Raw genomic sequence first — 226,534 nt, 5'->3', positions numbered from 1 at the left:
ACCCCCCACCATGCGATGAGGAGTCATATCCGGTATTAGACCCAGTTTCCCAGGCTTATCCCAGAGTTAAGGGCAGGTTACTCACGTGTTACTCACCCGTTCGCCACTAATCACCGGTGCAAGCACCGGGTCATCGTTCGACTTGCATGTGTTAAGCACGCCGCCAGCGTTCATCCTGAGCCAGGATCAAACTCTCCGTTGAAGTAAAACAGACACAACCAGGAAACCCGGGAAAACGGGACAACCAGGCTGCACAAAATTTGAAACCAGCCAAAAACACCAGACCACACCACGGGGTGGCGGGCCCGGCACATTCAACCAATCCATTACAATAAATTGGTATCAACAAACTTGGCACACTATTGAGTTCTCAAACAACAGACACACCCGGCACCACCACAACCACATTTCGGTCGAGGATCGCTCCGGAGCAACTTTTCAAGCTTACCCGGCCGCTTCACCCTAGTCAAATCGGCGATCCAAACTCAGTCTTGCCATAGGCTTCTGGGTCTTGGTGGCCGTTCAACTCCGGGGAGCAGCGCGGAAATAAACTCTACCACCACTTGGCTCTGCTGACAAAGCGACCTGAAAGACGGTGCAGAAAAGCCCGGAATCACGGGGATTCCGGGCCTCTCACAGAAGCTCCTCAGCGCCACCCGCCCGGAAGATTGTCCCGGGCGGTGCGCCTAACCCAAGTGCGCCTAAACCAGCGGCTTGAAGTACGCCGCCCCGAGCGGAGGCAGGGTCACGACGAGCGCGGCCGGCTGTCCGTCGAGGCCGTCCTTCGTAGCAGTCAGGGTTCCGGTGTTCTCCACCCCGGAACCGCCATAGCTGGCGGCGTCGGTGTTGAGCACTTCCTGCCATTCGCCGGCCGCCGGGACGCCCAGGATGTAGTCCGTGTGCGGGCCGCCGGAGAAGTTCACGGCGCAGACCAGCGGGTTGCCGTCCGCATCGCGGCGGATGAACGTCAGCACGTTCCGGTCCGAGTCTCCCCCGTTGATCCACTGGAAGCCCTCGGGCTGGTTGTCCTGCTGGTACAGGGCCGGCGTGGAACGGTACAGCTCGTTGAGGTCCTTGGTCAGCAGCTGCATGCCGTTGTGTGCCGGGATGTCGGCGAGATACCAGTCCAGGCCGTACTGCTCCGACCACTCCGCTTCCTGGCCGAATTCGGTGCCCATGAAGATCAGCTGCTTGCCCGGGTGGGCCCACTGATAGCCCAGGAACGCGCGCAGGTTGGCCAACTGCTGCCACCGGTCCCCTGGCATTTTGCGCAGCATGGAGCCCTTGCCGTGCACCACTTCGTCATGGCTGATCGGCAGGAGGAAGTTTTCCGAGAAGGCATAGACCATCGAGAAGGTGATGGTGCCGTGGTGCCACCTGCGGTTGTACGGGTCCTCGGCCATGTACTGGAGCGAGTCATGCATCCAGCCCATGTTCCATTTGAGGCCGAAGCCCAGGCCGCCGCCGCTCGTGGGTGCGGTGACACCGGGGAATGCGGTGGATTCCTCGGCGATCATGACGGCACCGGGGTGGGTCTTGTAGACCGTGGCGTTGACCTCCTGGAGGAAGGAGATCGCCTCAAGGTTTTCGCGGCCGCCGAAGCGGTTGGGCTGCCATTGCCCCTCTTCGCGCGAGTAGTCGAGGTACAGCATGGAGGCGACGGCATCCACGCGCAGCCCGTCGATGTGGAACTCTTCGAGCCAGTACAGCGCGTTGGCCACCAGGAAGTTGCGCACCTCCGTGCGGCCGAAATCGAAGATCAGTGTTCCCCAGTCCGGGTGTTCGCCGAGGTTCGGATCGGCGTGCTCGTACAGGGGTTCGCCGTCGAACCGGGCCAGGGCCCACTCGTCCTTGGGGAAGTGTGCCGGAACCCAGTCAAGGAGGACGCCGATGCCGGCCTGGTGGAGTTCATCGACGAGGTGCCGGAATTCGTCCGGGTGCCCAAAGCGCGAGGTCGGCGCGAAGTAGGAGGTGACCTGGTACCCCCAGGAGCCGCCGAAGGGGTGCTCGGCCACAGGCATGAATTCCACGTGGGTGAAGCCGAGCCATTTGACGTACTCCACGAGTTCCTTGGCAAGTTCGCGGTAGCCCAGCCCCATTCGCCACGAGCCAAGGTGGACCTCGTAGACGCTCATGGGCGAGTTGTGCGGATCGCGCTCGGTGCGGGCCTGCATCCACTCGGCATCCTTGAAGACGTAGGAGGGCTCCACCACGCGGGAAGCCGTCAGGGGCGGGATCTCGGTCCCGAAGGCCAGCGGGTCCGCTTTCTCCACCCAGTATCCGTGCCGGGTCCTGATTTCAAACTTGTAGCACGCCCCTGCTACAACGCCTGGGATGAAGAGCTCCCAGACGCCGCTGGAACCCAGCGAGCGCATGGAGTGTTCCCGGCCGTCCCAGCCGTTGAAGTCACCCTTGACGCGCACTGCCTGGGCGTTCGGGGCCCAGACGGCGAAGGACACGCCGTCGACGTCGCCCAGCGAGGACTTGTAGTGCTGGACATGCGCGCCCAGAACATCCCACAGGCGCTCGTGCCGGCCCTCACCGATCAGGTGCAGGTCCACTTCGCCGATGGTCGGCAGGTAGCGATAGGGATCGTCCATGACCTGCGGTTCGTGGTCCTTGTACGTCACCTCGAGGCGGTAGTCCGGCACGTGGCCGCGCTCGATCGGTTCCATCACTGCCACCCACACGCCGTCCGCTTCGTGCGTCATGGGCACCGTGTCTGCCGAGGTCACGACGGAGACGGCTTCCGCAAGGTGCTTCACGGTCCGGATCGTGACGTGGCCGTGGTCATCAAGGTGGGCACCAAGGACCGAGTGGGGCGCATGGTGTTCGCCGGTCGCGACCCTCGCCAAGGTCTCAACGTCCACGGGCAGTGGTGCGCCGGGCCGATCGATACGTGCTGATCCTGTCATTTTTATACCTTCCGATGCGGTTTCGGCGGCGACGCCGGAACCTGTACTGCCGAGGAGACGACGCGATGCATTCACCGGAATGGGGAGCCAGTCCGGCCTGTTCCTTAGTTCGTAGATGACTTCATAGAGGGCTTTGTCGAGCCACAGCGCCACAAAGAGCGGCGAGTCGCGGTCGATGCTGCCTGGGATTACTTCGGCGTAGCCGGCCAGGAAGGCCTCAGCGCAGTCGTCCACCCAGGTCCCCGGCACCACGGCACCGGGATTTTCGCGGACCGCGGCACCGGCGGCGTAGTCGAAGGACCGCAGCATGCCCACGACGTCGCGAAGTGGGACGTCGGGGAAGCTGCGTTCGGAGATGGGGCGCAGAGGTTCGCCCTCGAAGTCGAGGATGGCCCAGCGCGGCGCCCCGGGCTCGCCCGGGACGGTACTGCCCTGGACCTGCAGGATCTGCCCGAGGTGGAGGTCGCCGTGGATACGCTGGAGCGGCCCGGCGCTGGCGCCTTCGAGCCGGCCGAGGAGACCGTCCAGCGCTTCTTCGTACGGCCCGACGGCGTTGGACGCCTGGGCCCAGGACTGGCGGACGCGCTGGGCTACTCCCGGAGCGATGTCCTGCCCCGGCGCAGATTCGGCGGCTGTGCCCAGTGCCTCGGCGAGCCTCCGGTGCACGGTGGCCGTCGCCGCGCCCAGAGCGTGGGCTTCGGCAGCGAACCCGATCCCCCGGCTGGCCGCATCCACGGCGAGCCGCCAGGCATCGAGTCCGCCGGCGAGGAATTCGTGCGCCACAGCGAGCTCGCCGCGGGCAGGACGGGCGGCTTCGGACGACTCCGCCCCGAGTGCAGCGGCCGGAGTCTCCCACTCGCCGGTTACCCAGCCCAGGGTTGCCGGGACCTCCTCGGTGCGCCCTGCCGTCAGCGCCGCACCGATTTCAACCTCGGGGTTCTGGCCTTCGGACAGCACGCGGAAGAACTTCACGATGGCGACTGTGCCGCCGTCGTCGTCGTCGACTATTACCGAACTGTTCGACTGCTCGCCGGCGAGCACCTTGACCTTGCCCGTTGCGAACGGCAGGCGGTAGCCGGAGTCCACCAGGTGGCCGGTGGCGTTCCCCGACGGCGTACTCCCGCCATGGCGCATGAGCTCCAGCCAGGCGGCGACGAAGGAGGCGTCATGGACGCCGTCATAGACCCACCGGTGGGCGGCATCCGTGCGCGTGCCAGGAAGTTCGCCGATCAGCGCGCGCTCTGCACCCGGCAGGGGCTCTGGCCGGAAACTGAGCGGCACTTGGACGATGTCGGTCCGGCTGCCACCGGGTGTGGGGTAGGACACCGCAACCAGCAACACCTCAAATTCTGCCCCGCCGGGGGTACCCTCGCCCGTGGCGGTCTCAAGGCGCAGGCCGCCCGCCGGCTCGAAGGTGAACTCGGCAGTCTTGACGGGGAACCATCGCTGGCGCGGCAGCCAGGCGCCGAGCAGTCCGCTCAAGGCCGGGGCAAGGTTCGGTCGAGTCATTTTTCAACCCTCGATGGACAGGATAGGCATCGCCTGCGTGAACGGGGATGCCGGGTTGGAGGCGGCGGAACGGATCCGTAACCAGAAGAAATCGTGGCTGCCCAAGGTCAGCGTCAGCGCTCCGTCCTCGCCGATGGCCGGGAACGCCTGGCCGCCGAAGACGTCCCGAAGGCCCCTGCCGGCGAAGCTGGGCACGCGCAGCGTGGTCGCCACAGGGTGTTGGGAGAGGTTGAAGGCACAAAGGATGGTCTCGGCGTCCGCGCCTGCAGCGTTGCCTTCCGGGAGTTCACGCAGGTAAGCGAGGACGACGTCGTGGTCAGCCTCCACGTGCTTGAATGCGCCGAGTCCGAAGGCGGGGTGGTTCTTGCGGACGCTCAGGATCTGCCGGGTCCAGCGCAGCAGTGACCCCGAATGGGCGGCCTCGGCTTCCACGTTCGCCATGCTGTAGTTGTAGACCAGCGACTGGATCACTGGCAGGTACAGCTTGCCGGGGTCCGCACCGGAGAACCCGGCGTTTCGGTCCGGGTTCCATTGCATCGGGGTGCGGACGGCGTCGCGGTCCTCGAGCCAGATGTTGTCCCCCATCCCGATCTCGTCCCCGTAGTACAGGAACGGGCTGCCCGGCAGGGATAGCAGCAGGGCGTTGATGAGCTCGATTTCGGAGCGGGAGTTGTCCAGCAGCGGGGCCAGCCTGCGTCGGATGCCGATGTTGGCGCGCATGCGCGGATCCGGCGCGTACCAGCCGAGCATCGCGGCGCGCTCGTCGGAGGTGACCATTTCCAGCGTCAGTTCGTCGTGGTTGCGCAGGAACGTGCCCCACTGGGCGCCTTCGGGGATGTCAGGGGTGTCCTTCATCGTCTCGATGATGGGGGCCGCCTTCTGGTCACGCAGCGCGTAGTAGAGGCGCGGCATGATCGGGAAGTGGAACGCCATGTGGCACTCCGGTTCCTCTTCGGTGCCGAAGTACTCCACCACCTCGGCCGGCGGCTGGTTGGCCTCGGCAATGATTACCCGGCCCGGGTAGCTTTCATCGACCATCCGGCGCAGCTGGCGCAGGAATTCGTGGGTTTGGGGCAGGTTCTCGCAGTTGGTGCCCTCCTCCTCGAACAGGTACGGAATGGCGTCCGCCCGGAAGCCGTCGATGCCCTGGTCCAGCCAGAACCGCACGACGTCGAAGAGCGCGTCAATGACTTTGGGGTTCTCGAAGTTGAGGTCGGGCTGGTGGCTGAAGAACCGGTGCCAGAAGAACTGCCGGCGGATGGGGTCGAAGGTCCAGTTGGATTCCTCCGTGTCCACGAAGATGATGCGGGCGTCTTCATACTTCTCGTCCGTATCGCTCCAGACGTAGAAGTCGCCAAAGGGACCGTCGGGGTCCTTGCGCGACTCTTGGAACCAGGGGTGCTGGTCGGAGGTGTGGTTCAGCGGAAGGTCGATGATCACCCGGACGCCGCGGGCGTGCGCCTCCGCCACAAGCCGCTTGAAGTCGCTGATGGTGCCGAACTCGTCCAACACGGAGTTGTAGTCCGAGATGTCGTAGCCGCCGTCGCGCAGCGGTGACTGGAAGAACGGCGGGAGCCAGAGGCAGTCCACGCCCAGCCACTGCAGGTAGTCCAGTTTGTCGATCAGGCCGTGGAAATCGCCCGAGCCGTCTCCGTTTCCGTCGGCGAAGCCCCGGACGAGCACCTCGTAGAAGACCGCCTTGCGGTACCAGAGGGGATCATGCTGGAGCCCTGGAGCGTTCAGTTCAAAGCTCCCCCTCGGGCTGAAGTGCTGGCTGGGGTTCTGCGGGCTGAAACTCACTGGCACTACCTCCGGATGCTAAGAACGTGAACAGGCTCGACGTGCGGGTCCAGGCGGACGTAGTTGTATTCCCCCCATTCCCAACTCTCGCCGGTCAGCAGGTCATCAACCATGAAACGGCCGTTGTGCGTGAAGTTCTCCGGGTCCAGTTCCAGCGCCGGCAGGTCCAGGGATACGGTGCTCTCCCGGGTGCTGTGCGGGTCCACGTTGACGACGATGATCAGGGTGTCCTTGGTCCCGTCAGGGAGGGTCTTGTGCTTGGAGTACACTACGGTGGAGCTGTCCGAGCTCTGGTGCACCGTCAGGTTCTGCAGATCTCCCAGGGCCGGGTGCGCGTGGCGGATCGCGTTGAGCCGGGTCAGGTACGGGGCCAGGGTGCGCCCGGATTCGGCCGCCGCGTCCCAGTCGCGGGACTTGTACTCAAACTTCTCGTTGTCGATGTACTCCTCGGCGCCGGGACGTGCCACGTGTTCGTAGAGCTCAAAGCCGGCGTACACGCCCCAGATGGGGCTTGCCGTCGCGGCCAGGGCGGCACGGATCTTGAAGGCCGCCGGGCCGCCGAACTGCAGGTATTCGGTGAGGATGTCCGGGGTGTTGACGAAGAAGTTCGGCCGGAAGTAGGCCGCCGATTCGTGGCTGACCTCCTGGAAGTACTTCTCCAGTTCTTCCTTGGTGTTCCGCCAAGTGAAATACGTGTAGGACTGCTGGAAGCCGGCACGGCCAAGAGCGTGCATCATGGCCGGGCGGGTGAATGCCTCGGCCAGGAAGACGACGTCGGGGTGCTTCTTATTGACCTTGCCAATCAGCCATTCCCAGAACCACACGGGTTTGGTGTGCGGATTGTCCACCCGGAAAACCTTGACGCCGTGGCTGACCCAGAGCATGACGATCCGGAGAATTTCGTTGGACAGCCCGGCGGGGTCGTTGTCGAAATTCAGCGGGAAAATGTCCTGGTATTTCTTCGGCGGATTCTCCGCGTAGGCAATAGTCCCATCGACGCGCGTGGTGAACCATTCCGGATGGCTTTGCACCCACGGGTGGTCCGGCGCAGCTTGCAGCGCCAGGTCCAAGGCCACTTCCAGTCCCAGTTCGCCGGCCCGCGCCACGAAGGCGTCGAAGTCCTCGAAGGTGCCCAGGTCCGGGTGGATGGCGTCGTGGCCGCCCTCATGGGACCCGATGGCCCACGGCGAACCGGGATCATGCGGCCCGGCGATCAGGGTGTTGTTCGGTCCCTTGCGGTGCTGGACACCGATCGGGTGGATCGGCGGCATGTAGATGATGTCAAAACCCATGGCGGCGACGGCGTCGAGGCGCTGCGCGGCGGTGCGGAAGGTACCGGAGGTCCATTCCCCCGTTTCGTGGTTGCGCACGGCACCTTCGGAACGCGGAAAGAATTCGTACCAGGCGCCGGACCCGGCAAGCGTTCGCTCCACCAGCAGCGGGTAGGGCTCGGAAACCGTCACAAATTCACGGATGGGCTGGCGTTCGACGACGGCAGCCACGTCGGCGCCGAAGCCGGCGGCGAGGCGCTCCTCGGGTGTCCGGGAAGTATCGGAGAGGACGACGACGGCCATCCGCAGCGTCCGGCGGTCACCGGAGGGGCGCGAGGCGTCCTCGGAGGCCTCCGCCAGCAGTGCGGCACCTTCGGCCAGCATGAGCTCGACGTCGATGCCGGCCTCCACCTTGACCTCGGCGTTGTGGTGCCAGGTGCCGTAGCGGTCGTGCCAGGTCTCGATGACGAAGGACCAGTTGCCGGTGGCGGGCGGGGTCAGGAGGCCTTCCCAGCGGTCCGTGCCCATTCCGCGCGGTCCGCGCGGCGGGGCGAGGCGGACCCGCTGCCGCTCTTTGCCGCGGGGGTCGAGCAGGACGGCGCTGACGCCGAGCTGGTCGTGTCCCTCCCGGAACGCGGTGGCTCCCACGACAATGGTTTGGCCCTCGACGGCTTTGGCGGGGAACTTTCCGCCGTCCACCGAAGGCTGCACGGCGGTGATCGGAAAGCGGCCAAATCGAAGGCCATCCGTGATCAGGGCCTTGGGCTTTTGCTTGGACACGGCGCTGGTTCGCGAGTTATTCGTCACAGCCTCGACGTTATCTACAAAACGGCCAGAATGCTAAGCCCTCGAACGTTTTCCGGAGGTTTCCGGTTCTGGTCGGACCGATATTCGTCATTTACAGGAAAGAATCTTAAAGCGGTTCCGGGGCAACGACTTGTCCGTTAGTGTTTCGCAGGTGAAGGCAATCCGCAGATTTACTGTCCGAACCGTTCTCCCGGAGTCGATCCGGCCGCTGGCCCGGCTCGCCACCAATCTCCGGTGGTCCTGGCATCGGCCCACCCGGGAGCTTTTTGAGGGGCTCAATCCCGGGATCTGGGCGGAGAGCGCCCACGACCCGGTGACTTTTCTCGGCCTGGTAAGCCGGGAAGAGCTGCAGCGCCTCGCTGCGGACCAGGACGTTGTGCAGCGTGTTCATGCCGCAGCCGACGACCTCGACCAGTACCTGGAACAGCCGCGCTGGTACCAGAGCCTGGGCGACGGCGCACCGGCGTGCATCGCCTACTTCTCGCCCGAATTCGGCATCACCGAGGTCCTGCCGCAGTACTCTGGCGGCCTTGGCATCCTGGCCGGAGACCACCTGAAAGCGGCCTCGGATCTTGGCGTGCCGCTGATCGGCGTCGGCCTCCTGTACCAGGCCGGCTACTTCAAGCAGTCGCTGTCCCGGGACGCCTGGCAGCAGGAAACTTACCCGGTCCTCGACCCGGACGGGCTCCCCCTGACGCTCCTGCGCGAGGCCGCCCCGGACGGCAACGGCAAACCGATCCAGATTTCCCTTCCCCTCCCCAACGGCCGGCGCCTGCTGGCGCACGTGTGGCGGGCCGACGTCGGACGCGTTCCGCTGCTGCTGCTGGATTCCAACGTTCCGGGCAATGACGAATCCGCCCGCGGCATCACCGACCGCCTGTACGGCGGCGGCGGTGACCACCGGCTGCAGCAGGAACTCCTGCTGGGCATGGGCGGGGTCAAGGCGCTGCGCGAGTTCCAGCGGCTCACGGGCGTCCCCGCGCCGGAGGTCTTCCACACCAACGAAGGCCACGCCGGGTTCCTCGGCGTCGAGCGGATCCAGGAATTGATGTCCGGCCCGGAGCCGCTCAGCTGGGAGGAAGCCCTGGCCGCCGGGCGGGCGTCCACGGTGTTCACCACCCACACGCCGGTCCCGGCGGGCATCGACCGTTTCGAGATCTCCCAGATCCAGCACTTCTTCGAAGCCGGACTCGCCCCGGACGTCCCGGTCGCAAAGATCCTGGATCTGGGCCGTGAGGACTTCGCCGACGGCAACCCGTTCGTGTTCAACATGGCCGTCATGGGACTGCGGCTGGCCCAGCGGGCCAACGGTGTGGCCAAACTGCACGGCGTAGTCTCCCGCGGAATGTTCTCCGCCCTCTGGCCGGGCTTCGACCACTCCGAAATCCCCATCACGTCCGTCACTAACGGCGTGCACGTCCCCACCTGGGTGGACCCCCGGATCTCCGCGTTGGCGCGGGACCAGTTCGGCACCGAAGCGGAGGCGCAGGGCCGTTGGGACCTGGCCTACAACGTCACCGACGAGGATCTCTGGGCATTGCGGCGCGAGATGCGGGTCTCGTTGGTGGATGATGTACGCCGCCGGCTCCGGGCCGCCTGGAAGAAGCGCGGCGCGGCCGACGCCGAGCTGGCGTGGACGGACTCCGTCCTGGACCCGGACGTCCTGACCATTGGCTTTGCCCGCCGCGTGCCGACCTACAAGCGGCTGACCCTGATGCTGCGCGACCCCGAACGGCTCAAGGCGCTGCTGCTGCACAAGACGCACCCAATCCAGCTGGTCATCGCCGGGAAGTCGCATCCGGCCGACGACGCCGGCAAGAAGATGATCCAGGACCTGGTCCGGTTCACCGACGATCCCGCTGTGCGGCACCGGATCGCGTTCCTGCCCAACTACGACATCGCCATGGCCCGGACGCTGTTCCCCGGCTGTGATGTGTGGCTGAACAACCCGCTGCGCCCCCTGGAGGCTTGTGGAACGTCCGGCATGAAGGCTGCCCTGAACGGTTCGCTGAACCTCTCGGTCATGGACGGCTGGTGGGACGAGATGTACGACGGCGAGAACGGCTGGGCGATCCCGACCGCCAACAACGACGCTTCCCCGGAAGAACGTGACGACATCGAGGCGGCGGCACTGTACGAGCTGCTCGAGACGCAGGTGGCACCGCGGTTCTACGGGCTGACCGTGTCCGACGCGGCCGGAGCCGCGGGACCGTCCCAGCCCGGCCCGCAGAAGGTTCCCACCCACTGGGTCTCCATGATCAAGCACACCATGTCCCACCTTGGCCCGGCGGTTTCCGCGGAACGGATGCTCCGGGACTACGTCAACGTGCTGTACCGGCCCGCCGCGATCGCAGGACGCCGCGCGGTGGCCGATAGCTACGCCCAGGCCAAGGCGCTGGCGGCGTGGACCTCTCGGATCCGGGCCGCCTGGCCGCAGATCCAGGTGGAACACGTCGACTCGGTGGGGGTCTCCGAGGACCCGCAGATCGGCGACCTGCTGCAGGTCAATGCGTACGTGGCCCTGCGTGAGCTCTCCCCGGACGACGTCTATGTTGAAGTGGCCTACGGCCGGGCCGAGGACACGGACGAGCTGACGGACATCACGGTCGCGGAGCTGAAGGCCGCCGAAGACCTCGGCAAGGGCCGGCACCTCTTCAGCGGCACGCTGGTGATCGACCGTTCGGGGTCCTTCGGCTACACCGTGCGCGTGCTCCCCAAGAATGAGGCGCTGGCGTCCAAAGCGGAACTTGGCCTGATCGTCAACGCCTGATCGTCAGCGCCTGATCGTCAAGGCCTGATGTCGGCTAGAGGCAGACGGCGATGACGTCCAGGCTCTTGCCGGCGTAGCCTTCGGCGTCCTGCAGCGTTTCGCAGATGACGGCGAAGGAGCGGTCCGCTCGGAGGGCGGCAGGCACCTGCCAGATAAAGGTGACGGGGGCCTCGCCGTCGTCCGTCACGGCATCCGCGACGTCGTGCAGCGAATCGTGCAGGGCATCCAGGTCCGTGCCATAGTCGTCCGGGACGTCCAGGAGCTCGCCGAACGTGTCCAGGACCGCCTGCTTGGTATCGGCGGCGGGGACCACCAGGGCGCGGCGGCCGGCGTCGTCGATTTGCGCCGTGAGTTCTTCGATGGTCCAGGTCTCAGCCGAGTAAATCTTCATGGGGTCCTTAATCTCGAAATAATTAGGTGCGGTAAATATTGATGGTGTTGGCCTGGACGAGGTCCCGCTCACCGGAGGCAACTCGGGCGCCCTGACGCCGGTCATGGAGTTCGGAAGTGGTCACGCGAAGCTCGAAGAGCCGGTGTCCGGTGCCGTCCTCGTTACTGAGCTGCGGCGGCAACGTGACCTTGACGTCGTCGGCGCCGCCGTTGACCACCACGAGGCCGTCGATGTGCCCGTCGTCGGAGCCGAGCAGGAGCTGGATCACGCGGTGGCCGGGGTCATGCCACGTGTCGGCTGACATGGGCTTGCCGTCCACATCGAACCAGTGGAAGTAGGACTGGTTGTCGCGCGCCGGATAATCATGCGGCTGGCTGGCCAGGAACTCCTTGCGAAGCCGGATGACGCGCTTGGTGGTGCGCAGCATCGCGTGGGATTCGGTGGTGCTGGTCCAGTCGATCCAGGTGAGGGCGTTGTCCTGGCAGTAGGCGTTGTTGTTGCCCTGCTGGGTCCGGCAGATCTCGTCCCCGGCGGTGATCATGGGCACGCCCTGGGAAATCATGAGGCAGGCCATCAGGTTCCGCCGGCTTTGGGCGCGCCGGGCGAGGATGTCGCCGTCTTCCGTGGGGCCCTCGAAGCCGTGGTTGTAGCTGCGGTTGTCGCCGTGGCCGTCCCGGTTCTGCTCACCGTTGACCTCGTTGTGCTTGCGGTCGTACGCCGTCAGATCGGCCAGGGTGAAGCCGTCGTGGGCCGTGACCAGGTTCAGCGAGGCAAGCCGGGACCGGCCCGAAGACTCGAACAGCCGGGCCGAACCAGAGAGAGCGTCCGCGAGGCGGGCCACCGGCCCGCCGCTGCCGCCGCCGTCGATCGCGGCGCGGTCAGCCAACCAAAAGCTGCGGACGGCGTCGCGGAAATGGTCGTTCCAGTCCACCCATCCTGCCGGAAACCGGCCGGTCTGCCAGCCGCCGTAGCCAACGTCCCAGGGTTCGGAAATCAACTTCACGCCGGACAGGACAGGATCGGCGCCCACCGCGACGAGGAAGGGGTGCCGCGGATCGAATTCGTTGGCGCTGTTGCGGCAAAGCGTGACGGCAAGGTCAAAGCGGAAGCCATCGATGTGGAACTCGCTCACCCAGTAGCGCAGGGAATCCAGCACCAGCTGCACCACGCGGGGTTCGCCGAAGTTCAGGCTGTTGCCGCAGCCCGTGGTGTCGACATACTTGCCGTGGCCGTCGTTGCGGTAGTACTGCATCTCGCCCAGGCCGCGGAAGCTCAGGGTGGGACCGTCCGTGCCGCCCTCGGCGGTGTGGTTGTACACGACGTCGAGGATGACCTCGAGCCCGGCGGCATGCAGCAGCTTGACCATGCCCTTGAACTCGTCCTGGACCGCATGGGCGCCGGCGGCCTGGGCGGCCTCGGTGGCGTAGCCGGGGTGCGGTGCGAAAAAGGCGGCCGTGTTGTAGCCCCAGTAGTTCGTCAGCCCGAGCTGCTGCAGGTGCGGCTCATCCACGTGGAAATGGACGGGCAGGAGCTGGATCGCCGTGACGCCCAGCGAGATCAGGTGCTCGATCATGGCCGGGTGGGCCATCCCGGCGTAGGTCCCCTGCAATTCCTCCGGAATATCCGGGTGAAGCTTCGTCTGGCCGCGGACGTGGGCCTCGTAGACGATGGTGTTGCGCCACGGGACGCGGGGGCTGCGGTCCAGGCCCCAGTCAAAGTCGCTGCCGACCCGGACACTGGTGATCAGGCCCTCACGTTCGTCGACGGCCCGCCCGTAAGGGTCCATCAACAGCGGCTGCTCGCCGACGGCATCAAAATCGGTGGCGGGCATGGACAGCGGCAGGGCCTCGTGTTCCGGGGAGGACCGGAAACCGTAGCGCGAACCGGCGGGAATGCCCTCCACAATGCCGTGGTGGACGCCGTCAGTGTAATTGGGCAGGGTCTTTACCTGCCAGGTACCCCCGGGCGCCTGATACGCGATCTCCAGGGTGGTCACGCCGGGCGCGTAGACGGCCACGTTGGCGAACTCACCCCGGGGATCGTCCACTGCCGGTGAGCCGGTGTGCGGAATGCTGATCCCCAGCGGAAACGCCCGCGAAGCGTCTACGGTGGAAGCTGTATCTATGTAAGACATAACCATTGCTTAAAGCTTAGCCGGGCCGGACAAATGGCCCCCGTTTTCGTTTTCATGACGTTTTGCAGTGTACGGACCGCCGCACTGCATACTGTAATGGAGCGCCGAGTTGGAGGTAATTGTGCGCGTTGCATTAGCCCAAATCATCACCGGCCGCGATCTGGCCGCGAACCTGGCCCTCGTGGACGCCTACACGCGCCAGGCCAAGGCCGGCGGCGCGGACCTGGTGGTGTTCCCCGAAGCCACCATGCGGGCCTTCGGCAATTCGCTCCTGGATATCGCCGAGCCTCTGGACGGCCCATGGGCTGCACGCGTGCGCGCCCTCGCCGCGGAACTCGGCATCGTGATCGTCGCCGGGATGTTCACCCCGGGCACGGCCGGTCACGGCTCCAAGGTGCGCAACACCCTGCTGGTCACCGGCCCCGGCCTCGAGGCCAGCTACGACAAAATCCACCTGTTCGATGCCTTCGGTTTCGCCGAATCGGACACGGTTGACGCTGGCACCGCCCCCGTCACGTTCGAGCTCGACGGCGTGACCTTCGGCCTCGCCACGTGCTACGACGTCCGCTTCCCGGACCTGTTCACGGAAAACGCGGATCGCGGCGCCGACGTCAACATTGTGTGCGCCTCCTGGGGTTCGGGCCCCGGCAAGGCCGATCAGTGGAAGCTCCTGGCCCGCGCCCGCGCCCTGGACTCCACCACTCTGGTCCTCGCCTGCGGCCAGGGCGACCCCGCCAGCGTCGGTCACCCGGTCAAGGGTTCCGCCCCCACCGGCGTCGGGCACTCCGTGGTGGTCTCCCCCATGGGCGACATCCTGCAAGAGCTCGACGGCGCCCCGGGCCTGCTGTTCGCCGACCTCGACACCGCCACCGTCAAGGAAGCCCGAACCAAACTCCCGGTCCTAGTCAACCGCCACAAGTTCTAAGAACTCGGCTACGGTTCGCCGTGGTCAGGTCTTCCGTGGTTACGTCCCGCGGTCACCGGCGCCTTTCCCGTGGTCACCTCCGCAGGCAACGGCGCCCTGCCGTCGCTTAGGGGTCAGCCCCCTTCCTCCCGCCGCCTACTTCGGCCGCGGCCGGCTTCATTCGGCTCTGGTCGGCGATGCGCTCCTTAGCAAGACACCGCTGCCCGCTCGAATTCAGCCCAACCCGCGTCTAGCACTTCGGTATTCACAACGACTTCCGCGGCCTATTCAGCCTGGCGACGCGCAAACGCCCTGGTGCTAGGGGTATTCGGGTCGCGGGAAGAGATCAGCGCGTCGCAGAGGGAAATGCGCGTCGCAGGAAGGAACGTGCGTCCTGCGTCGATGTACTTCGGAGGAACATCAGAACCGAGGAGAACCCCGATTCTGAGCATTAAAGGCAACTGCTCCCTCACGAGATGAACTGCTCCCCAGAAGCTGGAACTGAATATCTCAGTCCAACTTCCGGGGAGCAGTTCAAGAAGTGAGGGAGCGTTGGCCGACCTACGACGAAACGTGAGGCAGCGTTTGACGTTTTACGACGAAAGGTGAGCGAGGCTCATCGCCGGAGCCGGAGTTTTGCTAAGGAGCGCATCGCCGACCGGAACCGCGTAAGGCCGCCAGCGGCCGCACGAGGTGCAGGGAGGAAGGACAGCCCCGAGGGCCCCGAACTGAGCTTGCGAAGTTTGGGAAGGGGCTGACCGCTAAGCGACGGCAAAACTTTGGTTGCGGCGGACCCAGCCACGACTCCGGTTACGGCGGACCCAACCGCAACGAGCGCTGCGGCGGGCCCGATACCGAGCTAACGCTGATTACTTTGCGGCGCGCTGGCGGGAGATTTCGTAGAGGGAGATGCCGACTGCCATGGAGGCGTTGAGTGATTCCATGGCGGAGTCGATCGGGATGGAGACGATCTGGTCGCAGTTTTCGCGGACCAGGCGGCTCAGGCCCTTGCCCTCGGAACCAACGACAATGCACACCGGTTCGGTTGCCAGGGCGAGCTCGGGCAGCGAGACGTCGCCGTCGCCGTCGAGACCCAGGACGTAGATGCCCATGTTCTTGAAGGCCTTGAGCGTGTTGTTCAGGTTGGCCGCGCGTGCGACGGGGACGCGGACGGCCGCGCCGGCGCTGGTCTTCCAGGCCGAGGCCGTGACACCCACGGAGCGGCGTTCCGGGACGATGACGCCGTGGCCGCTGAAGGCCGAGACGGAGCGGATGATCGCGCCGAGGTTGCGGGGATCGGTGATGCCGTCGAGGGCAACGAAGAGCGGGGCGTTGGCTACGTGGCCCTTCTTCCAGGCCTCGATCGTCTCTTCGGCGAGCTCGTATGCGTCCTGGTATTCGTACGGCGGGATCTGCAGCACGAGGCCCTGGTGGATGGCGTCGTCGGTCATGCGGTCGAGCTCGGGCTTGCCGGTTTCCATCAGCGGGATGCCGCGTTCGGCGGCGAGCTTCAGGGATTCCTTGACGCGGTCGTCCATTTCGATGCGGACGGCGACGTGCAGGGCCTTGGCCGGGATGCCGGCACGCAGGGCTTCGACCACGGAGTTGCGGCCGGTGACGACCTCTTCCGTGGCGCGGCCCTTGGGTCCGGAGCGGCCGGTGCGGGCGGCGGCGCTGGTGGTGCGGCTTCCGCTGGCGCGCTTGGCTTCGGAGCGTTCCGAGAGCTGCTTGTTCTTGAACGCCTTGTGGTAGGGGCGGTCCTCCGCCTTCGGCGTGGGGCCCTTGCCCTCAAGTGCCTTGCGGCCGTGACCGCCGGTTCCGACGGAGGGGCCCTTCTTCAATTTGACCGAGCGGCGACCGTTGTTGGCCATGAGTTTCACCCTTTAAATACGCGATTCGTTGATAAGTCTGACCTCCAGTCTACTGACTCGAGTAAAATCCTCGACCGGAAGGGACGACGACGGCCCACTTCTCCGGCCGCCGTCAACGAGGATCAGCCGCGCTTGAGGCTCCAGCTCGCCCCGTCCGGGCCGTCCTCGACGACGACGCCGGCGGCGGCGAGCGTATCGCGGATGGCGTCCGAGGCGGCCCAGTCCTTGGCCGCCCGGGCGTGGGCCCGCGCCGTCAGCTGCGCCTCGACCAGAACGCCAAGGGCGGTGTTGGCCTGTTCGTCGGCGGCCGGTGTCGCGGTGGCGTTGAGGCCGAGAACGTCCACCATGGCGGTGACGCTGGCGAGTGCCTGCCCCGCGGCGTCGAGGTCTCCTTCGGTGAGCGCGGTGTTGCCGGCGCGGACGGTGTCGTGCAGGACGGCGAGGGCCTGCGGCACGTTGAGGTCATCGTCCATGGCGGCCGCGAAGGCATCCGGAACTGTGCCGTAGCTGAAGAAGCCGACGGCGCCGTCGTGCGTCGTCGCGCTCCGAAGTGCGCGGCTGATGAACCCGTCAATGCGTTCGACGGCGGCGGCGGCTTCCTGCAGGGAGGTCGGCTGGTAGTCCAGCACGGAGCGGTACTGCGCCTGCCCGAGGTAGTACCGGACAACCCGCGGCGGGGCGAGTTCGAGCATTTCGGCCGGGCTGACGGTGTTGCCGATGGACTTGGACATCTTTTCGCCGGCGTAGGTGACCATGCCGTTGTGCATCCAGAAGTTGGCGAAGCCGTGGCCGGCCGCCTGGGATTGTGCCATTTCGTTTTCGTGGTGCGGGAAGCGCAGGTCCAGTCCGCCACCGTGGATGTCGAACTCGGTGCCGAGGTACTTGGTGACCATCGCGGAGCATTCGAGGTGCCAGCCCGGGCGGCCGGGGCCCCACGGGGAGGACCAGCTCGCCGTCGTCGGCTCCCCGTCCTTGTAGCCCTTCCACAGCGCGAAGTCGCGCGGGTCCCGCTTACCGCGCGGGTCGGCGTCCGCGGCACCCTGCATGTCGTCGAGTTTTTGGCGCGTCAGGGTGCCGTACTTGGACCAGGAACGCACGTCGAAGTAGACGTCGCCGGAGTCGTCGAGGGCCGGGTAGGCGTGGCCGCGGTCGATCAGCTGCTGGATGAGGGCATGCATTTCCGGGATGTGGCCGGTGGCGCGGGGCTCATAGGTGGGACGGGAGACGCCCAGGGTGTCGTAGGCCTTGAGGAATTCCTGCTCGTAGCGGTAGGCGAGGGCCCACCATTCCTCGTTGCGCTGGGCTCCGGGCTCGTCCTCAAAATCGGGGCCGAAGGACGCGGCGGACTTGGCGAGGATCTTGTCGTCGATGTCGGTGACGTTGCGGACCGCCGTCACGCGGAAGCCGCGGTACTGCAGCCAGCGGGTCAGCTGGTCGAACGCGATGGCTGAGCGGATGTGGCCGACATGCGGCATGCCCTGCACGGTGGCTCCGCAGTAGTACAGGCTCACGTGGCCAGGTACCAGGGGGACGAAGTCGCGGACTTCGGCGGATGCAGTGTCGTAAAAGCGCAGGGTCACCGCTCCAGATTAGCCGATGGCGCTCCGCGGCCTTACCGGCGGCATTGCTGGCGGCGTTACTGACGCTTTGCTGGCGACCGGGAATCTGGAACCACCGCTCCGGCAACCTACTTGCAGTATTGCCCGATCTTGTTGATCTGCTCCGTGAGCTGGGCGGTCTGTTCGTCGGTCTTGGTTCCCGTGGGGCTTGCCGCGACCTGCTTCATGATCTCGGCCATCTGTTGGATGGGGGCGCCCACTTCCGGCGCCACCTTGTCCGCAACTTCCTGGTAGTGCTGGCCAATCTGCCCGGCCTGCTCCTTCGCGTTCCCGGTAGGCACGAAGGTATCGGTGTTGAGGAACTTGCAGCTTTCCTCGACACTCATCTTTGGCGTGGGGCTGGGCGTCGCCGTCGAGCCGGCACAGCCGCTCAGCATGGTCCCTGCCACGAGTACGACGGCGGTCAGCAGCTTTTTCACGGCAGGTCTCCTGGCTGTTTGGAACTGGCGGTCAGGCTTGGTCTTCACCCTCAAGCCTAGGGGACCGGGGCTGGGAGCGTTTAACCCTGCAGTGGCTGGCCTGCGGTGTTTAACTTCCTGTGACTAACCTGCGGTGGTTAGCTGGCCGGATAGACGAGCGCTGTTGCGACGGCCGAGATCCCCTCGCCCCGGCCGGTGAATCCGAGTCCGTCGCTCGTGGTGGCGGTGACGCTGACCGGCGCTGCGGCAGCGTCGCTGAGGACACGCTGGGATTCCTCCCGCCGCGGGCCGAATTTGGGCCGGTTGGCCACGAACTGGACGGCGATATTGCCGATTTCGAATCCGTGGGCGCGAACAATCCTGGCGGCCTCGGCCAGCAGGGTCACGCCGGACGCCCCGGCATATTCGGGCCGGTCCGTACCGAAATGCGTGCCCAGGTCCCCGATCCCGCAGGCCGAGAAGAGCGCGTCGGCCGCGGCGTGCGCCACGGGGTCACCGTCGGAATGGCCGGACAGTCCCCGCTCCCCCTCCCAGAAGAGGCCGCCGAGCCACAACGGCTGGGGCTTGTCTTCGGCGGCGAAGGCATGGACGTCGATCCCGATCCCGGTCCTGGGGATCAGCGGCGCATTGGTGGACATGCTCATCCCTCCACCCAGCGCGCGCCCAAGGGGCCTTCGAGGAGGCCTTCGGCCAGGATCAGGTCCAGGGGCGTGGTGATCTTCAGGGATTGGCTGGCGCCGCGAACGGCGTGGACGGGGACGCCGATGAGCTCCACGAGCATCGCGTCGTCCGTGACGAGGGCCGCCTGGCCGGCGTCGAACCCGGCGGCAGCCTCGTGGGCGCGCTTAAGGGTGGCGAAGGCGAATCCCTGCGGCGTCTGCACGGCGCGGAGCGACTCCCGGGGCGCTGTCCCGGTGACCAGTTCGGGGGCCACCGCGGCGCCGTCGCCGGTGGTCGGTTCGACGGTCTTGACCGTGTCGACAACCGGTATCACCGGAATGACGGCCGAGGCGCCGGCGCCAAGCGCCGCTGCCACCCGGTGGAAGACCGCCTCCGGAGCCAGTGCCCGGGCGGCGTCGTGGACCAGGACTGATTCGGTACCAGGCAGCAGGGCCGCCATCGCGGCACGGACCGAATCGGCGCGGTTCGCACCGCCGTCGACGACAGTCACGACCGGAACCTGGACGCCGTAAGGGGACTCCGCGGTGCGCACCTGCCCGGCCGCAAGCTCTTGCGTGAAGGCCTCGCACAGCGCCCGCAGCTCGGTGTCTCCCGGGGGGATCGCAATGCAGATCTGCTGCGCGATCCCCGCGGCTGCCACGCCGCGCAGGGCGTGGGTGAGGATGCTGTCCCCGCCGAGAGGCACTTTAGCTTTCGGCATGCCGTAGCCCAGGCGCTGGCCGGAGCCGGCGGCCACCACAATGACCGCAGTGGCGGGACCGGCCGGTGACGTTTTCGTCGGTGCAGTATCCATGGGCACAAGACTACGTCCCCGCGCCTCGGAGCATCCCGTTGCGCTAGCACTTGTGGCTGTTCCGGGGCACCCAGGGCAGCCACAACTGATAGCGCAACCGAGGGGCGGCGGCTGAAAAAGGGCAAAAAGAAGCCCCGGCGGCCTTACGCCACCGGGGTTCGATTCTTATCTGCGCCGGCCCTGCTGGGGCCGGCCCTGTGTTAGGAAGCCAGGACCTCGTCGAGAACGCTTGCAGCCTTCTCTTCATCAGTCTTTTCAGCCAGTGCCAGTTCCGAAATCAGGATCTGGCGGGCCTTGGCCAGCATGCGCTTCTCTCCTGCGGAGAGACCCCGGTCGTGATCACGGCGCCAGAGGTCGCGAACGACCTCGGCTACCTTGATGACGTCACCGGAAGCAAGCTTTTCCAGGTTTGCCTTGTAACGACGCGACCAGTTGGTGGGTTCTTCAGTGAACTCGGCCCGCAGCACATCGAACACATGCTCCAAGCCTTCTTTGCCCACTACGTCCCGAACCCCAACCAGGTCAACGTTTTCTGCTGGAACTTCAATGGTCAGATCACCCTGAGCCACCTTGAGCTTGAGATACATCTTCTCTTCGCCCTTGACGGTGCGCATCTTGATTTCTTCAATTTTCGCTGCACCGTGGTGAGGGTAAACTACTGTCTCGCCGACCTCAAAAACCATGTGGACATTCCCCTTTCCCGCAGACCAGTTTATCACGATTAAGGCATACAACTGGCATCTAAACGTGCCGGAAACCGCATGAATCCGGGGAAAATGGCCGCAATCCACCCCCTCAAACCCCTTGACGAATGCGGATAATAGTGCCTGCAGCCTTAACTGCCAAGAGGTTTCCGGCCCCCGCCAAGCCGGGTCTCGTCGCCGGAGACGCACGGCTACCCGCGCTTGTGTGTAGGCGCCGAATCCTTGTTTGAGGCCGATTGCGGCTAGGCTATGGCTGAATAATGTTTCAAGACTCTCAAGGAGTGCGTGACGTGCGTTTCACTGCGATGAACCGGGGCCAGCGCGGCAAGCTGGCAATGGCAACGGCGGCACTTGGCATCGGCCTGCTGTCCCTGACCGGCTGCGGCTACCTCAACGCCCAGCAGACCACGGCGCAGTACTCGGCCTCGGACGGAACCCGGACTGATCTCGGTGCGCTGCAGCTGCGCAACTTCATCATCATCTCCGATGGCGAGGACAAACCGGGCCGCGTGATCGGCGCCGTGTACAACACGTCCTCCAACGACGTGGTGCTGACCATTAAGGGTGCGGAGGGCTCGCAGACCCAGGTTCCGGTCAAGCAGAATTCCTACACCATGCTCAACGATTCCACGGACGCCGCGATCCTGAGCACCTCCGGAGCCAAGCCGGGCGCGATGGCGGAAGTCACCATCTCCGAGGACGGCACCAACAAGGACGCCATGTTCAAGGTTCCGGTCCTGGACGGGACGATCGTCGACTACAAGACGTACCTGCCGACGCCGGAGCCCACCGCCGCCAGCACGGCATCGTCGTCCGAGACGGCAACCTCGACCGAGACGGCCACGCCGACGCCGAGCAGCACCGCCGGCCACTAGCCCAGCGGCTGGACCTATGCAAAAGGAGGGGCACCTGCCGGTGCCCCTCCTTTTGCATGTCCCTGGACTTGCTGCCCGGGACGTCCAACTGCGTCGACGTCCCGCTGCGTGGACTTCCAGCTGCCCGGCCGGGCCGCCGGGCAGCTTCGTCCGGCTTTAGGGCTCGAACTTGTAACCCAGCCCGCGGACCGTGATCAGGTACCGCGGCGCGGAGGCATCCGGCTCGATCTTGCTGCGCAGCCGCTTGACGTGGACGTCAAGGGTCTTGGTGTCCCCCACATAATCGGAGCCCCAGACCCTGTCGATCAGCTGACCGCGGGTCAGGACCCGGCCGGAGTTCCGCAGCAGCATTTCCAGCAGCTCGAACTCTTTGAGCGGCAAGGCGATCTGCTCGCCCCCGACGCTCACCACATGGCGTTCAATGTCCATCCGGACAGGACCGGCCTGCACCGTGCTGGAGACGAGTTCCTCCGGCTCGCTCTGGCGCCGCAGGACGGCACGGACCCGGGCCACGAGTTCCCGCGAGGAGTAGGGCTTGGTGACGTAGTCGTCGGCACCCAGTTCCAGCCCCACCACCTTGTCGATTTCCGAGTCCTTGGCCGTCAGCATGATCACGGGCACACCGGAGCGCTGCCGGAGTTGGCGGCAGACCTCCGTGCCGGACTGGCCCGGCAGCTGCAGGTCCAGGAGTACGAGATCGGCGCCGTTGCGGTCGAATTCGGTGATGGCGTCCAGTCCGTTGTCCACCACCTCGACTTCGAACCCTTCTTTACCCAACAGATAGGACAGGGGGTCGCTGAAGGACTCCTCGTCCTCGACAATCAGAATCCGGCTCAAGCGGTAGCTCCTTGCTCATGGACGCCGGCGGCGTCACGTCGTTGCGGTCTGGGGTCCCGGCTGGAGGTGTGGGCCGCGGGCTTGCCCGCATCAGAGGCGTCGCCGTCGTCCTGCCCTTCCATCTCGGGAAGTCGAATGGTGAACGTGGAACCCTGGCCGAGCTGGGACCACAGGGTCACCTCGCCGCCGTGGTTGGAAATGACGTGCTTGACGATGCTCAGGCCAAGCCCCGTGCCTCCGGTCTGCCGGGAGCGGGCAGCGTCCACGCGGTAGAAGCGCTCGAAGACGCGCTCCTGGTCCTCGGCGCTGAGCCCGTCGCCCTGATCCGTCACCGAGACCGCCACGAGGCCGTCCTTGGCCCGGATGCCCACACCCACCTTGGTGTTCTCCGGCGAGTAGCGGATGGCGTTGTCGATCAGGTTGCGCAGGGCGGTGACGAGGAGGTCCTGGTCGCCGTAGACCATGGCGTCGGCGTGCCCGCCGACCACCAGCTGGATGTTCTTGCTCTCGGCCGGCAGCTGGGAGCGGTCCACGGCCTCACTGACCACAGTGTTGATGTCCACCGGGCGGCCCTGCTGCGCGACGTTGGCGCCCTGGAGCCGGGAGAGTTCGATGATGTCCTGGACCAGGGCCGCAAGCCGGGTCGATTCCTTATGCATGCGCTTGGCGAACCGCTTGACCGCCTCGGGGTCGTCGGCGGACGACTCGAGCGCCTCGGCCAGGAGCGAGATCGCCCCGACCGGTGTCTTCAGTTCGTGGGAGACATTCGCGACAAAGTCGTTGCGGACTTCCTCCGTGCGGGTGAATTCCGTCCGGTCATCGGCCAGCAGGAGGATGTATTCCTCCGTGATGACGGCGGCCCGGACCTGGACCACGATCGTTCCCTGTCCGAGCGGGCCGCGCGGCAGCTCCAGCTGCTTTTCGAGGATGACACCGTCCCGCCGCACCTTGGCCGTCATCTCCAGCAACTGCTGGTGCACCACGGTGTGCCCGCGGACCAAGCCATAGGCGTATGCGGCCGGGCTGGCGCGGACCACGCCGTCGATCGCGTCAACCACCACGAAAGCGCGGCCGAGGACGGCGAGCACCTCCGCGGCACCCTCGGGCAGCGAGGGGTCGTCGACGTCGACGTCCACAATGTGCCGCTGCTGCTCACTCACCCGGAACGCGAGTACGCCGAACATGCCAAACGAGAGGCCGATCAGGCCGGCGATCACGCCGATGAGCATTGGATCCACGGCTCCAGCTTATGCTCTGCCACACGACCGAAACCGAAATCTCCTGCGATTCGGGCGCCGGTTCAGCTAACGTTCACCTATTGGGGCGTAACAGTTCACCGGATACTGAAAGAGTTGACAGTTGGAGCGCCGGTAGGTGAACCGAAATAGGCCCGCCGCTTCGACTGCAGGCAATATTTCCGAGGAAAGGACGCACACGTGCGTAAGGTTTTTCAGGAGGAGCTCGCCCAGGTAAGGGAACAGCTCGTCGAGATCTCAGCGTTGGTCACAGAGGCCATCGACAAGGCCACGACAGCTTTCGAGGGCGCCGATATCGACCTCGCCGAGGACGTGATTGCCGCCGATGCCCGCATCGACTTCCTGCAGAACAGCCTCGACGAGCGCGCCATCGACATCCTTGCCCTCCAGGGTCCGGTGGCGAGCGATCTGCGCATGCTGGTTGGTTCGCTCCGGATGAGCGCCTCGCTGGAGCGCATGGGCGACCTCGCCCGCCACCTGGCCCAGCTGGCGCGTCTGCGCTACCCGGAGTCAGTGGTTCCGGATCAGCTGCGGGAGACTTTCAAGAGCTTCGCGGAACTGGACCTGCTGATCGCCCAGAAGCTCACGGAACTGCTGGCAACCCGCGACCTCGGCGTGGCCCGGGAAATCATGAAGGCCAACAGCGAGGTCAACGACCTTCACCTGAGCGTTTTCAAGGCGATCGCGCGCAGCGACTGGCAGGAGTCGCCGGCCACGACGGTGGACGTTGCCCTGGCCAGCCGCTACTTTGAGCGCTTCGCCGACCACGGCGTCTCGGTTGCCCAGAAGGTCACGTACCTCGTCACCGGCGCGTGGCAGCCGAACAGCATCGAACACATCTGACGCCGGCCCCGCGCTGACACAACCGCGCTGGGGCAACTGCGCTGACACAACGACGGCGTCCGGTCACCTTGGGGGTGGCCGGACGCCGTTGTTTGTATCCTTTGCGCTTGGCGCCGTTCGGGGCGGGAACCGCCTACTTCTTGCCTTGGTTGGCAACTGCCTTGATGGCCTCGGCGGCGGCCTCGGGGTCGAGGTAGGTGCCGCCCGGGTTCAGCGGCTTGAAGTCCTCATCCAGTTCGTAGACCAGCGGGATGCCGGTGGGGATGTTCAGTGCGGCGATGTCCTCGTCGCTGATCCCGTCAAGGTGCTTGACGAGGGCGCGGAGCGAGTTGCCGTGGGCAGTGACCAGGACGGTCTTCCCAGCCCTGAGGTCTTCCTTGATGTCCGATTCCCAGTACGGCATGAGCCGGATCAGGACATCCTTGAGGCATTCGGTGCGCGGGACGGCGTCGCCGAGGTCCGCGTAGCGCGGGTCCCCCACCTGGGAGAACTCGGAATCGTCGGCCAGGGGCGGCGGCGGGGTGTCGTAGGACCGGCGCCACAGCATGAACTGCTCCTCGCCGAATTCGGCGAGGGTCTGGGCCTTGTCTTTGCCCTGCAGTGCGCCGTAGTGGCGCTCGTTGAGCCGCCAGTCACGCTTGACGTCGATCCAGCCGCGGTCGGCCTTTTCCAGTGCCATGTTCGCCGTGTTGATGGCCCGCTTCAACCGTGAGGTGTAGAGGATGTCGGGGAGGATGTTGTTCTCCACGAGCAGCTCGCCGCCGCGCACGGCCTCGGCACGGCCCTGGTCGTTGAGGTCAACGTCCACCCAGCCGGTGAAGAGGTTCTTGGCATTCCAGTCGCTGTGGCCGTGGCGCAGCAGAATCAGCTTGTAAGTCATGGTTTTCATCCTAGCCGAGCGGTCGGCGGCGGTGCCGTGCGTTACACGCCGCGCGGTTGACGGCCGGGTTTCACCACGCCCTCACCGCAATGCACGGTCACCTCGCGCCCATCCCGCGGCTCACCATGGCCACAAGTGACCCCGCGTTGGAGGATAGGCTTGGGCGGTGGTGCAGAAGGCTGAACGGGTGCTGTCCCCCCGGAACCAGGGCGGAACGAGAAGCGGCGCGCGCGGCGGCAGGCCCGTGGGCAACGTGACCCGTGGCACCACGAACCCCAACCGGATGCGCCGGGTGGACCGCTGGCTGACCGGGCCGCAGGCGTGGCGGCTGCGCGCCGCGGCCCATCCCCTCGCCGTCGACCTCGGCTACGGCGCCTCGCCGGCCACCGCCGTCGAACTCTTCGAACGCCTCGCGGGGGTCCGCGCGGACATGCAGATGGTGGGGATCGAAATCGAACCGGAGCGTGTCCGGCAGGCCCAAGCTCTTGAACGGCCCGGCCTGATGTTCCAGCTGGGCGGCTTCGAGCTGCCGGTGACCGGAAATCCCGTGTTGGTCCGCGCCTTCAACGTGCTGCGGCAGTACGAGGAAGCCGACGTGGCCGGCATCTGGCAGCTGGTGCAGGACCGTCTCGCTCCGGGCGGGCTGTTCATCGACGGCACGTGCGATGAAATCGGGCGCCGAGCGGCCTGGGTGGCGCTCGACGTCGAGCGGCCGCTGAGCCTGAGCGTGTCCATGCGGTTCGGTGCTTTCGCGCTGCCCTCAGACGTCGCCGAAAGGCTGCCGAAGGCCCTGATCCACCGCAACGTGCCCGGCGAGAAGATCCACGCCTACCTGCAGGCAATGGACAAGGCCTGGCTGGAAGCGGCGCCGCTGGCGTCGTTCGGCAGCCGGCAGCGCTTCACAGCAATGTGCCGTGCACTGCTAGACGCCGGCTGGCCCATCCAGGACGGCCCGTCCCGCTGGCGGCTGGGCGAAGTAACGGTCAGCTGGGAAGCCGTGGCGCCGGGAAGCTAGCCGGTTCCGGATCTCAGCGAGCCTGCGAGCTGAGGGGGCTGGTGCTGGGCCCACGCCGGCAGGGTTCCCTCAGCGAGCCTGCGAGCTGAGGGGGCTGGTGCTGGGCCCACGCCGGCAGGGTTCCCTCAGCGAGCCTGCGAGCTGAGGGGGCTGGTGGGGATCACCAGGGCCCGTAGGGGCCCATGTTGCTGCCGCGGCCGCGACCGGCGTCCTTGACCGCGGGGCGGACATCGGCGAGGTACACGGACGCGGCCGTCACCGCCGCAAGGCCGAAAATGCCAAGCGAACTGGCGCCGCCACCGCTGCCCAACTGCGAGAGCAGGGAGAACAGGCCCACGGCGAACGCGCCGCCGGTCAGGGCCAGCCAGAAGGTCTTGGTCCGCTTCGATACGGCCTCGAACGCGTTGGCCTTGTGCCGGAGGCAATCGAAAAACGCCCACGCCTCCAAGGCAAAGGCCACTACGGCAAGGACCAGGTAAACCCCGGATTCGACAAAGTAAATCAGCATGCGTCCGTCCACTCCCCCAGCCTAGCCGTCCAGAGTGCCCAACGCCTGCTCCAAATCGGCCCAAAGGTCTTCCACGTTCTCAATGCCCACGCTCATCCGGACCAGGTTGTCCGGTACGCTCTCCGGCTCGGCCGTGTGCCGGCGCCGGCGTTCGATCAGGGATTCCACCCCACCCAGGGACGTGGCGGGGAGCCAGAGGTGCAGGGCGCGGATCATCCGGTCCGCGGCCTCGGCGCCGCTGATGCCACCGTCCCGCCCAACTACGGGGGCAACCTCAATGCACAGGATGGACCCGAACCCCTTCATCTGCTCCTTAGCCCGCACGTGGCCGGGGTCCGAGGCCAGTCCGGGGAACCGGATGCCGGCAATCCGCGGATGACCGTGGAGCCGTTCGGCCAGGACCTGGGCCGACGCCTGCGAACGCTCGATCCGCAGCGCCAGGGTGCGGAGCCCGCGCAGCGCCAGCCACGCCTCGAACGGTCCGGCGATCCCGCCGTGGATGGTGCGGTGGTGCAGCAGCGCGGCGCGGAGACCGGCGTCGGAGGTCACCAGCGCACCGAGCACGACGTCGGAATGGCCGGAGAGGTATTTGGTCACCGAATGCAGCACGACGTCGGAGCCCAGGCTCAGGGGCTGCTGCACCAAGGGCGTGGAAAAGGTGTTGTCCGTGACGACGATCGCACCGGCCTCATGCGCCGCGGCGGTCAGGGCCCGCATGTCCGCGACGCCGAGCATGGGGTTGGTGGGACTCTCCAGCCACAGCATGCTGGCGGCGCGGCCGCCGGCCGGGGCAATTGCGGCCACGACGGCGTCGGTGTCCGCGATGTCCACCGTCCGCAACTCGAGGAAGCCTTTGGCCGCCAGTTCGGTGGCCATGGTGACCGAGCCCGCGTAGCTGTGCGAGGGCATCACGAGCACGCCCTGGGCGGGCACCAGGGACAGTGCCGAACTCACGGCGGCGAGCCCAGAGGCGTAGAGCAGCCCCGGCAGCTCCGCACCTTCCAACTGGCCCAGCGCCTCTTCGAAGGGGTCCCACGTGGGATTGGAATACCGGCCGTAGCCGCGATCGCCGTCCCCCAGCGGTCCGGTGCCGAAGTAGGTCGAGGACAGCACAAGCGGCGGGTTGACGGGTTCGTCGCGGGTGCGCGGCGGGCGCCCTGCCGCCACAACCAGGGAATCCGGCGAAAGCGCGGCGGCCTGTTGTTCAGAAAGACTCATGGAGACAGGGTACGTGGGCGCCCCGCAGGGTACCCAAGGCGTTACGCCGGGCACTGAAGTGTCGGTGATTGTCGGTACTCTTGAACGGTGACTACCCAGAGCCCCGGAGCGGCCCGCCGACCGTTGCCCGGACTGTTTATTGCCTTCGAGGGCGGAGACGGCGCCGGCAAGTCCACGCAGGCGGCCGAACTCGCCAAAACGCTGGAATCAGGGGGCTTCACAGTGCTGCGGACCCGGGAACCGGGCGGCACCGCGATCGGCGAGAAGCTGCGTTCCCTCGTGCTGGATCACGGCCACGGCCACATCGACGCCCGTACCGAGGCCCTTATTTTCGCGGCGTCCCGTGCCGCGCACGCGAGCCAGGTCATCCGGCCCGCCCTGGAACGCGGCGAGATCGTCCTCACGGACCGGTACATCGACTCTTCGGTCGCGTACCAGGGCGCCGGCCGCGGCCTCGGGACGGAGGCGGTCCGGGACATCAATGCCTGGGCGACATCGGACCTGCAGCCGGACCTGACGGTACTTCTCGACGTCGAGCCCGCTGTTGGCCGGCAACGGCGCACAGCCGGCGAAGCCCCCGAAGACCGCCTCGAGTCCGAGGCCGACGAATTCCACGCCAAGATCCGGGCGGCCTTTCTGGACCTGGCAGCGGCAAGGCCCGAAGCCTATCTGGTGCTGCCCGCCCGCCTGCCCGTCGCCGAACTCGCGGCCCGGATCTTCGAGCGCGTCGAAACCTTGCTGGCTGTCACCCAAAGCAGCATGGCATGACCGTCTGGGACGATCTTCAGGGCCAGGACGCCGTCGTGGCCCAGCTGCGCCAGGCGGCCCAGGGTGAGGGGCTAACGCACGCGTGGCTTTTCACCGGCCCGCCCGGCTCCGGCCGTTCCAACGCCGCGAAGGCCTTCGCTGCGGCCCTGAACTGTGACCAGGAGGACGTCAGCCTGCGCGGCTGCGGCGAATGCCCGGCGTGCCTGACCATCCTCGGCGAGACCCATTCCGACGTCGCGTTCGTGCGCACGGAGAAGGTCACTATCACCATCGATGAGGCACGCGAGCTCGTGTCCACCGCCGGGAACCGGCCCTCGTCGGCCCGGTGGCGGATCATCGTGGTGGAGGATGCGGACCGGATGGCCGAGCGGACCACCAACGTGCTGCTCAAGGCCATCGAGGAACCCACTCCCCGCACCGTCTGGATGCTCTGCGCGCCCTCCCCCGCCGATGTCCTCGTGACGATCCGCTCCCGCTGCCGGCCAGTGGCGCTGCGGCTTCCGCCGGCCGCCGCCGTCGCGGCCCTGCTGGTTAAGCGCGACGGCGTGGACCCGGCGGTTGCCGAGCGCGCGGCCCGCGCCGCGCAAAGCCACGTGGGGATCGCCCGCCGCCTGGCCCGGGACCCGGAGGCCCGGGAGCGCCGCCTTGAGACGGTGCGGTTTCCGCTGTCCCTTCGCGGCGTCACCGCGGCGGTCATGATGGCCGAAAAGCTGGTCAAGATCGCCACCGAGGAAGCCAACAGCTCCAATGACGAGCGTGACGCCGCCGAGAAGACCGCGTTGCTGGCCACCCTCGGGGCGCCCGAGAGCGGCACGTTGCCGCCGGCCATGCGGAGCCAGGTCAAGCAGCTCGAGGACGACCAGAAGCGCCGGGCCAAGCGCTCCATCACCGATTCCCTTGACCGTACCCTGACGGATTTGCTGTCCTTTTACCGGGATGTCCTGATCATCCAGATGGGGAACGCCGTGGAGCTCGTCAACGTTGAACTCAGAAGCGAACTCGAAGACTTCGCCTCCCGCTCCACCGCCGAAGTGACCCTTGCCCGCATGGACGCCGTCAACAAGGCCCGCACGCGGATCACCACCACCAACGTGGCTCCGCTGCTGACGATCGAGTCCATGGCGTCCAGCCTTATTTGACGGTCCCGGCCGCTCCAACGAACATCTTCGCTCCGTTCCTATCCTCCAAGGAGAACCGCATGAAGCCTGCTCGACCCCAGTCCGCAAGATCCCGATCCCTGGCGATCGGCATGCGGGCCGTCGGTGCCGCGGCCCTGGCCCTCTCACTGGCCTCGTGCACTCTTTTCGGCGGCGGGGGCGACGGCGGGCCGAGTGCCGCCAAATCGGGGACACCGGGGCAGGCGGACCCATCAATTGTGGCGGCGGCGCCCGAGGACCTGCGCAGCTACTACTCCCAGCAGGTCGACTGGAAGCCGTGTGAGGGCAGCTTCCAGTGCGCCAAGGTCAAGGTTCCGCTGGACTACAGCAAGCCCGACGGCGACCGCATTGAGCTTGCCGCCATCAAGCTAGCCACGAATGGCGCCAAGAAGGGCACCCTGCTGGTCAATCCGGGTGGCCCGGGCGGCTCGGGCTACGACTTCGTCCGGGACGCGGCCAACACCAACATCTCGGACAAGGTCCGCTCCGCCTATGACATCGTGGGCTTCGACCCCCGCGGCGTGAAGCGCTCCGCCCCGGTCACGTGCCTGACAGACAAGGAACGCGACGCGTCCCGCGCCAAGATCTACGCTCTGGACACCGACGCCGGACTGGACGCGGCCCTCGCCGACAACAAGGCCATCGCGGCCAAGTGCGTGGAGAAGACCGGCCCGGTCCTGGCCCACATCGACACGATCAGCGCCGCGAAGGACCTCGACATCCTCCGCGGGGTGGCCAACGACGCGAAGCTGAACTACCTCGGCTACTCCTATGGGACCCTCCTGGGCTCCACCTATGCGTCGCTGTTTCCGGACAACGTTGGCCGGTTGGTCCTGGACGGCGCCATTGACCCGTCCCTGAGCTACGAGGAACTGACCAGCGGGCAGGCCGTGGCCTTCGAGAAGGCCCTCCACGCCTACGTCGCAAAATGCCAGCAGAGCAGCGGTTGCCCGCTCACGGGAAGCACCGAGGAAGGCGTCCAGCAGATCCACAACGCCATCACCGCGGCGGAGGCGAACCCGCTGCCGGCGAAGGACGGCCGGAAGGTCTCGGGTTCGACGTTTGTCAGCGGCCTCATCATCCCGCTCTACAACAATGACAACTGGCCGATCCTCACCCGGGCGCTCGCAACCGCCCTGGCCGGCGACGGCACGGGCATGCTCCAGCTGGCCGACTTCGGCGCCGACAGGGACCCCAGCGGCACCTACACGTCGAACAGCACCTTCGCCTTCAACGCCATCAACTGCCTGGACTACCCGATGGTGTCCGACACCGCTTCCATGCGGGCCGAGGACCAGAAGCTGCGCCAGCTGTCGCCAACGTTGGGCTACTACTTCGCCTACGGCGGAAGCAACTGCAAGGACTGGCCGTACAAGAACGCCCGGACCCCTGCCGCGGCTGAGTACAAGGGCTCGGCCCCGATTGTTGTTGTTGGGACCACAGGCGATCCGGCTACCCCCGTGGAATGGGCCAGCGCCCTGCGCAAGCAGCTCGGCAACGCCTCGCTGCTGACATGGAAGGGCGAGGGCCACACGGCCTACGGCCGCTCCAACAGCTGCATCGGCAACGCCGTCGACGACTACCTGGTGGACGGCAAAGCCCCGGCGGACAACACTGTCTGCTAGGACCGCGATGGGGCCGCAAGGCGGCTTCTGCCGCTCATTTTGACCCGGACGCCGGGACTCTATTACAGTTGTCTCTTGCATGATCCGCCCGGTTCGCCGGGCATTCATGTGGTTGCTTCCTTAGCTCAGTTGGTAGAGCGTCTCACTCGTAATGAGAAGGTCGCCAGTTCGATTCTGGCAGGAAGCTCGGGAAGAACCCCGTATCTCCGCTGATTCAGCAGGGATACGGGGTTTTTTGTTGGTTGCGGCGAGATGGACGTACGAGGCCCTGGTAAACGAATCCCCGCACTCTGTTCTGCGCGCGGGGATTCTAGGCGAGCGTCTCACCTGGCCCGGGCGCTGTGACTTCAAGGTGAGGGAATAGGGCCCCGGTGTTCCGATCGTGTAGCACCAAACTAGAGTCTGTGAGACTCAGGAACCAGTCAGAGCGGCGTACCGCAATCCCGAGTCCCGCAGTTCCGAGACCGAGGCGACCGGGTAGCCTGCACCGGCCAGCTCTGACAGCAGTCCGCTCATTCGTTGCGAAGCCCTGCCTCCCCGCGGCGCGGACGGGTCGTCCCCGAAACCATTGTCAGCTGGCGTGGCTCGCCAGGACCCGGCGTTGAATTTGGTCCTCGATGGTCTTCAGTGACGGATGGTAGTCGCGCCTGCCCTTCAGGCGGAGATCGGTAAGTTCCGTCAGCCCCGTGAGGGCGGACAGATCGCCGTCGACCACCCGCGTAGTTCCGTAAGCATGCAGCGTCTTCAGGTGGCGGAGGTTGGCAAGCGGGGCGAATGATGCAATATCGCCGGACTCAGCGATGTTCAGGTAGGTCAGCCCGGTGAGGAGGCCGATCTCATCGAGGGTGGACACACCACGGCATGATTGCAGAGCCAGTCTCCGCAGCGTCTTAGGCGCAGAGGCAGAGCCGAGGTCTGTCACATCTTTCAGCAGGGGGGCACCAAAGATTCCGAGCTCCTCCAATGAGGCGAACGCGTCAACCCCGTTCAGGGACTCGAGGCGTGGACGGTCCTTCATTCTGATCGTGGTCAGGTTGCGGTTGCTTGCGAGTGGCAGGAGGTCCCGTGGCGTGTAGGAGCCTGCGTAGAGGTACTCCAGTGTGGTGCAAGTCGCGGTCCGGAGGCCGGCGGCCCGCTGGTGGATCGGCGGGGACGTCTTGTGGTTCGTGCCGAGCAAAGGTCGCCAGTTCGATTCTGGCAGGAAGCTCGAGAAGAATCCCGTATTTCCGCTGATTCAGCGGAAATACGGAGTTCCTTGCTGTGAAAAGTAGAAGCCGGGGTCAGCGCCGCGCGGTCACCAGCAGGTCCCCCACCTGACAGTCCAGCGCTTCGCAGATTGCCGTCAGCGTGGAGAACCTGATCGCCTTCGCCCGGTCGTTTTTGAGCACCGACAGGTTCACCAGACTCACCCCGACCTGCTTACTCAGCTCCGTCAGGGTCATACCCCGAGCCCCCAGAAGTTCGTCGAGGCGGCAGTGAATATCAGTGGAGTCGTCTGCCGGCATCAGACCAGGCCATCCGTGTCCTGCTGAAGGCGGCGGCCGAACTGGAAGACACCGGCGACGAGCACCAGGACCAGGCCCAGCAACACCGGAGCGAGGTTGAAGTCAGCCGAGAAGCTGTAGGCCTCCCCCGGGGTGCGGGCGTTGGCACCGATCAGTTCTGCCAGCCGGCTGCGTGCAATGGAGTCAAGAATCTGCCCCACGGTCCCGAACACGGTCAGGGCGGCGCCGCAGGCACCGACGATCCATGCGGATCCGGAAGTGAACAGAGTCTCACTCCGGAGCCGGCGGGCCAGCAGGAACACCAAAACAAGGAGAGCCAGGAAGCCGATCTGGTTCAGCGAATCGGCCCATGCCAAAAGCTCTCCGGGACCTGACGGAAGACTCGGAAGGGTGGCTTCCATGGCCGTAAAGTGTCCGGTCACCCCCGGCAGGAGGCCCGTGGCGGCATGATTCGCCGTGGCCACCGGAAGCACCAGCGTCACTGGACCGCTGGTGTAGCCGATGATGCCGGCAACAGTCGTCACTGTCGTCAGCACAGCAACGGCCGCCGAGGCGATCATGAACACGACTGCGTCCGCTCTGGATACGACCTTCTTCCCGCCGTTCTCCGGCCGGGTGTCATTTTTCGTCAGTTTCATCGTCCCCCCAAGGCATATCGACATTCGTTAATAACGATAGTCGATAAACTACCCGCTGATCCTCCGGTGGTCCAGCCGGATTCTCCGGGCTGGCGGGCCGCTGCCCGGACTAGTCTTCGTGCGGGTCGATACGGTCTGGCTCGGCGTTATCCTCGGATTCTCTGTACCGGATTTCGGCGACCTTTTTCCGGGCGTCTTCCCGAACGTCGGAGAATCTGATGACAGGCCAGTCGTAGTTTGCAATCAAGTCCGTGAGGCGCGCGATGATGAGGCTCCCTTCGAGCGGGTCATCGATGTAGGCCAAGGTGACTGGAACGGCCCGCCCCATGTCGGCGATGACTTCCCCCTGACCGGGAGTGGCGAAATCCGGCCGGCCGGTTGTTGTGGTCAGAAATGTCCGCTCTTCAGCGTTGAGATAGGCGATCCTGTCGATCCGTGTGACGTTGAGGGCGTCGGTGGATGTCTGAAGAATGCGCATGGTCCATGCCTTTCTCGCTTCTGCTGTCAGGCTACTCCGGTGCCGTCCTCCTCGGCAGCCGCCGGCGCAAGGACTCATGTCTGCCACGGCGGACAACGGGCTGGCAGGTGGCTGGCGGAGAAACCGACCAGATCGCCAGTTCGAGAAGAACCCCCGGAAATCAATGATTTCCGGGGGTTCCGTCGTAGTCCTCGGCGCGTACCGGATCCTGGTCCCAGTTTCCGCCCGCTCACTTCGGTCAGGCACTGGCCCCAGGGGTGAAGTAATTGTGGACGTCCAGATACTTCACCGTAGGCGGCGCGGGGATACCGACTTCAGCAGAGAACGGGCCGATCTGGTCCTTCGCAAAGGCGTCGTAGAGCTCCTTCGTCTCCCATAGGTCGGTAACGAGGATCCCGTCGTCGGTGGCGGCCACCCAGTGGCCGAGGGCGCCAACCGGCGCGGGCCCTCCGGGCGTAAGGCCCATCTTGCCGATGACTTGGTCGTATTGCTCCAGCGTGGCACCGGCAAATTCCATGATGACTGCGACGGCCATTGTCTTCTCCTCACAGGCGGCAGGCCGCAAGGCAACGGCCTGCGATTGGTTTGATACGGCACGGTCTACGCCCGAGCCGGGCAGTCGTCAATACGTCGCGGAGTGAGGTCAACGTGAGTCCCGCGGACCACCGTCAGTACCGCCATAGCCCTGTTACTGGGGTGAGCTCATGGTTGTGAAGCCTTCAATCCGTCATTGTGGGTCCCCCGGCCCGCACAGTGCGGATCGGCTGTCAAAAAGTACCAAGCCGCAGGCAAGAAAAAGCCACTTTGGTCAAAATTTCCTTCCGCGCCTCGACCCGGCCACAAGGACCTGACCTGCGTATTGTCTTTTTCCAGGCCGTCCGCCAGCCTTAGTGAATGGAACGGCCCGGGCGCTGGCTGCCAGCCCGCCAGCAGGAATTCCCGCCGCCGCGGCCCGGAGGCCAACCCGACAATCGGCTGCGCCGGCTATGGGGCCCGGTTGTCGGATTCGGCCTGGTCAGCCTCGCCACTGACATGGTGTCCGACGGCGCCCGCCCCCTGGGAGGTCCCCTACTCGCCCAGCTCGGCGCGTCCGCGCTATTCGTCGGTCTCGTGACCGGCGCCGCGGAGGCCGCGTCCCAGGGACTCCGGCTGGTATTCGGCCCCTGGGCGGACCGCACCGGGAAGTACTGGACCTTCACGATGGCCGGGTATGCCCTCACGGCGCTGTGCGTACCGCTGCTGGCGTTGACGCCCCTCGCCGGGACCGCCGGACTGGTCCTGGCGGCCGTGCTCATCATCGGGGACAGGGTTGGCAAGGCTGTCCGCAGCCCGGCGAAAACCGTGCTGCTCGCCGCCGCCGTCCAGCCGGTTGGCCGGGGCCGCGGCTTCGCCGTCCACAAATCACTCGACTTGGCCGGGGCGCTCCTGGGCCCGTTGCTCGTTTCGGCGGTCCTGGTTGCCACCGGCTCGCTGCCGGCAGCCTTTGCGGTGCTCGTCATTCCGGCGGTGGCGGCGCTGGCGATTCTCGTTTGGTTGCGTCGCCGGGTCCAGGAACTCGGCGCGGACACGCCAGCGCCCGACGCCGACCCCGTCGTCTTCCCGGGGCCGGAGGCCGCGCCCGCGGCGACGCCGCGCGGTTCGCACTCCGGCACGGCGCCAGCCCAAGGGAAGGCTGCCGGCCGGCCGCCGTCGGCGATTTCCGGCCCCTTCATCCTGTTTGCCGCTGCCGCATTCTTTTGGAGCGCCGGGCTCGTGGCGTTCGGCGTTATCTCCTACCATCTGACGGCCGCCGTGGCCGTGCCCGTCCCGGTGGTCCCCTTGCTCTACGCCGGCGCCATGGGCGCCGCCGCCATCGGGGCCCTCGCCAGTGGCGTCATTTACGATCGCGCCGGGGCGGCCGTGCTCCTGGCGCTGCCCGTGCTGATTGCAGGGGTGCCAGTACTGGCCCTGGCGCCGAGCGCCGGGCTCGTTCTGGCCGGCGTCCTGGTCTGGGGCACCGCCATGGGTATCCAGGACTCCACGGTCAAGGCGTTGGTCGCAGATCTGGTGCCCCAGCCCCGGCAGGGCACGGCATACGGGGTGTTCGCGGCGTTCGAGGGGGCCGGTGCATTGGTCGGCGGGGCCTTGTACGGGTCGCTCTACAGCGCGCGGCCGGCGCTCATCATTACCGTTGCCGCCCTCCAGGCAACGGCCCTGGTCCTTCTGGTCGTAACGCTGCGCAGAGCCCGGCACCCGTCACCGGCTCACGGGCCCGCCGATGGGCGGACTTAGCGCGCCCAGACGGACGCCGCGCCCGAATGTCCCGTGATGATGCTCTGGTAGATGAAGAAGGCGCCTGTCACGACGCCGGCGATCAGGAGCGCCACTCGGACGCTCCTGATGTCTCGAAGTCCACCGAGGAACGCCAGCCTCCGGCCGAAGGGTTCATACGTGACCACCAGCATCGCCGCGAACAGGACGAAAAAGATCACGGAAACCACCTTGAGCACATCGCCCTGCTGGGCGTGCTCGTGAATCAGGGCCGACGCCGGACGTGCCTTCTCCAGCTGCTCGCCTGCCTGCGCCGTCAGCAGAGTCACCGGAACCAGCCCCAACGACAACACGCCCAGGGGCCACGCCAGGTAGGTCCGCCAGCGCGGTGCCGCGGCATAGACAATGGCGCCCAGACCTGCAATCGGCGCGAGCACCACCACGGCGTGGACGAGCAAGATGTGGGCCGGCAGCCCGCCAATTTCGATCAAGTGAACACTCCTCCGCAACCTGGCGCCGCCTGCTCTCATGACGGTGCCACGAGCTGGGCTTTCGTGGCGGGGCCGGACTCCTATGATTCTTGCATGGGAACGCGGGAACTCGAGGGCATTGCCGGGCCGCTGTATGCACTGCCGTACGGCGAGTTCGTGGCGGCAAGAACGGCCGCGGCCAAAGACGTCGCCGCCGTTGGCCTCACCGCGGCCGAGCAGCGCGCCCTGGCAGCCGAAGTCCGGGCCCTGCCCAAACCGTCGGTGGCGGCGTGGGCAGTGAACATGCTGGCGGCGCACAGCCCCGAAATCCTGCGGGAGCTGGCTGGGCTGGGAACCTCGATGCAGGCCGCGCAGGACGCCCTGGATGCAGCCGACCTCCGCCGCCTCGCGCAGCAGCGGCGCCAGCTTCTCGCCGGCGCGGTAAAGGCAGCACACGCCCTGGCCGCCCAGCACGGACGGGCCATCAGCGCCGGCGTGGCGACGGACGTGGAGCAGACCCTGCGTGCCGCCACCGCCGACCCGGGTGCCGCGGCTGCCGTGCAAAGCGGCTGTCTGCTCCGGACACTCTCGGCGGACGGGGTCGACGTCGTCGATCTCGCCGGCGCCGTTGCTGTCCCGGGGAGCCAGGTGGCGGCCGCACTGGGTACCGGAGCCGCGCGCGGAACGGCCGGCGGCGGGGCGCCCGGGGCCCGTGGGAGCGAACCGGCGGCCCGGGCCGCGCACCGCGGCGAGGCTGCCGGTGGAAAGTCACCGGAACAACCCCGCCTCCGGGCCGTCGGGAAAGCACATGTGGCGCCCACGCCGTCGGCTGTGGAACGGGCGCGGACCGGCCTGGAAGCGGCCGAAGAGGCCGCCGCGGAGGCCGCCGGGGACGCACGCCGCGCGGCCGCGGAGCTGGCGGAGGCGATGGCGGAAAGCACTCGGCTGGCCGATGAGGCGCGCGATCTCAGGCGGCGTCTGGACGTAGTTGAAGCCGAGCTCAAGGGAGCACGGAAGCGTCACGAGCTGGCGGCGGCCCTTGCGCAGCAGACGGCACGGGCCGCGGACCGGCAGCGCCGCAAGGAAGTCCTGGCGCGGGAGCGGGTGCTGCGGCTCGGCAACACGCCGGAGGGGTGAAGTCTTCCTGTCGGAGGTCGGTTGCACACTGGAATCATGGAGAACAACCAGAATTTCCAACAGAGGTTCCAGCCGGGTTTCAACGGCGCACAGGATGGCGCACTGTATTTCGAGGTCACCTACCTGGACACAGACTGCGGCCGGATCCGTTCCGAGAGCTTCGATGACGCTGCCGCCGCGGACCGCTTCGCCAGCCGGTGCGTGGCGGGCGAGGACGGCTGGGCCGTCGTCGATGCCATCCCGGCGAAAGAGCGCCGGGCCGCCGCCTGACTCCGGAGCGGCGTCTATTTCGGAGGCTTCACGGTCCCGGCGGGTGTCACGGTACCGGCAGGCGGGGCCGCGGGAACGGGCGCGGCCGCGGGAATGAGCCTGAGCGCAGGAAGGGCCTCCACCCTGTGCGGGGTGGAGGCCCTGTGCGAACGTCAGCTGGCTGCCGGCGTCGTGGGACTGTTGCTTAGGCGAAGTCGGAGACAGCCGGATCCGGGCCGATCCGGCCGGCGTCTTCGGCGGAACGGTCCAGTCCGTTGATGGCCTGGAGGTCGGTCTCGTCGAGGGTGACGTCCAGGGCCGCGTAGTTCTCGCGGATCCGGGACTCGGTGACCGACTTCGGGATGACCACGTTGCCGATGGCCAGGTGCCACGCGATGACAACCTGGGCCGGGGTGGCGCCGTGCTTGGCGGCAATCTCGGAGATGACAGGGCTCTCGAGCAGCTCCCCGCCCTGGCCCAGCGGCGACCAGGCCTGGGTGAGGATGCCCTTGGACGCGTTGAATTCGCGCAGTTCGGCCTGGCTGAAGAACGGGTGCAGCTCGACCTGGTTGATGGCCGGAACCACGCCGGTCTCATCGATCAGGCGCTGCAGGCCCTCCTTGGTGAAGTTGGAGACGCCAATCGTCTTCACCCGGCCCTGCTTCTGGAGTTCGATGAGGGCTTTCCAGGTGTCGACGTATTTGTCCTGCTTGGGCTGCATCCAGTGGATCAGGTACAGGTCCAGGGTCTCCAGGCCCAGCCGCTGCATGGACTCCTCGAACGCCTTCAGGGTGGACTCGTAGCCCTGGTCCGCGTTCCACAGTTTGGTGGTGATGAAAATTTCCTCGGGCTTGAGGCCGGAGCGCTCAATGGCGCGGCCCACGCCTGCTTCGTTGCCGTAGATCTTTGCCGTGTCGATGTGGCGGAAGCCGGCCTCGAACGCCTGCACAACCACCTTTTCGGCCACGTCATCTTCAACCTGCCACACCCCGTAGCCAAGCTGGGGGATGGTGTTGCCGTCATTGAAAGTCAGTTCCGGTGAAAAAGTCATATAAGTATCCTGCCAACATCGGCGCCGTGCGGCCAGCGTCAGGGCGAAGCTAAGCTAGGCGCGTAACCGGGAATACAGGAAATCTCAGGGACTATCAGGGATGCCGGCAAAGCCGGAGCCAAGCCATCACCGGGCGCCAATGAGCGGAACGACTCAGGTCGGCGTCGGCCCGTCGCCGTAGGCCTCCGCAAGCCGCCGCTCTGCGTCGTGGACCTGCTCCAGCACGGAATCGGCGCGCCGACGCACCGACGCGGCCCCCGCCGGGACCGGCCCAACGGCGAGCCGGAGCATCGCGGCCGCCTCAGCCGTCATGGCCAGGGAATTGCCTGCCGTCGACAGGGCCCGGTGAACGCCAGCCAGCGGCCCCGGGATATCCAATCCTTCGCTGGGAAACCGCCGCTGGGCCTCCACGCAGACCTGCCGCACCCGGGGCGCGAGCGCGGAGAGCTGGTTGGCGATGTCGACGAGCTCGCCGTACAGCGTCTCGTCCTCGACCCCCTCGAGGACCTGGTGGTAGCGGTCAAGTCCGCGGTTGAACCGGTCATGGGCGCGCCGCCAGAGGCCTTTGCCGAGTTCGGCGTCGTCCCTGCGGCCTTGCCGGGCTGCGCTGAAGAAGCCCAAGGTCGCGCTAAAGGTACTGGCCCGGACCGTGGTCCGGGTCTGCGGGTTCGGGCGGTTCCGAGGAATCCGCGCCGCGACGCGGCGCTGCGGCCCGGACCGGCTCGCCGTTCTCCCCGATGATGACGCCCGGTGCGATCACGGTGCCGGGCGGCAGCTGGCGCAACTGCATCTGGGCGTAAGCGTGCTCCCTGGCGGCGTGCTGCGCCGCGATGGCCGTCTGGATGCCGTGGAACAGTCCCTCAAGCCAGCCGACCAGCTGGGCCTGGGCGATCCTCAGTTCCGCGTCGGAGGGGGTGGCATTCTCCGGAAAGGGAAGGTTGATCCGCTCGAGCTCCTCAACAAGCTCAGGAGCCAGGCCGTCCTCGAGTTCTTTGATGGAACGGTCGTGGATTTCAGCCAGCCGGACGCGGGCCGCGTCGTCCAGGGGCGCGGACTTCACCTCGTCCAGCAACTGCTTGACCATCGTGCCGATCCGCATGACCTTCGCGGGTTGGTCCACGAGGTCCTGAAGTTCGCTTCCCCGGGGCGGCCTGGGCCCGGAACCGGGTCCACCGGCGTGGCCGGCCGTGGCCGGTGGTGCCAAGGGCGTACCGGGCAGGGTGTCGTCCAGGGGCGTGCCTTCGACGGGCACGTCGTCGGCAGTTTGGGCGCCGGACTGAGTGTCGTGCTGATCGCTCATGGCTTCATACTCTCACGCGTCGGGCGACGCGGACCCGGCGTCCGCCGGAAGCGGAGGGGGCGGCGTCGGACACTCTCGTGCCCGGCACCGCCCCTCCCCCGGCCCCTGCCGGACAGCTGCTCAGCAGCGCCCGCTCAGCGACACCGGCTCAACAACACCGACCCTGCGGACTGGTGTCCTGCCGGTCGGTCCGGTCACGCCAGAACTCCCGCTCAGTCAGGGGAGGGCTGGTGTGTCCAGAGGCCTCATGGTGCTCCAGGTACTTCCTGTAGGCATCGGCGCCCAGCACCGCGCCGAGGTACCCGGCAACCCCGCGGAACCCGGCAAGTACCGCGTTCACGTCCGGGCTCCGCATCAGTGGTGCCCGGACTTTTCGAGCCGCTCTCCGGCCGGGTGCTGGTTCCACTCGGTCACGAGGTCGCGCTCCGCCACCGTGGGAACAAACCCTGCCGGAGCGAAGACACGGGAGGCCCGGGCGGGGTCTTCGTTCTCGGCGTTGGGAAGCCCCGCGGCCGTGTTCCGCAGGGCCTTGATGGTTGCCATCACTGCGGTGACGATGACGATGATGCTCAGCACCACGAAGATGATCGACAGCCATCCCTGGATCATGGTGTTGCGGACCACGGCCTCCATGGCGGCCTGGGTCTTGGCGGTTCCGAAGGAGGTCTTGCCGTCCGCAAGAGCCTTGGCGAAGGCTGCATTGTTGGCGAAGTAGCCCACCGCCGGAACGGGCGAGAAGATCTTGTAGAAGCTCGCCGTGATGGTCACGACGGCGGCGAACGCCAGCGGCGCCGCCACGATCCACAGGTACTTCAAGGCGGTGCGCTTGGCGGCAATGGCCAGGCAGACCGAGAGGGCGATGGCGGCCAGCAGCTGGTTGGCGATGCCGAACAGCGGGAACAGGGTGTTGATGCCGCCCAGCGGGTCGGTGACGCCCATCAGCAGGACCGCGCCCCAGGCGGCCACCATGATGGCAGTGCAGAGCCAGGCACCCGGGCGCCAGGAGTGTTCCTTGAACTTCGGGACGAAGTTGCCGATCGAGTCCTGCAGCATGAACCGGGCAACGCGGGTGCCGGCGTCGACCGCCGTGAGGATGAAGAGGGCCTCGAACATGATGGCGAAGTGGTACCAGAACGCCATCATCGCGGTGCCGCCGATGAACTGCTGCATGATGTGGGCAAGGCCGACGGCGAGGGTGGGGGCGCCGCCCGAGCGGGACACGATGCTTTGCTCCCCCACGTCCTTGGCCGTCTGTGCGAGATCGCCGGCCGTGATGTTGACGCCGGACAGGCCCAGGCCGTTGACCCACGCGGCCGCGGTCTCTACGGTCCCGCCGGTCAGCGCCACGGGGGCGTTCATGGCGAAGTAGATGCCGCGGTCAATGGAGATTGCCGCCACAAGGGCCATGATTGCCACGAAGGATTCCATGAGCATGCCGCCGTAGCCGATCAGGCGCGTCTGGCGTTCCTTCTCGATCAGTTTCGGTGTGGTGCCGGAGGCGATCAGGGCGTGGAACCCGGACAGCGCGCCGCAGGCGATCGTGACGAACAGGAACGGGAACACGGCGCCGGAGAAGACCGGACCGTTGTCGCGGCCGGCGTACTCGCTGAACGCCGGCACCGTGATCTCGGGGCGGACCACGATGATGGCCAGGGCCAGCATCACGATCACGCCGATCTTCATGAAGGTGGAGAGGTAGTCGCGGGGGGCCAGGAGGAGCCAGACGGGGAGGATGGCTGCGATGAAGCCGTAGATGATGAGGCCCCACGCGATGGTGACCTTGTCCAGGTGGAAGAACGCGGCACCCCATTCGGTGCCTGCCACGGCACCGCCGCCGATAATGGCGGCCATGAGCAGCACAAATCCGATCAGGGAGACCTCCATGACCTTGCCCGGCCGGATGAAGCGCAGGTACACGCCCATGAAGAGGGCGATCGGGATGGTCATGCCGACCGAGAAGACGCCCCACGGGCTTTCTCCCAGGGCGTTGACGACCACCAGGGCAAGGATGGCGACGATGATCACCATGATCAGCAGGGTCGCGACGAGGGCGGCGGTACCGCCGATCACGCCGAGTTCCTCGCGGGCCATCTGTCCCAGCGAACGGCCGCCGCGGCGCATGGAGAAGAACAGGACGAGGTAGTCCTGGACGGCGCCGGCAAGGACGACGCCGATGATGATCCAGATCGTGCCGGGCAGGTAGCCCATCTGTGCCGCGATGACCGGGCCCACCAGGGGGCCGGCGCCGGCGATGGCGGCGAAGTGGTGGCCGAACAGGACGTTGCGGTCCGTGCGGACGTAGTCCTTGCCGTCTGCCTTGTATTCGGCCGGGGTGGCGCGGCGGTCGTTGGGCTTGAGCAGGTAGCGCTCAATGACCTTGGAGTAGAAGCGGTAGCCGATCAGGTACGTGCAGACCGACGCGAACACAAACCAGATGGCATTGACGGTCTCGCCGCGGATGATTGCGAGCATGAACCAGGCGACGCCGCCCAGCAGCGCTATGGCCGCCCACAGCGCGATCTTGGCGGACGTCCAGGTGCGTTCCGCGGAGTCGCGGACGGACTCATCCACCGATGTCGGTGGGAGGGACGGATCTGGAACGATCCCGTCCTCGAGTTGTGCGGTGGCGTGCATGCTGCTGTGCGTGCCGCTGTTTGTGCTTTCGCGTTGTGTGCCCTCTGGCATTGTGCCCATGTCTCCTCCTCGAGAATCCCAGCTGGGCAGTCCACCGGTGCAGAACTGCCCCCCGCACCCTACCAATGCGGCCGCGCCCTGGCGGCGCTCCTGCGCCGGGCGGCGTGGTTCGCGCGACGAGCGGTCGGCCGGGCTACCCCTGGAGGTTGCTGAGCTGCATGAGGCGGGCCTCGCAGAGGTCCAACCAGCGCACTTCGGCTTCGGTCTGGAAGATGAGGGAGTCCAGCACCAGGAGCCTGGCGGTGTCGGCCGGGCGCTGGAGCGCGGCTGTGTCGCGGCGGGACTTGGTGTACTCCTGCAGCGCCCGGATCGACACGGCCCGCTGGGCCTGGATGATGGCGCCGACGTCGGTCCCGGGAATCGTGAGGCCGAGCGCGAGCTTGATGGCCAGTTCATTCCGGGGCGGATTCGCGCGGGAAACCGGGGCCGCGAACCAGCCACTGACTTCTGTCCGGCCGGCCGGGGTGATGGTGTACATGACGTGCCCGTCGCCGTCGCCGCCGTCGTTGCGGACCAGCCCGTCGCGATCCAGCCGGTCAAGGGTGGTGTACACCTGCCCGATGTTCAGCGGCCAGGAGGAACCGGTGCGGTCCTCGAATTCGGTCCTGAGCTGGTAGCCGTAGCGCGGGCGGTCCTGCAAGAGGGCGAGGAGACTGTGGCGGATAGACATGGTGCTCCCGGAGGTCACGAAACCACACAGCATACACGCGCCCCAAGACGCGTGTATACCGCGTATGGACCTACGCTATCGTCTTTGCCGCCCGTACCGCAAAACAACGCATGCTCCGGGCGGAATAAGTTGCTCCCGACCTCCGGTTTTAAGCCGGCCGGCGCCCGGCTACATGACCAGCAGGACCTTGCCGACGTGGTCGCCGGAATCGAAGTAAGTGTGCGCGGCGGCGACCTGGGCCAACGGGAACGTCTTGGCCACGAGGGGCCTGATCCTGCCGTCGGTCAGCATCGGCCACACGGCGTCGCGGACGGCGTTCATGATCACGGTCTTTTCCTCGACCGGGCGGGGACGCAGCGCGGTGGCGATGATGGCGGCCCGCTTCCGCAGCAGCTGTCCAAGGTCCAGTTCCGCCCTGGCACCGCCCTGCAGCCCGATCACCACGAGGCGTCCGTAGTCGGCCAGCGCATCGATGTTCTGCTCGAGGTACTTGGCCCCGACGACGTCGAGGATGACGTCCGCGCCTTTGCCGCCGTTCTGTGCGCGCAGGCTCGCCGGGAAGTCTTCTTCCGCGTAGTTGATGGCGATGTCCGCCCCGAGGAAGGCCTTGGCGGTGCCGACCTTTTCCGCGTTGCCTGCCGTCGTGGCCACCCGGGCGCCAACAGCCTTGGCCAGCTGGATGGCCATGGTGCCGATCCCGCCCGTGGCCCCATGGATGAGGACAGTTTCGCCCGGCTGCAGCTGCGCCGTCATGATCAGGTTGGAATAGACCGTCGCCGCGACCTCAGGCAACGATGCCGCCGTGACCAGATCCACGCCGTCGGGGATCCTCAGGACCTGCCCGGCAGGAACGGCCACCTGCTGGGCATAACCGCCGCCGGCGAGCAGCGCCACCACCTTGTCCCCCACGGAAAATGCCTTGGTCACGCCCGGGCCGAACCCTGCAATCCGGCCGGAGACCTCCAGCCCGGGGATCTCGGAGGCACCCGGGGGCGGCGGGTAGAACCCTTTGCGCTGTTGGACGTCGGCACGGTTAAGGCCCGCGGCGACGACGTCGATCAGCACCTCGCCGGGGCCGGCCACGGGGGCCTGCACGTCGCGGACTTCCAGGACCTCGGGACCGCCGGGCTCTGAGATATAGACAGCCTTCATGGAGTACTCCCGATTCCTAACTGGCTCCGCGCACGTTCGCCGCGATCGCCAGGTCCGATCAACATCACTCCCCAGAATATGGCGGGGAGCTGCACGCGTCCGCAAGCGCACGGTGTTTTTGGTTTTTGTGGCAGCCGACTGCCTATGAAAGACTACTCGTTAGGGAAGGTTGTCCGAGCGGCCGATGGAGCTGGTCTTGAAAACCAGTGTGCGGTGACCCCGTACCAAGAGTTCGAATCTCTTACCTTCCGCGGACAATGCCCCCGCCTCCTGCAGTTCATGCCGGAAGCGGGGGCATTTTTGCGCTGTGGCCGCGGCCGTTGCGGGCGGACTCGCGGTGCGGCCGTTGTGGCCGTTGCGGGGGCGGACTCGAGGCGGATGCAGCCTGGCGGGCAGATCAGGGCGGTTCCATCCCCGGCATTCGCCCTGATCTGCCCTGCAGCGGTCTATCGGCTGCCCTTGGCCAGGAGCACGGAGCCAGGAGCAGGGAGCCAGGAGAACGTCAGCCGGACCACCCCTGCGCCCGCAGCGCCTGGCGCACACGCACCAGCACCCACGCCTCACCGGTCGTGACATCTACGTTGTTGAGCACAAGTTGCCGCCACCCAGCGCTCATGGTGCGTTCGGCGCGAATGGCGTCCGCCTGCCGCTGGGCCGGCGTCAGGTGGTGTCCGCCGTCGTACTCAACCGCCAGCCTGTACTCCGGGCACCCCAGATCCGCCCACAGAGGCATCCCCTGCGCGTCGATCAGGACGACATCCGGCTCGAAGGGCGGCAGCCCGGAACGGCCGAAGAGGAGGCGCAGCCGGGTCTCGGGCGCCGAATCGACGCCCGCCCGCACCAGGGCGAGCGCCTTCCGAAGCAGCGGAAGACCGGCCACGCAGCGTTGGCGCGCCAGGTAGCCCCTGAGCTCCGCCAAGGGAAGCTGTGCGGTCGCCGCATGCTGCCAGCGGGGATGCTCGCACACCAGACCGTCGGCAATGACCACGAGATCCTCCAGTGTCAGGTGGCCGGTTCCGGCCAGATCGAGCAGCGTGCGGGCCTCGCTCGTCACGGGTACTCCTGCACGCTGCACGATGTCCCCCGGGTCCAGGGCCGCCCGGTGGCCGATCACTCCCTTTCGGCGGGGTGCGGAGGACCCATTGCGGGTCAAATGCAGGAGACGGGCCGACGGCGGAAGGCTGGATCCTGACGGAAGGGGCATACGGAAGGCGTGAATCTGGGCCGCGGAATAGAAACTTACGACGTCCGGCGGGCCGAGCTGCGTATAGGGCCGCGCACGGGCAAGCAGGGACTGCCCTTGGTTTGCTGGGACCCTGATGCCGCGGCTGGGCACATGGAGGTCCTGGGCCTTGATGCGTCCCGGCGGCAGGCCGTGGAGACGCGCCTCGCCGATCGTGAACGAAGCTGTCGACAGTGCGGGAGGCAGGGGTTTGGCCGTCGCCATTGGACCATTAGGCCACACATGGAGGCAGCGTGCTCCGGGTTATCCACAGGCGCGGCCCACCACGGGCGCCCGCATGGTACACGTTCTCCTGGCGGGCAGATCAGGGCGGATCCGGGCCAGGCATTCGCCCTGATCTGCCCGCCAGAGGCAGTTCTCAGTGCCCGCCAGAGGCAGCTCCCCTAGCCGGGCCCATTGAAACTGTCGGTGCCCCGTCATAGTCTCTCTGTGTTTCCACCACCCAGTCTTACCAGCCAGTCTCCACCCCATCCGAGTCCGGCGCCCGCACAACGACGCCCGGGCCGCCACAGAGAGCAGGAGCCCTCATGCCTACACCCGACCACTCCAACGGCGCACCGTGCTGGATCGACCTCATGACATCCGATGCCGAGAAGGCAAAGTCGTTCTACGGCGCGCTGTTCGGCTGGACGTACCAGACCGGCGACGAAGAAAAATACGGCGGCTACATCACTGCCTGGAAGGACGGCAAGTCCGTGGCCGGCCTCATGCAGAAGCAGGCGGATCAGGCCGCCTGGCCGGACATGTGGTCCACGTACCTGCGCTCGGAGGATGCCGCCGCCACTGTCAAGGCCGCGACGGAGCACGGCGGCCAGGTCTACATGCCGCCCATGGACGTCCCCGAGCAGGGCAGCATGGCCATGATCGCCGACGCCACCGGCGCGTCGGTCGGCGTATGGCAGCCGGCTGAAATGAAGGGCTATGAGCTGGCGGCGGAGCCCGGTGCCCCGGCCTGGCACGAGCTCCACACCAAGGACTACGCCGCCGCCGTCAAGTTCTATCAGGACGTGTTCGGCTGGGACACGGACGTCATGTCCGACACCCCGGAATTCCGCTACACCACACTGGGCGCAGGCCGGGCGGCCAAGGCCGGGATCATGGACGCCTCGGCCTACCTCCCCGCCGAGGTCCCGTCCAACTGGCAGGTCTACTTCGCCGTTGCGGACACCGACGCCACGATCGCACAGGCCCTCTCCCTGGGCGCCACGGTGATCGACGGCCCGGACGACACCCCGTTCGGCCGGCTCGCCACGCTGGCCGACCCCACCGGTGCCATGTTCAAGATCGTGGCTGACACCGGACAAGGCGATCAGCCCGCCGCGGACGCCTAGCCGAGGGGTCCAGAGGGCCTCTCCCACCCAATTACAAAAATTGTTGTAAGAAATACCGGCCAGTCCCTTCCCCAAGGGCTACTGGCCGGTATTCTTCTGTGGAGCGTCCGGTGGAGGCACCCGAACACCGCTCACCTGCAACACCAGTCACCATTGCCCGGGGCTTTCGAGCCGCTCCGGGCAGGCTGCGGCACGTCTCGCTGGGGGACGTCCCGCCGAATGCACGTTTAATCCATACGTTGTTCATTCACCCCTGTTTGGATGGGCCCGGCACGACTTGACCAGGAGTTCAGGCCGGCCACTGTCCGCTGCACCCTGCGGACGCACTGCACCCTGCCCTTTACCCGGGGCACCCTAATGAGAGTTAGAGCGGATGAAACAGACACCCTGGAAAACAGTGCTTGGCACAGCCTTGTCGGCGGCGCTCATAGCGGCTCCGCTGGTGGCCGTGCCGGCTAACGCCGTGGAGGCCACCCCGGCAGCAACCGGAACCTCACCGGTGGTCATCAACGAGGCATACCTCAGCGGCGGCAGCTCCGGCGCGGCCTTCAAAAACAAGTTCGTCGAGCTCTACAACGGCTCCGACCAGCCGGTCTCGCTGGAGGGCTGGTCCGTCCAGTACCGCTCCGCCACGGGGACCGGGGCGCCGAGCTCGGTGGCCGCCCTGACCGGGAGTATCCCCGCCAAGGGCTACTACCTGCTCAAGGGCGGCAGCAACGGCACCGCCGGCGCGGACCTGCCGGCCCCGGATGCCACCGCCACCGGTTTCAACCCCGCCGGGGGCGGCGGCACGATCGTGCTGGCCAGGCAGGCCGGCGCGCTCAACCCGTTGCCGACGGGCTCGGTGCTTGAACCGGCCAACGTCGCCGACGTGCTCGGCTACGGCACCTCCAACACGTTTGAGACCCAGGCGGCCGCTGCGCCGTCGGGCAACACCGACGTCAAGAGCCTGAACCGCAGCAACGGCGCGGACACCAATAACAACTTCGCTGACGCCACGCTCAACGCAGCCATCACGCCGAAGGCCGCCAACGGCGCCGCAGGACCTGTGGATCCGCCCGTGGACCCGGGCCCCGGCACTCCCCCGGCCGCCAAGACCATCGCCGAAATCCAGGGCAACGGCGCCGCAAGCCCGCTGGCAGGATCAGCGGTCACCACGCGCGGCAGGGTCACCGCCACGTTCCCCACCGGCGGCTTCGCCGGCTACTACGTCCAGACCCCCGGCACGGGCGGCGATCTCACCCCGGCCAACCACGCGGCGTCGGACGCCGTGTTCGTCTACTCGCCGTCCACGGTCGACACCGTCAGGATCGGCGACTACGTCGAACTCACCGGCGCAGTCAGCGAATTCTTCGGCATGACCCAGCTGAACGTCGCCGCGGCGGCCGATCTGAAGAAGCTCACCGAGGCGGCCCCCGAGGTCAAGGCCACCGGCTTCGCCCTCCCCGCCGACGAGGCCTTCCGTGAGGCCCTCGAAGGCATGCTGCTGACCCCGCAGGGTCCGGTCACCGTGGCGGACAACTTCTCGCTGAACCAGTACGGCGAGATCGGCCTGGCCGGCGGCACCACCGCGCTGGAACAGCCCACCGCCGTCGAGCCCTTCGGCTCCGTCGAATACACCGCCATGGTCGCGGCGAACGCCGCCCGCGGCATCAAGCTCGACGACGGCGCCACCACGAACTTCCTCAAGGACGCCGCCACCAAGGCCCAGGTGCTCCCGTACCTGACCACGGCCGATCACGTCCGGGTCGGCGCACCGGTGACGTTCAAGACCAACGTAGTGCTCAGCTACGCGAACAGCGCCTGGAAGTTCCAGCCCCTGACCCAGTTGACGGCCGCCAACGCGGACACCGTGCAGCCGGCAAGTTTCGGCGCCACCCGCGCGGACACCCCGGCCGCTGTGGGCGGCAACCTGAAGCTCGCCTCCTTCAATGTGCTCAACTACTTCCCCACCACCGGCGACCAGGTGGCGGGCTGCACCTTCTACGCTGACCGGGACGGCAACCCCATCACCGTCAAGGGCGGCTGCGACGTCCGCGGCGCCGCGAACGCGGAGAACCTGAAACGGCAGCAGGACAAGATTGTCGCCGCCATCTCCAAGTCCGGGGCCGACGTCGTCACCCTGATGGAGGTTGAAAACTCGGCCCAGTTCGGCAAGACCCGGGACGACGCGCTCGCCAAGCTGGTGGATGCGCTGAACATCGCCACACCGGGGATCTGGGACTACGTCCGCACCCCCGCCAACGCACCCCCGCTGGCCGACGAGGACATGATCCGCACCGCGTTCATCTACAAGGTGGCTGTTGCCGAACCAATCGGCGAATCCATCATCCACAACGACACGGTCGCTTTCGCCAGCGCCCGCAAGCCGATGGCCCAGGTCTTCAAGCCCGTGGGCGCCGCCGATGACAAGAAGTTCATCGCGATCGCCAACCACTTCAAGTCCAAGGGTTCCGCCGCCACACCGGAAGACACCGACAAGGGCCAGGGCGCCTCAAACCTCGCCCGCACCGCCCAGGCCAAGTCCCTGCTGGCGTTCTCCGACGAACTGCAGAAATCCAAGGGCACCGACAAGGTCTTCCTGATCGGCGACTTCAACTCCTACGCCAAGGAGGACCCGATCAACGTCCTCACGGGCGCCGGGTACGTCAACCAGGACGAGAAGGCGAAGAACGCCGACGGTTCCGCCAAGCATTCCTACCTCTTTGGTGGCCTCGTGGGCTCGCTGGACCACATCCTCGCATCGCCGGCGGCCAACGCCGCCGTCACCGGCGCGGACATCTGGAACATCAACTCGGTGGAGTCCGTGGCGCTGGAGTACAGCCGCTACAACAACAACGTCACCGACTACTACGCTCCAGACCAGTTCCGCGCCAGCGACCACGATCCGGTGGTGGTGGGGCTGGACTTGCCCGTCACCCCGGCCAGCGTTGAGCTGAACTTCCTGGGCATCAACGACTTCCACGGCCGGATCGATTCCAACACCGTGTTCTTCGCGGGGACCATCGAGAAGCTGCGTGCCGCGGTCGCCCCGGGCGCCACGGCGTTCATTTCGGCCGGCGACAACATCGGCGCCTCCCTGTTCGCCTCGGCGGTGGCCAAGGACCAGCCGACCATCGATGTGCTGAACGCCCTGGACCTGCGCACCTCTGCGGTGGGTAACCACGAGTTCGACGGCGGCTGGGCGGACCTGCGCGACCGCGTCACCGCCGGCGGGACCAACGCCAAGTTCCCGTACCTGGGCGCCAACGTCTATGCGAAGGGCACCACCACCCCGGTCCTGCCGGAGTACACGGTCCTGGATATGAACGGCGTCAAGGTCGCCGTGATCGGCACCGTCACGCAGGAAGTGCCCTCCCTGGTCACGCCGTCGGGCATCGCGGACCTTGAGTTCGGCGACCCCGTGGACGCCATCAACCGGGTCGCGGCGAAGATCAAGGCGGACAAACTCGCCGACATCATCATTGTGGAGAACCACGACGGCGCCGGATCAGGCGCGCCCGACGGCGCCACTTTGGAGCAGGAAATCGCCGCGGGCGGCCCCTTCGCCAAGATGGTCCAGAAGGTCACCCCGGATGTTGCCGCCATCTTCAACGGCCACACCCACAAGCAGTACTCCTGGGACGCGCCCGTCCTGGATCCGGCGGGCCAGCCCACCGGCAAGACCCGCCCGATCGTCCAGACCGGAAACTACGGCGAGTTCATCGGCCAGATCCAGCTGACCATCGACACCAAGACCATGTCGGTGACCGGGTACAAGGCCGGCAACGTCCAGCGCACCACCAGCGCCGCGCAACCGGCAGCCGACCTTGTGGCGCAGTACCCGCGGGTCGCAGCCGTCAAGACTATCGTGGACAAGGCCCTGGCCGACGCCGCCGTGATCGGCAACCAGCCGGTCGGCAAGGTCACCGCGGATATCACGACGGCGTTCGCCGGTTCCCCGGCCGTGCGCGATGACCGGGCCAGCGAGTCAACCCTCGGCAACCTGGTGGCGGACTCCCTCGTGGATGCGCTGAAGACGCCGGAACTCGGCGCCGCCGAAATCGGCGTCGTCAACCCGGGCGGTCTGCGCAATGAGCTGTACTACGCGCCCGACGGCACCATCACGTACGCCGAGGCCAACGCCGTGCTGCCGTTCGTGAACAATCTGTGGACCACGTCCCTTACCGGTGCGCAGTTCAAGACCCTGCTCGAGCAGCAGTGGCAGACCAACACGGACGGCACGGTCCCCAGCCGAGCGTACCAGCAGCTGGGCCTGTCCAAGAACGTGAACTACACCTACGACGCCGCCCGCGCCGCCGGTGACCGGATCACCTCGATCCGGGTCAACGGTGCAGTGATTGACCCGGCGAAGTCCTACCGGATCGGGACGTTCAACTTCCTGGCCACCGGTGGCGACAACTTCCGTATCTTCAAGGAAGGCGCAGGCGCCAAGGACTCCGGGCTCGTGGACCGCGATGCGTGGATCACGTACCTGCAGACCCACAACCCGGTCTCGCCCGACTTCGCCCGCCGCTCCGTGGCCGTGGTGAACACGACGGCGGCCGAGGTCAAGGGCGGGGAGGCCATCACCCTGGCGGTTTCGAAGCTGGACCTGACCTCGCTGGGCAGCCCGGTGAATGCCTCGCTGCGCGCCGAGTTCACGGATGCTGCCGGCACCGTGACACCCCTTGGCACGGCACCGGTAACCGCCGGCGCCGCCACAGTGGACGTGCAGGTTCCGACCGGCGCCGCCGCCGGCGCGGGCACCCTGGTGCTCACCGCCGTCGAATCCGGCACCGTGGTGAAGGTGGACGTGAAGGTCGCAGCCAGCGTCCCCGTGCCGCCGAAGTGCATTCCTCCGGTCAAGCCGACGGGGCCCGCGGACGTGGTGGGCCAGGTGAACTACGGGACAGCCATGGCCGCCTACCAAAAGTGCCTCAAGGGCTGATGCCTTAGCCCGGGCTTCCTGGTCCCACACCACGGCACATGCCCTCCCCTGGCCCGCAGCACTGGACACAAGCACCAAGAGTCCATTGCCCGGCCCCAGGGGAGGGCATGTCCATTCTTGAGAGGCCTGCGAATCAATGGGCATGCCCATCCCTGGCCCGCAGCACTGGACACAAGCACCAAGAGTCCACTGCCCGGCCCCACTGGAGGGCATGCCCAATTTTCGGAAGCGGGCGCGCCAGAGGGCATGCCCATTATTGAGGGCGGGCGAGGACGGGCTAGGGGGCCAGGATGTCGCGGGCGATCTCGTCGGCGTCGCGCAGTGTGCGTTGGCCGCTGCGGTAGACCGGGCCCGACTTCGGCCGGGCCTCAGCGGCGATGGCCGTGCCCCATTGCGTGGCGGAGAGCTGAAGCCCCAGCACGTAGAGTCCCGGTGTCATGGACCCGTTGGCACCCAGCGGCCGATACGGATGCGGGACGACGTCCATCCCGGAGGTCTCCACCGGGGTCCCCTCCACGGTCATCATGAGGCGCGGCCGCACCAACCCCTCGGCGAGCAGCTGTTCCAGCAGAGGCGAGGAATTGACGGCCACCCGGTTCGCCGGTGCCAGCGCCTCGATCATCGCCGTCGCAGACACCGCGCCCGCCACGGCGTTCCCGGCCCGCGCCCTCACCGTGCCCGCGCTCCGCACAGCGGCGCTCGGCACGCCAGCGCTGCCAGCGCCAACAGCGCCCACGCCAACCGGGCCAACCGAGCCAGCGCCCACGCCAACCGGGCCAACCGAGCCAGCGCCCACGCCGACACGGTCCAGTCCGGCACCAAACGTGCCGACATCCTCCGATTCATCGCCAAGGCCTTCATCGGTTCCGCCGCCCACCCAGGGCGATGCCGCAGTGAACGTCCGGGCCCGGCGGTCCACGCCGAATTTGGGGTCCGGGCCCACGAAGCGTACGACTCCTGCCCGCGCCAGTGCCGCGAGCTGCGCAGCGCGCAGCGCCGGCGGTCCGCTCGCCAGGCCTTCCACGAAGGATTCGAACCAGCCGCGGAGGCCGGCGACCCAGGATTCGTCCGTGATGCCGCTGTCGGCCACAGCGGTCTTGAGCACCGCCCGGCCGTGGTGCAGCGCGCCGATCGCCATCTTCACGGGGTCGTCCTCGCCGAGCGCAGAGCGTCGGGCGTCGTCGAGCAGGTAGTCGACGACGGCGGCGTCCAGTTCAGCCCGGGAGTCAAACGAGCGCCCGGCCAGGGGCGCCGCGAGACCGAGCAGGTTCAGGCGGTGGGTTGCCCGGACATGGACGGCAATCACCGATTCCGTGGCGTGCTCCCACTTCGCGGTCGAATGCGCATGCGGCCGCAGGGATTCGTCCAGGGCGCGCAGGAACTCCCCGGGGCCGGTCAGGATGGCATCGGGCTGCGAGCGCGCGAGCGTCGAGTAGTAGGCCCAGATCGCGTCCCGGTGCAGGAGCGGCCAGAGGTCGAAGTCGAATGAGGGCCGGATTCCGGAGTCGGCGAACTTCGCGATCGCGTGCTCGGTGCAGTACCGCAGCTGGACCGCGTCCGGGTAGTAGCCGGTGAGTGTCGCCTTCGCCCGGTAGGGGGTCCCGCGGCGCGAGGCGGCGATGATGAGCGGTTCGCGGCCGGAGGGCAGATACGCCAGTTCACCGTTGCTCTCCCCGGCAACGAACCGGCCGCCGCGACCTTCGGTCAGCTGTCCCATCACGTCGAAGAAGTTCAGGCCCATGCCGCGCACCAGGACAGGTTTTCCGGCCGGCACCACGGCCCAGTCGACGTCGGCGGGCGCCGCCGGCGGGACGTACAGGAGTCCGAGTTCCTCCGCCGCGGAGAGCAGCTCCCGCTGTTCGGCGTTCAGCCGCGCGTCGAGATGGCCCATGGCCAGCACCACAGAGTCGACGGTAAGCACCGTGCCGCCGTCGAGCACGACGTCGAACCGCACCGACGGTCCCTCCGGGGCTTCCGGGGCCGCCGGATCGACCGGTTCGGCGGCGGCGTGGCGGACGGACGTTGCCGTCGCCGGGTGGAAGTCCACGCTGACGCCGGCGGGCAGGACGGTGAGCAGTTCCTCGAGGGTGGACCGCAGATAACGGCCGTACAAGGCCCGGCTGGGGAAGTCCGCCTCGCCGAGCCCGGACACCTCGGTGCGTTCCTCGTCAGTAAGTGCTGGATGCGGGTGGCCCTGCTGGAGTTCCCGCCACTGGTCGAACGTGCGCCCGGCCAGTGGAGGCGCGAGCTCCGGGTCCTCAGGGACCACCGTGGGATAGAAGGATTGCGTGTTCATCAGGTACAGCCGCGACTGTCCGGGCTGCCAGACATGCCCGGGCCCCGCCGGGTAAGGGTCGATCACGTCGATGTGCAGGGTTCCCGCGGAGCCGGCGGAGGCCCAGTTGGCGAGGAGCCGTTCCAGCACGCTCGTGCCCCGGGGACCGGCGCCAATCACTGCCGTCCGGATTCTTCGCGATATGCCCACGGCATCCAGCGTATCGGCAACCCGGGCGCCGGTTGGACGCCCGCGTGACTTGCCACTGCCGCACCGATGTTCTTGGATGGAAAAATGACCACCACAGAAGCTGACCACCCGTCCGCGTCCGGCCAAGCCAGCGGCGCCCTCCCGGTTGCAGGGACGTCCCCCGAACCCGTCGACGAGAACATCTGGCTGGAGGACATCTACGGCCAGGAGCAGCTGGCGTGGGTCCGTGAACAGAACGCCCGCACCGAGGAACTCCTCGAGGACGCCGACTACGACGACCTGGAAGGCAAGATCCTGGAGGTCCTCGACTCCACCGACCGGATCCCCATGGTGGGCAAGCACGGCGAGTGGTACTACAACTTCTGGAAGGACCGGGACAACCCCAAGGGCCTGTGGCGGCGAACCAGCTGGGACAGCTACCGGGCCGGGACTCCCGCGTGGGATGTCCTGCTGGATGTCGACGCCCTCGCCGCCGCCGAGGGCCAGGACTGGGTCTTCCACGGCGCCAATTTCCTCCGCCCGGCCCCGGGTGAGCCCCACCGGCGGGCCCTGCTGGCCTTCTCCCCCGACGGCGGGGACGCGAACCGCCACCGTGAGTTCGACGTCGAGGCCCGCGGCTTCGTGGACCCGGCCGACGGCGGCTTCGACCTCCCGACCGGCAAGGGCAATGCCTCCTGGCTGGACGGGGACACCTTGCTGGTCGCCACTACCGCCCAGGACCTGCCGCGGACCACCTCGTCCTATGCCCGGACCGGGGTGAAGCTGCGCCGCGGCGACTCCCTGGCGGAGGCCGAGCAGATTTTCGACATTCCCGAGGACCACATGATAGCGATCGTGGCCCACGACTCCACTCCGGGCTTCGAACGCACGTTTGCCGTCGACTGGATCAGTTTCTTCGAGAAGAACACCTCCGTGCTGCGCGATGGTCAGTGGGTGCAGATCGACGTGCCCGCAGACGTGAACCTGAGCTCGCACCGCGAATGGCTGCTGTTCCGCCCGCAGCGTGACTGGACCGTCAACGGCACCACCCACCCGGCGGGTTCCCTGCTCGCGGCCGGGTTCGAGGACTTCCTCGCCGGCTCCCGGGAGCTCGCCGTGCTCTTCACGCCCGATCCGCACACCTCCCTGCAGTCCTGGAGCTGGACGCGGGACTTCCTGCTGCTGAACCTGCTCCGGGACGTGTCCTCGGAAATCCACGTCCTGGATCCGCGACGCCCGGGGACGGACGCCGCGTGGGAGGCCACCGTGCTGGATGCCTGCCCGCCCCTGCACGACGTCAACGCCTTCGCGGTGGATGACGAAGACGACGCCGAAGGCTCGGACGACGACGGCACCGGCGGCACCGCCTCGGTGGCCGAGGGCGAGGCGCCGGGCGCAGGGAACGACTTCTGGCTCGTGGCCACCGGTTTCACGACGCCCACCACCCTGACCCGAGGGACGCTCGCACGGGGCAATAGCTCCGTGACCAGCACGCACGAGGTGATCCGGACCTCGCCGTCGTTCTTCAACGAGGCCGACTATGAAGTCCAGCAGCACTTCGCGGTCTCCAGCGACGGCACCAAGATCCCTTACTTCCAGGTGGCCGCCAAGGACCTGGTGCTGGACGGCCAGAACCCCACCCAGCTATCCGGCTATGGCGGCTTCGAGATTTCGCGGACTCCGGCGTACAGCGGAGCGATCGGCCGGGCATGGCTGGAGCGGCGTACCGCGGAGTCCGGCGGGGCCGAGGGTGAGGCCACGCACCGCCGCGGCGGTGTCTACGTGGTGGCGAACATCCGCGGCGGCGGCGAGTACGGGCCGGCCTGGCACCGCGCGGCGTTGCAGGGCAACCGCCACCGCGCCTATGAAGACTTCGCTGCCGTGGCGAAGGACCTGATCTCCCGCGGTGTCACTTCCCGGGAGCGGCTCGGCTGCGTGGGCGGCTCCAACGGCGGGCTGCTGGTGGGCAACATGCTCACGCAGTACCCGGAGCTGTTCGGTGCCGTGTCCTGCGGGGTTCCGCTCCTGGACATGCGCCGGTACACCAAACTTTCCGCGGGCTATTCCTGGATTGGCGAATACGGCGACCCTGACGTGCCGGAGCAGTGGGAGTTCCTGAAGACGTTCTCCCCGTACCACCAGCTCAAGGACGGCGTGGACTACCCGGAGACGTTTATCTGGACGGCGACCTCCGATGACCGGGTGGGGCCGGTCCAGGCCCGGAAGATGGCGGCCCGCATGCAGGCCATGGGCATCCCCAATGTCTGGTTCCACGAAGCCCTCGAGGGCGGCCACGCGGGGGCCTCGGACAACCGGCAGGCTGCGGCCCTGCAGAGCCGCAGCCAGCATTTCCTGTGGCGGGCCCTGGCCGGCCAGGAGGCCTGATGCCGCACCCCCGAAAGCGGTAAGCCACGCGGGGCCACTTCGCGCCCATCCGGTGCCCCAATTATTGGCCGGAAGTGACCCCGCGATGTCCCCGGCGGGCCGTTTTGCACTGCGTGGCACCTTCTGCGTATCCTTGGTTGGCTAGTTAATAGCAATTGGAGACGTGCCAGAGCGGCCGAATGGGCTTCACTGCTAATGAAGTGTGGGGCACAACTCCACCGGGGGTTCAAATCCCCCCGTCTCCGCGTTTGGCCCCGGTCCTCGGACCGGGGCCTTTTGCGTACCCGGCACATGGCGGCCCGGGGCCTGGTCCTGCCCGCGCCGGGCCTGCCCGCGCCGGGCCTGCTCCCGGGCAGATCAGGGCGGATCGGCGTCGTTCATCCGCCCTGATCTGCACCCGTGACGCCGGGGCAGCGCTGCGACGGCACCGTCTGCAGCAACCCGCTCCCGTCCGGTGGCCGGACGCCTCGCGCCCAGCGGCGGATCCGGATGGCAGGATAGGCCCATGTCGAGCAACAAGGAATTTGACGCCATCATCGTCGGCGGCGGCCACAACGGCCTGGCCGCGGCCGCGTACCTGGCCAAGGCCGGGCGGGAGGTCCTGGTCCTGGAAAAGCTGGAGCACCCCGGCGGCGCCGCGGTGTCCGCGCACGCGTTCGACGGCGTCGACGCCCGCCTCTCGCGCTACTCGTACCTCGTCAGCCTCCTGCCCCAGCAGATCATCGATGACCTCGGCCTGCGCGTCACGCTGGCGCGGCGGCGCTATTCCTCCTACACCCCGGACCCTGCGGACGGCAGCCGGGCCCTGCTGGTGGACAACGGGGACGAGGCCGCCACTGCGGCGTCCTTCGCCGCCGTCGGCGCGCCCGACGGCGAGTTCCGCGCCTTCACCGCGTTCTACGCCGCCTGCCGGCAGCTCACTGAAGCCCTCTGGCCCACCATGACCTCGCCGCTGCTGCCCCGATCCGTTGCGCGTTCCCTCGCCGCCCGGGCCGGCGTCGCCGAGGCATGGGAGGCCATGATCGAACATCCCATCGGGCACGCCATCAGCAAGAATTTGGGCAGCGACCTGGTCCGCGGCGTGGTCCTGACGGATGCGCTGATCGGGACGTTCGCCCAGGCCGACGACGAGGACCTGCAGCAAAACATCTGCTTCCTCTACCACCTGATAGGCGGTGGAACGGGCGACTGGGACGTGCCGGTCGGCGGCATGGGCGCGGTGTCCGGCGAGCTGGAGCGGGCCGCCCGCGACGCCGGCGCGACCATCCTGACTTCCGCGGACGTCACGGCGGTCCGGCCCGGCGGCGTCGTGGACTACCGCCACGGCGGCCAGGACCACACGGTAACCGCCGCGTGGGTCCTGTCCAATGTGGCGCCGGCCGTCCTGAACCGGCTGCGCAGCCGGCCTGCCGAGGGCGCCGCTGCCGGCGCCGCTGCCGCTGGCATTTCAGCGGGCGCCGCGGCCGCTGCCGGCAACCCGAACCATCGCCGCGAGGGCGCCCAGGTCAAGGTCAACCTGCTGCTCAAACGGCTCCCGGAGCTCCTGGACGGATCCGTCAGCCCGGAGGCCGCCTTCGGCGGGACGTTCCACATCAACGAGACGTGGTCCCAGCTCGACGCCGCCTACCGCACCGCCGCCGCCGGGTCCGTGCCCTCGCCGCTGCCGTGCGAAATCTACTGCCATTCGCTGACCGACCCCAGCATCCTGTCCCCGGAACTGCAGGCCGCCGGCGCCCAGACGCTGACCGTCTTTGGCCTGCACGTCCCGCACCGGCTGGTCACGGCCGAGAACAACGAGGACCGCCGCGCCGAGCTGCAGGCGGCCGTCCTGGCCTCCCTGAACTCCGTCCTGGCCGAGCCGATTGAGGATCTGCTCCTGACAGATCCGGACGGGAGGCCCTGCATCGAAACCAAGACCACCTTGGACATTGAACGCGCCGTCGGCATGCCCCAGGGCAACATCTTCCACGGCGGCCTCGACTGGCCGTTCGTGGAGGACGGCGAACCGCTGGACACCCCGGCGCGCCGCTGGGGCGTGGCGACGGACGATCCGCAGATCCTGCTCTGCGGTTCCGGCGCCCGCCGCGGCGGCGCCGTCAGTGCCATCGGCGGCCACAACGCCGCCATGGCCGTGTTGGAATCGGAACCGCCCCTCCGCAATGGGTGAACCGGAACTCGGAGAACCGCGCATGAAAGCCTCGTCGCGTGGCGTCCCGGCCGGGGGCAGCTGGAGCCCGCGGCTGGCGCTCTTAGTGGCTGCGACGTTCTTCATGGAATTCCTCGACGGGACCGTCCTGACCACGGCCATACCCAGTATCGCCGCGGATTTCGACGTGCCCGCCGCCGACGTCAACATCACCATGACGGCCTACCTGATGACGGTGGCGATGGGCATCCCGCTCAGCGGCTGGCTCGCGGAGCGGCTCGGTGCCCGCCGGGTGTTCTGTCTCGCCATTGCAATCTTCACGGCGGCGTCGCTGCTCTGCGCGCTCAGCCAGGACCTGACAATGCTGACCATGAGCCGTGTCCTGCAGGGTGCTGGCGGCGCCATGATGGTCCCTGTGGGCACGCTGGTGGTGCTCCGCGGAACGCCGAAGAAGGAGTTGCTGCGGGCCACCGCCTTCCTGGTGTGGCCCGGGCTGCTGGCCCCGGTCCTTGCCCCGCTCGTGGGCGGAGCGCTCACCACGTACCTGTCCTGGCACTGGATCTTCCTGGTCAACCTCCCCCTGGGCCTGGCGGCGTTCCTGGCCGCGCTGCGCCTGGTTCCCGCAGTGGGCGGCGACAGCACGCGGCGCCTCGACTGGCTCGGCCTGGTCCTCACCACGCTCGGGGTGGGGTCCCTGCTCATTGGTCTGGAACTGATCGGCGGCCGCGACGCCGGACTGCTGGCGGCCGCGGGGATCGTAGTGGGCCTGCTGTTTCTGACCGCAGCCGCGGCCTCGATGCGACGGACCAGCACGCCACTGTTCAATCTGTCCGTCTTCGGCGCACGGACGTTCCGCGCAACAGCGACGGGAGGCTTTGTGTACCGCCTGACCATCAGCGCCGTGCCGTTCCTGCTGCCGCTGATGTTCCAGGCCGGCTTCGGCTGGGACCCGCTGCGCGCCGGGGCGATGGTGTCCGCCGTGTTCGTGGGGAACATCGGAATTAAGCCCGCTACGACGCCCCTGATCCGGCGCTTCGGTTTCAAACCCGTTCTGGCGTTCGCATCGCTGGCCTCGGCCGCCACTTTTGCGCTGTGCGCACTGCTCGAGGCCGGCACGCCGGAGCCGCTGATTGTCGCCGTGCTGGTGGCCAGCGGAGCGTTCCGCTCGATCGGGTTCTCGGCCTACGCTTCCGTCCAGTACGCCGACGTCGCCCCGGGCCAACTGCCGTCCGCCAATGCCGTCTCCGCCACGCTCGTGCAGCTCTCCACAGCGGCCGGGATCGCTGTCGGGGCGCTCCTGCTGCGGGTCTTCGAGGCAAGCAGCCACGCCGCAGGAACCATCGGTGTCGCCGGGGGTCTTGCCGCCGGCGATCCGGCGGCGCCGTACCGGGCAGCATTCGTGGCCATCGCGGTCCTGATGCTCCTGAGCACGCTGGACAGCCTGGCCCTCCCCCGCCACGCCGGCGCGGAGGTCAGCCGGCCTGGCCCAGCACCAGCGGCAGAACGGCGCCGGCGCCGGCGAGCCTGAGGGCCCGCCCGGAGATGGTCAGGGTCCAGCGGCTGTCCACGAGGTCGTCCACCAGCATGACGCTCTGGCCACGGATTCCAGCCAGGGCGTCCTCCAGCTCCGGTCCCACCACCAGGCGGTCCCAGACGCCGGCGAGCCGGTAGGCACTGTTCCCGCCGCGGCCGCCGGTGGGTCCGCCGTGATTGAGCTGCAGCTGGCCGAGATACGGGATGCGGCCGATCTCGGAGATCCCGCGGGCCAGGGAGTCCACCAGCAGCGGCTTCCCGCGGGAGGGCAGGCTGATGATCGCGGCCGGCCGGCCGGCCCCGCTCCAGCCCGGGGACCGGGCATCTCCCGCGCCCCATTCCCGGAGCACCTGAACGCAGGCCTGCAGCATGCCGGGGTCTACGGCCCGGTCGGGTGCACCGGCGGCGAAGGCCTCGCGCAGGGCCCCGCCCCAGCCGAGGTCCGTCAGGCGCGCCAGCACCCGGCCGTCGGCGAGCGCTTCATCGGGCTTGATCTTGCCCTTGACGGGCACACCCAGGCGGTCCATTCCGCTGGGCCACTGCAGCCGCGGTTCAAGGACGACGCCGGCCCGGCGAAGGGTCTGCCCTGCGGTCTCCGTGGCGTCCTCGGCGATGTCGGCCCGGAACCAGCGGCCAGCGCAGTTGTCGCAGCGGCCGCAGGCGCGGGCTGTTTCGTCGTCCAGTACCGAGGTGATGTATTCCATTCGGCAGCCCGCGGTGTCCTGGTAGATGACCATCGAGTCCTGTTCATCCACCCGGGCCTCGGCGATCCGGCTGTACCGCTCGGCGTCGTAGTTCCACGGCTGTCCCGTGGAGCGCCAGCCGCCGCCGACGCGTTCGACGGCGCCGTCCACGGCCAGGACCTTCAACAGCAGCTCCAGCGGGGTGCGGCGCAGGTCCACCCGGGCCTCGAGCGCCACTGTGGACACTGCCGTTCCGGCCTCGGCGAGGGCTGTCAGGACGGCGGCAGCCTTTTCCTCGGACGGCATAGACGCGGTGGCAAAGTACTGCCAGATGTCGCGGTCCTCCGAACCGGGCAGCAGCAGGACATCGGCGTTCGCCGCGCCACGCCCGGCGCGGCCCACCTGCTGGTAATACGCCACCGGCGAGGACGGCGCGCCAAGGTGCACCACGAAGCCGAGGTCCGGCTTGTCGAAGCCCATGCCGAGCGCGGACGTGGCCACGAGGGCCTTGACCTGGTTGTCCTTAAGGAGATGCTCGGCGCGTTCCCGGTCCGCGGGGTCCGTGCGGCCGGTGTAGGCGAGCACCTCATGCCCCGCTTCGGCCAAGAGGCGGGCAGTGTCCTCGGCCGCCGACACCGTGAGCGTGTAAATGATGCCGCTGCCCTGCAAATCCTGCAGGTGGGTCAACAGCCAGCCCAGCCGTTCGCGGGAATCGGGCAGTGTCAGGACACCCAGCCGGAGCGAATCCCGGCCCAGGGCGCCCCGTATGGTGAGCACGTCCTTGCCGAGCTGCTCCTCGATGTCATGCACCACCCGGGAATTGGCCGTGGCGGTGGTGGCGAGCACCGGGACGGTGTCCGGCAGCTGTGTGATGAGGTCCGCGATGCGCCGGTAGTCGGGGCGGAAGTCGTGGCCCCAGTCCGAGATGCAGTGGGCCTCGTCAACCACCAGCAGCCCGGTCCGGCGCACGAGCTCGGGGAGCTGGTTTTCCCGGAAGGACGGGTTGGTGAGGCGCTCTGGCGAGACCAGCAGGACGTCCACTTCATCGGCGGCGAGCTGCTCGCGGACGGTGTCCCACTCCAACTGGTTCGCGGAGTTGATAGCGACCGCCCGCACCCCGGCCCGCGCCGCGGCCGCGACCTGGTCACGCATGAGCGCCAGGAGCGGGGAGACGATCAGGGTGGGGCCGGCGCCACGGCGGCGCAGCAGCAGGGAGGCGACGAAATACACGGCCGACTTCCCCCAGCCGGTGCGCTGCACCACCAGCGCCCGCCTGCCGCCGTCGACCAGGGCCTCAATGGCCTCGAACTGGCCGTCATGGAACTCCGCCCCAGGGTGGCCCACGAGCTCCCGCAGCACAGTCTGGGCCTGTTCCCGGGTCGAGGCCGTGGTGTCGGCGAGGGCGGTGCTGGAAAGGGCGTTCTGGTTACTGGCCATTGCTTCAGTATCCCAGCCCCCTCCGACAGCCATGAAGCCGGGGCCCGCTATGTGCACATCCCAGCCTGTGGACAAGCGTGCGGACACAGGTCACGGCGTCAGCGCCGCAACGTAAGATAAGACGCGTGACTACGGACAAGACAAAGACTTTTGACCTCTCGACCTCGTTCAAGGCCTATGACGTGCGCGGAATCGTGGGGCAATCCATTACCGCGGAAATCGTCGAAGCCGTCGGTGCTGCCTTCGTCGACGTCCTGGAACTCTCGGGGCAGACCGTGCTGGTGGGCGGGGACATGCGCCCCTCCTCCCCCGAGTTCGCCAAAGCCTTCGCCAACGGCGCAGCCACCCGCGGCGCCAACGTCCAGCTGCTGGACCTGATCTCCACCGACGAGCTCTACTACGCCTGCGGCGCCCTCAACGCCGCCGGCGCCACGTTCACCGCGAGCCACAACCCGGCCGAATACAACGGCATCAAGATGGCCAAGGCCGGCGCCGTGCCGATCTCCTCCGAAACCGGGCTCATGGAAATCCAAGCCCGCGCCGAGGAATACCTCAACGCCGGCACCATCCCCGCGGCCGGCAGCATTGGCCTCATTGGCGTGCAGGACGTCCTCAAGGGCTATTCGGAGTACCTGCGCGGCCTGGTGGACCTGCGCGGTTCACGGCCGCTGAAGGTTGTGGTCGATGCCGGCAACGGCATGGCCGGCCTCACCACCCCGGCCGTGCTTGGCGATGCCCTGCTGCCCAAGCTCCCCCTGGAGATCGTGCCGCTGTACTTCGAGCTCGACGGATCTTTCCCGAACCACCCGGCCAACCCTCTGGAACCGGAAAACCTGCGCGACCTGCAGGCCGCCGTCCTAGAGCATGGCGCGGACATCGGCCTGGCGTTCGACGGCGACGCCGACCGCTGCTTCGTCATCGACGAAAAGGGCGAGCCCGTCTCGCCGTCGGCCATCACGGGCATGGTGGCCCGCCGCGAAATCGCCCGCGCGCAGGGCATCGGCGAAGACACGCCCACCGTCATCCACAACCTGCTGACCTCCCGCGCGGTTCCGGAACTCGTGGAGCGCCTCGGCGGCCGCCCCGTCCGTACCCGCGTGGGGCACTCCTTCATCAAGGCCGTCATGGCCGCGGAAGGAGCCATCTTCGGCGGGGAACACTCGGCCCACTTCTACTTCCGCGACTTCTGGAACGCGGACACCGGCATGTTGGCCGCCATGCACGTCCTGGCCGCCCTGGGCGAGCAGGACGGACCGCTCTCCGAGCTCGGCCGCGAATACGAGCCGTACCAGTCATCCGGCGAGATCAATTCGGAAATCGAGGACAAGGCCGCCGCGGTCGAGCGGGTCCGCAAGGATTTCCACGACGACGACGTCGAGGTCGACTATCTCGACGGCAGCACCTTTATCGCCGCCGACGGCAGCTACTGGTTCAACCTGCGCCCGTCCAACACCGAGCCGTTCCTGCGCCTCAACGTCGAAGCCGCGGACACCGCCACTATGGAACGCGTCCGCGACCGCGTCCTGGCGCTGGTCCGGGGCTAGCCGTGGCCGCACACCCCGAAGAGTCCTCGAACACCGGTTCCTGGCGCGAGTCCGTGCCGGACGCCAGCGCCACGGACCTGGAGAACCTGCTGGGGACCGGCGTCGGCGCCGCGCAGGAGCAGCTGGAACGCAACGGCGGCTTCCTGCCGTTCGCCCTGGTGGTGCAGAACGACGGCGAGGTCCGGCTGGTTGCTGTGACCCCCGCGGACGCGAGCGACGGATCGCAAGGCGACTTCGACGCGGACGCCATGATCCGGGACCTCCATGAGCTGCTCCGGCAGCACCGGGAGGAGTTCCGGGCCGCCGCCGTCGTCTGTGACATCACGCTGCTCGAGGAAGACTCGGACGCCATTCACGTTGCGGCAGAGCACCAGGACGGCTCCTTGTTCGCCGCGGTCCTGCCCTACGCCGCGAACGCCGGGACGCACGAACTCGAATTTGGCCAGCTGGCCGCCGATACCAACGAGCCCGCCGTCTGGGTGGACTAGACCTCCCTTAGGCTGGGGATATGAAGATCAATGCGTTCGCCGATGTGAGCCTGCGCGCTTTGCTGGTGCTCGCGGCCGCTCCTGACGGCGGGCTCCTGACCACCCAGAGCATTGCCGACGCCGTCGGCACCCCGTACAACCACGTCAGCAAGGCGATGGCAAAGCTGCGCGCACTGGGCCTGATCGACGTCGAACGCGGCCGCAACGGCGGTTCCCGGCTGAGCAGCGCCGGCCGGACCGCTACGGTGGGCCAGCTGCTGAGGCAACTCGACACCCGTCTGGACCCGGCCGACTGCATTGCCTCGGGCGGCACGTGCCCGCTCATCACCGAATGCCGCCTCCGGGCCGCGCTTGCCCGGGCCCGCGAAGCCTTTTATAGCGAACTCGACGGGATTGTGATCGCCTCGCTGCCGACCTCACGGCAGATGACACCGGTGTTCGAGGCGATCGGGCTGCGGCCCGGGCTGTAGGATGCACTCAGGTCCTCGGCCGCCCGGCCTGCCCAGCAGCAGCACCGACTGCCCGACACGCCCGAAAACACCCGATTTGCGTCGTTCTTCTACGGCATGTAGAAATAAGGCATAAATACACGCATTTCAAATGACAGTATTTACATCGCGGTCCGGTTGAAGACCCCCGGGCCACTATCTCAGGAGTCAACATGCTCTCGGACAAGTCCTTCCCCGTCATCGAGGCCACCCTGCCGCTCGTCGGTTCCCGGATCGGGGAGATCACCCCCAAGTTTTATGCACGCCTCTTCGCCGCCCACCCGGAACTGCTGGACGGGCTCTTCAGCCGCTCGAACCAGGGCAACGGCAACCAGCAGCAGGCCCTGGCCGGAAGCATCGCCGCTTTCGCGAGCCACCTGGTCAGCAACCCGGGGACCCTGCCGGAGACGGTGCTGTCCCGCATCGCGCACCGCCACGCTTCCCTCGGCATCACGGAACCGCAGTACCAGGTGGTCTACGAGCACCTCTTCGCGGCCATCGCCGACGACCTGGCACTGGTTATCACCCCGGAAATCGCCGAGGCCTGGACCGAGGTCTACTGGCTCATGGCGGACGCGCTGATCAAGCTCGAGAAGGGCCTCTACGCCGCCCAGGCCAACGGCAAGATGTGGACCCCCTGGAAGGTCGCCGCCAAGACCCCCGCCGGCACCGGCTCCATCACCTTCACCCTGGAACCGGCCGACGACACCCCCATCACCGCTGCCCTCCCCGGCCAGTACGTCAGCGTCAAGGTCACCGTTGCGGACGGGCTCCGCCAGGTCCGCCAGTATTCCCTCTCCGGCGACGCCGGCACCAGCCGCAGCTTCACCACCAAGCTCGACGACGGCGGCGAGGTCTCCCCCGTGCTGCACAACAGCGTCGAGGTCGGCGACATCATCGAAATCTCCAACCCCTACGGCGAAATCACGCTCAAGGAGGGCGACGGCCCCGTGGTCCTGGCCTCGGCCGGCATCGGCTGCACGCCCACGGCGTCCATTCTGCGCTCCCTGGCCGAGTCCGGCTCGGACCGCCAGGTCCTGGTCCTGCACGCCGAAAGCACCCTGGACAGCTGGGCGCTGCGCTCCCAGATGACGGACGACGTCGCACGCCTCGACGGCGCCGACCTGCAGCTCTGGCTGGAGGAACCGCAGGCCGGCTCGAACGCAGGTTTCATGTCCCTGCGCGAGGTGGACCTCCCGGCCAACGCCTCGCTGTACCTGTGCGGTCCGCTGCCGTTCATGAAGAACATCCGCAACGAGGCCATCAACGCCGGCATCCCGGCCACGAAGATCCACTACGAGGTCTTCGGCCCGGACATCTGGCTCGCCAGCTAAACTACTCATCGACGGCGGCCCCGCACCTTTCGCAACAAAGGTGCGGGGCCGCCTTCGTGGTTCACCTGACAAAGCAGCCAGGCCGGGCTCACCCCGCGGCAGGCGCCCCGGTGATCGCATGGCCGAAGCGCAGGAGATTGCCGGGGTCATACGTGGCCTTCGCGGACCGCATCCGCTCGTAGACCGCAGGAGACCACGCCCTGGCCCGGTCGGCCTCGTCGCCCGGCTCGCCATGGAAATTGACCAGCGTGTATCCGGTTGAGTGGGGAGCCATCGCGGCAAGGATCCCGCGGATGGATGCCGCCACCGCCTCCGCAATGGGCGGCACCTTGAAGCCGACGAGGAACAGCAGGAAGGCCGCGTCCCGCCCCGACACCGCATCCGGCACTGCATCTGGCATAACCCCCGGCCGGGACAGTGCAGGCCGGGACAGTGCCCCACCGAGCGGCCGGATCTCCACCAGCAGCAGCGGGCAGTCCGAACCGTCCCCGGTGAGCTCGAGCAGGTCCGCAACAGTCTCGTCGCCGAAATCCTTCAGGAGCGCTCCGCCTTCAGTGAAGGGCAGCGGGTCCGCGGGGTCCATGTGGATCTGGTCGACGTCGAGGTAGCTCATGGGCCCGGCCGTGTCCATCAATGGAGTCGAGACTGCGCGCATCGGGGCAAGCAGCGCGTCGCCGTCCTCGCGGTTGCCCAGGAAGGCAAAGCGCAGGTGCACGACGAACTGGTTCCGCAGCGGTTCGGGTACGAAGTCCATGTCCGGGAGACGCAGCAGGGAGACCGATGGCGAGGCGTCGTCGGGCAGGGTGGGCAGCCATTGACGGAAGGCGGCCAGGATCGTGGCCGCATCTGCCCCGGGATAGATGATGCCGCCTCCGTAGAACTCACTGACGGGAAAGAGGCTGAACTCGAGTGCGGTCACGATCCCGAAGTTGCCTTTGCCCCCGCGCATCAGTGAAAACAGCTCGGCCTCGGCGTCGGCGTCGATCCGCCGCAGCGCGCCGTCGGCGGTGACGATGTCCATGCTGCGGACGTGGTCCGCCGCGAAGCCGTGGGCGCGGCCGAGGACGGGCAGCCCGCCACCCACTGTGTACCCGACGACGCCCACATCGGTACTCGAGCCGTGCAATCCGACTAATCCGTGCGGCACGCTCGCCTCCAGGAGGGTGCGCCACTTCACTCCGGCGCCGACGCGTGCGGTGCGTTCAACCGGATCGATCTGCAGGTCCTGCAGGCGCCGCGTGTTGATGAGCAGGCCGCCATCGATCGCTGAATCGGCGCCGTGCCCGGTGGACTGGACGGACACGGGAATCCGGTGTTCTGCCGCCCATTTCACCGCGGCTGCGACGTCCTGGGCATCTGCGGCGCCAAGAACGACGTCGGGCCGGTGCACCGTTGCGACGTTGAAGGCGAAGGTCTCCTCCGCGAATTCGGGGCTGCCCGGCAACACGACCGGGCCGCCGACCGCCCTGGACAAGGCATGGATGTCGTCGCTGACAAGCATGTTGCACTCCTGAAATCTCGCTGGCCGCGAGCATGTCGGGGGCGCGGCTGCACCCGCCCGGAATGCCTCCCAGCGCCCTCTCCAGTCGGCGGCCGGCCCGGCTGATGGAATGCGGACAAGCCTAGGGGCGTGCTCGGATGCGGCCTAGGGACCTAAGTCCCGGCGGGACCCGCAACAGGAAACGGCGGCCCCGCACCTTTGAAAGGTGCGGGGCCGCCGTCGTTGTCGCTGAGTGCCGGCTGCTACTGCTGAACGGCCATGCGGGCCTTCAGGCCGTCCAGCTCGGCCTGCAGTGCCTCGGGCAGCGAGCTGCCGAAGTTCGCGAACCAATCCTCGATGGAGGCCAGCTCAGTGGCCCACTCGGCCGGATCAACCCGGACGGCTTCTTCAACCTGGGCGGGCGTCATGTCCAGGCCGGTGAGGTCGATTGCGTCAGCGGTGGGGACGAACCCGATGGGGGTCTCCACGGCGTCGGCCTTGCCCTCGAGGCGTTCGATGGCCCACTTCAGGACACGGGAGTTGTCCCCGAAGCCGGGCCAGGCGAAGCCGCCCTCGGAATTGCGGCGGAACCAGTTGACCAGGAAGATCTTGGGCAGGCGCTCCGGGTTGGCCTTGGCGGACAGGTTGACCCAGTGGTTCAGGTAATCGCCTGCGTCGTAGCCGATGAAGGGCAGCATCGCCATCGGATCCCGGCGGACAACGCCGACGGCACCGGCAGCCGCGGCTGTGGTCTCGGAGGACAGCGTGGAGCCCATGAAGATGCCGTTGGACCAACTGCGCGCCTCGGTGACCAGCGGGATGGTGGTCTTGCGGCGCCCGCCGAACAGGATCGCGGAAAGCTCCACACCGTCCGGGTTGTAGTACTCCTCGGCCAGCATGTCGATCTGGTCGATCGGCGTGCAGAAGCGGGAGTTCGGGTGGGCAGCGGGCTTGTCCGAATCGGGCGTCCAGGAGTTACCCTGCCAGTCGGTCAGGTGTGCGGGCACTTCCTCGGTCATGCCCTCCCACCACACGCCGCCGTCGTCCGTGAGGGCGACGTTGGTGAAGATGCTGTGGCCCTTGGCGATGGCGCGCATCGCGTTGGGGTTGGTGCCCCAGCCGGTGCCCGGGGCCACGCCGAACAGGCCGGCCTCAGGGTTGACGGCGCGGAGCTCGCCTTCCTTGCCGAACCGCATCCAGGTGATGTCGTCACCGAGGGTTTCGACCTTCCAGCCCTCGATGGTCGGATCCAGCAGGGCGAGGTTGGTCTTGCCGCAGGCCGACGGGAAGGCCGCGGAGACGTAGTAGTTCTTCTTCTCCGGCGAGGTCAGCTTGAGAATGAGCATGTGCTCGGCCAGCCAGCCTTCGTCCCGTGCCATCACCGAGGCGATGCGCAGCGCGTAGCACTTCTTGCCGAGCAGGGCGTTGCCGCCGTAGCCGGAGCCGAAGGACCAGATGGAGCGCTCCTCCGGGAAGTGGACAATCCACTTGTCCGGGTTGCACGGCCACGGGACATCAACCTGGCCGGGGGCCAGCGGGGCGCCCAGGGAGTGCAGGGCGGGGACGAAGAACGCGTTGGTAGCGGTGATCTTGTCCAGAACCTTGGTGCCGATAGTGGCCATGATGCGCATGGAGGCGACAACGTAGGCACTGTCGGTGATTTCGACGCCGAATTTGGGGTCCTCGGCGTCGAGGTGGCCCATCACGAAGGGGATCACGTACATGGTGCGGCCGCGCATGGAGCCGGCGAACAGGCCGCGCAGCTTTTCCTTCATCTGCGCCGGGGCCATCCAGTTGTTGGTGAAGCCTGCGTCGTGTTCCTTCTCGGAGCAGATGAAGGTCTGCTCTTCGACGCGGGCCACGTCGGCGGGGTCAGAGAACGCCGCGAAGGACTTGGGGAAGAGGTCCTCGTTCAGCCGGGTCAGGGTGCCTGCGGCCACGAGCTCGTCAGTGAGCCGCGTGTTCTCCGCTTCCGACCCGTCAACCCAGTAGATCCGGTCCGGCTGAGTCAGTTCAGCCACCTCTTCTACCCATGCCAGCAGACCGGCATGTGTGGTGGGTGCTTTTTCAAGCAACGGCAGTCGCGCCAGATCTCCCATTACGGTTCCCTTCCTCGGGTTCAGTGGTGTGTCCTAAATGCTAGGGCTCGGCAGGGTGCCCATTTCGGGCCCGGACATGGGATGACCAAGCCGGCTCAAATCAAAAACCGCGGAAATTCAAGGAAGTAGCCAGCCGCCATGCACCCGTTTAGTGACTAAGGTCACATAGACCGGTCTAGTCGGCTAAATTACACCCGCTTCGATTTGTAACTGGGCGCGGCCTCGCGTAAAGTAATTCGAGGTTCGGGGAGCGAGAAGTTCTCCAAGAGCCGAGAATGCGCCCATAGCTCAGCTGGATAGAGCGTCTGTCTACGGAACAGAAGGTCAGGGGTTCGAATCCCTTTGGGCGCACAGAAGAAGAAGATCCGCCCCGGTTCGCCGGGGCGGATCTTATGTTTTAAGCGCCCGCGGTACGCGCAAAGTACAGATGCCAAGCACACCCGCAAAGTACACAGGCACGGTACACAGCCAGGGGCTAGCGGCCCACGCAGCAGGGATCAGCCCGTGGCCTGGGCGATGATGTCCCGAATTGCGTCGAAATGGGTGCTGAGCCGTTCGGCTGCCAGGGCCTTATCCGCCGAGGCGACAGCCTCATAGATCCCCCTGTGCTGCGCCGCCGTCGCCGGGAGGTCGACGGCGTACGGACCGCCGAGTTCGAGGTGGATGGTGCGGTACACCTTCCAGAAGACATCCATCAGGCTGATCAATAAATCGTTGTTCAGCGGCTCGAAAAGCCGGCGGTGGAACTCCGCGTCGGCCTCGATGAAGGGCTCCCCGGCAGCAGCCAGCGCTTCCATCCGATGCACAGATTCCTCCACGGCGGCCAGCTGCTCTGCGCTGATCCGGTCCATGGCAGCGCCTACCAAGCCGGATTCGAGCGCTTGCCGGACCTCCACGAGCTGCAGGGCTTCCTCACCGTGATGGCGCAGCGACAGCCGGGCCCGGAACGTGAGCCCGTCAGTCAGGGCTTCGAAATTGCTCGGCGCCACAAACATGCCGAAGCCGTGGCGGATCTCGATGACACCCAGCGCCTGGAGCGCCTTCAGGGACTCCCTCAGCGTGTTGCGGCCGACGCCGAGGGCCGCAGTGAGCTCGCTCTCCGTCGGCAACGGGTCCCCGGGAACAAGGTCGCGCTCAAGGATCAGCTCCAGGATGTCCGACTGAAGTGCCCGGAGCCGGGTCTGGGCACTGAACCTCGCCAGCGGTATGGCCGTGCCTGTTGTCATGTTGCGTGCGGCCATGGCCGCCTCCTCCCCCAAGTATGGTCCCAACAGTAGCGACCGTCCCCCCCGCCTGCAAAGGGCCCGGCCCGGCATATTACGCCGGAACCCAGCACCGCCGGCGCCCGGGGCGCCCGCCCGGATCCGGCCAGGGCCCCGGCGTAGGCTGGTGCCATGACAGCACAGCTTCTGCGGGAATTCGATGTCATTGTGATCGGCGCGGGCGCCGTGGGCGAAAACGTGGCGGACCGCGTGGTCCGCGGCGGCCTGACGGCGGTGCTCATCGAGGCGGAGCTGGTAGGCGGCGAGTGCTCGTACTGGGCCTGCATGCCCTCGAAAGCGCTCCTGCGCCCGGGAACCGCACTGCACGGGGCCCAGACTGTCCCGGGAGCCCAGGAAGCCGTCACGCGCACCCTGGATCCGGCAGCCGTCCTGAAGCGCCGGGACTACTTCACCTCGAACTGGCAGGACGACAGCCAGGTCAAGTGGGTGGAGGACACCGGGATCGAGCTGATCCGCGGCCATGGCTGGATCACCGCCCCGCGGCAGGTCGAAGTGGCAGGGCTGGACGGCAACAGCTACGCGCTGACGGCCCGGCACGCCGTGGTGGTCGCCACGGGATCCACCCCCAACCAGCCGCCGGTCGAAGGGCTTCACGACGTCGAGTACTGGACCACCAGGGAGGCGACCTCCGCCCGCGCCGTCCCGGCGCGGCTGGCGGTCCTAGGCGGCGGGGTTGCCGGCGTCGAACTCGCCCAGGCCTATGCCCGCCTTGGCGCGTCCGTGACTCTCGTGGCCCGCGGCAGCCTGTTGGGCGTTTTCCCGGAGCAGGCCGCCGACCTGGTCGCGGCCGGGTTGCGCGCCGACGGCGTCGACCTCCGCCTGCATACAGGGACCCGGAGCGTGCACGAGAACGACGACGGCTCCCTCACGGTCGTGCTCGACGGCGGCCCCAAGGACAACCCGGGCCCGGCCCATGGCGCCACGGTGACGGCGGACAAGCTGCTCGTCACCACCGGCCGGCACCCCGCCCTTGAGGGACTCGGCCTGGACAGCGTCGGCCTCCCGGCGCCCGAGGGCGGGACCCTGCGGCTCACTACCGATTCCACCGGACTAGTCCACCAAGCCACCGACAACGAAGTGTCCGGCAACCCGTGGCTCTATGCTGCCGGCGACGCCGCCGGACGGGCCATGCTGACCCACCAGGGCAAGTACGGTGCCCGGGCCACGGGAGACGCCATTGCCGCCCGGGCCAAGGGCGAACTCACCGGCGAGCCGGCACCGTGGAGCCGTTTTGCCCAGACGGCATATGAGCACGCTGTGCCGAATGTGGTGTTCACCGACCCGGAGCTGGCGAATGTCGGCCGGACCATGGCGCAGGCGGAGAAAGACGGTTTCCGGGCCTCTGCCGTGGAGCTTCCCATCCAGGTGGCCGGCTCGTCCCTGCACGCCGAACACTATGAAGGGTGGGCGCAGCTGGTCATCGACGAGGACCGCAGGGTGCTGCTGGGCGCCACGTTCGCCGGCCCGGATGTGGCCGAACTCCTGCATGCCGCCACGATTGCGGTGGTGGGGGAAGTTCCGCTGGAGCGTCTGTGGCACGCCGTGCCCTCCTATCCGACCATCAGCGAAGTCTGGCTCCGCCTGCTGGAGGAATACGGCCTCTGAACCGGCCGGAGCGGCTGCGGCACGTCTGGTTCATCACACCCAACCCATTCTATTTGAACTGACTGGTCAGTTTAGTTAGCCTTGAGTGGACATCGTTCCTGCGAAAGGCCCGCTTTGCTCTGCGTACAACAGCTCTCCGTGACCGGCCGGCGGGATGACCTGCTGCCGCCCACCTCGCTGGAGGCCGCGCGCGGAGACCTCCTGCTGGTCGAAGGTGTCCGCCAGGACCAGCGGACCGCCCTGGCCCTGGCCCTTAGCGGACGTATGAAGCCCTCCGCCGGGATCGTGAGCTGGGACGGAAATACCCGGATCAAAGTGCTCCGGCAGGCGAGCAGCGTGGTCGACTCCCCCGGCGTCAACGAGCCCGAACAGCACCTGAGCGTCCGCGACCTCGTCACCGAGGATCTGGCCCTGGTGCCGCGCCGCCACCGCGGCGCCGCGCGCAGCACGCCCTGGCTAAGGCTCAACAATTTCGAAGACATCGCCGGGCTTTGGACCGAGCAGCTGCCGGCGGGCCGGCGGACCGGGCTCCTCACGGCGCTCGCCCTCGCCAATCCGGACACCGATCTCCTCGTGGTGGACTCCCCCGACCGGCACAGCGGCGATGCCGCCGACTGGCTGCCGCGGCTGCAGGAACTGGCGCACGACGCCGGGCGGCCGCTGGCCGTCGTCGCCACCGTCACCCGCATTCCGGACGGCTGGACGGGGCCCGCCGCCGTGATCGGCAATGCCGTCCCGCAAGCTGAACCCGATGCTGACGACGCCGATGCTGATGCAGCCCAGACTCGCGTAGGTCGCCGTCCCGAAACTTTCTTGCCCGAATCCCTCTCACCCGAAACCGAGGACGCAAAGTGACAGTGCTGCGGCTGGCCCGCTCCGAGCTCAAACGAATGACCGGCGGGCTGCTTCCCAAGCTGACCATTCTGGCCCTGGCCCTCGTTCCATTGCTCTACGGCGCCGTGTACCTCTACGCCAACTGGGATCCGTACGGCAAGTTGAACCAGATCGATGCGGCCCTGGTGGTCCAGGACTCCGGTGCCTCGTCCGCCGACGGCACGCGGCTGGAGGCCGGCCGGAAGGTGGCCGAGAGCCTGGTGGACCGCCATGTTTTCAACTGGAAGACGGTCGCCAGCACGGAGGAGGCAGACCAGGGCGTCAGCAACGGCACCTACGCCTTCGCCCTGAAAATCCCGCAGGACTTTTCCGCGAACCTGGTCTCCCCCGGCAGCTTCGACGCCGCCAACCAGGCCATGCTGAACGTCACCACCAACGATGCCAACAACTATCTGCTGAGCACCATCGTGGACAAGCTGACCACCGCGGTGCACACGACGGTCGCCAAGGAGGTGGGCGAGGAGACCGCCAACCAGCTCCTCACCGGATTCGGCACCATACACACGCAGATGCTCAAGGCCTCCGACGGCGCCGGCCAGCTCGCCGACGGCGTCGCCCGGCTTCACGACGGCACCGTGACCCTGCACCAGGGCACCGGCGAACTCACATCCGGCGCCACCGAGCTGTACAACGGCGAAGTCAAGCTCCGGGACGGCGCCACTGCGCTCAGCGCCGGGGCCGGACAGCTCAGCAGCGGCCTCACCCAGCTCAAGGACAAGACGGCAGCCCTGCCCGCCGACGCACAGCGGCTGGCTGACGGCGCCGCCCAGGTGGCCGCGGGCAACGCCGCGCTCAACGCCCAGGTGCAGGCCATTCCCGGACAACTCGCGGCCGCGGAACAAACCGCGCAGCAGGCCGCCGCGCAGGCCCAGCGGAGCAGGGTCGTGGCGTCCACGGCCCGCCTGGTCGCCGCCGGCGTCCTCAGCCAGGAGCAGGCCGACAAGGTGGTTGCCGACGTCGACGCCACTCCGGCCCCGCCGGCGGCTTCTGCCGTGGCTTCTCCCTCCGGCGCCAAGCTGCAGGCTGCCGCCGCCCAGGTCCAGAAGCTGGCCGACGGTTCCGCCGCCGTCAGCGCCGGCGCCTCACAACTGGCCGGCGCCGCGCCCGCCCTCAGCGACGCCGTCGCCAAGGCCTCCGCCGGGGCGGACCAGCTCGCCGGCGGTTCGGCGGCCCTCGCTGCCGGCCAGCAGAACGCCGTCGACGGTGCCGGCAAGCTCGTGCAGGGAGCCCAGAAACTCGACGACGGCGCGGCGCAGCTGGAGAGCGGCGCGGCGACGGCCTCCGACGGCGCGGGAACGCTCGCCGCGGAACTCGCCCAGGGCGCCGGGAAGGTCCCCAACCCCGACGACGCCCAGAAGGACAGCCTCTCCAAGGTCATGGCGGATCCAGTCGCCGTCAGCAATGTTTCGCAGGCCAAGGCTGGGTCCTACGGCGCCGGACTTGCGCCGTTCTTCCTGACGCTGTCCCTGTGGATCGGCATCTTCATGCTGGTGCAGGCGATGCGCCCGGTCACCCAGCGCGCGCTGGCCTCCAATGCACCGGCCTGGAAGATCGCTGCCGGCGGCTGGCTTCCGTTCCTGGCGGTGTCCGCCGTGCAGGCCAGCCTGCTGACCCTGGTGGTGGACGTGGGGCTCGGACTGAACCCCGCCCACCCGGTGCTCATGTGGTTCCTCATGCTGGCGGCCGCGATGGCGTTCAGCGCAATCATCCAGGGCGTGGTTGCGCTGCTTGGTTCGCCCGGCAAGCTCGTGGTGCTGATCCTGCTGGTGCTGCAGCTGGTCTCCTCCGGCGGCACGTTCCCGTGGCAGACCACGCCCGAGCCGCTGCACGTGGTGCACCAGATCCTGCCGATGGGCTACGTGGTCAGCGGCATGCGGCACCTGATCTACGGCGCTGACCTGGCCATCATCCTGCCCACCATGCTGGGGCTGGTTGGCTACACTTTGCTGGGACTGGCAATGTCAACCGTTGCCGCCCGGAAGAACAAATACTGGACCCCCAAGACGCTGAAACCGGAGATCGCCGTATGACCACCAGCCAAAGCGGCGGCAGCGCGGCAGGTCCCGGGGACGCGGAGAAAAAGCTCCGGCCCGCCCGCACCAACGCCACGAAGCAGAAACTGTTCGAGGCGTCCATGGAACTGATCGGAGAGCGCGGCGCGGCGGGCGTGACGGTGGACGAGATCGCCACGGCGGCCGGGGTGTCCAAGGGCACGGTGTATTACAACTTTGGCAGCAAGTCGGACCTGATTGCCCAGCTGCTGCGCCACGGCGTGGACATCCTCATGGCACGGCTCCTGAGCGTCCGGGACGACTCCGCCGATCCCCTCGCCGCCATGGAGGAGATGATCGGCCAGGCCATGGACTTCATGGCCGAGTACCCGTCCTTCGCCCGGCTTTGGGTCAGCGAAAACTGGCGCACTCCCAGTGAATGGCAGGACACCTTCGCAGAGCTCCGCGCGCGCCTGCTCGCGGTGATCGGCTCTGCCATCGATGGTGTCGCCGCCGCCTATCCCGTGGATCCCGGTGTATCCCGGGGCAGCCTCGAAACGGCAATCTTTGGGGCCTGTTTCGTGGTGGGCCTGGACCGCCAGACGTACAACCCGGAGCGGACCAGGGAGCAGAGTGTGGCCGCAATTATGGCCTCCATGCGCGGCTACGTCGTGAAGCAGCCGCCCACTCAGGCATGATTGTTCACATGCGTCACATGGGTACCAACGGGAAGATCGCCATCGGAGCGTTCCTCGCCGCCCTGGGACTTTTGGTCCTGACCGGAATCACCCTGCACGAGTGGGTGCTGGTGTGGTTCGTCGGGGCTGCCGCCACGGCCTATGTGGCCTGTGTGGCGGAGGTGGTGGTCCGGCGCCGGCACAAGACCCTGGCCGCGAGCGGGGTCGGCAGCATCCTCTTCATCGCGTTCGGGATCGCATTCCTGCGCCAGTGGGGACTGGCCTTCAACCCCGATCCCGACGCCCTGTCCACGCACGTCGATTCCGAGCATCCGGATCTGTACTTCTATCTGGCCGCGGCCGCCGGAGCCGTCACGTTGCTGTTGCTGTTTGCCGGCACTGTCCTGCCCGGCAAGAGCCGCGGCCGGCGTTCCCCGGGCCGGGCTCCGCGACGCCGCCCGGCGCCTGCCGCACGAGGCGCGGCGACGAGGTCCGCGAGCCCGAGGCCGTCCGCGCCGCGTCCGACGCCGAGGGGAACCGCCGCACGCCCGGCGGCTCCGCGGGCGGCGGCCCGGCCCGCAGCAAAGTCACCCGTAAAGGCGCCCGTAAAGGCGCCCGCAAAGGCGCCCGCTGCCAAGTCACCTGCTACCAAGTCACCTGCCCGGACCTCCGCCCGCCGCTGACTCCGGAGCGCGGCCCTTGGCGGCTCAGTGGATTCGGGTTAGAGGTTCGAGGTCTCGGTCAGAGGTTTCGCGGCTTGTCTTCCCGGGGGGCGGTATCCGGGCCCTGTGCGGTGTCGGCCCGGGTCACGTCTTCCCGGCTGCGCTGGTCGTCGGGCACTTGGTTGCCGGAGGCGGGGTTGCCGGGGACGGTGTTGCCGCTCGCTGGCTCGCCGGTGGCCCTCTCGGAGCGCAAATCCGCGCGGGTCGGCATTTCCCTGGTTTCGCCTTCGCGTTCGGAGGTGACCACATCAGGGTCCACTTCGTCGGCTTTGCGCAGTTGCTCCTGCGCGCCGGAGCGGACGCTTTCCGCCTCTTCCTGGCGGCTGCGGGCAACCTGGCGCAGGCGCTCGGCTTCGAGGTCGGCCTCCTGCGCGTCGGCCTCGGCACGCGCCGCCTTGGCCTCACGTTCCCGCGCAGCGAATTCGTCGGCCTTGGCCTGTTCCCGCATCTCGGCGGCGCGGTTCCGGTCCGCGGCCACTTTGCGCTTGCGGCTGATCATGACTGCCACTGCCACGATCGCGAGCACCACAACGATGCCGACGACAATTCCTATGAGCTGCCCTGAATCCACGTTGATCCACCTTTTCTCTCGGGTTGCCTAACCTGCCCCAAAAAACCACTGGAAAAACCACATCAGCGAACAGCAACAGTAAACCGCAGAACGGGGCCGGTAGCTATGGTCTCGGGAACCGCTGTCCGGGCTGGCCTGCGGCTATTTGGCGCGGGGGACCTTAAAGTGGGTCAGTTTGGCGTCCTGCCCGTCCAGTTCGGACCACGACTTTTCCGTTTCCAGGATGGTCAGAGCGCTGGTCGGAAAGCGGGTGGCGGCGTCCATATAGGCGTCGTGGTCGGAATCGCGCGACGCCAGATGCATGGCGAGGTCCTGCACACCGGGCATGTGCGAGATCACCATGAGGGTGCTCACGGTGTCCGGGACATGGTTGATCACCGCCAGCATGCGCGAGGCGGACGCGGCGTACAGGCCATCCTCGAGCTTGGGCGTCGGCGCCTTGTCCCCGAGGGCGTGGCACACCCAGGTGCAGGTCTGGCGGGTCCGCAGCGCGCTGGAGCAGAGGATGAAATCAGGGACCACGCCGTGCTTTAGCAGCCACTTTCCGGCGACCGGGGCATCTTTGTGGCCGCGCTCTTCGAGCGGCCTTTCGTGGTCGGCAACCCCACCGGGCCAGTCGGACTTGGCGTGCCGCATGATCACCAGCCGTTTGATGTGATGCGCGCTCATGCCCCAATCCTAGTGCGGTGGCTGCCGCCAGGCGCCCAGCCCGCCAGCGGCCGCTCAGTCTTCAAGGACAAAGGTCACTTCCAGCACCACGTGCCAGGCAACAACGGCGCCGTCGCTGATTTCAACCTTTTGTTCCTTCACCCACGCCCCCGTGACATTGCGCAGGGTCTTGTTAGCCCGGTCGATGCCCTCCTTGATGGCAGCATCAAACGAGGTTTTGGAGTTCGCGCTCAGGGTAGTAATCCGTGCAACAGACATGTCTTCCTCCCAATTGTCGGCTCAACGGTCCGAGACTACGCCGGAGCCAGGAAACGCAACAGAGTCCACCCCCACGCACAGCGGCTTCGCCGGATTTGGGGCCGTGCCCGTCCCCAGCCGCTCCCAACTCTCGCAAGCTCGAGTCGGGGCCCTCGCGGCAGTGGGCCCCCGCGGTGCCCGCCACGCCGCGGCCCCAAGATCCGGCCTCGCCGCCTCAGCCGCGGAGGCACATGCCCGTCAGCCAGCCCACCCAAAGCGCCCGTCGGGGAATGTGACTGCCCGGCGGAAGCGAAGTGGGTTTCCGCGTAGTGCCGCATCGCCGACTGAGGAACGAAGGAGGAAAAGAGCTGGCCGGATTCCTTGTCCGAGCTTGCGAGGTTAAGGGAGCCAGCGAACGCTAAGGCACGGCAAAGAGCCGCCTGGAGCGCGTGAAACGCGCTCTGGAGAACACGAAAGCGCCCGCCCCAATGAGAGGAACGGACGCTTTGCGTGGGCTAGAAGCTAGATCGAGTATTCCGGAGCGGCCCAGACCACTACTTCGGGGTGCTCGTAGAACCGGTACCCCTGGCCGCGCACAGTGCGCACGGTGTTGGCGAGGCGGCCGAGCTTGGAACGCAGGCGGCGGATGTGGACGTCGATGGTCCGCTCGTTCGGGACCTCTTCGGCGTTCCGCCACAGGCCTTCGAGGAGCTCGTCGCGGCCCACAGTGCGTGTGCCGTTCTCCACGAGGTAGTTCAGGAGCTCGAACTCTTTGAATGTCAGGTTCAGGGATTCGCCGTCGAGGTGCACCTCACGGCGGGCGAGGTCGATCAGCACTCCGGAAGGCCGCGGATCCTGCGGCTGCTGCAGGCGTGCGGTTTCGGTGCGCTGGCGGGCCCCTGCGGTGGGGTCACCGAAGGTCGAGCGGACGACGTCGAGCGCGGAACCCGGGGCGCTGGCCGGTGCGACGGCGACGGCGGCATAGCTTTCGGCGCCGGCAACGAGCGACTGTGCGTAGGCCCGGATTTCCTGGGCAAGCTTGGCGATGGACGTGCCGGCCGCGGCTGCGGTTTCCTCGTCGATCCCCATGTACAGCACGAAGCCGCGGGCCACGTTGTCGCTGGGGGCTGGACGGACCGGGCTGCCGGAACCCGGGGCAATCACCGGGGTGGGCGCCGTGGCGGGGGCGGGCGGAACGGCGCGGAGCTGGCCGTAGGAGTCAGGGTTGTAGCCCTGCGCTGCATATCCGGGGGCGGGGAAGCTGCCGGTGGATCCGGCGGGTGCGAACGCAGAGCGGCCCCCAAAGCCCTGGCGGATCCCGGAGGCCTGGCCGGCCTTGCTGGCGTTACGGACGGAGATGTGGACGTATCCGGATGCAACTGACATGGAATGCTTACCTCAATGTGAATGGCCGTCATCGCGGCTCGAATGCTTCTTTCCCCGCAATGAAATTGGGGAGGGGCGCCCGACTCTGGGCTGGGGGGCGAATGCCTAGAAACTCTTTGGGGTGTAAAAGTTAGGCGTGCATTCGACAACAGCGCGTCTCGGTACCAGCGGGTGTGCTGATCCAGGAAGCTGCAGCTGCAGGTGCTGTTGAGTTCTTGTTCACAATTGAAGTGTGCAACGTAACAATGCGAACGTGCAAGTAACAATGGACCGCAAGTTCCACATAGTGAGACAGATCCGGGAATTGTAGCGCAAGTCACAATTCTGCGACCGCAATAAAATAACAAGTGTTTTTCTGACCGACTGGTCAGAAAGTCGCTTTGTCCGAATATTATTCGGCCCATCTTGCGATGTGGTGGAAATCATTCACAGCATCGCAAAATGCGCGAAACCGGGTCTCTCCACCGTTTCTTGCGAGACGGTCCACGGAGTGGGCAGCCGGCATTTTGCCGCGTGGCCCGGCGGCAAATGCCGGCTGCGGTGGGGGTCAGTTGGACTGGCCGGTGGCGGTCGCCGCCACAACCATGACCGACGACGCCGTGTAGCCGGAACCGTTCTTGGTCGCCACGATCCGCACCGTCCCGCCCGCGACAATGTCCGCCACGCTCAGCTGGGTGCCCGTGCCGCCGGCCTGCTGGCGCCGCTGTTGCAGATTACTCACCACCACATCGGCGCCCAACGCATAGCTGCGCGTGAACCCATCACTGCTCTTGACCGTGACCGAGGACGAACTGATCTCGCTCACAGTGCCCAACTGCTCGGCCATGGTGGTGTAAGCGGATCCTTGCAGCACCACGTATTCGGCATGCACTGCCGCTGAAAGGCCGCCGCCCATCCCACCGGCAGCGAAGTCGCCGGGACCACCCTGCCCCGACATGCCGCCTCCAGCGAATCCGCCACCCGCGAATCCGTCCTGCGCAGAACCTGGCATGCCCGGGGCAACACCTTGGCCGCCGGCCGCCCCGCCCGCCGCCCCACCGGCTGCTGTGCCGGCAGCTCCGTTGGCGGCCGCTGAACTTGAGGTAAGTGCGTAGACCCCCGCCCCGGCGCCGACTGCGAGGACAGCTGCGGCCCCGGCGACGGCGAGTCCCCGGGTGAGGGTCCAGCGCTTTGCCGCCGAGCCCGTCCTGGCGGCGGCTCCCGGCGCTCCCCAGCCGGCAGTAGCCGCAGGCGCCGGAGGCCCTTGCCGGGGCATACCCCAGGCCGGGGCCGATGCCGGCACTTTCGAAACAGGGGGCGCGCCCCAGCCGGAGGCAGCGCCGGCTGCCGGCTGCCCGGCGTCGTGGTGTCCGGCATCAGGCTGCCCGGCTGCATGCGGCCCAGCGCCATCCTGTCCGGCGTCGTATTGCCCGAGAGCCCGGGGCGTAGTCACGGGCGCGGGCGCTGCTGTTGTGGCGCGGGTGGAATCGGGGGCGGAATCGGGGGCGGGCTTGGGGGCTGGTCCGGAACCGGCTCCGGGATGCTGACCGCTCATGGTGTTTCTCCTTAGGGTGCGGATCGGTGTTCACCCCAGAGTGCTGAGGGATCCTGTGCCTGGGCTGTGCGGGCCGACAGCCGGGCCTGTGACGTTCGGGCGGGGCGTTAGTCTCCGATTGAGCGCTGCCGGAGCGGCACCTACGGCCCGGGAAGGGCATCCAGCTCGCTAGGCTGGGATTCACAGGTGCCGCACAGGGTCCCCAAAGCCCCGCCTAACCGGCAGATCGGAGAGTTGTCCCATGGCCACTTCGCACTCCATGACTAACAACCTTCCCCAGCTCACGCATCCGGATGGCTCCCCCATCCGCGCGCTGGTGGTGGACGACGAGCCCAGCCTCTCCGAGCTCATGAGCATGGGCCTACGGATGGCCGGCTGGTCCGTGGCCGTGGCGGAAGACGGGCCCGCCGCGGTCCGGCTGGCCAAGGACTTCCGCCCCGACGTGCTAGTGCTGGACGTGATGCTGCCCGGGTTCGACGGCGTCGAGCTGCTAAGCAGGATCCGCGCCTTCGCGCCGGAGGTGCCGGCGCTGTTCCTCACGGCCAAGGATGCCGTCCAGGACCGCATTACCGGCCTGGCGGCCGGCGGCGATGACTACGTCACCAAGCCGTTCAGCATGGAAGAGGTGCTGCTGCGCCTGCACAGGCTGGTCCAGCGCTCCGGGGTGGCCGCCATGGACACCGCCGAGCTGGTGGTCGGGGACCTTGTACTCAATGTCGACACCCGCGAAGTCACCAGGGGCGGTGAGGAGCTGCATCTGACCGCCACGCAGTTCGAGCTGCTGCGCTACCTCATGGAAAACCCCAAACGGGTCATCAGCAAGGCCCAGATCCTGGACCGCGTCTGGGACTATGACTTCGGCGGCCAGGCGAACATCGTGGAACTGTACATTTCCTACCTGCGCAAGAAGGTCGACGCCAACCACGCTCCCATGATCCACACGGTGCGCGGCGCCGGCTACGTCCTGAAACCGGCGGACTGATCCGTGCCTTCACTTTCCGGTGTGACACGCGTCCCCGGGCGCGACTGGCGCAACCCCTCCACGTGGCATTTGCGCACCCGGCTGGTTCTCGTCGCCATGGCGCTGCTCGTGGCTATCTGCGGCGCTGTGGGACTGTTCAGCTACGCCTCCATGGACTTGTTCCTGACCCGGCAGCTCGATGACCAGCTCGGCCAGGCTTCGCACCGCTCGAGTGAGTTCAGCCGGCCCCCTGCCGGCAACCCCAATGGCAGGCCGGATCCCTTAGACGCGCGGGGACAAAGGGTCGGCACCCTCATCGCCCGGATTGAGAACGGCAACGTCAGCAGTGCAGGCTTCCTGGCCACCGACGCCACCCGCGCCTCGCTGTCATCGGAGGACGACCAGATCCTCCTGGGACTACGCACCGACGGTCTCCCCGTTGATCGCTCGCTGTCATCCGGCGCCTACCGTCTCGTTGCCACGCAGACCCCATATGGCGACACCATTGTCACCGGGCTTCCCCTTGCCGATAAACAGAGCACCCTGACCTCCCTTGTCTGGACCATCACTATTGTGTCGCTTGGCGGAATAGTTCTGATCGGCCTTGCCGGGACTGTGCTCATCCGCCGCACCATGAAGCCGTTGGAGCAGCTCTCCGAGGTGGCCACCCAAGTTTCCCGCCTCCCGCTGGACGCCGGCGAGGTGGCGCTCGGGGTGCGCGTCCCGGCGTCCGCCGCCCACCGCGGAACCGAAGTAGGCAGCGTGGGCTACGCGCTGAACCAGATGCTGGACAACGTCTCCAATGCCCTCGAGGCGCGGCAGGAGAGCGAGATGAAGGTTCGGCAGTTCGTCGCCGATGCCTCGCACGAACTCCGAACCCCGCTGACGGCCATTCGCGGCTACACGGAGCTGATGCGGATGACCGAGCACTTCACTCCCGACGGCCAGAGATCCCTCGCGCGCGTGCAAAGCCAGTCCGAGCGGATGACCACCTTGGTGGAGGACTTGCTGCTGCTGGCACGCCTGGACGAGGGACAGCCGCTCAAGATCTCCGACGTCGACCTCACCCAGTTGGCCATCGAGACGGTGAGCGATGAGAAAGTCATGGCCCCGGACCGCATCTGGCAGCTGGAGCTTCCGGAGGAACCCGTGGTGGTGCGCGGTGACGCGACCCAGCTTCACCAGGTCCTCGCCAACCTCCTGTCCAATGCACGCAAGCACACGGACCCCGGAACCAAGGTGGTTACGGGCGTCATGCGTTCGGCTGACGGCAGCGCCATGGTCACTGTGACGGACAATGGCCGCGGCATCGCCCCCGAATTCGTCGGCCGGGTCTTCGCCCGCTTCGCACGTGCCGACGCGGCGCGCACCAATCCCGCGACCAGCGCCGCAGCCAGCGCCGCAGCCAGCGCCGCAGCTAACTCAGCCGTCGCGACGGCGGGGGCCCGGTCCGGGGGCGCCGTGCGCTCGGCATCCGGCGCTGCTTCCGGTGCTGCTTCTAGTGCCGCTTCTAGTGCCGCTTCTAGTGCCTTTGGCATGGCAGCCGGAGGCAGCCATGGTCAGGGAACGGCGACTGCCGCGCCGACCTCGGAGGGCACGAGCGGGTTGGGCTTGTCCATTGTCCATTCGATCGTGGAGGCCCACGGAGGAACAGTCGAGGTCACGTCCCGGCCTGGCCGCACGGAGTTCGCCGTGCGGCTGCCCGCGGCGCCGCCGTCGGCGTAGCCACCCACAGGCCCCCACCCGAACGACCGGCGACTCCGGCGCAAGCCGACACCCCGCAGTTGTGACTCCTGTTACCAAAATGTGACTTAAGCGGCCGGGTCCTGTAGCGTCTTTGGGGTGCGCCGCCATTGGTGCCGCATATCCGGACGGACGCCAAACTCTGCCGCTTCCCGGATTCCGCTGGACCAGGCAGAGGCGGGGGACCCAGAGTTCCCGGGCATTCTGCTTTCATGCGCCCTCGGGGTGAAGCCGACACGTGAGTTTCCGTGCGGCCGGATGACCTCATCCGAACCCGACAGCTAACTCCGCCGGCGTTGAGAGGCCACCATGACTGAATTCCAAGTACAAACGCGCCCTGACGGCGATTCCCATTCCCGTTCCACCAAGTCGCGCCACCGCGCCGAACCGGCCACGCAGGCATCCGCCCTGTCCAGGCTGGCCACCGGCCTCGGCATCACCGGCCGCCGCGCCGCCGTCATCGCCGCCGCCTGCGCCATGCTGGTGGGGGGCGGCGCTGCCAGCCAGGCGGCAGAGCCGGGGAGCCAGGGCACGAACGTTGGAAGCAGCCAAACAGCCACCACCGCCGACCCGCTGGCCAAGCTCAACTTCGAGCGGGCCCAGGTGGCTGGGCCGACCGCTCCAGTGGAAAAAAACGTGGCACCCCAGATCTCGCAGGTTAAGGCCGTCGAAGCGCTGATCCAAGCACCCGCTGCTCCCGTGCCGGCTCCCTCAGCCCCCGCTCCTGCACCGGCTCCTGCAGCCGCTGCGGTTCCCGCCCCGGCCCCCGCTCCCGCACCGGCCCCGGCAGCTGCCCCGGCTCCCGCAGCTGCGCCGGTCGCAGTCGACGACCCCGCCGGGGCCCAGGCCTACGCCGCGGCCCAGCTGGGCAGCTATGGCTGGGCACCGGGCCAGATGCAGTGCCTGCATAAGCTCTGGACCAAGGAATCGGACTGGAAGACGACTGCCACCAACCCCAGCAGCGGCGCCTACGGCGTGGTCCAGTCCCTGCCGGCCACGAAGATGGCGAGCGCCGGCGCCGATTACATGACCAACTACCGGACCCAGATCAACTGGGGCCTGAACTACGTCAAGGAACGCTACGGCTCCCCCTGCGGCGCCCTGAACTTCCACTACGCACACAACTGGTACTAAACCGGCGCTAACCGGCCTCCACAGAAGGCCCCGGATCCACATGGATCCGGGGCCTTCTTGTGTGTCGGGGGCGGACCAGCCGGACTTCCACAGCCCCCGCACAGCTTGACCCTAAAGCCCTCATATGGGCCGCCGGGAAAGTTGAGCCATGACATTCACAGACCAGGCCACAGGAACCCTGCTCCGCTCCACGGCGACGCCGGCCAGCCCGGCCGCACGGCCGGGGCCTGCCCTGGCCGAAGCGCTTGGCCCGGGCACGTCCGCCGGGGCGCTTACCGGCCCGGGCGGCCGGCGCTCAGCCATTGACACGCGTGCCAGCACCCCCCTGCTGGACGTCACCATTCCGGTCTTCAACGAGGAACGGGATCTCGAAGCATGCCTGCGCCGGCTCCACGCGTACCTTCTCGGCGCCTTCCCGCACTCCTTCCGGATCACGGTGGCGGACAACGCCAGCACCGACGGAACGCTCAAGGCGGCGGAACGCGTAGCCCGCGAGCTGCGCGAAGTGAAGGTGGTCCATATGGCCGAAAAGGGCCGCGGTAACGCGCTTCGCAAGGTGTGGCTTGCCTCGCCGTCGCCGGTCCTGGCGTACATGGACGTGGATCTTTCCACTGATCTGGCCGCCCTCGGCCCGCTCCTTGCGCCGCTCATTTCGGGGCACTCCGACCTGGCGATCGGGACGCGCCTGACCCGCAACTCGCGTGTGGTCCGTGGACCCAAGCGCGAATTCATCTCGCGCAGCTACAACTTCCTGCTGCAGTCCCTTATGGGCGCCCACTTCAGCGACGCGCAGTGCGGTTTCAAGGCGATCCGGGCGGACGTGGCCCGGCAACTGCTCCCCCACACACTGGACAACGCCTGGTTCTTCGACACCGAGCTGTTGGTCCTGGCAGAAAAGTGCGGCCTGCGCGTCCACGAAGTCCCGGTGGACTGGACCGACGACCCTGATTCCAGCGTGGACATCGTCCAGACTGCCCTCGCTGACTTGCGCGGCATGGCACGGTTGAGCCGGGACCTGCTCTCGGGCCGGATCCCGGTGCCCGAGCTGCGCGCCGCCCTGGCCCGCGGACCGCTGCCGGCCTCCTCGCGGGCCCAGGAACAAAGCCCCGGCGGAAGCCTCTTCGGGCAGCTGGTCCGCTTCGGCAGCATCGGGGTGGCCTCCACCTTGGCATACCTGGCAATTTTCCTGCTTTGCCGCGGGATCATGGACCCGCAGCTGGCAAATTTCCTGGCGTTGCTCACCACCGCCGTGGCCAACACCGCGGCCAACCGGCGCTTCACGTTCGGCATCCAGGGCAGCAGCCAGGCGGCACGCCACCACTTCGAGGGGCTGCTGGTCTTCGGGATCGGGCTGGCCCTGACCTCGGGCGCACTCGCCCTGGTTCACGCCGCGTCGGGAGCGGCACCGGACCGCTGGCTTGAACTGCTCACGGTCACCGCCGCCAATCTGGCCGCCACAGCCGTGAAATTCCTGCTCTTCCGGCTGGTGGTCTTCCGGCACAGGCCTACCGACTCTGTTCCGGCGCCCGGCGCCACCGACACTTTCCTCCCCAGTACAGAAAGGGCCAAGTAAATGACGGCAACCATCAGCCCCACCGCCGGAGCCCAGGGAGGCTCCCCGGCCGGCAGCCCGCCGGCAGCCCAGGAAACTCCCCGCGCGGTACCTGAGGACACCGGGACGGCGCCCCACCTGCCGACACCCCGCACGCCCGCAACCCAGAGCCGCCGGGACCGCCTGCTGTTCGGACCGCAGCCACGTTGGGTGCGGCCCTCGGCAGCGCTGTTGCTGCTGGTCACCGCAGCGTTGTACCTGTGGAACCTGGAAGCCACCGGCTACGCCAACTCCTTCTACGCCGCGGCGATCCAGGCCGGGACGAAGGACTGGACCGCGCTGCTGTTCGGCTCGCTCGACGCCGGCAATGCCATCACGGTGGACAAACCGCCCGCCGCCCTCTGGATCCCCGCCCTCGCGGGACGGATCTTTGGCTTCTCGGCACTGAGCATGCTCATTCCCCAGGCTCTCATGGGCGTGGCCGCCGTCGGGCTTCTCTACCTGACCGTCAAGCGGGTGTCCGGACCGGCGGCGGGCCTGCTCGCCGGCGCCGCCCTGGCGCTGACCCCGGTGGCCGCCCTCATGTTCCGGTTCAACAACCCGGACGCGATGCTCACGCTGTGCCTGGTGCTGGCCGCCTACCTCACCACGCGCGCCATCGAGAAGGCCGGCTGGAAGTGGCTCGCTGCGGCCGGCGCGGTGATCGGCCTGGCGTTCCTGTCCAAGATGCTGCAGGGCTTCCTGATCGTTCCCGGGTTGGCCCTGGCCTACCTGTGGGCGGCGCCCACCACACTCGGCCGCCGGCTTCTGCACCTGCTGGCCGCCGCCGCAGGGATCGCCGTTGTGGCCGGAAGCTACATTGTGCTGTTCCAGCTGACCCCGGCCTCGGTCCGCCCGTACATGGCAGGTTCGGAGACCAACAGCTTCCTGGAACTGACGTTCGGCTACAACGGCCTGGGCCGGATCACCGGGTCCGGCGGGGGCATGCCGGGCGGCGGGGGCCCGGGCGGCAACGGAAACGTGGGCTTCGGCGGCACGGCCGGGATCACCCGGATGTTCGGGACCAGTTTCGGCGGCGAGGTGTCCTGGCTGCTGCCGGGAGCCCTGATCCTGCTGGCCGCCGGGCTGTGGTTCACCCGGCGCGAGGCCAGGACCTCAAAAACCCGTGCGGCGCTCCTGCTGTGGGGCGGCTGGCTGGTCATCACGGCCGGAATCTTCAGCTTCATGAGCGGCACCGTGCATCCGTACTATGCCGTAGCGCTGGCCCCCGCGATCGCGGCCCTGGCGGGCATCGGTTCCGTGGAACTGTGGCGGGGCCGGGCCTACTGGCCGGCACGGATCGTCCTGGCCGTGACGGTACTGGCCACATCGGTCTGGTCTGCCGTGCTCCTGGGCCGCGATCCGGCCTGGCTTCCCGGGCTCCGGGTGATCGCGGTGGTCCTGGGCGTGCTCGCGGCCGCGGCGTTGCTGCTGCGGGCGGACAGCATGGCGGCGCTTCCGGCGCGGTTACGCAAGGCCGCCACGGCGGGCGTCGTGATCCTGGCGCTGCTCGCCGGCGGGCTGGGGAGCACCGCCTGGACGCTGTCGACCGTGGCCCAGCCGCATTCTGGTTCGATCCCCACGTCCGGTCCCACCGCGTCCGCGATGGGCGGCGGCTTCGGGGCAGCCGGCAGGGCCGGCAGTGACGGTGCTGATGGCGGCCCCGGCGGGGAAACGTCCTCGGCGGAGCTGACAGCGCTGCTGAAGTCCTCGGGCACCAAGTGGTCCGCGATTGTCTCCGGCGCCACCCAAGCCGCGAGCCTGGAACTCGCCACCGGCACCAGCGTGATTGCACTCGGCGGCTGGAACGGCGGCGACCCCTACCCCACGCTCGCGCAGTTCCAGGCAATGGTGGACCGCGGCGAGATCGGCTACTTCGTCTCCGGCGGCATGGGCGGCATGGGCGGGGGCCGCGGGGGCAACTCCGAGGTCGCCACCTGGGTCGCGGCCAACTACCAGGCCCAGACGGTGGGCAGCACCACCGTCTACAAGCTGGGAGCATAGGCCGCCATGACTGACACCCTGAGCTCCCACCCCGACACAGTGCCGGCGGGACCGGCCCGCACGCCAGGCCCGCCGCAGCCGCAAGTCCCGGAGCGGCGGCGCCGGCCCCTGGAGCCCCGGGCGGCCGGCGGCCAGCGCGCCGTCCCTGGCGCCCGGCAGCTGCGACGGCAGCTGGAACTCGCGGTCCTGCTACTGGCCACGGCCGTGCTGTATCTGTGGAACCTCGGAGCCTCCGGCTGGGCGAACGCGTTCTACTCCGCGGCGGCCCAGGCGGGGTCGCAGGATTGGGCGGCCTGGTTCTTGGGCTCTTCTGACGCCGCCAACGCCATCACCGTGGACAAGCCGCCGGCGTCGTTGTGGGTGATGGGGCTGTCGGTGCGGATCTTCGGGCTGAGCTTCTGGAGCGTCCTCGTCCCGCAGGCGCTCATGGGGGTCGGCACGGTCTGGCTGCTCTATCTGGCCGTACGCCGGGCCGCGGCCCCCGCCACGGCCGACGCCGGCCTGGCCCACCGCGCGGGGCTCCTCGCCGGTGCGGTCATGGCGCTGACCCCTGTGGCCGTGCTGATGTTCCGGTTCAACAACCCCGATGCCCTGCTGGTGCTTTTGATGACCGCGGCCGCCTACGCCGTGTTGCGCTCCATCCAGGACGCGCGCCTGCCCTGGTTGCTGCTCGCCGGGGTGCTGCTGGGCTTCGGGTTCCTCACCAAACAGCTGCAGGTCCTGCTGGTCGTCCCCGGTTTCGCCCTGGCATACCTGCTCGCGGCGCCGGCCACGGCAGGCAGACGGATCCTTCACCTGCTCTGCGCAGGCGCGGCGATGGCTGTCGCGGCCGGGTGGTGGCTGGCCGCCGTCGAACTCATTCCCGCGGCGAACCGCCCTTACATCGGCGGCTCGCAGAACAACTCCATCCTGGAACTGACCCTTGGCTACAACGGCCTGGGCCGGCTGAACGGCGACGAAACCGGGAGTGTGGGCGGCAGCAACGGCTGGGGCACGCCCGGGCTGTTCCGGCTCTTCAACAGCGAGTTCGGCGGGCAGATCGCCTGGCTGCTGCCCTCGGTGCTGCTGCTTGCAGCGGGGCTGCTCTGGCTGGGCCGCCGCGCGTCGCGCACCGACGCAGTAAGGGCCGCAGTGGTCATCTGGGGCTCCTGGGTGGCGGTCACCGGCCTGACGTTCAGCTTCATGGCCGGGATCATCCACCCGTACTACGGGGTGGCGCTGGCGCCCGGGATCGCCGGGCTTGCCGGGCTCGGCGGCGTCCTGCTCTGGCAGCGGCGGGACCAGCCCGTGGCGGCCGCCGTCCTCGCCGTGGCGATCGTGGCGGCCGGGGCCATGGCCGCCGAACTCCTCGGCCGCACCGCGGCGTACCTGCCGTGGCTGCGCTGGGTGGCGCTGCTGGGCGCCCTCGCCGCCGCGGCGCTGGTGCTGGCCGCCGCGGCGCTGGGATTCAAGAGGTCGGGGACCAACGGGGTCGCGGGGGTCAAGGGACCGGGGCTGAAGGCGTCCAGGATCATGGCGCGGACGACGGCGTCGCTCGCCGTCGCCGCCGCCCTCGCCGGGCCGCTGGCGTACTCGCTGTCCACCGCGTCCACGGCCCACAGCGGCTCGATCGTCAGTGCCGGGCCGGCAGTGTCCGGCCGGTCCGGGGCCGGGCTGCCGCCGTCGCTCGGCGGTGCTACGGCGGTCAACGGTACGGCCGGCGCTGGCACAGGGACCGGCGGTGCCGGCCGCGGTCCGGGAGCGGGCGCGGCTGGCGGCCTGCTCGGGGCGAGCACGCCGTCGGCGGCTCTCGTGACAGCGCTGCAGACAGACGCCGGCCACTACACGTGGGCTGCCGCCGTCGTCGGGTCCAACAACGCCGCCGGCTACCAGCTGGCAACCCAGCTCCCTGTGATGGCCGTGGGCGGGTTCAACGGCACGGACCCTGCGCCCACCCTGGCACAGTTCCAGCAGTACGTGGCCGACGGCAAGATCCACTATTTCATCGCCGGCCGCATGATGCAGGGCGAAAGTGGCTCCAACGATGCCGGGCAGATTGCCGCGTGGGTGCAGGACAATTTCACCGCCCAGACCGTGGGCGGGACCAGCGTGTACCTGCTGGCAGGCTAGACGGGCAGCAGGATCGGCGGGCGGAGTGGCGAAAGGCCGGGCCTTGCCGGTACGCCGGGCGGCGTGGCGAAGGGCGGCCTAGAAGGTGAAGGACAGGGCGCGCAGGCCGGCGCCGGTGACGTGGGTGGTCACGCAGACCCCGGAGTAGTCGGGAATGTGGAAGACACCGTCCGGCAGTTCGCCGGCGTTGGGCCCTACCGCCACGGTCCGGATGCCGGCGGCGATTCCCGCGGCGATGCCCGCCGGGGCGTCCTCGAATACCACCGCGTCGGCCGGGGCAACCCCTAGCAGGGACGCCGCCCGGAGGTATCCCTCAGGGTGGGGTTTGCCTTGGCTAACGTCCTCGGACGAGACCGAGACGGCAGGGACGCGGATCCCCGCAGCAGCCATCCGGACCTCGGCCAGGTCCCTGGAAGCGCTCGTCACGAGCGCTACGGCATCCGGCGGCAGGCTCGCCAGCAGCTTCGGCGCGCCGGGCACCGGAACAATCCCTCGGGTCTCGGCCAGCTCCATCCGCCCCAGTTCGGCGGCGAGGGCTTGGATGTCGGAACCGGCCGGGGCGAACCTGCGGACCGTGTCCATGGCCCGGACACCATGGGAGGAGCGCAGGATCTCGCCGATATCCAGTCCGTAGCGCCCCGCAAATGTGGTCCATACCTGCTCCACGATGCTGGTGGAATCCACTAACGTGCCGTCCATGTCGAACAGGACGGCGCGGGCGGTCAGGGTGGCAGTACTGGAACGGGCTGGAAGGCTCATGCCTCTATCCTGCCGCATGGCCCCGGCTCACCCCTGGCGCACGGCCCCCAGCGGCCCGCAGCGAAGCCGCCACGGGCAGCCGGGTTGGATCAGCCGTTGGGCCGGTTGGGGATGTACTGCACGGCCCACTTGTTGCCGTCGGGGTCGGCGAAGTGGACGAAGTGCCCCCAGTCCTGGACGTCGACGTCGCTGACGTCCACGCCGTTGTCCTTGAGCTGCTTGTGCGCGGCCTGGATGTCGCTGACCACAAGCTGCAGGCTGGGAGCCGTACCGGGCGGGGCGTCGTTGAGGCCCTCGCCGATGGCAATCGAGCAGCCGGAGCCCGGCGGCGTCAGCTGGACGAACCGGATGCCGTCCATGGGCCGCTCGTCGTAGTCGGCGTTGAAGCCCACCTTGTTGACATAGAAATCCTTGGCCCGGTCCACATCGGACACCGGCACAAACACGAGTTCAAGTTTCCAATCCATGGCGCACACGCTAGCGCGGACCGCGGCAATGCGGAAGGGACCCCCGGCGAACTGGACCTAGCCGGCGATGCCGTACAGGCGGTCTCCAGCGTCGCCCAGGCCGGGCACGATGTAGGACTTCTCGTTGAGCTTCTCGTCGATCGAGGCCAGGACGATTGTCACGTCGGAGTCGGAGAGCTCTTCCTCCAGCTTGGCCAGGCCCTCCGGGGCGGCGAGGAGGCAGATGCACGTGATGTCGGAGGCGCCCCGCTTGAAGAGGAACTTGATGGCCTCACGCAGGGTTCCGCCGGTGGCCAGCATGGGATCGAGGACGAAGATCTGCCGGTCCGTGAGGTCCTCCGGGAGGCGCTCGGCGTACGTGATGATGTCCAGGGTCTCTTCGTCGCGGGCCATGCCCAGAAAGCCGACCTCGGCGGTGGGTACCAGCTTGGTCATGCCCTCGAGCATGCCCAGCCCGGCCCGGAGAATCGGGACCACCAGAGGGGTTGGCTTGGTGAAGTAAGTTCCGATGGTGGTGCTGACGGGCGTCTCGATGGTCTTCGGTTCAGTGCGGACGTCACGCGTGGCTTCGTAGGCAAGGAGCGTTACAAGCTCCTCGGTAAGCTGGCGGAAAACCGGGGACGGGGTGTTCTTGTCCCGCAGAACGGTGAGCTTATGGGCGACCAGCGGGTGGTCCACAACGAGAGTGCGCATGGGTCAAAACTATCACCCGGAGGCGGAGGACCGTCCCGCAGTGCCGGGGGTATCGGCGTCGTTCGCGTCGGCCGGAGCAGCGGCGCTGGCGGCGCCATCACCGCGGCCGGCGGCACCGTTATGGAGGTGGGCGGGATGCTCGAAGGTCGGCGCGTCCCCGGCGTGTTCCCGGCGCCGCAGCGCATGGAAGAACCGGTGCGCCATGATCACAATCCCCACCCAGGCCAGCCCGATGACCCAGCCGACGATCACGTCGGTGAGCCAGTGATGGCCCAGATAGACCCGGCTGAGGCCCATCGCGACGATGAAGATCACACCAGCGGCGATCAGGCCGATCCGGGCGCTGGTCCGTTTGATCTGCAGGCAGGCCAGGTACACCACGAGCGCGATCACCACCGTGGTGTTCAGCGTGTGACCGCTCGGGAACGACGGCGAAGTCTCGTAGGGCGGCACCGCGTCGGCATGGTCCGGGCGGACGCGGCCGATCATTTTCTTGCCCAGGGTTGTGGCCGTCACCGACGCGGCGGCCGCGCCGCCGATCAGGATCAGCGGCCGCCAGCTCCGGGAGGTGAAGATCAGCAACGCCGTCAGGATGCTGCCCAGGATGGGCATCCCGATGCCGCCGCCGATGTTGGTGAACCCGGTGATAAAGGCGTCCAGACCGGGGCTGCGCAACTGTTCCATGAACGCCAGGGCCGGCTTGTCCAGGTTCGCGAGGCCGGCGTCGTCCACCACGTTGTCGTAGACCTCGGCACTCACCAGCGCCAGGATCACCACCACCACGCCGCCTACGAGCATCGTGATCCACAGCGCCGCGTAGGGCACCACCCATTTGCCCCAGCGATGCGCCAACCAGTTCTCTGTTCCGGTGGTCACGGCCGTCTCCCGACTACTTGACTACATAAACTACTGGGGCTGAACAGCAGAGCTGAACAGCATGCTTAGGATCGAAACTATCATTGACCCATGACTGCCCCTGAGCCCCGCCATGCCCAATGGATGAGCCTTGCCCTGGCGGAGGCCCGGAAGGCGCTGGCCACCGCGGACGTGCCGATCGGCGCCGTCGTGATCGGACCGGACGGTTCCGTGCTGGGCACCGGGCGAAACGAACGCGAGGCCCTGGGGGACCCGACGGCCCATGCCGAGATGGTCGCCATCCGGGAGGCCGCCGCGCGGTTGCGGGCGTACCGTGCCCAGGAAGGCAAGGGCGACGACGGCTGGCGGCTGGAGGACTGCACGCTGGTGGTGACTCTGGAACCGTGCGCTATGTGCGCGGGTGCGATCGTCCTCGCAAGGATTCCGCGGGTGGTGTTCGGTGCCTGGGACGAGAAGGCCGGCGCCGCGGGTTCCGTGTTCGACATCCTCCGAGAGCGCCGGCTCAACCACTGGGTGGAAGTCGTTGCAGGCGTCCGTGAGCAGGAGTGCGCCGCGCTGCTGCGGGATTTCTTCGCCGGGCACCGCGCCTGATCCGTTCCGGCTAGCTTGCGCCGTCGGCAGATGACGCGGCGGCCGATGACGCTGCCGCTACGGCAGAAGCCGCGAGCGCGTCGATCCGCTTCTGGCGGGAGGCCGGCGAGTCCAGGCTGAAGGCCCGGAAATCACCGAGGTCCTCGCGGATCCAGGCTTCCACCTCGGCGATCCGCTGCGTGATGGCGGGCGTGGGGCCATGGAACAGCCAGGGCACGATCCTCCCCTTGGCCGGATCGTACTGCCAGAGCCCGATGATCCTGCCGCGGTCCAGGATTGGGTGGTCCGGGAGATCGGCCTGCAGCGCGAGAGATCCCAGCGCCGGTCTGTGCTGGTCTTCCTCCGCGAGCAGGTCCGCCGCGTTGCGCCGCAGCAGGAACAGGGAGTCCGTTCCGGCGAGCAGCTGGATCTGTTCCCCCGCCGGCCCCTCGAACGCGGCGAGGCGACCGACGTCCGCGGGCAGCATCCACAGCGGGTCGCCCCCGGCCTCGGGCAGCGCGGTGGACACCTCGATGGCGCCGACGGCGGCGAGCGCCGCCTTACTTTGCGCGACGGTGAACCCCGTGAACCACTGCGATTGCTTGAAGGTGGCTCCCCCGGTCCAGCCCAGGTAGCGGCGGACCAGCTCGGTGCGCGCGGCGTCGTCGTCGAGGCCGCTGGGCGCCAAGCCCCAGGGCTCGTAGGCGTAGCGCTGCTGATCCAGGCGGCCGTTGGCCGGGACGCGGCGGATCTTGCCCTGCGCCTGCAGGATCCCCAGGGCGGTGGGCAGCGTGGTGGTCGCGCCCTTCTTCTTGCCTTCCTCGCCGAGGTTCCGGACCGAGTCGCCCAGTTCTTCCTTGAGCTGGCGCGGATCCATCGGTCCCTCCGCCTCGGCGAGCACGTGCAGCACCTGCTCCTCCAGGAGCGTGATTTCGCCCCGTTCCACGCCCAGCCGGCCGAGCACCCGGATGGCTTCGGCGGCGTCCTTGCCCAGCTTCAGCGCCCAGGCGAAGTCGTCCCGGCCCAGGACGTAGGTGCAGCCGCGGGCGACGGGGAGTTCCAGGATCCGGTGGGCGAGGACGTCGGCGTCCACCTGTTCGCGGCGGATGCCGGCGCGGGCGAAGAGCGTGAGGTAGGGGTTGGCGCCGCCCACGGACCGGGCCCAGCCCGCCCGGGCCAGAACCTGCTCCGCCGTGCAGCCGGCCAGCGAGCCGTCCAGGCCCTGCCGGTGCCAGGCCCACGCCCGGAGCCGCTCCGGAGTCAGGGTCTGCGGCTCCGGCAGATTGACGGGCTCTTCTACCGACGGCGATTGCGTGGCGACAGGGTGGCTGCTCATGGGCTCATTCTCCAACAGCTTCTCTGCCAGCGGTATCAAGAAGCCGTATCAACCTGGGCCACCGGTTTCCCGGTGTCGCCGGTTTCCGGGGATTCGGTCGATTCCGTCGATTCCGTCGACAGGAGCTCCAGAACGGTCCGGGCAGTGGCGTCCCAGCCGGGCAACCGGCCCCGTGCATCCGCTGCCGCGTCCCGCCAGCGTTCCCTGAGTGCTTCGTCGCCCAGCCAGCGGCGGAGCAGGTCCGCCAGCGGGGCGGGGTCCGTTCCGAGCCCGACGGCGGCACCCGGCAGCGGCGTATCCGGTACCGGCACGTCCGGTCGGCTGACCGGTCGGTTGTCCGGCCGGTTGTCCGGCCCCGGCGCGCTCGGCCGGCTGCCGGCGCCGAGCGCCTCAACGGCTCCGGTCCCCTCGCGCACCACCACGGGAATGCCGCGGGCCAGCGATTCGGTGACCACCAGGCCGTAGGTTTCGGCCCGGGAAATCAGCAGGCTGAGATCGGCCGCGTCCCATTCAGCCTCCAGCGCCGGGCCCCGGAGCTCGCCCGGGATGCTGACCCGCCCAGCCAGGCCCAGACATTCCACGGAGTTCCGGAGCTGCGCCGCATATGCCGGGTGGGCGGTATCCGAGCCGATGAGGGACGCCGTCCAGGGCAAATCCGTGAGCCGGGCGAGCGCGTCCAGCAGGAGCGACTGGTCCTTGTTCTCCAGCAATGCGGCCACGGCGATGATGTGCGGCACGCCGGCGCCGGCGGACAGGCTGCCTGCCGCCAACGGGGCGGGCGCAGTACCGGGCAGGGCCACCCTGATGCCGTCCAGGCCGTGCCGGGCACGGATGCCCGCCGCGGCCGAGCCGCTTGTGCAGATGACACCGGCCGCGGCCTGCAGGGCCCTGCGTTCGCGCTCGGAATTGTCCGGCAAGGGCATGTGCAGCAGGATCCAGACCTGCTGCCCGGCGGCCGCGGCCTCCTCCAGTTCGTCGGGCGCACCGCAGGCGAGGAGGCTATCGACCACCATCACGGACCCAGTCGCGGAACCCGGGTTTGTGGACTCCGCATTCAGCAGCCGGGCCAGGCGCCGCCGGTCCCCCGCGCTGCCTCCCGGCCAGTCGCCGTCGAGCGGGCAGGTTTCCACTACGGCGCCGAGGGCGGTCAGTTCCCGGGCGAGCGCCGCGTTGTAGACGTTGCCGCCGGAGTTGTGCCGGACGTTGCCGGGCACCACAAGCCGGAGGCGGGGGCTGGCCGGCGGCATCTGCGGCGCCTAGCGGGCGTCGAAGTCCAGCGAGAAGCCGGCCCAGGCATCGGGGGTTTCGCGCAGGGTGACGTCCAGCCCGGCGAGCTCGCGCCCGTCGTTGCCGACGCGGATCTGCGCGGCGACGGCGTCGGCGATGTACCGGGCGAGGGCCTCGGTGGTGCTCAGCTTGCCGACGAAGTCGGGGTGCTCGTCGAGGTTTTTGTAGTTCAGCCCCTCGAGGACTTTGTCCACCACGTCCCCCGCCGCGCCGATGTCCAGCACAATCGCATCGTCATTGAGCTCACGACGGCGGAAGGTCACCTCCGTGACGAACGTGGCCCCGTGCAGGCCCTGGGCTGGGCCGAAGGCTTCGCGCGGAAGGCTGTGGGCGATCATGAAGTTGCGGCGGACTGTCAGGCTGAACACGGGCTACCTCGCGGCTTTGGTGGGCTGGGCTGGGGCGGATGGGTCTGGGGTGAAAGAGACTTTGGCGGACGGGTATTCGATGACGTGGCAGAGGGCGTCCAGGGTCCCGTCGGCGAGCCGCTGGACAGCGCCGGGGAGCTCCTCGAACGTCGAGGATCCGGTCAGGAAGACGTCATAGACCGGGTCCTGCAGCAGGGACACGGCGAGCGCGAGGCGCTCGGCGTTGGTGCGGCGGTGCCGGCGGGCGCGGGCCACCATCCCCACCTGGCTGGCCCGGATGGACAGGCGGCGGGCATGGAAGTCCTCCCCCAGCGGCAGGGAGATCTTCCGGTCGGCGTACCAGGACATTTCGATGATGTCTCCGTCGTCGCCCACCAACTGCAGGCTTCGCTGCAGGCCTTCCTGCGAGGCCGAGCAGTGGATCACGATGTCGCAGTCCGGGAGGGCGTCGTCGGGGTGGCTGAAGTCGACGCCGAGGGCGTCTGCGAACGCGCGTTTGGCGGGGTCGACGTCGATCAGCTGCAGCCGCGCCAGCGGAAAGCCGGCCAGGAGCCTGGCCACCATGCCGCCGACGAGTCCGGCCCCGATCACGGCGACGCGGTCGCCCAAGCGGGGCCCGGCCTCCCAGATTCCGTTAATGGCGGTTTCCACCGTGCCGGTCAGCACCGCGCGGCGGGCCGGGACGCCGTCGGGAATCACCGTGAGTGATTCGACCGGGACGATGAAGCGGTCCTGGTGCGGGTAGAGGCAGAAGACGGTCTTACCCGCCCAGCCCTCCGGACCGTCCTCGACCACCCCCACGGTGAGATAGCCGAATTTCACCGGGTACGGGAAGTCCCCCTCCTGGTTGGGGGCGGCCATGGCCCCGGCGACGCACGCCGGGACGCTGGCGTGGTGGACCACCAGCTCGGTGCCCTTGCTGATGCCCGAATACAGGGTCCGGACCAGCGCCTCCCCGGGGCCGGGTGCGGGCAGGTCCTCGCTGCGGAGCTCGCCTTGTTCCGGGCCGACGGTCCAGTAGGCGGTGGCCGTGGCCTGCCGTTCAGAAGTAGTCATTGTGCTTACGAATCTAGTGCCCGCGCTGTTCGCGGGGAAGGGCGCCGCGCGCGTTTGCTGCATGGTGCGGGTGCCGTTGTGGCTCGTTTTGTGGATGGGCGCCTTGCTCCGGTACCCTAGTCAGGTTGGTGACGTGTCCGAGCGGCCGAAGGTGCAACACTCGAAATGTTGTTTGGTGTAAAAGCCAACGTGGGTTCAAATCCCACCGTCACCGCCAAATGAGAAAGGCCCTGCTCCCCTTATAAACAAAGGGAAGCGGGGCCTTTTGTTTTGCCCAATTTAGGCCGGTGGGCACATTTTGGGCACATTCGCCAGAGATACGGCGTGATCTAGAGCGTCTGCCGTCGCGGAGCGCTGGAATCCCTCGTACATTCTTGTGAGCTGGGCTGACGATGGCCGGCACGCGCATTGGGCTTGGATCCCTGCCGGCAACGTGGAGCGCGTGACTGATTCCGGCTGGGACGTTGAGGAATACCGGCGGTGCCCCGAACACCTGCGCGGCATCCGCTGGGCAAACAGGTCGCCCGGATTCCTGCCTGCCTAGGCCGGGCACCCTTGATGCCAGTGTTGCCCGTGTGGTTATACTCATGCTTGGGGGCGCCTTAGACGGTGTATGTCGGAAGCGTTCAGCAGCCAAAAACTATCTGCCAACCACCGACAGGAGGTGCGGGGAACCGTGCCAGCATTGAAACGATCGATCTTCCGTAAAGCGGCAGCCGCTGCCGTCCTTTCCGTTGCCCTGGGAGCAGGAGCGCTCACCGCGGCGGCCCCGGCGAGCGCCGCAACCTGTGCACCGGAATTCAATTTCTGCCCCTCGTCATGTGCAGAAACTACCGCGAGTTGCACAGCCGGTGTATCTACCGTGTACGTCACCGCAGGAACAGTCCTGCGGGCGAATAAGTACGGCTGGCCCACGGGCACCAAGCTGGAATACCGCTGGTTCTTGAACGGTAAAATTTTCGCGGGCGGTTACCATGACACCCACAAGGCATGGGAAGGCAAAGGCGATAAGTACGTCGTCCGCGTCAAGGGCACATTGAACGGCAAGGTCAGCTATCGGTTCAGCCGGACGTACATAGTCCGCTAACCACCACGCACAGAGAAACCCCCGCCAGTCATCGCGACTGGCGGGGGTTTGTCGTTCCTGGTGGCTATCGTGCCAGGCGTGGTGAAGCGAGATGTTGAGGCAACGAGTCGGATGCTAGATGAGTTGTTGGCAGTCCCTGCCCGATCGCCATTCGAGGAGCTAGAGCCCGACTACGAGTTTTGGGATCCTGCGCCCTACTGCACTTGCCACTGCCACTAGACGCCGGCGGGCACACTTTGGGCACATCTAGTGTGAATTGCCGTGATCTCAGGTGATGTAATTCCCCGGATTCTAGCGGTTTTCCTTGCCAGTGCTGACGCGGGAGAGGTTTCAAATCCCACCGTCACCACCATATAAAAAGGCCCTGCTTCCCTTACAAACTAAGGGAAGCAGGGCCTTTTGCTTTGCCTGCCGGGGCGTTGTTCGGCTGTGGGGCAGATCAGGGCGAATAGAGGGCCCGCATTCGCCCTGATCTGCCCGACAGATTCGGCACGGGCAAAAACGCGCAGCTCCGTCGAGCGTCGCCGCCCGCTACGACAAGTGCGGGCATGGACGGGAAACAGCACAGCCGCGCTAAATTGGCGGCAAGGAAAAGCCCCGGACCTATGACAGGTGCCGGAGCAGTTCCTACGCCGGTAGAACGCTCTGAATCGGTTAGTCGTCGCAGTTCTGCAAGACCCAGTTCTGAGCGCGCCAGATGACGTTGTAGAGGTTGTAGGGTGCGACATCAAAGGTGTCCCACTTCTGGCCGACGTGGGCGGTCCAGCTAGGAATGGTGCCACAGCAGACACGGTGTCCGAAGACATAGAACAGTGCATGTGGCAGAGCGCGCTTCATCATGGAATGCCTTTCCATTGTCGCCGGCCCCGAATGGGCTAGCGTTGGTGCGCGCTCATAGCGTCATCGTAGCGGACCCTCGTCCTGGCGTTTAGCCGTGACCATCGCGGACACTTCCGTCAGAGCAGCTGTGACCATTCCGGCGGATATCTCGATCTGGGAATCCACCGTGAATTGACGTGATCCAGGGTGATGAGAAGTGCTGTGGGGCAGATCAGGGCGAATGGAGGGCCCACAACCGCCCTGATCTGCCCGACAGGTTCGGCACCGGAGGAAACGTGCGGTTCTGGCGAGCGCGGGCAAGCGTTCAGACCCCTCCGTCGAGTTGCTCCATCTCCAGGCACGCTTCTTCGTAGGAAACGTCTCCGTTGCGGAATGCCTGCTCGAGTTCCTTGGCCCTGCGTCGCGTGTAGGCGGTGCTGACGGTTCCCGTCATGCCAGCCTCGAGATAGTCCAGCCGGGAGTGCGTGGGCTGCCGGTCCCGGGCGGTCCCGTGCCTGCGGCTCGTCTTGTGGAACCACGTGCCAGGGTGCATCAAGTGCTGTGCATAGGCTCTGGGATCGACTAAGTACATGCTTCCATGGTTCAACTTCCGGCTGAGAAGACCATGAGTATCGTCTGGATGATCGAGTTTGCCGCACTCCCCCAGGACGCGTCATGCCAAACAGGAAAGCCCTGCTTCCCTTTGTTTGCATGGGAAGCAGGGCTGGTCACCGACACAGACCGCCCTACCCGCGCACGATCACCACGTCCAGGGTCCGCGGTCCGTGGACGCCTTCGACGCGTTCGAGTTCGATGTCGCTTGTGGCGCTGGGGCCGCTGATCCAGGTCTGCGGGCGGGTGCCGTCGAGCCGGCGGAGGGCCTCCGGCAGGATCGCCGTGATATCCCGGGCCCGCACGATGCAGATGTGGCGGTCCGGGACGAGGCTGATGACCCGGCGGCCCTGGTCCGGGCTTGCGTCCAGGACGATGGTGCCGGTTTCGGCGACCGCCACGGCGCTGCCGGTGACGACGGCGTCCACCCTGTCCAGTTCCTCGACGCTGAGCCGGTGCCCGGGCGCGTCGGTGACGCGGCGGGAGCCGCCGTCGCGCGCGTCCGCCTCAGCGAACAGCGCCTGGTCGAGGCCGTGCGGAATGGCGTAGCGGCCGGCGCCTTCGAGCAGCACGGCGAGCCGCTGCGGCACCGCGGCTGCCTCCTCGATGAAGACGTTCGCCTTGTAGTCGACCAACCGGTCCGTCAGCAGCTCGATGAGCTCTTCCTCGCCCAGGGTGGAGCTGCGGCGGTAGTCGCGCGGCACGTCCGGTACGGCCGGGGCGTCGCGGAGGGCCGAGCGGATCCGGTCGAGTATTTCTTCGCGCGCGTTCACGGGTTCTCCTCTGTACCGGCGGATCCTGTGCCGGCGTTCCCAGTACCGGCGTCGCCCGTGCCGGTTGGGTCCGTCGGGGCGGCCGGGGCCCGATGTTCCTTGTCCCACCACTGCCGGAAGGACTGTGCCGGCGGCGCGGGGATGTCCCGGCTCTGGGTCCAGCCGGCGGCGATGCCCGGCAGTTTGGTGATTTTCTTATCCGGTCCGGCGGCGATCCGGCCCAGGGGCAGCGCCTTCTCGACCAGGCCAAGGTTCTTTCCAGAGGACAGCGCCCAGGAGGCAGCCTTCATGCCCAGGTCCATCTGGCTCGGCAGGCGCTCCCTCCCGCGTTTCCCGCGCTTGCCCCGTTTGCTGTCCACGTCCTCACCGCGCAGGTGCACCAGGATGTCCGGGATGTTGATCTTCACCGGGCAGGCGTCATAGCAGGCCCCACACAGGGACGAGGCGTACGGCAGCGAGTTGTTCTCCTCCGCCGTGATCCCGGTCAGCAGCGGTGACAGGATGGCGCCGATCGGTCCCGGGTAGGTGGATCCGTAGGCGTGCCCGCCGGTGCGCTCATAGACGGGGCAGACGTTCATGCAGGCGCTGCAGCGGATGCAGTGCAGGGCTGAGCGGCCCATCTCGTCGGCCAGGGCGGCGCTGCGCCCGTTGTCCAGCAGGACCAGGTGGACGTTCTGCGGCCCGTCGTCGGGCGTGACGCCGGTCCACAGCGAGGTGTAGGGGTTCATCCGCTCGCCGGTGGAGGAGCGCGGGAGCAGCTGCATGAACACCTCTAGGTCCTCCCACGCCGGCAGCAGCTTCTCCACGCCCATGACGGTGATGAGGGTTTCGGGCAGCGTCAGGCACATGCGTCCGTTGCCTTCGGATTCGACGACGGCGAGTGTGCCGGAGTCGGCGAGGGCGAAGTTCGCGCCGGACACGGCCACCTTGGCGCTGAGGAACTTGCGGCGCAGGTGGGCCCGGGCGGCCGCGGCGAGCCGGGCCGGCTCGTTGGTCAGCTCCGGGTCGACGCCCTCCATTTCGCGCAGGAAGATGTCCCGGACCTGGCTGCGGTTCTTGTGGATCGCCGGGACCAGGATGTGGCTGGGCTTGTCGTGGTCCAGCTGGACGATGAGCTCGGCGAGGTCGGTCTCGAACGCCGCGATCCCCTGTTCCTCGAGGTACTCGTTGAGGCCAATCTCCTGGGTGGCCATGGACTTGACCTTGACCACCTCGTCGGCGCCCTGCTCCCGGATGAGGGAAGCGACAATCGCGTTGGCTTCGCCGGCGTCGCGGGCCCAGTGGATGGTCCCGCCGCGGGCGGTGAAGTTCGCCTCGAATTGCTCCAGCAGCTCCGGCAGCCGCGCCATGACGGATTCCTTGATCGCCCGGCCGGCCTCGCGCAGCTCCTCCCAGTCGGGGAGCTCGGACACGACGGCCAGCCGCTTGTCCCGGATGGTCCGGGTGGCGTGGCCGAGGTTTGCCCGCAGCTGGGTGTTGCCGAGTTCGCGGCGGGCGGCCTTCGGGAAGGGCTCGTGCTCGTGCAGGTTGCCGATGCCGAAGACGGGCAGGGACGGCATCCCCAGGAATGTGCCGCTCATCGTGCGGTCCTTCCGGTGGTGAGGCGGACGTCGCCGGTGACGGCGGCGGGATTCTCGAGGGTGCTGGCCAGGATCTCGGCGAAGTGCATCGTGGTGACGCCGCTGCCCTGGCGGGACAGGCCACCGCCGATATGCAGGAGGCAGGAGGCGTCACCCCCGGCGCAGAGATCCGCGCCGGTGCCGCAGATGTTGGCGGTCTTGTCCGCGAGCATCGCCGAGGACACGTCCGCGTTCTTCATCGAGAAGGTTCCGCCGAAGCCGCAGCACTGCTCGGCCTCGGGCAGCTCGGCCACCTCGATGCCTGCCACCGAGCGCAGCAGGTCCAGCTGCCGGTCGCCGAGCCGGAGAAGCCGCATGCCGTGGCAGCTGGGGTGGTAGGTGATCCGGTGCGGGAAGTAGGAGCCCAGCTGTGCCGCGGCGTCCGTGACGCCGAGGACATCGACCAGGAGCTGGGAGAGCTCGTAGGTCTTATGTCCGACGGCCGCTGCCCGGGCTTCCAGCCCGGCGTCCCCGCAGCGGCGGGCAACCATGGGGTGCTGGTGCTTCACGGAGGCGACGCAGGAACCGGACGGTGCGACGGCGACGTCGTACTCGTCTTCTTCGAATGCCTTCACATGGTTGGCGACGACGGGCAGCGCCTCCCGGAAGTAGCCGCTGTTGACGTGCATCTGCCCGCAGCAGGCCTGCCCGGCGGGGAAGATGACCTCGTGGCCGAGGCGTTCGAGGATGGACACGGTGGCGCGCGCCGTGGCCGGGTACATGGCGTCCACGATGCACGTGGCGAAGAGTGCGATCTTCACCGGGCACCTCCGGCCCTCTGGTGTTCCGCCACAGTTGAGGGCACGTACTCCGCCGGCTGCTGGGAGGCGCGCACCACGGCGCGCAGCTCGCCCAGGCCGCCGCCGAGCACGCCGGCGGCGCGGGCCTGAACCAGGACGTTGCCCAGGGCCGTGGCTTCGACCGGACCGGACAGGACGGGCTTGCCGGTCGCGTCGGCGGTGAGCTGGCACAGGAGCCGGTTCTGGGATCCGCCGCCCACAATGTGCACGACGCCGGCCCGGACGTCCGCGAGCCGTTCGGCGTCGGCGATGGTCCGGGCGTAGCCGGCGGCGAGGCTGTCCAGGATGCAGCGCACGATGTGCGCGGGATGCTCCGGGAGGACCGCGCCGGTGTTGCGGACCGCGGCCCGGATCCGTTCGGGCATGTTGTCGGGGGCGATAAAGTACGAATCGTTGGCGTTGATGACGGGACCGCCGGGAGGAAGAGTTGCGGCTGCGTCGAGCAGTTCCTCAAGTCCGGGCCGGTAGCCTTCGGCGGCCCAGGCGCGCTGGCATTCGCTGAGCAACCAGAGGCCGCCGACGTTGCGCAGGTAGCGGATGGTGCCGTCCACGCCGCGTTCGTTGGTGAAGTTCGCGGCCCGGCTGGCCTCGGTCAGGACCGGATGGGAGAGTTCGACACCGACCAGGGACCACGTGCCCGAGGAGATGTAGGCGAATTTCTCCTCATCACCTCCGGCGCCCGCGGGTACGGCAGCGACGGCCGAGGCGGTGTCGTGCGAGCCCACGGCCACCACTTCCGTGGCAGCGGGCAGGCCGGTCCGTTCCGCGATCTCCGGCAGCAGGGTGCCGAGGGTCTCGCCGGGCTGGATCAGCGGCGGGAACAGGTGCTTGGGCAGGCCCAGGGCGGCCAGGAACTCCGTGGCCCACTCCCCCGCGACGGCGTCGAAGAGCCCGGTGGTGGAGGCGTTGGTGGCCTCGGTGCGGCGCCGGCCGGTCAGCAGGAACCCGATGAGGTCAGGGATCAGCAGCGCCTGCAGCCCCTCCAGTGCGGGCTCGGTGGCGAGCTGGTAGATGGTGTTGAACGGCAGGAACTGCAGCCCCGTGGTGGCGTAGAGCCGGGCCGGATCGAGTTCCTGGTGGACCGGGGCGACGGCGGCCCGGGACCGGTCATCGCGGTAGCTGAACGGCGAGGCGACGAGCTCGCCGGCGGCGTTGACCAGCCCGTAGTCCACGGCCCACGTGTCGATCCCGATGCTGGCGATGCGCTCGCCGCGGGCCGCGGCCGCCGTGGCGGCGGCCGCGAGCCCGGTGAGGACCTCGGCGAACAGCGCGTCGAAGTCCCAGCGGAGGCCGCCGTCGAGCTCCTTGACGCCGTTGGGGAAGCGGTGCACCGTCTCCAGCTCGGCCCTCGTCCCACCGGGACTACCCGTGACCCGGCCCAGGATGACGCGGCCAGAGGAGGCGCCGATGTCGACGGCGGCGAACAGGCCGCCGCTGGCTGGTGCCGTATCCGCTGGTGGCACGGTGCCCATCGCAGGAAGGCTCATCGCAGGAAGGCCGCGGCCACGCCGGCGTCCACGGGGATGTGGAGCCCGGTGGTGTGGGAGAGCTCGCTGCCGGTGAGCACGGCGGCGGCGTTGGCCACGTTTTCGGGCAGGACTTCGCGCTTGAGCAGGGTGCGCTGGGCGTAGTACTTGCCCAGCTCCTCTTCCTGCACGCCGTAGACGGCGGCGCGCTTGGCGCCCCAGCCGCCGGCGAAGATCCCGGAGCCGCGGACCACGCCGTCGGGGTTGATGCCGTTGACCCGGATGCCGTACTCGCCCAGTTCCGCGGCGAGGAGCCGGACCTGGTGGGCCTGGTCTGCCTTGGTGGCGGAGTAGGCGATGTTGTTCGGGCCCGCGAACACGGAGTTCTTGGAGGAGATGTAGATGATGTCCCCGCCCATTTCCTGGCCGATCATCACCTGCGCGGCGGCCTTGGCCACCAGGAACGAGCCCTTGGCCATGACGTTGTGCTGAAGGTCCCAGTCCTTCTCCGTGGTTTCCAGGAGCGGCTTCGAGATGGAGAGTCCGGCATTGTTGACCACCAGGTCCAGGCCGCCGAAGGCCAGGACGGCTTCCTGGATGGCCGCGGCGATCTGGGCCTCGTCGGTGACATCGGCCTGGACGCCGATCGCGACGTCGGGGCCGCCGAGTTCCGCGGCCACCGCGCGGGCGTTGTCCAGGTTCAGGTCCGCGATGACCACGCACGCGCCGTCGGCGGCGAAACGGGTGGCGATCGCCTTGCCGATCCCCGACGCCGCCCCGGTCACCAGGGCGATCCGGCCGGCGTGGGATTTCGGCTTGGGCATCCGGGCCAGCTTGGCCTCTTCCAGGGCCCAGTACTCGATCCGGAACTTCTCAGATTCCTCGATCGGGGCGTAGCTGGAGACGGCCTCGGCGCCGCGCATGACATTGATGGCGTTGAGGTAGAACTCCCCCGCCACCCGGGCGGTCTGCTTGTTCGCCCCGAAGGAGAACATGCCCACCCCGGGCACCAAGACGATCGCCGGGTCCGCGCCGCGCAGGGCGGGGCTCTCAGGGGTCGCGTGCCGGTCGTAGTACTCCTGGTAGTCCTCGCGGTAGGCGGCGTGGAGTTCCTTCAGCCGGGCGATCGAGTCCTCGACCGGGGCGTCGGCGGGCAGGTCCAGGACCAGCGGCTTGACCTTGGTGCGCAGGAAGTGGTCCGGGCAGGACGTGCCCAGGGCGCCGAGCCGCGGGTGCTCGGCGGCTTCGAGGAACTCCAGGACGGCTGGGTCGTCGCTGAAGTGCCCCAGCTGCGGCTTGTCCGTCGAGGCGAGTCCGCGGATCACGGGCGCCAGGGCGGCCGCCTTCGCCCGCCGCTCGGTTTCCGGGAGGGCAGCGTAGCCGGGCAGCTTCGGCCCGAACGGTTCGGCCCGGCCGTGGTCCTTGATGTACTGCTCGGCCTGTTCGATGATCCACAGCGAGTTGGCCTCGGCTTCCTCGCTGGTGGCGCCCCAGGCCGTGATGCCATGTCCGCCGAGGATGGTGCCGACCGCGTGCGGGTTCGCGTCCTTGATCGCGGCGATGTCCAGGCCCAGCTGGAACCCGGGGCGCCGCCACGGCACCCACGCGACCTTCTCGCCGAAGATCTCCTTGGTGAGCGCCTCGCCGTCGGCCGCCGTGGCAATGGCGATCCCGGAGTCCGGGTGCAGGTGGTCCACGTGCGCGGCATCGACCAGGCCGTGCATGGCGGTGTCGATCGACGGCGCGGCGCCGCCCAAGCCGAACAGGCAGTAGTCGAATGCGGCCACCATCTCGTCTTCGCGCTCGACGCCGGGGTACACGTTTTTCAGCGCCTGCAGCCGGTCCAGCCGCAGCACGGCAAGGCCTCCGGCCTTCAGTGTGCCGAGGTCGCCGCCGGAGCCCTTGACCCACAGGAGTTCGACGTCCTCGCCGGTCACGGGGTCCTTTTCGGTGCCCTTGGCCGAGGTGTTACCGCCGGCGAAGTTGGTGTTCCGCTTGTCCGCGCCGAGGCGGTTGGAACGGGCAATCAGTTCTTCAACAGTCTTGTTCTCAGTCATAACTCTTAAGCGCCCCATCCGGCTTGCTGGCCGCCGACGCGGTCCTCGTTGATCTTCTTCTGGTAGCCGCTGGCCTTGAAGGCGGCCAGCGGGTCCGCGGGCAGGCCGCGGGATTCACGCCACTGCGCCAGCGCAGGACGGACATCGGTGTAGAAGGCATCGTTGAAGATGCCGTTGGCGGCCAGGACATCCCCGCTGCGCTGGGCCTCGGCGAGCGCGTCCGTGTCGATCAGCAGGGCCCGGGCAGTCATTTCCTGGACGTTGAGCACCGAGCGGATCTGGCCCGGGATCTTTTCTTCCAGGTTGTGGCACTGGTCCAGCATCAGGGCGACGGCTGAATTCTCTCCTGCGGACTTGCCGAAGCCGCCGCCGCGGATGACCTCATGCATGATGCGGAAGAGCTGGAACGGGTCGGCCGCGCCGACGATCAGGTCATCATCCGCGTAGAAGCGGGAGTTGAAGTCAAAGGAGCCGAGCTTGCCCAGGCGCAGCAGCTGCATGACGATGAATTCGATGTTGGTGCCCGGGGCGTGGTGGCCGGTGTCCAAGCAGACGAGGGCCTTCTCGCCCAGCGCCAGGGTCTGAGCGTAGGAGGTGCCCCAGTCCGGGACGTCGGTGTGATAGAAAGCCGGCTCGAAGAACTTGTATTCCAGCACCAGGCGCTGTTCCGCGCCCAAGGCGGCGTAGATCTCCTGCAGGGATTCGGCCAGGCGGTCCTGCCGGCCGCGCATGTCGTCCTGGCCCGGGTAGTTGGTGCCGTCCGCGAGCCAGATCTTCAAATCGCGCGAGCCCGTGGCGTGCATGATCTCCAGGCACTCGAGGTGGTGGTCGATGGCGCGGCGGCGCACCGCAGGGTTCAAGGAGGTCAGCGAGCCGAACTTGTACTCGTCGTCCTGGAAGGTATTGGAGTTCACCGTGCCCAGGCCCACGCCCAGACCCGCCGCGTACTCCTTCAGGGCCGCGTAGTCATCCACCTTGTCCCAGGGGATGTGCAGGGCGACCGTGGGTGCCAGGCCGGTGAGTTCGTGGACCTTCGCGGCGTCGGCCAACTTCTCCTGGACGGTGCGCGGGGTGCCGGGCGTGCCGAACACCCTGAAGCGGGTGCCGGAGTTGCCGTAGGCCCAGGACGGGACCTCGATGGCGAGTTCCCCGAGGCGGCCCAGGGCCGTTTCTGTGGTGTTCATGACTGTTCCTTTTGCGGTTGGTGGTTGTCCCCGGCGGCGTTGGCCGCGGACAACTGGTCCTCGAGATTGAAGATTTCGGTGAGCTGGAGGAAGCCCTGGTCCGGTGCACCGGAGAGATCCTCGAAGAAGCCGGCCATGTCGGCCTGCCAGCGGTCGTTGACGTCCGTGGCTGCCATCCGGGCCTGCGCGCCCGTCAGGCTGTCTGTTTCGAAGTAGCCGATCAGGAGCCCGTCGGGCCGGAGGAAGAGTGAGTAGTTGTTCCAGCCGCAGGCCTTGAGGGCCCGGAGCATCTCCGGCCAGACGGCGGCGTGCCGGCGGGTGTATTCCTCGATCAGCCCGGGCTTGACCTGAAGTTGGAAGCAAACGCGTTGCGTGCTCATGAGAGCACCACGTGGCGGTGTTCGATGCCCAACAGGGACGCGGCGGCCTTGATGTCGGCGGCCCGGTGGCCGATGCAGAGGGCCCAATGGTGGCCGATTCCGGTCTGGCTCCACTGGTCCACCCAGAGCCCGGGGTCCCCGCCGAAGTCCACCCGGGAGGTCGTGTTGCCGATCTGCAGGAGGGGCCCCGGGACAACTTCGCCTTCGGAGGTGACGAAGACGTAGCTTCCGTCCGGGTCCTGGCCGAGGCCGAAGGTGGTGACGGGGCCGTGGCGCACATCGAATTCGACCGAGACGCCCCAGCCGCGCTTGCCGTGGTAGATGCCGAGTCCGCGCAGGAGCGGGTCCTGGGCGGACACGGCCAGGTGGGCCGGGCCGTCGTGTCCCATTTCGACCACGTTGTCGAGGAAGTTCAGGGCCTGGATCTCGGTGAAGGATCCCCCGGCGCCGATCGCCTGGGCGGCCAGCATGGCAATGGAGGTCCGCAGTTCGAATTCGCCGGCCATCGGGATGCCCCGGGCGGTCAGGATGGAGGAGCCCAGGATCATCCCGGCGCCCAGCCGTTCGTGCTGTTCCCCGGCCAGTCCGCGGTGGTAGTAGGCCACGGAGTCGAGGTCGAAGTCCTGCACGAGGCGGTCCAGGCCCACCGAGACCTTCGCGCCCCACGCGAAGTCGTCGTCGTTCACGGAGTCATCGACAACGAAAAGTTCGCGGGCGAGCCCGAGCCGTTCGGAGACCTCCGCGTCCGTCACGGCGTTGACCCGTTCGCGGAGGTCATCGAATTCGAGCACTTCGACGTGGGAGCCGAAGGTGGTCGAGACGGTGGTGAGGTCGCTGGCGACATCGAGCATGCCCGGATAGAGGTGGCCCATGAGCCCGTGCCGGGCACTGCGGAGCCGGGCGCGGACGCCGGCGGCGTGGACCCACTGCGTGATCCGCTCCCAGGCGGACTCCTGCTTGAGATGCCCGGAGACTGAGCGGAAGTCGATCCCGGCCCGGCGGAAGACGTTGGCGACCTCCGGCACCGGGCACTGGCCGCAGTAGGCCAGCCATTTGCCGGTGTCGAAGTTGGCGTGGTCCATCGCTTCGGTCGGCTGCAGGTCGATCACCAGGACGGGGGTCTTCGCCCGTTGCGCGATCGGCAGGACCATGGAGGAGGTCAGGTACGTGGTGAGGAAGATGACGATGAGGTCGCAGTCGGCGACGCGCATCTTTTCACCGGCCGTCGCGGCCTCCTGCGCGTCGGAGATGAAGCCGGTGTCGACGACTTCGGCGTCGAGTCCCTGGAAGCGGCCGGTGACGTAGCGGACGGAGTCCTGCAGCTGCGGGAGCAGCTCCGGGAACTGGGGCCAGTAGGCGCCCAGCCCGCCGGAGACCAGCCCGATGCGGGTGGGGCGGCGCCGGTGCGGGTGCAGCAGCCGGTCTGCCGGTTGTTTCTGGTTCATGTAAGGGGCCTTCCGGCGTGAAAAGGGGTACCTGGGGCTCCGGAATGCGGGTTCCGGGCACGGCTGTGGAGAAGGGCGCCGTGGACCCGGTGCTGCGGCACCGGTGAAGTGGAATGGTGTGGGTGGAAGGAACGAGATGCCGGGCGGGCTGTCGGCGGCCCGCCCGGCTGCTCGGGATGGGTCAGGGACGGATCAGAAGTTGTACTTGTCGATGTTCTCGGCGTTGAAGACGGTCGGCGGGCCGACGATCACGAGGCCGCCCTTTTCGACTTTGCGTTCGCCAAGCTCGCCGGCGGTGAAGGTATCCCCTTCTTTGCCGGTGATCTTGCCGTCCGTGAGGGCCTTGCCGGCGAACGCGGCAACATAGCCAAGCTGTGCCGGGTCCCAGAGAGCGAACTCCTTGACGGTTCCGTCCTTCACGAAGGGCCGCATTTCATTCGGCAGCCCCAGCCCGGTGAGGGCAACCTTGCCCTTGTAGGCGGACGTTGAGAGGTACCGGGCCGTGGCGGCGATGCCCACTGTGGTCGGAGAGATGATGCCCTTCAGGTTCGGGTGGGCCTGCATGAGGCCCTGGGCTTCCTGGAAGGACTTGGTGTCGTTGTCATCGCCGTAGACCTTGGCAACAAGCTTGATGTCCTTGTACGCGGGGTTGGAGGCCAGCTCCTCCTCCATGTACTTGATCCACTCGTTCTGGTTCGTGGCGTTGGCGGTGGCGGACAGGATGGCGATTTCGCCGCTGCCGCCGATCTGCTCGGAGATCAGCTTGGTCTGGATCAGGGCAACGTCCTTGGCGACGACCTGGCTGATGAAGACGTCGCGGCAGTCAGGGTTGGTGTCGGAGTCGAACGCGACGATCTTGGCGCCGGCGGAGCGGGCTTCGCCGAGGGCCGTGCAGACGGCGTCGGGGTCATTTGCCGCGATCGTGATGACGTTCGTGCCGGCCTGCGTCTCGGCGTTGATGAAGGAAACCTGGCTGGAGGCGGAGGCTTCCAGCGGTCCGACCACCTGGGACGAGGCGAATCCGGCCTCGGTGGCGCCCTTCTTGCCGCCGCCCAGGACGACGTCGGTGTACGGGTTGTTCAGCTGCTTGGGGATGAAGGTGATCTTCTGGTCCCCTCCCCCTGCTGAGGGGCTGCTGGTATCGCTGGAGGATGCGGAGCCGCTGTTGCAGGCTGTCAGCGCCAGTGCGGCCACGGCGGTGATGGCCACCATGCTTCCCAGTCGGCCGGTCTGGCCCTTGTTCTTGCGGTTCAACATCATTGTTCTTCCCTTTTCCTTCGTGCGGTAGGTGCGGCCGGCCCCAGGCGGGCACGGTTTCTGTGGTTCTCGTGTGCAGATTTCAGGTGGCCTTGCGGGTGAAACTTCGTCGTACGCGCCGGGTGTGGCGCCATTGCCGGATGGCGGAGCCGATGCTCGGCGCCACCACCGAGACGATCAGCAGCAGCCCGGTAACCGTGATGAGGACGACGTCGGACACCCGGGCCAGGCGCAGCGCATAGTTCAGCGTCCCGATCAGCAGGACCCCCGCGATCACGCCGGGAATGGAGCCCTTGCCGCCGAAGATCGACACGCCGCCGAGCAGGACAGCGGCGATGACAGCCAGTTCCAGGCCGGAGGCGTTGTCACTGCGGGCACTCGTGTAGCGCAGCGTCCAGTAGATGCCGGCGAGCGCAGAGACGGCGCCGGATCCGACGTACAGCCAGAACTTGCTGCGGGCCACGTTGATGCCGACGAAGCTGGCGGCTTCCTTGCTGTAGCCCATCGCATAGAGCCCCCGCCCGAACGGCGTGAAGTGCAGCAGCACGCCGAAGAAGACCACCACCACGACCACGCCGATCATCACCGTGGGGATCCCGGTGCCACCGATCTTGGAGGTGAAGAAGGCAGTCAGCGCCTTCGGGAAGTTGGCCACGGCGTTGTCGCCGATGATGACCAGTGCCAGGCCGCGGAACAACGCCAGGGTGCCAATCGTGACCGCCAGGGACGGCAGTCCGAGGACCGCGATCAGGAAGCCGTTGAACATGCCGGCGGCAATTCCTGCCAGCAGGCTGATCGCCAGGACCAGCCAGACGTCCATCCCGCCGGCCCAGAGGACGCCCATCAAGGCGCTGGTCAGGCCGGCCGTGCTGGCCACGGACAGGTCGATCTCGCCCGTGATGATGATCAGCGTCATCGGCATCGCAATCAGCAGGACCGGGATCACGTCCAGGAGCAGGAAGCCGGTGGTCACCGGCGAGGCGAAGCGCGGGATCGCGATGGCCGCGTAGATCAGGAAAGCAATCAGGGCGTAGATGGTGATGGCGTCACGGCCGGTAAGGATCCGTGCGGCGCCGGTCCGGCCCTTCGGTTCGCTGGCCAGCGGCTTGGTGTTGTCAGCCACGGGTGCCGGCGCCGTGCTGGTGGTGGACGTGGTTTCAGACATTGCGAGCCTCGCTAATCCGCAGTTTCTTGGCTGTGCGCAGGCTGGCCACGCGGTCGATGATGATGGCGGTGAGGATCAGCACGCCGACGATCGCCTGCTGCCAGAATTTGTCCACCCTGAGGGCGGTCAGGGAGCTGGTGATGGTGGTCAGGAGCACGGCGCCGAGGGCGGCCCCGGTCACCGATCCGCTGCCGCCGAAGATGGCCACGCCACCGACGACGGCGGCCGCCACCACGGTCAGTTCCATGCCGGTGCCGGTGGTCGCGCCGACCGAGTTGAAGCGGCTGGCGTAGAGCACGCCGGCCAGGCCGGCGAGCGCCCCGTTGGCCAGGAAGGCCAGGAACACGCGCTTGGAGACCTTGATGCCGAAGGCTGTCGCCGCGTCCGGGTCCGAGCCGATGGCGTACAGGTCACGGCCCGGGCGGGTGCCGGACATGTAGACGGCCACGGCGATCACGACGACGATGGCCAGCAGCGTGATGACGGGGAACCCCAGAAAGGTGTTCACCGAGAGTGCGCCGAACTCCTCCGGACGATCGCCCGCGAAGAACTGCTTGCCGCCGGCCCAGGCGTTGTTCAGGCCGCGGTACACGTAGAGCGTCCCGAGCGTGATGACCAGGGCGGGGACTTTGGCCAGGGTCACCAGGGCGCCGTTGAAGGCGCCGAGCAACGCCCCGAAGGCCATACCGATGGCAAACACTGCGATGATCGGAACGCCGGGCACGGCCGAGAAAATGGAGCCGGTGCCGAAGGCGACCAGCCCCAGCATGGAGCCGACGGAGAGGTCGATGTTCCGGGTGATGATCAGCAGGGTCTGCCCTACCGCCAGAATCATGATGATCGTGGCGTTGAGCAGCAGGTCCTTCACGCCTTGGGCGGTGAGGAACAGCGGGTTGATCAGGTAGGTGACGAGTACCAGCAGTGCCAGCGCGATCAGCACGGGGAGTTCGCGCATCCGCAGCACCGCAGCGACGGCGCCTCGGGCGCCGGCGGCGGGCGCCGTCGTCGTTGCGTTCTTGTGGTCCAGAGCTGAGCTCACAGGGTTCCTCCTGCGGAAGATGTGGCGGCGTGCATGACCGATTCGGGGTTCGCATCGGCACGGTCGAGTTCGGCGGTGATCCGGCCTTCGCGCATGACCAGGACGCGGTCCGCCATGCCGAGGACCTCGGGCAGTTCGGAGGAGATCATCAGGATCGCGATCCCGCGCCCGGCGAGGTCCGAAATGAGCCGGTGCACCTCGCTCTTGGTGCCGACGTCGATGCCGCGGGTGGGCTCGTCGATGATCAGCAGCCGCGGGTCCGTGGCCAGCCACTTTGCGAGCACCACCTTTTGCTGGTTGCCGCCGGAGAGCGTGGAGACGGCGTACTCCTGCGAGCCGGTCTTCACCTGGAGCCGTTTGCTCCACTCCTGGGCGGCGCGCCGCTCGGCGGCACCGTTGATCAGCCCCGCCGTCGTGTATTTGTTGCGCAGCGTGAGCGTGACATTCCGGGCCACGGACAGGTCCATCACGAGGCCCTGCTTGCGGCGGTCCTCCGGGACGAAGCCCATGCCGGCAGTGATGGCCGCCTGGGCATTGCGGGGCCTGAGCTTGCGCCCGTCGAAGGTGATGGCGCCGGCGTCATAGGGATCGATTCCGAACACGGCACGGGCCACCTCGGTGCGGCCGGCGCCCACGAGGCCGGCCAGCGCAACGATTTCCCCGGCGCGGACCTCGAAGCTGATATCGCGGAACACTCCTGCGCGGCTGAGCCCGTCCACTTTCAGGACGACATCGCCGATCTCGGCAGGGGCTTTGGGGAACAGGGCGCCGATGTCACGGCCCACCATCTCGCGAACGATCCGCTCCACGGTGACGTCTGCTGTCCGGTGGGTGGAGATGTACCGGCCGTCCCGCATGACGGTGATGCGGTCGCAGAGGTCAAAGACCTCATCGAAACGGTGCGAAATGAAGAGGATGCCGGTCCCGCGGTCCCGGAGGCTCCGGGCCACGGCAAACAGCCGCTCCACCTCGACGCCGCTGAGGGCTGCGGTGGGCTCGTCCATCACCAGGACTTTGGCGTCCAGCGAAATGGCCTTGGCGATTTCAATGATCTGCTGGTCCGCGATGGACAAGCCCTCGGCGATGCGGGTCGGGTCGATGGGAACGCCAAGGCGTTCGAACAGCTTGTGCGCTTCCCTGACCATCGTCGCCTTGCTGATGAGCCCGAAGCGGCCCTTGGGCTGGCGGCCAACGAAGATGTTCTCTGCGACACTCAGGTCCGGAAAGAGTGTGGGCTCCTGGTAGATGACGGAAATTCCGGCGTCCTTGCTCTCGGCTACATTGCGGAACTGGACGCTCTGGCCCGCCACCTGGAAGTCGCCGGAATCGGGATGGTGCAGGCCGGCGAGGATTTTCACCAGCGTGGACTTGCCGGCGCCGTTCTCCCCGACCAGCGCGTGGATTTCGCCAGCCTCGATGTTGATGGTTCCATCGGCCAGGGCGACCACCGGGCCAAAGGTCTTGGCTGCGTGTGAGAGCGAGAGAACCGGAACCGGTTCCCCCTCGGAGGGGCCGGACCGGGAACTGTATGTCTGCTGCATAAAATTAACCGCACCTTTGGGGCTTAGTGAGCACTGCCTTGTTGAACACAGCAATGAATCGTTTCATAACCAGCTGTGATTTGAATCATAGGGTCTTCAAATGGACACGTCAACTGCTGTCAACCATCCGTGACGCAGCTTTTGATTCGTTTCAATGAAAGGGTTCAAAGTAGGCCCCGGACAGGTATCCTGAAGTGAGTATTTTGCGTATGCGCCGCCTAGCCCCAAGGGCTGCGGCGTCCACCTTCAGGAGCACAGGAAATGGTTTCAGCGAGCGTCAAGGACGTCGCGGCCCTGGCCGGCGTCTCGGTCGGGACGGTCTCCAATGTGCTGAACCGGCCGGAGAAGGTCTCTGCCGAAGTCACCGGCAGGGTCCAGTCCGCCATCGACAAGCTCGGCTTCGTCCGCAACGACGCCGCGCGCCAGTTGCGCGCCGGCATGAGCCACAGCATCGGCCTGGTGGTCCTAGACGCCGCAAACCCCTTCTTCACGGATCTGGCCAGGGGTGCAGAGGACCGTGCCACCGCGGAGAATTTAACGGTCCTCGTCGGAAATAGCAATGAGGATGAGGGCCGGGAATCCGCCTATCTGGATCTTTTCGAGCAGCAGCGCGTGCGGGGCGTACTGCTGTCCCCGGTAGGAAATGTGATCCCCCGGCTGGAGCAGCTCCGGCGCCGGGGCATCCCGACGGTGCTCGTGGACCGGCAGACAGAGAACCTGAGCTTCTCCTCGGTGGCCGTGGATGACCTGGCGGGCGGGGAGATGGCTGCAGCCCACCTGTTGTCGCTGGGCCGGCGGCGGATCGCGTTTGTTGGCGGCCCGGCAAGCATCCGGCAGGTGGCGGACCGTTTGGCAGGGGCCCGGAAGGCCGTCGACGCCGTTGCGGGTGCAGCCCTCGAGGTCATCGCGACGGAATCCCTGACCGTGCTTTCGGGAAGGGCAGCCGGCGAGTCCATCCGGTCCCGGCCCGAAGCCGAACGCCCGGATGCGATCTTTGCAGCCAACGACCTGCTGGCCATAGGTGTCCTCCAGGGCCTGATGCTCATGGGCGGCGTCAACGTGCCGCAAGAGATCGCCCTGATCGGCTACGACGACATTGAGTTCGCCGCCGCCGCCGTCGTACCCCTGTCCTCCATCCGGCAGCCCAGCGCCCTCATCGGCTCCACCGCACTGGAATTGCTGCTCCGGGAAGCGGCAGCCGAGGACGGATTTGCACCCACCCAGGTGGTCTTTCCGCCCGAACTGATAGTGAGGGCATCCACGCAGGGCTGACAGGAGGCCCCGATGGGCAGCGCAGACTATGAGTTCCGGCGCCACCACCGCCACATTTGCCGATCTGACCGCCACTTGGCTGAGCCGGCACCCAACATGCACTCCCGCAGCCCGCAGGGACCCACACCGGAGCGCCTCGCGTCTAGACGCCTGCACAACAGAACGAGAGGGCCTCATACATTTGACCATTGAGGCGGGGGCCATTTCACGGTTAGCTGGATCACATCCTCGCTTGCCCGTAACCGTTCAGGACTCCTCATGACATTGCAGAATAACCGGCCCTCGGGCCGCGCCACGGAATGGGACGACGTCGAGATCGGCGACGCCGTCCACCTCCGCCGGGGCGGCCGCCTCGAGCACGCGGGCCGTGTAGACAACCGCACCGCCGACGGCGCCGTCGTGTGGGTGGTGTCCAAGGCCGGGCACCGGAAGCTGTTCCACGTCGCCGACGGCTTCGAACTGAGCGTGGCAGATCCCGAAGGGGCCCGCCATGCTGACAACTGACCGCCAACCCGCCCTGATGCAGCAGCCGAACTCCGCGTCCGGCGTCGCAACGGGGACGAGCACCTGGGCAGCCGGCTCCGCCGCCTCCTGCCCGGATGACTGCCACTACTGCTCCGGCCCCGAGACCGACTAGCAGCAACGGCTCCCCTGCGCCGCGGCCGCAGGGGTCCGCAGGAGCAGCTGACCTCGGCCGATGCCCGGAAATCACAATCCGGGCATCAATCGGGCTCCGCCGCCGTGGCATCGTTGACTAAGGCAACGGCGGGCATAATGGTTGAGCCATGAGGTCTCAGCGAATGAAGCACGCACTGGTTGTGACAACGGCTGCCGCGGCGGCCCTCCTGCTCGGCGGCTGCGGGGGCAGCTCGACGCAGACCCAGCCGGCCACGTCCCCGCCCACCCCGTCGGCCAGCGAAACAAGCCAGCCCGCGACTTCCGGTGCCGCAACGGAATCCTCTGCGGCCGCCGCAACCTCGCAAGCGGCCCAGGCCGGCCCCGCACTGTGCAAGGCCGGTAGCCTGACCGCCACCACCGACTCCTCGGGCGGCGGCGCCGCGGGCAGCGTCTACATGCAGCTAATCGTGACCAACTCCGGCACCGAACCGTGCCTGCTGAAGGGCTATGCGGGCGTCTCCCTCACGGCCGGGGCCGACGGCGAGCCGATCGGCGCCGCCGCCACCCGCGACGACTCGACCCCGGTCACCGATGTCCTGCTCGCCCCGGGCAAGGCCGGCGCCGCCACGCTGCGCTACACCCAGGCCGCCAACTACCCGGACTGCACCCGGACGCCGGCGGCAGGACTCCGGGTCTACCCGCCCGATGACACCGATTCGCTGTTCCTCGCGCAGCCGCTGGACGCCTGCGCCAACACGGAGATCAACCTGCTGATCATCGGAGCTTTCCAGCCCAAGTAACGCCGGGCCCCCGCGTCTCTGCTCGCGCCCGCCACGGTGCTTTCGCCCTCCTGGGGCCGCCGGGCCGCCGTGATCGGGCCCGGCTAATAGTGTCGGTGGGGTAGGGCATGATGGAGGAATGAAGGGGCAGGAGCTCGCCGGCGGCACACTCTCGGCCGACGCCATGGACCGGTTCAGCCGACCGACCCGGGACTGGTTTCTGGGCGCTTTTTCCGCGCCCACCCCGGCCCAGAACGGCGCCTGGAATGCCATCTCCTCCGGTGCGCACGCCCTCGTGGTCGCCCCCACCGGTTCCGGCAAGACTCTCGCCGCGTTCCTCTGGGCGCTGGACCGGCTGCTGGTCTCCGCCCCCGCGGAGCCCGAGCCCCTGCCCGGCCTGGACACGGCGGCCAAGGGCGGGCGCCGAACGGCCGCGCGGATTAATTCAGCCCAGCGGAAGGCAGCCCAGCGGAAGACCCGAGTGCTGTACATTTCCCCGCTCAAGGCTCTCGGCGTCGACGTCGAACGCAACCTCCGCGCACCGCTGATCGGCATCACGCAGACCGCCAAACGCCTGGACCTGCCCGCCCCGCTCATTACCGTGGGCGTCCGGTCCGGGGACACGACGGCGTCCGACCGCCGCTCGCTGCTCAGCCACCCGCCCGATATCCTCATCACCACCCCGGAATCCCTCTTCCTGATGCTGACGTCCAAGGCGCGCGAAACCCTCAGTGAGGTCGACACGATCATTGTCGACGAGGTCCACGCCGTCGCCGGGACCAAGCGCGGGGCGCATCTGGCGGTGTCGTTGGAACGGCTCGACGCGCTGCTGCCCAAGCCCGCCCAGCGCATCGGGCTTTCGGCCACCGTGGAACCCAAAGAGCTGGTGGCTCAGTTCCTCGCCGGATCGGCGCCGGTGGAAATTGTGGCCCCTCCGTCGCGGAAGAACTGGGACCTGACCGTCTCTGTACCTGTGGAGGACATGTCCGATCTCCAGGGCGCCGCCGGCGCCTTCGATTCCGGCCCGGCCTCCGGGCTCCAGCCGCAGGCGTCCATCTGGCCCCATGTGGAGGAAAAGATCGTGGACCTGGTGCTGGCCAACCAGTCCACCATCGTGTTCGCGAACTCCCGCCGCCTCGCCGAACGGCTGACCGCCCGGCTCAACGAGATCTACGCCGAACGCCAGCTCATGGCGGCCGGCGGCGACTGGACCGAGTTTGGCGCCGGAGCTCCGGACTTCGACGCCGTGCCGGCCGCAGTGCCGAAATCAGTGCCGAAATCGGTGCCAAGTACAGTGCCCAACGCCGTGCCGCCCGGCGGTGCCGCTGCACAGCCCACGTCCACCGCCACACCGGCCCACATGATGGCCCAGGCAGGCAGCACCGCCGGCGCCGACCCCGTGCTGGCCCGCGCGCACCACGGTTCCGTGTCCAAGGACCAGCGCGCCTTGATCGAGGACGACCTGAAATCCGGCCGCCTGCGCTGCGTGGTGGCCACGTCCTCACTCGAGCTTGGCATCGACATGGGTGCGGTGGACCTGGTGGTGCAGGTCGAGTCGCCGCCCTCGGTGGCCAGCGGCCTGCAGCGGGTGGGCCGCGCCGGCCACCAGGTCGGCGAAATCTCCCAGGGCGTCCTGTTTCCGAAGCACCGGGCAGACCTCGTCCACACAGCCATCACCGTGGAGCGGATGCTGGACGGCAAGATCGAGCGGCTCAGCGTGCCGGCCAACCCGCTGGACATCCTGGCCCAGCAGACGGTCGCCGCCACCGCTCTGGGTGCCATCGACGTGGAGGAGTGGTTCACCACCGTCCGGCGGTCCGCGCCCTTCGCCTCACTCCCCCGCTCCGCGTTCGAGGCCACCCTGGACCTTCTGGCCGGACGCTATCCCTCGGACGAGTTCGCGGAACTGCGGCCCCGTGTCATCTGGGACCGGAACGCCGGGACCATTGAGGGCCGTCCCGGCGCGCAGCGGCTGGCCGTCACGTCCGGCGGCACCATCCCGGACCGCGGGCTGTTCGGCGTCTACATCATCGGCAGCGAAGTCGAGGGCACCGGTGGTTCGGGGTCAGGCGGGGGCGGCTCCTCCGGCGGTGCCAGTGCGGACGGCAGGGCAGCCAGCCCGGCCACGGCAGCCGCCAAGGGCGGGCGCCGGGTGGGCGAACTCGACGAGGAAATGGTCTATGAATCCCGCGTTGGCGACATCTTCGCCCTCGGAGCGACGAGCTGGAAGATCGAGGACATCACGCACGACCGCGTCCTGGTCTCGCCGGCGTTCGGCCAGCCCGGCAAGCTCCCGTTCTGGAAGGGCGATTCGCTCGGCCGGCCCGTGGACCTGGGCCGCGCCCTCGGCGCGTTCATGCGCGAACTGGCGGCGTCCGACGTCGGGCCGGCAACCGAGCGGTGCAAGGCCAGCGGACTGGACGACTACGCCGCGAACAACCTGATCCAGTACCTCGCCGAACAACGGCTCGCCACCGAGGTGGTCCCCAGCGACACCACCCTCGTGGTGGAACGCTTCCACGACGAGCTCGGCGACTGGCGCGTGGTGCTGCACAGCCCCTTCGGCATGCCCGTGCACGCACCGTGGGCCCTGGCCGTGGGCCAGCGCCTGCAGCAGCGCTATGGGATGGACGGCTCGGCCATGGCCGCCGACGACGGCATCGTGCTGCGCGTGCCCATGATGGAGGATGAGCCGCCGGGCGCCGAGTTGTTCCTGTTCGATCCGGAGGAAATCGAGCAGATTGTGACGGCTGAGGTCGGTGGCAGCGCCCTGTTCGCGTCCCGGTTCCGCGAGTGCGCCGCCCGTGCTTTGCTCCTGCCCCGGCAGAATCCCGGCAAGCGGCAGCCCCTGTGGCAGCAGCGGCAGCGCTCGGCGCAGCTGCTGGATGTTGCCCGGAAGTACCCGACGTTCCCGATTGTCCTCGAGACGGTCCGCGAGTGCCTGCAGGATGTTTACGACCTTCCGGCGCTGAAGGACATCGCCGCCTCGGTGGAGCGCCGCGAGCTCAGGATCGTCCAGACCACCACCCAGCAGCCCTCACCGTTCGCGAAGTCCTTGCTCTTCGGCTACGTGGCCCAGTTCCTCTACGAAGGCGATTCCCCGCTCGCGGAGCGCCGTGCCGCCGCCCTGGCCCTCGATTCCACCCTGCTCAATGAGCTCATGGGCCGCGTGGAGCTGCGCGAACTGCTGGATGCGAAGGTCATCGACGCCACCGAGCGCGAACTCCAGCGCCTGGCCCGGGACCGCCAGGTACGCGGGCTGGAGGGCGTCGCGGACCTCCTGCGCCTCCTGGGTCCGCTCGCGCCGGACGAAGTCGCCGCCCGCCTGGAGCCGGTGGCCGGACCGGTCCCGGCGGGCGATACCGCCGGGACCGCCCCGGCGGCTGAGCCTCTCGAAACCCCGGCGGTCCTGCCCGTCGAAACCCCGGCAACGGAGGCCGACGCCGCTGCCCACCTCGCGGCCCTGCAGCGGGCCAACCGGGCGATCAAGGTCAACATCGGCGGCATCGAACGCTTTGCGGCGGTCGAGGATGCCGCCCGGCTCCGGGATGCCCTCGGCGTACCGCTGCCCATGGGCGTGCCGCTGGCCTTCATCGAACCGGTCGCGGACCCCCTCGGCGACCTCGTCTCGCGCTACGCCCGCACGCACGGGCCATTCACCGCCGCCGAGGCCGCGGCGCGGCTGGGACTCGGCGTCGCCGTCGTCGGCACGGCGCTGAAGCGGCTGGCCGCGGACGGCCGCGTGGTGGAAGGCGAGTTCCGCCCGCACGCTACGCCACCGGGAGTCACGCCGGCCGGCACGGCAGCCGGGGTTGCGGCGTCCCGAGTTGCGGAATCCGGAGTTGAGGAATCCGGCATTGAGGGGTCCGGCGACACGGCGGTCCCAGCTGCCGTTCCCGCCACGGTCCCGTCTGCCGTTCTGCCTGCCGTTTTGCCTGCGGCGGGTGTGAGCGAATGGTGCGACGCCGAGGTCCTCCGTAAGCTGCGCCGCCGCTCGCTCGCCGCGCTCCGGGCCGAAGTGGAGCCCGTGGACGCCGCCGCGTACGGGCGGTTCCTTCCCGCCTGGCAGAACGTGCGGACCCCGGGCGGGCGCGGGCAGTCCGCGCTCCGCGGCCTGGACGGCATCATCACGGCCATCGACCAGCTCTCCGGCGTGCCCATTCCGGCCTCCGCGTGGGAACCGCTTGTCCTGGCCAGCCGTGTCTCGAATTACCAGCCGGCCATGCTGGACGAACTCATGGCCGCCGGCGAAGTCCTCTGGTCCGGTGCCGGCTCGTTGCCCGGCAACGACGGCTGGGTCAGCCTGCACCTCGCGGATTCGGCCGAGCTGACGCTGAATCCTGCCATCGATTTCGAACCCGGCGATGCGCAGCGGCGGCTCCTTGAGCACCTCCAGAACAACGGCGGCGGCTACTTTTTCCGGCAGCTGACCGAGGTTGCCGGCGGCATGGATTCCGTGCTGAGCGAACAGGACGTGGTGGCCGCCCTCTGGGATCTCGCCTGGGCGGGCCGGATTACCGGCGACACCTTCGCCCCGGTCAGGGCCCTGATCGCCGGCGGCCACACCGCGCACCGGCAGGTGGGGCGTGCCCCGCGGGCCCGCGCGCCGCGGCTCAGCCGGCTCGGACGGGCGCACGGCACCGGCCTGCTGGGATCGCCCGGACTCACAGGCGGCCGGTACGGCTCCCTGACCGGCACCGCACCTGCACCCCCGCTCGCCGCAGGACGCTGGTCCGCGCTGCCCTCCCCCGAACTCGATCCCACCATCCATGCCCGGGCCACGGCGGAACTGCTCCTGGACCGCTACGGCGTGGTCACCCGGGGCTCGGTCATGGCGGAGAACATCCTCGGCGGCTTCGGCCTCATGTACAAGGTGCTGGCCCGGCTCGAGGAAGCCGGACGCTGCCGCCGCGGCTACTTCATCGAACACCTCGGCGCGGCGCAGTTCGCCGTTCCGGCCACGGTGGACCGGCTGCGGTCCTACGTCGAGGACGCCCAGCTGCACAAGGCCGAGCCGGTGGCCCTGGCCCTGGCCGCGACCGACCCCGCCAACCCCTATGGCGCCGCGCTGCCGTGGCCTGCGCTCAACGTCGACGCCGGCACGGGCCATCGCCCCGGCCGGAAGGCAGGCGCCCTCGTGGTCCTGGTCGACGGCGCCCTGGCCCTGTATGTGGAGCGCGGCGGCAAGACCCTGCTCGCCTTCAGCGACGACACCGACGTCCTGGCCGCGGCCGGTTCGGCCCTGGTGGGCGTGGTGACCCGCGGGGCCATCGACAAGCTGATCATGGAAAAAGTCAATGGCCACGGCATCCTGGACACCCCGGTGGCGGCCGCCCTCGCCCAGGCCGGGGCCTACTCCACTCCGAAGGGACTGAGGATCCGTGCCTGAGGGCGATTCGGTCTTTCGCGCCGCGGCACAGCTGCACGCGGCACTGGCCGGAAAGGAACTGGTCTCGTCCGATTTCCGGGTCCCGCGCTTCGCCACCCTGAAGCTCGGCGGCTGGACCGTCGATGAGGTGGTGCCGCGCGGCAAGCACCTGCTGATGCGCGTGCAGGGCCCGACGCCGAAGGACCGGCTCACCATCCACTCGCACCTGAAGATGGAGGGCAGCTGGCAGGTGTACCCGCCCGGGGGCCGCTGGCGGAAGCCCGGCTTCACAGCCCGCTGCGTGCTGCGGACCGCCACGGCCGACGCCGTCGGATTCTCCCTGGGCATTCTCGAGGTGGTCCGCACCGACCAGGAAGACGCCATCGTGGGGCACCTCGGCCCGGACCTGCTGGGCCCGGACTGGGACGCCGCCGAGGCCGAACGCCGGCTGCTGGCGGCCCCGGACGTTCCCATCGGCGTCGCCCTGCTGGACCAGAGCAAACTGGCGGGGATCGGGAACATCTACCGGTGCGAGGCCTGCTTCCTCGCGGGAGTCCATCCGGCGTCGCCCGTGTCCACAGTGCCGGATCTTCCCGCCATCATCACCGATGCGCAGGTCCTGCTCTCCGCCAACCTCGGGCCGGGCCGCCGGACCACTGTGCTGAACGCGCGCGGCGTGCCTGTGGGCCGCACCGCCGGGCGCCCCGGCTACTGGGTCTACCGGCGCGAGCACCAGCCGTGCCTGAAATGCGGCACCCCAATCCGCCGCGGCATCCTTGGCAGGGACACAGGCACCGGCACCTACACGGAGGAACGGAACATCTACTACTGCCCTATGTGCCAGCCCTTGCCGGGCCCCGGGCCAGAGAGCGTCAGCTGACGGGACGCGCGGGGGATCAATCTGTCCGGGCGCTGGATGCTGTTGCCGGGACTGCCGTCCCTGCAACAGCGGCTTCCGTTTCAGTCCCGGCCACGGAGACGGGCCGCGCACCGGGTACGGTGAACCGCGGCAGCAGCCACTGCACCAGGGGTCCAATCGCCAGCGCGTACAGCACCGTGCCTACCCCGACCGAGCCGCCCAGCAGCCAGCCGGCGCCGAGGACCACCACTTCAATGCCGGTGCGGCAGACCCGGACGGGCCAGCCCTTCCGCCGGGCGAGCCCGGTCATGAGGCCGTCCCGTGCGCCCGGGCCCAGGCGGGCGCCGATGTAGCAGGCAGAGGCGACGCCGTTGAGCAGCACGGCCCCGACCAGCAGGCCGATCTGGCCGCCCAGATGCGAGAACTGTGGAATCAGCGCCAGCCCGATGTCCGCGAAGACCCCCACCAGCACCGCGTTGCACAAGGTCCCGACGCCGGGCCACTGCCGGAGCGGGATCCACAGGAGCAGCACCAGGAAGCTGACAACAATCACCACCGTACCGAGGCTGAGCCCGGTCCTGGCCGTCAGCCCCTGGTGGAGCACGTCCCAAGGCGCCGTGCCGAGGCTGGCACGGATAAACATGGCCAGGGAGATGCCGTATAGGGCGAGGCCTATCAGGAGCTGGAGGAGTCTGCGGGTCAACATGGTGTCCATCCTCCTAGAAAACTGGCCTTGCAATCCATAGCCAGTTTGAAATACTGGCTACATGCTCATCTCTCTGACTCCGGGGTCGCTGGCCCGCCTGCTGGGTGAGTGGAACGTTGGTGCCGCCCCCGCCTACCGCGAACTGGCCGACGTCGTCCGCCTGCTAATCCTCGACGGCCGCGTCGCCCTCGACGTCGCCCTGCCGAGCGAGCGTTCGCTGGCGGCCGCCCTTGGCATCAGCCGCACCACGGTGACCGCGGCGTACGCCCTGCTGCGCGACCAGGGATTTCTTAGCAGCGGCCAGGGCAGCCGGAGCCGGAGCTGCATCCCGAGTCAGGGGCCCGGGCATGCCGGCGGTCATGACGGCGCCCTGCGATTGAGTGGCGCCCCCGGCCTGGCCGTGCCGGACGGGATCCTTGACCTGGCCTATGCCTCCCTGCCCGCCAGCGGCGAAGTGGTGCACCGGGCCTTTGCCGCGGCACTGACCGAGCTGCCGGCGCTGCTGCCGGGCTTCGGCTACGACGCCCTGGGCGTGGGCCCGCTCCGCGAAGCCATTGCGGCCCGGTACACCGCCGCCGGGGTCCCCACAACGGCCGGCCAGATCCTGGTCACCTCGGGCGCCCAGCATGCGCTGAACATTGTGCTCCGCGCTTTGGCCCGCCGTTCGGGGACCAAAGTGCTTGTGGAACATCCCAGCTACCCGAACGCCCTCGACGCGATCCGGGCTGCGGGCTGCCGCCCGGTCCCGGTGGCCATGCCCGCCGCGAACCCCATCGGCCAGGGCCGCCACGCCCCCGCCCCTCAGGGCGCCGGCGGCTGGGACATCGAGGCCATGGAATCGGCGCTGCTGCAGCAGAGGCCCGCGATGGCCTACGTGGTGCCGGACTTCCACAACCCCACCGGCCGGCTGATGCCCGATGCGCAGCGGCGCCGCCTCGTGACGGCGGCAGCGGCGTCGGGCACCGTGCTGGTGGCGGACGAGACGCTGCGGGAGCTGAACCTCGACGGCGCCGCCTCGACCCCCATGGCCGCATTCAGCCCGGCGGTGGTCTCCCTCGGTTCCCTCAGCAAGTCGCACTGGGCAGGGCTGCGCACCGGCTGGATCCGCGCCAGCGAGCCGCTCATCCAGCGCTTCGCCGCCGCCCGCACCACCCTGGACCTCGGCGGGCCCGTGGTGGAACAGCTTGCCGCGGCGCATCTGGTCAACGCCCTGACGGAGCCGCTCCCTGCCCGGCTCGCCGCGCTGCGCGAGAACCGGAACGCGCTGCTCGAACTGATACACGCGCACCTGCCGGGCTGGGAGCCGGAATGGCCCGACGGCGGACTGTCCCTCTGGTGCCGTCTTCCGGCGCCGATCAGCACGGCTCTTGCGGTGGTGGCTCCCGACGTCGGGATCCGGCTGGCCGCGGGGCCGCGGTTCGGCGTCGGCGGTGCGTTTGAGCAGTACCTGCGGCTGCCGTTCACCCTGCCGCCGGAGCAACTGGAGACGGCCGTGCTGGCGTTGCGTTCGGCGCAGGATCGGCTGGAGGCCTCGCCGCAGCTGAGGCGCAACGTCTCAGCCCCGCCGGCCGCGGCCATCGCCTGAATCCAGAGGCGTCCCACAGGCCCGTCCTGCGACGCCCGCTCTTCCCGGCGCTGCGCACAGGCCCTGCCGACGCCCGCTCTTCCCGGCGCTGCGCACAGGCCCTGCCGACGCCCGCTCTTCCCGGCGCTGCGCACATGCCCTGCCGACGCCCGAATCCGGGTGTCGACAGGGCATCAGTGCGTCGCCAGGCAGGATGGGCGTCGCGGGCTAGGCGTAGACCTTCGCCAGGAAGCCGGCCCAAGCCTTGGCCGTCGTCGCGGTGTCCCCGCTGCCGCTGAAGTCGTGCACGGTCATGCCCACCGGTGCGCCGAAGGCGTTGCGCCCGAAGAAGCGGTACATCGTGTCCGCGGCCCGCAGGCCGAGGAAGTTCTCGTTGGAGAAGTCGACTTCGCCGCTGAGCGGGCCGACGCCGTCGAGCTCCAGTTTGACCGCCTCCCCCTGAGCCGCAGTGTCGACGCCGAGGGCCCTCTTGAGCCGGTCGAAGCCGTCCGGCGTTTGCGACGCAGCGGGTGCCTGGATGTCCGTGAAGACGACGGGCTTGCCGTCGAAGTACTTCAGGTACTGGCCCAGGGTGTGGAGGTAGAACGCGGTGTGCTTGCTGGCGCCGTCGTACTGCTCATCCCAGTTGTCCGCGAAGATGCCGCTGTGGACGTAGTGCAGCCGGGCCCGGCCGCCGTCGAGAGGTTCCAGGACGTGCTCCAGCTGGTTGAACCAGCCATCAGGCCCGTCCATCCGGGACACTAGATGGGAGGGGTACTCGTCCACGGTCCGGACCGCCGGCCATTGGTCCGTGGGGAACATCCAGGCCGGGGTGTCCTTGGTAACGGCCTCCCACACCCGCTCGGGGGTGCCGGGCAGTTCGGTGTCGTAGACGATCTCGAATTTCCGCTTGTCAGTCATTGTCCTGCTCCTTAGCTTGTGGGCTTTCAGTTTGTGGGTGTTTAGTTTCTGGGGCTGCGTGCGGGTCTGCTTGCGCTGCCTTGGGCGCCGGCGCCTTCAATGACGGGTGGAGCGCGACGACCAGCCGGTGTTTGCGTCCTGCTGGCAGGGTCGTTGCCGGCGAACCTGGCGGGAGGTCGCGTCCGCCATCGTGGTACTTGTCCACGAGCCGGGTCACGGCTTCGCCGAGCTCCTCGGCGAAGGCCGCCCGGTCCGCCGCCGACCGGAAGGTGATCTCGCCGTCGATGGCAAAGGTGGCGAGTTTTTGCCTGGCCGCGGCCGCCCCGGCGATCAGCTGGCCCATCTCCTGGACCATGCGGCCGGCGAGCGCCAGCAGCCAGAAGGCGGAAAAGCGGTCCGAGAACCGCCGCGGGTCCGGCGCCACGGAAGCCAGGGCCGCCGGCGAGATCAGGTACGACGCCGCCGTCGCCCGCAGGATGCGTTCGGTGACGTTGCCGCGCCGCCGCTCCTCGACGAGCTCGACAAGCCCGTGCCGCTCGAGGGCCTTGAGGTGGTAGTTCACCTTCTGCCGCGGCAGGCCCACCTTCGCGGCGAGCTGCGTTGCGGATCCGGGCTCGGCCAGCTCGCGCAGGATCCTCGTCCGGATCGGGTCCAGCGAGGCCTCCGCCGCGGCCGGATCCTCAATCACTTCAATGTCCAACATGCTTCAAGTCTGCCCGCCGACAATTTTATTTGTCAAGAACTTTTTTCTCGTCGGTGCGATCGACTGGCGCGGCGACGCGAGTTCGCCGGAAGCGCCCGAGGTCGCCGGACCTTCCCGGCGACCTCGCACGCTTGGCACGAATTCGAGGGCGTGGGCGCGGGAGGGGCGGGCGCGGAGGAAGGGCGGGGGCGAGGCCTCGCGAGTTCGCAGGCGAGGGGCGGGGGCGAGGCCTCGCGAGTTCGCAGGCGAGGGGCGGGAGCGAGGCCTCGCGAGTTCGCAGGCGAGGGGCGGCGGCGGGGCGGGAGACCGGACACGTAGAATGGGCTGGTGATGCAATCCCCCCTCCCCGTGCGCGACGGCGTCAACGCGACGCGCCTGCGCCTGCCGGACGAGGGGCCCTGGGAGACCGCACTGGACTACATGATGCACCGGTGGGGGCATATCGATCCCCAGGGCATAGAGGACCGGTTCGACGCCGGCGAGATCGTTGGCGAGGCCGGGAGAGTCCTGGACCGCAGCACGCCGATGCAGGACCACACGTTCATCTGGTACTATCGCTCCCTGCCTCCGGAGACCCGAATCCCGGTGGAGCTGAACATCCTGCACCAGGACGATCATCTGCTGGTCGTGGACAAGCCGCACTTCCTGCCCACCACCCCGGGCGGGACGTACATCCAGGAATCGGCCCTGGTCCGGCTCCGGAACCAGCTCGGGCTCCCGGACCTGATCCCCATGCACCGCCTCGACCGAATGACCGCCGGAATCCTGCTGCTCTCCACGAACCCCGAGACCCGGGGCAAGTACCAGGTGCTCTTCGAAAAGCGCCAGGTCCAGAAGAAATACGAGTGTGTATCCGCCGCGGAGCCGGCGCCGGGCCACCCCGCCGTGGACTTCCCGGTGGTGGTTCGGAACCGGATGACCAAGTCCCGCAGCTATCTGCTGGCCGAGGTGGTTGACGGCGAACCAAACGCGGAAACCCGGATCGAGCGGCTGCACACCTTTGACGCGGCCAGCAGTCCCGCCAGCAGGCCCGAAAGCACACCATCCGGCGGACCCCACCGCGCACCCGACGGCGGACCCCAACGCCGCGCGCTGTACCGGCTGGAGCCGCATTCGGGTAAGACCCACCAGCTGCGCGTGCACATGGCCTCACTGGGCCTGGGGATCGTCAACGATGCGTTCTACCCGGAGCTGCTGGACAAGGCTCCGGACAACTACGCCAAGCCGCTGCAGCTCCTGGCCCGCGGGATCCGCTTCGTCGACCCCATCTCTGGGAGCCCGGTGGAATACCGCAGCAGACTGGAACTCAGCGAAGCACGCTAGCGGCTGGAAGTGCGGTACCTTGTGCCCATGGACTTCGGAAATGCGGACAGCTGGGGCGCCGCGATCTATTTCTGGATCTTCCCCTTCGTGATCGGCGATGCCATTTTTCCGCCTGTGCCCTCGGAAATGCTGGTCATCACCGGCGGTGCACTCTCCGCGGAGGGCCACATCAACGCGTTCCTCGTGGTGCTCCTGGCCACGGTGTCCTCATGGCTGGGCGACATTCTCGTCTTCCAGCTCTTCAAACGGCGGCTGAGCCACGTGCTCGACCGCTGGAAATGGGGCCTGCGGTTCCACGCGGCCGTGCACGCGGCGATCGCGAAGGCGGGCCGTTCCTCCACGTACGGAGCGATCATCGGCATCCGCTTCATCCCCGGCGGGCGGCTGGCCGCGACGGCCGCGGCCGGCATCGCCAACGTCTCGACGCGCGGGTTCAGCCTCTGCGCGGCCATCGGCGGCTTGCTCTGGGCAAGCTGGTCCGTGGCGCTGGGCTATTTCGCGGGCTCCGCCACCGGACTCCCGTTTTGGGCGAGCTCGCTGATCGGCGTCGGCGTCGGGCTGGTGATCGGCGCCGTCGTTGGCGTGATCGTGACGCGACGCCGGGGCCGCCCCTCCTCCGTGGATTCCGCCTCGGTGGACCCGGACGAGGAACTGGACTTTTAGACGGGTGCCCAGCGGCCGCGGCTGCGGCGCAACACGGTCAGCGCGCCGGTGAGCGCAACGCGTTCGACGGCGTCGCGCATCATGGCTGCCGACTCCAGCGCCTGGCTGTTTTCGGCGCTGTACGCGGTGGCATCGACCAGGAAGCGCAGGTTCAGCTGAGGTACGCCGCCGGCGAGCTCAAGCTGGTGCGATTCGACGTGGTGCCGCGTCCCGAGCGCCTCGATGGCCGCGGCCATGACCGTTTCCGGAGCGGTGCCCGGCTTGAGGCCGGTGATCTTCAGTCTGGTCTGGAACGACGGCATGGAACAACCCTAGCCGCACCGCCACACACTCCCGTTGCGCTTCATTTTTGGCTGCCAAGAAGTCGAAATGGCCGCCATAGGTGATAGGGCAACAGGGGGTGGGCAGAGGCTGGGCGTGCGGGAGGGTCTGAGAGGGCTACCCGGTGTTGCGCAGCCCGGCGGCGACTCCGTTGACCGTGATCAGCATGGCGCGCTGGAGGCGCTCGTCGATCTCGGCACCGGACATGCCCGCTGCGGCCTCGGCCCTGACGCGGCGCAGCAGCTCCACCTGCAGGTAGCTGATCGGGTCGAGGTACTGGTCCCGGATCTCGAGGGAGCGCTTCAGGGTGGGCTGGGCATCGAGGATCACGTGCTCGCCCGTGAGGTTCTGGATTTCCTCGACGGTGAGCTCATACTCTTCCCGAATGGCATGGAACAGGTGGTGCAGCTCCTCCGGCACCAGGGTGGAGACGTAGTAGCCGGCAATGTCCATGTCCGTCTTCGCCAGGGTCATTTCCACGTTGGAAAGCACCGATCGGAAGAAGTGCCAGCCCTCGATCATCTCCTTGAGCTGGGCCGAGTTTCCGGCCTCGCGCGCGGCCTTGAGGCCGGAGCCCACGCCGAACCAGCCCGGCACGATCTGCCGTGACTGCGTCCAGCCGAACACCCACGGGATGGCCCGCAGTCCCTCCAGTCCGGCGCCGGAATCGGGCCGCTTGGACGGACGGGATCCGATGTTCAGGGATCCCAGCTGCTCCACCGGGGTGGAGGCCATGAAGTAGGCGGGCAGGTCGGGGTCCTCGATCAGCGTGCGGTAGCGCGCGAACGCGGCGTCGGAGACGGTTTCCATGACGTGGCCGTAGCGCACGCGCTGGTCCTCCGAGGTGCGCGGCGCGCGGTGCAGTGCCGAGCCCTGCAGCACCGCGGCAAGGGAGAGCTCGAGGTTTTCGCGGGCCAGCTCCGGCAGGGAGTACTTGTCCGAGATGACCTCGCCCTGCTCGGTGAACTTGATCTCGCCCTCGAGCACGCCGTTGGGCTGGGCCATGATGGCATCGTAGGTCGGCCCGCCGCCGCGGCCCACCGAGCCGCCGCGGCCATGGAAGAGGCGCACGCGGACGCCGTGCTTCGCGGCCACGTCCCGGAGCTTGCGCTGGGTCTTGTAGATTTCCCACTGGCTCGTCATGACGCCGGATTCCTTGTTGGAGTCCGAGTAGCCGAGCATGATCTCCTGCACGTCGCCGCGGAGCCGGACCAGTTCGCGGTAGGACGAATCAGAGAGCAGCTGGTCCACGATCTCGGCCGACGCGCGGAGCTCGTCGACGGTTTCCAGCAGCGGCGCGAACCCGATCTTGGCGTAGGGCGCCTCGCCGAAGAGACTGACCAGGCCGGCCTCGCGGGCCAGCACGGCCGCGGCCAGGACGTCGTCCGCGCCGCGGGTCATGGAGATGATGTAGGTCTCGATCACGTCGGGGCCGTAGGTGCGCAGGGCACGCCGGATCTCCCGGAAGACGTCGTACGTGCCGTCAGCGACGCCGTCGAGCTTGATCGGGTGGCCGGAGAGCGGACGCCGGGAGGCGAGTTCGGAGCCCAGCACCTCCAACCGCTCGGCGCGGCTGAGTTCGGCGTACCGGACACCGGGGCCGCCGAGGCGGTCCATGAGCTGCCCGACGGCCTCGTGGTGGTGGTCGGCGTGCTCGCGGATGTCCAGGGTGGCCAGGTGCAGGCCGAAGGAGGCGATGGCGCGGCGGACCCGGGACAGGGCGCCGTCGGCGGCGAGGGCGGCGTGGTGGTTCCGCAGCGACCGTTCCAGCAGGCCGAGCTCGGCGAGGAGCTCCGCGGTGGCGGTGTAGTCGCGGCCGGGCTCGTGCGCGGATCCGGCCGTGACCCGCCGGCCGGTGTTGATCAGTTTGGCCTTGATGCAGGTGAGTTTGAGCCGGTACGGCTCCTGCGCGTTCAGCTCCAGGACGCGGCGGTCCAGGCCCGGCAGGTTCCCCAGGTCGACGTCGATCGAGTCCAGGAGTTCCTGGTCGGCCCCGGCCAGCGCGGTCGAATTCGACAGGATGGAGATGAGCCCGTCGATCAGGCCGATGCTGATCCGTACGGCGTGCTGGTTCTGGATCTGGAGGATTTCGCGGGTGACGGCGGCGGTGACGTTGGGGTTGCCGTCCCGGTCCCCTCCGATCCAGGAGCCGAAGCGGATCGGCGCCTTCTGCGGCGGCAGCGTGACGCCGTGCTCGGCGAGCAGCTCGGAGAGGTCCGAGAGCATTTCCGGCATGGCGTCACTGAGGATCCCGGTGAGGTAGTAGATGGCGTTCCGGGCCTCATCCACCGGGGTGGGCCGGACCTGGCGGAGCTCGTCCGTCTGCCACATCTGGTCGATCACTTCGGACAGGTGGCGGTCCTGGCGGCGGCGCGCGGACGTGCCCTCCGCCGTGGATTCGGACAGGATGTCCGAGAGCCGGCGGATTTTGTCCAGCACGGAACGGCGGGAGGCCTCGGTGGGGTGTGCGGTGAAGATGGGACGGACGTCGAGTTCGTTGACGACTTCCTGCAGCACGGAGTTGCCGGCCTGGTCCGCGATCTCCTCAACGGCTTTGGCGAGCCAGCCGTCCTTTTCCTGCCGGGTGCGCAGCCCGCGGACCCGGTGGACCTGCTCGGCGGCGTTCGCCAGGTGGAAGTAGAACGCGAACGCGCGGACCAGGTCGGTGGCCTGGTCCAGCGGCAGGGAGCCGAGCAGTTCGCGGACCTGGGCGACGACGTCGTACGAGCTCCACGGCCCGGTGGCGTCGGCCCCGCCGCGGGCGGCCTCCTTCGATTCCTTGGTCAGCAGGCGCACCTGCTCCACGAGGTCCAGGAGTTCCGGTCCGTGCTGGCGGACCAGGGATTCGCCCAGCAGGGTGGAGACCCGGCGGACATCAGCCCGGAGTTCGGCGGCAAGATCGGTGTCGGAATGCATTGCAGTGTCAGCCATGGAAACTATCTTTCGAGGGTTCGACTTGGCTCGTACACTGCGCTGGATACTGTGAGCCCGATTACTTCTTCCCATGGGATGTTACCCGCAGGCACTCCCGGCTGGAATTCCGTCTCAGATAGTGTCAGGCCCTGCCGCGCCGCCCAGCCCCCCTGGCCCCCGGCCCCCTCTAGCCCGCAGTTGTGGCCTCTTTTGGGCGCCCAAAACGGCCCCAGCTGCGAGTTAGTTGGGTGAACGCGTTAGCGCGCGATCTTGAAATTGAACTCGCCGGTGCCCAGCGCGCCCCAGAGCCGCAGCCAGATCGGCAGGATCATTTCCGCGCCGCGGGCACTCGTGATGTCCCCGAGGTCAATCACGTCCCGGTGGCCGAAGCCCTTGAGCAGTTCCGTTACGGCGGCCTTGGCCTCGGCGTCGTCCCCGGAGACGAACACCGAGTGGTCGCCGCCGGCAACGCGCGCCGGATCCACCATCACGGACGCCGTCATGGTGTTCAGCGTCTTGACCACCTTGGCCTCCGGGAAGGCCTGCTGGATCTGCTCGCCGAGGCTGTCCGTGTTCACCGGGTTCAACGACGGCGGCATGCCCTGCGAAAAGTCCAGCGGGTTGGCGATGTCCATGATGACTTTGCCGGCGAGGTTCCCCGTGCCTGCGGCGGCCAGAGCCGCCAGGGAGCCGCCGCCGTTCGTCGCGTTGACGACCAGCTCTGCGCCGGCCGCAGCGTCGGCAAAGGCGGCGAGGGCGATTCCGGTGTTGGCGGCGTGCCACTGGGCGAACGGCGCGGTGCCCATCATGTCCGGCTCGGTCCGGGCGAGCGTCGCCTGCGGGTCGCGGGTGCCCATCACGACATCGTGCCCCAGGCCCGCGAGTGCGCCGGAAATCGTGCGCCCCACCATGCCGGTTCCCAGTACTGCAATCTTCATGGCATCCTCGTTCTGAATCAGCGGAGTAGACAGGTTCGTCTACGTGTCGGCACGACGCTATCAGACAGACCTGTCTACGACAAGGAGGGAATGCATCCCGTACACAAAAGAACGCCTGACAAAGTTTGAAATCTGTCATCTGATTGTCGTATGCTGAATCCATGACAACTTCTACTCTCGGCGCCACCCGCACGCTGGGCTCCACGGGCCCCACCACCGCTCCCATCGGCCTCGGACTGATGGGCATGTCCGATCTTTACGGTCCCGCCGACGACGCCGAGAGTGTCGCCACGATCCAGGCCGCCCTCGACGCCGGCGTGACGCTGCTGGACACCGGGGACTTTTACGGCATGGGGCACAACGAAATGCTGCTGCGCGACGCGATCCGCGGCCGCCGGCGCGAGAACGCCCAGATCAGCGTGAAATTCGGCGTCCTGCGCGATGCCCGGGGCGGATGGAACGGCGTGGACACCCGGCCCGCCGCCGTCAAGAACTTCCTCGCCTATACCCTGCGGCGCCTCGGCACCGACTACGTGGACATCTACCGGCCCGCCCGCCTGAATCCGACCGTGCCGGTCGAGGAAACCATGGGCGCACTGGCCGAGCTCGTGCAGCAGGGCCTCATCCGCCACATCGGGCTCTCCGAGGTTGGCGCCGATACCCTGCGCCGCGCCAACGCCGTCCACCCGGTCTCCGACCTCCAGATTGAGTACTCACTCATCTCACGAGGCATCGAGCAGGACATCCTGCCCACGGCCCGCGAACTCGGCGTCGGCGTCACCGCGTACGGCGTGCTGTCCCGCGGCCTGGTCTCGGGCCACTGGCCCGCGGCCGGAACCGAGAACCGACGCGACTTCCGGGCCCACCTGCCCCGCTTCTCCGGCGAGAACCTGCAGCGCAACCTCGAACTCGTCGAACGGCTGCGCGGCATCGCGGACCGCAAGGGTGCGACCGTCGCCCAGCTCGCCATCGCCTGGGTCCTCTCCCGCGGCGAGGACATCGTCCCCCTCATCGGCGCCCGCCGCCGCGAGCGGCTCACCGAATCGCTGGGAGCAACCGATCTGGTCCTCTCCGTCGAGGACCTTGCGGAGATCGAGGACGCCGTCCCGGCCGACGCCGCCGCGGGCACGCGTTACGACGCCGGCCAGATGGCCATGCTCGACAGCGAACGCCGGTGACCCCTGCCGCCGTCGTCCTGACGGAAGAGCGCATCCTCGACGCCGCGGAAGACGTGCTGCGGCGCTTCGGGCCGGCCAAGGCCACGGTGGTGGACGTGGCAAAGGCCCTCGGCGTCAGCCACGGCAGCGTGTACCGGCACTTCCCCACGAAGGTCGCGCTGCGGGACGCGGTGGCCCGGCGCTGGCTGGACCGCCTCGCAGATCCGCTGGATCCGGCCCGGGATACGGACGGCCCGGCTGCGGAACGTCTGCTCCGCTGGCTGGAACGGCTCGCGGCCATCAAGCAGGGCATGGCGCTGAACGATCCCGAGCTGTTTGCCACCTTCAGCCAGCTGACCACCGAGGCACGGGATGTCGTGGCGGTCCACGTTGGGCATCTGGCCGCGCAGCTCACGGAAATCATTGCCGACGGCGTCAGCAGGGGCGAGTTTGCTGTCACGGATCCGCCGACGGCAGGCCTTGCGGTCCTGCACGCGACCGCGCGGTTCCACCACCCGCTGCACGCGGCGGAATGGGCGGATCCGGCCATCGGGGCCCAGCTGCAGGAGGTCTGGCGGCTGCTCGTACAGGGCCTGGCCGTACGGCCGTGAGCCCGGGGCAGGCCTGCGGGGCGTGATTCGAGCCAGGGCCTAGACAGACTTGTCTGTGTACGATGGTGTCATGACGCTGTCAGCAGCCCCTGCCCCGCCGGCGGCCCGCACCCCCGCCGGGCAGGCCAGAGAGAAAATCCTGGCCACGGCCTTCCGGCTCTTCTACGCGCACGGATTCCGGGCTGCCGGCATCGATACGATCATCGCCGAGTCCGGCGTCGCGAAAGCCACGTTCTATAAGTACTTTCCGGCCAAGGACGACCTCATCCTGGCTTATCTGGAGAAGGTCGACGGCATCTGGACCGGGCAGCTGCACGCCGCCGCCGAGGCCGCCGGCGAAGACCCCGCCGCGCAGCTCGTGGGCCTGTTCGATGCCCTGACAACCGCCTGCCGGCGGGACGGCTACCGCGGCTGCGCCTTCATCAACGCAGCTGCCGAGTCGGCCGCCGGCACCCGGGTCCACGACCGGACCGTGGCCCACAAGCAGCAGATCCGCGCCTGGATCCGGGACCTGGCCGCCCGCGCCGGCGCCCAGGACCCGGACCAGCTTGCCCGCAGCCTGACCCTGCTCCTCGACGGCGGCCTGGCCAGCGGAGTGCTCGACGGCGACCCGGAAGCGGCCACCGCCGCCGGGACCACCGCAGCCCAACTGGTGGCTGCCAGCCTCGGCAGCTCCCCCGGCGGACGCAGCCTGAGAACCGGCCCCGACGGAAACCCTGGAGGAACCCATGACCACCATTGAGCCCGCGGCCGACCCGCAGCTTGCCCGCTGGCAGCGCTTCCGGAACAGCCGGAACGCGGCCCTCGCCAGCGACCACGGCTGGCTGACGCTGACCTCGTTCCAGTGGCTCGAGGACCGGCCGGCCGCCGTCGAGCTCGCCCCCGGGCTCTGGTCCACTGACGGCACGACGGCGTTCCTCACCGCCGCCGCGCCGGACGGTCTGACCCTCGTGGAAACCGGCGAACCCGTGGACGGGACCATCAGCGCCGTGCTCTCGGACGAGGAATCACTCATGTGGGTCCAGTACGGCGGCGACGACGGCCGCCAGGTGGTGGTGGAGCTCGCCATGCGGGCGGACAAGTACGCGATCCGCACGCGCGACTCCCAGTCCCCGGCGTTCACGGAGTTCGACGGCGTGCCCACCTTCGACTTCCGCCCGGACCTGGTCATCGAGGCCCGGTTCATGCCCTATCCCGAGCCCGTGGATGTCCCGATCGGCACCGCCAACCCGCTCGTGGACGGGGTCCACCGCTCGGTCGGCGAGTTGGTCTTCCGGCTGCCCGGCACAGACCACGAGTTCCACCTGCACGCCGAGGAGGAGAAGCTCGGTGCGTTGACGGTCACGTTCCACGACGAGACCAATGGGGAATCGACGGACGAGTGGCGGAAAGTCTCCACCGCAAAACCCCGCGTCGATTCATCCGGAAATGCGACCGTGATCTTGGATTTCAACCGGGCCATCAACTACCCCAGTGCCTTCACCCCGTACGGCACCTGCCCCATGCCGGTGAAGAACAACAGCCTGGACTACCGCATCGCAGCCGGCGAGAAGGAACCCGGCCTCTTCTAGACGGTCTTCTGAACGGTCTTCTAGACGATCGCGGACACACCGGTGACGGCACGCCCCGTAATCAGGGTGTTGATCTCGAACGAGCCCTCGTAGGTGTAGATCGCCTCGGCGTCGGAGAAGATCTTGGCCATCCGGTAGTCGGTGACGATCCCGTTGCCGCCCAGCAGGGACCGGCCCATCGCCACGGTTTCGCGCATCCTGGCGCTGACATAGGACTTTGCGAGGGCCACCTGCGGCATGTCCGCGGCGCCCTGGTCCTGCAGCTGCGCGATCCGGACCATCATGCCCATGCTGGCCACGGCGTTGCCGAGCATGGTCACCAGTTGCTGCTGGACCAGCTGGAACTTCGCCAGCGGGCGGCCGAACTGCCGGCGTTCGACGGCGTACTGCCGGGCGACGTCGAAGGCCGCGAGCTGCTGCCCCACGCCCTGCCAGGCCACCATGATCCGGGAACCGCGCAGGAGCTCGTTGGTGTCCTCGAAGCTGCTGATGCCCGCGAAGCGGTCCGCTTCGGCCACCCGGACGTCGGTGAAGACGATGTCCGCGTTCTGCACCGTGCGCAGCGCAATCTTGTTCTCGATCCGGCTCCGGCTCACGCCCGGCAAGGTGGCGTCGACGATGAAGCCGCGGATGCCGCCGTCGGCCTCGTCCCGGGCCCAGACCAGCATGTAGTCGCAAAACGTCCCGTTGCCGATCCAGCGCTTGGCGCCGTTGAGCACCCAGGCGTCGCCGCCGTCGGCCATGCCGCCGGGGACCCGCCGGGCCCGGGTTTCCATGCCGCCGGCAACGTCCGAGCCGTGGTCCGGTTCGGTGAGGGCAAAGGCGCCGGTGGTGCGCAGGTTCGCCGCGTCCTCGAGCAGGCGCGCCTTCTGCTCCTCGGAGCCGAAGCCGTAGAGCGACTCCACGAAAAGGTCATGGTGGACCAGGAAGAACGTGGCGAGCGAGGTGTCCACCCGGGTCATCTCGGCAATGATGATCCCGGCGAACAGGTTGCTGTAGCCGCGCTGGGCGGGGGCGCTGAGCTCCAGGGCGGCCAGTTTGGGCAGGATGTGGGCCGGGAATTCGGCCTTGTTCCACCAGTCCGTGGCGAACGGGGCGACCTCGGCGGCCAGGAACTCCCGCAGCTGCGCCAGTTTGGCCCGCTCCGCCGCGCTGAGCAGGGATTCGTAATCGAAGAAGTCCGCCGTGGGCAGCCCCGCCACTGACGGCGCGGGGGTGGCGGCCAGCCCTGTCCCGGTCATTTCGGAATCGGTCATTTCGGAATCGGTCATTTCGGAGCCGGTCATTTCGGGCCCATGCGGATGGCGCCGTCGAGGCGAATCGTCTCGCCGTTCAGCATGGCGTTCTCCACAATGTGCGCGGCGAGGTTCGCGTATTCGGCGGGGCGGCCCAGCCGCGAGGGGTGCGGCACCTGCTGGCCCAGGGAGTCCTGCGCCTCCTGCGGCAGGCCGGCCATCATGGGAGTCTCAAAGATGCCCGGTGCGATGGTAACCACCCGGATCAGCGAGCGCGCGAGTTCGCGGGCGATCGGCAAGGTCATGGCGGCGACAGCGCCCTTGGAGGCGGCGTAGGCGGGCTGGCCGATCTGGCCGTCGAACGCGGCAACGGAGGCGGTGTTGATGATGACGCCGCGTTCGGGGCCGCCGAGTTCGGTGGCGGCGGGCTCGGTGGCTGCCATGGCGGCCGCGGCGAGGCGGATCACGTTGAAGGTGCCCACGAGGTTGATCTGGATGACGCGGTTGAAGGCCTCCAGCGGGAGCACGCCCTCGCGGCCCAGGACCTTGCCGGGGGTCGCGATTCCCGCGCAGTTCACCACGATGCGCAGCGGGCCCAGGGCGGCGGCGGCATCGACGGCGGCCTGCACCTGCACCTCGTCCGTGACGTCGGCGGGGACGAAGACGGCCGCGCGGCCGGTTCCGGCCGGCGTACCGGCGGCGGCACCGGCGGCGGCCTCGCTAGCGGCGGAGGCGGTCAGTTCGGCGGCAAAGGCGTCCCCGGCGGAACCCGGCAGGTCCACGAGCACCACCGACGCACCGGCGTCGAACAGGCGCCTGGCCGTGGCTGCTCCGAGACCTGAGGCCCCGCCCGTGATCAGCGCGACAGTACCCTTGATGTCCATCCATCCTCCTTGATGTGGAACCGAACCCCGGCCGCGAAGCCTCTGACGCGGGCGGCGCCTGAAGCAGCAGCCCGCGGGGAACATTAGTTAGTGAATGTTAACTGGAATGCGGCCATTGCGCACCTTTGGGCGCACCCGCTCAGGGCCACGGTCACGATCGAGGTCCGGACGGGCTCCCGCGAATAGGCTTGAGCCATGACCCGAGCCGACGCCTCCGCCCCCAACTGGTCCTTCCGCGCGGACGAGGCAGCCCGCTCGGTGACCAGGCTTTTCGGGCAGCGGCTCTTCTTCCTGCCGGGAACCCACATCGCCGCGATCCTTCGGCCGTCAGGCCGGCTGAAGAACATGTCCCGGCCCTGGCACTACTGGTGGCAGGCACACTACCTGGACTGCCTCGTGGACGCCGGCCGCCGGGAACTGGGCTCGCCCGGGCGTCCGGGGGCCAAGTTCGACGGCGAGAACCGGCCCAGCGCCGGCCGCCTCGCATCGCGGCTCGTCACGGGCATCCGGCTGCGCAATTTGCTCACGGTGGTCAACAACTACTACGACGACATGGCCTGGCTGGCCCTGGCCACGCTCCGGCTGGACAAGCTCGCCGAGAACAGCCGCAAACGCACCGGCCGGCAGCGCAACGCCAAGGTCCTGCAGAGCCTGACCCTGCAGTTCGACTCCGCCTCCACCGACGACCTGGGCGGCGGCACCTTCTGGAGCACGAAGCGCGATTTCAAGAACACACCCGCCACCGCACCGGTGGCCCTCTACTACGCGCGGACGGGCAACCGGGCCAAGGCGCAGGCCCTGCTGGACTGGCTGGACGCCAAGCTCTACGAACCCGGGCAAGGCCTCTACCGGGACGGCCTGCGGATTTCCGGGACGGGTGACGTGGTGCTGGAAGAGACCATCTACACCTACAACCAGGGGCCCGTCCTCGGGGCCTTGCTCGAACTTGGGGGCGAGGCGAACCTCGGGCGTGCGGCCGCGCTGGTGGCCGCCGTGGCGCGCAGCCTCACGCATCCGGCCCCGCTGCTGGGGCGCACCGCTGCGGTGTTGCGCTGCGAGGGAAGGGGCGACGGCGGACTCTTCACCGGGATCCTCGTCCGCTACCTGGCCCTTGCCGCCGTCGACGAACGGCTGCCCGCCGAAACCCGGGCCACGGCGGCGGCACTCGTGAACGATACAGCCGAGGCCCTCTGGGAAGGCCGTCGGATCCTCCCGGCGCAGGACCGCCTCGCGCGCCCCGGCAGCCATCTGGTCTTCTCCGACCGCACTGAACTGCCGGCACGCCGCAGCTACCCGGAGGGCGCCGCCGTCGAGCTGTCCACACAGCTCCAGGCCTGGATGGTGCTGGAGGCGGCCGCATCCATCGCGACGGCGCCGGCACCGCAGCCCAATTAGGTCACGCAACAGTTTCGTAATTCATGTGATACTGATCACTTAATGCGGATTCGGGTTGGTCGCTTAGGTTTGGCTAACCTACAGTCTTTCGTAGTGAGCATGCCCTAACTTCCCCGCTCACGGGGGGGCAGGGCACTACGACGACTTCCTTGCAGAAAGTAGCCCCATGAAGATCCGCACCAACGCGCTGGCGGGCATCGCCCTGGCCGCCACTGCCGCCCTGGGCCTGGCCGCCTGCGGCTCCGGCTCCTCCTCCCCGGCCGGCAGCAGCGCAGCCGCCGGTGGCTCCTCCGCCGGCGAGATCACGGTCTATAACGCCCAGCACGAATCCCTGACCAAAGAGTGGATCGACGCCTTCACCGCCGAAACCGGCATCAAGGTCACCGTGCGCCAGGGCGACGACACCGAAATGTCCAACCAGATCGTCCAGGAAGGCCAGGCCTCGCCGGCGGACGTCTTCCTCACCGAGAACTCCCCCGCCATGGCCCAGGTGGAAAACGCCGGCCTCTTCGCGGACGTGGACAAGGCCACCGTGGACCAGGTCCCCGCCGATTTCCGTCCTTCCACCAACAAGTGGACTGGCATCGCGGCTCGCTCCACCGTGCTGGTTTATGACAAGAACAAGATCAGCGCCGACAAGCTGCCTAAGTCCATGCTGGATCTGGCCAACCCCGAGTGGAAGGGCAAATGGGCCGCTTCCCCGTCCGGCGCCGACTTCCAGGCGATCGTCTCGGCCCTGCTGGAACTCAAGGGTGAAGCCGCCACGCAGGCATGGCTCAAGGGCATGAAAGAGAACTCCAAGGCGTACAAGGGCAACAGCACGGCCATGAAGGCCGTCAACGCCGGCGAAGTGGACGCCGCCCTGATCTACCACTACTACTACTACGGCGACCAGGCCAAGACCGGCGAGAACTCCAACAACGTCACGCCGTTCTACTTCAAGAACCAGGACCCGGGCGCATTCGTCTCCATCTCCGGCGGCGGCGTGCTGAAGTCCTCCAAGAACGCCGCAGCGGCCCAGTCCTTCCTGAAGTTCATCACCGGCAAGAAGGGCCAGGAAGTGCTCCAGAAGGGCACCTCCTTCGAGTACGCCGTCGCCTCGGACGTCCCGTCCAACGACAAGCTGGTTCCGCTCAAGGAGCTGCAGGCACCCACAGTGGATCCCGCCAAGCTCAATTCCGCCAAGGTCACCGAGCTGATGACCCAGGCAGGACTGCTGTAGCAGCAGTGACTAGCAAGCTGGCGGTCCCCGGTCCATCTGGGAACACGACGACGGCGGGCAGGGGCAAACGTCCCCGCCCGCCTTTCGGCGTTTCTGTCGTGTCCATCATTGCGGTCCTGATCGCCCTGTTTTCCCTGGTGCCCCTGGCCTACGTGGTCTTCATGACGGCATCCACTGGCTGGGACACCGCCGCCGCCCTGATCCTGCGCCCGCGCGTGGGCGAACTCCTGCTGAACACCGTGCTGCTGACCGTGGTGACGGTGCCGCTGTGCCTGGTCCTGGGCGTCGGCGGCGCGTGGCTGGTCGAACGCACCAGCCTCAGGGGCCGGAAATGGTGGGCCGTGCTGCTCGCCGCGCCGCTGGCCATCCCCGCCTTCGTCAACAGCTACGCCTGGGTTTCCGCGGTACCCTCCCTCGGCGGGCTGTGGTCCGGGGTCCTGATCGCCACCCTGTCCTATTTCCCGCTCGTGTACATCCCGGCGGCCGCGACGCTCAGCCGCCTGGACCCGGCGATCGAACAGTCCGCCGCCTCCCTCGGGCTCGGCGCCTGGCGCGCGTTCTTCCGCGTGGTGCTGCCGCAGCTGCGCATCGCCATGACCGGCGGCGGGCTGCTGGTCGCGCTGCACCTGCTGGCCGAATACGGGGCGTTCGCGATGATCCGCTTCGACACCTTCACCACCGCGATCATGGTGCAGTACCAGTCCACCTTCAACGGGACCGCGGGGAACATGCTGGCCAGCGTGCTGGTGTTCCTGTGCCTGATCCTGCTGCTCGTGGAGGTCCGCAGCCGCGGCAGCGCCCGGTACGCCAGGATCGGCTCGGGCGCCCAGGCACGCGCCTTACGCCTGCCCCTGCACGCCTACCAGGTCCCCGCCCAGCTGTCCCTGATCGCCCTCACCGGGCTGGCGTTCGGCCTGCCGCTGACGTTTGTGCTGCGCTGGATCGTCGCCGGCGGCCCGGAAATCTGGGCAGCCGAGGAATTCATGCCGGCCCTCCTGCAGACCCTGGCCTACGGCCTTGCGGGGGCCGTCGTCACCACCGTGGTCGCGTTCCCCATGGCCTATCTGGCCGTGCGACGTCCCGGCTGGTTCAGCAAGACCCTGGAGCTGTCCAACTACATCACCAGCTCCATGCCCGGGATTGTGGTGGGCCTGGCCTTCGTGACCGTGAGCATCCGGATGGTGCCCAGCGTGTACCAGACCTCAGCGCTGCTCATCGCGGCCTATGTGCTGTTGTTCCTCCCCCGGGCCCTGGTGAACATCCGCTCGGGGCTGTCCCAGGCACCGAAGGAACTCGACGAGGCCGCCCAGGTGCTCGGGAAGCCGCCGCTGCTGGCCTTCCTGCGCGTGACGCTGCGCCTCACGGCTCCCGCCGCGGCCGGCGGCGCCGCCCTGGTGTTCCTGGGGATCGTCAACGAACTCACCGCCACCCTCCTGCTCTCGCCCAACGGGACGCGCACCCTCGCCACAGAGTTCTGGAGCAAGAGCAGCGAGATCGATTACGCTGGCGCCGCCCCCTATGCGCTGCTGATGATCCTGATCTCGGCGCCCATGACCTACCTCCTCTTCCAGCAGTCCAAGAAAGTAGCCGGACAGTGACCGATGTTTACCCGTCGCGTGAGGCCCCCTCGCGTCTGCCCGAGCCGCGAGTCGCGGCCTCCGTGGCCACCAGCACCAACAGCCACCTGGAAATCGACGCGGTCACCAAGAACTTTGGCCCCCAGGCCGTCCTCAGGGGCGTCAACCTCTCCGTCGCCAGGGGCGGAACGACGGCGATCGTGGGGCCGTCCGGCTCCGGCAAGACCACACTCCTGCGCCTGATTGCCGGCTTCGAACATCCGGACACCGGCAGCATCTCGCTCAACGGGAGCAAGGTGGCGGGCGAGAACGCCTGGGTCCCCGCCCACAAGCGCCACGTCGGCTACGTGGCCCAGGACGGCGCTTTGTTCCCGCACCTGACCGTCGGGCAGAACATCTCCTTTGGCCTGGACGCCGCGCAACTCCCCGGCGGGCACCGCGGCGTCAAGGCGCGGGTCGGCGAGCTGCTGGAAATGGTCTCCCTGGACCCGGCCATGGCCAAGCGCCGCCCGCACCAGCTCTCCGGCGGCCAGCAGCAGCGGGTCGCCCTAGCCCGGGCGCTGGCCCGCAAGCCCGCGCTCATGCTGCTGGACGAGCCGTTCTCCGCCCTGGACGCCGGCCTGCGGGTGGCCACCCGCCGCGCCGTGGCCCAGGTCCTGAAGGATGCAGGCGTCACCACGATCCTGGTCACGCATGATCAGGCCGAGGCGCTGTCCTTCGCCGACCAGGTGGCCGTGATGCGCGGCGGCAGGCTGGCCCAGATCGGCAACCCGTTCGTCGTCTACACCCGCCCGGCGGACCGTGCCACCGCCGAATTCCTGGGCGACGCCGTCATCCTGGATGCCTGGATGGAAGGCTCCCTGGCCACGTGTTCGCTCGGCGGGATCCCCGTGCGCCGCCCGCCGGCCCAGGGCCGGGTCCAGCTGATGCTGCGGCCCGAACAGATCCGTATTTCCGAGGACGGCCCCATCCGCGGCACCGTGGTGGACACCGACTACTTCGGCCCCGAGACCACGGTGCGGCTCCAGCTGCCGGTTCCGCCGGTCCTTGCCGCCGGCGCCGTCCCGGACCACCGCTACCCCGGCGGCGGGGAAATCATCACCATCCGGCACTGGAACGCCTCGATCGCCCGTCCCGGCACGGAGCTTCGGCTTCGCGTGGTGGGCGAGGCCGTGGCCTTCCCGGTGGATGAGCAGCAGTCTCCGTAATCGTGCTCTGCAGATAGGGTGGGCGGATGACTGTTCAGCCTGGCCTGCACCGCCAATACTGCTCCGTTGCAGCCCCCACGCAGCTGTGGCTCGATCCGGACGGCCGCCTGGCCGGCGAGGTCAAACCGCCCGGAGCCGGTGAGGCTGCTGATCCGGCCGGGTTCACCGGGCTGCTCCACGGCGACACCCGGATGCTGTGCCGGGCGCTCGTGCGCGTCAACGGCCTGGAACCCGAACCGGCGGCCGTCGAGACCGAGCCCGGCGGTGTCCTGCGCGTCCGGGGCCTGGTCCGGGGCATCCCGGGACCCACTGAGGATCCCGCCGTCGAGCTCTTCCAGACCTGGACCGTGACGCCGGGCGTGGTGCGGCACACCTTGCAGCTGCGCACCTCACTGGAGTCCCTCGACGTCGAAATCGACATTGAACTTGCCGCCGACTTCACCGACATGGCCCAGATCCGCCTCAGCCGTTTCCGCGACGCGTCCGGGCCGGTCTCCGCCGATAGGTCCGCGCTGCGCTGGAGGCAGGGCGGCAAGACCCTGACGGTTGCGGCCGCCGGCGCCGTCACCCCGGAAGGGCACCTTACCTGGCGCGGAACCCTGGGCCGGGGCCGGCCGTTCGAGGCCGAATGGCAGGCCGTCCTCACCGACGACGACGCCGCCGTGGTGGCGGCCCGCCCGCCCGCAGCCCGGCCGCCGCGAACCGGACCGGCCGGAGCCTTGGGCCTGCTCCTGGATAACTCCCTCGATGAAGTGGCCGGGCTCCGTCTGGCCACCCGCCAGCTGCCGGACGCTCCGTTCATCGCCGCCGGGGCGCCCTGGTACTTCACGCTGTTCGGGCGGGATTCGCTGTGGGCCGCGCGGCTGCTGCTGCCGCTGGACACCGGACCGGACACCGGTCTGGCGGCGGGCACGCTGCGCGCACTTGCAGCCTTCCAGGGCACCCGCACGGACGCCGCGGCGGCCGAGGAACCCGGCAAGATCCTGCACGAGCTGCGGTCCAAGGAGCTTGTGCTGGAGAGCCAGGGCCTGCGTCTGCCACCGGTGTACTTCGGTGCCGTGGATTCCACCCCGCTGTGGCTTTGCCTGCTCGGCGAACTCTGGCGCGCCGGCCGGGACGACGACGCCGTACGGTCGCTGCTGCCGAACGCGGCACGCGCCGCGGAATGGCTGCTCGCTGCCGGCACCACCGGAACGGACGGTGCAGCAGACGGCACGGCGGGCAACGGCGGGTTCCTCAGCTACCGTGACGCGTCCGGGCACGGCCTGAGCAACCAGGGCTGGAAAGACTCCCGGGACGCCATGCAGTTCCGCGACGGACGCCAGGCCGAGGGGCCGATTGCCCTGTCCGAGGTGCAGGGCTACGCGTACCAGGCAGCGATGGAAACGGCGGAGCTGTTCGACGCCTTCGGCGAACCCGGCGGCCAGGCACTGCGCGACTTCGCCGCTGCCCTCCGGCTCAGGTTCCGGGAGCGCTTCTGGGTTGAGGACGACTGCGGACCGTTCCCGGCCATGGCCCTGGACGGACACGGGGTTCCCCTGGACATCCCCGGCTCAAACATGGGACACCTTCTGGGCACGGGCATCCTGGACGCGGCCGAGGCCCGGATCGTGGCGGACCGGCTGGTGAGCCCCGAGTTGTTCTCCGGCTACGGCGTGCACACGATTTCGCGGCGGGCCGCAGGGTTTTGGCCCTTCAGCTACCACTGCGGCTCGGTCTGGAGCCACGACACCGCCATCGCGATCCGCGGCCTCCTGGCCGACGGTTTCATCGCCGAGGGCCGGATCCTCGCCGATGGCCTGCTCGCGGCGGCGGCCTCCTTCGGGCACCGGCTGCCGGAGGTGTTCGCAGGGGTGCGGGCCGAGGACTCGGGCGTCGCGGTGCCCTATCCGGCGTCGTGCCACCCGCAGGCGTGGTCCTCAGCCTCGGCGGTGGTGATCGCCCAGGCGATGGGCGTCGGGCTCTGACGGGCCTGGCTCTGACAGGCGGACCGCCGCCGGGCGAACCTCCGGCACAGGCCGCCTCAGGATCCCGGCCCGTGTCAGGGGTACCGGCCGCGGTGCCATAGAGGCGCGGAGCGCGTCGGCCAGGATCACGATCCCGGTAACGGCGAGCGCCAGGCCCATGGCGGCGAGCACGTCCGTCAGCCAGTGATAGCCCAGGTACAGGCGGCTGAAGGCAACCACCAGCGTCCCAGCGGCTGCGGCCGCGAAGGCGAGCACCGACGTCGACTGTTTGCTCGTCCGCGTTCCGCGGGCCGCCACCAGCAGGTAGCTGACGACGCACAGGAAGACGCCGGCACCGAAGGTATGGCCGGAGGGAAATGACAGGGCATCATCCGGTCCCAGCAGAAAGTCGCTGGCGGCGGGTCTGCCCCGGCCGACGTCGTGCTTGATCAGCGTGGACACCGCGAAGGTGGCCGCCATGGCGCCGATTAGCAGGGCGGGACGCCAGACTTCCCGTTTCCAGACCGCCCAGGCCAGCGCCACCGCGCAGCCGATCACCGTCATCCACAGCGGCGACGTCACCGTGGTCACGGCCGCCAGGAAAGCGGTGGCGAGCGGGTTCCGGGACGCCACGAGTCGATCGTGCACGGGCGCGTCCAGGGCGGCCACGCCGCTGTTCGACTGCACGGCGGCGAGCACGGTCCAGAAGATCGTCTCCCCTGCGATCAGCATGCCCGCTGCCACGAAGAAGAGCCGCCGCTGGGACGTCAGCGGCGGGCGGGCAGGGGGTCGCGGGGCACGCTGGGCAAGAAGCATCGACCAATCCTGCCAGTGGCAACTACCTGCAGCCCGGACGGCCGCTGGGAATTCGCTGGGATCCCCCGGCGGCTGGGTCCGCGGCGGGCGACCGCTAGGGTTCCCGGGGCCGCTTGGTCTGCGGGTACGGCGTTTCGAACCGGGCGAGCATCTCCACGAACCCGGCGATCTTCTTCTCCCGGGTGGAGGCCTGCTTGACCGAGTTGGTGCGGTAGATCAGGGCATACCTGTTCACGGATGTCAGGACCTCGAACATCGCCTGCGCCCGGGGCTCCGCCGCGATGGCCGCGGCGAGGTCATCCGGAACCTCCGCCGTCGCTGAGCCCGAATAGGCGGCCTCCCAGCGCCCGTCAGCCTTGGCGGACTCGACGGCGGCCCGGCCGGCCGGGGCCATCCGCCCCGCCGACTCCAGGCGTTCAATCCGTTCCACGTTCCGGGCCGACCACACGCTCTTGCGTCCCCGCCGGGTCATCCGCTGGAAGGAACTTTCCTCGTCCCGTCTCCGGCCCTGCCCGTCGATCCAGCCGAAGCACAGCGCCTCCTGCAGCGCGGCCTCGTAGTCCAGTTCGGTCACCGAACCGCCCTTCTTGTGCAGCACGAGCCACACGCCGGGGCTCTGCGCATGATGGTGCTCCAGCCAGGCGCGCCACTCGGCGGCGTCCTTCACCAGCAATTCCTCGAGTTCAACAGCCATGGCCCCATTGTGCACCGTGGGGCTGACCGGATGAGTGCTTTGGTGGCACCATGGCAGGTGGAGCCACATCCGTACGTCACCAGGAGATCCCATGCTGCGCGTCCGCCCGATCCACTACACCTCCCGCATGGACCAGTGGGAGCGTCTGCTGTCCGCCCTCGGCATGGTGCGGACGGTCGACGACGGCGACTGGCAGGAGTTCGACGCCGGCTCGGGCCGCCTCGCCCTGCACCGCGTCGCCGCCGGCGCCCATCCCGGCGGGGACGCCGGTGCCGGAATGGTGCTGGATGGCAAGACGGACTTCGGCGTCGAGGTCGGGGATCTGGCGGAGTTCGCGCGCCGCACCAACGCCGCGGGTGTGGAGGACGGGACCACCCCGGCCGAGCTGGTCAGCGCCCGCCACGGCGACACGTGCCGCATCACGGGCGAGGACGGCTTCGGCTTCTTCGCGGACAAGGCCGCCCACGGCGCGCAGTGCGCGGACGCCGATCCGGCCCTCGCTGTCGTCGAGGTCTGGTTCACCCCGGACGCGGCCGCCGCCGCGCAAACCCTGCGGAACATGGGCGCACGGCTGCGCCCGGCACCGGACGATGACGAAACGGCGGATTTCACGGCGAAGAACGGCGGCGTGCTGATGGTCCGGCCCGCCGGCGGCGCCGCCCGGTCCGGCCTGGGCTTTGAATACACCGGCGACCTGTCCGCCCTGCGGGACCGCCTGGCGGCCGCGGGGCACTCGGTCAGTCTGACGGAAGAGGCGTTCGGGCGGACCCTGCACGTGGCCAACCCCGATGCGGTCGAGCTGCCGGAGAACCCCAACGGGGCGATGCTCTGGATTTCGGCGAAGCCGGAAGGCGCCTGACGGTCCCTCCCGTGCGCCTGTGGCTGTTCCTTATGGTGTTGTCGGGTGGTTCCGTGGCCGTTGTGGGGTCGTGGCTACCCGGGGGTGGCGGGTATGGCTTTGTTGCTGTGGCCGGACGATTGGTGTCGTGACGGCTTCGAAGGATTGGCCGCCCGCCGCCCCGCGATGACCCGACCGCTGATTGAGAGACGCGACTTGATCGCCGGATAGGGACACGACGGCGCGGTTATCTGCCGGGTTCCACCCATCCGACAGACTGGAGGCTGTTTTGGTGCATCTATGGGCCGGCATTGACGCCGGCAAAGCCCATCATCACTGCGTCGTGATCGACGCCGACGGAAACCGGCTGCTCTCGCAGAAAATCCCTAACGACGAACCGGCCCTGCTGGAACTCATCGCCTCCGTCCTGAAACTCGGCGACGGCGACGAGGTCGTCTGGGCGACCGACCTGAACCACGGCGGCCCGGCGCTCCTGATCGCCATCCTCGTCGCCCACGGCCAGAACATCCTCTACATCCCGGGCCGGATCGTCCACCCCAGGTGCTGCTGAGCATGCCCGGTACCGGCCCCGCCGCTACGACCAGCGGCTCCTGCGCGTCTTCTACCTCTCCGGGGCACGACGACACTCCGCGCGCACGGCATCTCTTCATGCGCGAATGGGATCAAAGCGTCCTCACGGAGCAGCACCAGCCTGCCGCTCCCACTGAAACGGCAGGCCTTCGCCGGTCCCGTCTCGCACTCGAAGACGGAACCGTCGTCGGCTCCATCTCCACCTCCTTCGATGAGGAACCCGACGGGTTCACAGCACGCCTGTCCGTGAGCTTGCCCGCCACGTGTGACTGCCAAGACCCTTCCAGCCAACATGCAGCGACGCACCGGGTGGAAAGGTCCTCGCTGGGAAAAACGGCGACGAGCCCGAGAGACAGGAAGATCTCCACCGGAACCCCGCCTGCCAGGGAGCGCAACGCGCACAATAAGAACTAAGTCTGCTCAGGCCTCAGCCGGGGAAAAAGCGCCTCGGAATTGCCGCGGTCTATCGCCGCGCGCACGGAGGGGTCCAGCGGATAATTCTCATACTCCATATTCAGGAAATCGATCGCCGCAGAGGGTGCGAACGGGAAGTCAGTTCCGTATGTGATGCGGCCCGGGTCAGCTACCTCGAGCAGGCTGGGCAGGGCCGCCGGGCTGGCAGATAGGGCCACGTCGTAATAAAACCGCCGCAAGATGGACTGCTTCTTATCTCCCAGCGCCGCCAGCGCGCTGAGGGCCAGGTCCTTATCGTTGAGCATCGTCAGCAGGATCCTGTAGGCGATGTAAGGCACGAAGCCGCCCGCGTGGGCCAGGATGAACCTGACTCCCGAGAACTTTTCCATCGCACCGGACAGGATCAGGCTGATAGCGGTGCGGGTGGTGTCGAGCAAGAAATCTGCGGCAAAGGCGGGTATGCCCGGCACCGCCGGAGCGGGCAGCTCAGCGGGGTGGATGAACACTACGGCCCGGCGGTGGTGCAGGAACTCCAGCAGAGGCTCAAAGCCAGGATCGCCCAGATAGCGGCCGGCGTTGTTGGCCAGCAATACGATCCCGTCCGCGAGCAGGGTGTCCAGGGCGTACTGGGCCACCGCCAGGGCGCCTTGCACGTCCGGCAGCGTGAGCGTCGCGAAGAACCCGAACCGCTCAGGCCGGGCCGCGACCACCTCTGCACTGTATTCGTTGATCTCCCGCGCCCGCCGCCGTGCCTCCGCAGCGTCCCCGAAGTACACGCCGGGCGTGGACAGGGACAAGATGCCGGTCTGCACGTCGTGCCTGTCCATGAACTTCAACGCTGAGCGCTCGGACCACGACGGCAGGCCAATGCCGCCGGGGCGGATGCCCTTTTCAAGCATCCAGCGCGCATACCCAGGCGGAACGATGTGCTGGTGAGTGTCAATGCGGTACGGCCGGCCCATCCGGATCCTTGTCCACGTGCTCGTTTCGCTGATACGCGGGCCCTCAGCGGATGTGAACAATCTACTCGCAAATCCGACCCGTGAGCAGACCGCCGGACGGTGCCTGGGACTGAGCTAGACCGTCAGTGGGCGCTCTTCGAAATCGTGTGTACCAACCGCCGCGGGCGCTGGGAGCCGTTCTCTTAGTCGCCCTGCTGGTGGGGGAGAAGGGACACCGGTACAGGTGCCGCCCCGCCCACGTGAAAGGAACAGTCCATGGGCAACAGCAAAACCCGCAGACCATATCCCGGAACGACGACCGCCAAGTGCCTCGGCCCCTAGCCATAGGCCTCAGGAATCCATTGACAACATCATTGAGATTCCTTCGGAGGTACAGCCGGGCCCGCGGTCAGTCCTCCAGCGCCCCGTTGCAGAGCCGGTTCACTACCTCTGTGAGCGTCGTCAGGCCAGCCACGATGTCCTCGTCCGTGGTGTATTCGTGCTCGTTGTGGGAGATCCCGTCCACGCTGGGCACGAACAGCATCACCGTCGGGACCAGGTCCTTCATGTTGGTCGAATCATGCCCGGCCAGGGTCATGACCTGCTTGTTCGCCAGGCCCAGGTCGGCCGCCACTTTGGCCGCGAGTTCAACGCCCTCGGGCTGGTAGGGGGTCACGGGCCAGGTGTGGGCGTGGTTGCGCTCCACCGTGACGTTCGCCAGCCTCTCGATCCCGGCGATCCGCTCGTCCAGCAGGGCGTCCGCCTCGGCCAGGACAGCTTCATCGGCGCTGCGCAGGTCCAGCAGCAGGCTCACCCGCGACGGCACCACGACGGGCGAGTTGGGGTAGACGTTCAGCTGCCCCACGGACGTGTGCAGCACGCCGGGGAAGGTGTCGGCAAGTTCCCGGGCGGCGACCACCATCATGGAGGCACCCAGCAGCGCGTCCTTCCGGTCGGCAATCACAGTGGAGCCCGTGTGGGCCTGCTCGCCATGGACCACGAACTCGTATTTGTTGGCCGCCCAGTTGGAGTTCACCAGGCCGATGGTGATGCCTTCGCGCTCCATGCTCCGGCCCTGCTCAATGTGGATCTCGGCGCAGTAGGCGGCTTCGGGGCCCTCGTAGCTGCCCCGGCAGCCGATCGCGTCCAGCGCCTCGCGGACCGAGACTCCGGCCGTGTCCGTGGTGGCCAGCGCGGTCTCGAGGTCGAGCTTTCCGGTGTAGACGGAGGAGCCCATCATGGACGGCTTGAAGCGGGAGCCCTCCTCGTTAAACCAGTTGACCACCGCGATGTTGAACCGGGGCTGCCCGGCGGCCCCGGCCGCGGCCCACTGCTCCACGAGCCGGAACGCCGCGTGGGCTGCGGCAAGGACGCCGTACGCGCCGTCGTAGCGTCCCGCCGTCGGCTGGGAGTCCATGTGGGAGCCCACCACCACGAACGGCGCACCCGGCACGGCCTCGTACAGACCCCACTGGTTGCCGGCCCGGTCGAACCGGACGGTGAAGCCCTTGGCCTCCAGCAGGCCCGTGAGCCACTGCCGCTGCTGGCCGTCCGGCACGCTGGCCGCCTGCCGGTCCACGCCGCCGTTCTCGGTCGCGCCGAATTCGCTCATGATGTGGAAGTCCCGCACGAACGCGGCGTCGCGGGTGCTGAAAATGGTGTGAGTAGTCACGGTGTTCCCCTATGAACGGTTGGTAGCTGGGTTGAAGAATGGACCGGTTGCGGCCGAATCGACCGCAACCGGGGACGAGAGGCCGGGCGTCCGGAACGTAAACGTCCCCCCGACGGCGGTGGCCAGCACCTGGAGTTCGGCGATGCTGCCCGCGGTGAGCGGGGACCCGGACAGGACGGTGAAGTCGGCCAGCTTCCCGGTGGTCAGTGAGCCTTTGATGCCGGACGTGCCTGTGGCTGCTGCGGCTCCGGTGGTATACGCCGCCAGGGCCTGGAGCGGGCTCAGCCGCTCGTCCGGGTTCCCGAAAACGGCGCCCGAGGCGGTGCGCCGGTCCACGAAGGCCTGCATGCCGCGGAGCACGTTGCCGTCCGCCACGGGGCGGTCGGAGCTGCCGGCGAGAGTCACCCCCGCGGCAAGGAACGACGCGGCCCGGTAGGCCCAGCCGAGCCGTTCCGGCCCGAGGGACAGCGTCATACCGTCCCCGCCGTCGAAAAAGAAGCTGGCCTGCGGGGTGACGGCGATGTCGGCTGCGGCAAGCCGTGGAAGCTGTTCCGGCCGCGTCATCGAGGCGTGTTCGATCCTGTTGGGCACGGTCCGGGGGCCGTATTTCGCGGCGCAGCCGGTGATGATCTCGATCGCGAGGTCAACGGCGCTGTCGCCGATCGCGTGCGCCGCGATCGACCAGCCCGCCGCGTAGGCGGCCTCGATCTTTGCCCGGAGCGCCTCCGGTTCCGCCTGGAAGTAGCCGGTGTTGCCGGTGTTGTCCGTCCCGCCGTGGCTGCAGTAGTCCTGGCTGACCGCGGCCGTTTCGCCGAGCAGCGAACCGTCCAGGAACACCTTCGCCGGGCCCAGGGACAGGAAGTCGCCGCCGAATCCGCTGGCGATGCCCAGGTCCAGACCGGCAGGTGCCGGGACCTGCGGGTCCTGTCCGCCGAGCGGGTGGAGCACATCAAGGACCGGCATCAGCTGTGCCCGCGCGTGGAGTCTGCCTCCGGCCGCCGCCCGCTGGTAGGCGGCCAGCTCCACGGGGCTGTGGCCGATCCAGCCGCCGCCGATCCCGGCCTCGGTGAAGCTCGTGATGCCCTCCGCGGCGTAGTGGCTGGTGGCCCGGTCCAGTGCGGCTTCGATCGCCTCGGATGAGTACGGCAGGATCAGCTGCTGGATCAGCTGCTGCGCGGTTTCCTGAACCAGCCCCGTGGGACGGCCGGCGCCGTCGCGGACAATCACGCCGCCGTCGGGGTCCGGAAACGACGCCGGTTCGGCGCCGGCCAGCCGGAGCGCGGCGGTGTTGACTACGGCCATGTGGCCGGAGTTGTGCCGCATCAACAGGGGCCGGTTTCCCGTGATCCGGTCCAGGACGGCGATGTCCGGGAACTCGCCGCCGTGCTGCTGCTGGCTGAAGCCGGTGGCCAGCAGCCAGCCCGACGCCGGGCTGGACCCGTGCTCTGCCCCGGGCCCTGCGGCGCTGTCTGCCGCCATACCGGCCTCCAGCAGGGCGTAGAGCTGGTGCAGTCCGCGCGCGGCGGAGACGTCCAGCTCGCCCAGGCCCAGCCCGAACCAGGTGGTGTGGCAGTGGGCGTCGATGAAGCCGGGAGTCACGGTGGCGCCGCCGAGGTCCAGGACCTCGGCGGCCTCCATCGAGTCCAGGTCACCGTCGAGGCCCACAATCCGGCCCTGCCAGACCCCCAGCGAGGTGGCCTGCGGGCGGCGGTTATCCATGGTGATGATGTCCGCGTTGCGCAGCAGCAGGTCGAGTTTCATGGGATTACCTAGCGTGGTTCTTTTAGCGGTGGGAGGTGGTGACTGACTTGATGCGGGTGTAATCCTCCAGGCCAAAGACGGAGAGGTCCTTGCCGGTGCCGGAGTGCTTGAACCCGCCGTGCGGGGCCTCGGCCGGAATCACCTGGTGGCAGTTGATCCATACGGCGCCGAAGTCCAGCTCGTTGGATACCCGGGTGACGACGCCGTGGTTGTTCGACCAGACGCTGGAGGCCAGCGCGTACTTCGTGCCGTTGGCGAGCTCCACGGCCTCGGACTCGTCCCGGAAGGGCTGGATGGTGACCACGGGTCCGAAGATTTCCTCGCAGACCACCTCGTCGGCCTGGAACACTCCATCGATCACGGTGGGCTCGAAGTGGAAGCCGGCGCCCGTCCGCTTGCCCCCGGCCAGTACCCTGGCGTTCGCGGGCAGCCGGGACATGAAGCCCTCCACCCGGTCCAGCTGCGCCGCGCTGTTCAGCGGACCCAGGTCCGCGGCGTCGCCGCCGACCTGCAGCGCCGCGGCCGCCGCGGCGAGCGCGGAGCCGAACTCCTGGTGGATGGATTCCTCCACGAGCACACGGGTCACGGCGGTGCAGTCCTGCCCGGCGTTGAAGAACGCACCGAGCGCGATCTCCTTGGCCGCCAGGTCAATGTCGGTGTCGGCGAAGACGATCGCGGGCGCTTTGCCGCCGAGTTCGAGGTGGACGTCCTTGAGGGTCTTCGACGCCGCGGACATCACCTGTGCCCCGGCCCGGGTGGAGCCGGTGATGGACACCATTTCCGGGATCTCGTGATCCACCATGGCGGCACCGGTCCCCCGGCCGCCGCAGATGACGTTCACGACGCCGGCCGGGTAAGCCTCCTGCGCCAGCTCGCCCAGGACCAGGGTGGACCAGGGTGTGGTGTCCGCCGGTTTCAGGACTAGCGTGTTGCCGGCGGCGAGCGCCGGTCCGATCTTCCAGATGGCCATCATGAACGGGTAGTTCCACGGGGTGATCTGGGCGACCACGCCGAGGGGTTCCCGCCGGACGGTGGAGGAAAAGCCGCGGACGTATTCGGTCTGCGCGGTCCCGGACACTACGCGGCAGGCGCCGGCAAAGAAGCGCAGCTGGTCGGCGCCGCGGAGGATCTCGATCTCGCGGGTGACCTGACGGGGCTTGCCGGTGCAGGCCACTTCAGCGTCGAGGAGCCTGTCGACGTTGGCCTCGATGAGGTCAGCGAGTTTGAGCATCATGGCCTGGCGTTCGGCCGGGGTGGTCCGCTTGTAGCTCTGGAAAGCGGTGTGGGCGGCCTGGAAAGCGCGGTCCACCGTGGCGTCGTCGCTGTCCGGGGCGGTGCCGAGCTGGACTCCGGTGGCGGGGTCGAAGAACGGGAGGGTGGCGGCAGCTGAACCGTCCGCCGCAGCCTCTGGGGCGATCTCACCGTTGATGATGTTGTGCAGGGTGATCATGACGGGCTCCGGTCAGTTGCTGGCGGTCTTGGGTGAGCGGGTGGTGGGGTCCTGCGGCAGGTGCAGGACTGCCGGCAGCCCGGATTCGACGGCGCGGCGGAAGGCGGCGCCGAAGTCCTCTGCCCTCTCCACGCGTTCTCCGTAGCCGCCGTAGGACCGGGCCAGCGCGGCGAAGTCCGGGTTGGTCATGTGCGTGCCCGAGGGCCGGCCCGGGTAGTGGCCTTCCTGGTGCTCACGGATCGTGGCAAAGATGCCGTTGTCCACCACGAGGGCGATGAACTTCCCGCCGTGGCCCATGGCCGTGGCCATTTCCTGGCCATTCATCATGAAGCAGCCGTCGCCGGATACGGAGATCACCTGCCGTCCCGGGTAGGCCAGGGAGGCAGCCACCGCCGCCGGGATTCCCATGCCCATGGCACCGTTGCGGGGCGCGGCGAGCGAGTTCGCCGTATTGTGCTTCAGATAGCGGGCCGGCCACAACGAGTGGTTCCCGGCGCCGTAGGTGATGACGGCGTCGTCGTCCATTTCCTGCTTGAGGATTTCCATCACGACGGCGAGGTCAACACCGGTGCCGCCGTCCGGCTGCGCGGTGGAGAACTTCTCGTAGTCCGCGCGGGCCCCGGCCAGCCAGCCGGCCGCGGGTTCCACCGCGGATTCCGTGCCGGCAAGTGCGTTGGCGAAGGACGCGACGTGGGCCGGAATGTGTTGGTCCAGCCGGCCGAAGTGGCCCAGCAGATCGGCGCCGGGGTGGACGACGACCGTGACGGCATCCAGTCCGCGTTTGTAGCCGTCTGAGAGCACGTCAGCGCGGACGCAGCCGACGAAGACCAGCAGATCGGCCTCGTCGAGGCGGCGGGCGTTGGCGTCGCTGCGGGCGTAGCCGAGGTAGCCGGCGTAGGAGTCGCTGCTGTGCGGGACGGCGTCGTAGGCGCGGAATTCCGCGAGCACGGGGATGCCGTGGCGGGAGGCCCAGCCGGCCAGCGCGTCGGAGGACGCCTGGTTCCAGCCTTCGCCGCCCACCACGATGAGGGGCTTCTTGGAAGCGGCCAGCCGCGTCTCGAGGCCGGCGAGGTCCGCCGCTGCAGGTTCGGTCCGGGCGATCGTGCGGGGCTCCACTGTGGCCGATTCGATGGCGTGGACCAGCACGTCTTCGGGCAGACCGATCACCACGGGGCCCGGCCGGCCGCTGAGGGCCGTGAAGATGGCGTCGTCCACCACGCGGGCGGCGGAGGCGGCGTCGTCGAGCGTCACGACCTTCTTGGCGGTACTGCCGAACCAGGCATTGATGTCGAATTCCTGGAACGACTCCCGCCCGCGGTCCGCCACCGGGATGAGGCCCACGAACAGGATCATCGGGGTGGCGTCCTGGTGCGCGGTGTGGATGGCGATGAAGGCGTTGGCGGCACCGGGACCACGGGTCACCATGGCCACGCCCGGAAGCTCCGTGAGCCGGCCTTCGGCGAGGGCCATGAACCCGGCGCCGCCTTCGTGGCGGGTCACCACGGTTTCAATGGAGGATCCGTGGAGGCCGTCCAGCACATCCAGGAAGCTCTCCCCGGGGACTCCGTAGACGCGTTGGATGCCGGCGCGTTCGAGCTGGGCAACAATCAGGTGCCCTGCGGTGGTTGAGGTGCTCAATGCTTCATACCTTTTTCTTCGATGCTGAGGGCCGGCAGGACAATCCCCGAGAGTGCGGTCAGAACCGACACAACCAGCAGGATGATGGCCCCGGGCCAGAATGAATTGCCACTGGCAGCCACGAGGGCTGTGGCGATGAGTGGGATAAAGCCGGAAATAACGCCGGCGCTGTTGGAGGTGATGGCTACGCCCGTGTAGCGGACCTTCGTGGCAAAGAGGGCGGTCAGCGCCGTGCCGGACACCGCGTAAGGGACGGACAGGGTGGCGACGCCGATGATCATGGCGCCGATGACCAGGACGGGGTTGGCGGTGTCGATGGCCAGGAAGACCGGAACGGCCACAACCGCGGAGACCACGCCGCCCCACAGAATGACGCGGCTGGCGCCGAACTTCTCGCCCATTCGGCCAGCCCAGATGAGGACAAAGATCTCCAGCGTTGCCGCGAGGAGGGAGCCCAAGAGCAGGGATTCGTAGGGCATCTTGAGGATCTTGGTGCCGTAGAAGACCACAAAGCTGGTGATGAGGTAGAAACCGCCGATGCCCAGCAAAGCGGAGCACATGCCGACCAGGATCTGGCGCCAGCTGTTGGTCAGGACGCCGCGGATGGGGGCGTGCTCGGTCTCGCCCGACTCCATGAGGGCCTCGAACTCGGGGGATTCACTGAGCCTGCTGCGGATCCACATCGAGATGGCCAGCAGCGGGATCGCGGCAATGAACGGGATGCGCCAGCCCCACGCGTCAAAGTTCGTTTGGCCCACGAGGTAGAGCATGCCGAAGAACCCGCCGGAGGACAGAATGGTGCCGATCGGCGAACCGATCTGGGGCAGCGCAGCGTAGCGGGCCCGCTTTGCCACGGGCGCGTTTTCGACGGCGATGATCACCGCGCCGCTCCACTCGCCGCCCACCGCGAGTCCCTGGATGATCCGCAGGGCCACCAGGATAATAGGGGCCGCAATGCCGATCGTCATGTAGTTCGGCAGCAGGCCGATCAGGCCGGTCACGACGCCGATGCCCACGATGGTGACCATCAGGATTGTCTTCCGGCCTACCTTGTCCCCCAAGGAGCCGAAGATGAACCCGCCGATCGGGCGGGCCACGAAGCCGACAGCCAGGGTGGCGAAAGAGCTCATCGCCGAGACGAAGGGGTCCTCGGACACGAAGTACTGGGCGTTGAACACCAGCGCCGCGGCAGTGGTGAAAAGGAAGAAGTCGTACCACTCGAGGGCTGTGCCCACCAGGGCTGCCAGGGCCACCTTGCGGGTGACACTCTCATCCACGATCCGTAGGTCCGGGCGCTCCGCCCCCGTCACTGCCGTGCTGTTGTTGCTTGCCATGAATTACTCCAAATTGCTAGGGACCGGATACCTCGGACGGACGACATCTTTCGCCGCCTGCCCCGTGATGTGGCTCACCCTTGGGTCTGACTCCATTCTTCCAGTAGGTTCATCCAAAATAACTAGCAATGCGTCACGGGATTTCGGTCCTAGAATGTGTAAATGCACAACTTTCAGGACAACGCCGCGCGCTGGGGAGAACTGGTGGAGCGGCTGCACGGGCGGCTCGACGAACTCGTGGACCTCTTCATGGCCCGGGTCCAGGAGATCCCCGAATATGCCGGCAACAGGGTTGACCTCCCGGAACTTCGCAAAACTGCCCGCGAAACGTTCCGCCGTCTCGTGGACGGGCTGCGGGACAAGGAGTTGCAGCAGGCGGGCCGCAACGGCGACCGCGACTCGCTGATGCAGTTCTCCTCCGAGCTGGGCGCCAAGAGAGCAAGGGCAGGGATCTCTCCCGAGGCCCTGATTTCAGCCGTCCGGCTGGATTTCAGCATCCTGTGGGATGACCTGCTGCAGATCTCTGTTCCCGAAGACGCCATGCTGCTGACATCCAGGGTGGACAGGGTGTGGCGCGTCGTGGATGAATTCGCCACCCATACGCACTCGAGCTACTCGGCGGAACGGGTGCGCATGGCACAGGAAGAATCAAATATCCGCCGCGAGTTCATCGCCCGGCTTTTCAGCAAGTCTGAACTTTCCGCAGACACGATCAGCCAGGCGGCCGCAGCCCTCGTTACCGATCCTGACGCCAGGTTCTCCATAGTTGCCGCCAGCGGGGAGGCAGCCTCGAAACTGCGCGCCATCGCAGCTCAGGGCCCGCAGTCCTCGCAGAAGCTCTTTGTGCACGAATTCGGCGGCAGCGCCTATGTTTTCTGGGCCCTCGGTCCCGCCAGTGGACGGGCGCAACCGGAAGGCCCCGCCTATCTCCCGGCCGGCATCGCCGGGATCCCCTGCGGCTATGTGGAAGGCTTTGCCGGCCTGCGCGCCCTCCCGGCAGCGGCACGGACTGCCGAGCGTCTGGCACTGCTCCTCCAACCTTCGGACAAGGGCCCCCTAACTGCCGCCGGCGCCTGGGCCAGGCTCGCGAAGCAGCAGCTCCAGGACGCCGGCCTGGATCTGTGGGCGGACCTGGACTCGGCACTCTCGCCATGCCGCGGCGGGGAGCGCGAACGCCTGGAGGAAACGGTGCGCCACTTCCTGTCCACCGGCAATATCACCACCACGGCACAGGCCCTTTTTTGCCACCGGAACACCATCCTCAACCGGCTTCACCGTTTCCAGGACCTGACCGGGATCGACCTCGCCGTACCCTCCGAAGCGGCCAGGCTGGTGGTTGCGTGGGCCTGAGCGCGGCTGGAGTGCTGGCGTAGGGCGGCCTGCCTGAACCTTGCCTCTGGGTTGTGTGAACACACAATTTTGGTGGATTTCTGGTGGATTTTTTGCCATTGAACTGTGATGGCTGACACAGGATAGTTGGTGACTATCTGCACCGGACAATCGTCCCCGCACCCCATCTGGAGAACTGATGGCTCACATGGTAAATACCACTGCCGCCGCTGCTACGGCACGGCTGGACCTCGCAAAAATGCGCAAAATCGCCCTAGCCAGCGTCATCGGCACCACCGTCGAGTGGTACGACCTCTTTGTATTCGGCACAGCGTCCGCGCTGGTGTTCAACAAGATCTTCTTCCCCAGCTTCGACCCCATCGTGGGCACCATGCTCGCGTTCGGCACCTTCGCCTCCGCCTACATTGCACGCATGGTGGGCGCCATCATCTTCGGCCACTTCGGGGACCGCCTGGGCCGGAAGTCCATGCTCCTGATTTCACTGCTGACCATGGGCGCCGCCACGTTCGCCATAGGCCTGCTGCCGGACTACAACAGCATCGGCATCATGGCGCCTCTGCTGCTGCTCTTCCTGCGCGTCATCCAGGGCCTGGCCCTGGGCGGCGAATGGGGCGGCGCCGTCCTGATGACGGTGGAACACGCTCCCGCGTCCAAGCGCGGGTTCTACGGCTCGTTGGTCCAGGTGGGCGTGCCCGCCGGGACCCTGATCGCCAACGTCGCGTTCCTCATTGTCGCCTCGACGGTCAGCACCGAAGAGCTCCTTGCCTGGGGCTGGCGCATCCCGTTCCTGGCCTCCGCGCTGCTCGTGGCCGTGGGCATCTACATCCGCCTGCACATCGAGGAAACCCCGTCATTCCAGGCGGTCAAGGATGCCGGCGCCAAGGCCAAGCTGCCCTTCGCGGCCCTCATGGCCAAGTACTGGAAGCAGGTCATGCTCGGCGGCGTTGCCACCTTGTCCACCGGCAGCACCTTCACTCTGCTCGTGGCCTCGGGCGTCTCCTACGGCAAGAAGGAACTGGGCCACTCGGAGGCCCTGATGCTGTGGGTCGTGCTGGCCGCCTGCGCCTTGTGCTTTGTCCTGATCCCTTTCTTCGGCCGGCTCTCTGACAAGCACGGCCGCAAGCCGATCATCTACGCAGGAGTGGCCGCCGAGGCAGCCCTGGCGTTCCCGATGTTCTGGCTCATGGACACCAAGTCCGTGCCGCTGCTCTTCGTCGCCTACCTCGCCATGATGACGGCCTTCGCCGCGAACTACGGCCCGATCGCCACGTTCCTCGCCGAGCTCTTCGGTTCAAAGGTTCGCTACTCGGGACTGTCCGTGGCCTACATGCTCTCCGGGCTCCTCGGCAGCGCCGCAACACCGTTCATCACCACGTGGCTGCTGGGTATGACCCACCAGAGCTCCTCCATTGCGTGGTACATCATGGCCGCCGCCCTCGTCTCGCTCGGTGCCTTGTTTGTCCTGACCGAAACCCGGCACGGCAACATCGACGCCGTCGACTCCGCCCCCACTGACGCGTTCACCGACGCAAGCACGGACCCGTCCGCCGAAGCGGTGGCTGCCAAATGACAACGCCGCACGCCGTGCTCCCCGCTGTTCCTCCCGTAAACGGGACTGTCCGCCGGATCGCGCAGATCCCGGGTGGCGCAGCCGCCGTCGGCCCCTTCTCCCAGGCAGTCGTCGCCAATGGGTTTGTGTTCACCGCCGGCCAGATCCCCGCGATCAGCGGGCTGGATGACCAGCCGGACACCTTCGAGGACCAGGTGCGCCAGACCATCATCAACCTCCGGTCCGTGCTAGAGACGGCGGGGTCCGGCCTGGACCACGTGGTCAAGGTGAACGGCTATCTCACGGATCCCGACCGGCTCGATGCCTACAACCGGGTCTACTCGGAGTTCTTTGGCACGGCCAAGCCTGCGCGGACCACTGTCTGCGTGAGCCTGTGGGGCGTCGCGCTGGAAATCGACTGCGTGGCCGTGGTTGCCGGCACGACGGCGCCGGAGGCCCCATGAGCGCGGTGAGCGCGGGGCTTGACGAGGGGCTCGCCGCCGTCAGCTACCCCACGATCGGGCACTTCCTGGAGGACGGATTCGTGGATCCGGCCATCCGTTCGCTGCTCGACGGCGTCAAGGTGGCGGGCCCGGCGGTCACGGTGCACATCGCTGAGAATGACGCCTACGCCATGAACCGTGCCCTGCTGGAGCTGTACCCCGGCGCGGTGCTGGTGGTGGACATGTCCGGTGACCACCGGCACGCGCCGGTGGGCGCAGTCACCGCGGCAGCGGCCACCGCGCAAGGCGCCGCCGGCGTCGTCGTCGACGGCGTGGCCACCGACATCCTGGAGCTCCGGGCCACCGGCCTGCCGGTCTTCGCCCGCGGGACCTCGTGCCTGACCACCAAAAGGGTCCGCAGCGGCGGCTCCGCGGTGAATGTCCCGGTGCAGTGCGGCGGCATCCAGGTTAATCCGGGCGACTGGGTGCTCGGGGACGACAACGGCGTGATCGTCCTGTCACCGGAGGCGGCGGCCGAGGTGCTGGGCCAGGCACTGGCCTCTGACGCCGCCGAACCGGCGCTGCTGGCACGGATCGCATCCGGCGAGCCGCTGGAATCGGTGCTGGCGTTCTGAGGGACGGCGCGGGGTTCGGGTCAGGGATGGGGTAGAACTTAACCATGAATGTGCGCACCCCTGACCCGAATCCCGGCTGGCTCTCCGACGACGACTTGTCCGAAGCGCGGGGCAAGCTGCCGATGGTCTATGTCGAGGCCGTTCCGGTCCGGCTGGACCCTCTCGGGTTCGTGAACGAGGTCGGCACGCTGCTGCAGGCCGACGAGGACGGCACCATGGTCCGTTCCCTGGTGTCCGGCCGCGTTCTCTACCGCGAGACCATCCGCGCCGCGCTGCTCCGCCACATGGAGAAGGACCTGGGCCCGCTTGCCTTCCCGCAGCTGCCGGTCAGCCCCGTGCCGTTCACGGTGGCCGAGTACTTCCCGTCTCCGTCCCACACCGGCTTCACGGACGACCGCCAGCACGCCGTTGCCCTGGCGTACGTCATTCCCGTCACCGGCGAATGCTCCCCGCGCCAGGACGCCCTCGAGCTGACCTGGATGACCCCGCAGGAGGTCATGAGCACGGACGTGCAGCTGGAATTCAGCGGCGGCCGGGGGGCCCTGATCCGGCAGGCGCTGGCCTTCGCGGGAGTCGGCAACTAGCCGGCCACCTTCGGTCCCGCGCCGTCCGGGGACGCTCGGGGCGGCCCCGGCGTCCCCGACTTCACGCACCGGATTTTGTAGACTGTTGGGCGGACCGCAAGAGAACTTTAAGGACTCCCGATGACCCACCCCCCAGCCTCCCGGAATTACAGTGAACAGCAGGCTGGATCTCTGCGGGCCGGCGACCACCTGATCCTGCCCGACGGAAACCGCTCCGCCGAGATCCATCGCGTGGATGTTGAAGCCGACGATTTTGGTACTCCCGCCATGGTTTTGGCGACGCTCAGCGGCGGCGGTGTGCTGCGGATCGCGGCGGGATCAATGATCCGGGTCACTGACGACGCTGAGCCCGGCCCCCCGGCCTCTTCCGACGGCGGCGCGTTCGGCGCCGTCGCCCCCTCCGACGGAGCCCCCGGCGCCGGCGCCCCCGAACTTCCGGCGTCCGGCCCGTCCCCCGAACCGGAAGAGGAAGTGCGGGACGCAACGGAGTCCGACAACACGGCGGCCGCCGTCGTCGTTCCTCCCCAGCCCGTTGCCCCGCCCGCGGTGAGCGGTCCCAGCGACGCGGAGCTGGCGCTGATCCCGGCCCTCGAGGGCACGCCGGAGTCTGTCGTGGAGGCCGCGGCCGAGGCCCATCCGGGCGCCGTCGGCGTGCTCCTACTTAGTGAACGGCTCGCCAAGGGCATCAACACCAAGTCCGGGAGCTGCCTGAAGGACCTCAGCGACCTCGCGCACGAGCTCTTCGTCACCCTCAAGGACGCCGACAACGCCCTGGCGGTCGCGGACCTGCTCAACGTCCTGCCGTTCGACGGCAACCCCGACCGCTGGGCCTCCGTGGAGTCGTCCCTGGCGCTCTCCAGCTACATCTGCCGCCAGCTGGGGCAGGACCAGCGCGCCGGGATCTACGAGAAATTCCTCCGCGCGCCGGAGGCCATGGAAACGGACCCGTTCAAGGCCAGGATCAACGCCAAGGTACGCCAGCGCTCGCTCAACGAGCCGAACCTGTACGACAAGGAAATCTTCCGCTCGATCGACAACGCGAACCCGGACGCGGAACGCGAATGGCGCCTGCTGCGGCTCGAGGCGCTCCTGTTCCTGCGCGCGCACGGCGGCTCCGAAACGGTTGGCACCGTTGAGCTGGAACGCCGGATCGGCAACGAGCTCGAATCAGTCCGCGCCTGAGGCCTGTGTGGTCCTGCTGGGCCTGCCCCGCTGGGGCCTGGCGTTGGGGCCTGCCCGATAGGGCTTAGCCGATAGGGCTTAGCGTTCGGCCCTACCCGATGGGTGCCGGGAGTTGTAGATTCACCCCATGACGAACAATCTGAGCGTTGTGATTAATTCTGACGCGCAGCAAGTTTGGACCATGCTGCGCGAACCCGCCAAAATCGCCCAATGGCACGGCTGGGTGGCCGATGACCAAGAGGCCGAAATCAACGAAATCTACTTCGGCCCCAATGTGGTCGAAGGCGCAGACCACACCTCCTTGGTGGTCGACGGCGGGGACGTCTTCACGTTGAAACCTGTCCCGACGGGCACGGAAGTCAGCGTCACCCGGGCTGCGATCGACCACAATTCCGAGTGGGCGGCCTGGGACGAGGACATCACCCAGGGCTGGCTGACCTTCCTCCACCAGTTGCGCTTCGCCCTGGAACGGCACCCGCACGGCAAGCGCCGGACCTTTTTCTTCTCCGTGCCCGGCTCTGGCGGGTCCGCGATAGAAAAACTCGGGCTCAGCGACGTCCCGGCGCCCGGGGACCCGTATTCGCTCACCCTGCCCACAGGCGAGGAGCTCTCCGGCAAGGTGTGGTTCCGCAGCAACCATCAGGTTGGCCTGACGGTCCACCACTACGCCGAGCACGGGGACGGCCTGCTGATCGTGGCGGACCAGCCCGCCATCGAGGACGTCCGGCCCGACGGCGGATCCCTCGCGATCGTGTCCACCTACGACCTCGGGGCCCACCAACTGGAGGCGGTCCGTAATTACTGGGACAAGTGGCGGGCTGAGAACTACCCCACATCGGATCCCGTCCACTAAGGCAAGGGAAGCGTTAGCTGGCACACTTGAACCGTGCCAGCCAATCCTGACTTCGCTTCTGTGCCCCCCGCGCCTGCCCGGCAGTCCGAGTTCTCCTTCCGCGTGGGCAAACGCCTGAGCGAGGCGTGCCCGCCGTCGGCCGGGCAGATTGCCGCCAACGGCGGTGAGTTCCTGGGCCGGACCGGCACCATCGCCACCCCGCACGGGGAGATCCAGACCCCGGCGTTCATCGCCGTCGGCACCAAAGCCACGGTCAAATCCGTGCTGCCGGAATCCATTGCCGAGCTCGGCGCACAGGCCGTGCTGGCCAACGCCTACCACCTGTACCTGCAGCCGGGCGCGGACATCCTGGACGAGGCCGGGGGCCTCGGCGCGTTCATGAACTGGCGCGGGCCCACGTTCACGGACTCCGGCGGTTTCCAGGTGATGAGCCTGGGCTCTGGGTTCAAGAAGGTCATCGACATGAAGTCGGTGGACAATTCAGGGCCGGACGACGCCGTCGCCCCCGGCAAGGAACGCCTGGCCCACGTGGACGAGGAAGGCGTGTGGTTCAAGAGCCACCTCAACGGCGACCGGCACCGCTTCAGCCCCGAGATCTCCATGAATGTCCAGCACCAGATCGGCGCGGACATCATGTTCGCCTTCGACGAGCTCACCACGCTGCAGAACTCGCGCGGCTACCAGGAGGAGTCGCTGGAACGCACCCGGCGCTGGGCCGAACGGTGCATCACCGAGCACTTCCGGCTCACGAACGAGCGCGCCGGCAAGCCCTACCAGGCTCTGTTCGGGGTGATCCAGGGTGCCCAGTACGAGGACCTGCGCCGCAAGGCCTGCCGCGACCTCGGCGCCATGAACTTCGACGGCTTCGGCATCGGCGGGGCGCTGGAGAAGGAGAACCTCGGCACGATCGTGCGCTGGTGCAACGAGGAACTGCCGGAGAACAAGCCGCGGCACCTGCTGGGCATCTCCGAACCGGACGACATCTTCACCGCCATTGAGAACGGCGCGGACACCTTCGACTGCGTCTCCCCCACCCGGGTGGCCCGCAACTCGGCGTTCTACCACCCCACCGGCCGGTACAACCTCTCCGGCGCCAAGTACAAGCGCGACTTCGGCCCGCTGCAGGAAGGCTGCGACTGCTACGCCTGCCTGAACTACTCGCGGGCCTACATCCATCACCTGTTCAAGGCCAAGGAGATGGTCTCGGCCACCCTGATCTCGATCCACAACGAGCGCTTCGTGGTGAAGATGGTGGACGACGCCCGGCTCGCCATCGAGGCCGGCAACTTCTTCGAGTTCAAGGCCGAGACGCTGGGCCGGTATTACTCCTAGAGGCTTCCCGCCGCCCCGCCGTCGAACCGCCTCGTCCCGCCCCGCCGTCGAAGTCGCCGGAACCGTGCCAGATCGCCGGAAGTTTCCGGCGACCCCGCTGCGTTCCGGCGACTCGGCGTAGAAGTCGTCCGCCAGGCCGTCAGGCCCTCAGCTCGTCAGGTGCAGCGACGCCGAAAGCGCCGCGTCAGCATCCCGCAGGACCTTGGCCGCCACCTGGAGGCCCTCGATCCGGCCCAGGGAGACGTCCTCATGTTCGATGTTGACCAGCATGTTGGGGTCCACCTCGTACAGCGCGCGCAGGAACTCGGTCCAGTAGGCGGTGTCGTGCCCGCGGCCCAGGGCCACGAAGTCCCAGGCGGAGTCCTTGGGCCACTCGTTGGCCCACTCGTCGCCGCCGAGGTTGGTGCGGCTTTCCTCCGGGGAAAGCCGGCGGAAGCTGTTGTCGAGGACACCGTAGAGCGCGGCGTTCCCCGTGTTCACGCGGACGTCCTTCGCCGCCGCCTGGAAGACAAGCGGACCGAGCTCGCGGACCACCGCCACCGGATCCATCTGCTGCCAGAACAGGTGCGAGGCGTCCAGCTCGACCCCCACGTGGGTCGCGCCGGTCAGCTCGATGAGCTTGTGGACATCGGCAGTATTGAACACGATGTTCTGCGGGTGCAGCTCGAGGGCAACCTTCACGCCGTGATCGGCTGCGAGGCGGTCGGTTTCCTTCCAGAAGTCGGCCGCGATGCCCCACTGATAGTCGAGCACGTCCAGGGCCGCCGAGTTCCAGGCGTTCACGACCCAGTTGACCGTGGTGGCTCCGGGTTCGCCGCCGGGCAGGCCGGACATGGTCACCACGCGGTCCTGTCCCAGCCGCTGCGCCAGCCGGATGGAGCGGCGGATGTCCTCGGCATGCTTCTCGCCGATTTCACGCTTGGGGTGCAGCGGGTTGCCGTTGCAGTTCAGGCCGGCGATCGAGACGCCGGTTCCCTCGAAAATCGCGAGGTAGTCGTCGCGGGCCGCGTCGCTCTCAAGGATCTGGTCCATGGTGGGGACGTGGACGGCCGGCAGGAATCCACCCGTGTTGATTTCGATGCCGGTCAGTCCCAGGCCGGCGATGACCTTCAGGGCCTCGGGCAGCGGCCGGTCGTGCAGGATTGCGTTGTAGACACCGAGTTTCATAGCGTGATTTTCTTTCCGTTGTTGAGGGCGGATTCAGTGACAGCGCCGAGCAGTTCCATGTTGCGCACGCCCTCGTCGAACGTGGCGCAGCGGGGCAGGGAGTCCGCCTGGCTGAGGCCGGCGACCTCCTCGAGGAAGGCCCGGGACTGGTAGGCGAAGGCGTCGTTCTGGCCGAACCCGACACTGGGCGCGTCCATGGCCAGGCCGCCGGCGATGTACGGGTGTCCGGGTCCGAGGATGACCTGGCGGTAGCCGTTCTCGTTGGCCGGGCCGTCGTTGAGGAACAGTTCGATTTCCGCGGGGCGGCGCTGATCGAACCGGGCGGCGCCGTTCTCGCAAAAGACCTCGAAGATGAGGCTGTTGGCGTGGCCGGCCGCGACACGGGAGACCTCGAAGCCGCCGGCGCCGTTCTCGAATTCGGCGGAGAACACCGCGTAGTCGTCGTTTTCGACCGGCTCGAAGGTGTCGCTGACCGCGGCGTGGTCGTGGCCCATGACGGCGCCAAGCGGCAGCGGGCGCTTGTCGATCACGGTACTGAGGCGTCCGCCGCTGATGGACTTGATGTCGCCGCAGAGGAACTCGGCAACGTACGTCAGGTGGCTGCCGACGTCGGCCAGCGCACCGGAGCCCGGGCCGCCCTTGTAGCGCCAGCTCATGGGCGCCGACGGGCTGAACCCGTAGTCGGTCCAGTAGCGGCCGCTGAAGTGCAGGACGTTGCCCAGGACGCCGCTACGGATGAGGTCGCGGATGTACGCGATGCCCGGCGTGCGGCGGAAGGTGAACCCGATGCGGGCGATCGAGCTGGCGTTGCGGGCAGCCTCGGCCATGGCGCGGGCGTCGTCGATGGAGTCGCTCAGCGGCTTTTCGCACAGCACGTGCTTCCCGGCGGCCAGCAGGCCCTCCACGACTTCGCGGTGGAGGGAGTTCGCGATCACGACGCTCACGACGTCGATGTCATCGGCCTCGGCGATCGCCTGCCACGAGGTGTCATTGCGTTCGTAGCCAAAACGCTTCGCGGCGAGGGAACCGAACTCGGCGTTGACGTCGCCGATGGAGACCAGCCGGATAAGAGGAAGAACGGGGCTGTAGAGCGCGGACGCCGTCCGGTACGCAGCCGCGTGCGCTTTTCCTGCCATTCCGGCGCCGATTACGGCAACTCCCAAACTGTCAGCCATCGATTTCTCCTTTGAAATTCGGCCAGGCCGCCGGCCCGACCCTAGAAAATTGGAGCGCTACAAAAACGGGCGCTGAACAAAAGCGTAGCTATGTACATATGTCCTGTCAATGGTTGACCGGTTATCCTCGGATGAGACGTGAAAGGCTCTGCAGATGTCGTTGAACACCCCCCGAACCCGCCGCCCGACGATCTACGATGTCGCCAAGAGCGCCGGCGTCTCCCCGTCGCTGGTCTCGCTCGTGCTGCAAAACCCGTCGAAGGTCAGCGAGAAGCGCCGGGAGGCCGTCCGGGCGGCCATGTCGGAGCTCGGTTACCGGCCCAGCCGGGCGGCGACCACGCTCGCCAGCAGCCAGACGAAGAGCATCGGGCTGGTCATTGACGACTTCCGGAACCTCTGGTTCGTGGACCTCCTGCGCGGCATGGAATCCGCCCTTTCACCCCACGGCTACCAGGTCACCCTCGCGGATTCCCGCCCGGGCGAGAACCGCATCACGGAGGCCACGGACGGCCTGCTGTCCATGCACGTGGAGGGCCTTGTCATCGCCGCCGAGCCAAGCGAGTCCATGATGGCCGGGACCTGGGTTCCGGCAGTCGTCGCCGGCTGGCGAAACGGCGTTCCCGCGGGAGCAGACCTCATTACGAACGACGACGACGGCGGCGGCCGCATGGCGGCGGAGCACCTGCTGGGGCTCGGCCACACCCGGATCGGACACCTTTCGGGCTCCGGAGGTGCCGCTGCCCACCGGCGGGACGGTTTCCGCAGCGGCATCGTGGAGGCCGGCGTCGAGGTCCGGATCGCCGGTGAATCCCAGGGGACCTCGGAGGAGGATGGCTACGCCGCCGCCTGCTGGCTGCTCGACCACCACCCCGACACGACCGCCCTGTTCGCGGCCAATGACACCATGGCCCTGGGTGCCCTGGCCGCGGCCAAGGCCCGCGGCCTGTCCGTCCCGGCGGACCTGTCCGTGATTGGCTACGACAACTCCCAACTGGCCAAGTCTCGGTACCTGGACCTGACCTCCGTGGACAATCGCAGCGACGTTGTGGGGTCCCATGTCGCCAACACCCTGCTGGCACGGATCCAGGACCCAACTCTCGAACCCCGGCGCAAGCTGATCGAGCCGGCCCTCATCGTCCGCGGCACGACGGCCCGCGTTTCCGGCTGAGCCCTCCCCCACCTCCGTCGAACTCGTGGGAGGCGCCCGCCAGCCTCCCGCCGTCGAAATCGCGGGAAACCACCGAACTCGCCGTAAACTTGCGGCGCCTCCGCCGCGTTCCGGCGAACTGGGGGCGGCGTCCCAAAAAGCGCCGTCGCAACAAATCTGGGGTGCGGCCTCGCGTTTTCCACATAACGACGGCGAGGCCTCCCGCCCGATTGGATGGCAGCGCAAGCTTGTGGCATGACGCAGATATCCCTCCTGGAGCTGCCTCCGACAGGCAACCTCTGGCGCACCGAACAACTCCTGGACCTCGGCTACGGCTCGCGCGCCATCCGTTCGCTTCTGGATTCGGGGGGCCTCGTCCGGCTCCGGCACGGCTGCTACATCCGCGCCAGCCTGTGGCGGGCCCAGTCCCCCGCCGTCAGGAGCCGGCAGCTCATCTACGCGCATGCCCACGGGACGCGCACGACGTCGACGGGCGCCTTCCTCTACAGCCACACTTCCGCCGCACGCCTCCGCCGCCTCTACCTGTGGGACGTGGATGACGCGATCCATGTCCTCCAGAAAGTGCGCCCCTCGAACGAGCGCCACGGCAGGGACGTCCGTTGCCACACGCGCCCCTTCGCGGAACACGACGTCGCCGTAGTGAACGGCCTTCGGACGACTTCCCTGGAGCGCACAACGGCCGACTGCGCCATGCTGCTGGGCTACAGGCAGGCGTTGATCCTCACTGACCACGCGCTTCGCCTGGGCGCGGACCCGGCCGCCCTGCAGACCATGGCAAATGATCTGGACGGCCGCCGGGGAATCCGGACGTTCCGGCGGGTCCTCGCCTCGGCCGATCCGCGGTCCGAATCTCCCGGCGAAACCCTGGCGCGCGAGCTGATCCTGCGGTGCCGGATCAGGCCTCCTGAGCCGCAACTGGAGGTCTCAAGCCGCGCCGGGCGCCATCGCCTGGACTTTGCGTGGAAAGAGGAGAAGGTCGCCCTCGAGTTCGACGGCAAAATCAAGTACTTCGATTACAGTCCCACAGCCGAGGTGATCTTCGAGGAACGGCGCCGGGAGAAGGCCCTGACTGAAGAGGGCTGGCGGTTCGTCCGGGTTGAGTGGAAGGACCTCTTCCGCGAGCAGGAATTCAAGAGCCGTCTGCTTCGTGCGCTGGCTAGACGCCCGCACCCTTGAGCGTCGAATTCGCCGGAAGCCCGCAACGTCGCCGGAATCTTACGGCGACCCCGCGGGTTTCCGGCGAAGTGCGTGGCGGCGGGGCGCGGAGTGGGCGTCGGCCGAGCCCGTTCTGCCTCTCGGGTCCCTTGGGTGGCGGCGGGGCGCGGAGTGGGCTCCGACGGGCGGCGAACTGCGCGGCCGGCGGCGGATTGGGTGGGCTGCGGCAGGGCGCGGAGTGGGCAGAGGTCGGCGGCTGCCTACGCCCCGTAGCTCGGTTCGCGCCTCTTGACCCAGCCGATGGCGAGCGAGGTCAGCGGCACGAAGGCGAACTCCACGAGGGTCTTGTAGAGGAAGCCCACGAGGACGTAGTTCACGAACATCCCGGCGTCGGTAATGCCGATCACGGACGCGGCGATGCTACAGAAGATCAGTGTGTCCACGAATTCGCCGGCCACGGAGGAGCCCATGATGCGCGCCCACAAGGACCTTTCTCCGGTCCGCGCCTTCATCTTCACGAGGATCCACGAGTTGATCGTCTGGCCTGCGAGGAAGGCCAGCAGCGATGCCAGCACAATCTGCGGGACCGGCCCCAAAGCGCCCTCCAAGGCTGCCTGTTTGGAGGCACCGTACTCGTCGCCGAACCCCGGAAGGGCGATGATGACCCAATAGCAGAGGGACGCAAAGACGGACAGCGCAAAGCTGGTGACGATAGCCTTGCGCGCCACTTTGAAGCCATAGACCTCGCTGATGACGTCGCCCAGGATGTAGGCCAGCGGGAAGAGGAAGAATCCGCCGTCTGTGATGACGGGGCCGATCGCCACGCCCTTGGACGCCCCGATGTTGGACAGGATCAGCACAACGGCCATGACGGCCAGGATGATGCCGAAATACGGGGAGCCGATCGAGGCGAACCTCGGCGGAGCTGAGGCCGGGAAAGTCTTGGCGGAAGTCATGGGCATTCCATTCGTAGTGGTTCGCTCGGCGGCCCGTGCCCGCAAGGGGAACACGCTGGACGGCCGGCTGTATTAGCACTGGACGGCCCCGGTGACGCGAGCCGACGGAACCGCCTCCATTGTCGCACCCGGCGGTGCGGGCACGGCGGTCTGGACGGCGGTGTAGGCCCGACCAGTAGCCGCGAGTTCGCCGGAAACGCCCGAGGTCGCCGGAAATATACGGCGATCCGGAGCGCTTCCGGCGATTTCGAAGACGACGGGCCGACGCCGCCGGGCCCATGCCGCCGGGCCCACGCTTCGTCGGCGGCACCCACGCCGCCCATGCGGCTCGCCCTCACCCTGTGAACGCTCCGGGCGTGGTGGCAGGATGGGGCCATGGACAAGACCCATGCCTGACACCGCACTTTCCACGCGCGCCCTCGTCAAGCGCTACCGCGACGTCACCGCCGTCGACTCGCTCAACCTCGACGTCCGCCGCGGCGAAATCTACGGGTTCCTCGGCAGGAACGGGGCGGGTAAAACGACGACGATCCGCATGTTGCTCGGCCTGATCCGAACGACCAGCGGGGAGGTGAGCGTACTCGGCCGGCGCGTCAGGCCTGGCGAGACGAGCGTGTTCTCGCGCGTCGGCTTCCTCGTCGAGACCGCGACCGCCTACCCCAACCTCACAGTGCGCGAGAACCTCGACATCCAGTGCCGCCTCACCGGCTCGCCGGCGCGATCCGTTGCCGATTCGATCGCGCTGTTGCGCCTCGATCCGTACGCCGACCGGAGCGCCGGGCAGCTCTCGCTCGGCAACAAGCAGCGCCTCGCCCTGGCCCGCGCGCTGCTGCACTCCCCCGAGCTGCTCGTGCTCGACGAGCCGGCTAACGGGCTCGATCCGGCCGGTATCGTCGAGATCCGCGTGCTGTTCCGTTCGCTCGCCGACGAACGCGGCATCACCGTCTTCATGTCGAGCCACATCCTCGCCGAGGTCGCTCACCTGGCAGACCGGATCGGCATCGTCCACGAGGGCCGCCTCATCGAGGAGTCGTCGCGCGAGGAACTCGCCGCGAAGGCACGCGCCTTCGCGGCAGGCGCCTACACCCCGGAAGAGCGCGAGCAGGCCCTGCTCACACTGGATCTGGAGCGCTACTTCCTCGCGCGCACGGGCGATGGCCCGAAGAGTGGCGTTGTCTGATGTTCGGACGGGTGCTCTCCACCGAGTTCATGAAGCTTCGCCGCGCCAAAGCGACGTGGGCCACGCTGGCGGTGCTGGCGCTGATGCCCCTCGGCATCGCGCTGTTCATGTGGATCGTGCGCGAACCGGGGCGGGCTGCCCAGCTTGGGCTTCTGGGGACCAAAGCGAGCCTCGCCGGGCTAGAGGCGACGTGGCCCGAATACTTCTACATGCTCACGCTGGTCTTCGGTGTCGGTGGGATGCTGCTGCTCGCATTCATCGTCGCCTACCTGTTCGGCCGGGAATACCGTGATGCCACTGCCAAGAACATGCTCGCGCTGCCCGTGGCCCGTCACTGGTTCGCCGTCGCGAAGCTGGCGGTCGCGGCGGTGTGGTGGATGGCGCTCGTAATCATTGTCCTCGTCGAGGCGATGGGGATCGGACTGGCGATGGGATTGCCGGGGTTCTCGGCGCGGCTGGCCGGGACCGGAATCGCAAACGTGCTTCTGGCTGCGGGGATCTCGTTCCTGCTGGCGCCGGTGATCGCCTGGATTGCCGTCTGGAGCCGCGGCGAAGTGGCCCCCATCGCCTTCTCCCTCGTGATGCTGGCCCTGGGCAACTTGTTCGGCAAGACCGGCTGGGCGGAGTGGTTCCCCTACTCGATCGTCCCGCTGCTGATCGGCTTGGTGGCCGACCCCGTCGGCTCGCTCCCGGCGGGCAGCTATATGGTGCTCGCGGCGACGTTTGTAGCTGGCATCGCCGCCACAGTCCTGCAACTGCGGTTTGCGGACAACGCCCAGTAAGCCCGGGGCCGGGCGGTCGCCGCCCAGAGCCGACACCCTACCGGCGCCAGCATCAACGACGACGGCGTGCCCGCGGCTCCCGGAACGTACGTTCCGTAGCCGGCGGCCCGCCGTCGTTCTCCCCCGAGACAATCCCCGAGTCGTGGCGCCTAGCGGCGCGAGGCGTCGATGAGGTCCTTGTCCTCGTCCTTGGGGCCGGAAACACCGGCGCCCGTGTCGACAGCGGCAGGCGCCCAGGCGTGACCCTGCTCGTGGTCCAGGTGCGTGGACTTCTTGTTCTTCAGCGCGAAGATATAGACCAGAAGGGAGATGCCGATCGCCACCGTGACGTAGGTGAAGAAGAGTTCTTCCTGGCCGGCTTTCTGCAGTGCCGCGCCGATCAGCGGGACGGTGCCGCCGAAGAGCGAGTTGGCGATCGCGTAGCCCAGGCCCACGCCGAGGGCGCGGATGGACGCGGGGAACAGCTCGGCCTTCACCAGGGCGTTGATGGAGGTGTAGCCGCCCACAATCAGCAGGCCGCCCATCATGAGCAGGAACGCGGTCATCGGATCCTTGGTTCCGGCAAGGGCGGACAGAAGAGGCCAGGTGAACAGGACGCCGGTGATGCCGAACCACAGCAGCAGCGGCTTGCGGCCCACCTTGTCCGAGATGATGCCGTAGACCGGCTGGAGCAGCATGAAGATGAACAGGGCCCAGAAGTTGATGACCGAGGTGTCGGTCTTGGCGATGCCGGAGGTATCGTTCATGAACTTCAGGATGAAGTTGGTGTATGTGTAGAACGCCACGGTGCCGCCAAGGGTGATCCCGATGCAGATCATGAGCGGCTTCCAGTAGCTGGTGAACAGCAGCTTCATGGTCCCCGGCTGCGCCTCGCCCGCCACGGCAGGGGCCTTTGCGGCCTCGATCTGTTCGGCCGAGACGGTTTCCTCCATGGAGCGCCGCAGCCACAGGACCACCAGGGCGGCCACGCCGCCGATCGCGAACGGGATGCGCCAGCCCCATTCGGTCAGCTCGGCCTTGGGCATGGCGTTCTGCAGGAGCACGAGGACAAGCAGGGCCAGCATCTGGCCGCCGATCAGAGTGACGTACTGGAAGCTGGAGAAGAAGCCGCGGCGCTTGGAAGTGGCAGCCTCGGACATGTACGTGGCGCTGGTGCCGTACTCACCGCCCACGGAGAAGCCCTGGATCACGCGGATGAGGACCAGCAGGATCAGGGCCCACAGGCCGATCACGTCCTGGGTGGGCAGCACGGCGATGGCGAAGGAGCCTGCGGACATCATGGTCACGCTCAGCGTCAGCGCGGCCTTGCGGCCCTTGCGGTCGGCGTACCGGCCGAAGAACCAGGCACCGATCGGGCGCATCAGGAACGACGTCGAGAAGACGGCCATCGCCTCGAGGCCGGCCTGGAGCTCGTCCGTGGAGTTGAAGAAGTGCGCCTGGAAGTAGGCGGCGAAGACGGTGTAAACGTACAGGTCGTACCACTCGACAAGGTTGCCGGCCGAGCCTTTGAGGATGTTGCCGACGGCTTTCCGGGCCTGGGCCGCTTCGGACAGTTGGGTGCTCATCAATGAACCTTCCTGGATCCGGCGCCGCCTGTAAGCAACACCGTCCGCCACCCTAGTCCGCGTGATCCGGAGCACTAAGGTTATGTTCATACTGTTCATGGAATGCTTGTTCATGAGCACAATGCGGGTGGATTTGGCTGCGTGGCAGGATGAAACCATGACTTCTACCGCATTCGACTCCGCTGCCTTGGCCGCCTCTGACGCCGCCTCTGACGCCGCCTCCTCCCCCGCCGTAGCGCTGACCATCGCAGGCTCCGAAGCGACCGGCGGCGCCGGCGCACAGGCTGACCTGAAGACGTTCCAGGAACTCGGCGTCTTCGGGATCGCGAACCTGACCTGCATCGTGTCCTTCGACCCCAAGGACAACTGGAACCACCGCTTTGTCCCGGTGGACCAGCAGGTCATCGCGGACCAGCTGGAAGCGACGACGGCGGCCTACGGTGCCGCGTCCGGCGCACCGTCCGTGTTGGACACCGTCAAGATCGGCATGCTGGGCAGCCCCGCGACGATTTCGACCGTGGCCGCGGCGCTGGCCGGCGGACAGTTCGCCAACGTGGTGCTGGATCCGGTGCTGATCTGCAAGGGCCAGGAACCGGGCCACGCCCTGGACACTGACCAGGCGCTCAAGTCCCACATCCTGCCGCTGGCCACTTTCGTCACGCCGAACCACTTCGAGGCCGAGTCGCTCTCCGGGCTGGAAATCACCGACGTCGAGTCCCTCAAGGCCGCCGCGGTCCGCATCCACGAACTCAGCGGCGCCGCGGTGCTCGCCAAGGGCGGAGTGCGACTGGTTGGCCCCGACGCCGTCGACGTCTATTACGACGGTGAAACGCTGGAAGTCCTGTCCGCCCCGAAGGTGGGCGAAGTGGCCGTGTCCGGTGCCGGGTGCTCGCTCGCCGCGGCCGTGACGGCCGAGCTCGCCAAGGGTGCGACGCCGCTGGCGGCCGCCCGCACCGCGAAGGCGTTTGTGACCGCAGGAATCCGGAACCGGTTGGCCTCGGGCGCCCCGTTCGATGCCTTGTGGCAGGGCGGCCCGCGCTAAACGCTAAGCCGCCGAGTTCGCCGGAAACTCTCCAGTTCGCCGGAAGTCTGCGGCGAACTGGAGAGCTTCCGGCGATTTGGTTCCCGGTTGTCTGCCCGTCAGCGCGGGTCCGCGACCTTCCCCATGAAGAGCGGGAGCCCGGTCTCGACGTGCACGATCTGGTAATGGAACGGCCGGTCGAACTCGATGGTCCGCTCCGGCTGGGGCGGGGCACTGGTGACTGCGCCGTTGACCTGGGTCACGGCCGCGGCCACGGTGCCTTTCTCTGCGACCGTGATGTTGGCGGCCTGGGCAGCCTGCGTGAGCGTCAGCTTCGGCTGGATGGCGTTAAAGTCCTCCGCAGTGCTCAGAGTTTTGTGCAGTCCGAGGGCTCCAAGCACCTTGCGCAGGTCAAAACTGCATTTGTGATCCCACCGGGGCAGCTGGATCTGCACGGATTCCGCCTGCGCCGTGTCGAAGGCTGCCGCAATTTCCGTCAACTTCCCGACGTCGAACGCAGTGGCCGGCGGGCCGGAACCGGCGTCGGGCAGAACCAGCCGCATGACGAAGCCCTCCGCATACGGCAGATCAACTCCGCGCCAGCCCTTGCCTTCCGCGTATTTCATTTTCAGTTCGTTGTTCATGGCGGGAGCGGCGATTTCCTCGCCATCCGCCAAAGTGAAGGGCAGGTCCGAGGTGTTGTTCGGATCAAAGGGCGCACTCCAGGCGGCCGCGAAGTACAGCGCATTGAGCAGGCTGAAGGTGTTGTCCGGATCGTATTTCGCCGGAGCCTCCTTGATCCGGCCACCGGTGTTCTCCGCCACCCAGGCATCCATGGCAGGCTTCGTGGAGCGCTCGTCCGGGAAGTTCACTGGGTACACGCCGGTTCCATAGTGCCGGCCAAGGGTGGCCAGGTACTCCTGGCCCGTGGGCACGGTTTTGTCCACAAACAGGCCGTTCGCCGCGTGCATCACCGGTTTACGCGGCGGGTTCTCCTCGTCCACGGCCCCGGGGTCGCCGTCGAACTTTTCGAGGGAAGCGAGCACCGCGTTCATGGCTTCGTCCCGCCGGTCCGCGGGGAGTCCCAGCACCCCGTCCATTTCGGCGGCGGTGTCCCCGGTGGCGCCGGCCCGCAGCATCGCCAAGGCAATCAGCAGGCTTCCCGGCGAGGAAACGACGTTGCCGTTGGTACCGTCACCGCCGTCGGACAGCAGCGCCGCGCCGAGTTCAAGGGCGGAAGCCCGGAATGCCTGAAGTTCGGCGGCATATGCCGTGCTGTCGACCGCAACCCGCTCCACGCCGTCGGCCTTCAAGAGCCCTGGGGCCGGGGCCGAACATGCGGTGAGGGCCGCCACGGCTCCCGCCGCAGCAATTCTGGCCACCTTCAACTTCATGGCTGCCCTCCGACAGGTGCGTCCGACTATAGGCGGAATCCGCCGCTCCCAGTCAACCAGCCGGAGCGTGGCACAACGATGCCTGTACGGTCACGGTTTGCCGTCGTTTTGGTCTCGGGGCGGCGGCTCCGCGGTTCCCATCCGGGGCGCCGATCCGGTGGTTCTCCTGAGGCACGACGCCGGTGCCACTGACGTCCAGTTCGCCGGAACTGCTCGAGTTCGCCGGAAGTTCGGAATGAATCAAGCTGTTTGTGACAGCTGGTTGGTTTTGTGGTTGATGCCGGCGTGGGCCGGGGCGGGTGGTGCGGTGGGTTTGTTTCGGTAGCGGTGAGGATGCCGGGCGTGGCAGGCGTTGAGGGTTGCCTGCCGCCGCTGGCGTGCCTGGTCGACCCGTCCTTCGTGGACGGTGTCGGGTGTGTAGTAGTTCAGGCCGCTGTGGCGGTGGTTGGCGTTGTAGTCGGCGAAGTAAGCCGCCATGTAGTCGCGGGCGTGCTGGAGGTCCTGGAACCGGCGGGGAAAGTCCAGGTCGTATTTCACGGTTTTGAACAGGGATTCTGAGTAGGGGTTGTCGTCGGAGACCCGCGGGCGAGAGTAGGACAGTGTGATGCCCAGGGACTGGGCAAGCTGTAGGGTGCTGCCGGCCCGCATGGGTGCGCCGTTGTCGGCGTGGAGTACGGCGGGGCGCTGCCGGTTTTCGGTGACCGCGCCGTTGATCAGTGCGGCGGCGAGGGTGGCCGTTTCGGTGTGTTCGACGCGGTGCCCGACGACTCTGCGAGAGAAAACGTCCAGGATCGCGTAGAGCCGGAAGGTGTGTTTTCCCGGGCCGTGGAGCATCGTGATGTCCCAGCTCCAGAGCTGGTTCGGGGCGGTTGCGTGGATGATGGGTTTGGCTCGTTTGGGGCCGGTTCCCGTGCGCTGTTCGCGGCGGTCGCCGTTCTGCCCGTTCCGGGCCACGATGCGGTGGGCGGCGGCGATGGAGAAGAAACAGTGCCCCGCGTCGAGCATCCGGTAGTAGGCCTGGGTGACGGAGAGGCCGGCGTATTCCCTGGAGTTCAGTAGCTCCATGAAGGCGTCGGCTTCGGTATCGGTGATCCGGTTCGGGTAGGCACGGTCGGGATGGGGTACCAGGATGCCCGTCGGTGTAGGCGGGCTCAGACGCCGGTACCAGGCCGTGCGGTGAACGCCTACCAGGGCGCAGGCCTTCACCGCGGACCAGCCGGCGGTGATCAGTTTCCCGGCAAAGGTCAGGGCGATGTCTTTCCAGGTTTTGGCGTCAGCCACTCCGGCCGGCCCGGCTCCGGCTCCTCCACTTTGGATCCGTCGCCGCCGCGCTCTTGGCCATCGCGTCCAAGAGCGCGGAAGCTTTTCCCAGAATGTCCACGGCAGCCTCGGACCGCGCCAGCTTGGCCTTGAGGATTTCGTTTTCCTTCAAGACCCGTTTGAGCAGCTGCTTATCGCCTGCGTTCAATCGCTGGTCCTCCTCCAGGTTGTCGGATCTGGACCTCAGTTCACCGGACTCCCGCTCGCGGCACCAACGGTTCATGGTGCCTTCGGTGATGCCCGCCGCCCTGATGAATGCGGCTTTAGATCCCCACTCGAGGCATTTGTCGTACTCATCCAGAATCGCGTGCTTCTGGTCGGTAGTGAAGTGCTTCCGGTTCGAAACACGAACAGGCATAACGAAGTCCATGATGGACCTTCCCCCGCTCTGAGCACCGGCTCCAGCAACAGAAAACCTGTCACACAACAGCCTGACACACAGGGAGTTTCCGGCGAACTCGAGACTTTCCGGCGAATTCGCTACGTCCCGGGAGGCGGGCGTCAGCGCCGCGGGATGTTCCGCAGGTTGCTCCGTGCCATGCTCACAGCCTCGCCGGCGCCCCGGTTGAGGACCACCTTGGACATCGCCGTGGCGAAGCCCAGGACCTGGGCGCCCTTGATCTTCGGCGGGAGGGACAGCGCTTTGGGGTCCGTGATGAGCTCCACGAGCGACGGCCCGGGGTGGGCGAAAGCTTCCCGGTAGGCGGCTTCGATGCGGGTCGGGTCCGTGACCCGGACGGCGTGGAAGCCCAGGGCCCGGGCAACATCCGCGTAGTTGGCGTCCGGGACATCGACGCCGAAGTCGGGGAGGCCGTCCACCAGCATTTCGAGTTTCACCATGCCCAGCGTCGAGTTGTTGAAGACCACCACGTTGACCGGGAGCCGGTGCGCGGCGACCGTGATGAGCTCGCCCAGCAGCATGGACAGGCCGCCGTCGCCGGAGACCGAGACCACCTGCCGGCCGGGGTAGGCCAGTTGGGCGCCGATCGCATGCGGCAGGGCGTTGGCCATGGAGCCGTGCAGGTAGGAGCCGATCAGCCGGCGGGTGCCCAGCGGGTTGATGTACCTCGCGGTCCAGACGTTGCACATGCCGGTGTCCGCCGTGAAAATCGCGTCCTCGGCCGCCACCTGGTCCAGCAGCGAGGCCGCGTATTCCGGGTGGATCGGCTGTTTCGTCCCCACGTTCCGGGTGTACGCCCCCACGGCCTTGTTCATGAGCCGGTCGTGCTTCCTGAGCATCGAATCCAGGAAACGGCGGCTCTTCTTGGCCGTCAGCAACGGCATGAGCGCGGCCAGGGTGGGAAGGACGTCGCCGTGCACGGCAATGTCTACGTCGGTTCGCCGCCCGAGCTTGTGGGCGGCCCGGTCCACCTGCGCGGTGCGGGTTCCCGGGAGGAACTGGTCGTACGGGAAGTCCGTGCCGAGCAGGATCAGCAGGTCCGCGTCCTCGATGCCCTCGGCCGCGGCGCCGTAGCCCAGCAGCCCCGTCATGCCGATGTCATACGCGTTGTCATACTGCATGAAGTCCTTGCCGCGGAGCGAGTGGCCGATCGGCGCCGCGATCATCCCGGCGAGCGCGATCACCTCGGCGTGGGCGCCCTCGACGCCGGCGCCGGCAAAGATGGCCACCTTGGCGGCGGCGTTGATGGCGTCGGCCAGTTCCTGCACGCTGGCGGGGTCCGGCGTCAGCGTGGCCGGCCGGAATGCCGCGGGGGCCGGGGTTGCGGCGGTCGCCTCCAGACCGGCGATATCGCCGGGAAGGGTCACGACGGCGACGCCGCGGAGCCCGACGGCGTGCTGGATGGCGCTGTGCATGACCCGGGGCGCCTGCTCCGCGGTGCTGATGAGCTCGGAGTAGACCGAGCATTCGTTGAAGAGCCGATCCGGGTGGGTTTCCTGGAAGAAACTGCTGCCGATCTGCTTGCTTGGGATGTGCGAGGCGATGGCCAGCACCGGAGCCCCGGAGCGGTTGGCGTCGTAGAGCCCATTGATCAGGTGCAGGTTGCCGGGCCCGCAGGAACCGGCGCACACCGCGAGCCGGCCGGTTAGTTGGGCTTCCGCCGCCGCGGCGAACGCGGCCGCCTCCTCATGCCGGACATGGATCCAGTCGATGCCGCCCTGCTGCGAGCCGCCGGTCTTGCGGACGGCGTCGACGATCGGGTTGAGGCTGTCCCCCACGATCCCGTAGATCCGCTGCACGCCGGCAGCCTGGAGTTGTTCGATGAGCTGGGTGGCAAGTTCTTTGGCCATGGGTGCACGCTCCCGCGAGGTGGATCGATGAGCTGACACAGGCCAATATAGTCCGCCCGGCCCGGGCAGAACCTGAGTGAGGGTCAGTTCCCCGAGTGCGCCTGCAGGAAGGTGTAGACCTCGGTCTCGTCCACCCCGGGGAAAGCGCCCGGCGGCATCGCGGCCAGCAGGTGGGAGTGGGCCCGGGCCGAGGGCCAGGCGTTGCCGGCCCATTCGGCGGTCAGCGACGCCGGCGGGCGGCGGCAGCAGCTTTCGTCAGGGCAGGTGGACTTGGACCGTTCCGTGGTGTCGCGGCCGCGGAACCACTTCACATGCGCATACGGGACACCCACGGACAGGGAGAACTCCCCGTTCGCGGAGCGTTCCGTCCGGGCCGTGCACCAGTACGTCCCGGCCGGGGTGTCGGTGTACTGGTTGTACGCGCTGAACTTGTCCGGGACGTCGAACACCACCCGGGACGTCCAGTTCCGGCACGAGAACTGGCCCTCGATGGCGCCGGTGTGGTCCTGCGGGAACGTCACGCCGTCGTTCTCGTAGGCCTTGTAGATGATGCCGCTCTTGTGCGTCTTCTGGAAGTGCGTGCGGATGCCCAGGTGCTGGGTGGCCAGGTTCGTGAACCGGTGCGCGGCCGTCTCGTAGGACACCGCGAAGGCGTCCCGGATGTCCTCGACCGCGATTTCCTTGGCTTGTTTGGCCTCCTGCAGGAATGCCACCGTGGCCTGCTCGGGCAGCAACAGCGCGGCGGCGAAGTAGTTTGTGGCCACGCGCTGCATCAGGAAATCGCCGTAGTTGTTGGGGGTCTGGTGGCCCAGGACGTAGTGGCCCAGCGCCTGCAGCAGCACCGAACGGGGGTCGTGATCGCTGCGCGCGTTCTGCGTGAGATAAATTCGGCGGTTCTTAAGGTCGGTCACCGAACGCGTGGAATGCGGGAGATCACCCACATGGTGGAGGCTGAATCCGAGGTGCCCGGCAATGTCCGAGATGACGTGGTGGGACAGCGGACCGCTTGTGTGTCCCACCGAGGCCAGGACCTTCTGCGCCTCGGCTTCGTACTCGGGGAAGTAGTTGTTCCGCTCCCGCATCATCGCCCGCAGTTCACCGTTCGCGCGGCGGGCCTCCTCCGGCGTCGCGATCTGTTCGTTCAGGCGGCGTTCCAGCTCATGTTGCAGCCCCACCATCGACTCCAGCACATCTATCGGAAGCCGCGAGCTGATGCGGATTTTCGGCAGGTTCAGGGACTCATAGATGGGGCTGCGCTGGTACCGTTCCAGCTCGATCTCTAGGGCCGCACGCCGGTTGGGCGGCTCCGCGCCAAGCAGCTCGTCGATGCTCACCCCGAGCGCCGCTGCAAGCTGCTGGAGCAGGCCAAGCTTGGGCTCGCGTTTTCCGTTTTCCATCAGGCTCAGCTGGCTTGGCGCTGTGCCGACGGCGGCACTCAGGTCGTCGAGCGTGAGGCCTGCCGCCTTGCGCAGATGGCGGACGCGCCGGCCCAGGCTGATGACGTCCACCTCCGGCGCTGCGGGCGCGGACGGCGAAAGAGCTTGGCGATTCCAGCTGGTTGAGTGCATTTCTTGAGAATACGCGAAGAAGTGCATTTCTTTCCATCCTTTTAGTCTAGAAACCCCTTGGAAAGTGAAGAAAAGTAGAACTCACGGAAAGATTCGCATCCGGAACAACCAGTCAGGATCTGCAGAGACGCAGACTGGCCGGCCCGGACCCATCAAGGAGACAAAGATGACTGCAGCATTTGAGCCCACCCAGCAGACGCCCGAGCAGCAGGCCGCCGCACTGGAGCTCGAGTGGGCCGCCAACCCCCGCTGGGAAGGTGTGACCCGTGACTACAAGGCAACGGACGTCGTCCGCCTCCGCGGCCGCGTCTCCGAAGAACATACGCTGGCCCGCCGCGGCTCCGAAAAGCTGTGGACGCAGCTCACCCAGGAGCACAGCACGGGCAAGTACACGAACGCCTTGGGCGCACTGACCGGCAACCAGGCCGTGCAGCAGGTCAAGGCCGGGCTCCGCGCCATCTATCTCTCCGGCTGGCAGGTCGCCGCCGACGCCAACAACTCCGGCCACACCTACCCCGACCAGTCGCTCTACCCCGCGAACTCGGTGCCCACGGTGGTCCGCCGCATCAACAACGCCCTGCTCCGCGCGGACCAGATCGAGTTCTCCGAGGGCATCCAGACGGTCGAAGACTGGATGGTCCCGATCGTGGCCGACGCCGAGGCCGGCTTCGGCGGCCCGCTCAACGCCTACGAGCTCATGAAGTCGATGATCCAGGCCGGCGCCGCGGGCGTGCACTGGGAAGACCAGCTCGCCTCGGAGAAGAAGTGCGGCCACCTCGGCGGCAAGGTCCTGATCCCCACCCAGCAGCACGTCCGGACGCTGAACGCCGCCCGCCTCGCCGCCGACGTCGCCGGCACGCCGTCGGTCATCATCGCCCGCACCGACGCTGAGGCGGCCACCCTGATCACCTCCGACGTCGACGAGCGTGACCAGGAATTCATCCTCCGCGAAGGCGGACAGCCGGTCCGCACCCCGGAAGGCTTTTACAAGGTCCGCAACGGGATCGAACCCTGCATCGCCCGCGCCAAGGCCTACGCCCCCTATTCGGACCTCATCTGGATGGAAACCGGAACCCCGGACCTGGAGCTGGCCCGCAAGTTCGCCGAGTCCGTCAAGGCCGAGTTCCCGGACCAGATGCTTTCCTACAACTGCTCGCCGTCGTTCAACTGGCGCAAGCACCTCGACGACGCCACGATCGCGAAGTTCCAGCGCGAACTCGGCGCCATGGGCTTCACGTTCCAGTTCATCACCCTGGCCGGCTTCCACGCCCTGAACTACTCGATGTTCGACCTCGCCCACGGCTACGCCCGGGAAGGCATGAGCGCGTACGTCGAGCTGCAGGAGAAGGAATTCGCCTCCGAGTCCCGCGGCTACACCGCAACCAAGCACCAGCGCGAAGTCGGCACCGGCTACTTCGACGACATCGCCACCGCGCTCAACCCGAACGCATCCACCCTGGCCCTGGTGGGATCCACCGAAGAAGGCCAGTTCCACTAGACACTTCCCTGCCAGTTGCTCTATCACTTTTGGTCCTCATCGGCCGCCTTGGGGACCAAAAGTGATAGGGCAACAGCGGACTTTCAAGGAGCACCTCCCATGAACAGCTTCACTGACAACTTCACCATCAACGGGATCACACTGACCGCGCAGCCGATTTGCCGGCAGAGCGAGGTTCTTACCCCGGACGCTTTGGCCTTTGTGGCCAAGCTGCACCGGGCCACGGCCGGTCGCCGGCAGGAGCTGCTGCAGGCACGGCAGGAACGCCGCCACCAGATCTCCAAGGGCCAGGACCCGCGGTTCCTGCGCGAGACCGAGGCCGTGCGCAATGACCCGAACTGGCGCGTAGCTCCCCCGGCTCCGGGCCTGGAGGACCGCCGCGTGGAGATCACCGGTCCGGTCGATAAGAAGATGACCATCAACGCACTGAACTCCGGTGCCAAGGTCTGGCTCGCGGACATGGAGGACTCCTCCACCCCGTCCTGGCGCAACGTGATCCAGGGCCAGCTCAACCTGACGGACGCGCTGGAACGCCGGATCGACTTCACCTCGCCCGAGGGCAAGGAGTACAAGCTGCGCCCGGCCGGGGAGCTGCCCACAGTGGTGGTCCGTCCCCGCGGCTGGCACCTGCCGGAAAAGCACATGCTCATCGACGGCGCCCCGATCGCCGGCGGGATCGTGGACTTCGGGCTGTACTTCTTCCACAACGCCCGCCGCCTGATCGCCCAGGGCAAGGGACCGTACTTCTACCTGCCCAAGATCGAGAGCCACCTCGAGGCCCGGCTGTGGAACGACATCTTCATCCTGGCCCAGGACCTGCTGGGCATTCCGCAGGGCACCATCCGCGCCACCGTGCTGATCGAGACCATCACCGCGGCGTTCGAGATGGAGGAGATCCTCTACGAACTCCGTGACCACGCGGCGGGCCTGAACGCCGGCCGCTGGGACTACATCTTCTCCCTGATCAAGAACTTCCGCACCCGCGGCCCCCGCTTCGTGCTGCCGGACCGCGGCCAGGTCACCATGACCCAGCCGTTCATGCGGGCCTACACCGAACATCTGGTCCGGGCCTGCCACAAGCGCGGTGCCATGGCGATCGGCGGGATGGCCGCGGCCGTCCCCAACCGCAAGGACCAGGCTGCCAACGCGATCGCCTTCGAGAAGGTCCGCGCGGACAAGACCCGTGAAGCCGGCGACGGCTTCGACGGCTCGTGGGTGGCGCACCCGGACCTGGTGCCGGTCTGCCGCGAGGTGTTCGACGGCGTCCTCGGCGACCGCCCGAACCAGCTCCAGCGCCTCCGCGAAGACGTCACCCCGGACGACCGCGCCCTCCTGGACATCTCCACGACCACCGGAACCATCACCGAACAGGGCCTCCGGAACAACATCGAGGTGGGGATCCGTTACATCGAGTCCTGGCTGCGCGGCAACGGCGCCGTGGCCATCCACAACCTGATGGAGGACGCCGCCACCGCGGAAATCTCCCGCTCGCAGCTGTGGCAGTGGATCTTCTCCCGGGCCATCACCGACCACGGCGATGTGGTCACCCGGGAGTGGGTGGAGGACATGCTGGACGAGGAATTCGCCAAGCTGGAGCGCTTCGAGGGGGACCGTTTCGCCGACGCGCGGGACATCTTCGAGGAAGTCACCCTCAGCAACGAGTTCCCCTCGTTCCTGACCCTGCCGGCCTACGACCGCTTCCTGCATGAAGCGCGCGACGGCGCCGACGTCGCCACCGGGGACCCCGCGCTGGTTCCGGCGTAGGACTCCACGGCCCCGGGCATCCGGGTCCGCAAAGATTTCCGTTAGCTGGGCTGCCATGCCCTTCGCAACAGGCACCCCGAAATCCGGGTGGCAGTCCAGCAACGGAAGACCCCCACCTACTCGACAACGGCGTCGAGATGACGGCTAAGGCCCATGTTCCTCACGAACATGGGCCTTAGCTGTTGTCTTGATTGAAGTCACCCCGGCGCAGCTTCAACACCCTCAAGCATTTGCGGTCGCTGCCCGCGGCGGTCACTGCCCGCCCGGTACGACTAGCTCGTCCTCACGTACAGATCGGCCGCCGCCCTACAGTCCTTCGTCATCTGGAGCGCAGCACTGGTGTTGGTAAGACCAGCCCCTAGCCCTCCTGGTCGATGGCCGACATATCGCCGACGCCAGGCGTGCCATCGGCGAGCGCGTAGCGCTGCATCACCGCACCCTTCGGTGAGGCGACGACCGGCTCGATGAGTCTGAGGTTCGTCGGAACCACACCGTCGGCGAAGACTTTCTTTCCACCGCCGAGGAGGATCGGATAGACCCAGAGCGTGAGCCGATCGAAGAGCCGCTCGGCGAAAAGGGTCTGTACGAAGTCGAGGCTGCCGATGACGTGGATGTTCGCGTGCCGGTCGCGCAGTTCGCGCACGGCGGCGACGACATCAGGACCGAGCAGTGTGGAGTCGGCCCACTCGAGGGTCGGCGTCTGGCGCGAGGCCACGTATTTCGGGAGGCGGTTGAACAGCCGCGCGATTTCCCCTTCCGCGTGCGGCCAGTACGCGGCGAAGATGTCGTAGGTCCGGCGCCCAAGCAGCAGCGCGTCCATCCCCGCCATCCCGGAGTCAATTTGTTCGCCGACGACCTCGTCGAAGAGAGGCGCCTGCCAGCCGCCAAACGCGAAACCGTCGTCGGCGTCCTCGTCCGGCCCGCCGGGCGCCTGCGCGACGCCGTCGAGCGTGGTGAACAAGTCGATATGGATGAGTCCCATGCCGTGCTCCTTCTCTGTCGCCCGTCGTCGCCCCGGCGACGGGATCACTTCGACGCTGTCACACGATCCCACTGCGAAGCAACGGTTTCACCGGATCGACACGGGCATCCGACAACACCTCAGCCGAGCCACGACATCAGTCCGCCCCGAACACTAGGCGAACGTTAGGAGGCACACCCTAGCGCGGCTTGGGCACGCGGCGCAGGGACAGCGCGGTGCCCACGATGAATGCGCAGACGGAGCAGAGGATCATCAGCAGCGGGCCGGTCCAGGCTCCGGTGACCCCGTGGACGTAGCCGAGCAGTGTCGGCGCCACTGCGCCGAACGAGTACCCCGTGCCCTGGACGACGGCGGACATCCGGGCCGCTGAGGCCTGGTCCCGGGCCAGCCGGATGATGGCGAGGAAGATCAGTGTGATGCCGCCGCCCTGGGCCACACCGCCGAAGGAACACCACAGCCACCACAGCTCCGGGGCGAGCAGTAGGCCCAAAGGTACCGTGAGCCACAGCAGTCCCAGGGTGAGGCCCACCGCCGTCGTGCTGGCGAAACGGGCCGCCAGCGGCACGCCCAGTCCGCCCACAATGGCGAGAATCTGGAAGAGCGAGGACCCTGCCCCGGCGGCTGCGGGCGCCATGCCCAGGACGTCGGCCAGCAGGCTCGGCAGCCACGCGGTCACTCCGTAGTAGGAGAACGCCTGCCCGGCGAACCCGAAGGTCAGGGCCGCGGTGATCCACCGGGAGGTGAGCTTGCCTCCCGGCCGTCCCGGGTCCGTGGCGGGGACGGCTTCGGGAATAAAGGCCCGCCGGCCGACGGCGATCACCCAGACCGTGCCGGCCGACACCGCGAAGAGTCCACTGGCCGCAATCGAGGCCCGCCAGCCCAGCAGATCGGCCAGCGGAGCGGACACCATGGAGGTCAGGAACGAGCCGATATTCAGCGCCGCGGTGTACGTGCCCATCGCCGCGCCCTGCCGGGCCGGGGTGAAGTCACGCCGGATGATCAGCGGGACCACGATGTTGCCGATCGTGATGGCGACACCGAGGATCACGGTGCCCAGCATGACGAGGGCGCCCCCGCCCGCGGAGCGGACCACGACGCCGAAGAGCACGCCGAGCAGGGTCAGGGTGATAGCGAACTCGGGACCCAGCTTGCGCCCGGCCAGGGAGGCCAGCGGCGCGGCCAGGGCAAAGCACAGCACGGGGATCCCGGTCAGGAATCCCAATTCCACCGGGGTGAAGCCGAGATCGTCCTCCAGCTGCGCGATTACCGGGGCCACGGCCACCAACGGGCCGCGCATGTTCAGCGCGATCAGCCCGATCGCGAGCATGAGGAGCCAGCCGCGAGGTGCCCGGGCCAGGTCGCTCATCGGGTGGGCCGGCGCCCGGCGGGCGGGCAGAAATATGGTTTCATCAGTCCCATTGCTATCACGGGCCCCTGCCGCACCTGCGGTATGTGACGCTTCAGGCGCCGCTTCCCGGGACACCCCTAGCCCGTGGCCTGCAGGGTCGCCTCTATGACGGCGGGCGAGAGCACGTGCTGCGTGACCATCTGGCTGGCGCCGAGGATGGCGGCCTGGTCCCCGGCCTTCGACACGCCGATCCGCAGGTGCGTCGTGGCCGGGGGCAGCGAGCGCCGGTAGACCACCTCGCGGACTCCGGCCATGAGGTGCTCCCCGGCCTGGCCGAGGCTTCCGCCGATCACAATCACCGAGGGGTTCAGCAGGTTCACCACCGTGGAGAGGACGTCGCCGAGGTCCCTGCCGGCCTGCCGCAACGCCTGGATGGCCTGCAGGTTCCCCTCTGCGACGAGACGCAGCACATCGCCGCCGTCGTGCGCCGGCAGGCCCTGCTGCGTCAGCGCCTTGGCGACCGCGGGCCCGGAGGCCAGGGCTTCGAGGCACCCGTAGTTGCCGCAACGGCACAGCACATCATCGCCGCGCGGAACCCGGACGTGTCCGAGGTCGCCGGCGGTTCCGTTGGCGCCGCGCTGGAGCTGGCCGCTGCTGATGATGCCCGCACCAATGCCGGTGGCCACCTTGATGAACAGGAAGTTGTCGTCCTCGGGCCAGTGCGCCGTGCGCTCGCCCAGCGCCATGATGTTCACGTCGTTGTCCACCAGGACCGGAACCGGGAGGGACCGCTGGACATGTCGGACGACGTCGAACCCGTCCCAGCCGGGCATGATCGGCGGCTTCACCGGCATGCCGGTGGCATGTTCCACCGGCCCCGGGAGCCCGATCCCGGCGCCGGCCAGATCCGCGGCGCCCCGGCCGGCCTCGCCGAGCAGCCGCAGCCCTTCATCGATCACACGGTCCAGGACAGCCACCGGGCCGTCTGCGACGTCCTGCGCCAGCCGGCGCTCCGCGAGCACCTTCCCGCTGAGATCCGTGACGGCAATGATCACGTGCGTGGCCCCGACATCCACCGCCAGCACTACCCGGGCGGCCGGGTTGAAGGCAAAGCGCGACGGCGGCCTGCCGCCGCTGGAGCTCGCCTCCCCGGCGGGGCCAACGAGTCCCGAGACCATCAGCGCGTCGATGCGGGAAGCGACGGTGGAGCGGGCCAGCCCGGTGGTCAGGGCCAGTTCCGCGCGGGTCCGGGCCTTGCCGTCGCGCAGGAGTTGGAAGAGGTCGCCGGCGCGGGACAGGCTGCCGCCAGCCTCTGGGGCTGCGGACTCGGTACCGGTGGGAGAACTCATGAGTAAGTGATAGCACGAAGATCTTCTGCATGTCACGGCGAAAAAAGATTGACACGCAGTTTTCAACTTTTGCTTGACGCCCGGCAAAAGTATCTCTAGCTTTGGCAGTGAGCCAGATCACCGCCCCAAGCAGGTTCGCTGCCGGGAGGGTGCAGGTACTTACGAAGGGGTATGGAACTTGTCGAGCCAAGAACATGCGGCACCGGCGCCGCTAGGGGTGGGGATCCTGGGGGCCGGCCACCTCCCGGGCGTCCTCTCCACTGCGATCTTCGCCTTCCTGCTGGCCTGGAACGACTACCTGGTTGCCATCGTGTTCCTGCGCTCCACAGAAATCTTCACCCTGCCCATGGGCGTGCAGTCCTTCTTCCAGCAGAATCAAACGGACTGGACCTCCGTCATGGCCCTGGCTGTGATCATGATGCTCCCGCCCATCCTCGTCTTCGCTGCCCTGAACAAGTACTTCAGCGTCGGCGGTATTGGCGGATCCCTCGCCGGCCGCTAGGCCTTCCCCTACTTGAAAACAACCGACTCCCAGCAAAGGAATCCCGTGTCTTATTCAATCCAGCTGTACACCCTCCGCAACGCCCTCCAGGAAGACCTGCCCGGCACCATCAGACAAGTCGCCGAGCTCGGCTTCACCCAGGTGGAGCCGTACAACTTCGTGGCGACGGCCAAGGAGCTCGGCGCGGCCCTGAAGGACAACGGCCTGACCGCCCCGTCCGGCCACGCCCCGCTGCTGAGCCAGGACCAGGACGAAATCTTCGCCGCGGCCCAGGAACTGGGCATTAGCACGGTGATCGATCCCTACCTCCCGGCCGAGCACTGGCAGTCCGCCGAAGATATCCAAGCCACCGCCGCGAAACTCAACGCCGCCGCCAAGAAGGGCGCCGGGTACGGCATCCGCGTCGGTTACCACAACCACGCCTGGGAGCTGGAGTCCAGCATCGACGGCCAGACAGCTTTGGAGTACTTCGCCGGGCTACTGGACCCGGAACTGGTCCTGGAGGTGGACACCTACTGGGCCGCCGTCGGCGGCCAAGACCCGGTCCAGCTGCTGCAGCGCCTCGGCGACCGCGTCAAGTTCATCCACATCAAGGACGGCCCCGTCAGCACCGACACCAAGGCGCAGCAGCCTGCCGGGCAGGGCAAGATTCCCGTGTGGGACGTCATCGCCGCGGCACAGTCCCTGGAAGTCGGCGTCGTGGAATTCGACGACTACTCCGGCGACATCTTCGACGGCATCGCCCAGAGCCTCGGCTACCTGCAGAGCGGTTCCGCCAGCGCGCAGGGCGTGAACGCATGAGCGCCGCACAGAATCAGGCAACCGGGCGCGGCCCGGTGGGCGTGGCGGTCATTGGGGCCGGCAACATCAGCAAGCAATACCTGGACAACCTGACGGTCTTCCCCGACATCAAGGTCCACGTGATCGCCGACCTCTTCGAGGACGCCGCCGCAGCGCGCGCCAAGGAATACGGCATCCCGGAGTGGGGCGGGGTCGATGCCGCCCTGAACCACCCCGACGTCGAGATCATCGTCAACCTGACCATCCCGGCTGCACACGTCGAAGTGGCCACGGCCGCCGTCAACGCCGGCAAACACGTCTGGACCGAAAAGCCGTTCTCGCTGGACCGCGACTCCGGCCTCGGCCTGCTGAAAACGGCCGACGCCGCCGGGCTGCGGCTCGGCTGCGCCCCGGACACGTTCCTCGGGGCCGGGCTGCAGACCGCGCGGCGGCTGATCGAACGCGGCGACATCGGCACGCCGCTGACGGCCATGACCACGTTCCAGACCCCCGGGCCGGAATCCTGGCACCCGAACCCCGCGTTCCTGTTCCAGTACGGTGCCGGGCCCCTGTTCGACATGGGCCCCTACTACCTGACGGCCCTGGTGCAGACGTTCGGCTCCGTGCGCCGCGTGGCCGCCACGGGCTCGAAGGCCAAACAGGTCCGGGTCATCGGCTCCGGGCCCAAGGCCGGCGAGGAATTCACGGTCGAGGTCCCCACCCACGTGTCCGCCATGGCCCAATTCGAGTCCGGCGCGTCCTCCCACAGCGTCTTCAGCTTCGAGTCGCCGCGGCTGCGGATGGGCTTCGTGGAGATCACCGGAACCGAGGCCACCATCTCGCTGCCGGATCCGAACTACTTCGACGGCAACGTCAGGCTCTGGCGCGCCGGCGACGAGGAATGGACGGTCATCCCGGCCACCGGCCCCAGCCAGGGCCGCGGCATGGGCGTGCTGGACATGGCCCGCTCCATCCGCGCCGGCGTCCCGCACCGCGCCACCGGCAACCTCGCCTACCACGTCCTGGACACCATGGTCTCGATCTCCGAGTCGATCGATTCCGGCACCTTCATCGACGTCGAAAGCGCCGTCCCCGCCTCCGCAGCCCTCCCCGAGGACTGGGACCCCACCGCTTCCACACTCTAGGAACCAGCAATGAACTCCCAAGAAACCAGCCCCGGCCCTCCCCCTTTGGGGGTGGCCATGATCGGGTACGCGTTCATGGGCAAAGCCCACTCGAACGCCTGGCGCAACGTGGCCAGCTACTTCGACGTCCCGGCCTTCGAACGGCGCGTCCTGATCGGACGCGACCCGGCCGGGGTCGCCGAGGCTGCCGCGAAGTACGGCTGGGCGGAGTCCGCCACGGACTGGCGCGCAGTCCTTGACCGGGACGACATCCACATCGTCGATATCTGCGCGCCGGGGTTCATGCACGCGGAAATCGCCATCGCCGCGCTGGCCGCCGGCAAGCACGTCCTCGTCGAAAAGCCGCTGGCCAATACCCTGGCCGAGGCTGAGGCCATGGCGGCGGCGGCCCGGAGCGCCCAGGACAAAGGGGTGCAGTCCATGATCGGCTTCAACTACCGCAGGGTCCCGGCCCTGGCGCTGGCCCGGGAGCTGATCGCGGAGGGCCGGCTCGGCACCGTCCGGCACGTCCGCGCGGCCTACCTGCAGGACTGGCTCGTGGACCCGGACTCGCCCATGACCTGGCGGCTGAGCAAGGAAACCGCGGGTTCGGGGGCGCTGGGCGACATCGCCAGCCATGCGATTGACCAGGTGCTGTTCCTCCTCGGCGACCAGGTCACCGAGGTCACCGGCCGGCTGCACACCTTCACGCCCAGCCGGCCCGGCCCCAATGGTCCGGAACAGGTGACAGTCGACGACGCCGCGTGGGCCACGCTGACCCTCGCCTCCGGGGCCATCGCCTCCGTGGAGGTCTCCCGGGTGGCCACCGGGCAGAAGAACTCGCTCAAGCTGGAGATCTATGGCGACAAGGGCGCCCTGCTGTTTGATCTGGAGGACCTGAACGAGCTCGGATTCCTCGACGCCACGCTGCCCGTCCGCGAACAGGGCTTCCGCCGCATCCTCGTCAACGAACCCGAGCACCCGTATCTTGAAGCATGGTGGCCGCAGGGCCACGTGATCGGCTGGGAACACACGTTCACGCACGAGATCCGAGACTTCCTCCTGGCGGTGGGCAGCGGAACCCAGCCGTCGCCGTCGTTCGAGGACGGCTTGGCCGTCCAGCGGATCCTCACAGCCGTGGAGGAAAGCGCCGCGGCCAGAAGTTCGCTCATCCAGCTCACTCCGTCCGCATCGACCACCCAGACGACGACTACCGAAGGAGCCTGACATGCCCCGCCCCTACACCCTGTTCACCGGCCAGTGGGCCGATCTGCCGTTCGAGGAAGTCGCGCGCCTGGCCTCCGGCTGGGGCTACGACGGCCTGGAAATCGCCGTCTCCGGCGACCACCTGGACGCCTGGCGGTGGGACGAGCCCGGCTACGTCGAGTCCAAACTCGCCGTGCTGGAGAAGTGCAACCTGAAGGTCTGGGCCATCTCCAACCACCTCAAGGGCCAGGCCGTGTGCGACGACCCGATCGACTTCCGCCACGAGGCCATCGTCGGGGCCAAGGTCTGGGGCGACGGCGACCCCGAAGGCGTCCGCACGCGCGCCGCCGAGGAAATGCGGCACACCGCCCGGCTCGCCAAGGCCCTGGGCGTGGACACCGTGGTCGGCTTCACCGGCTCCTCCATCTGGCAGTACGTCGCGATGTTCCCGCCCGTGCCGGAGAAGGTGATCGAGGCCGGCTACCAGGACTTCGCGGACCGCTGGAACCCGATTTTGGACGTCTTCGACGAGTGCGGCGTCCGCTTCGCGCACGAGGTCCACCCCTCCGAGATCGCCTACGACTACTGGACCACCGTCCGGACCCTCGAGGCGATCGGCCACCGCAAAGCTTTCGGGCTGAACTGGGACCCGTCCCATTTCATGTGGCAGGGCATCGACCCGGTCTCCTTCATCTGGGACTTCAAGGACCGGATCTACCACGTGGACTGCAAGGACACCAAGCTGCGGCCCACCGGCCGGAACACCGTGATGGGCTCACACCTGCCCTGGGGCGACCCGCGCCGCGGCTGGGACTTCGTCTCCGCTGGCCGCGGGGACGTGCCCTGGGAATCGTCCTTCCGCGCCCTGGCCGCGATCGGCTACGACGGCCCCATCTCGGTCGAATGGGAGGACGCCGGCATGGACCGGCTCCACGGCGCCCCCGAAGCCCTCGCCGCGCTCAAGAAGTACGATTTCCCGCCCTCGAACACCTCCTTCGACGCCGCCTTCAAGCAGTAAGGGACCGGCCGAAAAGCGGCAATAGTGAACGCTCGTTTATTCCTTGACGGATCAGAACCGCTGCTGTAACAGTTAGCTCGTGGAGGGCGCATCGATGGAGAACCACAACGAAACTGATGCCGTGAATGCTTCCGAGGCGCTCCACTCCGGCTCCCCGGCACCACCGCCAATCCTGGAAGTCCGCGGACTGACCAAGAGTTTTTTCGGCATACCCGTACTGGAAGACGCCCATCTCAGCCTTCACCGGGGAGAGGTGCACGGGCTCATGGGGGAAAACGGCGCCGGAAAGTCCACCCTGATGAAGGTGCTGGCCGGCGTGTACCAGCCCGACGCCGGAACCGTCCTCCTGGACGGCGAGGAAGTCAACTTCAGCCACCCCACGAAGGCGCACGAAGCCGGGCTGTCGTCGGTGTTCCAGGAGTTCAACCTCCTGCCGGACCGGACGGTGGCCGAGAACATCTATCTTGGCCGGGAGCCGCGCCGCGGACTGCTCGTGAACAAGGCCCTGATGAATTCGAAAACGGCGGAGTTGCTTGATTCCCTGGGGATCACCGCCATCCGGCCCACCATGCAGGTGCGGAGCCTGACTGTGGCTGAGCAGCAGATAGTAGAGATCGCGAAGGCAGTCAGCTACGACGCGCGGATCATCTCCATGGACGAGCCGACTGCGGCCCTGGCCGGCACCGAAGTTGAACTCCTCTACGAGATCGTGGCACGCCTCCGTGAACGTGGGACGGCCATCCTCTATGTCTCCCACCGCCTCCGCGAAGTGTTCGACCTCTGCGACGTCATCACCGTCCTGAAGGACGGCAAAGTCGTCAGCACCCTACCCGCCTCGGAACTTGACGACGCCCAGCTGGTCCGGCTGATGGTGGGCCGGCCCATTTCGGCGTTCTTCCCCGACAAGCTACCCCGGGAGGACGGGGACCCCGACGGCCCGGGGGAGAAGCCGATCCTCGAGTTGCAAGGCGCCGGAAACGGCCAGCTGGACGGGATAAGCCTCAGCATTCGCCCCGGCGAGATTGTCGGCTTGGCCGGGCTTCAAGGGTCCGGCCGCACGGAAATGCTTCATGGCATCTTTGGCGCAGCACCCTTCACCCGCGGAACAATGAAAATGGCCGGCGGGGAGCTGTTGCCCAAGTCGCCGCGCCAAGGCGTGCGGGCACGGATGGCCCTGATCACAGAGGACCGCAAGACTGAAGGCCTGAGCCTGAACCAGTCCATCCTGGACAACGCACTTAGTGTGATCAGGTCGGTCTTTCCACGCCGCACAGGGACCGTCAGGACAGAAATCCCGGGCGTATTCTCCTCCCTCGAGGTTATCGCCCGTGACCTGGACCAGGAGGTGCAGTACCTGTCGGGCGGCAACCAGCAAAAGGTGGTCCTCGCCAAGTGGCTGGCTATCCACCCCCGGCTCGTCCTGCTGGATGAACCCACCCGCGGCATTGACGTGGGGGCCAAGGTGGCGGTTTACCGGCTGATGCGCCAGCTCGCGGCGGAAGGCAAGGCCATCTTGATGGTGTCCAGCGAGCTCCCGGAAGTTATCGGCATGTCGGACCGGATCCTTGTCATGCGTGATGGCCGGCTCGTCGGCGAACTGCCTGCCGGAACGTCAGAAGAAGCCATCCTCCAGCTGGGCACCGGCGCCCGGACAGCACCCGAAGGAGAGGCATGAAACAGCGAGCGGGCTTCTTCCAGAGGCTGTCCTCCACGCAGATCGTCTACCTGGTGGCGCTGGTGACACTCATCCTGGGTGTGTTGTTGGTGAACTCCATCGGGCGGAGTTTCTTCAGCCCAGGAAATATCTCGAGCATCCTGACCGGAACCAGCGTTCTGGGCTTCATCGCCATCGGCCAGACACTGGTCATCCTGGCAGGCAGCCTGGATCTGTCAGTTCCCTACGTCACCAGTCTGGCCAGCCTCATCGCCGCCGGGGTGATGGCCAACAACTCAAACAACGTCCTGTCCGGAGTCCTGCTGACGCTGGGGACGGCAGCAGTCATTGGACTCGCGAACGGGCTGATCGTCGCCCGCCTGAATGTGCACGGATTCATCGCCACGCTCGGCGTTGGCCTGATCATCAGCGGCTACCTCGCCACCAATTTTAAGGGCAGCTTCGGCGAGACACCGCTAGCGTTCCGCTTGGTCGGCGCCACGGGGATCGGCCCGGTTCCGATCTCCACGATCATCATGCTGGCCTGCGCGGGCCTGGCCGGGCTGCTCCTGCACCGTACCCGCGTCGGGCACCACCTGTACGCTGTCGGCGGCGACATTGCCGTCGCCCGTACGTCCGGAATCCGCGTTGACGTGCCGGTCATTACGGCGCACGTCATCTGTTCAGTACTGGCGGGGATGGCAGGGCTGCTCCTTGCCAGCAGGCTGGGCGTGGGTAGTCCCACTGTGGGTTCCCAGGGCGGCTACGATCTGCTCTCCATCGCAGCAGTTGTGCTCGGCGGCACGTTGCTCTCCGGCGGCAAAGGGACTATCACCGGCACCCTCGGCGGCGTGCTGATCTTTGCCATGCTGGACAACATCATGTCCGTCATGCAGGTCAACCCGTTCCTGAAGGACGTGGTCAGAGGCGTAGTCATCGTCGTCGCCGTCGCCGTCTATGCCCGGCGCCGGATCGTCAGCAGACCCGAACGGTTCGACTCGAAAGGTTCCGCGGAAACGCCCGCTGCCCAGCCTGTGCCCGCGGAGGGGCCATGAGCACGGCACTGAACTCCGAGCGCAGCGCAGTTCTCAAGCGCAACCGAGCTAGCCGTTCCGAGCGGCTCCTGCGCGCCGTCCGCACCCCCGGCGGCGCCGTCTTCATCCTGCTGATCGGCCTCCTGGTGGCAATCATCGTCTTGAATCCGTCCTTCGGGGAGCCGGGCTCCTTCATCCGGTTCATCGGCAGAACTGCCCCCATTGCCATCGCCGCCATCGGCCAGTACTTCGTCATTGTAGGCGGGGAATTCGACCTGTCGATGGGATCGGTCGTGACGATGCAGGTCATCGTTGCCGGCAACCTGATACGGCAGGACGATTCCAAGGTGATCCCCGTGCTGGTCCTGATGTTTGTGCTGGGAGCATTCATCGGGCTGGTGAACGGACTGATCACCACGCTCCTGCAAGTCCCGAGTTTCATTGTCACGCTGGGCATGATGCTGGCGCTGCTCGGGCTGGTCCTCTACTGGACCGGCGGCGCGGCCCAGGGGAACCCTGCGGACAGCTTCCGGCAGATCGGGCGCGGCGGCATCCAGGACGTTCCGGTCCTGGACATCATTCCCTACCCGGTCATAATCCTGACGGCGGTGGCGGTAGCGGCGTTCGTCCTGATGCGCCGCCCCTACGGCCGCATGCTTATCGCAGTCGGCGACAATCCTGCGGCGGCCGCACTGGCCGGCTCGCGCGTCTGGTGGGTGCGGACGCGGGCCTTCATGATGTCGTCGCTGTCGGCCACCGTGGCCGGCATCCTGCTCGTGGGTTACGCCGGCGTGCACCCGTCGGTGGGGCGCGGGTACGAGTTCACGGCGATCACCGCCGTCGTTCTCGGGGGCGTTGTGCTGGGCGGCGGACGCGGCTGGGTCCTGTCCGCCGCGGCCGGGGCGTTCGCCCTGGAGTCGTTGTTCACCCTCCTAAACTTCATGGGCGTCCAGGCGACGTGGCGGGACACGGTCCAAGGAGCAATCATCATCATCGCTGTGGCCGCGGCATCCAGGTCGTGGCAGCGCAAGCGCAAGGGAGCCAGTTCCGCTGCCCATGACGAACAGCACAAGTTGGCCGCAGCACCCACGCCCGCCGAGGGCATCGAACAAGGAGGAGAAAGAGTCTGATGCGCAATAATCCTGTCCGCGCGATCGCCCTTGCCGCAACACTGCCGCTGGTGGCCCTGACCGCCTGTACCACCACCGACCCATCCGTCACCCAAACATCAGGGACCAGCACCGGCTCTGCGGCGGCATCCAGCCCGGCAAGCAAAGACTGGTTTGACCAGGCGCTGTACGACACACAGAACCAGCAGCGCTCGGCAACCTTTGAAGGGAGCCCGGAGAAGCCCTACCTGCAGTACATCGCGGGCCCGATGACGGACACGTCCAAGTTCAAGGCCCCGGGAGCGCACAAGGTCTGCTTCGCCAACGCCTCCATCTCCAACCCGTGGCGGCAAACCGGGTGGATCACCATGAACCAGCAACTCAAGGCACTCCAGGGCTCCGGGGTCATTTCCGAAATGGAAACACGGGATGCCAAGGACAATGACAACACCCAAATTGCGGACATCGACTATTTCATCGCCGAGGGCAAATGCGATGCGTTCGTCATTTCACCCAATTCCACGGCCGCCCTCACGCAGGCCGTCGAACGTGCCTGCCAGACGGGCAAGCCCGTGGTGGTGTTTGACCGCGGTGTGGAGACCGACTGCGCCACCACGTTCATCCATCCGATCGGCGGATTCGCCTGGGGCATCGACACCGCCACTTTCCTGAGTGACAAGCTTCAGTCCGGCGACAAGGTTGTTGCCCTTCGCATCCTCCCGGGTGTGGATGTCCTGGAGCACCGCTGGGCGGCGGCCAAGAAGATCTTCGAGGAAAAGGGAATCCAGGCCAAGGACTACTTCACCAACGCCGACCCCACCGAGATCAAGAAGATCATCTCCGATGAACTGGCCACGGGCGACGTCAAGGGCGTGTGGATGGACGCCGGAGACGGTGCGGTGGCGGCCCTCGAGGCCTTCGAGGATGCAGGCAAGAAGCTGCCCGTGATGACCGGCGAGGATGAGATGAGCTTCCTGACCAAGTGGAAGCAAACCGGAATCGACGCCATGGCCCCGGTCTATTCGAACTTCCAATGGCGAACCCCGCTGCTGGCATTGGAAAAGATCTTTAAGGGCGAGCCGATTCCGACCGAATGGGTTCTGCCGCAGAAGCCCATCCTCGCGGACGAACTGGACCAATGGCTGCAGCGTAACCAGGGCATGCCCAGCGGGCACTACGCCAAGTTCGGCGGTGAGGACCTGGCCGGCTACCCGGAGGTCTGGCAGCAACGGCAGATTCCCTGACGCGGCCCGGCGGTCGCGCGGAATACCCCTCCCCGCGGGACCGCCGCGTCTGGAACAGGCGGCAGGACAAACAGACGGAAGGAGACAGCTTGGAACGTCTGACCGGAATCAGCACCTGGGTCTGGGAATCCCCCTTGACCGACTCCAACCTCCCCGGACTCCTCGCAAAAATCGCCGCCATAGGGTTTGACGCCGTCGAACTTCCGCTGGAAAACGAGGGCGACTTCACGCCCGCAGCGGTACGGGAATCCCTCGCGGGAAACGGGCTCAAACCGTTCGTGGTGGGGGCCATGGCACCGGGGCGGGACCTCGTAGCCGCGGATCAGGCTTCCGTGGAAAGGACCCAGGCCTACCTGTCAGCCTGCATCACCATGGCCAGCAGCATCGGCTCGCCCACGGTCTGCGGACCTTTCTATGCCCAAACGGGTCGAGTCTGGCGGATGTCGCGGGAGCAGCGACGCGACGCCTACGCGGAGCTGCGCCGAAACCTCCAGCCGGTCGCGGCCCGGGCCCAGGAGGCGGGCGTGGTGCTGGGCATCGAGCCGCTAAACAGGTATGAAACTTCGCTGATTAACACGGTGGACCAGGCGCTTGAGGCGCTGGGGCCACTGCTCGGGAACGGCGTCGGCCTCGCGCTGGACAGTTACCACCTGCACATAGAGGAGCGTTCGGTGGCCGCGGCGATCCGGGCCGCCGGAGAACATCTGGTGCACGTGCAGGTCTGCGGCAACGACCGCGGTGCCCCCGGCGGGGACCAGACTGATTGGAAAAGCTTCCTGCACGTCCTGAATGAGGTGGGCTACACGGGACCACTCAACATTGAAAGTTTCACCGTCGACAATGCCGCCATTGCGGTCGCGGCATCGATCTGGCGGCCGCTGGCCCCCAGCCAGGACCAGTTGGCGGAAAGTGGCCTCGCTTTCCTGCGCAGCCTGTGAGTGCGCTGCGGGCATGGAGACCGACGCCCGCTAGAGTCTTTTAGGGACAGCCAACGCCGCCGGAGGCGCCGTTTGACGGCGTTGGTCGGAGAGAAAAATCCAGCACTAGCCGGGAGATCCCCCATGACCCACGTACTCCGAAAGGCAACCGCGGACGACGCCGGGAGGCTGGCAGCACTGGCGGCCGTCACCTTCCCGCTCGCGTGCCCGCCGCAATCCCGGCCAGAAGACATCGCGGCACATCTGGCCAATACCCTGAGCGAGCCCAATTTCCGGGCCTATCTGGCGGATCCAGAGGTAACGGTGCTGGTGATCGACGCCGACGGCGAGCTCCGCGGCTACAGCCTGCTGGTGGCCCGCCCCACCCGGGACCCGGAGGTGGCCGCTGTCCTGAGCGAACTGCCGTGCACCGAGCTGAGCAAGTGCTACGTCCACCCGGACCACCACGGGCTCGGCGCCTCGGCCGAACTGATGCACGCCAGCGTCGGCGCGGCCGCGGCGGCCGGCGCCCGAGGGCTCTGGCTCGGCGTGAACAGCCAGAACGCCCGGGCCATCCGGTTCTACGAGAAGTCCGGCTTCCGCAAGGTCGGCACCAAGTCCTTCCAGCTCGGCGACACCGTGGAGCACGACTTCGTGATGGAGCGCCCGGTCGCGCCGTGAGCGCGGGGCCTGTGAGCACGGGTCTGTGGCTGCCAGCCCGTCAGCCGGCGGGCCGTGACGAAGCCGACATGCCGCCGGGGAATGGACCTGGCGCCGGCGGGGTTGTTGCCGGCATGAAGATTGAGATCTGGTCAGACGTCGCCTGCCCCTGGTGCTACATCGGCAAACGCCGTTTCGAAACCGCCCTCGCGGCCTTCCCGCACCGCGATTCCGTGGAGGTGCAGTGGCGCAGTTACCAGCTGGACCCAACGCTCCCGGAGCACTACGACGGCACCGAACTGGACTACCTGAGCACGCGCAAGGGCATGGCGCCGGCACAGGTATCGCAGATGTTCGAGCACGTCGCGGCCCAGGCCAAGGGTGAGGGGCTGAACTACCGGTTCGACGCCGTCGTGGTGGCCAACAGCTTCACCGCCCACCGGCTGATCCACCTCGCCGCCGGCCACGGAAAGCAGGATGCCGCGAAGGAACGCCTGCTCAGCGACCACTTCGAACACGGCAGGGACATCGGCAGCCAGGAGTACCTGACCGCACTGGGCCTGGACCTCGGGCTCGACGCCGGCGAACTGGCGGAACTGTTCAGCACGGACGCCTACTCCGACGCCGTCCGCAACGACATCGCCGAGGCCCGGGCCCTGGGCATCAGCGGCGTCCCGTTCTTCGTGATTGACCGGAAATTCGGGCTCTCGGGCGCCCAGCCTGCGGAAACCTTCAGCGCGGCCCTCGAGCAGGCGTGGCAGGACAGCCACCCGCTGGTCATGGTGGGCGCCGCCGGGTCGGAAGCCGCCGCGGGCGCAACCGCCGGGGGCGCCAGCGGCGCGGGAGCCGCCGCGGACAGTGCCACGGATTCCGGCGCCTGCGGCCCCGACGGCTGCGCCGTCTGAGTCCGCCCCGGCAGGTCGCCTGAGGTTCGGCCGCCTTTTCCCAGCCGGTCCGGCCTAGCGCGGATCCCCGGCCTAGAGTGGAGCATGGACACTTCGGCCGGCCCGGGCGGACGCCGGACCTCCTTGTTTACGGACCACTATGAGCTGACCATGTTCCAGGCGGCTCTGCACTCCGGCGCGGCCCACCGCCGGTCCGTCTTCCAGGCCTTTGCCCGGGGGCTGCCGGCCGGGCGCCGGTACGGCATCGTGGCCGGCACCGGCCGGCTCCTTGAGGGGATCGCGGACTTCCGCTTCGAGGCGGACGACCTCGATTTCCTGGCAGGCACCGGTGTGGTCCAAGAGGATACGCTGGACCAGCTGGCCGCCTTCCGGTTCTCCGGCGACATCTGGGGCTACCCGGAAGGCGAAGCGTATTTCCCGCACTCCCCCGTCCTGATCATCGAATCGACGTTCGCCGAGGCCTGCGTCCTGGAGACCTACGTCCTGTCAGTGCTGAACCATGACAGCGCCATCGCGTCGGCCGCGTCCCGGATGATCAGTGCAGCCGGCGGCAGGCCCTGCATTGAGATGGGCTCACGCCGCACCCACGAGGAAGCTGCCGCCGCAGCGGCCCGCGCGGCCGTGATCGCCGGCTTTTCCGGCACCTCCAACCTGGCTGCCGGGCGGCGCTACGGCCTCCGGACCGTCGGCACCGCCGCCCACTCCTTCACCCTGCTCCACGACTCCGAGCGCGACGCCTTCGCGGCCCAGCTGGCCTCGCTGGGGCCCGGGACCACGCTGCTCGTGGACACGTACGACGTCGAGGCGGCGGTCCGCACCGCCGTCGGCCTCGCCGGAGACAGCCTCGGGGCTATCCGGCTGGACTCCGGGGACCTCGTGGCCCAGGCCCGGTGGGTCCGCGAACTCCTGGACAGCCTCGGCAATGTGCACACCAGGATCGTGGTCACCTCAGACCTGGACGAATTCTCCGTCGCCGCTCTCCGGTCCGCCCCGGCCGATTCCTACGGCATCGGCACTGCGCTCGTGACCGGTTCCGGTGCGCCCACGGCCGGCATGGTCTACAAGCTGGTGAGCCGGGCCGGGGACTCCGGTGAGCTGACTGCCGTGGCGAAGACCTCGAAGGACAAGATCAACATGGGCGGCCGCAAGTTCGCCGTGCGACGCCTCAACGACAGCGGCACCGCCACCCACGAGGTCCTCGGCGTGGGCCACCCGCCGGCCGCCGTCCCGAACGGTCGCCCGCTGCTGCAGCAGTTCATGAAGGATGGCGAAATCCTGCCCGGCTGGACCGGGCCGGACGCCGTGGGGCGGGCCCGGGAGCGGCACACGGCCTCCATGGCAGAGCTGCCCCGGGTGGTGGACAGGCTGCAACCGGGCGAACCGGCCATCCCCACCATCTACGAATAAGGCGGGGAGCAGGCACTCTTCGCGGAGGGGTCTTCGCAAGTCGTTCCAGGCGGGGCCGACGGCCTAGTCTGACGACCGGTGAAGGACAAAGATGCCGCCGTATGCGGGCTGGTCCGATCGCTGCCGATCGCTGTCGGTGTATTCGCTCAGCACAGCGTAGATGCGCCTGATGAGGTCCTCGGCGTCTTTCTCGGAGAGGTGCAGAACGAAGCGTGAGAGGCTGGTGAGCGCATCCGGCCCGGCTTCCGTCAGCTCTTCCCGAAACGCCTCGATCGGTGCCATTGGACCGTCCGGACCAGCTTCACGCAGTAAGGTGTCCAGGTTCCAGGACCGTCCCGTGGAACGATACGGCTTCTCAAGCGCACCGCTGACCCCCGTGCGGACCTCGGCGGGTTCAAGGAATCCGGTTGAGAGCAATTGCCGCACGTGATAAAGCATCGTCCCCGGATCCTGACCCAGCCGATCGGCGAGTTGCTTGTTGGTCAGTTCGTGGAGCCCGCACAGGCGCAGGATCCTCAGGCGCAGCGGATGGGCCAGGGCCTTAATTTCGCGGGCGCTGGCGGCGGGTTTCTTCTCGTTCGCGCTCGTCGGCTCTGCGTCCGTCATGTACCCATCCTACGATCTGATGTACTAATTTCAACCACCTTGAATTTTCTCAATCAATAGGGAATGGTTCACCTATGACTAGTCACTCTGCGCAGGTGCAGGCACGGAGTGATGCGCCGCTGGGTGCGTCCTACTGGAAGCTGTGGACCTCATCCGGGCTGTCCAACCTCGCAGACGGCGTCTTCAAGATCGCGCTGCCGCTGCTGGCCATTCAGTTCACTCAGTCACCCACGCTGATTGCCGGGCTGACCGTCGCAGCCACGCTTCCCTGGCTTCTCTTCGCCCTCACTGCCGGAGCGCTGGCCGACCGGCTGGATAGGCGCAAGCTGATGTTGTGGGCCAACCTCAGCCGCGCGATGCTGCCCGCCTTGCTGGTCGCCGTCGTCCTGCTGGATTTGGGCTCCATTTGGGCTCTGTACATCGTCGCATTGATGGTGGGTGTGGCTGAAACGCTCTACGACACCTCCGCGCAGTCGATCCTGCCCCAGGTGGTGCACAGGGATCAGCTTTCGCGCGCCAACGGCCGGCTCTACGCCGTCGAGCTCACCGCCAACCAGTTCGTTGGTCCACCGCTGGGCGGGCTGCTGGCGGCCATCGGCGTCGTTGCGGGCTTTGCCGCGCCGGCGGCACTGTGGCTTGCGGCCGCCGGTGTCCTGTTCCTGGTCCCGGGAGCTTTTCGCACAGAGCGGGAGGTGAAGACGACACTGCGATTCGACGTTGCTGAGGGTTTGCGGTTCCTCTGGAACCAGAAGATCCTTCGCACGCTCGCGGTGATGACCGGGGTGTTCAACTTCGCATCCAACGCGGCATTCGCGGTCTTGGTGCTGTTTGCCGTGGGCCCGGCTTCAGAAATGGAACTGTCCGAGGTGGGGTTCGGCCTACTTTTGACGACCTCCGCTTTGGGCGCCTTCGTTGGCTCGTTCATCGCCGAACCGGTGGAGTCCAAGCTGGGTAGGTCCAGGTCCCTGACGCTCACGATCTTCGGGGGCGCGCTGCTGGTGGGTGCGCCCGCCATGACCGACAGCCCTTACGTTCTTGGCCCCATCCTCTTTGTGGGCGGCATGCTGATCGTGCTTTGGAACGTCATTACCGTATCCCTGCGCCAGCGCATTACGCCCAACCCCTTGCTGGGCAGAGTCAACAGCGTCTACCGCCTGCTGGCTTGGGGAACCATGCCGCTCGGTGCAGCAGCGGGCGGACTGCTGGCCCAATGGCTGGGCCTGCAGGTCATGTTCGGCATCATGGGAGTGCTGACCCTCGCGCTACTGGGGATGATGCCCATCCTCACGGACAAGGCAATCGCCGCGGCCGACGTCGAATCCTGAGTGGTGTTCCCGCGCCGGCCCGGCCGGAAGTGTCGGGACCGGTGCGTCACCGTTGCACTGGGTCAATGGCCGGGTCCGGTGACGATCTTCTTCCGTTCCGATTCGTGCGCGCCGCCCTTCTTCGCCAGCGTGGAGCACGCCTCTTCGATGTCTCGGGCGAGCGTGTCGACGTGCTCGCGGCTCATCGTTTCCTTGACCAGGGCACGCATGATCGTCACGTCCTGGGCGTTCGGCGGCAGGGTGTAGGCCGGCACCATCCAGCCGCGTTCGGCCGAGAGCTGCCAGGCAATGTCGAACTCGTCGTACCCGGGGTCGGCGGCGAGCCGGAACGCGACCAGGGGAAGTTGCTCCTCGTCGGGGCCGATGATCTCGAACCGGCCCATGGCCTCCAACTTCTCGGCGAGGACGCGGGCGTTGGTCTGCATGTTCTGCATGATGTAGGTGTAACCGGCGCGGCCATAGCGCACGAAGTTGTAGTACTGGGCGAGAACCATCGACGAGCCCGTGGAGAAGTTCAGGGTGAAGGTCGAGTCGGTCTTGCCGAGGTAGTTCTCCTCGAAAACAAGGTCCTTGGCCAGGTCGGCCTTCTCCCGGAAGATCAGCCAGCCGATGCCGGGATAGACCAGTCCGAACTTATGCCCGGAGACATTGATCGAGTGGACCTGCTCGAGCCGGAAGTCCCACTCGGAGTCCGGGTAGAGGAAGGGCCAGACGAACCCCCCACTGGCCCCGTCCACGTGCAACGGCACATCAAGGCCACGCTCACGCTTGATCCGTAGCAGCAGATCGTTGATGCCGGCGATGTCGTCCTTGTGCCCAGTGAACGTCGTACCCAGCACGGCAGCGACACCGATGGTGTTCTCATCGACATGGGCCTGCACGTCCTCCGGGCCGATCGTGTACTTCCCCGGCTGCAACGGCACGATCCGCGGCTCGACGTCGAAGTAGCGGCAGAACTTCTCCCACACGACATGCACGTCGCCGCCGAACACCAGGTTCGGGCTCGACGTCGACGCGCCGGCGGCCTCGCGACGCTTGCGCCAGTTCCACTTCAGGGACAGGCCGCCGAGCATGATCGCCTCGGACGATCCTTGGGTTCGGGCTCCCGTCGTCTCGCCGGGCGCGTGGAAGAGGTCGGCGAGCATCCGAATGCAGCGCTGCTCGATCTCGGCCGTGCGGGGATATTCGGCGTGGTCGATGAAATTGCGGTGCAGGTTCGCGGCGATGATCTGCTGGGCCTGCGGCTCCATCCATGTCGTCACGAAGGTCGCCAGGTTCCGGGCCGGATCACCCTCCAGCGCCAGGTCCTCCGAGACCAGGCGCAAAGCGTCCTCAGCAGGAATGCCGGTCTCCGGGAACTCCCGGCTCGGAACCTCCTGGGTGACGAATCGGTTGCCGAACAGCGCCACGTCGGCATCGGCCGGCTGGAAATTTGCTGACATCACTTCTCCTTCAGAGACTGTTGAAATGGGGTTACGGATGAGCTCCCCGGTGCGCAGGAACCGAGGCGTCGGTGGATTCTGGACTCAGCATCAGAATCGCTCCGGTGAGGAAGCACAGGCCGCCCACGAGTGTGCCGAGATTGGACAGCTCGGCGTTCCACACTTCGCCGCTCGACGGTATGACAAAGGCCGCGACAGCCGAGATGCCGAAGGCAACAGAGCCGGCCACGTTGATCACGCCGATCTTCCATGTCCGCGGCCTGGGCAGGCCGGCGATGGCGCCACGACCGGCGTCCCGCAACGCAACCCCGCTTGAAACGAGGAAGGCGACTGAACCCAGCGCATCGGGTCGCCACACCCGCTGCTCGGTCAGCGCCGCACTGAGATTGTCCCGCAGTGCATTTCCCGTACTCCAGTTGAACCACAGCGTGCCGGCAAGTTGAACCGCGCCAGCGAGCCAGCCGAGATTCCGCGGCGCCCATACCCAAAACGACTGGCGCCGCGTGGCACGCGCGGCCGGGAGCGCGTCAACGGCTTCGCGGTACTGCAGGAACGCCGCGCAGGTGAAGAACAGCGAACCGACGAAGAATGTGGCCGCACACCAGCGCAGTCCCACGGCCTCGGCGTACAACGGCAGCGCCCCCAAGGCGAACAGACTCGAGCCAATGATGAACAACCAGGCGATCCACCGGCCCCGCACGGTCGAACGGTCCGCGCTGGAGATCTCAGTTGCGTGGTCGGCCTTCGTGTGGGCCCGATGTTGAACGCTGCCGGCATCGTCAGGCGCCACGGACGCCGTCGGGCCCTGGCCCGAGCCCGGACCCGGTGCCGGGAGCACGTTGGTGATCACGAAGGACACCGCCACAGCCACCACCACCTGGGGTGTTACGGCCACACCGTCCACTCCCAGCAGCAGCGTGGCCAGCAGCGTCGATGTCAACGGCAGCCGCAGCATGGCTGCGCACATGGCTCCTATGCCCATGCCGATCGCTGCCGCGAGATTCATTCCGGGCAACCCACTCGCAGCAATACCGAGCGCCGCACCGATGAACATCGACGGGAACACGGGACCACCACGGAATGCGCTCAGCGAGAGCCCGTAGGCCAAGGTCTTACAAGCGATCAGCAGGACCAGCACACCAAGCGAGTAGTCCGCGGCGTGTTCGACCAGTTCCGGAAGTGCGTCCTGCCCCGAGAACAACACCTGCGTGAAGCTTCTCCCAGAGATCAACTGGTACGCCATCGCGGTAAGACCAATCAGCAAGCCGAGCGCAGCGGTCACTAACACCCGGTTCAGATGCACAACAGGACGAAGCGACAGCCCGACCCAGCGGATCAACCATCCCAACAGTGCGCCGACCGCGCCCATGACCACCGCCCAGCCCAACGTCGCCAGCGTCGGCGGCTCCGCAGGCGGCACCACAGGCAGCGCCAGCGAGAAGCTGCCCAACCCGGTCCAGCCGTCCAAGCCGACAAACACCAGCGCCCCGACGCCAGAAGCGAGCAGCCCGGGCAGGGCCATCAGACTCAGCGTCATTCCCCCGATCCCGGCGGCCTCCATGATCAGGAACGCACCGAGCACGGGAGACCCGAGCAAGGTACTGATCGCGGCGAAGCTGCCTGCCGACGCCATGATCGTCAGGGCCATCGGCGGAGCGTCCTTCTTCACTAGGTGCACCGCCAACGCCCCGAGGCCGCCACCGATCGCGATCAGCGGCCCCTCGGGCCCGAGCACCGCACCCAGGCTGAGCGTGGTCAGCGCCGCGAGAACGATGCCCACGAGCTCCCGCCCGTTCGGCGGACCGCCGCCCGTCTTGAACCCGAAAGCAGGCGAGTGGCCCCCGGTTCCCGGCAGATACCGGATGGTCAACGCCGTCAACAACCCACACAGCACCAACCACGGAACCGGCCACCACGCGGGAGCAGGACCCCCTAGGACTTGATTCGGCAGCCCGTCGAAGACGTACCGCTGGATCGTCGCGACCAAAGCGAGAAAGCCGTAAGCAATGGCCGAGATGGGAACGCCCAAGACCGCCGCCAGCACGAGCGCAGCGATGTACGACCTGGAACGAATCACGGCGGCCGGATCGAAACTGGCCGGATCGATACTGGGTGGCGGCGCGGCAGGCTCTCTCAATCCCGGCATCGCGGCGCGCCTATGACGATTCGGGTCACTCCGAATGTCCTTCTTCTAGATCGGGTCGACTTGCCCAGCCGGCCACACCGCGAGCCACCGATGATCACCGGGCAGAACATCAGGCTGCCCTCCGGCGCCACGTCACCGACGGCTTCCCAATCAGGCGCGGACTTAGCCAGCGTCCGCCAGAAGGACGGCCCCCAGCAAACGGAGGCGCCGAGAGGACCGAGAGAACGGGTTCGGTGCGCCCGTGGTAACAGTTGAGCATCCCGTCTCCTTCCGCTGGCCGTGCGCTAGACGGCGGGAGCCTATAGTGGGTCGCGCAAGCGATTTGGGCTGGTCAATCACATGCTCTCCAAGCTAACGCTTTCAGTGGGGGCAGTCCTCACCCAATGCGGGTGAAAAAGAACCAAAGAACCCCGACGTCCTTCGGGGACGTCGGTGTGAGTGAAACAGGCGCTGGGGTTCCCCATGGGGATGAGTGGCGGTGGCAGGGTCAGCGAGAGTAGCGAGCCTGTTCAGTATCAGTGGGATAGAAGCAATGGCCAGCCGGAGTTTTACCGGGGCTATTTTGTACCGCCGACCTCGGCCGATCAGGTGCCGCTTTCCCTCGACGAGGGTGTCACGGGCTTCCTTTTGTCCTACGGGATCAGCGGGCTTGCAGTCCGCACGGCAGAGACGACGTCGAGGATCCCGCGGGTGGTCGCGGCCGCATCCTCCTGCTCGCTAATCAAAGACGCATGGGTGGCGCCGTTGATGACGCGGTGCAGGCTGTTGGTCGAGAGAGAGGCAAGGGCTTCCTGCGAAGCCGCCCAGCCGGGCGCGTTCCCACTGCCGGCCGTCAGAACTACCAGCGGCATATTGGTGAAGTTCCTCAACGCGGCAGCTTGCTGCACCGAGGAGCCCGCATGAATGTACTCGTCGATCGTGCTGCGTAAGTGGTTGGGTGTCATGCCGAGCAACCGGCCGATGCCAAGTCGAGCTGCGCTCGAGACCAGTGCGGAGGCACGGTTCATCGTGTCGTCGGACTCCGAGCGAGAGGGGTGTGCTGATTCCGAGTCCCATGCTGGTGCGGTTGAGTCCACCAGGACCAATCCGGCTACGTCCTCGGGAAAGCTGGCAGCGAAAGTGAGTGCGTAGAGGCCCCCGAATGAATGCCCCGCCAGCACATACGGTCCTGACTCGTTCCCGCGCTGCAGCAACGTGTGGAGATCGGTCGCGATCTGCGCGCCCTCCTGCGCGGTCCTCGCTGAATCGCTCCACCCGCGTCCTGCCCTGTCGTAGACGCACACCCGGGTGTCACGGGCAACGGCCGGTGCGATCAATGCGAGGTCAGACGACGCTTGGCCTGCGCCCGGTTCGAGCACGACGGTAGGGCTGCCCGAGCCGGTGCAGTTGAGGTACAGGCGGTGTCCGCCGACGTCGATCAACTGGCCCTGCACTGGAGAGGCCCCCGCATCCGCCGCTTCGCGCACGGTTTCGTAGCCGCTACCCAGTGAAGCCAGAACCAGCATCGCGATCACTGGGTACAGCAGCACGCGCCCGCTCCGGCTACGAAGCTGCCGATTGGCTTGAGAGCCTGTCCAGAGCGCTAACACCATCAAAGCGGGGGGCCATACCCAGGCGAGCACTTCCTGCGCTGGGGAGCCGAACGCCAGCAAAAGGAAACCGCCCAGCCCGATGAAAAGCGCTGGAGCCACCGCCCACTTCTGTGGTTGCTCCGTGAACCTCACCGACAACACAGCCACCATTGCCCATCCCAGCGAAAGCCCCAACAGGATGGCCCCGGTCACGCTGCTCTGGGTTGCTGGAATGAACGGGGCGACGGCCAGCAGCAGTGCAGCGAGGACCCCGGTAATCAATGAGCTGGCTACGATCCAGCCGAGGTGTCCATTCTGGGAAGGATCAGCGCCGGGCGGACGGTCCTGGCCCGTGGATGTGGAGCCCGTGGGAGGGGCTGCCGTCAATTCCTGCCTCGCAGGGAAGAGTGTCATGCGCTAATGCTGTCATTCGCCGGCAGCGGAAGTGCACGGCAAAAATGCCCTGCATGGAAAGGATTCTGCCCACCTGGTGCCTTCGTGAGTACAGTGATTCTATGCACCGAGTTGTCGCCCTGGCACTGCCGGATGTGGTCGCTTTTGACCTTGCCATTCCAGCGCAGATTTTCGGCCACGAGGATGAACGGGGACGGTACTCCTTCCGGGTCTGCGCAGCCCAGCCTGGCCTGGTGCCGACGACGTCCGGATATTCCATCCTGGCCGCTGACGGTTTGGGTGCCCTTCTATCCGCGGATACGGTCGTGGTGCCCGGCTACGCACCGCTGAACGATCCACCCGCGGAGGTCTGTGTGGCGCTGCGTCAGGCAGCGGCCAACGGAGCCCGCATGGTGTCTGTATGCACAGGCGCTTTCGCCCTCGCTGCTGCAGGTCTCTTGGACGGCAAGCGGGCAACCACCCACTGGAGAAACGCCGAACGTCTTCAGACCCTGTACCCGGGAGTCGCCGTCGACGCAGACGTCCTGTACATAGACCAAGGCAGCGTCAGCACCAGCGCCGGGGTAGCGGCAGGCATAGACCTATGTCTGCACCTGGTCCGCAAGGACTATGGAACGGAGGCGGCCAACAGCATTGCACGACGGATGGTAGTGGCCCCGCACCGGGAAGGGGGCCAAGTCCAGTTCATGGAACGTGCGGTCGCCGCGCCTTTGGCCCTCTTCGCCGACACCTGCGCCTGGGCAAGGCAGAACCTGGCTGAACCGCTCACAGTCGACGACCTGGCCGCCCACGCCGGCTGGGCACCCAGGAGCTTCACACGCAAATTTACGGCCGAAGCAGGAATGACACCTTTGAGGTGGCTAAACGATCAACGGATAGGCGAAGCATGCCGGCTCTTGGAAACCACCGATCTGACTGTACAGGCGGTTGCCTCCAGGACTGGTTTGGGAACGACAGCAAATTTCCGGCTCCACTTCACCCGGAAATTTAACACCACACCCTCAAGCTACCGTCGCCTCTACCAAGGCAGGAACCGGCACGCTGCACCAACCTAAAACCCCCTTCCTGGCGGTGCCGTCTCTTAAATGTCACGCGCCCGGCCGTGTCACAGTCCGCCACTCGGCTGCTTTGGTGACAGATCGCGCTAAAGTGTCCGTATGCCCAGGATTTCGGCCGCGAACAACGCCGCCCAACGTGCCGAGACCCAGCGCCGCATCCTGACCGCTTTCGGGGAACTCCTGTTCACCCACGGGCTGCCCGGCCTGACCATGACGGACGTCGCACGCCACGCCCAGATCGGCCGGACCGCCGTCTACAACTACTACGCGGACATCGAAGAACTCCTGATCGCCTACGCCCTGGATGAGACGGAACGGTTCCTGCTCGACCTGCGCGAATCGCTCGATGCGCTGGAGAACCCGGTGGAGCGGCTGGCCGTCTACGTCCGGGCCCAGGTGGAGGACCTGAGCCGGCGCCACCTGCCGCCGGGGCCGGCCATGGCGGCGGTGCTCTCGCCGTCGTCGTTCGCCAAGCTCGCGGACCACGTGGGTGAGCTCAGCGTGCTCCTGCGGGGGATCCTGCGCGACGGCATGACCCAGGGCTACCTGCCCGAGTCGGACGTCGCCCAGCTCGCCCAGCTCATCCACGGCACGCTTTCCTCGAGCGCTGCCCGGGGCGACGGTGCGGGACAGGACGCCGAGGCTGAGGCGCGGCTGGCCCGGACGGTGCGGTTCATCCAGCTGGGCGCCGGGGCCAGGTTCGACGACGCCGGCCGGCCGGTCCGCGCCAACAGTTAAGCCGCGTGCCCTAACTGCGTGCCCTAGCCCGCCGCGGGCGTGGCCGTCGGCAGGATGGGCAGGGTGGTGTCATCCACGATGCGCCGGTCCTCGCGGGGGCAGCTGAGCTGGCCCGGCGTCTGGTCCACGAGTTCCGGCTTGGCCAGTTCCTTGAAGTCGCCGGTAATGATGACGTCCACGCTCGGGTCCGTGCGGCCGTCCTGGACATAGTCCGAGCCGGGCAGGTTGCGCTGGACGCTGAAGGCAGCCGACTGGCCGGCGGCGCCGGAGACGACCAGCGCCACGCCGCGGTAGCTCGACGTCGTGTTCCCCACCGCGCCCACGAGGAACTTCCGGGCGACGAGCTGATCGGCCACGCTCCGGGCCAGGCCCGGCCGGCTCGTGGAGTTGTAGACGTTGACGCTGACCTTATCCGGCGGCGTGTAGTCGTAGGTGGCCGCCGGGCACACCGACACTGCCGCCTTGCTCCGCTCCGCCGCGGGCAGCTTGATCTGGCCGTTCATGATGGCGAGGGCCACCACGATCGCCGCCGCGAGCAGGCCGACAAGCATCACCAGGACCACGCCGTGCAGGATCCTGCGCCGCAGCCGGACGGGGTTGTCTGCCGTGTCGTCCTGCTCCACGAACGTGGCCCGCAGCTCGGAGCCACTGATGACGCGGTGCCCATGCAGGACTCGGACGTCTCGCGGCTTCCTAGCCATTTATCACGAGGACTCGCGCGTGGATTGCGGTGCGCTGGTGCAACGCGGTGCGGACTGCCCGGTGCAGGCCGTCTTCAAGGTAGAGGACGCCGCGGTATTCCACGACGTGCGGGAAGAGGTCGCCGAAAAACGTGGAGTCCTCGGCCAACAGGGCTTCAAGGTCCAGCGTGCGCTTCGTGGTCACCAGCTCATCAAGCCGGACCGGACGCGGCGGCAGGGCCGCCCAGTCCTTGGGCGTGGTGTAACCATGGTCGGGGTACGGGCGTCCCTCGCCCACAGCTTTGAATATCACCATGCCAGCCTAGGGAACTTGGACGCCTGAAGGAATCAAGTTCCGCGGGCGGCGTGAGGTTGTGGCCAAACAGTAACCATCTGTCACACGATGCTTCGCCGCCTGTCACTTCCAGCGCGGGCCGCCGATCTTCTGCACTGTTCACACAAACGGTCCGCGCGGCTGACAGAATAGCCGTATGACTTCACCCGAGACTGCCCCTGTTCCGTCGCCGTCTGCCCCTGTGCTGGCGCTGCTGCTCGACGTCGACGGTCCGGTCGCGAGCCCGGTCACCCGCGAAGTGCAGCCCGGCATCATCGCGGATCTGGTGGCCCTGGCCGCCGCCGGCGTGCCGGTCATCTTCAACACCGGCCGGTCGGACGCGTTCATCCGCGAACAAGTCATGGAACCGATGATTGCTGCCGGGATGCCCGCCGGCACCGTCATCCACGCCATCTGCGAAAAGGGCGCCGTCTGGTTCAGCTACACCGCGGAAGGCCCCGGACCGGTCCACGTGGATCATGAACTCGCCATCCCGCAGGCCTTCGGCGACGACGTCCGCCGCCTGGTCGCCGAGGACTACTCCGCCCACATGTTCTACGACGAAACCAAGCGGGCCATGGTCTCCGTGGAGCAGCACATCGCCGTCGCCAACCCTGACTACCGGGCCGAGCAGGAACTCTTCGACGCCGACGCCATGGGCATCATGGCACGGCACGGGCTCGGTGTGGTGCGGCTGGACCACCACGTCCCCGATTCGGATGACCAGATCGATTTCCGCGTCGATCCGACCATCATCTCCACCGATATCGAATCGGTCCGGCTGGGCAAAGACCTGGGCGCGAGCCGGGCAGTGGAGTTCCTGGCCGCACAGGGCATCACGCCGCAGGCCTGGCGCACGGTGGGCGATTCCCGCACGGACTACGCCATGGCCGACTGGCTGCACTACAACGACCACGCCGTGAAGCACGTGGACGTCCGGCCCGCGGACGGCATCCCGGTCAAACCCTACGAGGTTCTCACCGCCGCTGATTTGGGGCTCGGCGAGGACGTCATCCACGACGACGCCGGTGGCGCCTTCCTGCACCACTGGCTGGCCGTCGTCACCGGCTGAGGCCCGTTCCGCCGTCACATTCCGTCGTCATGCACCGCAGGTGCCGGCCGGTTTTCCGCGGCAATTTTGAGGCCCGCGTTATCATGCAAGTAGACACCAACGCACTCAAAGAAGCGGGAGATCAGACATTACCGAAGCAGCGATCCAAGACGAGATTTACTATGGCAGTCAGGCATCCGCGGAAGCCCACGCCGAGATCACGTCGGCGGCCGCCGTCGCCAGATTCCGGACCCGCTCCGATGTTGTCCGCCGCCGCGGCCGCTATGCGCTGATCAACGAGAACCGCACGCCGTACCAGGCCATGGTCGAGGACCTGATGTTCCTGCGTTCCGTCATGGCCGGCGCCGGCATCAGCTACTTGCTGGTCCGCGGCAACAACCACCGCCCGGTCGTCGCCGTCGACTGGAAGGACCGCAAGGAACTCCGCGACGCTCTTGTAGAGGCGTGCCGCGACGAGCCGTTCTATTCCATGAGCGTGGACGCCAAGAAGAAATCCTCTGTGCTGGTGGCCGACGGTGAGCTTTCACCGAACCGCCAGTCCCGGATCTTCCGGCTGTACCGGCCCAGGGTGGAGCCGGAGGGCGGCTTTGAATTCGGGGCTTCCGCCGGCGTCCAGCTGGAGCTCTGGAGCTTCGAGGGCGATCAGCTGATCCTGCCGATCGAGAACTCCCTGACGCGCCGCACCATGCTGGCCCAGGACGCGGTGCGCGGCACGGTGGAACGCTACGGCCACACGTGGCCCACCATCGAGAACATGTTCGCGGACCACGCGAGCGACATCAGCTTCGACATCGACCTCGTGTTCTCATGGGTTGACGGCAGCTCCCCCGAGTACATCGCAGCCCGCCGAGCCCGCATGGCCGGCGTGGTGGTGGGCGAGGGAGATGACCACGAGGCCCGCTTCCGCCAGATCGATGAGCTCAAGTACGCCCTGCGTTCGGTCTACATGTTCGCGCCGTGGATCCGCCGGATTTTCATCGCCACGGACTCCCCCACGCCGTCATGGCTGGCGGACCACCCCAGCGTGACGATCGTCCGCAGCGAAGAGTTTTTCGCCGACACTTCGGTTCTGCCCACGCACAATTCGCAGGCCGTGGAATGCCAGCTGCACCACATCGAGGGACTCTCCGAGCACTTCCTGTATTCGAACGACGACATGTTCTTCGGCCGCGCCGTGGGGCCGGACATGTTCTTCACCCCCGGCGGCATCACGAAGTTCATCGAGGCCGAGACCCGGATCGGGCTGGGGGATAACGACGCCGAACGCAGCGGCTTTGAGAACGCCGCCCGGGTGAACCGCAAGCTGCTGTGGAACCGCTTCGGCCGCATTACCACCCGGCACCTGGAGCACACGGCGGCCCCGCTGCGGCGCAGCGTGGTCGAGCAGATGGAACAGGAGTTCCCGGCCGAGTTTGCCAAGACCGCGGCGAGCACGTTCCGGGCCGCGGACAACATCTCCGTTACCAATTCGTTCTACCACTACTACGCGTTGCTCACGGGCCGGGCCGTGACCCAGACGGCTGCCAGGGTGAGATATGTGGACACCACGGCGCGTGCGGGCCTGAACTACCTGCCCAAGCTCCTGGCCAAGCGGAACATGGACTTCTTCTGCCTCAACGACGGCAGCTTCCCGGAGGTCCCCGCGGAAGAGCGGGCCGAGCTGGTCACGGATTTCCTGGAGAAGTACTACCCCATCAAGGCGCCCTGGGAGAAGTAACGAACCGTGACCAAAGCGGGCGCCGCCTCGTTCAGGCAGTGATGACGCCAGCCAGGGATTGCATCAGTTCAGGGTGGTGAACCTGCGGGGCGCCGGCGTCCGGGCCGGGGCCTCGAGCTTGGCCTGCTCCGGGATGGAAATCCCGGCGGCCGCGAGCCGGCGCTGGACTTCCTCAGGAGAGACAAGCTCGCCGACGGCCGGGGTGTCGCCGAGCAGCGCCACTGAGTGCACGATCGTGTGTTCGTAGACGTGGACCAGGTTGAACGCCTGCCCGCCGTCGCGGCCACGGGTGCCGCCCACCGGAACGTTCAGGTCCTGGGTGTAGCAGGTGGCTGAGGCCACGGACACGGGGATACCCGCGAATGTTGCGGTGGTCGAGTAGTGCAGGTGGCCGCCCAGGATGGCGCGGACATCGGAGTTGCGCAGGACACCGGCAAGCGCCGACTGGCCCCGGAGCTCCACGAGCACGGCAAGATCCAGCACGGACGGCACCGGTGGGTGGTGCAGGGCCAGGATGGTCCCGTCCGGGGCCGGCGTGGCCAGCTCAGCAGCGAGCCAATCCAGCTGGTCGTGGCTCAATTCGCCATGGTGGAAGCCGGGCACGGAGGTGTCCAGGGTGATGATGCGCAGCCCGTTGACGAAGTAGCTGTGGTCCACCGGCGTGTCATTGTCGGCCTGGTCCAGGAGCCCGGCCCGGAAGTTGGCCCGGTTGTCGTGGTTGCCCATCGCCCAGATGACCTTCGCCCCCAAGGCTTTGCAGGCCGGATCCACGATTGCGCGGAGCTTGGCATATGCCTCGGGTTCCCCGAGATCAGCCAGGTCCCCCGTGAAGATCACGGCTTCGGGGCGTGCACCCGAGGCGTGGACCTCCTCGAAAAGCTGCCTGAGCAGGGCTTCGCTGTCCACGACGCCGTGCAAGGGTTGCGGACCCCCCAGCAAGTGGGGGTCGCTCAGGTGAAGTAAGAAATGACGTGGCCGGGGGTGCTCGGCCTCGATGCGCTCCATTGCTGCCTTCTTGGTTGGGTGGAAGCGGTGCCTCCAGTGTCCCTCTCAGTAAGAACTATCCAACCAGACATTAGGCAAACAATGTAAAAACTGGGACAGGCATATTGGAAAATCGCGCGTTAACAGGTGGCGTGCCCTCACATGCTCCTGCAGGCATATGCGGGACGCGGCCGCCCGGCGGCACTCCCAAAACCCCGGTTCAGCGGGGCGGGGCCGGCAGTGCCGCCGGGTTGGGGTTGCGCTAGCTGAGGTAGCCGTTCGGGTTGAGCACGAACTTCGTCGCCGCGCCGGCGTCGAATTCGGCGTACCCCTTCGGCGCGTCCTCCAGGGCAATGGCCTTCGCGTTGACGTTCTTGGCGATGTGTACCTTGTCGTGCAGGATGGCCATCATCAGCTGCCGGTTGTATTTCATGACCGGACACTGTCCCGTGGTGAAGCTGAGCGATTTCGCCCAGCCCGTTCCGAGGCTGAGCGACAGCGAGCCTTTCCGTGCAGCCTCGTCTATGCCGCCCGGGTCGCCGGTGACGTAGAGCCCGGGGATGCCGAGGGCGCCGCCGGCGGCCGTGACTTCCATGAGGGAGTTCAGGACGGTTGCCGGGGCTTCCTGGGCTCCGGCACCGTGGCCCCTGGCCTCGAAGCCTACGGCATCAACGCCGCAGTCGACTTCCGGGACGCCGAGGAGCTGCTCGATTTGCTCCGCCGGGCCGCCCTTGCTCAGGTCGACGGTCTCGCAGCCAAAGCTGCGCGCCTGGGCCAAACGGTCCGCGTTCAGGTCCCCCACAATCACGACGGCGGCACCCAGCAGGTGCGCGCTGGTCGCCGCGGCCAGGCCTACGGGGCCCGCGCCAGCGATGTAGACGGTGGAGCCGGGGCCGACGCCCGCGGTGACCGCGCCATGGAATCCGGTCGGGAAGATGTCCGAGAGCATGGCCAGGTCCATGATTTTTTCAAGGGCCCGGTCCTTGTCGGGGAACTTCAGCAGGTTCCAATCGGCGTACGGCACCAGGACGTAGTTGGCCTGGCCGCCGACCCAGCCGCCCATGTCCACGTAGCCGTAGGCGCTGCCTGGCCGGTCGGGGTTGACGTTCAGGCAGATGCCCGTCTTGCGTTCCTTGCAGTTCCGGCAGCGCCCGCAAGCGATGTTGAACGGGACGGAACAGATGTCCCCCACTTTGATGAATTCAACGTCCGGCCCCACTTCCACCACTTCGCCGGTGATCTCGTGCCCAAGCACCAGGTCAGGGGGGGCTGTGGTGCGTCCCCGGACCATGTGCTGGTCCGAGCCGCAGATGTTGGTGGCAACGGTCTTGATGATGGCGCCGTGGCGCACCTGCCGGCCGACGTTGGCGGGATTGACCCCCGGGCCGTCCTTGAGTTCAAAGGTGGGGTAGTCAATGTCTATCAGTTCGACTTTTCCCGGCCCCTTGTAGGCAACGGCTTTGTTCCCTGTCATCTCATTCCTCCTGCGTTCACGGACCCACACGGGGCCCTGCTGTGATTGACGAAGTGTTTGATGCGCCCTCCGCAGGGACACTTCGGCCGCACTGCCGAAGGGCGGCTGTCAGGGATGACTGCGCCGTGGATGTGCCCGGAATGTTGGAGGGTTCGGCCAGTCTAGGGGGTAAGCATGCTTAGGGATAGAGGCTGCGGAATCGGAAGGCGGGCCGGGGCTGTTTCAGTCCAGGGCGGACTGAACAGCGTCGATGATCTCCGGTGAGTCCGGCTCCACGGTGGGCGCAAAGCGGGCGATGACCTCGCCGTCGCGGTTCACGAGGAACTTCTCAAAGTTCCACTTCACCAGGCCGGGCAGGAGCCCGTTCTTGAACTTGGTGAGCTCGGCGTAGAGCGGGTGCTGGTTCTTTCCCCGGACGCTGGACTTGACTGTCAGCGGGAAGGTCACGCCGAAATTGCGCTGGCAGAACTCGGCGATCTCTGCGTCGCCGCCGGGCTCCTGCCCGGCGAACTGGTTGCAGGGGACGCCGAGGACCTGGAAGCCTTGGCCGCGGAACTTGTTGTGCAGTGCCTCGAGTCCTGCGTATTGGGGCGTAAAACCGCACTCGGACGCCACGTTGACCACCAGAACCACCTCTCCCCTGAAGCGGCCAAAATCGGTCTCGGTCCCGTCGATGAGGGTCAAGGGAATGGAGTGCAGAGCTGTCATGGAGCGCGTCCTTGCGATATCGGTGGTCCGGAGCCGGGGTTCGGAACTGTTCCCCCCATTATCCGGCACCGAGGCGTGCGGGTATGGGTGCGCATCCCGGACCCGACGCTGGGCCGGTAACTGGGTCCCGACCCGGCGTCTAACGGCTGGGCGTCGAAGTGGGCGTCGGTGAGGGCTTCGTTGTCACTGCTTTGGTGGCCGACTGCGTGGTCGTCGTGGGCTTCGGCTCATCGGCTGGCGCGGTGACCGGGGCCGGCTGCACAGTGATTGGGGCCGGCGCCAGGGGCCGGCTCGGCGGCGCGGCGCTGCCCGCAGCCTCTGTCGCGGCCGCGGAGGCCGTCGCGGGCGCGGAGGGCGTCGGATTTATCGACGGCATGACCGGCACCGGAGCTGACGGCTTGGCGGGAATTGTTCCCGTCGGGGTTGGGGTGGGCGTCGGGGCGGCAGGGGCGGTCGTCGCGGCAGTTCCGGTCGGCGTCGGCTTCGCGGAGGCAGTGCCGGTCGGCGACGGCGTCGCGGAGGCAGTGCCGGTCGGCGACGGCGTCGGCTTCGCGGAGGCAGTGCCGGTCGGCGACGGCGTCGGCTTCGCGGAGGCAGTGCCGGTCGGCGTCGGCGTCGGTGTAGCGGAGGCAGTGCCGGTCGGCGTCGGTTTCGAGGTGGCGGAAGGCTTTGCCGACGGTTTGTTGGCGGCGGCTTCGGTGGCTGCTGCTGAGGCACTCGCTGACGGCTTGGCGGCCACCGCGGCGGGCTGTTCCTGAACGCCGCCGGCCACCACGTGGGTCAGATCCTCCCGGACAGGAATCGCCCAGCCAATCCCCGCGTTGGTTGCCTTGCCGGCGTCGGGTGCGTAGCTGGTCATGTCCATCGGGCTGAGCTGATCCATCTGCTTGATGGGGAGCAACGTCCAGTCCCGGGGATTGGTGTGGGAGCCGTTGAGGATCGTTTCGAAATGTAGGTGGCAGCCGGTGGAGGAGCCGGTGGTACCCACCCGGGCAATGACCTCCCCCACCCGCACGGAGTCGCCCTTCTTGACCGCGATCGCCTCCAGGTGGTTGTACGTGGTGATGAGCCCGTTGCCGTGGTCGATTTCCACCCGGTTGCCGCCGCCCCAGGGATGCCACCCTACGGCCCTCACCACGCCGGCGTCGGCGGAGTAGACCCTGGTGCCGCACGATGCCGCGAAGTCCTGGCCCCAATGGAATTCGCCCGCGAATCCCGTCAGGGGGCTGGTGCGCAGCCCGAACGGGGACGACGGCACGAGCGATTCCAGCGGGGCCATGAGGAAACCGGCCGCGGGCCGGCTCAGGACCGCCGAGGCCACATTGAGCTCGCCACGCACTCCTTCCCTGGTGACCGTGTCCACCGTGCTCCGGCTGAAGGCCAGGAGCGCCAGGGCGTCGGCAGTGACTGTGCCGGGAGTCCCCGCAGCACCGGTAGCGGCGGAGTGGGCCTGCGGGTCCAGGGTTTCGCGCCCCACCGCGCCGGCGGGCGGCATGGCGGCGGTCGGGATGGCGGCGGGCGCCCCGTAGGACGCGAAGGCGCTCAGCCCCTGAAAGCCACCGAATGCCAGAACGGCCAGGGACAGGCACAGGCCTCCGGATACGCAGCGCACGGCAATGGTCCGCGCCCTGGCTGACTGCTCACTCGATGAGTTTCCCCAGTGTTTTCCCACGATGTGACTCCCGCACTATGTCCGCCAGACCCCAATCGTCACGGACTCACCCCCCTATGTGACCACAGACGGCCGGGTCTGTGAACCGTCAGCACGCACCTTTTGCGGTACCAATCAGAGAACCACGGATATCCCCAGTAGCTGGCCGGTGGCGGCCCAGTAGTCCTCCGCGGAATTGCAGGTGCCGGGCGCCGGGGAGAAGGTAGCAAAGGAGCGGGCGCAAGGACCGGCGGGGACGGGACCCAGGCATCCACGGAATCGTGGCGGCGGCGTTGACCCAGTTGTTGAAGCTAGAGGGCGGGACTTCGTCGGGGATCAGCTGCTGCATCGGCTGCCGCCTGACCTGGGCCCGACGGGCCCAGGTCAGGCGGCACCGCCCTCCCGTCGGCGCCCGACGCAGCACTGCGATGGCTGGTGTCAAGGCGCCGGAGCACCATTGACCGGCAGCGCAACAACGGTGACCATCTTCGAACTCGTGCCCTCGACGCCGGCATTATCAGTGACCGTCAAACGGACCGTGTATGTCCCCGCCTTCCCGTAACTGTGCCGCACCGTCGGCCCGGTTCCCGCAAGCGAGTCATCACCAAAGTCCCAGGCATAGGAAACCACCGACCCATCATCCGAGGAACCGGACCCATCAAAAACAACATCGAGACCCGAGACCGTCTCAGCAATCAAAGACACCGGAGCAGCATTGACCGGCAGCGCAACAACGGTGACCATCTTCGAACTCGTGCCCTCGACGCCGGCATTATCGGTAACCGTCAAACGGACCGTGTATGTCCCCGCCTTCCCGTAACTGTGCCGCACCGTCGGCCCGGTTCCCGCAAGCGAGTCATCACCAAAGTCCCAGGCATAGGAAACCACCGACCCATCATCCGAGGAACCGGACCCATCAAAAACAACATCGAGACCCGAGACCGTCTCAGCAATCAAAGACACCGGAGCACGATTGGGGTCTCCCTGCGGTCTACCCGGGTCCTGCCTCTTGTCAGGCAACGCATAAACCGGCGGCTCCGGCGGGGGTGGAACATCCTCCTCGGAGGTGCCTCCCGTAACGGCGTGCGAGTTGTCCTCGGACACGGGGATGGCCCAGCTCGTAGCACTCCTGGGGCCGTTCGCGCCGGCGGCGTAGCTGATCATCTCGATGTTCCCGAGTTTGTCGATCTGCTTAGTTGGCAAGAGTGTCCATTTGAGCGGATTGGCGTGGTGACCATCCTTTATAGTCTCGAAATGGAGGTGGCAGCCGGTGGACGAGCCCGTGGTGCCCACCTTTGCGATAACTTCGCCTACCTCGACGGATTCACCCTTTTTTGCGGCGATTTCCTGCAGGTGGTTGTAGGTGGTGATCAGCCCGTTTTGGTGGTCAACTTCTACTCGGTTGCCACCGCCCCACGGGTGCCACCCCACCGCCCGTACCGTGCCGCCGTCGGCCGCGTAAACCCTGGTGCCGCACGGCGCGGAATAGTCCTGGCCCCAGTGAAACTCGCCCGCCTTACCAGTGAGTGGACTGATTCGGAACCCGAAGTGCGACGTTGGAGTCAGCGTCTCAAGGGGAGCCATCAGGGTCCCGGCAGGCGGACGCCGCAATCCAGCCGATGCAAGATTCAGCTCGTGTTTGCCGTCCTTGGAAGCCGTCCTAACGCTTGAACGGCTATAGGGTACGAGGGCATGCACATCGGAAGGAAACACTCCCGTTGCGGAAATGGCAGTTCCGGTCGTCCTTTGTGTGGAGCCGCGGTCGGGAGGAGCGGAGGGTGGGCCGTTGACTCCAAGCGCAATCATCGTCAGCGCCGATGCCGCACAAATGCCCAGTATCCGCGCAAACTTTTTCCAAGGTCCACTAGCCTTTTCGGGTCCGCTTCCCGAGCGATTTCCCACGATGCGACTCCCGCAGTATGCCCGCCAGACCCCAATCTCGACGGGTTACGCTCCCATGGGAACACGGGTGAATGCATACGCGAGCTCCGATCGGCACGCTTTTAGGGCACTTCGGGCAGTCGTTTCGGGCACTCCGGGCCACCGTTCGACCAAGGATTCTACATACGCGAGAATTAACCATGCGCAATGTCCTCAGGGAATGGCAGGCCGAACTCAAACAAACGTTCACCGGGACGCGCGATTCCGTGCCCGAGTGGGTGCCGCACCTGGCCGAGGGCGACGACGCCGGCTATCATTTGCCCGGCTCGGCAGTCTGGGCCGTGCACGGGGACATGCCAACCATCGTGGCGGGAATCCGGGCGCTTCTGATGCAGGCGCTCCACCCCGGTGCGTTGGCCGGAGTCCACGATCACTCCCGTTTCCGCGAAGACCCCCTGGGCCGGCTGGCGGGCACTATCCGCTGGATCTTCACCGTTTCCTATGGCTCCACGGAAACGGCCAAGGCGGCGTCGGACTGGGTGCTTCGGCTTCACCGGACTGTGCGGGGAGAATTCGTGGACGGCCACGGCATCCGGCGCAGTTATGCGGCCAACGATCCCGAACTGCTCCGCTGGGTTCACATCGCCTTCACCGACGCGTTCCTCTCCGCCCACAAACTGTGGGGTCGGCCGATTCCTGGCGGACCTGATGCCTATGTCCGTGAGTGGGCCCAAGCCGGGCGGCTGATGGGCGTAGAGGCCCCTCCGCTGAGCGAAGCGGAAATGCGGCAGCAGCTGAACCGCTGGTACGACGACGGCGAGCTCCGCTGCGACGAACGGGTCACCGAGACGGTGGCATTCATTCGCGACCCGCCGCTCCACCCCGCGCTCAGGCCTGGCTACCGGGTGCTGTTCGCGGCCGCCGTGACAAGCCTCGAACCCAGGTACCGCGAGCTCCTGGGCCTGCGGACCGCGCGGCTGGGCCCGATTCCGCTGCCGGTAACCCTGGCCACCAGGGCCACCCTCGCGGTGGTGCATCTTGCCCTCGGCCGGGTGGGGCCGAGCGAGCAGGCTGCCCGGGCCCGCCTGCGCCGGCTGGGCTACAGGGCTTGAGACTGGGCCAGCGGCGGGGTGGGGTGCCGGGCATGTGGGGCCGCTGGGCCGGGGCGGCCGGTGGGGCTGCAG

General features: G+C 67.5%; 186 protein-coding genes, 5 tRNA genes, 1 rRNA gene, 2 pseudogenes and 1 riboswitch. Of the genes and pseudogenes, 92 read left to right on the top strand and 102 right to left on the bottom strand.

The genetic code is table 11. The features are described 5' to 3' along the window. The 4 genes from AC1DR1_RS09975 to AC1DR1_RS09960 all read right to left on the bottom strand — a co-directional run. A 16S ribosomal RNA gene (locus AC1DR1_RS09975) occupies window positions 1-202 on the bottom strand; the annotation flags it as partial. A 499-nt stretch (window positions 203-701) separates the two neighbouring features. Continuing rightward, a complete protein-coding gene (locus AC1DR1_RS09970; RefSeq protein WP_476992539.1) occupies window positions 702-4,424 on the bottom strand; it encodes a 1,4-alpha-glucan branching enzyme in 3,723 nt (1,240 codons plus the stop codon). A 3-nt stretch (window positions 4,425-4,427) separates the two neighbouring features. Then, entirely contained in the window at window positions 4,428-6,224 is a 1,797-nt protein-coding gene (gene treS / locus AC1DR1_RS09965; protein WP_229992773.1) for a maltose alpha-D-glucosyltransferase, read from the bottom strand. Between the two features lie 5 nt (window positions 6,225-6,229). After that, the gene (locus AC1DR1_RS09960; protein WP_476992538.1) at window positions 6,230-8,302 is read right to left on the bottom strand and encodes an alpha-1,4-glucan--maltose-1-phosphate maltosyltransferase; all 2,073 of its coding nucleotides are present in this window, start codon (window positions 8,300-8,302) and stop codon (window positions 6,230-6,232) included. A gap of 151 nt (window positions 8,303-8,453) precedes the next feature. Between AC1DR1_RS09960 and glgP the strand changes: the two genes are divergently transcribed. After that, window positions 8,454-11,072, top strand: coding sequence for an alpha-glucan family phosphorylase (gene glgP, locus AC1DR1_RS09955; RefSeq protein ID WP_229992771.1), 2,619 nt, complete (start codon window positions 8,454-8,456; stop codon window positions 11,070-11,072). 34 nt (window positions 11,073-11,106) lie between these two features. Here glgP and AC1DR1_RS09950 read toward each other — a convergent pair whose 3' ends face one another. Both AC1DR1_RS09950 and glgX read right to left on the bottom strand, forming a co-directional pair. Further along, window positions 11,107-11,463, bottom strand: coding sequence for a barstar family protein (locus tag AC1DR1_RS09950; protein ID WP_229992770.1), 357 nt, complete (start codon window positions 11,461-11,463; stop codon window positions 11,107-11,109). Between the two features lie 22 nt (window positions 11,464-11,485). Further along, entirely contained in the window at window positions 11,486-13,603 is a 2,118-nt protein-coding gene (gene glgX / locus AC1DR1_RS09945) for a glycogen debranching protein GlgX (protein ID WP_364748159.1), read from the bottom strand. A 115-nt stretch (window positions 13,604-13,718) separates the two neighbouring features. On the opposite strand from glgX, the gene AC1DR1_RS09940 reads away from it, so the two are divergent. Next, on the top strand, window positions 13,719-14,522 hold the full coding sequence (locus AC1DR1_RS09940) for a carbon-nitrogen hydrolase family protein (protein ID WP_229992768.1): 804 nt from the start codon (window positions 13,719-13,721) through the stop codon (window positions 14,520-14,522). Window positions 14,523-15,370: 848 nt separating this feature from the next. Here AC1DR1_RS09940 and rlmB read toward each other — a convergent pair. From rlmB to AC1DR1_RS09910, 6 genes are all read right to left on the bottom strand, one after another. Next, complete coding sequence (rlmB, locus tag AC1DR1_RS09935) at window positions 15,371-16,372, bottom strand: 23S rRNA (guanosine(2251)-2'-O)-methyltransferase RlmB (RefSeq protein WP_229992767.1); 1,002 nt, start codon at window positions 16,370-16,372, stop codon at window positions 15,371-15,373. Between the two features lie 122 nt (window positions 16,373-16,494). Beyond that, window positions 16,495-17,952 (bottom strand): cysteine--tRNA ligase, encoded by a 1,458-nt coding sequence (cysS, locus tag AC1DR1_RS09930; RefSeq protein WP_229992766.1) that lies wholly within the window; start codon window positions 17,950-17,952, stop codon window positions 16,495-16,497. Window positions 17,953-18,059: 107 nt separating this feature from the next. Then, window positions 18,060-18,410 carry a hypothetical protein gene (locus AC1DR1_RS09925; protein WP_229992765.1) on the bottom strand — a complete coding sequence of 117 codons (351 nt, stop codon included), beginning with the start codon at window positions 18,408-18,410 and terminating at the stop codon, window positions 18,060-18,062. 137 nt (window positions 18,411-18,547) lie between these two features. Next, on the bottom strand, window positions 18,548-19,054 hold the full coding sequence (gene ispF, locus AC1DR1_RS09920; RefSeq protein ID WP_229992764.1) for a 2-C-methyl-D-erythritol 2,4-cyclodiphosphate synthase: 507 nt from the start codon (window positions 19,052-19,054) through the stop codon (window positions 18,548-18,550). Then, on the bottom strand, window positions 19,051-19,884 hold the full coding sequence (gene ispD, locus AC1DR1_RS09915; protein WP_229992763.1) for a 2-C-methyl-D-erythritol 4-phosphate cytidylyltransferase: 834 nt from the start codon (window positions 19,882-19,884) through the stop codon (window positions 19,051-19,053). The genes ispF and ispD overlap by 4 nt, the downstream gene beginning before the upstream one ends. A gap of 200 nt (window positions 19,885-20,084) precedes the next feature. Continuing rightward, a complete protein-coding gene (locus AC1DR1_RS09910; protein WP_026266570.1) occupies window positions 20,085-20,567 on the bottom strand; it encodes a CarD family transcriptional regulator in 483 nt (160 codons plus the stop codon). A gap of 326 nt (window positions 20,568-20,893) precedes the next feature. Between AC1DR1_RS09910 and AC1DR1_RS09905 the strand changes: the two genes are divergently transcribed. After that, window positions 20,894-21,463: a hypothetical protein gene (locus tag AC1DR1_RS09905; protein ID WP_229992779.1), complete on the top strand. Its 570-nt coding sequence runs from the start codon at window positions 20,894-20,896 to the stop codon at window positions 21,461-21,463. A 156-nt stretch (window positions 21,464-21,619) separates the two neighbouring features. Here AC1DR1_RS09905 and AC1DR1_RS09900 read toward each other — a convergent pair whose 3' ends face one another. Together AC1DR1_RS09900 and AC1DR1_RS09895 are read right to left on the bottom strand one after the other, a co-directional pair. After that, on the bottom strand, window positions 21,620-22,300 hold the full coding sequence (locus AC1DR1_RS09900) for a response regulator transcription factor (RefSeq protein WP_090583992.1): 681 nt from the start codon (window positions 22,298-22,300) through the stop codon (window positions 21,620-21,622). After that, window positions 22,297-23,529, bottom strand: a complete 1,233-nt coding sequence (locus AC1DR1_RS09895; RefSeq protein ID WP_229992778.1) for a sensor histidine kinase — start codon at window positions 23,527-23,529, stop codon at window positions 22,297-22,299. The genes AC1DR1_RS09900 and AC1DR1_RS09895 overlap by 4 nt, the downstream gene beginning before the upstream one ends. A 207-nt stretch (window positions 23,530-23,736) precedes the next feature. Between AC1DR1_RS09895 and phoU the strand changes: the two genes are divergently transcribed. Continuing rightward, window positions 23,737-24,399 (top strand): phosphate signaling complex protein PhoU, encoded by a 663-nt coding sequence (gene phoU, locus AC1DR1_RS09890; protein ID WP_229992762.1) that lies wholly within the window; start codon window positions 23,737-23,739, stop codon window positions 24,397-24,399. Between the two features lie 133 nt (window positions 24,400-24,532). Here phoU and AC1DR1_RS09885 read toward each other — a convergent pair whose 3' ends face one another. Then, window positions 24,533-25,279 (bottom strand): phosphoglyceromutase, encoded by a 747-nt coding sequence (locus AC1DR1_RS09885; RefSeq protein WP_229992761.1) that lies wholly within the window; start codon window positions 25,277-25,279, stop codon window positions 24,533-24,535. A gap of 166 nt (window positions 25,280-25,445) precedes the next feature. Between AC1DR1_RS09885 and AC1DR1_RS09880 the strand changes: the two genes are divergently transcribed. After that, the gene (locus AC1DR1_RS09880; RefSeq protein WP_229992760.1) at window positions 25,446-26,294 is read left to right on the top strand and encodes a class I SAM-dependent methyltransferase; all 849 of its coding nucleotides are present in this window, start codon (window positions 25,446-25,448) and stop codon (window positions 26,292-26,294) included. 160 nt (window positions 26,295-26,454) lie between these two features. On the opposite strand, the gene AC1DR1_RS09875 is transcribed toward AC1DR1_RS09880, so the two are convergent. Next, the gene (locus AC1DR1_RS09875; RefSeq protein WP_229992759.1) at window positions 26,455-26,814 is read right to left on the bottom strand and encodes a DUF2516 family protein; all 360 of its coding nucleotides are present in this window, start codon (window positions 26,812-26,814) and stop codon (window positions 26,455-26,457) included. Window positions 26,815-26,823: 9 nt separating this feature from the next. After that, window positions 26,824-28,020, bottom strand: a complete 1,197-nt coding sequence (locus AC1DR1_RS09870; RefSeq protein ID WP_364748170.1) for a trans-sulfuration enzyme family protein — start codon at window positions 28,018-28,020, stop codon at window positions 26,824-26,826. A gap of 87 nt (window positions 28,021-28,107) precedes the next feature. Here AC1DR1_RS09870 and tmk point away from each other — a divergent pair, with 87 nt between their 5' ends. From tmk to AC1DR1_RS09850, 4 genes are all read left to right on the top strand, one after another. Then, the gene (gene tmk, locus AC1DR1_RS09865) at window positions 28,108-28,788 is read left to right on the top strand and encodes a dTMP kinase (protein WP_476992537.1); all 681 of its coding nucleotides are present in this window, start codon (window positions 28,108-28,110) and stop codon (window positions 28,786-28,788) included. Then, window positions 28,785-29,927 (top strand): DNA polymerase III subunit delta', encoded by a 1,143-nt coding sequence (locus tag AC1DR1_RS09860; RefSeq protein ID WP_229992756.1) that lies wholly within the window; start codon window positions 28,785-28,787, stop codon window positions 29,925-29,927. The genes tmk and AC1DR1_RS09860 overlap by 4 nt, the downstream gene beginning before the upstream one ends. A gap of 59 nt (window positions 29,928-29,986) precedes the next feature. Continuing rightward, entirely contained in the window at window positions 29,987-31,570 is a 1,584-nt protein-coding gene (locus AC1DR1_RS09855; RefSeq protein WP_476992536.1) for an alpha/beta hydrolase, read from the top strand. Between the two features lie 114 nt (window positions 31,571-31,684). After that, window positions 31,685-31,757 (top strand) — tRNA-Thr (locus AC1DR1_RS09850). Between the two features lie 384 nt (window positions 31,758-32,141). Here AC1DR1_RS09850 and AC1DR1_RS09845 read toward each other — a convergent pair. The 5 genes from AC1DR1_RS09845 to AC1DR1_RS09825 form a co-directional block, all read right to left on the bottom strand. Further along, the gene (locus AC1DR1_RS09845) at window positions 32,142-32,747 is read right to left on the bottom strand and encodes a hypothetical protein (RefSeq protein ID WP_476992535.1); all 606 of its coding nucleotides are present in this window, start codon (window positions 32,745-32,747) and stop codon (window positions 32,142-32,144) included. A 103-nt stretch (window positions 32,748-32,850) separates the two neighbouring features. Further along, window positions 32,851-33,075: a helix-turn-helix domain-containing protein gene (locus AC1DR1_RS09840; RefSeq protein WP_364748180.1), complete on the bottom strand. Its 225-nt coding sequence runs from the start codon at window positions 33,073-33,075 to the stop codon at window positions 32,851-32,853. Continuing rightward, window positions 33,075-33,713, bottom strand: coding sequence for a hypothetical protein (locus AC1DR1_RS09835; protein ID WP_476992534.1), 639 nt, complete (start codon window positions 33,711-33,713; stop codon window positions 33,075-33,077). Before AC1DR1_RS09835 ends, AC1DR1_RS09840 begins: the two co-directional genes overlap by 1 nt. Window positions 33,714-33,822: 109 nt before the next feature. Beyond that, window positions 33,823-34,191 (bottom strand): hypothetical protein, encoded by a 369-nt coding sequence (locus AC1DR1_RS09830; RefSeq protein WP_476992533.1) that lies wholly within the window; start codon window positions 34,189-34,191, stop codon window positions 33,823-33,825. Between the two features lie 238 nt (window positions 34,192-34,429). Further along, complete coding sequence (locus tag AC1DR1_RS09825) at window positions 34,430-34,726, bottom strand: hypothetical protein (protein WP_229992750.1); 297 nt, start codon at window positions 34,724-34,726, stop codon at window positions 34,430-34,432. A 359-nt stretch (window positions 34,727-35,085) separates the two neighbouring features. On the opposite strand from AC1DR1_RS09825, the gene AC1DR1_RS09820 reads away from it, so the two are divergent. Next, the gene (locus tag AC1DR1_RS09820; RefSeq protein WP_476992532.1) at window positions 35,086-36,462 is read left to right on the top strand and encodes an MFS transporter; all 1,377 of its coding nucleotides are present in this window, start codon (window positions 35,086-35,088) and stop codon (window positions 36,460-36,462) included. Here the strand turns inward: AC1DR1_RS09820 and AC1DR1_RS09815 are convergent. Further along, the gene (locus AC1DR1_RS09815) at window positions 36,459-36,932 is read right to left on the bottom strand and encodes a hypothetical protein (RefSeq protein WP_476992531.1); all 474 of its coding nucleotides are present in this window, start codon (window positions 36,930-36,932) and stop codon (window positions 36,459-36,461) included. The two genes, AC1DR1_RS09820 and AC1DR1_RS09815, sit on opposite strands and share 4 nt — an antisense overlap. Before the next feature lie 93 nt (window positions 36,933-37,025). On the opposite strand from AC1DR1_RS09815, the gene AC1DR1_RS09810 reads away from it, so the two are divergent. Continuing rightward, complete coding sequence (locus AC1DR1_RS09810) at window positions 37,026-38,048, top strand: hypothetical protein (RefSeq protein WP_476992530.1); 1,023 nt, start codon at window positions 37,026-37,028, stop codon at window positions 38,046-38,048. A gap of 36 nt (window positions 38,049-38,084) precedes the next feature. After that, on the top strand, window positions 38,085-38,318 hold the full coding sequence (locus AC1DR1_RS09805; RefSeq protein ID WP_364748192.1) for a hypothetical protein: 234 nt from the start codon (window positions 38,085-38,087) through the stop codon (window positions 38,316-38,318). A gap of 184 nt (window positions 38,319-38,502) precedes the next feature. Here AC1DR1_RS09805 and AC1DR1_RS09800 read toward each other — a convergent pair whose 3' ends face one another. From AC1DR1_RS09800 to AC1DR1_RS09770, 7 genes are all read right to left on the bottom strand, one after another. Beyond that, on the bottom strand, window positions 38,503-39,348 hold the full coding sequence (locus tag AC1DR1_RS09800) for an aldo/keto reductase (protein ID WP_476966985.1): 846 nt from the start codon (window positions 39,346-39,348) through the stop codon (window positions 38,503-38,505). 153 nt (window positions 39,349-39,501) lie between these two features. Then, complete coding sequence (locus tag AC1DR1_RS09795; RefSeq protein WP_476992529.1) at window positions 39,502-39,969, bottom strand: hypothetical protein; 468 nt, start codon at window positions 39,967-39,969, stop codon at window positions 39,502-39,504. Between the two features lie 7 nt (window positions 39,970-39,976). Next, a complete protein-coding gene (locus tag AC1DR1_RS09790) occupies window positions 39,977-40,648 on the bottom strand; it encodes a bacterial proteasome activator family protein (RefSeq protein WP_476992528.1) in 672 nt (223 codons plus the stop codon). A 148-nt stretch (window positions 40,649-40,796) separates the two neighbouring features. Then, window positions 40,797-41,003: a YbdD/YjiX family protein gene (locus tag AC1DR1_RS09785; RefSeq protein ID WP_229992743.1), complete on the bottom strand. Its 207-nt coding sequence runs from the start codon at window positions 41,001-41,003 to the stop codon at window positions 40,797-40,799. Further along, a complete protein-coding gene (locus tag AC1DR1_RS09780) occupies window positions 41,003-43,282 on the bottom strand; it encodes a carbon starvation CstA family protein (protein ID WP_476992542.1) in 2,280 nt (759 codons plus the stop codon). The genes AC1DR1_RS09785 and AC1DR1_RS09780 overlap by 1 nt, the downstream gene beginning before the upstream one ends. Before the next feature lie 193 nt (window positions 43,283-43,475). Continuing rightward, the gene (locus AC1DR1_RS09775) at window positions 43,476-44,012 is read right to left on the bottom strand and encodes a PadR family transcriptional regulator (RefSeq protein ID WP_364748204.1); all 537 of its coding nucleotides are present in this window, start codon (window positions 44,010-44,012) and stop codon (window positions 43,476-43,478) included. Between the two features lie 168 nt (window positions 44,013-44,180). Beyond that, entirely contained in the window at window positions 44,181-45,164 is a 984-nt protein-coding gene (locus tag AC1DR1_RS09770) for an NAD(P)H-quinone oxidoreductase (protein ID WP_364748207.1), read from the bottom strand. 163 nt (window positions 45,165-45,327) lie between these two features. Here AC1DR1_RS09770 and AC1DR1_RS09765 point away from each other — a divergent pair. Next, window positions 45,328-45,415: transfer RNA gene (locus AC1DR1_RS09765), tRNA-Ser, on the top strand. A 251-nt stretch (window positions 45,416-45,666) separates the two neighbouring features. Here AC1DR1_RS09765 and AC1DR1_RS09760 read toward each other — a convergent pair. Continuing rightward, complete coding sequence (locus AC1DR1_RS09760; RefSeq protein WP_364748210.1) at window positions 45,667-46,611, bottom strand: endonuclease domain-containing protein; 945 nt, start codon at window positions 46,609-46,611, stop codon at window positions 45,667-45,669. Between the two features lie 323 nt (window positions 46,612-46,934). Here AC1DR1_RS09760 and AC1DR1_RS09755 point away from each other — a divergent pair, with 323 nt between their 5' ends. Both AC1DR1_RS09755 and AC1DR1_RS09750 read left to right on the top strand, forming a co-directional pair. Next, the gene (locus AC1DR1_RS09755; RefSeq protein ID WP_476992527.1) at window positions 46,935-47,738 is read left to right on the top strand and encodes a VOC family protein; all 804 of its coding nucleotides are present in this window, start codon (window positions 46,935-46,937) and stop codon (window positions 47,736-47,738) included. 373 nt (window positions 47,739-48,111) lie between these two features. Further along, on the top strand, window positions 48,112-52,668 hold the full coding sequence (locus tag AC1DR1_RS09750) for an ExeM/NucH family extracellular endonuclease (protein WP_476992526.1): 4,557 nt from the start codon (window positions 48,112-48,114) through the stop codon (window positions 52,666-52,668). Window positions 52,669-52,945: 277 nt separating this feature from the next. Here AC1DR1_RS09750 and AC1DR1_RS09745 read toward each other — a convergent pair whose 3' ends face one another. Beyond that, window positions 52,946-55,153, bottom strand: a complete 2,208-nt coding sequence (locus AC1DR1_RS09745) for an FAD/NAD(P)-binding protein (RefSeq protein WP_229992737.1) — start codon at window positions 55,151-55,153, stop codon at window positions 52,946-52,948. Between the two features lie 84 nt (window positions 55,154-55,237). On the opposite strand from AC1DR1_RS09745, the gene AC1DR1_RS09740 reads away from it, so the two are divergent. The 4 genes from AC1DR1_RS09740 to AC1DR1_RS09725 all read left to right on the top strand — a co-directional run bounded on the left by AC1DR1_RS09740 (window position 55,238) and on the right by AC1DR1_RS09725 (window position 61,191). Continuing rightward, a complete protein-coding gene (locus tag AC1DR1_RS09740) occupies window positions 55,238-57,517 on the top strand; it encodes a prolyl oligopeptidase family serine peptidase (RefSeq protein WP_476992525.1) in 2,280 nt (759 codons plus the stop codon). Window positions 57,518-57,674: 157 nt separating this feature from the next. Beyond that, a tRNA-Ser gene (locus tag AC1DR1_RS09735) sits at window positions 57,675-57,762 on the top strand. A gap of 260 nt (window positions 57,763-58,022) precedes the next feature. Continuing rightward, a complete protein-coding gene (locus tag AC1DR1_RS09730) occupies window positions 58,023-59,684 on the top strand; it encodes a phytoene desaturase family protein (protein ID WP_229992735.1) in 1,662 nt (553 codons plus the stop codon). 22 nt (window positions 59,685-59,706) lie between these two features. After that, entirely contained in the window at window positions 59,707-61,191 is a 1,485-nt protein-coding gene (locus tag AC1DR1_RS09725; RefSeq protein ID WP_229992734.1) for an MFS transporter, read from the top strand. On the opposite strand, the gene AC1DR1_RS09720 is transcribed toward AC1DR1_RS09725, so the two are convergent. After that, window positions 61,136-63,316: a RecQ family ATP-dependent DNA helicase gene (locus AC1DR1_RS09720; RefSeq protein WP_229992733.1), complete on the bottom strand. Its 2,181-nt coding sequence runs from the start codon at window positions 63,314-63,316 to the stop codon at window positions 61,136-61,138. The two genes, AC1DR1_RS09725 and AC1DR1_RS09720, sit on opposite strands and share 56 nt — an antisense overlap. 125 nt (window positions 63,317-63,441) lie before the next feature. On the opposite strand from AC1DR1_RS09720, the gene AC1DR1_RS09715 reads away from it, so the two are divergent. The 4 genes from AC1DR1_RS09715 to AC1DR1_RS09700 all read left to right on the top strand — a co-directional run bounded on the left by AC1DR1_RS09715 (window position 63,442) and on the right by AC1DR1_RS09700 (window position 67,170). After that, window positions 63,442-64,860 (top strand): phosphomannomutase/phosphoglucomutase, encoded by a 1,419-nt coding sequence (locus AC1DR1_RS09715; protein ID WP_229992732.1) that lies wholly within the window; start codon window positions 63,442-63,444, stop codon window positions 64,858-64,860. A gap of 2 nt (window positions 64,861-64,862) precedes the next feature. Then, window positions 64,863-65,348: a hypothetical protein gene (locus AC1DR1_RS09710; protein WP_229992731.1), complete on the top strand. Its 486-nt coding sequence runs from the start codon at window positions 64,863-64,865 to the stop codon at window positions 65,346-65,348. A 20-nt stretch (window positions 65,349-65,368) separates the two neighbouring features. Then, window positions 65,369-65,818 (top strand): RrF2 family transcriptional regulator, encoded by a 450-nt coding sequence (locus AC1DR1_RS09705; protein ID WP_229992730.1) that lies wholly within the window; start codon window positions 65,369-65,371, stop codon window positions 65,816-65,818. Between the two features lie 191 nt (window positions 65,819-66,009). Next, window positions 66,010-67,170: a globin domain-containing protein gene (locus AC1DR1_RS09700; RefSeq protein ID WP_229992729.1), complete on the top strand. Its 1,161-nt coding sequence runs from the start codon at window positions 66,010-66,012 to the stop codon at window positions 67,168-67,170. A gap of 88 nt (window positions 67,171-67,258) precedes the next feature. On the opposite strand, the gene AC1DR1_RS09695 is transcribed toward AC1DR1_RS09700, so the two are convergent. Together AC1DR1_RS09695 and AC1DR1_RS09690 are read right to left on the bottom strand one after the other, a co-directional pair. Then, on the bottom strand, window positions 67,259-68,671 hold the full coding sequence (locus AC1DR1_RS09695) for an FAD-binding oxidoreductase (RefSeq protein ID WP_476992524.1): 1,413 nt from the start codon (window positions 68,669-68,671) through the stop codon (window positions 67,259-67,261). A 242-nt stretch (window positions 68,672-68,913) separates the two neighbouring features. Further along, window positions 68,914-70,749 carry a phosphoenolpyruvate carboxykinase (GTP) gene (locus AC1DR1_RS09690; protein WP_229992727.1) on the bottom strand — a complete coding sequence of 612 codons (1,836 nt, stop codon included), beginning with the start codon at window positions 70,747-70,749 and terminating at the stop codon, window positions 68,914-68,916. Window positions 70,750-71,026: 277 nt separating this feature from the next. On the opposite strand from AC1DR1_RS09690, the gene AC1DR1_RS09685 reads away from it, so the two are divergent. Beyond that, window positions 71,027-71,100, top strand: a tRNA-Arg gene (locus AC1DR1_RS09685). 146 nt (window positions 71,101-71,246) lie between these two features. Here AC1DR1_RS09685 and AC1DR1_RS09680 read toward each other — a convergent pair. After that, window positions 71,247-71,975 (bottom strand): FadR/GntR family transcriptional regulator, encoded by a 729-nt coding sequence (locus tag AC1DR1_RS09680; protein ID WP_229992776.1) that lies wholly within the window; start codon window positions 71,973-71,975, stop codon window positions 71,247-71,249. A gap of 168 nt (window positions 71,976-72,143) precedes the next feature. On the opposite strand from AC1DR1_RS09680, the gene AC1DR1_RS09675 reads away from it, so the two are divergent. From AC1DR1_RS09675 to AC1DR1_RS09655, 5 genes are all read left to right on the top strand, one after another. Next, window positions 72,144-73,637: a dihydrolipoyl dehydrogenase family protein gene (locus tag AC1DR1_RS09675; RefSeq protein WP_229992726.1), complete on the top strand. Its 1,494-nt coding sequence runs from the start codon at window positions 72,144-72,146 to the stop codon at window positions 73,635-73,637. A gap of 114 nt (window positions 73,638-73,751) precedes the next feature. Then, the gene (locus AC1DR1_RS09670; protein WP_229992725.1) at window positions 73,752-74,492 is read left to right on the top strand and encodes an ABC transporter ATP-binding protein; all 741 of its coding nucleotides are present in this window, start codon (window positions 73,752-73,754) and stop codon (window positions 74,490-74,492) included. Continuing rightward, on the top strand, window positions 74,489-76,561 hold the full coding sequence (locus tag AC1DR1_RS09665) for a YhgE/Pip family protein (RefSeq protein ID WP_229992724.1): 2,073 nt from the start codon (window positions 74,489-74,491) through the stop codon (window positions 76,559-76,561). Before AC1DR1_RS09670 ends, AC1DR1_RS09665 begins: the two co-directional genes overlap by 4 nt. Next, entirely contained in the window at window positions 76,558-77,220 is a 663-nt protein-coding gene (locus AC1DR1_RS09660; protein WP_229992723.1) for a TetR/AcrR family transcriptional regulator, read from the top strand. Before AC1DR1_RS09665 ends, AC1DR1_RS09660 begins: the two co-directional genes overlap by 4 nt. A gap of 8 nt (window positions 77,221-77,228) precedes the next feature. Next, window positions 77,229-77,882: a hypothetical protein gene (locus AC1DR1_RS09655; RefSeq protein WP_229992722.1), complete on the top strand. Its 654-nt coding sequence runs from the start codon at window positions 77,229-77,231 to the stop codon at window positions 77,880-77,882. Window positions 77,883-77,940: 58 nt separating this feature from the next. Here the strand turns inward: AC1DR1_RS09655 and AC1DR1_RS09650 are convergent, their stop codons facing one another. From AC1DR1_RS09650 to AC1DR1_RS09630, 5 genes are all read right to left on the bottom strand, one after another. Then, window positions 77,941-78,492, bottom strand: coding sequence for a hypothetical protein (locus tag AC1DR1_RS09650; RefSeq protein ID WP_229992721.1), 552 nt, complete (start codon window positions 78,490-78,492; stop codon window positions 77,941-77,943). Window positions 78,493-78,633: 141 nt separating this feature from the next. Beyond that, complete coding sequence (locus AC1DR1_RS09645) at window positions 78,634-79,161, bottom strand: SixA phosphatase family protein (protein ID WP_229992720.1); 528 nt, start codon at window positions 79,159-79,161, stop codon at window positions 78,634-78,636. 54 nt (window positions 79,162-79,215) lie between these two features. Next, entirely contained in the window at window positions 79,216-79,419 is a 204-nt protein-coding gene (locus AC1DR1_RS09640) for a dodecin family protein (RefSeq protein WP_018774263.1), read from the bottom strand. Window positions 79,420-79,920: 501 nt separating this feature from the next. Further along, window positions 79,921-80,784 carry a winged helix-turn-helix domain-containing protein gene (locus AC1DR1_RS09635; protein WP_364748255.1) on the bottom strand — a complete coding sequence of 288 codons (864 nt, stop codon included), beginning with the start codon at window positions 80,782-80,784 and terminating at the stop codon, window positions 79,921-79,923. A 547-nt stretch (window positions 80,785-81,331) separates the two neighbouring features. Next, on the bottom strand, window positions 81,332-82,318 hold the full coding sequence (locus AC1DR1_RS09630) for a hypothetical protein (protein ID WP_476992523.1): 987 nt from the start codon (window positions 82,316-82,318) through the stop codon (window positions 81,332-81,334). Between the two features lie 241 nt (window positions 82,319-82,559). Between AC1DR1_RS09630 and AC1DR1_RS09625 the strand changes: the two genes are divergently transcribed. From AC1DR1_RS09625 to AC1DR1_RS09600, 6 genes are all read left to right on the top strand, one after another. Beyond that, window positions 82,560-83,300: a response regulator transcription factor gene (locus AC1DR1_RS09625; protein ID WP_229996174.1), complete on the top strand. Its 741-nt coding sequence runs from the start codon at window positions 82,560-82,562 to the stop codon at window positions 83,298-83,300. A gap of 3 nt (window positions 83,301-83,303) precedes the next feature. Next, entirely contained in the window at window positions 83,304-85,004 is a 1,701-nt protein-coding gene (locus tag AC1DR1_RS09620) for a sensor histidine kinase (protein WP_476992522.1), read from the top strand. A 168-nt stretch (window positions 85,005-85,172) separates the two neighbouring features. Continuing rightward, window positions 85,173-85,332, top strand: a riboswitch (cyclic di-AMP (ydaO/yuaA leader). After that, window positions 85,332-86,156: an aggregation-promoting factor C-terminal-like domain-containing protein gene (locus AC1DR1_RS09615; protein WP_476992521.1), complete on the top strand. Its 825-nt coding sequence runs from the start codon at window positions 85,332-85,334 to the stop codon at window positions 86,154-86,156. Its footprint overlaps the riboswitch before it by 1 nt. A gap of 148 nt (window positions 86,157-86,304) precedes the next feature. After that, entirely contained in the window at window positions 86,305-87,729 is a 1,425-nt protein-coding gene (locus tag AC1DR1_RS09610; RefSeq protein WP_476992520.1) for a bifunctional glycosyltransferase family 2/GtrA family protein, read from the top strand. Beyond that, window positions 87,730-89,751, top strand: coding sequence for a glycosyltransferase family 39 protein (locus tag AC1DR1_RS09605; RefSeq protein WP_476992519.1), 2,022 nt, complete (start codon window positions 87,730-87,732; stop codon window positions 89,749-89,751). Between the two features lie 6 nt (window positions 89,752-89,757). After that, window positions 89,758-91,860, top strand: a complete 2,103-nt coding sequence (locus AC1DR1_RS09600) for an ArnT family glycosyltransferase (RefSeq protein ID WP_229994819.1) — start codon at window positions 89,758-89,760, stop codon at window positions 91,858-91,860. A 78-nt stretch (window positions 91,861-91,938) separates the two neighbouring features. Here the strand turns inward: AC1DR1_RS09600 and AC1DR1_RS09595 are convergent, their stop codons facing one another. The 4 genes from AC1DR1_RS09595 to AC1DR1_RS09580 all read right to left on the bottom strand — a co-directional run bounded on the left by AC1DR1_RS09595 (window position 91,939) and on the right by AC1DR1_RS09580 (window position 94,655). Further along, complete coding sequence (locus AC1DR1_RS09595) at window positions 91,939-92,619, bottom strand: HAD-IA family hydrolase (protein ID WP_229994820.1); 681 nt, start codon at window positions 92,617-92,619, stop codon at window positions 91,939-91,941. Window positions 92,620-92,708: 89 nt separating this feature from the next. Continuing rightward, the gene (locus AC1DR1_RS09590) at window positions 92,709-93,086 is read right to left on the bottom strand and encodes a glyoxalase superfamily protein (protein ID WP_229994821.1); all 378 of its coding nucleotides are present in this window, start codon (window positions 93,084-93,086) and stop codon (window positions 92,709-92,711) included. A gap of 57 nt (window positions 93,087-93,143) precedes the next feature. Next, complete coding sequence (gene upp, locus AC1DR1_RS09585) at window positions 93,144-93,779, bottom strand: uracil phosphoribosyltransferase (RefSeq protein WP_229994822.1); 636 nt, start codon at window positions 93,777-93,779, stop codon at window positions 93,144-93,146. A gap of 12 nt (window positions 93,780-93,791) precedes the next feature. After that, window positions 93,792-94,655: a phosphatase PAP2 family protein gene (locus AC1DR1_RS09580; protein WP_229994823.1), complete on the bottom strand. Its 864-nt coding sequence runs from the start codon at window positions 94,653-94,655 to the stop codon at window positions 93,792-93,794. A gap of 90 nt (window positions 94,656-94,745) precedes the next feature. On the opposite strand from AC1DR1_RS09580, the gene AC1DR1_RS09575 reads away from it, so the two are divergent. Beyond that, complete coding sequence (locus tag AC1DR1_RS09575; RefSeq protein WP_229994824.1) at window positions 94,746-95,246, top strand: nucleoside deaminase; 501 nt, start codon at window positions 94,746-94,748, stop codon at window positions 95,244-95,246. A gap of 10 nt (window positions 95,247-95,256) precedes the next feature. Here the strand turns inward: AC1DR1_RS09575 and AC1DR1_RS09570 are convergent, their stop codons facing one another. From AC1DR1_RS09570 to AC1DR1_RS09555, 4 genes are read right to left on the bottom strand one after another with little or no spacing between them, the layout of a single operon-like run. Next, on the bottom strand, window positions 95,257-96,561 hold the full coding sequence (locus AC1DR1_RS09570) for a DNA glycosylase AlkZ-like family protein (RefSeq protein ID WP_476992518.1): 1,305 nt from the start codon (window positions 96,559-96,561) through the stop codon (window positions 95,257-95,259). A gap of 35 nt (window positions 96,562-96,596) precedes the next feature. Beyond that, window positions 96,597-97,808, bottom strand: coding sequence for a glycosyltransferase family 4 protein (locus AC1DR1_RS09565; protein ID WP_229994826.1), 1,212 nt, complete (start codon window positions 97,806-97,808; stop codon window positions 96,597-96,599). A 9-nt stretch (window positions 97,809-97,817) separates the two neighbouring features. Beyond that, window positions 97,818-98,216, bottom strand: a complete 399-nt coding sequence (locus tag AC1DR1_RS09560; RefSeq protein WP_229994827.1) for a 6-pyruvoyl trahydropterin synthase family protein — start codon at window positions 98,214-98,216, stop codon at window positions 97,818-97,820. 3 nt (window positions 98,217-98,219) lie between these two features. Then, window positions 98,220-99,272 (bottom strand): dehydrogenase, encoded by a 1,053-nt coding sequence (locus AC1DR1_RS09555; RefSeq protein WP_229994828.1) that lies wholly within the window; start codon window positions 99,270-99,272, stop codon window positions 98,220-98,222. A gap of 127 nt (window positions 99,273-99,399) precedes the next feature. Between AC1DR1_RS09555 and AC1DR1_RS09550 the strand changes: the two genes are divergently transcribed. Both AC1DR1_RS09550 and AC1DR1_RS09545 read left to right on the top strand, forming a co-directional pair. Then, window positions 99,400-99,489 (top strand) — tRNA-Ser (locus AC1DR1_RS09550). A gap of 396 nt (window positions 99,490-99,885) precedes the next feature. After that, a complete protein-coding gene (locus AC1DR1_RS09545; protein WP_229994829.1) occupies window positions 99,886-100,359 on the top strand; it encodes a hypothetical protein in 474 nt (157 codons plus the stop codon). 654 nt (window positions 100,360-101,013) lie between these two features. Here the strand turns inward: AC1DR1_RS09545 and AC1DR1_RS09540 are convergent. From AC1DR1_RS09540 to AC1DR1_RS09475, 14 genes are all read right to left on the bottom strand, one after another. Then, window positions 101,014-101,199 carry a hypothetical protein gene (locus AC1DR1_RS09540; RefSeq protein ID WP_229994830.1) on the bottom strand — a complete coding sequence of 62 codons (186 nt, stop codon included), beginning with the start codon at window positions 101,197-101,199 and terminating at the stop codon, window positions 101,014-101,016. A gap of 304 nt (window positions 101,200-101,503) precedes the next feature. Beyond that, entirely contained in the window at window positions 101,504-101,734 is a 231-nt protein-coding gene (locus tag AC1DR1_RS09535; protein WP_476992517.1) for a hypothetical protein, read from the bottom strand. Window positions 101,735-101,924: 190 nt separating this feature from the next. After that, a complete protein-coding gene (locus tag AC1DR1_RS09530) occupies window positions 101,925-102,563 on the bottom strand; it encodes a LutC/YkgG family protein (RefSeq protein ID WP_229994832.1) in 639 nt (212 codons plus the stop codon). Beyond that, complete coding sequence (locus tag AC1DR1_RS09525; protein WP_229994833.1) at window positions 102,560-104,143, bottom strand: LutB/LldF family L-lactate oxidation iron-sulfur protein; 1,584 nt, start codon at window positions 104,141-104,143, stop codon at window positions 102,560-102,562. The genes AC1DR1_RS09530 and AC1DR1_RS09525 overlap by 4 nt, the downstream gene beginning before the upstream one ends. Then, entirely contained in the window at window positions 104,140-104,943 is an 804-nt protein-coding gene (locus AC1DR1_RS09520) for a (Fe-S)-binding protein (protein WP_229994834.1), read from the bottom strand. Before AC1DR1_RS09520 ends, AC1DR1_RS09525 begins: the two co-directional genes overlap by 4 nt. Beyond that, on the bottom strand, window positions 104,940-106,454 hold the full coding sequence (locus AC1DR1_RS09515; protein ID WP_229994848.1) for a rhamnulokinase: 1,515 nt from the start codon (window positions 106,452-106,454) through the stop codon (window positions 104,940-104,942). Before AC1DR1_RS09515 ends, AC1DR1_RS09520 begins: the two co-directional genes overlap by 4 nt. An 11-nt stretch (window positions 106,455-106,465) precedes the next feature. Then, the gene (locus AC1DR1_RS09510; protein ID WP_476966892.1) at window positions 106,466-108,505 is read right to left on the bottom strand and encodes a bifunctional aldolase/short-chain dehydrogenase; all 2,040 of its coding nucleotides are present in this window, start codon (window positions 108,503-108,505) and stop codon (window positions 106,466-106,468) included. 5 nt (window positions 108,506-108,510) lie between these two features. Then, window positions 108,511-109,689, bottom strand: a complete 1,179-nt coding sequence (gene rhaI, locus AC1DR1_RS09505; RefSeq protein ID WP_229994836.1) for an L-rhamnose isomerase — start codon at window positions 109,687-109,689, stop codon at window positions 108,511-108,513. Next, window positions 109,686-110,069, bottom strand: coding sequence for an L-rhamnose mutarotase (locus AC1DR1_RS09500; protein WP_229994837.1), 384 nt, complete (start codon window positions 110,067-110,069; stop codon window positions 109,686-109,688). Before AC1DR1_RS09500 ends, rhaI begins: the two co-directional genes overlap by 4 nt. After that, the gene (locus AC1DR1_RS09495) at window positions 110,066-111,514 is read right to left on the bottom strand and encodes an L-fucose/L-arabinose isomerase family protein (RefSeq protein ID WP_229994838.1); all 1,449 of its coding nucleotides are present in this window, start codon (window positions 111,512-111,514) and stop codon (window positions 110,066-110,068) included. The genes AC1DR1_RS09500 and AC1DR1_RS09495 overlap by 4 nt, the downstream gene beginning before the upstream one ends. Before the next feature lie 192 nt (window positions 111,515-111,706). Further along, the gene (rhaS, locus tag AC1DR1_RS09490) at window positions 111,707-112,774 is read right to left on the bottom strand and encodes a rhamnose ABC transporter substrate-binding protein (RefSeq protein ID WP_229994839.1); all 1,068 of its coding nucleotides are present in this window, start codon (window positions 112,772-112,774) and stop codon (window positions 111,707-111,709) included. Window positions 112,775-112,853: 79 nt separating this feature from the next. After that, the gene (locus AC1DR1_RS09485; RefSeq protein ID WP_476966891.1) at window positions 112,854-113,936 is read right to left on the bottom strand and encodes an ABC transporter permease; all 1,083 of its coding nucleotides are present in this window, start codon (window positions 113,934-113,936) and stop codon (window positions 112,854-112,856) included. Continuing rightward, window positions 113,929-114,975 carry an ABC transporter permease gene (locus AC1DR1_RS09480; RefSeq protein WP_229994841.1) on the bottom strand — a complete coding sequence of 349 codons (1,047 nt, stop codon included), beginning with the start codon at window positions 114,973-114,975 and terminating at the stop codon, window positions 113,929-113,931. Before AC1DR1_RS09480 ends, AC1DR1_RS09485 begins: the two co-directional genes overlap by 8 nt. Beyond that, window positions 114,972-116,516, bottom strand: coding sequence for a sugar ABC transporter ATP-binding protein (locus tag AC1DR1_RS09475; protein WP_229994842.1), 1,545 nt, complete (start codon window positions 116,514-116,516; stop codon window positions 114,972-114,974). The genes AC1DR1_RS09480 and AC1DR1_RS09475 overlap by 4 nt, the downstream gene beginning before the upstream one ends. Window positions 116,517-116,777: 261 nt before the next feature. Between AC1DR1_RS09475 and AC1DR1_RS09470 the strand changes: the two genes are divergently transcribed. The 6 genes from AC1DR1_RS09470 (at window position 116,778) to AC1DR1_RS09445 (ending at window position 125,433) form a co-directional block, all read left to right on the top strand. After that, on the top strand, window positions 116,778-117,788 hold the full coding sequence (locus tag AC1DR1_RS09470; RefSeq protein WP_229994843.1) for a LacI family DNA-binding transcriptional regulator: 1,011 nt from the start codon (window positions 116,778-116,780) through the stop codon (window positions 117,786-117,788). A 258-nt stretch (window positions 117,789-118,046) separates the two neighbouring features. Beyond that, window positions 118,047-118,292: a hypothetical protein gene (locus AC1DR1_RS09465; protein ID WP_229994844.1), complete on the top strand. Its 246-nt coding sequence runs from the start codon at window positions 118,047-118,049 to the stop codon at window positions 118,290-118,292. Further along, window positions 118,279-118,425 (top strand): hypothetical protein, encoded by a 147-nt coding sequence (locus AC1DR1_RS09460; protein WP_229994845.1) that lies wholly within the window; start codon window positions 118,279-118,281, stop codon window positions 118,423-118,425. Before AC1DR1_RS09465 ends, AC1DR1_RS09460 begins: the two co-directional genes overlap by 14 nt. Window positions 118,426-118,573: 148 nt before the next feature. Next, entirely contained in the window at window positions 118,574-119,206 is a 633-nt protein-coding gene (locus AC1DR1_RS09455; protein WP_476992516.1) for a DUF4232 domain-containing protein, read from the top strand. Window positions 119,207-119,324: 118 nt separating this feature from the next. Continuing rightward, window positions 119,325-124,574 (top strand): Lhr family helicase, encoded by a 5,250-nt coding sequence (locus tag AC1DR1_RS09450; RefSeq protein ID WP_476992515.1) that lies wholly within the window; start codon window positions 119,325-119,327, stop codon window positions 124,572-124,574. Beyond that, a complete protein-coding gene (locus tag AC1DR1_RS09445) occupies window positions 124,567-125,433 on the top strand; it encodes a DNA-formamidopyrimidine glycosylase family protein (RefSeq protein ID WP_229995988.1) in 867 nt (288 codons plus the stop codon). Before AC1DR1_RS09450 ends, AC1DR1_RS09445 begins: the two co-directional genes overlap by 8 nt. 16 nt (window positions 125,434-125,449) lie before the next feature. Here the strand turns inward: AC1DR1_RS09445 and yczE are convergent, their stop codons facing one another. Further along, window positions 125,450-126,118: a membrane protein YczE gene (gene yczE / locus AC1DR1_RS09440; protein ID WP_229995987.1), complete on the bottom strand. Its 669-nt coding sequence runs from the start codon at window positions 126,116-126,118 to the stop codon at window positions 125,450-125,452. Between the two features lie 61 nt (window positions 126,119-126,179). Between yczE and yczR the strand changes: the two genes are divergently transcribed. Next, window positions 126,180-127,703, top strand: a complete 1,524-nt coding sequence (gene yczR, locus AC1DR1_RS09435; RefSeq protein ID WP_476992514.1) for a MocR-like transcription factor YczR — start codon at window positions 126,180-126,182, stop codon at window positions 127,701-127,703. A 207-nt stretch (window positions 127,704-127,910) separates the two neighbouring features. On the opposite strand, the gene AC1DR1_RS09430 is transcribed toward yczR, so the two are convergent. Beyond that, window positions 127,911-128,603 carry an SRPBCC family protein gene (locus AC1DR1_RS09430; RefSeq protein ID WP_476966886.1) on the bottom strand — a complete coding sequence of 231 codons (693 nt, stop codon included), beginning with the start codon at window positions 128,601-128,603 and terminating at the stop codon, window positions 127,911-127,913. Further along, entirely contained in the window at window positions 128,596-129,306 is a 711-nt protein-coding gene (locus AC1DR1_RS09425; RefSeq protein WP_476966885.1) for a helix-turn-helix domain-containing protein, read from the bottom strand. The genes AC1DR1_RS09430 and AC1DR1_RS09425 overlap by 8 nt, the downstream gene beginning before the upstream one ends. A 330-nt stretch (window positions 129,307-129,636) precedes the next feature. Between AC1DR1_RS09425 and AC1DR1_RS09420 the strand changes: the two genes are divergently transcribed. After that, window positions 129,637-130,629, top strand: a complete 993-nt coding sequence (locus tag AC1DR1_RS09420) for an RluA family pseudouridine synthase (RefSeq protein WP_476992541.1) — start codon at window positions 129,637-129,639, stop codon at window positions 130,627-130,629. Between the two features lie 27 nt (window positions 130,630-130,656). Beyond that, window positions 130,657-131,292: a DedA family protein gene (locus tag AC1DR1_RS09415; RefSeq protein ID WP_476992513.1), complete on the top strand. Its 636-nt coding sequence runs from the start codon at window positions 130,657-130,659 to the stop codon at window positions 131,290-131,292. Here the strand turns inward: AC1DR1_RS09415 and AC1DR1_RS09410 are convergent. The 3 genes from AC1DR1_RS09410 to AC1DR1_RS09400 all read right to left on the bottom strand — a co-directional run bounded on the left by AC1DR1_RS09410 (window position 131,289) and on the right by AC1DR1_RS09400 (window position 135,464). Next, complete coding sequence (locus tag AC1DR1_RS09410; protein WP_364748338.1) at window positions 131,289-131,594, bottom strand: hypothetical protein; 306 nt, start codon at window positions 131,592-131,594, stop codon at window positions 131,289-131,291. The genes AC1DR1_RS09415 and AC1DR1_RS09410 overlap by 4 nt on opposite strands. A 136-nt stretch (window positions 131,595-131,730) precedes the next feature. Beyond that, entirely contained in the window at window positions 131,731-134,544 is a 2,814-nt protein-coding gene (gene ppc / locus AC1DR1_RS09405) for a phosphoenolpyruvate carboxylase (protein ID WP_364748341.1), read from the bottom strand. Window positions 134,545-134,783: 239 nt separating this feature from the next. Then, the gene (locus tag AC1DR1_RS09400; protein WP_364748344.1) at window positions 134,784-135,464 is read right to left on the bottom strand and encodes an NADPH-dependent F420 reductase; all 681 of its coding nucleotides are present in this window, start codon (window positions 135,462-135,464) and stop codon (window positions 134,784-134,786) included. 161 nt (window positions 135,465-135,625) lie between these two features. Between AC1DR1_RS09400 and AC1DR1_RS09395 the strand changes: the two genes are divergently transcribed. From AC1DR1_RS09395 to AC1DR1_RS09380, 4 genes are all read left to right on the top strand, one after another. Continuing rightward, the gene (locus tag AC1DR1_RS09395; RefSeq protein WP_229994638.1) at window positions 135,626-136,642 is read left to right on the top strand and encodes an aldo/keto reductase; all 1,017 of its coding nucleotides are present in this window, start codon (window positions 135,626-135,628) and stop codon (window positions 136,640-136,642) included. Continuing rightward, entirely contained in the window at window positions 136,639-137,232 is a 594-nt protein-coding gene (locus tag AC1DR1_RS09390; protein ID WP_229994637.1) for a TetR/AcrR family transcriptional regulator, read from the top strand. The genes AC1DR1_RS09395 and AC1DR1_RS09390 overlap by 4 nt, the downstream gene beginning before the upstream one ends. Before the next feature lie 70 nt (window positions 137,233-137,302). Next, window positions 137,303-137,974 carry a TetR/AcrR family transcriptional regulator gene (locus tag AC1DR1_RS09385; RefSeq protein WP_364748347.1) on the top strand — a complete coding sequence of 224 codons (672 nt, stop codon included), beginning with the start codon at window positions 137,303-137,305 and terminating at the stop codon, window positions 137,972-137,974. After that, on the top strand, window positions 137,961-138,803 hold the full coding sequence (locus AC1DR1_RS09380; protein WP_476992512.1) for a DUF1684 domain-containing protein: 843 nt from the start codon (window positions 137,961-137,963) through the stop codon (window positions 138,801-138,803). Before AC1DR1_RS09385 ends, AC1DR1_RS09380 begins: the two co-directional genes overlap by 14 nt. A gap of 20 nt (window positions 138,804-138,823) precedes the next feature. On the opposite strand, the gene AC1DR1_RS09375 is transcribed toward AC1DR1_RS09380, so the two are convergent. Then, window positions 138,824-140,044: an acyl-CoA dehydrogenase family protein gene (locus AC1DR1_RS09375; RefSeq protein ID WP_476992540.1), complete on the bottom strand. Its 1,221-nt coding sequence runs from the start codon at window positions 140,042-140,044 to the stop codon at window positions 138,824-138,826. A gap of 41 nt (window positions 140,045-140,085) precedes the next feature. Next, window positions 140,086-140,922, bottom strand: a complete 837-nt coding sequence (locus AC1DR1_RS09370) for an SDR family NAD(P)-dependent oxidoreductase (protein WP_476992511.1) — start codon at window positions 140,920-140,922, stop codon at window positions 140,086-140,088. A gap of 195 nt (window positions 140,923-141,117) precedes the next feature. Here AC1DR1_RS09370 and AC1DR1_RS09365 point away from each other — a divergent pair, with 195 nt between their 5' ends. The 5 genes from AC1DR1_RS09365 (at window position 141,118) to AC1DR1_RS09345 (ending at window position 148,291) form a co-directional block, all read left to right on the top strand. Beyond that, window positions 141,118-142,317: a glycoside hydrolase family 76 protein gene (locus AC1DR1_RS09365; RefSeq protein ID WP_476992510.1), complete on the top strand. Its 1,200-nt coding sequence runs from the start codon at window positions 141,118-141,120 to the stop codon at window positions 142,315-142,317. 166 nt (window positions 142,318-142,483) lie between these two features. Further along, window positions 142,484-143,539, top strand: a complete 1,056-nt coding sequence (locus tag AC1DR1_RS09360) for an iron ABC transporter substrate-binding protein (RefSeq protein WP_476992509.1) — start codon at window positions 142,484-142,486, stop codon at window positions 143,537-143,539. 98 nt (window positions 143,540-143,637) lie between these two features. After that, entirely contained in the window at window positions 143,638-145,137 is a 1,500-nt protein-coding gene (locus AC1DR1_RS09355; RefSeq protein ID WP_476966880.1) for an ABC transporter permease, read from the top strand. After that, complete coding sequence (locus AC1DR1_RS09350; protein WP_476992508.1) at window positions 145,134-146,324, top strand: ABC transporter ATP-binding protein; 1,191 nt, start codon at window positions 145,134-145,136, stop codon at window positions 146,322-146,324. The genes AC1DR1_RS09355 and AC1DR1_RS09350 overlap by 4 nt, the downstream gene beginning before the upstream one ends. A 26-nt stretch (window positions 146,325-146,350) precedes the next feature. After that, entirely contained in the window at window positions 146,351-148,291 is a 1,941-nt protein-coding gene (locus AC1DR1_RS09345; RefSeq protein ID WP_476992507.1) for a glycogen debranching N-terminal domain-containing protein, read from the top strand. Here AC1DR1_RS09345 and AC1DR1_RS09340 read toward each other — a convergent pair. Both AC1DR1_RS09340 and AC1DR1_RS09335 read right to left on the bottom strand, forming a co-directional pair. Continuing rightward, window positions 148,244-149,086 carry a phosphatase PAP2 family protein gene (locus AC1DR1_RS09340; RefSeq protein ID WP_229994628.1) on the bottom strand — a complete coding sequence of 281 codons (843 nt, stop codon included), beginning with the start codon at window positions 149,084-149,086 and terminating at the stop codon, window positions 148,244-148,246. The two genes, AC1DR1_RS09345 and AC1DR1_RS09340, sit on opposite strands and share 48 nt — an antisense overlap. A gap of 94 nt (window positions 149,087-149,180) precedes the next feature. Beyond that, window positions 149,181-149,780 carry a YdeI/OmpD-associated family protein gene (locus AC1DR1_RS09335; protein WP_364748366.1) on the bottom strand — a complete coding sequence of 200 codons (600 nt, stop codon included), beginning with the start codon at window positions 149,778-149,780 and terminating at the stop codon, window positions 149,181-149,183. Between the two features lie 91 nt (window positions 149,781-149,871). On the opposite strand from AC1DR1_RS09335, the gene AC1DR1_RS09330 reads away from it, so the two are divergent. Continuing rightward, complete coding sequence (locus tag AC1DR1_RS09330) at window positions 149,872-150,639, top strand: VOC family protein (RefSeq protein WP_364748368.1); 768 nt, start codon at window positions 149,872-149,874, stop codon at window positions 150,637-150,639. A 268-nt stretch (window positions 150,640-150,907) separates the two neighbouring features. Continuing rightward, window positions 150,908-151,174 (top strand): annotated as a pseudogene (locus tag AC1DR1_RS09325) (IS110 family transposase); the annotation flags it as partial. Between the two features lie 445 nt (window positions 151,175-151,619). Here the strand turns inward: AC1DR1_RS09325 and AC1DR1_RS09320 are convergent. The 6 genes from AC1DR1_RS09320 to AC1DR1_RS09295 all read right to left on the bottom strand — a co-directional run bounded on the left by AC1DR1_RS09320 (window position 151,620) and on the right by AC1DR1_RS09295 (window position 160,419). Then, a complete protein-coding gene (locus AC1DR1_RS09320; RefSeq protein ID WP_476992506.1) occupies window positions 151,620-152,585 on the bottom strand; it encodes an amidohydrolase family protein in 966 nt (321 codons plus the stop codon). A 388-nt stretch (window positions 152,586-152,973) separates the two neighbouring features. Then, window positions 152,974-154,236 carry a M20 family metallo-hydrolase gene (locus AC1DR1_RS09315; protein WP_364748372.1) on the bottom strand — a complete coding sequence of 421 codons (1,263 nt, stop codon included), beginning with the start codon at window positions 154,234-154,236 and terminating at the stop codon, window positions 152,974-152,976. Between the two features lie 9 nt (window positions 154,237-154,245). Continuing rightward, window positions 154,246-155,997 carry an amidohydrolase gene (locus AC1DR1_RS09310; RefSeq protein WP_476992505.1) on the bottom strand — a complete coding sequence of 584 codons (1,752 nt, stop codon included), beginning with the start codon at window positions 155,995-155,997 and terminating at the stop codon, window positions 154,246-154,248. A gap of 22 nt (window positions 155,998-156,019) precedes the next feature. Beyond that, window positions 156,020-157,447, bottom strand: a complete 1,428-nt coding sequence (locus tag AC1DR1_RS09305) for a gamma-aminobutyraldehyde dehydrogenase (RefSeq protein ID WP_364748375.1) — start codon at window positions 157,445-157,447, stop codon at window positions 156,020-156,022. A 12-nt stretch (window positions 157,448-157,459) separates the two neighbouring features. Beyond that, window positions 157,460-159,085, bottom strand: a complete 1,626-nt coding sequence (locus tag AC1DR1_RS09300; protein ID WP_476992504.1) for a thiamine pyrophosphate-dependent enzyme — start codon at window positions 159,083-159,085, stop codon at window positions 157,460-157,462. Beyond that, window positions 159,082-160,419: an MFS transporter gene (locus AC1DR1_RS09295; RefSeq protein ID WP_476992503.1), complete on the bottom strand. Its 1,338-nt coding sequence runs from the start codon at window positions 160,417-160,419 to the stop codon at window positions 159,082-159,084. The genes AC1DR1_RS09300 and AC1DR1_RS09295 overlap by 4 nt, the downstream gene beginning before the upstream one ends. Window positions 160,420-160,581: 162 nt before the next feature. On the opposite strand from AC1DR1_RS09295, the gene AC1DR1_RS09290 reads away from it, so the two are divergent. The 8 genes from AC1DR1_RS09290 to tgt all read left to right on the top strand — a co-directional run bounded on the left by AC1DR1_RS09290 (window position 160,582) and on the right by tgt (window position 168,347). Then, the gene (locus AC1DR1_RS09290; RefSeq protein WP_476992502.1) at window positions 160,582-161,769 is read left to right on the top strand and encodes an RsbRD N-terminal domain-containing protein; all 1,188 of its coding nucleotides are present in this window, start codon (window positions 160,582-160,584) and stop codon (window positions 161,767-161,769) included. A gap of 187 nt (window positions 161,770-161,956) precedes the next feature. Then, a complete protein-coding gene (locus AC1DR1_RS09285) occupies window positions 161,957-163,339 on the top strand; it encodes an MFS transporter (RefSeq protein ID WP_476992501.1) in 1,383 nt (460 codons plus the stop codon). After that, the gene (locus tag AC1DR1_RS09280; protein ID WP_476966872.1) at window positions 163,336-163,782 is read left to right on the top strand and encodes a RidA family protein; all 447 of its coding nucleotides are present in this window, start codon (window positions 163,336-163,338) and stop codon (window positions 163,780-163,782) included. The genes AC1DR1_RS09285 and AC1DR1_RS09280 overlap by 4 nt, the downstream gene beginning before the upstream one ends. Then, window positions 163,779-164,396 carry an RraA family protein gene (locus AC1DR1_RS09275; RefSeq protein WP_476992500.1) on the top strand — a complete coding sequence of 206 codons (618 nt, stop codon included), beginning with the start codon at window positions 163,779-163,781 and terminating at the stop codon, window positions 164,394-164,396. The genes AC1DR1_RS09280 and AC1DR1_RS09275 overlap by 4 nt, the downstream gene beginning before the upstream one ends. Window positions 164,397-164,440: 44 nt before the next feature. Beyond that, window positions 164,441-164,980 (top strand): NUDIX hydrolase family protein, encoded by a 540-nt coding sequence (locus AC1DR1_RS09270; RefSeq protein ID WP_229994615.1) that lies wholly within the window; start codon window positions 164,441-164,443, stop codon window positions 164,978-164,980. A gap of 120 nt (window positions 164,981-165,100) precedes the next feature. Beyond that, the gene (locus tag AC1DR1_RS09265; protein ID WP_476992499.1) at window positions 165,101-166,162 is read left to right on the top strand and encodes a DUF6707 family protein; all 1,062 of its coding nucleotides are present in this window, start codon (window positions 165,101-165,103) and stop codon (window positions 166,160-166,162) included. Window positions 166,163-166,289: 127 nt separating this feature from the next. After that, on the top strand, window positions 166,290-167,015 hold the full coding sequence (locus tag AC1DR1_RS09260; protein ID WP_229996195.1) for an SRPBCC family protein: 726 nt from the start codon (window positions 166,290-166,292) through the stop codon (window positions 167,013-167,015). 33 nt (window positions 167,016-167,048) lie between these two features. Continuing rightward, window positions 167,049-168,347, top strand: a complete 1,299-nt coding sequence (tgt, locus tag AC1DR1_RS09255; protein ID WP_476966869.1) for a tRNA guanosine(34) transglycosylase Tgt — start codon at window positions 167,049-167,051, stop codon at window positions 168,345-168,347. Between the two features lie 147 nt (window positions 168,348-168,494). On the opposite strand, the gene AC1DR1_RS09250 is transcribed toward tgt, so the two are convergent. Continuing rightward, complete coding sequence (locus AC1DR1_RS09250) at window positions 168,495-169,514, bottom strand: sugar phosphate isomerase/epimerase family protein (protein ID WP_229993651.1); 1,020 nt, start codon at window positions 169,512-169,514, stop codon at window positions 168,495-168,497. Further along, window positions 169,511-170,689: a Gfo/Idh/MocA family protein gene (locus AC1DR1_RS09245; protein ID WP_476966868.1), complete on the bottom strand. Its 1,179-nt coding sequence runs from the start codon at window positions 170,687-170,689 to the stop codon at window positions 169,511-169,513. Before AC1DR1_RS09245 ends, AC1DR1_RS09250 begins: the two co-directional genes overlap by 4 nt. 154 nt (window positions 170,690-170,843) lie before the next feature. Between AC1DR1_RS09245 and AC1DR1_RS09240 the strand changes: the two genes are divergently transcribed. Continuing rightward, window positions 170,844-171,857 (top strand): LacI family DNA-binding transcriptional regulator, encoded by a 1,014-nt coding sequence (locus AC1DR1_RS09240; RefSeq protein WP_476966867.1) that lies wholly within the window; start codon window positions 170,844-170,846, stop codon window positions 171,855-171,857. Between the two features lie 234 nt (window positions 171,858-172,091). Continuing rightward, a complete protein-coding gene (locus AC1DR1_RS09235; protein WP_476966866.1) occupies window positions 172,092-173,033 on the top strand; it encodes a type IV toxin-antitoxin system AbiEi family antitoxin domain-containing protein in 942 nt (313 codons plus the stop codon). Between the two features lie 239 nt (window positions 173,034-173,272). On the opposite strand, the gene AC1DR1_RS09230 is transcribed toward AC1DR1_RS09235, so the two are convergent. Next, window positions 173,273-173,968 carry a queuosine precursor transporter gene (locus AC1DR1_RS09230; protein WP_229993655.1) on the bottom strand — a complete coding sequence of 232 codons (696 nt, stop codon included), beginning with the start codon at window positions 173,966-173,968 and terminating at the stop codon, window positions 173,273-173,275. A gap of 388 nt (window positions 173,969-174,356) precedes the next feature. Between AC1DR1_RS09230 and AC1DR1_RS09225 the strand changes: the two genes are divergently transcribed. Further along, complete coding sequence (locus tag AC1DR1_RS09225) at window positions 174,357-175,148, top strand: ABC transporter ATP-binding protein (RefSeq protein WP_476966865.1); 792 nt, start codon at window positions 174,357-174,359, stop codon at window positions 175,146-175,148. Continuing rightward, the gene (locus tag AC1DR1_RS09220; RefSeq protein WP_476992498.1) at window positions 175,148-175,930 is read left to right on the top strand and encodes an ABC transporter permease; all 783 of its coding nucleotides are present in this window, start codon (window positions 175,148-175,150) and stop codon (window positions 175,928-175,930) included. Before AC1DR1_RS09225 ends, AC1DR1_RS09220 begins: the two co-directional genes overlap by 1 nt. A gap of 149 nt (window positions 175,931-176,079) precedes the next feature. Here AC1DR1_RS09220 and AC1DR1_RS09215 read toward each other — a convergent pair whose 3' ends face one another. Further along, entirely contained in the window at window positions 176,080-177,495 is a 1,416-nt protein-coding gene (locus AC1DR1_RS09215) for an MFS transporter (RefSeq protein ID WP_476992497.1), read from the bottom strand. Between the two features lie 157 nt (window positions 177,496-177,652). Between AC1DR1_RS09215 and AC1DR1_RS09210 the strand changes: the two genes are divergently transcribed. Continuing rightward, window positions 177,653-178,537, top strand: a complete 885-nt coding sequence (locus AC1DR1_RS09210) for a hydroxymethylpyrimidine/phosphomethylpyrimidine kinase (RefSeq protein ID WP_476992496.1) — start codon at window positions 177,653-177,655, stop codon at window positions 178,535-178,537. A 98-nt stretch (window positions 178,538-178,635) separates the two neighbouring features. Here the strand turns inward: AC1DR1_RS09210 and AC1DR1_RS09205 are convergent, their stop codons facing one another. The 5 genes from AC1DR1_RS09205 to AC1DR1_RS09185 all read right to left on the bottom strand — a co-directional run bounded on the left by AC1DR1_RS09205 (window position 178,636) and on the right by AC1DR1_RS09185 (window position 185,075). Beyond that, a complete protein-coding gene (locus AC1DR1_RS09205; RefSeq protein WP_476992495.1) occupies window positions 178,636-179,910 on the bottom strand; it encodes a serpin family protein in 1,275 nt (424 codons plus the stop codon). Window positions 179,911-180,150: 240 nt separating this feature from the next. Beyond that, window positions 180,151-181,191, bottom strand: a complete 1,041-nt coding sequence (locus tag AC1DR1_RS09200) for an IS3 family transposase (RefSeq protein WP_476992494.1) — start codon at window positions 181,189-181,191, stop codon at window positions 180,151-180,153. Then, on the bottom strand, window positions 181,184-181,588 hold the full coding sequence (locus AC1DR1_RS09195; protein ID WP_476992493.1) for a hypothetical protein: 405 nt from the start codon (window positions 181,586-181,588) through the stop codon (window positions 181,184-181,186). The genes AC1DR1_RS09200 and AC1DR1_RS09195 overlap by 8 nt, the downstream gene beginning before the upstream one ends. A 143-nt stretch (window positions 181,589-181,731) precedes the next feature. Further along, the gene (locus AC1DR1_RS09190) at window positions 181,732-183,480 is read right to left on the bottom strand and encodes a pyruvate dehydrogenase (RefSeq protein WP_229993661.1); all 1,749 of its coding nucleotides are present in this window, start codon (window positions 183,478-183,480) and stop codon (window positions 181,732-181,734) included. 83 nt (window positions 183,481-183,563) lie between these two features. Then, entirely contained in the window at window positions 183,564-185,075 is a 1,512-nt protein-coding gene (locus AC1DR1_RS09185; RefSeq protein WP_476992492.1) for a helix-turn-helix domain-containing protein, read from the bottom strand. Window positions 185,076-185,214: 139 nt separating this feature from the next. On the opposite strand from AC1DR1_RS09185, the gene aceA reads away from it, so the two are divergent. Both aceA and aceB read left to right on the top strand, forming a co-directional pair. Beyond that, a complete protein-coding gene (gene aceA, locus AC1DR1_RS09180) occupies window positions 185,215-186,546 on the top strand; it encodes an isocitrate lyase (protein ID WP_229993663.1) in 1,332 nt (443 codons plus the stop codon). 99 nt (window positions 186,547-186,645) lie between these two features. Next, complete coding sequence (gene aceB / locus AC1DR1_RS09175; protein WP_476992491.1) at window positions 186,646-188,310, top strand: malate synthase A; 1,665 nt, start codon at window positions 186,646-186,648, stop codon at window positions 188,308-188,310. Between the two features lie 358 nt (window positions 188,311-188,668). On the opposite strand, the gene AC1DR1_RS09170 is transcribed toward aceB, so the two are convergent. From AC1DR1_RS09170 to AC1DR1_RS09160, 3 genes are all read right to left on the bottom strand, one after another. Then, window positions 188,669-189,292 carry a dihydrofolate reductase family protein gene (locus tag AC1DR1_RS09170; protein WP_229993665.1) on the bottom strand — a complete coding sequence of 208 codons (624 nt, stop codon included), beginning with the start codon at window positions 189,290-189,292 and terminating at the stop codon, window positions 188,669-188,671. A gap of 178 nt (window positions 189,293-189,470) precedes the next feature. After that, window positions 189,471-190,658: an MFS transporter gene (locus AC1DR1_RS09165; RefSeq protein WP_364748413.1), complete on the bottom strand. Its 1,188-nt coding sequence runs from the start codon at window positions 190,656-190,658 to the stop codon at window positions 189,471-189,473. Window positions 190,659-190,777: 119 nt separating this feature from the next. Continuing rightward, window positions 190,778-191,989: an ROK family transcriptional regulator gene (locus tag AC1DR1_RS09160; protein WP_476992490.1), complete on the bottom strand. Its 1,212-nt coding sequence runs from the start codon at window positions 191,987-191,989 to the stop codon at window positions 190,778-190,780. Between the two features lie 241 nt (window positions 191,990-192,230). On the opposite strand from AC1DR1_RS09160, the pseudogene AC1DR1_RS09155 reads away from it, so the two are divergent. From AC1DR1_RS09155 to AC1DR1_RS09095, 13 genes and pseudogenes are all read left to right on the top strand, one after another. Beyond that, window positions 192,231-192,491, top strand: a pseudogene (locus AC1DR1_RS09155) (carbohydrate ABC transporter permease); the annotation flags it as partial. A 45-nt stretch (window positions 192,492-192,536) separates the two neighbouring features. Beyond that, on the top strand, window positions 192,537-193,292 hold the full coding sequence (locus AC1DR1_RS09150; protein ID WP_476992489.1) for a sugar phosphate isomerase/epimerase family protein: 756 nt from the start codon (window positions 192,537-192,539) through the stop codon (window positions 193,290-193,292). Then, complete coding sequence (locus tag AC1DR1_RS09145) at window positions 193,289-194,416, top strand: Gfo/Idh/MocA family protein (protein WP_476992488.1); 1,128 nt, start codon at window positions 193,289-193,291, stop codon at window positions 194,414-194,416. Before AC1DR1_RS09150 ends, AC1DR1_RS09145 begins: the two co-directional genes overlap by 4 nt. A gap of 9 nt (window positions 194,417-194,425) precedes the next feature. Continuing rightward, window positions 194,426-195,622 carry a Gfo/Idh/MocA family protein gene (locus AC1DR1_RS09140; RefSeq protein WP_476992487.1) on the top strand — a complete coding sequence of 399 codons (1,197 nt, stop codon included), beginning with the start codon at window positions 194,426-194,428 and terminating at the stop codon, window positions 195,620-195,622. 1 nt (window position 195,623) lies between these two features. Beyond that, window positions 195,624-196,619, top strand: a complete 996-nt coding sequence (locus AC1DR1_RS09135) for a sugar phosphate isomerase/epimerase family protein (protein WP_476992486.1) — start codon at window positions 195,624-195,626, stop codon at window positions 196,617-196,619. 94 nt (window positions 196,620-196,713) lie between these two features. Beyond that, on the top strand, window positions 196,714-198,294 hold the full coding sequence (locus AC1DR1_RS09130) for a sugar ABC transporter ATP-binding protein (RefSeq protein ID WP_476992485.1): 1,581 nt from the start codon (window positions 196,714-196,716) through the stop codon (window positions 198,292-198,294). Then, window positions 198,291-199,328 (top strand): ABC transporter permease, encoded by a 1,038-nt coding sequence (locus AC1DR1_RS09125; protein WP_229993673.1) that lies wholly within the window; start codon window positions 198,291-198,293, stop codon window positions 199,326-199,328. Before AC1DR1_RS09130 ends, AC1DR1_RS09125 begins: the two co-directional genes overlap by 4 nt. Then, a complete protein-coding gene (locus AC1DR1_RS09120; protein ID WP_476992484.1) occupies window positions 199,325-200,437 on the top strand; it encodes an ABC transporter permease in 1,113 nt (370 codons plus the stop codon). Before AC1DR1_RS09125 ends, AC1DR1_RS09120 begins: the two co-directional genes overlap by 4 nt. Next, window positions 200,437-201,660 carry a substrate-binding domain-containing protein gene (locus tag AC1DR1_RS09115; protein WP_229993675.1) on the top strand — a complete coding sequence of 408 codons (1,224 nt, stop codon included), beginning with the start codon at window positions 200,437-200,439 and terminating at the stop codon, window positions 201,658-201,660. The genes AC1DR1_RS09120 and AC1DR1_RS09115 overlap by 1 nt, the downstream gene beginning before the upstream one ends. An 89-nt stretch (window positions 201,661-201,749) precedes the next feature. Then, the gene (locus AC1DR1_RS09110) at window positions 201,750-202,598 is read left to right on the top strand and encodes a sugar phosphate isomerase/epimerase family protein (RefSeq protein ID WP_229993676.1); all 849 of its coding nucleotides are present in this window, start codon (window positions 201,750-201,752) and stop codon (window positions 202,596-202,598) included. Window positions 202,599-202,721: 123 nt separating this feature from the next. Further along, on the top strand, window positions 202,722-203,258 hold the full coding sequence (locus AC1DR1_RS09105) for a GNAT family N-acetyltransferase (protein ID WP_229993677.1): 537 nt from the start codon (window positions 202,722-202,724) through the stop codon (window positions 203,256-203,258). Window positions 203,259-203,371: 113 nt separating this feature from the next. After that, a complete protein-coding gene (locus AC1DR1_RS09100; RefSeq protein ID WP_229993678.1) occupies window positions 203,372-204,142 on the top strand; it encodes a DsbA family oxidoreductase in 771 nt (256 codons plus the stop codon). 84 nt (window positions 204,143-204,226) lie between these two features. Next, window positions 204,227-205,549, top strand: a complete 1,323-nt coding sequence (locus AC1DR1_RS09095; RefSeq protein WP_364748419.1) for a nicotinate phosphoribosyltransferase — start codon at window positions 204,227-204,229, stop codon at window positions 205,547-205,549. Between the two features lie 63 nt (window positions 205,550-205,612). Here the strand turns inward: AC1DR1_RS09095 and AC1DR1_RS09090 are convergent, their stop codons facing one another. Beyond that, complete coding sequence (locus tag AC1DR1_RS09090) at window positions 205,613-206,155, bottom strand: ArsR/SmtB family transcription factor (protein WP_476992483.1); 543 nt, start codon at window positions 206,153-206,155, stop codon at window positions 205,613-205,615. 74 nt (window positions 206,156-206,229) lie between these two features. On the opposite strand from AC1DR1_RS09090, the gene AC1DR1_RS09085 reads away from it, so the two are divergent. Next, on the top strand, window positions 206,230-207,480 hold the full coding sequence (locus AC1DR1_RS09085) for an MFS transporter (RefSeq protein WP_476992482.1): 1,251 nt from the start codon (window positions 206,230-206,232) through the stop codon (window positions 207,478-207,480). 62 nt (window positions 207,481-207,542) lie between these two features. On the opposite strand, the gene gad is transcribed toward AC1DR1_RS09085, so the two are convergent. The 3 genes from gad to AC1DR1_RS09070 form a co-directional block, all read right to left on the bottom strand. Next, a complete protein-coding gene (gene gad / locus AC1DR1_RS09080) occupies window positions 207,543-208,922 on the bottom strand; it encodes a glutamate decarboxylase (RefSeq protein ID WP_364748424.1) in 1,380 nt (459 codons plus the stop codon). 31 nt (window positions 208,923-208,953) lie between these two features. Beyond that, the gene (locus tag AC1DR1_RS09075; protein WP_229993685.1) at window positions 208,954-211,068 is read right to left on the bottom strand and encodes a chloride channel protein; all 2,115 of its coding nucleotides are present in this window, start codon (window positions 211,066-211,068) and stop codon (window positions 208,954-208,956) included. A 632-nt stretch (window positions 211,069-211,700) separates the two neighbouring features. Continuing rightward, window positions 211,701-213,053, bottom strand: coding sequence for an alpha/beta fold hydrolase (locus AC1DR1_RS09070; protein ID WP_476992481.1), 1,353 nt, complete (start codon window positions 213,051-213,053; stop codon window positions 211,701-211,703). A gap of 101 nt (window positions 213,054-213,154) precedes the next feature. Between AC1DR1_RS09070 and AC1DR1_RS09065 the strand changes: the two genes are divergently transcribed. Together AC1DR1_RS09065 and AC1DR1_RS09060 are read left to right on the top strand one after the other, a co-directional pair. Next, complete coding sequence (locus AC1DR1_RS09065) at window positions 213,155-214,108, top strand: GlxA family transcriptional regulator (protein ID WP_229993687.1); 954 nt, start codon at window positions 213,155-213,157, stop codon at window positions 214,106-214,108. 102 nt (window positions 214,109-214,210) lie between these two features. Beyond that, the gene (locus AC1DR1_RS09060) at window positions 214,211-214,849 is read left to right on the top strand and encodes a TetR/AcrR family transcriptional regulator (protein WP_229993688.1); all 639 of its coding nucleotides are present in this window, start codon (window positions 214,211-214,213) and stop codon (window positions 214,847-214,849) included. Between the two features lie 23 nt (window positions 214,850-214,872). Here AC1DR1_RS09060 and AC1DR1_RS09055 read toward each other — a convergent pair whose 3' ends face one another. Both AC1DR1_RS09055 and AC1DR1_RS09050 read right to left on the bottom strand, forming a co-directional pair. Beyond that, window positions 214,873-215,550, bottom strand: a complete 678-nt coding sequence (locus AC1DR1_RS09055) for a LytR C-terminal domain-containing protein (RefSeq protein WP_229993690.1) — start codon at window positions 215,548-215,550, stop codon at window positions 214,873-214,875. After that, the gene (locus tag AC1DR1_RS09050) at window positions 215,543-215,842 is read right to left on the bottom strand and encodes a type II toxin-antitoxin system VapB family antitoxin (protein ID WP_026266597.1); all 300 of its coding nucleotides are present in this window, start codon (window positions 215,840-215,842) and stop codon (window positions 215,543-215,545) included. The genes AC1DR1_RS09055 and AC1DR1_RS09050 overlap by 8 nt, the downstream gene beginning before the upstream one ends. Before the next feature lie 178 nt (window positions 215,843-216,020). On the opposite strand from AC1DR1_RS09050, the gene AC1DR1_RS09045 reads away from it, so the two are divergent. Both AC1DR1_RS09045 and AC1DR1_RS09040 read left to right on the top strand, forming a co-directional pair. Beyond that, a complete protein-coding gene (locus AC1DR1_RS09045) occupies window positions 216,021-216,935 on the top strand; it encodes a Cof-type HAD-IIB family hydrolase (RefSeq protein WP_229993691.1) in 915 nt (304 codons plus the stop codon). Between the two features lie 301 nt (window positions 216,936-217,236). After that, window positions 217,237-218,652, top strand: a complete 1,416-nt coding sequence (locus AC1DR1_RS09040) for a stealth family protein (RefSeq protein WP_414645562.1) — start codon at window positions 217,237-217,239, stop codon at window positions 218,650-218,652. Window positions 218,653-218,715: 63 nt separating this feature from the next. Here the strand turns inward: AC1DR1_RS09040 and AC1DR1_RS09035 are convergent, their stop codons facing one another. The 5 genes from AC1DR1_RS09035 to AC1DR1_RS09015 form a co-directional block, all read right to left on the bottom strand. Next, window positions 218,716-219,657 carry a phosphodiesterase gene (locus tag AC1DR1_RS09035; RefSeq protein ID WP_364748432.1) on the bottom strand — a complete coding sequence of 314 codons (942 nt, stop codon included), beginning with the start codon at window positions 219,655-219,657 and terminating at the stop codon, window positions 218,716-218,718. Window positions 219,658-219,898: 241 nt separating this feature from the next. Continuing rightward, a complete protein-coding gene (gene fdhA / locus AC1DR1_RS09030) occupies window positions 219,899-221,110 on the bottom strand; it encodes a formaldehyde dehydrogenase, glutathione-independent (RefSeq protein ID WP_229993694.1) in 1,212 nt (403 codons plus the stop codon). Between the two features lie 222 nt (window positions 221,111-221,332). Next, on the bottom strand, window positions 221,333-221,818 hold the full coding sequence (locus AC1DR1_RS09025; RefSeq protein WP_229993695.1) for a glutathione peroxidase: 486 nt from the start codon (window positions 221,816-221,818) through the stop codon (window positions 221,333-221,335). Window positions 221,819-221,957: 139 nt separating this feature from the next. After that, entirely contained in the window at window positions 221,958-223,490 is a 1,533-nt protein-coding gene (locus AC1DR1_RS09020) for a M23 family metallopeptidase (RefSeq protein WP_476992480.1), read from the bottom strand. Window positions 223,491-223,907: 417 nt separating this feature from the next. Beyond that, on the bottom strand, window positions 223,908-225,053 hold the full coding sequence (locus AC1DR1_RS09015) for a PKD domain-containing protein (RefSeq protein WP_476992479.1): 1,146 nt from the start codon (window positions 225,051-225,053) through the stop codon (window positions 223,908-223,910). A 497-nt stretch (window positions 225,054-225,550) separates the two neighbouring features. Between AC1DR1_RS09015 and AC1DR1_RS09010 the strand changes: the two genes are divergently transcribed. After that, window positions 225,551-226,462 (top strand): oxygenase MpaB family protein, encoded by a 912-nt coding sequence (locus AC1DR1_RS09010; RefSeq protein ID WP_229996224.1) that lies wholly within the window; start codon window positions 225,551-225,553, stop codon window positions 226,460-226,462. Window positions 226,463-226,534 lie beyond the last annotated feature (72 nt).

The sequence above is a fragment of the Arthrobacter sp. P4_F10 genome, from assembly GCF_056401435.1.
Note: the sequence above shows the minus strand (reverse complement) of the source record. Positions and strands in the feature narration are given on the sequence as shown.

Excerpts from the sequence above, each read along its gene's own strand:
- AC1DR1_RS09970 (WP_476992539.1), bottom strand. The coding sequence starts at position 4,424 with ATGACTCGACCGAACCTTGCCCCGGCCTTGAGCGGACTGCTCGGCGCC.
- AC1DR1_RS09950 (WP_229992770.1), bottom strand. The coding sequence starts at position 11,463 with ATGAAGATTTACTCGGCTGAGACCTGGACCATCGAAGAACTCACGGCG.
- glgX (WP_364748159.1), bottom strand. The coding sequence starts at position 13,603 with ATGGTTATGTCTTACATAGATACAGCTTCCACCGTAGACGCTTCGCGG.
- rlmB (WP_229992767.1), bottom strand. The coding sequence starts at position 16,372 with ATGGCCAACAACGGTCGCCGCTCGGTCAAATTGAAGAAGGGCCCCTCC.
- ispF (WP_229992764.1), bottom strand. The coding sequence starts at position 19,054 with ATGAGCATGTCCACCAATGCGCCGCTGATCCCCAGGACCGGGATCGGG.
- ispD (WP_229992763.1), bottom strand. The coding sequence starts at position 19,884 with ATGGATACTGCACCGACGAAAACGTCACCGGCCGGTCCCGCCACTGCG.
- AC1DR1_RS09910 (WP_026266570.1), bottom strand. The coding sequence starts at position 20,567 with ATGGTTTTTGAGGTCGGCGAGACAGTAGTTTACCCTCACCACGGTGCA.
- AC1DR1_RS09905 (WP_229992779.1), top strand. The coding sequence starts at position 20,894 with ATGAACCGGGGCCAGCGCGGCAAGCTGGCAATGGCAACGGCGGCACTT.
- AC1DR1_RS09895 (WP_229992778.1), bottom strand. The coding sequence starts at position 23,529 with ATGCTCATCGGCGTGATCGCCGGCCTGATCGGCCTCTCGTTTGGCATG.
- AC1DR1_RS09885 (WP_229992761.1), bottom strand. The coding sequence starts at position 25,279 with ATGACTTACAAGCTGATTCTGCTGCGCCACGGCCACAGCGACTGGAAT.
- AC1DR1_RS09870 (WP_364748170.1), bottom strand. The coding sequence starts at position 28,020 with ATGAGTCTTTCTGAACAACAGGCCGCCGCGCTTTCGCCGGATTCCCTG.
- AC1DR1_RS09860 (WP_229992756.1), top strand. The coding sequence starts at position 28,785 with ATGACCGTCTGGGACGATCTTCAGGGCCAGGACGCCGTCGTGGCCCAG.
- AC1DR1_RS09855 (WP_476992536.1), top strand. The coding sequence starts at position 29,987 with ATGAAGCCTGCTCGACCCCAGTCCGCAAGATCCCGATCCCTGGCGATC.
- AC1DR1_RS09840 (WP_364748180.1), bottom strand. The coding sequence starts at position 33,075 with ATGCCGGCAGACGACTCCACTGATATTCACTGCCGCCTCGACGAACTT.
- AC1DR1_RS09835 (WP_476992534.1), bottom strand. The coding sequence starts at position 33,713 with ATGAAACTGACGAAAAATGACACCCGGCCGGAGAACGGCGGGAAGAAG.
- AC1DR1_RS09830 (WP_476992533.1), bottom strand. The coding sequence starts at position 34,191 with ATGCGCATTCTTCAGACATCCACCGACGCCCTCAACGTCACACGGATC.
- AC1DR1_RS09825 (WP_229992750.1), bottom strand. The coding sequence starts at position 34,726 with ATGGCCGTCGCAGTCATCATGGAATTTGCCGGTGCCACGCTGGAGCAA.
- AC1DR1_RS09820 (WP_476992532.1), top strand. The coding sequence starts at position 35,086 with ATGGAACGGCCCGGGCGCTGGCTGCCAGCCCGCCAGCAGGAATTCCCG.
- AC1DR1_RS09810 (WP_476992530.1), top strand. The coding sequence starts at position 37,026 with ATGGGAACGCGGGAACTCGAGGGCATTGCCGGGCCGCTGTATGCACTG.
- AC1DR1_RS09805 (WP_364748192.1), top strand. The coding sequence starts at position 38,085 with ATGGAGAACAACCAGAATTTCCAACAGAGGTTCCAGCCGGGTTTCAAC.
- AC1DR1_RS09800 (WP_476966985.1), bottom strand. The coding sequence starts at position 39,348 with ATGACTTTTTCACCGGAACTGACTTTCAATGACGGCAACACCATCCCC.
- AC1DR1_RS09790 (WP_476992528.1), bottom strand. The coding sequence starts at position 40,648 with ATGAGCGATCAGCACGACACTCAGTCCGGCGCCCAAACTGCCGACGAC.
- AC1DR1_RS09785 (WP_229992743.1), bottom strand. The coding sequence starts at position 41,003 with ATGCGGAGCCCGGACGTGAACGCGGTACTTGCCGGGTTCCGCGGGGTT.
- AC1DR1_RS09780 (WP_476992542.1), bottom strand. The coding sequence starts at position 43,282 with ATGCACGCCACCGCACAACTCGAGGACGGGATCGTTCCAGATCCGTCC.
- AC1DR1_RS09775 (WP_364748204.1), bottom strand. The coding sequence starts at position 44,012 with ATGTCTATCCGCCACAGTCTCCTCGCCCTCTTGCAGGACCGCCCGCGC.
- AC1DR1_RS09770 (WP_364748207.1), bottom strand. The coding sequence starts at position 45,164 with ATGAAGGCTGTCTATATCTCAGAGCCCGGCGGTCCCGAGGTCCTGGAA.
- AC1DR1_RS09760 (WP_364748210.1), bottom strand. The coding sequence starts at position 46,611 with ATGGCGACGGCCAAACCCCTGCCTCCCGCACTGTCGACAGCTTCGTTC.
- AC1DR1_RS09755 (WP_476992527.1), top strand. The coding sequence starts at position 46,935 with ATGCCTACACCCGACCACTCCAACGGCGCACCGTGCTGGATCGACCTC.
- AC1DR1_RS09750 (WP_476992526.1), top strand. The coding sequence starts at position 48,112 with ATGAAACAGACACCCTGGAAAACAGTGCTTGGCACAGCCTTGTCGGCG.
- AC1DR1_RS09740 (WP_476992525.1), top strand. The coding sequence starts at position 55,238 with ATGACCACCACAGAAGCTGACCACCCGTCCGCGTCCGGCCAAGCCAGC.
- AC1DR1_RS09730 (WP_229992735.1), top strand. The coding sequence starts at position 58,023 with ATGTCGAGCAACAAGGAATTTGACGCCATCATCGTCGGCGGCGGCCAC.
- AC1DR1_RS09725 (WP_229992734.1), top strand. The coding sequence starts at position 59,707 with ATGAAAGCCTCGTCGCGTGGCGTCCCGGCCGGGGGCAGCTGGAGCCCG.
- AC1DR1_RS09720 (WP_229992733.1), bottom strand. The coding sequence starts at position 63,316 with ATGGCCAGTAACCAGAACGCCCTTTCCAGCACCGCCCTCGCCGACACC.
- AC1DR1_RS09705 (WP_229992730.1), top strand. The coding sequence starts at position 65,369 with ATGAAGATCAATGCGTTCGCCGATGTGAGCCTGCGCGCTTTGCTGGTG.
- AC1DR1_RS09700 (WP_229992729.1), top strand. The coding sequence starts at position 66,010 with ATGCTCTCGGACAAGTCCTTCCCCGTCATCGAGGCCACCCTGCCGCTC.
- AC1DR1_RS09695 (WP_476992524.1), bottom strand. The coding sequence starts at position 68,671 with ATGCTTGTCAGCGACGACATCCATGCCTTGTCCAGGGCGGTCGGCGGC.
- AC1DR1_RS09690 (WP_229992727.1), bottom strand. The coding sequence starts at position 70,749 with ATGGGAGATCTGGCGCGACTGCCGTTGCTTGAAAAAGCACCCACCACA.
- AC1DR1_RS09680 (WP_229992776.1), bottom strand. The coding sequence starts at position 71,975 with ATGACAACAGGCACGGCCATACCGCTGGCGAGGTTCAGTGCCCAGACC.
- AC1DR1_RS09675 (WP_229992726.1), top strand. The coding sequence starts at position 72,144 with ATGACAGCACAGCTTCTGCGGGAATTCGATGTCATTGTGATCGGCGCG.
- AC1DR1_RS09660 (WP_229992723.1), top strand. The coding sequence starts at position 76,558 with ATGACCACCAGCCAAAGCGGCGGCAGCGCGGCAGGTCCCGGGGACGCG.
- AC1DR1_RS09655 (WP_229992722.1), top strand. The coding sequence starts at position 77,229 with ATGCGTCACATGGGTACCAACGGGAAGATCGCCATCGGAGCGTTCCTC.
- AC1DR1_RS09645 (WP_229992720.1), bottom strand. The coding sequence starts at position 79,161 with ATGAGCGCGCATCACATCAAACGGCTGGTGATCATGCGGCACGCCAAG.
- AC1DR1_RS09640 (WP_018774263.1), bottom strand. The coding sequence starts at position 79,419 with ATGTCTGTTGCACGGATTACTACCCTGAGCGCGAACTCCAAAACCTCG.
- AC1DR1_RS09635 (WP_364748255.1), bottom strand. The coding sequence starts at position 80,784 with ATGTCAGTTGCATCCGGATACGTCCACATCTCCGTCCGTAACGCCAGC.
- AC1DR1_RS09630 (WP_476992523.1), bottom strand. The coding sequence starts at position 82,318 with ATGAGCGGTCAGCATCCCGGAGCCGGTTCCGGACCAGCCCCCAAGCCC.
- AC1DR1_RS09625 (WP_229996174.1), top strand. The coding sequence starts at position 82,560 with ATGGCCACTTCGCACTCCATGACTAACAACCTTCCCCAGCTCACGCAT.
- AC1DR1_RS09615 (WP_476992521.1), top strand. The coding sequence starts at position 85,332 with ATGACTGAATTCCAAGTACAAACGCGCCCTGACGGCGATTCCCATTCC.
- AC1DR1_RS09610 (WP_476992520.1), top strand. The coding sequence starts at position 86,305 with ATGACATTCACAGACCAGGCCACAGGAACCCTGCTCCGCTCCACGGCG.
- AC1DR1_RS09605 (WP_476992519.1), top strand. The coding sequence starts at position 87,730 with ATGACGGCAACCATCAGCCCCACCGCCGGAGCCCAGGGAGGCTCCCCG.
- AC1DR1_RS09600 (WP_229994819.1), top strand. The coding sequence starts at position 89,758 with ATGACTGACACCCTGAGCTCCCACCCCGACACAGTGCCGGCGGGACCG.
- AC1DR1_RS09595 (WP_229994820.1), bottom strand. The coding sequence starts at position 92,619 with ATGAGCCTTCCAGCCCGTTCCAGTACTGCCACCCTGACCGCCCGCGCC.
- AC1DR1_RS09590 (WP_229994821.1), bottom strand. The coding sequence starts at position 93,086 with ATGGATTGGAAACTTGAACTCGTGTTTGTGCCGGTGTCCGATGTGGAC.
- upp (WP_229994822.1), bottom strand. The coding sequence starts at position 93,779 with ATGCGCACTCTCGTTGTGGACCACCCGCTGGTCGCCCATAAGCTCACC.
- AC1DR1_RS09575 (WP_229994824.1), top strand. The coding sequence starts at position 94,746 with ATGACTGCCCCTGAGCCCCGCCATGCCCAATGGATGAGCCTTGCCCTG.
- AC1DR1_RS09570 (WP_476992518.1), bottom strand. The coding sequence starts at position 96,561 with ATGAGCAGCCACCCTGTCGCCACGCAATCGCCGTCGGTAGAAGAGCCC.
- AC1DR1_RS09565 (WP_229994826.1), bottom strand. The coding sequence starts at position 97,808 with ATGCCGCCGGCCAGCCCCCGCCTCCGGCTTGTGGTGCCCGGCAACGTC.
- AC1DR1_RS09555 (WP_229994828.1), bottom strand. The coding sequence starts at position 99,272 with ATGACTACTTCTGAACGGCAGGCCACGGCCACCGCCTACTGGACCGTC.
- AC1DR1_RS09545 (WP_229994829.1), top strand. The coding sequence starts at position 99,886 with ATGTCGGAAGCGTTCAGCAGCCAAAAACTATCTGCCAACCACCGACAG.
- AC1DR1_RS09540 (WP_229994830.1), bottom strand. The coding sequence starts at position 101,199 with ATGATGAAGCGCGCTCTGCCACATGCACTGTTCTATGTCTTCGGACAC.
- AC1DR1_RS09525 (WP_229994833.1), bottom strand. The coding sequence starts at position 104,143 with ATGAGCGGCACATTCCTGGGGATGCCGTCCCTGCCCGTCTTCGGCATC.
- AC1DR1_RS09515 (WP_229994848.1), bottom strand. The coding sequence starts at position 106,454 with ATGGGCACCGTGCCACCAGCGGATACGGCACCAGCCAGCGGCGGCCTG.
- AC1DR1_RS09510 (WP_476966892.1), bottom strand. The coding sequence starts at position 108,505 with ATGACTGAGAACAAGACTGTTGAAGAACTGATTGCCCGTTCCAACCGC.
- rhaI (WP_229994836.1), bottom strand. The coding sequence starts at position 109,689 with ATGAACACCACAGAAACGGCCCTGGGCCGCCTCGGGGAACTCGCCATC.
- AC1DR1_RS09500 (WP_229994837.1), bottom strand. The coding sequence starts at position 110,069 with ATGAGCACGCAACGCGTTTGCTTCCAACTTCAGGTCAAGCCCGGGCTG.
- AC1DR1_RS09495 (WP_229994838.1), bottom strand. The coding sequence starts at position 111,514 with ATGAACCAGAAACAACCGGCAGACCGGCTGCTGCACCCGCACCGGCGC.
- rhaS (WP_229994839.1), bottom strand. The coding sequence starts at position 112,774 with ATGATGTTGAACCGCAAGAACAAGGGCCAGACCGGCCGACTGGGAAGC.
- AC1DR1_RS09485 (WP_476966891.1), bottom strand. The coding sequence starts at position 113,936 with ATGTCTGAAACCACGTCCACCACCAGCACGGCGCCGGCACCCGTGGCT.
- AC1DR1_RS09475 (WP_229994842.1), bottom strand. The coding sequence starts at position 116,516 with ATGCAGCAGACATACAGTTCCCGGTCCGGCCCCTCCGAGGGGGAACCG.
- AC1DR1_RS09470 (WP_229994843.1), top strand. The coding sequence starts at position 116,778 with ATGGTTTCAGCGAGCGTCAAGGACGTCGCGGCCCTGGCCGGCGTCTCG.
- AC1DR1_RS09465 (WP_229994844.1), top strand. The coding sequence starts at position 118,047 with ATGACATTGCAGAATAACCGGCCCTCGGGCCGCGCCACGGAATGGGAC.
- AC1DR1_RS09460 (WP_229994845.1), top strand. The coding sequence starts at position 118,279 with ATGCTGACAACTGACCGCCAACCCGCCCTGATGCAGCAGCCGAACTCC.
- AC1DR1_RS09455 (WP_476992516.1), top strand. The coding sequence starts at position 118,574 with ATGAGGTCTCAGCGAATGAAGCACGCACTGGTTGTGACAACGGCTGCC.
- AC1DR1_RS09450 (WP_476992515.1), top strand. The coding sequence starts at position 119,325 with ATGAAGGGGCAGGAGCTCGCCGGCGGCACACTCTCGGCCGACGCCATG.
- yczE (WP_229995987.1), bottom strand. The coding sequence starts at position 126,118 with ATGTTGACCCGCAGACTCCTCCAGCTCCTGATAGGCCTCGCCCTATAC.
- yczR (WP_476992514.1), top strand. The coding sequence starts at position 126,180 with ATGCTCATCTCTCTGACTCCGGGGTCGCTGGCCCGCCTGCTGGGTGAG.
- AC1DR1_RS09430 (WP_476966886.1), bottom strand. The coding sequence starts at position 128,603 with ATGACTGACAAGCGGAAATTCGAGATCGTCTACGACACCGAACTGCCC.
- AC1DR1_RS09425 (WP_476966885.1), bottom strand. The coding sequence starts at position 129,306 with ATGTTGGACATTGAAGTGATTGAGGATCCGGCCGCGGCGGAGGCCTCG.
- AC1DR1_RS09420 (WP_476992541.1), top strand. The coding sequence starts at position 129,637 with ATGCAATCCCCCCTCCCCGTGCGCGACGGCGTCAACGCGACGCGCCTG.
- AC1DR1_RS09415 (WP_476992513.1), top strand. The coding sequence starts at position 130,657 with ATGGACTTCGGAAATGCGGACAGCTGGGGCGCCGCGATCTATTTCTGG.
- AC1DR1_RS09410 (WP_364748338.1), bottom strand. The coding sequence starts at position 131,594 with ATGCCGTCGTTCCAGACCAGACTGAAGATCACCGGCCTCAAGCCGGGC.
- ppc (WP_364748341.1), bottom strand. The coding sequence starts at position 134,544 with ATGGCTGACACTGCAATGCATTCCGACACCGATCTTGCCGCCGAACTC.
- AC1DR1_RS09400 (WP_364748344.1), bottom strand. The coding sequence starts at position 135,464 with ATGAAGATTGCAGTACTGGGAACCGGCATGGTGGGGCGCACGATTTCC.
- AC1DR1_RS09395 (WP_229994638.1), top strand. The coding sequence starts at position 135,626 with ATGACAACTTCTACTCTCGGCGCCACCCGCACGCTGGGCTCCACGGGC.
- AC1DR1_RS09385 (WP_364748347.1), top strand. The coding sequence starts at position 137,303 with ATGACGCTGTCAGCAGCCCCTGCCCCGCCGGCGGCCCGCACCCCCGCC.
- AC1DR1_RS09380 (WP_476992512.1), top strand. The coding sequence starts at position 137,961 with ATGACCACCATTGAGCCCGCGGCCGACCCGCAGCTTGCCCGCTGGCAG.
- AC1DR1_RS09375 (WP_476992540.1), bottom strand. The coding sequence starts at position 140,044 with ATGACCGGGACAGGGCTGGCCGCCACCCCCGCGCCGTCAGTGGCGGGG.
- AC1DR1_RS09370 (WP_476992511.1), bottom strand. The coding sequence starts at position 140,922 with ATGGACATCAAGGGTACTGTCGCGCTGATCACGGGCGGGGCCTCAGGT.
- AC1DR1_RS09365 (WP_476992510.1), top strand. The coding sequence starts at position 141,118 with ATGACCCGAGCCGACGCCTCCGCCCCCAACTGGTCCTTCCGCGCGGAC.
- AC1DR1_RS09360 (WP_476992509.1), top strand. The coding sequence starts at position 142,484 with ATGAAGATCCGCACCAACGCGCTGGCGGGCATCGCCCTGGCCGCCACT.
- AC1DR1_RS09345 (WP_476992507.1), top strand. The coding sequence starts at position 146,351 with ATGACTGTTCAGCCTGGCCTGCACCGCCAATACTGCTCCGTTGCAGCC.
- AC1DR1_RS09340 (WP_229994628.1), bottom strand. The coding sequence starts at position 149,086 with ATGCTTCTTGCCCAGCGTGCCCCGCGACCCCCTGCCCGCCCGCCGCTG.
- AC1DR1_RS09335 (WP_364748366.1), bottom strand. The coding sequence starts at position 149,780 with ATGGCTGTTGAACTCGAGGAATTGCTGGTGAAGGACGCCGCCGAGTGG.
- AC1DR1_RS09330 (WP_364748368.1), top strand. The coding sequence starts at position 149,872 with ATGCTGCGCGTCCGCCCGATCCACTACACCTCCCGCATGGACCAGTGG.
- AC1DR1_RS09320 (WP_476992506.1), bottom strand. The coding sequence starts at position 152,585 with ATGGGCCGGCCGTACCGCATTGACACTCACCAGCACATCGTTCCGCCT.
- AC1DR1_RS09310 (WP_476992505.1), bottom strand. The coding sequence starts at position 155,997 with ATGAAACTCGACCTGCTGCTGCGCAACGCGGACATCATCACCATGGAT.
- AC1DR1_RS09305 (WP_364748375.1), bottom strand. The coding sequence starts at position 157,447 with ATGATCACCCTGCACAACATCATCAACGGTGAGATCGCCCCAGAGGCT.
- AC1DR1_RS09295 (WP_476992503.1), bottom strand. The coding sequence starts at position 160,419 with ATGGCAAGCAACAACAGCACGGCAGTGACGGGGGCGGAGCGCCCGGAC.
- AC1DR1_RS09290 (WP_476992502.1), top strand. The coding sequence starts at position 160,582 with ATGCACAACTTTCAGGACAACGCCGCGCGCTGGGGAGAACTGGTGGAG.
- AC1DR1_RS09285 (WP_476992501.1), top strand. The coding sequence starts at position 161,957 with ATGGTAAATACCACTGCCGCCGCTGCTACGGCACGGCTGGACCTCGCA.
- AC1DR1_RS09280 (WP_476966872.1), top strand. The coding sequence starts at position 163,336 with ATGACAACGCCGCACGCCGTGCTCCCCGCTGTTCCTCCCGTAAACGGG.
- AC1DR1_RS09275 (WP_476992500.1), top strand. The coding sequence starts at position 163,779 with ATGAGCGCGGTGAGCGCGGGGCTTGACGAGGGGCTCGCCGCCGTCAGC.
- AC1DR1_RS09270 (WP_229994615.1), top strand. The coding sequence starts at position 164,441 with ATGAATGTGCGCACCCCTGACCCGAATCCCGGCTGGCTCTCCGACGAC.
- AC1DR1_RS09265 (WP_476992499.1), top strand. The coding sequence starts at position 165,101 with ATGACCCACCCCCCAGCCTCCCGGAATTACAGTGAACAGCAGGCTGGA.
- AC1DR1_RS09260 (WP_229996195.1), top strand. The coding sequence starts at position 166,290 with ATGACGAACAATCTGAGCGTTGTGATTAATTCTGACGCGCAGCAAGTT.
- AC1DR1_RS09250 (WP_229993651.1), bottom strand. The coding sequence starts at position 169,514 with ATGAAACTCGGTGTCTACAACGCAATCCTGCACGACCGGCCGCTGCCC.
- AC1DR1_RS09245 (WP_476966868.1), bottom strand. The coding sequence starts at position 170,689 with ATGGCTGACAGTTTGGGAGTTGCCGTAATCGGCGCCGGAATGGCAGGA.
- AC1DR1_RS09240 (WP_476966867.1), top strand. The coding sequence starts at position 170,844 with ATGTCGTTGAACACCCCCCGAACCCGCCGCCCGACGATCTACGATGTC.
- AC1DR1_RS09235 (WP_476966866.1), top strand. The coding sequence starts at position 172,092 with ATGACGCAGATATCCCTCCTGGAGCTGCCTCCGACAGGCAACCTCTGG.
- AC1DR1_RS09230 (WP_229993655.1), bottom strand. The coding sequence starts at position 173,968 with ATGACTTCCGCCAAGACTTTCCCGGCCTCAGCTCCGCCGAGGTTCGCC.
- AC1DR1_RS09225 (WP_476966865.1), top strand. The coding sequence starts at position 174,357 with ATGCCTGACACCGCACTTTCCACGCGCGCCCTCGTCAAGCGCTACCGC.
- AC1DR1_RS09220 (WP_476992498.1), top strand. The coding sequence starts at position 175,148 with ATGTTCGGACGGGTGCTCTCCACCGAGTTCATGAAGCTTCGCCGCGCC.
- AC1DR1_RS09215 (WP_476992497.1), bottom strand. The coding sequence starts at position 177,495 with ATGAGCACCCAACTGTCCGAAGCGGCCCAGGCCCGGAAAGCCGTCGGC.
- AC1DR1_RS09210 (WP_476992496.1), top strand. The coding sequence starts at position 177,653 with ATGACTTCTACCGCATTCGACTCCGCTGCCTTGGCCGCCTCTGACGCC.
- AC1DR1_RS09205 (WP_476992495.1), bottom strand. The coding sequence starts at position 179,910 with ATGAAGTTGAAGGTGGCCAGAATTGCTGCGGCGGGAGCCGTGGCGGCC.
- AC1DR1_RS09195 (WP_476992493.1), bottom strand. The coding sequence starts at position 181,588 with ATGCCTGTTCGTGTTTCGAACCGGAAGCACTTCACTACCGACCAGAAG.
- AC1DR1_RS09190 (WP_229993661.1), bottom strand. The coding sequence starts at position 183,480 with ATGGCCAAAGAACTTGCCACCCAGCTCATCGAACAACTCCAGGCTGCC.
- AC1DR1_RS09185 (WP_476992492.1), bottom strand. The coding sequence starts at position 185,075 with ATGCACTTCTTCGCGTATTCTCAAGAAATGCACTCAACCAGCTGGAAT.
- aceA (WP_229993663.1), top strand. The coding sequence starts at position 185,215 with ATGACTGCAGCATTTGAGCCCACCCAGCAGACGCCCGAGCAGCAGGCC.
- aceB (WP_476992491.1), top strand. The coding sequence starts at position 186,646 with ATGAACAGCTTCACTGACAACTTCACCATCAACGGGATCACACTGACC.
- AC1DR1_RS09170 (WP_229993665.1), bottom strand. The coding sequence starts at position 189,292 with ATGGGACTCATCCATATCGACTTGTTCACCACGCTCGACGGCGTCGCG.
- AC1DR1_RS09165 (WP_364748413.1), bottom strand. The coding sequence starts at position 190,658 with ATGAGCGACCTGGCCCGGGCACCTCGCGGCTGGCTCCTCATGCTCGCG.
- AC1DR1_RS09160 (WP_476992490.1), bottom strand. The coding sequence starts at position 191,989 with ATGAGTTCTCCCACCGGTACCGAGTCCGCAGCCCCAGAGGCTGGCGGC.
- AC1DR1_RS09145 (WP_476992488.1), top strand. The coding sequence starts at position 193,289 with ATGAGCGCCGCACAGAATCAGGCAACCGGGCGCGGCCCGGTGGGCGTG.
- AC1DR1_RS09140 (WP_476992487.1), top strand. The coding sequence starts at position 194,426 with ATGAACTCCCAAGAAACCAGCCCCGGCCCTCCCCCTTTGGGGGTGGCC.
- AC1DR1_RS09135 (WP_476992486.1), top strand. The coding sequence starts at position 195,624 with ATGCCCCGCCCCTACACCCTGTTCACCGGCCAGTGGGCCGATCTGCCG.
- AC1DR1_RS09130 (WP_476992485.1), top strand. The coding sequence starts at position 196,714 with ATGGAGAACCACAACGAAACTGATGCCGTGAATGCTTCCGAGGCGCTC.
- AC1DR1_RS09125 (WP_229993673.1), top strand. The coding sequence starts at position 198,291 with ATGAAACAGCGAGCGGGCTTCTTCCAGAGGCTGTCCTCCACGCAGATC.
- AC1DR1_RS09120 (WP_476992484.1), top strand. The coding sequence starts at position 199,325 with ATGAGCACGGCACTGAACTCCGAGCGCAGCGCAGTTCTCAAGCGCAAC.
- AC1DR1_RS09115 (WP_229993675.1), top strand. The coding sequence starts at position 200,437 with ATGCGCAATAATCCTGTCCGCGCGATCGCCCTTGCCGCAACACTGCCG.
- AC1DR1_RS09105 (WP_229993677.1), top strand. The coding sequence starts at position 202,722 with ATGACCCACGTACTCCGAAAGGCAACCGCGGACGACGCCGGGAGGCTG.
- AC1DR1_RS09100 (WP_229993678.1), top strand. The coding sequence starts at position 203,372 with ATGAAGATTGAGATCTGGTCAGACGTCGCCTGCCCCTGGTGCTACATC.
- AC1DR1_RS09095 (WP_364748419.1), top strand. The coding sequence starts at position 204,227 with ATGGACACTTCGGCCGGCCCGGGCGGACGCCGGACCTCCTTGTTTACG.
- AC1DR1_RS09090 (WP_476992483.1), bottom strand. The coding sequence starts at position 206,155 with ATGACGGACGCAGAGCCGACGAGCGCGAACGAGAAGAAACCCGCCGCC.
- AC1DR1_RS09085 (WP_476992482.1), top strand. The coding sequence starts at position 206,230 with ATGACTAGTCACTCTGCGCAGGTGCAGGCACGGAGTGATGCGCCGCTG.
- gad (WP_364748424.1), bottom strand. The coding sequence starts at position 208,922 with ATGTCAGCAAATTTCCAGCCGGCCGATGCCGACGTGGCGCTGTTCGGC.
- AC1DR1_RS09075 (WP_229993685.1), bottom strand. The coding sequence starts at position 211,068 with ATGCCGGGATTGAGAGAGCCTGCCGCGCCGCCACCCAGTATCGATCCG.
- AC1DR1_RS09070 (WP_476992481.1), bottom strand. The coding sequence starts at position 213,053 with ATGACACTCTTCCCTGCGAGGCAGGAATTGACGGCAGCCCCTCCCACG.
- AC1DR1_RS09065 (WP_229993687.1), top strand. The coding sequence starts at position 213,155 with ATGCACCGAGTTGTCGCCCTGGCACTGCCGGATGTGGTCGCTTTTGAC.
- AC1DR1_RS09060 (WP_229993688.1), top strand. The coding sequence starts at position 214,211 with ATGCCCAGGATTTCGGCCGCGAACAACGCCGCCCAACGTGCCGAGACC.
- AC1DR1_RS09055 (WP_229993690.1), bottom strand. The coding sequence starts at position 215,550 with ATGGCTAGGAAGCCGCGAGACGTCCGAGTCCTGCATGGGCACCGCGTC.
- AC1DR1_RS09045 (WP_229993691.1), top strand. The coding sequence starts at position 216,021 with ATGACTTCACCCGAGACTGCCCCTGTTCCGTCGCCGTCTGCCCCTGTG.
- AC1DR1_RS09040 (WP_414645562.1), top strand. The coding sequence starts at position 217,237 with ATGGTCGAGGACCTGATGTTCCTGCGTTCCGTCATGGCCGGCGCCGGC.
- AC1DR1_RS09035 (WP_364748432.1), bottom strand. The coding sequence starts at position 219,657 with ATGGAGCGCATCGAGGCCGAGCACCCCCGGCCACGTCATTTCTTACTT.
- fdhA (WP_229993694.1), bottom strand. The coding sequence starts at position 221,110 with ATGACAGGGAACAAAGCCGTTGCCTACAAGGGGCCGGGAAAAGTCGAA.
- AC1DR1_RS09025 (WP_229993695.1), bottom strand. The coding sequence starts at position 221,818 with ATGACAGCTCTGCACTCCATTCCCTTGACCCTCATCGACGGGACCGAG.
- AC1DR1_RS09015 (WP_476992479.1), bottom strand. The coding sequence starts at position 225,053 with ATGGCTCCCCTTGAGACGCTGACTCCAACGTCGCACTTCGGGTTCCGA.
- AC1DR1_RS09010 (WP_229996224.1), top strand. The coding sequence starts at position 225,551 with ATGCGCAATGTCCTCAGGGAATGGCAGGCCGAACTCAAACAAACGTTC.